Genomic DNA, 230,686 nt, shown 5'->3' with positions numbered 1-230,686 from the left:
GCCTGGACGTCCAAATAATTTCCATAAAAAAACCAATAGCGTTGACTTACCTGTACCCGGTTCTCCCACCAGCTCCAAAAATGGAAAGGACTTGTGCATACTTTTGATTTGATATGCAAATAAGCTTCCAAAAAAACCTGTCAGTGCAACCATTCCTCTGACATCATATGCATCCAGTAAATCTTTGACCCATGTGTTGTTGTATTCGCTAACTTTACTGTTGATTTCAAGCGGAAATGGCATTCGTGCTTTTAAGCTCAACTTACGTGGAAGTTCGAAATAATCTTCTTTATTGATATTGAAAAGCCGACCGTTTTGTACAGCAAGATCGCCCAACATATAGGTTTGATGGTCTTTGTGATAACCCACATAATTGATTAATTCTACATCCTGAATACCATCGAGCCAGTTATCGAGAAGATGATCAAGTTGGGTACCATTACCCTTATAGACAGCAGGTGTAATCGACATTAGGCGTTTTTTGAACTCTGCTGAAGATGCGAGCTGTCCACCTGTAAAGGTATTCTTTTCCGCTTTTTGTCCCCATGGGCGATCTATTTTAAAGAAATACCAAGATTCATCCGTTTCGTAGCTGTTTTGTTTGTATAAGGGTGTCAGTTTACATTTCATTAAACGTGTGGCATTTGAAGAATATTCAAGTGCAGAATCACGACGTTCAGCATTTGCAAAGTCTTTTTCTTCCTGTGCCCAGTCTTCATTGTCGTTGGCTTCTGATTTGGTGTCTTTCATGTAATCGTCGTATTTTTCCATATCGAGCTTGAACCAGTAGGTTTGATTCTGAAAATCGAAAGGAAAAGACTTGGTACCATGTCGCTTGTAGATAAGTATGCCTTTATCCACAGCTTTTTCTGCGACAAGCAAAGCCCCGTAATATTTATAGGTTTCAAGGTCGGAAAATTTGAGTCGATCTTGTTTGTAGAGATCGTTCCAGTCCTGTTTTTTACGACCGTATGGGGGCAATGCCACTTCACACTCAAAGCCATCGGCTTTGGCAAGTTCGATATTTTTAATAATACCGTCATGCCCTGCTTTGTCGTTGTCAAATGCCCAGACAAGTTTTGGTAATGGCTTTCCAGTTTCTGCACACTTACGTGCAATTTCATTTAAGAAAATAAATGGGTAATTGTTACAAGTTAAAGCTGACAAACTGGTGATGTCGGATAACCAAAGCGCAATAGTGTCAAAAATTCCTTCGGTGATCCAAATCTCTTTGGATTCAATATAGTTGGTGTTTGGAGTGAACCATGCATGACCTTTTGATGACCAAGTCTCTGTATTTTCCATAAAGTATGTTTTATGAAAAACACCTTGGTCATCCAGTACTCGCTCCCACCAACCATATACACCCTCTAGGTCTGTGATGGGAAAGCGCAGTGTGACAGTGGATACTTTAGGATTATATTGAACTCTATTTTCCTGAGAATATAAGCCTTTTAAGGGTTCGAGTGGAAAGCCACGCCCTTCTACTAAATATGCGTTGACTGTACGATTTGGCTCTTCAGGCGTAGGTTCAAAACGTTTTTCCCACTTCTCAAACAAATCTGGAAATAGTTCACGAACATGGTTTTCATGGCCACATTCCTTTTTACGTGGACAGAATACCACCCAAGGATTTTCACTATGTATCCATGCTGACGCTTCTTTATGATTACAGTCAGGACATCTCCCTCGATATTTGTTACCTGATTTGAGTTTGAAGTGATAGTCGTTGATTAGGCGATCTATCACAAGCTCTCTGGTTTCAGGATACATTTCAAACGTCATGTTCTATTCACTGCCTTAAAAATGGTGACGATGGCTTTTAAGTTCTTGTCCTGCAAGTTTTGCAAGTAGTTCCTGTATCCGTTGCTTGGCAAGGTACTCAAGGGTTTCTTCGATACTTTTAAAACCGAGTTCGGTTTGAACTTCCTGTACGATTTCTTTCTCTTTATCGCTTAATGCAATTTGCTGTTTTGGCATTTTTTCAGCTCCGAGAAAGGTGACCTTGTGCGCCTTTGGTTAAGTATTCATCTAGATTAAAATTGTCTATGTCTTCTGCAATGAGTGTTGCTAATGCTTGTTTCATGACAAGCTGACGCAAAATCACACCTGGTGGAAGTCCAGTCAGCTTTGAAACAGCAACGAATAATTGTGATTCGTCATCAGTTAGATTGACATTGAAACGATTGTCACGTTTTTGTTTTAAAGCCATGGGTTAGACCTCTTGTTGTATGTTGTTTTTGCCCAATGCGTAATAACGGGCAATAATGCCTGACTGACTGACACCCGTTTTCTTTCTTTCAGCTTCAATTTGTGCAGCTTCTTCTTTGGAAAGATAAACAACACAACGTACTCTGCCACCGTCTAGCTTTTCAGAACGTGTCGGATTAACAGGTGAATTATTTGTGCTCATACATTATCCTAGCGGTTATAGTGGTATGCTAAGGCACACTATAGCACAAATATTTAACCGTTCAATATTTTTAGGTGAAACTTATGTCCGATAATTTTGACGAGCAGTCAGCCGTCATCGCAGAACGTTTTAAAAATGAAATGTCCAAAAATAAATTTGCTGCGAAAACAACAAGTCGAGAAATAGGCGCGCATGAAAATACGTTGGGCAACTACATTCGTGGAAAAGTACCTGACCAATGGGTTTATTTGGCTAAATTGCACGAAAAAGGGATTGATATTCGCTATGTAATACTGGGCATAGACCCCGACTATGCAGGTTTAACCAGTGAAGAAAGTTTATTATTAAAAGCCTATAGACAGCTTAGTCCTGAAGCTCAAACTGCACTGTTGGGCTTTACCAAAATTATTGCTAAAGATTTGGAGAAATAATGGTACAGGACATTAAAAAGCCCACTTTTTACGGTGGGCTTTTGCATTTTATTCTTCCAGTGAATGCTGGACGATCTTTAATCTTTCCTCTAAATCCATGAGCTTGTAAACCAAGTCATTTTGTTTATAAATGACATCCTTGTTATCACTGCCGATTTCCAGTGAATTTCTCCAAATTCGAATTGAACTTAAAGCCATGTCTAAATTTAATTCGGCATCGTTATCTATATGTTGCATATCTACCCCATTGGCAATTTGATTTAATTGAAATTGCCAAACGGTGACTTCCGTTTGATTCCAAATGGGGCTTGTTATGGTGTGTATGCCATTGAATTTAGGATAAATTAAATCATTAAGCGATTCTTTTAAGGCATGAATATCTATCACTTTATCTAAATGATCAGTTTTTGACAGTTCAGCGAGTAAATCGTTGATTTGATCTGGTGCTATGGATAGATAACCGTGTGCTGTGTCGTGGTTGAACATGATCTGCGAACGGACACAATGGTCAATCATGTTAAAAAACTGCTGACAGAGTAACTGGCTTTTGTCGTTAGATGCCTCGACCCGATCTGCAATGGGGACGTAGGGAATAATGGATTCATTCAGCATTTTCCTTTGCCTCCTTTATCCGTGAGATAAACTGATTTTGCTCAGCTTCGGTAATAGTGCCATGTTCTTCAAAGGTATGAATCACACCTTTGGCGTATTCGTAATAATACGGGTCTTGCTCTGCATCTTGTACGATGTCTTCAAGCCAGTCTAATAAGTTCTGTTTTTCTTTCATGGCTTATTCCCCAATAAATAATAATGAGAATGTAAGCACAAATGTACTGAGAATAATGCTATTAGCAAGTAGGCTTTTGAAGAATTGATGAATTTTGCGTTGTTTGAGGCGTTTTTCATACGCTTCGAGATCATAGACTGGCGTGTGTTCGATGTATTTTTTGTCGAAAGTAGATGCAGATGTACGGACTTGAATTTGTCTTTTCATGACTAAAATTCCTTTTGGTAGGTTTTAAACCCACCACCATCACTTCCTACAGTAATGGTGGCAGACCGACAGGGGTAGGAATACCGCACCAAAAGAAACGGCAAATCGAATACACGATTTCCCTGCCGATCTACCATAATAAGTCTAGCAGATACGACTTTTTTTAAGCAAAAAAAATCCGCTTAGAGCGGTGATTATTTGCCCTTTTGGTTAAAAACAGGTTCCTACGCCTGTACACAGATTTTGCTGTGTAAATACATGTTGCTCTATAGTGTGCTGTTATGTCAATATAGTGATTCATTATTTTTAATAAGAATATGAATATAAAGAGGTTATTGTGGCTGAATTATTTGCTTTTTTGTTTTTTATTTTATTTATTGCAACCATCGTTCTACTAATTAAACCTTCGCTCACTGCTCGAGGTAATAAAGCTGCTTTACCAAGATTGAAAATCTTTATTTATGGTTTACTGGCCAGTTTAGCTGCATTGGTCATGGTAGGTTTAACTGCACCGAAAGTTGATCCCAAAAAACTAGATGTTGAGCAGTTTTCAGATGATCAAGTGAAAGTGACTCAGGAAGATGGGAAAATTGTAGTTACTCCAGTAGAACAGAAAGAGAAAACAAAAGATGAAATTGGTAAAGAAAATACCCCCCCATTTGAACTAACCGATGACCCTAAACAGAATGTAGTCAATGCTCAAGCACATTATGAAAAATTAGCTGAAGAAGATAAACCACACTTTAATTGGCCAAAAGTCGATTATACAAAGGCAGTTGCCAAAGTTGATTTACATAACGATAAGGCAATTATCAAAGCTGTTGGAAAACCTGTTGCAGATCAGGAAAAAGGTACGAACCAAAATGGTGAACCAATGATGAGTTATTGGTTCAACAAAGATTTATCTAACTATTTGCAACTTGATTTAAGCCGTGAGTTTATTGATGTGGCTTGGAATTTTGATGCTAAAGATCAAGCTAAGGCAACTGTAGCATTTATTGATGGTCAACGTATTACCAGAGCTTTGCTAGGTGGTCAGGATGGAAGTGCCTTATACGAGAATATTGTAAAAGGTGGCAAGATTGATGAGCTAAATCTTGAAGATGGTACCGTGATTAAAAATGCTCGATGTGGTCAGTCTATGTGCCGTTATCAGGTGGTGAGATGATGAAAAATTTAATTTTATGTGTATTGCTGGTGAGTGTTCCGAGTTTTTCTTTTGCTGCAAAATACTGTAAAGATTTTAAAACCCACCAAGAAGCACAAGCATATTTCAAAGCAAAAAAACCAGGATATAAAAGCCTAGATCGAGATGGTGATGGCTTTGCTTGTGACTGTTTACCTGGTGGAAATGGGAAAAAATGTCCTAAAGCTAAAAAATAGGAATATAGAAAATGGTTACGATTACACTCGCTAAGTCTTTAGAAACTGGTCAAATAGTCACTACAGCAGAAGCAGATCGCCAACGTGAATTGGGTAATATTAAATCTAAATATCTATTTGAATGTATAGACGACCATTGTGATGCACAAATTACTTGTGCGAATCTATTAAAAGAAGTCAAAAAACGAAAAAAAGATCCTTATTTTATTTATGTCGGAGATCATGATAAAAAATGTAAAGAGAAAGAAAAAATTGAAATATTAGAACGCGAACAACAAGAGCGGCATGACTCAAAACCTCGCAAATATGTTTCTGAAAAAGTTGCGCTTTTTAACTTTGATAAGCCTTCAACTAAAAAAACTGAAACAACTACACGAGGCGCATCTCCACTAACTGAACCTACAAGCAATGAAGGCACTACAAATGGACAAAGCCAATCTGGTGTAAGACCATCTAAAAAAGCTTTGTCTAGCTGGGTTAAACTTTTTAATGATGATGCTGATATTTCAGTGATTTATAATGATGAAGAAATTCATATCCGAGACCTATTTGTAGATCTAGACAAGGTTACAGATATAGCTGATCTGGACGAAGAACCAAAAATTTATTATGGTAAAGCATGGATTAATCCTAAAGAAAACATAGGCATTCAATTAGCTTTTCATCAAAAAATTAAGCTAGATGATTTGGTACAACAGCCTAGTTTAATGCTATTTAATAACAAAATTAAAGACGAGGCTATAAACGGTAAGTTCTCTGATAAAACACTCAAGAAACTTTCTGAAAGAAGAAATAAAAATGATAAAAAAGTCCCTATAACGCTATACATTTTTAGCCAGCTACCGCCTCAGCTTACTAAAGATGGGAAATTTATTAACTTCTATGCTAAAGAATTGACCTATATTTATTACGAAAAATAAGAATAGGTCGCTGATGCGACCTTTTTTATATAATTAATCCCAGCTAGAACTTGATGAAGATCCACTGTCATAACTGCTCGAGGAGCTATCACTCGAATAGGAACTACCAGAGTCGTAAGATGATGAATGATTGGAAGTTGAAGACGAACATGCATGATGATGAGTAGCTGATTCTTCGTTATATGCAGGTCTACACGTATCATCACTAGATGATGTTAAAAATGCTTGTTGTTGAAGTAGTTGTTGAGCATACATTTGTTGCTGTTGAAGGTCATTTACAGCACTTGAATTGGAATCACGTCGAATAGTCTGCTTTATATTGATATTTTGAAGGGGTGTATTCGGATATGTGTAATTTTTCTTTGTCACTTGTTGTGGCTTACAAATATGGTTTGAAAAAAACCAATAACGTGTACCACATAATTTGCATTGAGCCATGTAACATCTCCTTAAATGAGAGGGATTTATGGTGATAAAGTTGAAATATAAGTACCAGGTAATAACTGACGGTTTTGTTTCTGTGCTTGTTGCGTTAAATGTTTTTTTAAATGGCCCAGCGTACTCAGTGTTTTGGACAATGGAATAAAGCTCAATGTTCCACCATGTTTGTGAACCAAAGTTTTTACAGAACAGTCAGGCTCTGATGCGAGATCGATTGATATATCCACGCTGATCGGTGTGCCGATATACTGATCATTCATATATAAAGCCATACTTTTTAATCTATGCATCTGATACCCCATTGAGTTGTTCAAACTCAGCCAACCAGTCCAAACGATTGAAACCGCCTTCACCTAAATTTGGATAAATGCCTGCAATAAAATAGCCCTGCTCTGTTTCGGACTTTTTAAAAGTATGGGCAATGATGTTGACGTAAGCACAGCGTAAATTCTTAACCTGTTCATAGGCTTCGTATGCGATCGGATGATCTGGAGTGACGTTTATCATTTCTTATCAGCCTTGGTAACTTTGATAAATAGGATCAAGGCCAACATAAAACCAACACCAAAGATAAAACCTCGAATAAGCCATTCGAAAAATGCAAACCAATTAATTGAATAGTCAATAATCATTTTTAAATCCTATAGGCCATAAACAAATTTAAAAAATAAATAGCCGTTGATGAGCGTTCCTAGCTCGAAAGAAAAAAGTAAAAACTCAGCCATTGTTTTGCTCTTCCATGTGTTCATCATTAGCAGCTTTACGTTCTGCATTGATTTGATCGAGCGTTTGTAGTCGGATAATAGGATTGGGCGTGGCACTGGCTGAGATTTGATGTGTAATTTCAAGGTTTCCACCTGCAGAAAAACCACAGCAAAAATTACTACACTGCAAGCCCAAAGCACGTAGCAAAGGATGTTGTTGTCGGCTACTGCGGATATACATAGACGACCCGCAATGTGGGCATTTAAAATTAGGTCTTTTCACGAATCGCCCCATATAGAACAAATATAAGAACCATTATAAATAACACGGTGAAATATTTGTTCTTTTTATCTATTTTTTATACTATTTGTTTAGTTTTTCTTGTGTAGAAAAATTTCATGCAAAATGTGAAATGTAAGTGCTGTTTTAAGCTACTCGCTAAAATAGGCACATTTGATCGTATCGAGATCAAATGTCCACGTTGTAAGACGTTAAATAACTTCCAGAGCACCCCGAGTGCCTTACCTGAACGCCAAACTGAGCGTCACATCGAAACAGGTAAGATCGATGAGCAACACTTCTGTAATACCGCAATACAATCCTAAAGGTCACAGCTTTTCTGGTTGGCTAGGTGGTAAATCTCAACTGGCACGAACGATCATAGACATCATGCCTGAACATAAAACTTATGTTGAAGTGTTTGGTGGTGCAGGTTGGGTACTGTTTAAAAAGACTGAATCGCCTGTTGAAGTGATCAATGACATCAATGACGATTTGATAAACTTATATCGTGTACTGAAATATCACTTTGATGCGTTTTTGACGGAGTTTGAAAATACTTTATTTTCACGAACCGTTTTTAATGAAATGCGTAAAAATGACCGTGGCTTTACTGATATACAACGTGCTGCCAAGTTCTATTATTTATTACGTTCAGCTTTTGGATGTCAATTGGATGGCTCGTTTAGTTATAGCCGTGATCGTAAAAGCCGTTTGAAACTCGGCGAGGATCTGCGAGCACATCTACATTCGATTCACACCCGGTTGCAAAATGTGGTGATTGAAAATGCCAGTTATGACTACATGCTTAAACGTGTTGATGGACCTGATACATTATTTTATTTAGATCCACCGTACTGGGACTGTGAAAATGTGTATGGCAAAGGGATTTGGTCAAAACAGGACTTTTATGATTTGAAAGATTACCTGGACAAAATACAAGGTAAATTTATTCTCAGTTTGAACGATACCCCTGAAGTTCGGGAGCTATTTCAAGATTATAAGATCCAACATAAGAAGATCCGTTGGTCTGTAAATAATAAAGCAGCGCATGAAGAGCATAATGGGAATGAGTTAATTATTACCAATTTTTGATTTTAAAGGGTCGCATTTTGAATGTGACCCTTTTCATTATTTATTTTCGGATTGTGGTTGTTCTTTTTCTGCTTGCATGGCTTTATATTCTCTCGTTGCTGCAGTAGTTGCTGTCTGTTTGTTTTTATACAAATAGGTTAAACGCTTTGGTGTAGTTTGATCGCCCTGTGTAACCTTACCTGTGTTTTTTCCGTCTTTATAATACGCCAAAATCCCTGTGTAACTGCCTGAGTCATCGTCCACAAGTTCAGATAAATCATCTGAATCGGGTAAATAGACTTCAAGTTCAACGTCCGTCACAAAACCACTGTCTGCAGATAATGTATGTACCACACGAGAACCAAGCCAAATAATATCGTCTATTTCTGACTTTAAGCCCATAAACTGTACCTGCATTTCAGGAATGAGGTCAGGTTTACCATAGGCAAGTTTATAACTGAATGTTGCAGACTTAGATTTAATCCGATTGAACTCTGACTGTGCCACACGTTTAGCGGATTTTTCATCTCGTTGAATATTACGCAGTTCACGGGTATTTTCATCCGACATACCGACTGTAACCTTTTGGCGTTCGGCTTTGTCATTGTCATAATAAAAAACCGTGACACCACTGACTTCATCTGCTCCGTCCGTGTCTGACCAACGATGTGAATCGCCCATATTACGTGTGATAAAGAATGTGGGCAGGTCTAAGCCTGAAATGGTTTTACTCTCACCTTTGGGCATAAATAATAAATAGCCGTTTTTTACGGTCGCAATCGCATCATGCTCGTCTGCTATACGTGTGATGAGGTTTGCATCTGATTCATTTTGGTCAATATGTGCCAGTGTGATCTGCCCCAAGCTGTCATGAATAATTGCTTTGAGGTTTTGCTCACTGGCAATGGTATTGATAATGTCAGCAATGGTTTTGTTGTCAAAACTGCGTTCTTTTTTCTTTTTAAATGTGGCTTTTAAGTCTGCCGATGCACCCCGAATAGTGAGGACATCGGGTACACCTGAATGCTCACGTTCTTTGATGGTGTACTTGCCTTTGTAAACTAAGCCCTCATTGCTCCAGCCAATCCATATTTCCATATCCGCACCTTTTGGCGGAATACCCAGTGAACCATCGTGATCGGAAAGTTCTATCTCTACTGTGTCTGCTTCGATACCACGATTGTCTGTAATCGTTAGGCGCATTAAGCGTGTTTGAACCAGACCGCCGATGTCAACGCCATTGACCACGATTTTATAAAAGGCATGAGGGTAACTGGCATCGAGTTTATTGCTGATAAAGTTGATGCCATTGGTTGCCATATCAAAAAGAGCCATTTACAGAATGCTCCCGACAATTGAGCCTAATACGTTGCCAACGAGTACACCAGCGGTTTGGGTTTTCTTTAACGTTAGGCTGAACTCCACTAGTCGTGGTTTACCATCTTTAAAGAAATAAGTTTGTGTTTCATTTAAGCTTTCAATGACCCATAAGCCATAAATTTTGCCCGTACCTGAAATAAGCGGAAATGATTTGCCTGTGTCTGCCATCAAGCGCATTGCCGTCAATGACATGGGTGCACCAAACTCGGGTACGATCGAACCTTCAAGTGTAATGCTGTCTTCACCTTTGCCTGTATACTGATATGCAGGCATGTCACCAACACGATTATTGCTGACATGATTCCAAGTATTGCTACGTTGTAGGCTTTGGTAAGTGGCGGTTGGTATAGAAAATACGAACATGCCATAAATCATCATCATTTTTATTATTCCTGGTCTTTAAAACTGCTACGTACTCGTGCCATTTTTTCGCGTTCACGTTTATTGAGCATGTTTTCGAGCATGCTTTGGATCTGCTGGATGTTTTGGCCAGGGGCAGCATTTATGTTGATCGTTATCGTGTCACCTTCAATGGTATAGTTGCCAGAGCTCACTGAACCAGAAGATAAAGGTGCTGGATTAATTTTTCCTAGTGCTGGAGCTACATTAATTTTTTGCAGTAACTCAGAATCAGGTTTGAAAATACTCACCACATCTGCAAATTTGGCTTTGAGATTTGGAAAGGCTTTTTCTATACCGCCATGTAAACCCGACATGATATGTCCACCAAGCCCAGCCATGACACGTGATGGACTATGGATATCCATCGTTTTTTTCATAAAGTCTGGCATCCAACTGTTAATCGTTGCCCAAAGTGATTTGAGCTTTTCAAAGCCTGCTTGAATCCCTTTCACCAAACCGTCAATGATCGTGCTACCGAAGCTTGTGAATTTGGCAGGTAGTTCAATACCAAACCATGACAAGACTTTAGCGAAAGCAGCATAAAACAACCCAAATGGTGACCAGTTGATGATTAATGCACTCATGCCTGTGATTCCACCTGAAAATGCAGTTTTCACCTCTGTCATTCGTGAACTAAACCACTGGCCAATCGGTGCAAAAATGGTTGAAATATGCGTCCATAATCCACCAAAAAAGGCTTTGATTGGTTCCCAGTTGGCAATGATCATGCGTGGTATGCCAATAAATGGCATTAAAAAGTTCAAAATCGGGTTATCTGCAAAGGTTTGATCAATACTTTGAAAAATACCTTTGATAAACGACACGCCAGCATTAAATGCAGTTTTGATACCATTCCATAAGTTGATAAAGAATGCCTTTATCGGTGTCCAGTTTCTATAAATAAGATAGGCTGCAACCGCTATGGCTGTGATTGCCAAGCCGATCGGATTCATGAGTAATGCACGACCTAAAAATAAAAATACTCGACCGACACCCATTAAGGCTGACTTTAAAATATTGAGTACGACTGGAGCTGCTGCAAACACACGTGAAAATAAACCTGCAGCTGTTGAAGTCGATGCAAGAATGAGCCTTAGACTTAACATCCCTAGAATCAATGGAGAAAAAATGGCTAATGCTCCACCAATGGCGACGAGGCTTACAGCAATAAATACCAGCCCTGCACCCAGTACTTTTGCTAGTGTTGGATTCTTTTCCATCCATCCAGTAAATATTGCTAATGCTGATGTGGCTGATTCAATGGCTTTGGTATAAATCGGTAAGATGGTTTGACCAAAGCGTAAATAGGCATCATGCAGTTTGGCTTTGGCTTCCAGTTCCTTACCTGTCGTTGTGTCTTTACCTTGCGCATACAACTGGTCAATGTTATTTGCACCTTCATTTAGCTTGGCATTTTTATGAATTTGATCCCTTTGTTGATACATCTGTGCAAATAAGTTTGATGCTGTTCGATTTGAGAAAATACTCCCGATCGCATCGACCACATCACCCTCTTTAGTGATGCCTTTAGCATTTAGTGCAGGTACAAGAACTTGTTCCATCCAAGCGAATTGATCTTTCTTGAAAAGATCTGCACCCTTGATTGCCCCAATATCTAAATATGACAAATCACCTGTTTTGTTGTGTTTGACTTTAGACGGATCTCCAATCAAGCCGAATTTGTCCAAATTACCCATCGCACGTTGAGTTGTACGACCTTGATACAAGTTTTGGTACGCGGACATCATAGCCGTACCAACACGGAATCCACCCATTTCTTGTACCAGTGGTTCCATCTTGTAATAAAAAGCTTTGTTATCTATGCCTTTTGCAGCAATACCACCTGTTTTAATGACATTCAGCCATTCTTCACCTTGGACACGTCCACCTGTTGCGGTAATCACTTGTTGAATAATATTGGCTTGATCATTGAAGGCTTTTTCACTTTTTAAGCCGCCACGTAATTCAATGACTTTAAGCATGTCCATGAATTTTTTTTCATTTTCTGCACCACCTTCACTACCAAACATGGCTTCATTGGCAAATTTCATTTTTGCCAATGTTGGTGCAACCATCTCCGCATGATGGACATCACCAAAAGCAGTAATCCCATCACGAACTAAAGTTAAGTTTTCTAAGGTTGAAGTCCCATAAGTTTTCATTGCTTTAGCATACAAAATGGCTTCTTCAGTCGCTTTTTTGCCTAACCCAAGGGATGCAATACGATGTTCCTCAACATCTGTACGTTTGGATTCCTCAATTGGTTTACGCATGGTATATAGCGCGCCTGCACCTGTCATCGCTGCACCCATGCCATAACCTGCAGCTGCTCTTAACCGACCTGCATGACGTTCATAATTCTGTTGCATCTGTGTCATACGTTGTAAGCGTTGTTCTTGCTCACGCATAGACTGATTCGCTCGATTTAAATCATTTCGCAGACGTTGTTGATGCTCAGACAGCCGATTTGTAGATAAACCTGCATTGTTCATTTCTGTACGCATTCGCTGAAGTTCTATGCGATTGCGTTCATACTCTTGTTTAAGTTTTTTAGCTTTTGCAACTGCTTTGTCAAAATCACGTGTTAATTCAGCAGACGGATTAATTTTCATCTGCTGTCGAAGGTTTTTAATATGATTTTGTAAATCTTGTAAGGCTTTGCCTTGATCTTGAACGGCTTTTTTTTGTTTTTGGTAGCCGTCAATTTTCTTTTGTTGTTCGTTGAGCTTTCGAATCTCGTCACGTGTTTTTTTTAATGCCTTAGTAGCAGCATTACTACTACCAAGGATCGCTCTAAGTGCAGGACTTAATGTATTGTTCTTTGAGCCAAAAATGACTTCTAATCTTAATTGTTTCATTCGGCATCTGACCCATTTCGTTCAATGGCTTTTTGATGCCATTCCATCAATTCACTGAGTGACATACCTTCATAGGCTTGCGGTGACCAGTGAAACACCACCGCAATATTTGCCATGGCATCTTCTACTGTTGGAGTGCAATTTCCGCACGTACTGATTTCGGTTGCAAAAAAGTGATAATTGCACCACCCATTTGAATAATGTCGACTGGATCTACAAGTGTATCGAGCTGTTGTTTGGTCAATGTTGGACTCGTACACAAAGGTAATAAGGTACAAATAGAGTTGACATCACCATTTAAAATGTCGGCAATTCGGACTTTTCGCAATGCAATAACGGATGGTTTACGGACTTCGACTGACTTAATTTCTTGTCCACCAATTGTAAAAGGTGAATCTAAATTCACGATTTCCACATCTAGCTGAATTGCTTGTAAGTTTTCGATTTGTTCTTGAGTTTGCATAGCAAATTCCATAAATATAAAAGTTGATGTAAAAAAACCTTCTGCAGTACTGGACTACAGAAGGGTAGGAAAACTAGATACCAATGTTTTGACGATGTTTTTCATACATATCAACATCATCGACTTTGAATACAATGCCTGGAATATCGATTTCAATCACGGCTTTGCCATCAATTGATAATTTGTAATATGACCAGACCGTTTTCATTGAAAGTTCAGTGTCGTCACCGGGTTTTGAATTACCAAAGTCAATTTCTTCATGACGACCACGCACGACCATTTCGAGTGCAGTAGTTTCTCCGGTGTCGTCACGCTGATAGGATCCAGCGAAACGTAGACCAATTGCTCCAACAGTTGCAGCACCGTATTGCCTGATCACCAATGGGTCGATACCACCTAGTTTCCAAGCAAATTCGATCATGTCATCTGACATACCTGCATCCCACTTGATACTGCCGTCCATACCACCGCCACGCCAAGCCTCCAACTTACGTCCGAGTTTTGGCAAAGTGACTTCACCTGTTTGGCCAAGGTATGAATTACCTTCGTTGAACAGGTTCATCATTTTTAATTTTTTCGGTAAAGCCATGTCGTTTTATCCTTTTTATTGTTCTGTTAGGCAGTCATACGAGAAGCGAAATCAGCCAAATAGCGGTCTGTGATACGCTGACGTAAAGTAAGATCTTCTAGTGGCGGTACTGGCGTGAAGTCATAATCAAGCAGTAAATGTCCTGATTTGAGCGACTCTTTAGAATTGACTGAAGGATCAAACCAACATTCACCATCAATGATGTAGCCACCCGTTTTTAAATCACGAAATTTGGCATTGATGCCTTCAACAATATCTTTGGCCAATGATGGATGAAGATCTTTATCCACTGCCCACATGTGTCCTTCTGCCATTGTGTCTGCAAGAATTTGTGCTGTCCGAGTGTAGTTTTCAAAGGCGAAAAGCGGATCTGCTGAACATGTACGAGAACCCCAGAAACGGAAGCCATCTTTTTGGATTAATGTGGTGATTTCATTGCTATTGAGGTAGCCAGCATCGGTATCCATTGACTGCAATTGCCAAAAAATATCCTGAGAGATACCAGTTACACCGTTGACTGGAACGTTGGAAAGTGTTTTTTGCCAACCTGTATCATTGTCAATTTTGGCACGTAAACCTAATGCTCGAGCAGTGGCATCAAATGTCGTGGTTTTTGATGTGGCTGTGTCCCATCCTAAAAAGTCAGGATAAATCAGCATAGCTTCTCGCGCGCCAATTGCTTCACGATATGCAGCTGCTTCTTCTTTTGTTTCACAACCAAAACAAGACAAGTAGTTAAACGCCCGAAGTTTTTCAGCAATTGAGTTTAAAGCCGTTGCCACAGGTGCCGAATCTAGACCAGGAACACCCAAAATACGAGGACGTACTTTCAGATTTTGTTCTGCTGCCAATAAGGCTTTCATACCTGTATAACGGCCATTTTCAACACCACCGATAATTGCTGAGTTTTGTTCAGCTTCTGTGGTTTTTTGGTCTACACGTACAATGACAGTAACCGCATTGGTTTGGTCTGCGATGGCTTGTAAAGAACGTGCAAGCGTTCCCTTTTCACCTGCTTTGTCCAAAGCTGTTTTGATATCTGTGGCAAGTACTGGTGTATTGAGTGGTAAAGCTGCTGCATCTGCATCCTCTGCAGTTGCAACCAATCCGATCACAGCAGTTGAAACTGTACGGATTGGTCGGGTGCCTTCGTTGAGTTCAAGGACTCGGACACCATGATGGTATGAATCTGTAGCCATATAAAAAGCCTGTGATCTGTTGTTATGTTTTCAGATCACAGGCTTACAAATTGACCATATATTGTCAGTTAAATGCAGTTGTATTAAGGCTTTTTACAAATTTACTTGTTCGGTGATTTCCTTATCTATTTTATGTAATCGAATATCAATCCAGCGTTGTTCGCCATTCATGTTTTCTGGAATATCAATTGGATTTTCTTCATCAGCAATAATTGAAGCTGTTTCGATGTCAAACTTACGTTTAAACGTTCTAACTTCAATATCTCCATCTTCTAGTGTTTGATATTTAATTGCGCAAATTTTATTGCCATTGCTATCGCTTGGAATATCAATCCACCAGCCTTCTTGCGCAAAGCCAAGTGTATTTTTTACTAGATAATGACCAGTTCCTAGTTTTTCAAATAAAGGATTTTGTTCTTCGGCCTCATCATTACATTCAATATGATCTGAATATAATTTAACGATTGGGGATGCTGCTTTTAAAGTGCCATCTGCTGTGACTGTTGTGTTTGATTCAGTCCAGATCTTATACCAAGTCGAGTAATCTACGTTCCATGCTCCATATCTTACGTAGATATTTCCTATCGATCTATCAACACCATTTATCACAGATTTATCAAATGCATAATCAAATTGTACACTATTTGGTTTTGATGCATGATCTTGAGCTGAAATCTGCTGTACTATATGTCCTGTGCCATTTTTAGGATAATTTTTATCGGTTGTCGCATCATTATTCGAACCATTAACAAAATTGATTGCACCTAAATTCCTTTGATCATTTAAGCTTTTACCAACGATATTAAGTGGTCTGTCACAGATACTTTCTGTAGTATTAAGTGTTCCAAATCGGTTTCCGATCTTAATGATGTCATTTTTAAATGCAACATCAATTGATCCTGCTGTGTCTTTATAAATACCGTATTTCGTAAATGAAAATATTCCATCTGTCGCTTTTACTTCTTCAAGAGAACTGAAGTGTTTTAGAGTCTTATCTGTAACGAATAAAGAGTTACCCTCAACAAAAGCGAAAGCAGCGGAGAATTCAGAATTAATTGATGTATAGAAACAATCAAAATGCCCACCTTCTAGTGTAACTCTTGAGTTGTTAATAATTTGGAACATTGCGTTTGCATTGTACCAACTTAGATTCGATTTTTTATATTTGTTATGAACAACTTGTACACTTAAATTTTTAAAGATTAAATTTGAGTTTTCCGAATGCAAATATGTGTACGCATGTATAATTTCAGAACCCATACTTAAAAACACAATATCAGACCCACGAATATCAAAGACAGATTCAGCAGGCTTACCATCTTCACCGCAATGATCTACACCACAACTTAAAAAAGTCGAATACTGTAAAGAATAAATTTTCCAAGCACTGTATCCCTGTTTTGTATTTGTAGACCAACATGAGATAAAAGTATTTGATGTACCATTTGCAGTCCAATTAGTGTCAGTCGCACCAAGCCAGAATCCACAGTCAGCTGATGCCTGAACTCGTTCCCATGTCACCATCCAAGCATCAACAGTTTTTACTCCGTATTCACAATTAGATATTTTAATATTTTTAAACGAACACATTGCAATAAGAGAAGAATATAAACCTATTCCTCGTTTTGCTAAAGAAGAGTCATAACTGACAAAAAAACCATCAAGATGAGCATTGTTGACATACCAGTTTTTTTTAGGAATAGCAATTAATACAGCATCGACATCGAAATTCATTGTGACATTATTAATTATCTTATTTCCAAGATTTAATTTATTGTTTGTCGTTTTTACAATTCCGCAAGTTGAGTCTTCACCAGTACCAATAATTCTAGTGTCATTGCTATAAATTAGTGGATATTGAGTATAATAAACTCCTTTTAGTTGTACGATAAAACCCAGATTAATGCATTTTTGTAGTGCTTCGCTGCTGTCAAAATTTTTATCATCTGCCTTTGCACCAGCATGGTCAGGTGTAATTATGTTATTTTCAACTTGGAGTACCCATCCATTCACACATAGAAAGCCATCATTTTCGTTTTTTCTCGACTCAACATAAACTCTTGTGCCACCGCCAAGATAAGGTTGTGCTAAAGCAAAGTTTGTCGGCATATGATAAGACTTCGAGTATACGGTGCGACCATTCCAAGCGATTAAATCGTTTAAATCATTTAAGCATTCAACTTTTCCCGTCGTATTTTCGTAGATATTTTGTTTTGCATCATTAACACTTTGAATAGTCGCCATGACAACACTAGCATCAATTTTCAATTCAAAATTGGCAGTATTATCAATTTGTAAAACTATTCGGATTGTCTTGATCTGTGCTGTACCTTGATCACCACTTGGTTTGTAAGTTGGAGGGTAGTTTGCATAAGCAACCATGTCATTGCCAGCCCATAAACCAACTTCACGGATATTAAAGCCACCTACTGCTGATGGAATAACACCATCCGCTTCCAACCAATTTGGATTCTCTTTAGAGGGTGCAAGGCGGTTTAAAGCTGTTCGATAAACTTCATTCACCATTTGCGTGAATTTTGCATCAGGCGTAGGAAGTGATCCATTACCATCGCCAAATGACATATGGGTAATACCGAGTTTCGTTCCATTTTGAATGGATTCTCGAAGTAACTCCAAACCTTTTTCAGTGAAAAGCGAATGATAAAGTGCTGCCATATTTTTATGCTCTATAGGGGATAAATACTAGTGATTTCATGCTCGTAAAAAGCAAAGACTGGATAGATCAAAGAATTTGGATCATCAATTTTTGGATAAATTGTGACGTCATCACCGCCATAACAACCACATGCCACATTGGTTTCACCTTGAACGTTGATAACATTGATCTCGATACCCTTCAGCTCACGTGTAAGAGGTTTTGCATCGTTTAAAAGTTCAACCAATGTTTTAGATGTTTTTTCTGAAAGTGCACGACCATTGGTTTCAATAGTGATCTGGAATGTGCCTGGCTCATTCATTGGGTTTTCTTGCCACCATTCATGAACTGTCAGTGAATAACCAAAACTTTCAACGATTTGCCGAAGTGCGTAATTTGTGCCTTTGTGTTGATGAACTTTGATTGAATTTTTTATTTGTGCACGTTTAACTTCATCTGGCCAATCATCTTGCCAACGATCGACAGAAAACTGCCACGCCAAAATGGATAAAAAACCACTAGGTGCATCATCTATACGAATCAAACTGGATAGATCTGCATTAAGTTCAGTCAATTGAGCTGAGGTTTCGACAATTTTATGCTCAAAATCTGTGGAATTTGGAGGAAGTAAGTTCATGACTCATTCCTCACACTAAGTTTGATTTCACTACAAAATGCTGCCTGAAAGTTATTAATATGAACCTCTTCAATTGGATGGATTAACTCAACACGCTCGACACCTGAAATTTTCAATGCTGAATAAATATCTGAAAAGAACACACCTTTACCAATGCGCTTTGGAGTTTTGGCATAGTTATTAATATTGCTTTTAGCAGCAGATAAGACCGAGTCAGTTTCAGGGACATTTTTAGTGACTAAAACCGCTTCAACAATGTAGTTTATAATTTCTGCGGACTGTACTTGAACACGGTCACCTGTAGGACGTTTCTTTTCAGCAGAAACCGAATTCAAAACGATATTGTTCAGCGCTGGTGTAGATGCATTATTTGCTGTGTCATGTTGCAGAATGGTCAATAGTGCATGTGCAGGTGATGGTGAGCTACATTTGACATCCGCCACACGTCCATCTGCTGAGAGTGTGTGATATTCATAAGATGATTCGGGTCCTGCAGTACTTAAAGCATCTAATTTTTTCTGAATGCGGTAACGGAAATTTTCATCGGTTTCGTAAACTGCAGGTGCAGGTGGTGTGATTGAATTATCTGCTGGAGTAATAAGCAAACGTGAAACATCAAAATTTGCCCCCCAAACGTCTAGATCTACACCTTCTGCAAATGCCAACTGTGTTGCCAGTGCTTTTTTATTAATATGCGTCCGCAATACCATTTCACGATAAGCATTTTCTTGTAGATATTTATGCAAAGGATCTGATTCACGGCCCAATAAAATCGTGATCGCGTCTTGTTCCTCTGGTGGATACAACGAGATCAAAAATGCTTTTCGTTCTGCCAATATTTGTTCGTAATCAATTTCATCGACAAAATTTGGTTTCGGTAGTTGGCTAAAGTCCACACTCATGCGCCAGCCCCCATATTTAATGGAATTCTAAGATTCATTTGTTGACCTGTAATTTGGGAAAAACCTTCGATGTCGAATACCAATCCATTTCCCTCAACACTCGACATATAGATTTGACTGATGCTGATACGATCTTCCCAACGGGAAATAGCTGTATAGATTGCGCTATAACATTTCAAAACTAAGACATCGTTAATTGGTTGATCGAGCAACTCAAAAATGAGTGAACCGTACTCGCGTCGCATGACACGAGATCCAATAGGTGTAGTGATAATGTCTTGCAATGATTGTTGGATAGACTGTTGTTCTGTTTGTAGGCTTCTACCTGTATTTTTATCAATCATGGTACGGGTTCTCCCGAAGTTTCCCCACCTGATTTGACACCTGATGTTTTATGCGACTTCAATGAAATAGCACCTGCAGTGACGTCAGACTCGGTACTGAAGTTTCCTGTTGAATGGCTACTGCCCTGTACAAGTTGACTGCCACCGACAGTATTGTTTCCTGTCATTGCTGTACTGCCATTGACTTGTACGTTGCCATTGATGGTGGTATCACCATTGATGGTTGCCCCACCTGATTTGGCATTGATGGTCACACCACCATCTGCATTGACTGTGACTCCACCTGTTGCGGTTAAAACCGCTGTACCATTGCTGGGTAGAATCACTTCAAGTGCATGGGTTTTGGTGTCATAAGAGATCATGCAACCATCAGAAAATACTCGAATATTTTTATTTAAATCTTGGGATAGCACTGGATTATCAGTATTATTCAAGCCACCAAATACAATTCCGATTTCAAGTACCCCACATGGACTTAAAACCACGACTTCTTCATCAACAGACGGAGGATCAAAAGTTTTGTCATTGCCTGCGCGTAAATTAAGATAACGAAGTGGTGCAGTGGTAATCTCGCCAATTTGGACGGTCACTGTCAGAAAGGGTTTTGTCGGTTCTACCGTCTTGATTTTTCCTAAACGAATCAGGTTTTCAAAACGTCGTAATAGGTCTGCACTCATGACTGCAATCGTGTTGCAGTCATTTTTTTATTGCATGTGGTGGCTGTTGTATTAACGCTTTTTACAAATCATTTTGAAATAAATTTAAATACTTCAGTTTCAATCATATCCATTTCTTCTGCTGTAAAACCTAAAAGTTCACGAGGGTCATATTTTACAGTTGGTCCATCTTTTTCGACTTTGTCGCGTAAACCGTATTGATGAACTCGGGCAATAAATGCCACACGTCCTGCAAAACCAATGGCGATGCCTTGGGTAGTGCGCTCAAAACGCATATATTTGGCATTTTTAATCAGATTGAACATTTTATTTTTGATTTTATTTTTCTTGTCCCGGAGACGAAACTTTCTTGGAACATAGGCCGAACCATCTGGATTTTGTTGTTTTGTGATTCGGCTTTTTTGCGATGCTCGTAACTTTCGACCAATCTGCATTTCTAATTTGCGTCGTTCTTGATCACTGAGTTGATTCAGCATACTACCCAGATTTTCTGTAAGTGCTTCGAGTTCTGCCATTAGAAATATTGTTCCTCTGGTTCTGCTGACTGCCATTCAGCCAAAGTTTGTCCCGTTTTACTATCGATCATTTTAAACAGTTGAGATGGTAATGCTTTTTCATACTGAGGCTCGTCAGGAAATGAAATACTTAAAGTGCCGTCATCATTGCGTTTGACGATGACTCGTTCTGTGAGTGGAAGTGTCAATGCAAGGTCTACGGTACCGTTGTTTAAGACAACAGTTTCAAACTTAAAGGCATCTTTGCTTTTTTCCAAGTTCGATAATAATTCATGCTGATTGATACGTACCCAGTCCAGTAATGGAATCATGACTGCGTCTAAATCACCTGCATACTCAGTCAAAATCAAATTGAGATCATAGACATATTCAAATGAAAGCCCGTTGGCCAAAGTACAACGAACATTACCTTTTTCGGTAAAAATTAGCATACGTTCAGGATCACGCTGTAATTCTTTAACTGCGTTAAGCATGTGAGTGCGTAGGCTTTCCAATTTTTTCATGGTTGTTCCTGAATTTTTATGACCGCATCTACTTGAGCTGCACAAAGTGAACGTGCCAATTCGGTTTGTTCTAGCGCAAAAACTAAGTCTTGATTGGTATTCAATACAAAAATGGGTTTAGTGCATGGGCTGAGCACTGGATAGAGTTTTTGCACCTGGTGTTTTTGGGGGGCTATTGAACATGCCACGGATAGCGTCAGGCACAGGCTGACTAGCCCAATTTTTACTGTCTTGATCATGGGTAAATATCTCGTTCAGCGTAACTTTGCGCTGTTCATAATTACGCTGAAGCTCTGTTTGTGCTTTTTGTAGTTCTGCAATGGATTTGCTTTGCTCAAGTACTTGGGTTCGGATTTTTTCAAGTGTTTGATCTTGGCTTTGCAGCTGCTGTTGTTTTTCTACAAGTTGTTGTTCTAACTGACCAATTTTTTGTTGAACATGGGTGTAATGTTTAAATGCTAAAAACAGCACAAAACATAAAAGCAAAGCCAATATTGGCTTTGCAAAAGGGCGAAGTACGGTGAAAGCCATCATGATGCTTTTTGTACTCCGTATATCGGTTCAAGATGTGCACGTTCCGCAAGGAATTTGGCTTCATAACCGAGTTTTTTATAGTTAGGACCGTTGTATAAACGGAAGACTGTGTCCCAATCTTCTTTGTGTAAAGCTGCCAGTAAACCCTTTTTGGTCTCAATGAAACGGATAAATGCTTCTAATTGTAAAGATTCACTGGTTTGCATTTGCTCAACAAACTCAAATACAGACTTGTAGCCGAGGTCTTGCCAGTTTTCGCCCATGATTTGGAACTGTCCCCAAGAACAGGACATAAGTGCAGCTTCTTCATTGATATTTTTAGCAAGTGACAAACGGGTATATTCAGCTTCATTGCCCTTATAGCCACCAATAGCGGTGTTGACCAGATTTGGGAACAAACGCATTTGTTCAATGGCAAAGGCTTTGCCTTTAAATTTGACTAGGTATGCATACATTTTATGGCGTTCAAATAGAATCTTGGCTTTGCCATTTTTCAAAAAACCAACACCACGCGCTTCGGTTGCACCAAATGCACGAATATTAAGTTCTGGTACATTGAGACGAACTGCAGCATTTAGATAGTCTGCACCTTTTAAAAACTTATCAGTACTTCCACCCATCAATGCTGTACGGGTTTTATCACCTACTTTGCCATCATCAACTAAACCATGTTTGCGTTGAAATTGAATCACGGCATATTCGGTATTCGCACCAAAGTCGCCATCTGGATTAAGTGGTTTCGAATTTAAACCCATAAAACCAAGTGCTATAAGCTGTTTCTGGATAATAACAACAGCATCTCCTCGAGCACCAAATTTAATTAAACTCATGATGCACTCCAGATCAGTTTGGCCACATTACCTTTGGCTTTAATAATCAGTACTGCTAGGAGCACTGCAAAAACTGCATCCCACAACGTCACAGGATCTTTAAAAAATAAAATATGGATGGTTTGTCCCATGAATGCACCGATCAGAATAGCAGCAAGAATCGAGTACCCTTGGCGGTGACGTAGACCTTCAGAATTAAAGCAAATGATACGAAAACCGCAGATCATGTATGCAATAAGTGCGATAAATTGAAATAATTGTTCCATCATGATGATCCTCCACCACGAAAAATTTTATTGATGATGTCTGTTAAGTTGGACTGATCTACCCACACCATGATTTTCAAAATAATGGGAAGTGAAAAAATGGCTGCGACCATTCCAGCTGTTGCGTCATTACTAATAAATGAACGGGATGTAATTTCAGGTGTAAGCAAATAACCAATGCCCGTTGCTAAAAGCATAGTCAGCATACGTTGTAAGGGTTTTAAATCTTTTTTAGTCGTAGCAAATAGTGCTGCGCCAAAAACTGCCCCCAACAATGCATTGCCGTTGATAAAGGGTAAAAGTGAAGCTGCACTTAAAGTAATTGCTGTTGCAGCTGCTGTTGTGGTTGGTTCTGGCATCTTGTTATTAGTCCCATAAGTTTATGGTTTGTTTTGTTTGTTGCGGTGTTTCAATTTCAGGCAACGTGACTTGTGTCCCCATTGGAATAAATGGACCAAATGCAGCAAGTTTGGGATTGGCAGTTAAAACCATTTCGACCACGCCTGAGCTACGACCGTACTCACGCCAACATATCGCATCAACAGTGTCGTTTTGCAGAGCAGTGATAGTTTTAGCCATGAACTAATCCTTACAATCCAATACTTCTACAATTCGAATTTCACATTCATACGTCGTTGGATTAATCCCATTATTTTGAGTAAGAACGCGTGCCTCAGGTTGAATTGCTTGAGATTGCAAATCCAAACCAAGTTCAGTAGCAATTCTTTCAAGTGCAAGTCGTTCTAACTCTTTCTGAGAAAAACGATAGAAATGAACCCGTTGATGTGTTTCCTTTGATGAAATATTCATTTTCATATCAACTCCACTACGGTGTGGTTTTCACCGAGCAACTGTTGAATTGCCCATTGTCGATTGCGTCGATAATCATCAACCGTACATTCAGCTTGCTCTGCTTTTTTCCTACCTGAATTGGAACTGTCATAATTGCGATAGTTCTCATTGACCTTCGCTGCGACACCATTGGCAACCGCAGATAAATATAAAAAGTCGGTTGCAGGTTGGTCATTGATCTGAGTTTCAGCGAGATCTGATAGAGCAGAGACTTTTTCTTTCAAGGATTTAAGTAACCGATTTAAGTCGATGACTTCTTCAATGATGGTTTGTTTAAGTCGTTCGTTGGTGACAGCTCCGTCAATACGGACAATTTCTCGGATATGATCAAGACCAACACTCGGATAAAACGGGTCACTTTCGATGATGATTTGACTTGGTGTTGTATTGCCATTTGCGACGAATCCCATGCTGTCCCCTGCCTTTGGTTTTGTTGAATTTAGTGCATGGGTGGGAACAATTTTCTGAGTGTGTATTACGGTGTAATGACACTGAAATTGTTCGCCCATGCGGTGCGTGGGCACTCTTATGTCGGAGAATGATCTCCAGCATTTGGTTCAGTATTTTCTTCTGATTCGTTGCTTTCTTCTAAATCAGGCTTAGGTAAACGATCTGCAAATTTATCAAGAAATTTCTTGGTTGCTTTGAGTTCGCCTAAGGCTCCAGACTTTTCATCTAATTCAAATGCCGCAGTTAAATAAACATGTGCAGATTGAGCATGTATAAGATCCGCATCACTCGGTTCATCTTTACTCTGAATGAGTTTGACTGTGGCTTTACCCAAAGCTAGATACAATTTGGCTTTGGCTTGGTTCGGCATATCCAATACTTTTGGATCTAAATCAGCATTTAGAATCAATTGTTCAACTTGCTCTAAGACTGAAATATCAACTGCCGCATCGGTTTTCAGTTGCTTTAAAAATGCTTCAGCAATGGTTTCAACGACATAAGTTGCTGTATTGCGCTTAAATGCATCTGGCATGATCATGTTATGACGTAAAGCGAACTCTGCTAATTCCAATGCTTTGACATAATCACCAACATCGATACACCAAACTAAAATAGTCATAAAGACTTCATTTTGAATAGATTTATCAGCTTCAAGAATGCCTTCGATATATGGTAAATAATTTGGAAGCAAAGCTGTTTTTAAAACAACTTTAGCTGCGGTGGCTTGGATTTGTTTGAGACGTTGACGATCATTATTAAGTTGCACCATCTGCAACTCATAAGCCGTCATGTCTTGCATCGTGCCAAACTCAGCAGCCGTTTCAGCTGCTTTTCTTGCTTGGTGTTTTGCGAAATGTTCACGAGCAAAATTACGCATAGTCGATTACTCTGGCAAAATTTCGATGTTTTCAGCCATCGCGCAAAGCTCTAAATCTTCAATCATGTAGTCTTCGTTTGAAGATTCAAAGTTTTCGACTCGTTTGCGTTTTGCATTGTCAATGATGGTGCGACGACGTGCACCTTCTTGCACGTAGATCGAAAGGTTGTCGAAAGTGGTCACAAGTAATGTGTCTTCTGGGAAGAATGGCACTGCATAAACAGGTAAATTCCCCATGCGTTTTTGGCTGATAATGATATCAGCTGCCAATTTTTCAGAATTCGCTTGAACTTGGTTGACCAATGGGAAGTATTTATCTGATTGTAATTTACGGCTACAAATCACGACTAAATCTGCATTTTGGTGCCATGGTGCAATGAATTCATCAGTAATATTCATCACCAATGCATCTAAGTTTTTGAAATCACCTGTTTTACCGACAGTGACCTTACCGACAACAGAACCTGAAGATAGAACACGTGTTGGATTTTCTTCACGTTGCTTTTGCAACCAGCCTTTGTTGACATCTTGAAGCAAAGGATTTGCAGCAATATCTGTTGTTGGTGAAATTTTTATACCGTTGAAACCGATCATAATCCGATCAAGAGCTTGACGTTCAACAATAACGCTACGGAATCGCGCATAAAAGTCTTGAAATTTCGCCCATTGATCAAGCGTGCTGTATTTAATGTGCGTATTAAAATCTGTTTCTTGTAGTAAGTATTTGCGACTATCTAATGTTGATGGGTCTTTAGTTTGACGGTCTTCAATATCAACATTGGTACGTGAAGCAATTGGACCTGAAATCCCCATGCCAATACGTTCACCAGACATTTGTTCAACAAGAAAAATATTGATTCGACTCAAAAATTCAGAAGATTCCTGAATTTTTGTTTCCAATTTTTGTTGAACTGATGGTAATACGTTGAACTGCGTATTGACTGTTTCAACACCGTTGACAGATGCCAATTGAACCATGGCTGCTGTATATTTTTTACGTGTGAATAAAAGCATAAACTTTTCTCTTTATATTTATAGTGTTGTGATTAGCAATCGACAGTTTCAGTAAATTTTGAATTCCCAGAAGTTGGACGTGGCTGTTGATCAGGCTCACCATCTAACTTGGTTTTAAATTCATTGAAATCTTTTTGTAGTTGCTCATGAGCTGTATTCAAAGTGCTGTATTTGGTTTCTAAGTCAGCAACCACTTCACCTTGCTTTGCTGTTTCAGTTGCGATTTCAACAATGGCTTGTTCTTGCTCAGAAAAAGATTCCGCAGACTTTTGCTCTGCTTTTTCTTGTTTTGTAAATAGTTTTTTTACTTTATCGAGTAAGCCTGCGGAATAAGTTTGCTGCGGTTTAACTTCTTCAAATTCGAATTTAGTTTCGACAGCAGCTGTAAAAAGGTTTTCGGGACGTTGTTTTTTATCAGCTAATGGATTGACTGTCGCACCTGCAGCGAAAGCCAACATCTCAGTCCCCAATGAAGCAGGGCTATCTGTTACAGCCAAACCAACTAAATACGCTGAGCCTTTATTTGCAAAGTTTTCATCAACTTCAATGGATGTATAAACTTTTTGTCTTTTTTGGTTGAGATCAATCAGACTTTGAGTTGGTTCGATTTGGGCGAATAATGCATCTTTTTCTTCACCATCGATTGTGACTTTTTCAGTTTTTAATGCAAGAACATCGCCATACGCACCAAAAACACCGTCAGGAAAAACTGAACGGAAATGCTCCATGTTGATGCGAGCACCATAAGTGTTTGGGTCATAATTCTGTGCCATTTGGACGATCCATTCTGGCTGAATTTCACGACCATCTGTGGTATCCCCTGCCACGGCAATACGAAACCACTTCGATTTATATTTCTTATCTTCTTTGCTCATTTGCAAACCTATTCATAAAAAAATGGACGGATAAAAATCACGTTTTTGAATAGGTGCAGAATGGGCAATTATGCGCTAACCAAGCAATTAAACCCTTTTGTATTAAGCCTTTTTACAACTTACATGAACTGATTGTTAGATTTCTTACTGCCAATGTTTGCTTATAGAAAATAAGCAAAACATTGTAATGAATGACCTATCCCCCATCGCAAATCTGCACTTGATCATGGACAACAAGCTGAAAGGAAAGTTCCTTTATTGGCTTGGTTGGAAAATTGTCGATATAGCAGAAGTACTCGAAGAAAAAGAGCGGACAGTTCAGGCATGGAAAACACGGGACGAATGGGAAAAAGAAAAGCCTGAAAATCGTGTTGAATGTGCACTGACTGTACGTTTGATGCAACTTATTCTTAAAAATAAAAAAACATCTGGTGATATCAAAGAAATTGATTTGTTAATGCGGACTTATAAAGAGTTCGCTCGAATAGAAAAATATCGCTTGGATGGATCTGAAGCTGATCTAAATCCTAATATTCAAAGACGTAACTCAGCACCTCGTAAAAAAGTACCGAACCATTTTGATGAAGAACAGATCGAAGAAATGATACTGGCATTTGAAGAACGTCTGTTTGAGTACCAATGGACTTGGTACCGCGCAATGGATCAGCGTTCTAGAATGATCCTAAAAAGTCGTCAGATCGGTGCAACATATTATTTTGCATTTGAAGCACTAATCGATGCACTAAAAACAGGTCGAAATCAGATTTTCTTATCTGCTTCAAAAGCTCAAGCTCATATTTTTAAGCATTACATACGAACTTATGCAGAAGAAATCTGTGGTGTTGAACTCACTGGTGATCCTATTGTTCTTTCTAATGGTGCTGAACTTCGGTTTTTAGGTACCAACTATAGAACGGCTCAAGGTCATCATGGAAATTTGTATTTTGATGAAATTTTCTGGACTCATGGTTTTGCTGAACTTGAAAAAGTTGCTTCAGCAATGGCAACACATGAGACATGGAGAAAAACTTATTTTTCAACACCTTCAACAATTACACATGAAGCCTATGAGTTTTGGACAGGTACTCGTTTCAATAAAGGTCGGACTAAAGACCAGCAATTAAAAATTGATGTTAGTCATGATGCTTTAAAAGATGGACGTGTTTGTGAAGATTTGATGTGGCGTCAGATTGTCACTGTAGAAGATGCAAAGGCTGGCGGATGTGATTTATTTAACATTGAACGACTCAAATTTGAATATGCGCCTGACGATTTTCAAAACTTGTTCATGTGTAAATTTGTCGATGATGGTCAGTCCATGTTTCCGCTTAGCATGTTGCAATGTTGCATGGTGGATACATTTGAAGTTTGGAATGATTTCAAACCACATCATGCAAGAGCTTTTGCAAATAGACCAGTGTGGGTCGGCTATGATCCTGCACGAACAGGTGATAATGCAGGTTTAGTTGTTGTTGCCCCTCCTCTTGTTCCTGGTGGAAAATTCCGAGTTCTGGAGTGTCATCAATTCAAAGGCGATGATTTTGCTCAACAAGCAGAACACATCAAAAATATAACTCTTCGTTATAACGTGGTTTATATCGGAATTGATACTACGGGTATGGGCTATGGTGTTGCAGAACTTGTACGCCAGTTTTTCCCTGCATTGACCACATTTAATTACTCGCCAGAAGTTAAATCGAATCTTGTTTATAAGACATTGGATGTCATCAGAAATGGGCGTCTTGAGTATGACTCAGGCAACAAAGATTTAACTCAGTCATTAATGAGCATTAAAAAAACACTAACTGCTTCACAAAAACAAATCACGTTTACAGCTGGGCGTTCGGATGATGTTGGTCATGCGGATCTTGCATGGGCACTCATGCATGCAATTTATAACGAACCACTCGCAGGTATTACAGAAACCAATTCTTCAATGATCGAGATTTATTCATGAAACCATTTTCTATTGCAAAAAACATTTTAAGTAATGCATTGAATTTACGCCCTCATCCTAACTTTCCTATGCATTCAAATCCTAAAACTGAGGCATTTACATTTGGAGATGCAATACCAATAACTGATGGCCATGATTTATCAAATTATATGGAATGTTGGTTCAATGGCCGTTGGTATGAACCACAAGCCAATTTACATGGTTTATCAAAAACGGTAAAAGGCACACCATATTTAAGTAGTGCAATCAATTTTAAGAAGAATTATTTATCGAATTTATTTATTCCACATCCACATTTGAGTAAAAAAGATTTTGATCAAATCGCTTTGGATATTTTATGGAGTGGTAACTTTTACTTAGAAGATATTCGATCACGTTTGAATAATCGCATTCAGCTTAAAGCTGCTTTGTCGAAATACACACGAGTTGGTAATTTACCTGGTCAATATTTTTATTTGTCCAATGATCACAATGGTTATGTTGAACATGAATTCATGAATGGTCGAGTGTTTCATGTTCGTGAAACAGACATTGATCAAGAGATTTATGGTGTGCCTGAATATTTATCTGCTCTACAAAGTGCTTGGCTCAATGACTCAGCTACATTGTTCCGTCGTAAATATTATAACAATGGATCACATGCAGGATTTATTCTTTATGTGAATGACCCAGCTTCAGATCCAAATGACATTACTGCACTTAGAACAGCACTGAAAGAAAGTAAAGGTCCGGGGAACTTTCGTAACCTGTTCTATTACAGCCCAAATGGTAAAAAGGATGGTATTCAAGTCATTCCCACATCTGAGATTGCTGCAAAGGATGATTTCGTTAGTATCAAAGGTACCAGTCGGGATGACATGCTCGCATCAATGCGAGTCTATCCTCAGTTGCTTGGTATCATTCCAAACAATGCAGGCGGATTTGGTGATATTAAATCTGCATCAGAAGCATATAATTTTAATGAAGGTGGCCCATTGAAAGCCAAGATGCTTCAACTTAATGAACTGATTGGTGATGAAGTCATTAAGTTTAAAGAGTTTGAGTTGATAACTACAAAGTAACCATCATTTATGAAGATAGCCTGCAAATGCAGGCTTTTTTTGTATTTATTGAAAAACTCAAGTTATTGAGAATTATTATCATTTGAATGATTTCCACAGACGCAGCCGCGCAGTTGCCCCACCCCACCTGCCCACTCTAAATAGGTCAGTTTTACTACAGCAACAAGCTAAACGAGAAAATAGCCAAAGGTTTATTGTTATTAGAGTGTTTCAAGTCTTTTTGAATTTTTCAAATACTGCATTTCACTGCAAATTATGCATTTGCATTTCTGACAAGCAAACAAATATTTCACCGCAAAATCTTACGAACATTGAAGATACCGAGGACATTGCAAAAGGTTAAAAATTGAGTCTTTTGGATGACCTAGCAATAATTTGAGGTAATAAAGTAATTTACACAACTAAGTTATTGAAATTAAAATGAAATATTTATTACTTTTTTAAGTAATTTTTTGTAATTTTTGAAGTAATATTTTATAAGTATTTGATTTTATTAATACAGATGTGAAAGATAAATCACAAATTTATACAGTATTAAATTACTTGTTTATTACTTAAATATTACTTTAAAAAAAACCCATAAGGTATTGAATATTAATAATTAAATTAAGAATATTACTTTATTACTTAAAATTTTATAGACCGTAAAGATTTTTTCAAAATAAAGAACAAATCGATTATGTTTATATTTTAAACAAATCAATTTTTGAGAATGGGAATAGATTGGGTATTAAAAAGGTATATTCATCAAGTTGGTGCGCTCAGAGAGATTCGAACTCCCGACCCCTTAGTTCGTAGCCAAGTGCTCTATCCAGCTGAGCTATGAGCGCAATACTTGTGTGCCTATGTTAAGGCTTCGTTACTTTTCAAATACTTAATTAGTTGGTGCGCTCAGAGAGATTCGAACTCCCGACCCCTTAGTTCGTAGCCAAGTGCTCTATCCAGCTGAGCTATGAGCGCATTAAGTAAAGTGGCGGTGAGAGAGGGATTCGAACCCTCGGTACAGTTACCCGTACGCATCCTTAGCAGGGATGTGGTTTAAGCCACTCACCCATCTCACCGTAACGAGCCGCCATAATACAAACTTAGCCTGTGAACTGCAAGTCATCACATCTAATTTTTCTTAGTTTTTTATCCAATCAACTATTTTTTAAACAAAATTGCGCACTAATGAATTAATGAGTGTTTACAGCTTGTTAATATAATGACTATCTTTGCGCTATACCTAAGCAAAACTAAATCACATAGACTTGTCATGATGATCATGCAGAATGTTCCTGCATAAGCTATGCTAAACTTATCTTCAAATATGAAGCCAAAAGACATTATGAAAAACTGGGTTGACCCTGAAGCGAAAGCGGAATCTGAACGTTACGATAATCCGATCCCGAGTCGTACGCTTATCTTAAATACACTCGAACAAGTCGACACGCCCCTTTCGCATGCCGAATTGGTCGATCATTTTGAAATCAAAGATCAAAAAAGTATCGATGCTTTAAGTCATCGTTTGAGCGCGATGGTTCGCGACGGTCAAATTGCCAAAGATGGTTTTAAGTTTCAGCTCCTTGGCGATCAACCGACTTTTGATGCAACAGTTTATATTAATAATAAAGGGTTAGGTTCTGCACATATTGATGGACAAAATGATCTGTTACTGCCTGAGCGCGAGTTACGTTTAGTATTTAATGGCGATCGGGTTAAAGTTCGTCAGACCTCTGTTGACCGTAAAGGCAAAGGCTGGGGTTTTATTACTGAAGTCACACAACATCGTGTCAAACAGCTCATTGGTAAAGTAGCAGAACATGAAGGTGAATTTCATATTCAACCTGCTGCACCCAATGCGCATCAGCCGATTCCTTTAGAAAAACAATTGATTGAACATGCCCATGCCAAAGTGGGCGATTATTTGCGGATTGAAATTGACGATTATCCAACCCGCGAAGAATTTGCCACGGGTCATGTGATTCAATCGATGGCAGATAAAGCCGACACTGAGATTATTATTCCTCAGACTATTTTAGAATATGGTCTACCTTATGAATTTCCAAAAGAAGTCGTTGAGGAAGCAGAAAGTTTTAAAGAACCATCGAAAAAAGATATTGAAGGTCGTATCGACTTACGTGATTTGCCATTAGTGACCATTGACGGCGAAGATGCCCGCGATTTTGATGATGCGGTCTATGCTGAAAAACGCGCAGGTGGAGGTTACCGCGTGGTCGTGGCAATTGCGGATGTCAGTCATTATGTCCGTTTGGGCAAACCGCTTGATGATGAAGCGCAAGAACGTGGAACTTCGGTGTATTTCCCACATTTTGTGCTCCCGATGTTGCCTGAAGCTTTATCCAATGGACTATGTTCCTTAAATCCGCATGTCGATCGTCTGTGTATGGTGTGTGATTTAAAACTCTCCCGCGCGGGTCGCGTGATGAGTTATGAATTTTATCCATCGGTGATGCATTCTCAAGCACGTCTGACCTATACACAGGTCGGTCAATATTTTGAAGGTAAAACGGATGCAATTCCTGCCGATAAATCGATTCAAAAATCACTAAATACCTTGTTTCAACTTTATCAAACGCTGAAAGAGCTACGCGCCAAACGTCATGCGATGGAGTTTGAAACTGTTGAAACCTATATGACTTTTGACGAGTTGGGTGGAATTAAGGAAATTTTACCGCGTACTCGAAATGAAGCGCATAAATTGATTGAAGAATGTATGTTGCTTGCCAATGTCGCAGCAGCCGAATATGCCTTAGAACATGATATTCCGATGCTGTATCGTGTGCATGAGGCACCTGAATTTTCACGCATTCAGAAAGTCAAAGATTTTGTTAAGTTACTAGGTTTGCCGTTCCCTGATCAGCCAACACAGGCAGATTATCAACGTGTGATTGAAGCGACCAAAGATCGGATTGATGCACCAAGTATCCATGCAGTGTTATTACGCTCGATGATGCAAGCCTATTACGGCGCTAAAAATGCAGGTCACTATGGTTTGGCGTATGAAGCCTATACGCATTTTACTTCGCCAATTCGCCGTTATCCTGATTTGTTGTTGCATCGCTCGATTAAGGCGCATTTACAGCAAAAACCGTATCCTCTTTCTGGTGCAGCACTGGATGACGCAGGTGAACAGTTTTCCAAAACTGAACGCCGTGCAGATGAAGCGTCTCGTAGCGTAACGTCATGGCTGAAATGTCACTATATGCAACAGCATTTGGGTGAAGAGTTTATTGGCATTATTAGTGCGGTAACTGAGTTCGGTTTATTTGTCACCTTAAAAGATTTATATGTAGACGGTATGATTCATGTCAGTCATTTGGGTGACGATTTCTTCCTTTACGATCAAGCGAGCCAAAGTTTAATCGGGCAAAATCGTGGTCAAATTTTTGGTCTAGGTGATGAAGTCAAAATCAAAGTCGCTGCGGTAAATCTGGAAGAACGTAAAATTGATTTTGAGCTGATTCAGCAAATTACCCATGCAGGTCGAATCATTCGGAGTCGTGCGCCACGAACTAGCAAAGCTCAAACTACTGAACAAGTGTTTAATGCGCAAGGTGAGTCAGTTGACTCAAAAGAACCGTCTGCTCGTAAAAAAGAGAAATCGAAAAGTAAACCAAGTTCGTATGGTAAGAAGTCAACTAAAAAAGCTGTTGCTCCCGTAGCAGTGAAGGCTGAAAAACCCAAGAAAAAAACCAAGCCCAAACGTAAAAAGTCCAATGCCAAAAGTAAATCGGACAGTTAGATAGAACGACCAGTTAATAGAATCAAGGAAGGTCAGTATGGGAAAAGTCATAAGCGGTATATGTATATCTGTGGATGGTTTCGTTGCTGGCCTGCATATGACCGAAGATAAACCTTTTGGTGAATTACCCAATATTCACCAAAGTTTATGTAAATGGTTATTTGGTCAAGCAGATCAAAACAAAAATGAAATCGCCAGTCTCACGTCTGCGGGCGCGTTTATTATGGGTCGTAATATGTTTGGTCCAACTGGGGCACAATATAGTACGTGGCAAGGCTGGTGGGGTGAAGAACCACCCTATCATGCGCCTGTTTTTGTTCTGACGCATACAGCACGTGACAGCTTGAGTTTACAAGGTGGAACGACTTTTTATTTTGTCACTGATGGAATATTGAGCGCACTTGAACAAGCAAAAAAATTGGCGGGCGATAAAGATGTTGCAATTGCAGGCGGTGCGCATACCGTTAATCAATATCTTAAAGCAGGGCTGATTGATGAGTTGTGGTTACATATCGTTCCCGTCATTGTCGGTCAAGGTCAACGTTTGTTTGAAGAAATGCCAGAGATCAATTTAGAAATATTAGAACAAAGAGGAACAGATTTGGTCACCCATATCAAATATCGCATCCTCAAATAACATTGGTTTTATGGACGTTACTCAGAATGATTGTTGGCCCAAATCAATAAAGCCAAATCATCACTGTGAGAAATCCGCTTAATAAATCTTTAGCCCAGCTTGATTTCCTTGCGTTAAACCCTTACATCTAGTCATAAGTTTAAAAAATTATGGCGAATACAATGACATTACAGCAAGCAACGCTTCCCGTTCCTCAATTTAATCACATCCAGCTAGACAGCCTAAAACAAGAGATCGAAAAAAATATTCATCAGGGTCAGCAGTTTTTAGACACTTTACAAAATGTTCCAACTGATTTTGCTGCGCAAGTACATGTGTTGGAACAAATGGATGAACTTGAAAATAATATGAGCGAATCATGGGGCGTTTTGTCACATCTAAATGCCGTGATGAGCAATGCGCAAACCCGCGAAGTGTTTCAATCATTATTGCCTGCTCTAAGTGAATATTATACGCAGCTTGGGCAACATACGACGCTCTATCAAACCTATCAGCAGATCCATGATAGCGCTGAATTTTCTAGTTTAAGTGCTGCCCAACAAAGTGCTATCCGTTTAGCCTTACGTGATTTTAAACTTTCAGGTGTTGCACTTGAAGGTGAAGCCAAAAAACGTTACGCAGAAATCTCAGCACGTTTATCGCAGCTTTCTTCTGATTTTTCCAATCATGTGCTCGATGCAACTCAGGCCTATTTTAAACCTTTAAATGAAGCTCAACTTAAAGGCTTATCACAAAGCAGTATTGAGTTGTTAAAACAATATGGTCAGCAGCGTGAACTGGATCAACCTGTGGCAACACTTGATATGCCCACTTACTTAGCCATTATGACTTATGCCGAAGACCGTGATTTACGCGAAGCGTTATATAAAGCTTATACCACCCGCGCTTCAGATCAATCCGATCATAAAGAGTTTGATAATACTGAGGTGATGGAAGAAATCCTAAAACTACGTCAGGAAATGGCGGTATTGCTTGGTTTTCATGATTTTGCCGAATATTCTCTGGCAAGCAAAATGGCGCCTGATGTACAAACGGTACATGACTTTTTGGTTGATCTGGCTGAACATGCACGCGCGCCTGCTCAACAAGAAGTAGCCGAACTAAAAACCATTGCTCAACAAGATGGCATTGAACAATTACAACCTTGGGACAGTGGTTATTATTCAGAAAAACTTAAACAACAACAATTTAATTTGTCTCAAGAAACCCTGAAACCGTATTTCCCAGCACCCAAAATTATTCAAGGGTTATTTCAGATCGTAAATCGCTTATATGGTGTTCAGATTGTTGAGCGTCAAGCACCCGTTTGGCATCCTGACGTCCATTATTATGAACTTGAAGACCAAGGCAAAGTCATTGCAGGATTCTATTTTGACCTCTATGCACGTAACGGTAAACGGGGTGGCGCGTGGATGAGTGGTTTCCGTTCGCGTATGCAAACGACACAGGGTTTACAAAAACCGATTTGTTATATGGTCTGTAACTTTACTCCACCTGTGGGTAATCAACCTGCATTACTCACCCATGATGAGGTCAATACACTGTTTCATGAGTTTGGACATGGCTTACATCACATGCTGACTGAGGTCGATAATATTTCGGTCGCAGGCACACACGGCGTAGCATGGGATGCTGTAGAGCTTCCAAGCCAGTTTATGGAGTTTTGGACATGGGACAAAGAAAGTCTGGATGTCCTCAGTGAACATATTGAAACCAAGCAAGCCTTGCCTGAAGAATTACTCAGTGCATTGTTAAATGCTCGCTTTTTTCAGTCTGGAATGCAGACCCTTAGACAGATTGAATTTGCTTTGTTCGATTTGACCACTCATTCCAAAAATCCTGCTTTGAACAGCACACAAATCCAGTCCGTTTTAGATGGAGTTCGCAGTCAATTTTCGGTATTGCCAACTGCATCATACAACCGTTTTCAACACAGTTTTAGTCATATTTTTGCAGGCGGTTATGCGGCAGGATATTACTCTTATAAATGGGCTGAAGTGCTTGCCAGTGATGCCTTTGACCGATTTGAAACAGAAGGTATTTTCAACACAAAAACAGGACACGAGTTCCGCGAAGCGATTCTTGCGGTGGGTGGCAAAGATACGGCTTTAGAAGCATTTGTTAACTTCCGAGGTCGTGAACCCAAAATTGATGCATTATTACGTCATCAGGGTTGGACGAGCGACCCTAAAACGGCTTAAACTAAACATTAAAATGTTCGTAAGTGGTTGGGAAGTGACAAAATGAAACGTCGGTTTATTGCAGGTGCTAAATGTCCAAAATGCGGTGCCACAGATCGGATTGTCATGCTCACCACAAACGACGACGAATGGATTGAATGTATCGAGTGCGACTATAGTGAAAATCGTCCTACTCATGTTGAAGAACCCGATATTCCCGCAGTTGCAGATGAAGTCGGAGTGATACAGTTCAAACCACGTCGTTCAAAATAAAAGGTTTAAGCAATGACGTTAGAACAACGCCATAACTCTCGTTTGTTATGGATTATTATTGGGGGCATCAGCATCGTTGTGTTGTTATTTTTAGCTGCACAATGGTTTTTTGCTGAGAATCGAAATGAATCAGAAAAAACTCAAACACCAACCACCGAAACGCAAACAAAGTTACCCAATTCAACACAACCATCGACAAAAACTGCCGATGTATCTGCTGCAAGCGAGCCTGCACCAAGTACTTTAGTGGATGACTCTATCCTAAAAACGCCCGTGCCAGAGCATCCTTCCCTTGCAAAAGAGGAAATCGCCAAACTTGATGATATTCAAGCACAACTTAAAGATCAGAAATCAACGCTCCAAGCCCAACATCAGGATGCCGATACATTGATTAAACTGAAAGAGGAACAAATCAAGTTACTTGAAGCACAATTGGCCGAGCAAAAATAAAGTCTATACTTAAAAACTTGGGTTTGTGCATCACAGGCCCAACTTTTGGTATCAATAAAAAATCTGTATTAAAGTGCCAAAAAATACGCGCTATAACTTATATAGAAAATGCTTAAATCAAATTATTCGGCTTTAGCCTGTTTACTTATTTACGCCTTAAAGAACGAAGCCTGTTGATTCGCGATCCAGAATATCTCTGGTAATAAATCATTGAATAAAGTCTAGTTTGATGATGCGATTGATTTTGATCGTAAAAAATAAAGCACCCAAAGGTGCTTTATTTTATCTTTGCAGATTAATGATACCAACCGAACATCTTGAAGATATAAGGTGCAAAGGTCACAATCATTAACGCTGGAAATAGCACCATGATCGGCAATAACCAACGCTCATAGCGATAATAGAAACTGGTATATTTTTCCTTAGCTTCACGATCTGCTGCTGCGACCTCTTCATCACCGACTGATAACCTCGTCAACAAATGATTCAGTGCAACTGGTGGTGTGACATAACCCAACTCGAAGGCAACCAGTACAATCATCCAGAAGTGAATCGGATGAATACCATTTTCGTAGGCGACTGGAGCAATAGTTGCTGCCACCAGAATCACCGCACCAAATGGATCGGTACACATTCCAATCAAAGCCAATAGCATCGCAATAAAGAACAATGAAATATAAATGCTACCTAAATGTGTCGGTAAATATTCCACGATTTCGGTACGTTCAATCAGACCACCAACACTCGCAGAAAGCGCCATCAAGATAATCAATGCACCGATATGCCCGACGGTCTCCGCTGTGGCAAAGTGCATAGAGCTGAAAAAACCACGACGATATTGGTCACTTTGCGCGCCATGCTCACGTAAGTAAGGAGAATCCTGCTCATGTTGCTTAACTAAAGATTCATGCGCCTCTACTTGAGGGATGTATTCTGGCTCTTTACGCAACTTGTCAAACAGGATAATCGCAATCAATACCAGTGGTAAAATCACAGGCGCAGTGAATTCGTTCATACTGGTGTCTAGACCATACTTATAGAACGCCAAAACTATCACTGTGATCACGATATAAGGAATTACAGGCATGAAAGCACGTAACATGCCTGGAATCGCAACTTTAGGTGAATTCACACGGAATTTAGTTTCAGCAAGCAGTAACGACACGCCTAAGAAAATAAATGCCGTCAACCAGAATACATAGAAGCCATGATCAAACAACTCATCAGACGTGACATGACGGCTATCCAGCATTGCAATCAGAACCACCAGTAGACATGGGCGGATCACTACACCCAATGAACCCGACATGGCAGAGACAGCCAATGCATATTGACGACGTGCGCCCGAGTTCCAGACCTCTTTATAGATAATCGCACCTGCCGCGATCACGAAAATCCCTGAAGCGCCTGTATAAGCTGTCGGAATTGCCGCTGCTAAGAGAATGAGCCAAGTCAGAGTTTCAGGTGCAAGATTCCACGGACGTAAAATATTCAGGAACAAATCCATCACACGCGTCTGAGTTAACAACATACCCGCCCAGATAAATAACGCCAAATTCAAGAAGATCCCTGAGAATTCGACCAGAATACTCAAATAAATCCCTTGCCCCATTGGGTAATCCATAAAGAAGGTAAATGCAATACCTGTCAAAATGGACATAAAAGCATACAAAGGGATACTGAGTAAGGCTAAGCCAAAATTTCCACCCGGCAATGCCGTTTTTGGAATTCTGAAGAGTTGGTACACACTAATTAAGGTCAAGATCCCAAATAAGCCTATCCATAACCATGCAATGACCAATGTTTCAGTGGTCAATGTCACACCTGAATTAATCAGGGAACGATATTGGCTCACTGTAGATGCGGTTAATAGTGCATTCCCCAGCACCATTGCCACTGAATAAACACGGAAATCAACGCGCGTTTTTGGACTACGCAGACCAATATGATGGATTTTCAAGCTGGCTGTAATGGCAGCAAAAAACACCATAATCAGTAGGAAAATCGTACGATTCTCTGTACCAAATTTAAAAATACCAAAGAAAGTGGTTTCCATGGTGCGATAAGCACGAAGCGATGGATGCGATTCAATATGCTTCATCGCTTTATCGTAAAACTGATACTTTTCTTCACACAGTTGTTGTGCCGCCAATAATGAAGCACGGACGTCTGATTCAGATGCTGCACCAAAAAAGTCAGCAAATTCATCATGTTTATTGGCTTGCATCTGTTGCTGAACTTGCGCATCGATATTTGGATGGCGCTCACAGTCTGGTTTTTGTGGTTCAGCGCGTAAAAAAGAATATTGCATCCCACTTGCAGGATCACCATATAAACGCTCACCCATACGCAACATCTGACCATGGATCATTTCACCTGTTCCAATAATCAGTGTTAGCAATAACATAATGAGGATGACGTATGTTGAAATCCATTCGTTCCAGATATAACTCAGGAGACCCAAGCCAGATCTATTTTCTTGATTTTCTTGCATGTCTTTTCCAATTTTTTTTGCAGCATCACCCAAACCAGCGATAGTTTTAAGTGATCTCTCCTTGGCAACGGGTTGTTCCATCCCCCATTGCAGTCCTTTTCCATTGTTTAAATTTGCAACATACCTTTCCATTAAAGAATGGCTTGATCGCAACTTTTAGCGGTTTATTTTGTCAACTTTCTCGTATTTCAGTTTTTGTTTGAGTAAATAGGCACTTCCTGCCAGTATTCCACCGAGAGCACCTAACCAATGTGCCTCAACCAATACAGGACTGCCAATGAGTTGTGCAGTACGGCTATTACCCCACGTATTTTCCCAGATAATTTTAATGACAATCAGCGCTAGAACTAAAAGAGCGAAATTACGTTCTTTAGGATATTTTAAATACACGATCGCAACAGCAACATACATACCATGCAACACACCAGATAAGCCTGCATAAGCTTCAATATGAGGCATAAACCAGTAAAACATGAGACTAATAAATGGCGATAACACCATCAATAATAAGGTCATATGTCGTGTTCTGGCATGAGGAAAAATAAAAGGCAAACAGGCAAACGCCAACATATTCAGTAGAAAATGTATCCAACCGACATGCACCCAATGCGCCGTCCATAAACGCCAGAATTCTGTTAATAAAGCAGGTCGCCAGTAAATAAACCAATCTGAAAACACCTGTAAACATGCAGAAATGGAAATACATACAGCAATAAAAATCACTTTTTTAATGAGATCTTCATCTTTCATGCTATGCGCTCCATTTACATGTACAAAAAGGGATAAGGTGTTTTTCAACCACCTCATCCCCTCCAATATCAGTCAAAATGTCCATTTTTCAGATTTACAGCATTTTTACTTCATTGTTTTATTTTGCTGGCTTTTCCTCCGCAGGGCTTGCTTGCGTGTCTGCGCCATCTGTACTACCTGCACCACCATCATTAAATAAATCTTCCAGTTCTGAAGAGGTTTTACCACTTTCATCCCAGAATGTCGTCATACCATCATCACCAGTACGTACACCAGTATGTTCTGTCCAGTAACGGTCAGAAATACCGCGAATCATCACACCTGCCATTGCATCAAATAATCTGAAGTTTGGATTGACGGGCTTATCATCACCACGTGACTCAGCATACGATCTGAGTGCATCACGAATTTTATTATCATCACCACTGGCTTGCGCTGCAACCGCATATAACGCGTGAGGTAATCTCACCCCTTTTTGTTCACCAATTTGCATGGATTGTTTTAAAGTCACATAAGGATCAGGTTTACCCTCATCTGCACCTGGCAATAAAGTCCAGATGACAGCACGAGTCGCATTTGGCACACCCCAAAACTTGGTGTTGTCCAAGCATGCCATACTGCGTTCAACAATCCCAGCAATATCTTTGGGCACATTGACATCACCACCAGAATTGATGTCATTGGTTACAGCCTGCAAACCACTTAACAATCCAAGCATATAAGTCAGTTGATCCTTGTCGCTACGCATTTTTGGACAAGATTCGCCTAAATGATATTTATATTTACTTTCCCAACGCTGCGCAAATAATTGGTAAGCATTATATTGACGCTGTGCAGCTATTGCAGCCCAACGTTTTTGTTCAATGCGCGCATCTTGGGCTTCCGTTACCTGCCCAGCTTTAGAAGCACGCAAATAACGTAATTCACCTTCTAATGCCTGATTCTCAGCACACATACCTGCACCAGCGTACAGTAATACTGCCATATTAGTTGGGTCAGCCCCCATATCTTTCGTCGCCATAATCGCTGGCGTTAATGCATTCCCAGAATTACAGATCATATCCACATCACCCATTGCCAAAATAGGTGGAACAATATGATTTTCACTAAAATTCAAGGCAACATTGGCACCCGATTTAATCACATAGGAACATCCAGACAATACAGATGAGGCAAGAACCGCAACGGCCAAACCTTGACCTATTTTGAATACTTTTGGCATTTTCTATCCCTCGAAATCATTTTATTTTTCCTTTGCGTTGTACCTTATCAGATGCACAAGGCGAATAAAAGAGCAATTACTCTAATATTAATCACGTAATATGACATAAAAAAATAATGAAAAGATTGGCTTTTTTCTTGTGTTTATACAAATTTTAGGCAAAAAAAAGTAGCATTGCGACGGTTCAGCACATGCTACTTGTTAACTGAGAATGGGTTGTACTCTTATTTATTGATGGTGTTCAATATAATCCCTGAGTAAAGTTCCTGCTCGTCCTATAACCACTGCCAAAACAAAAGCAATGACTGGAAACAACCACGTTGGAATATCGATCATTTCTGACCTCCTTCACACTTTACGTTGGTATTTGTACTTTAACTGATGTCTTTGAGACACAACTTTAAAATTGTTAGACAATGCCTGTTTAGGCTGTTTTTTCAATGATTTGATCAGACAATATGTGCCTAAATTTTATTTAAATAACTTAAGATTATGATTTTAATCTATTTTAATTTTATTCTATTTTTTAAATTGTTTAACAATTAAACCAGTTTTGCCATGACTTTGAGCTGTTTCCATTGATTTAAACTTACTTGATCACGCCAAATGATCTGCGAATTGCGATTTTGATTAAAATATAGAACTATATAAATGTGGTGATCTATCACGCGATAAAGCTGCACATGTTCAATTTTGCTGTGATTGCGCCATTGAATTGACCAAAGATCTTGATCGAGATAAGCCAAAGAGCGCATTTTCGAACGTCTCAAGAACGCAAGATAAGTAATGATTACCAAAAATATCGCAATTAAAAATATATAAAATGGAAAAAGCTGAAACCAGATGATTCCGATCAATAGCAACATTCCCAACTGAAACAACAGGGCAAGCAAGCTGCGTTTCAGTTGAAATTGATGATTAACCATGCACGTAATGCTTGAGTTTCAAAATAAAAGTTTTGAGCTCTGGCTTCGGTGGCTCTGATACTTCCATAAACCAATCCAGTAAATCTGGATCTTCCTGATCAACCAATTCAGCAAAAAGTGCTTTTTCTGCGGCTTCAGCGCTCAGGTAATGATTACGGACATAAGGATCAAAATAGACATCAATTTCTTTCAGGCCGCGTCGCGCACGATAAATCACCTTGCGCTCTTCGAGCGTAAGTTCTTCAGACATTAGATTCCCCAAGTCGATAAAAAACCCCGCTAGTTTAACCGATCAGCATAGGTTTGTGGGTAATTGATTGAGCTGAATGACTAAATCCATCATTCGCACTTCACTTTTGAGCATTCATCCTATTGTTTGCCTGAGTCAGATGATTTTTACTTTCCGCTGAGAAAACAAACTGCAAGGATACAATAACAATGCAATCAGCTGCGATTCGTCCCATTCCTAATATGCTGGAGCGCAATCTTTTTAATCAAGAGCATGAAGCCTTCCGTGAAACTGTACGTAAATTTTACGAAAAAGAAGTAGTTCCCAATATTGAAAAATATGAAAAACAACAACATGTTGATCGTGATTTATGGAACAAGGCAGGCGATTTGGGATTGTTATGTACCACCATGCCTGAACAATATGGTGGTTCTGGAGTGGATCGTCTTTACAGTATGATTTTGATTGAAGAACAAGCCTATGCCATGGACTCCAGTACGGGCTTTTCATTACATTCTGATATCGTTGCCAATTACATTAATAATTTTGGTCATGAACAACAAAAACAGAAGTGGCTGCCAAAAATGGCAAGTGGAGAAGTCGTCACTGCGATTGCCATGACCGAACCTGGAACAGGTTCAGACTTGCAAGCTGTACGTACTTCTGCTGTTTTAGATGGCGATGAATATGTCATCAATGGCTCTAAAATTTTTATCACCAATGGCTATTTATGCGATATGGCCATTGTGGTGTGTAAAACTGGAAATAATGAAAAGGGTTCAGCCAATTTATCCTTAATCATCGTTGAAGCTGATCGCGTTGGTTTTAGTAAAGGCAAACCGCTGAATAAAATTGGGATGAAAGGTCAAGATACTTGCGAATTATTCTTTGATAATGTTCGCGTCCCTAAAGAAAACTTGCTAGGTATGGAAGGTATGGGCTTCATGATGCTCATGAAAGAGTTGGCATGGGAGCGCATGTTAGTTGCCATTATCTGTCAGGCAGGTGCTGAAGCTGCTTTTGCTCATACAGTTCAATACACCAAAGATCGTAAAGCTTTTGGTAAACCAATTGGATCATTTCAAAATACACGGTTCAAACTCGCTGAACTCCGTACTGAAATCGACTTTTGTAGAACGTATTTAGATCGCTGTATGCAATTACAACTCGAAGAACGATTAGGGATAGATGCAGCCGCAGCAGCCAAATATAAAATTTCAGACATGTTCTCCAAAGTCGTGGATGATTGTTTACAACTTCATGGTGGCTATGGCTATATGCTGGAATATCCAATTGCTCGTGCCTATATCGATAACCGAGCAAATCGCATCTACGCAGGAACCAATGAAATTATGAAAGAATTGATTTCACGGACACTCTGATCGTTAACCCATCTTTGCTAATGCAATGAAAAAGGAGCTTATCTAAGCTCCTTTTCTAATTTACATATCGAGATTATGAAACTAATTTTGGCTTGGATTTTCGTTCAACGCTTGTCTCTACTTTATGAAACTTTAAAACGCCATCATCAAAACGCGCATTTTTAAGTGCCTTACGATCTGCCAGATAGTTATTAGTCACTTTCCACGGTGCATGCTTTCCTTGTTTTGGCATCACACTGGCGGCACGGGCGATATAACCCGATGACAGACTTCCCATCACGGTATCATCCATTAACTCGGTTTGATCACCTTCTGGAATGACTTCATCATAGCCATTTTTATCCATATAATTCAGCAAACGACAAATATAGTCTGCGGCGACATCCACTTTGAGTGTCCATGACGCATTAATATAACCGATGATCATCGCCATATTCGGTACATCACTGACCATGACACCCTGATACAGCATTGATTTTGAAGTATCCAGAGGCTGTCCATCGATCGTCCCTTTGATACCACCCAAAATCTGGATTTCTAAACCCGTTGCTGAAACAATAATATCGGCTTCAAGATGTTTACCTGATTTTAGCTGAATACCTGTTTCAGTAAATTTCTCAATCTGATCGGTTTCAACGCTAGCCTTACCAGAACGCAAAATCTTAAATAAATCACCATCAGGTACGACACACAAACGCTGATCCCAAGGATTATAGCTCGGCGTAAAGTGCTTCATATCCACTTTGCCCTTAAGCTGCATTTCAATTGATTTTAAAAGCAGTTTACGCACTAACTGTGGTTGTTTCTGAGATAAGGCATAAATACCACGTTGCATACCGATATTGCGCGCACGGGTCAATTTATAAGCGACATCTTCTGGTAGAAGCTTACGCATTTTATCATAGACAAAATCGATTGAAGGAATAGACGCAATATAAGTTGGTGAGCGCTGTAACATCGTGACATGCCCTGCTCCTCCTTTTGCCATTGCTGGCACCAACGTAATCGCAGTCGCGCCACTACCAATAATCACCACCTTCTTGCCTGTATAGTCCAGATTTTCAGGCCAATGCTGTGGATGAATAAATTGACCTTTGAAAATATCCTTATTTGGAAAATCAGGTTCAAAGCCATGATCATAATTATAATAACCCGTACAACCAACGACAAAATTCGCAATCCATGTTTGCTTTTTCTGATTGGCATCTTCAATTTCGACAAACCATTTTTTCTTGGCTGTATCATAATTGGCTGCAAGCACGCGATGCTTAAAATGAATTTTTTTCTTTAAATCAAATTCATCAACCACTTCGCCTAGATATCCTTTAATTGCGGGGCCAGCCGCGAGTACATTTGCACTACGCCATGGTTTAAAATTAAAACCAAAAGTCGACATATCAGAGTCAGAGCGAATGCCAGGATAACGAAATAAATCCCAAGTTCCACCAATACTGTCACGACGTTCAATAATTTCAAATTGACGTTGTGGAGAATTCTTAGCAAGATGTGCCGCAATTCCAATCCCAGAAATACCTGCACCTACAATTAATACATCAACGATCTTTTCCATGTTGTTTTTATAACCTTGAGAACTATTCCATTTTATTAAAGCACAAATTTGACAATGTTCAATGTCAAGTTTGGGTCATTTGTCGCTTTTTCTTATCACTTGAGGACAATTTTTCAAAAGGCAAAAAAAAGATCGGTAAAAACCGATCTTTTTTTTGAATAAGTATCTTATTCTGCTGAAGTGTTTACTTCACGATCTACAAGCTCAACATAAGCCATTGGTGCAGCATCACCTGCACGGAAGCCCGCTTTAAGCACACGTAGATAACCGCCGTTACGTTCTTTGTAACGAGGGCCAAGTACGGTAAATAATTTACCTACAGTTGCAGCTGAACGAGTACGAGCAAACGCCAAACGACGGTTTGCTACTGTATCGTTTTTTGCTAGAGTGATTAAAGGCTCAGCAACACGACGTAATTCTTTTGCTTTAGGCACAGTTGTTTTAATCAACTCGTGTTCAAACAAAGAATTCGCCAAGTTTTGGAACATCGCTTTACGATGGCTGCTTGTACGGCCTAATTTCACACCACTATTACGATGACGCATGGTGATAGTCCTACTTAATTAACGGCTACGATAGGCGAAACGATCGTCCATGCGTAAACTAGCAGGTGGCCAGTTTTCTAAACGCATGCCGAGTTGCAAGCCTTTCGAAGCTAAAACATCTTTAATCTCAGTCAACGATTTTTTACCTAAGTTAGGAGTTTTTAACAACTCAACTTCAGTACGTTGAACAAGATCACCAATGTAGTAAATATTTTCTGCTTTCAAACAGTTAGCAGAACGAACAGTAAGCTCTAGATCATCTACTGGACGAAGCAAGATTGGGTCAACTTCTTCACGAGGTTCTTGAGCCACTGGTGCCTGATCTTTCTGAAGATCAACAAAAATTGCAATTTGTTGTTGCAAGATTGTTGCCGCTTTACGGATCGCTTCTTCAGGATCAACAGTACCATTGGTTTCAAGATCAATGACCAGTTTATCAAGGTCAGTACGTTGTTCAACACGCGCATTTTCAACGGTGTAAGAAACACGTTTGATTGGGCTATAAGAAGCATCTAACTGTAGACGACCTACAGGACGTGTTTCACCTTCAGGGAAACGCGAGTCAGAAGTTTCATAACCACGACCTTGAGAAACTTTCAGGCGCATTTTAATTGAACCTGAGGCACTCAATGTGCCGATCAAATGCTCTGGGTTAACCACTTCAACATTATGCGGTAAACGAAGATCCGCAGCAGTAATATCGCCAGGACCTTGTTTTTCCAATGTCAAATATGCTTCATTTTGATCGAACAGCTTAATAGACAATCCTTTTAGGTTCAGCAAGAGCTCGACGATGTCCTGCTGCAAGCCTTCTAAAGTACTGTACTCGTGCTCGACGCCTTCTATTTCCACTTCAACCACAGCAGCGCCAGGCAAAGAAGACAATAGAATGCGACGTAAAGCATTACCTAGAGTATGACCAAAACCACGCTCTAAAGGTTCCAGAATCACTTTTGCCGAGGTCCCGCTCACCGCTTCGACCTTGATCGCTTGCGGAGTTAGAAACTCGTTTGCAGTACGCGTCATTTATTGCTACCTCAAGGATTATTTAGAATACAATTCTACAATCAAGCTTTCGTTGATTTCAGCAGGTAGATCAGAACGATCTGGTGCAGCTTTGAACGTACCTTCAAACTTAGAATGATCAACTTCCATCCAAGCAGGAATACCACGTTGAGCAGCTAATTCAATTGCGTTTTTGATACGTAATTGTTGTTTAGCACCTTCATGTACTGCAATCACATCACCCGCTTTTACTTGAATAGACGCAATGTTAACACGACGGCCATTTAAAGTAATAGAACGGTGAGATACGAGCTGACGAGCTTCTGCACGTGTAGAACCAAAACCCATGCGATAAACTACGTTATCAAGGCGGCTTTCAAGCAATTTCAACAAGTTTTCACCTGTTGCACCTTTTACACGAGCAGCTTCTTTATAGTAATTACTAAATTGACGCTCTAACACACCGTACATACGACGTACTTTTTGTTTTTCACGTAATTGTAGTGAATACTCAGATTGCTTACCGCGAGCTTGGCCATGTTGACCAGGCGCTTTAGCATGTTTTTTAGTTTTGACGTCAAACGGTTTAACGCCAGATTTTAATTGCAGGTCTGTCCCTTCGCGGCGAGAGAGTTTGCATTTTGGACCAATATAACGAGCCATGAATGTTTCTCCTTACACGCGACGTTTTTTAGGTGGACGGCAACCGTTGTGAGGGATTGGAGTCACATCGGTAATGCTGTTGATCTTATAACCCACTGCGCCTAATGCACGAACCGCAGACTCACGACCTGGACCAGGACCTTTTACAAGGACGTCTAGGTTTTTCAAACCGTAATCCAAAGCTGCTTTACCAGCAACTTCAGCAGCTACCTGAGCAGCAAACGGAGTTGATTTACGTGAACCACGGAAGCCTTGTCCACCTGAGGTGGCCCAAGCCAATGCATTACCTTGACGATCGGTAATCGTAACAATGGTGTTATTAAAAGACGCGTGAATGTGTGCAACACCTTCAGAGACGGTACGAGTGACCTTCTTGCGTGTGCGAGTATCTTTAGCCATCTTTTAGCTTCCAGAAATCTTACTTTTTAATCGGTTTGCGCGGACCTTTACGGGTACGTGCGTTAGTTTTGGTGCGTTGTCCACGGACAGGCAAGCTGCGACGATGACGAAGACCACGATAGCAGCCTAAATCCATTAAACGTTTAATGTTCATGGAAATTTCACGACGTAAATCACCTTCGGTCGGAACCTTGGCAACTTCTGCGCGAATCGCATCAAGCTGAGCATCATCCAACTCACGAATTTTTGTTGTTGGTGCAATACCTACAGCAGCTAAGATGTTCTTAGATGTGTGGCGACCAATACCAAAAATATACGTAAGTGAGATAACAGCATGCTTGTTATCCGGAATGTTTACACCGGCAATACGAGCCATTCACTTTTCTCCAAAAAGGCAGTAGATAAATCAACCGCCCCACAAAAAAACTTTGAGGGGCGGATATTAACCTAATTCGCCTACTGAAATCAACAGGTCTTGATCAGATTAACCTTGACGCTGCTTATGACGAGGTTCTGCGCTGCAAATCACGCGAATAACCCCATTACGACGGATAACTTTACAGCTACCACAAATTTTCTTTACAGAAGCTTGTACTTTCATGATGAAACCTCTAAGTGCGCTTATCCCTTAGGATGAGCAGTCGTTTTTCTCATTAACGTTTGATTGTCATATTGATGTGAAGTCAGGTGCGCTTGAAGTTGCGCCATAAAGTCCATCACCACTACAACAACAATTAACAACGATGTACCACCGAGGTGAAATGGAATTCCAAATGAACTTTGCAGAATCATTGGCATTAAACACACTACAGTAATATAAATCGCGCCGATAAAAGTCAAACGATTCAAAATATGATCTAAATAACGAGCCGTTTGCTCCCCTGGGCGTATACCAGGTACATATGCACCGCTACGTTTTAAGTTTTCTGAAACTTCTTTGGGACTGAACACCAGTGCTGTATAGAAATAACAGAAGAAAATAATTAACGCACCGAAAAGCATGAGATATAACGGCTGTCCAGGCGATAACACGAGTGCCAAATCTTGCAAAGCACGTTTCACAATTCCTGCATTTGGATCAGCACTTCCAAGCCATTGACCTAAACTCGCTGGAAATAATAACAGTGAGCTGGCAAAAATTGCTGGAATAACACCTGCCATATTAATTTTTAATGGCAAATGTGTTTGCTGTGCAGTAAACACACGACGACCTTGCTGTTTTTGTGCATAGTTGACTGGAATACGACGCTGTGCTTTCTCAATGAAAACAATTGCAGCAAGAACCGCAAGTGATAACAAAGCAAATACAGCCATTCCAATTAAACTGCCTTGACCATTTTGTACAGAAGTAAAGCCCTGAATCACCTGATTTGGCAATCCCGCAACAATCCCTGCAAAAATAATCATGGAAATACCATTACCAATACCACGTTCGGTAATTTGCTCTCCAAGCCACATCAAAAACATAGTTCCAGCGACCAATGAAGTCACTGCTGGAACATAAAATGCCAGACCTGAAGTCAAAGTAATCCCCTGACTGATCAAGCCTGCACACATCCCTACCCCCTGCACCAAAGCAAGGAATAAGGTGCCATAGCGTGTGTATTGATTGATTTTACGTTTGCCTTGCTCGCCTTCTTTTTTCAAAGCTTCTAACGATGGAACAACCGTTGACATCAACTGCACGATAATCGATGCAGAAATGTACGGCATAATTCCCAAAGCCAGAATTGACATACGTTCTAATGCACCGCCAGAGAACATGTTAAATAAACCCAAGAAGGTTCCTTCATTGGCTTTAAAAAAACGGGCTAGCGCTACATTATCAATACCCGGTAACGGAATATGCGCTCCTAGTCGAAAGACCAACAATGCACCAACCAAGAACATTAATCGGCGAATAATTTCACGATATTTCACATGAAATGGTTGTCCTTTCATCATGTTGACATGACCTGAAGAACTAGGAGACATAGCCACTCGGTATTACTCCTCGACTTTACCGCCAGCCGCTTCAATCGCAGCTTTAGCGCCTTTAGTCAAAGCAACACCTTGCACTGTAAACGCGCGAGTTACTTCACCAGAAAGAACAACACGTGCACGAGTCTGATCACGACGAACGACGTTCGCAGCTTTCAAAGTTTCAAGTGAAACAATATCACCTTCAACTTTTGCAAGTTCAGACAAGCGTACTTCCGCAGTTTTCAATGCGATTTGGCTAGTGAAACCGAATTTAGGCAAACGACGATAAATCGCTGTTTGACCACCTTCAAAGCCTGGACGAACGCCACCACTTTTACGTGATTTTTGGCCTTTAACACCACGGCCACCAGTTTTACCAACGCCAGAACCGATACCACGACCCAAGCGACGATGTTCACGCTTTGCACCTTCAGCAGGTGAAAGTTCATTTAAACGCAGAGTCATGGCTTATTCCTCTACACTAACCATATAGTAGACTTTGTTGATCATACCGCGGTTAGAAGGCGTATCTTGCACTTCTACAGTATGACCAATACGACGCAGACCTAAACCTTGAAGGCAAAGTTTGTGATTTTTCAAACGATGCGAAGCAGATTTAGTCTGGGTAACTTTAATCGTTTTCATGATTGATTACCCTTGAATTTGTTCTACTGAAAGACCACGTTTTGCAGCAACTTTCTCAGGAGAAGTCATATCACGCAAACCTTTAAAAGTCGCGTTTACAACGTTCGCCGCATTCGTAGAACCATAACATTTAGCAAGTACGTTATGTACACCAGCAGCTTCCAAAACAGCACGCATTGCGCCACCAGCAATTACGCCAGTACCTTCAGAAGCAGGTTGCATGTATACACGGCTTGCACCATGACGAGCATTCACAGGGTGTTGCAATGTAGTACCAGCAAGGTCTACAGTAATCATGTTGCGACGTGCAGCTTCAAGCGCTTTAGAAATAGCAGCTGGAACTTCACGTGCTTTACCACGACCAAAACCTACACGACCATTCCCATCGCCCACAACTGTTAACGCTGTGAAAGAGAAGATACGACCACCCTTAACAACTTTGGCTACACGGTCAACGGCAACCAGCTTTTCAACAAGACCTTCGTTTTGTTCAACTTTAGCCATGATTAGAACTCCAAGCCGTTTTCACGAGCAGCATCAGCCAAGGCTTTGATACGACCATGATATTTAAAACCAGAACGGTCAAATGCAACTTTCGTTACACCAGCAGCTTTCGCACGTTCTGCGATTAAAGCACCTACTTTAGTAGCTGCGTCTACGTTACCAGTTGAACCGCTACGTAAAGAGGCATCCAAAGTAGAAGCTTGCGCTAATACTTTGCCACCATCTGCGGAAATCACTTGAGCATAGATGTGACGCGGAGTGCGGTTTACACACAAACGAGTCGCACCCAATGCACGAATGTGCAAGCGTGTGCTTTTCGCACGACGCAAACGGGATTGTTTCTTTTCGTTCATAAGAACCTCGCGCCTTATTTCTTCTTAGCTTCTTTACGAAGAACAACTTCGTTCGAGTAACGAACACCTTTACCTTTATACGGCTCTGGTGGACGATAACCACGGATTTCAGAAGCAACTTGACCAAGTAACTGCTTGTCTGCTGACTTCAAAACAATTTCAGTCGCAGTTGGAGTTTCAGCAGTTACGCCTTCAGGAAGGTTGTAATCGATTGGGTGAGAAAAACCAAGGTTAAGGTTCACAACTGTACCTTTCACCGCAGCTTTATAACCAACACCAATAAGTTGCAACTTACGTTCGAAGCCTTCGCTTACGCCTTTTACAAGGTTGTTAAGCACAGCGCGAGCAGTACCAGCTTGCATCCAAGCGTCTTTCGACTCTTTTGCAGGAGCTAGTTGAAGTTTACCTTCTTCCTGTTTTAGCTCGACCAGCGCATGCAGGTTGAAAGACAATGTACCTTTAGTGCCTTTCACTTCGACCTGCCGGCCGTTCTGAGTAACTGTTACACCGTTAGGGACAGTTACTGGGGCTTTAGCCACACGAGACATGAGGAATCACCTATTAAGAAACAAAAGCAATAACTTCACCACCAACGCCTGCAGCACGTGCAGCGCGATCAGTCATGATGCCTTTGCTTGTAGAAACAATTGCAATACCTAAACCTTGCTTAACGCTTGGAAGTTTATCTTTACCGCGATATTGGCGTAGACCTGGACGGCTTACACGCTTCACAGTTTCGATAACTGGTTTGCCTTCAAAATATTTTAACGTAATAGTCAAAGTAGCTTTTGCTTCTTCTTGAGCAACTTCTACGTTTGAAATATAACCTTCTTGTTGAAGAACGTTGGCAATTGCAACTTTCAACTTAGAAGACGGCATAGAAACAGTTTGTTTCTTTGCCATTTGTGCGTTACGAACACGTGTTAGCATGTCGGCAACGGTATCTTGCATACTCATTTAGTTGCTCCTTACCAGCTTGCCTTAACAACGCCAGGTACATCACCCTGCATTACTGTATCACGTAATTTGTTACGGCTTAGACCGAACTTACGGAAGTAACCATGAGGACGACCTGTCAAACCACAACGGTTACGAAGACGTACTGGAGATGCGTTACGTGGCAATGCCTGTAACTTTAATGTCGCTTGGAAACGCTCTTCATCGCTTGCATTTACGTTGGCAATAATCGCTTTTAATTCAGCGCGTTTTGCAGCGTATTTAGCAACGGTTTGTTCGCGTTTCAACTCGCGATTAATCATACTTTTCTTAGCCATATCGACCTCTTATTTGAACGGGAAGCCGAATGCACGCATAAGCGCACGGCCTTCGTCATCGGTGCGAGCAGTAGTAGTGATAGTAATATCCATACCACGAATACGATCAATCTTATCAAAATCGATTTCAGGGAAAACGATTTGCTCTTTCAAGCCCATTGAGTAGTTACCACGACCGTCGAAAGATTTCGCTGAGAAACCACGGAAGTCACGGATACGAGGGATTGCGATTGAGATCAAACGGTCCAAGAATTCGTACATTTGTTCGCCACGTAAAGTCACTTTACAACCAATTGGCCAACCATCACGGATTTTGAAACCTGCGATTGATTTACGTGCAAGCGTAACTACTGGTTTTTGACCAGCAATTAAAGTCATGTCAGCAACAGCACCATCTAACAATTTCTTGTCAGTTGCAGCTGCGCCTACACCCATGTTTAGGGTGATTTTTGTAATGCGAGGAATCTCCATTACATTCTTAATGCTAAGTTCCTGTTGTAACTTAGCTTTAAGTTCTTCATTGTAACGTGTTTTAAGTCTGGCCATTGCCGTGTCAACCTATTACTTTGCTGTCGCCACTGATTCACCATTTGACTTATAAACGCGAGTTTTCACGCCATTTTCGTCAATTTGGTAACCAACACGATCAGCCTTTTGGGTTGTAGCATTTAAAATTGCCACGTTTGAGATATGAAGCGAAGCTTCTTGAGTAACGATGCCGCCTTCAGCGCCAGTTACACGGTTCGGCTTTTGATGCTTCTTCACTAAGTTAAGGCCTTCAACCTTAACGCGGTCTTCAGAAACAGACAGAACAGTACCCTGTTTGCCTTTTTCTTTACCTGCGATCACGATAACCGTATCGCCTTTTTTAATCTTAGCCATGATTGCCTCTTATAGAACTTCAGGAGCCAATGAAATGATTTTCATGAACTGTTCAGTACGAAGTTCACGAGTCACTGGTCCGAAAATACGAGTGGCAATCGGAGCTTTATTGTTGTTTAACAATACAGCTGCATTGTCATCAAAACGGATCACAGAACCGTCTGGACGACGAATACCAAACTTAGTACGTACCACAACAGCATTCATCACGTCGCCCTTTTTAACACGGCCACGTGGAATTGCTTCTTTAACAGTAACTTTAATAATGTCGCCAACAGAAGCATAACGACGATGTGAACCACCTAGTACTTTAATACATTGTACGCGGCGAGCACCACTATTGTCTGCTACGTCGAGCATACTTTCGGTTTGAATCATTGCCCTACTCCAAAACCGAGCAACACCGGTCGCAATTTCGAAAGGCTCAAAGAGTACTCGAAATTGACCGATGATGCAACAAGAACGTAATTACTCAGCAGCTACTTCAACCACTTCCACTAAAGTCCAAGCTTTAGTTTTAGAAATTGGGCGGCTTTCTTTGATGGTCACTAGGTCGCCTAATTTAGCAACATTGTTCTCATCATGAGCGTGTAGTTTAGTTGAACGGCGGATTGATTTGCCATACAACGGGTGTTGAACGCGGCGTTCAATAAGAACAACAATAGACTTGTCCATTTTGTCGCTTACGACTTTGCCGGTTAACGTGCGGACTGTTTTTTCACTCATTGTCCGTTCCCCTGTTTTTCGGTAAGGAGTGTCTTGATACGAGCGATAGTTTTACGAGCAATTTGCACTTCGTGCGATTTACCCAATTGACCAGTCGCTTTCGCCATACGAAGACGGAATTGGTTAAGCTGTTGCTCATCAAGCAACGCTTTCAACTCTTCTACCGATTTTTCACGTAGATCTTTAGTTTTCATTACATTACCGTCCGAGTCACGATAGTGGTTTTAAACGGAAGTTTAGCAGCAGCAAGCTTAAATGCTTCAGTTGCTAATTCATCGTTCACACCTTCAATTTCGTACAGGATCTTACCTGGCTTGATCTCGCAAACCCAGTATTCCACATTACCTTTACCGTTACCCATACGTACTTCTAATGGTTTTTCGGTAATTGGCTTGTCTGGGAATACGCGGATGAAGATTTTACCACCACGCTTAATACGACGGCTAATAGTACGACGCGCAGCTTCAATCTGACGCGCAGTCATACGACCACGTTCAGTCGCTTTAATCGCAATCGAACCAAATGATACTGTACTACCACGATGCGCTAGACCAGTGTTACGGCCTTTGTGCATCTTACGGAATTTGGTACGTTTAGGTTGCAACATGGATTATTCTCCCTTGTCAGCAGCACGGTCATTACGACGTCCACGACGCTGTTCTTGACCTTCACCACGACCACGACCGCGTTTAGCTGGACGCTCTTCAGCAGGAGCAGGGTTCATGACTTGTTTCATGCCACCTAAGATCTCACCACGGAAAATCCAGACTTTAACACCAATCGTACCGTAAGTTGTTTCTGCACGCATAGTTGCATAATCGATGTCCGCACGAAGTGTATGCAAAGGTACACGACCTTCACGATACCACTCAGTACGTGCAATCTCTGCACCACCTAAACGGCCTGAAACTTCAACTTTGATACCTTTAGCACCAGCACGCATAGTGTTTTGAACCGCACGCTTCATAGCACGACGGAACATCACACGCTTTTCCAATTGAGAAGCAATTGCTTCAGCAACTAAACGCGCATCTAAGTCTGGGCGATCGATTTCGTTGATGCTTACTTGCGCAGGAACACCCATAATATTGGTAAGTTCGCGCTGTAATTTTTCAATGTCTTCGCCTTTTTTACCGATTACGATACCAGGACGAGCAGTGCTAATGGTTACTTTAGCAGCACCTGTTGGACGTTCGATAAGAATATTGCTCACCATCGCGCTCTTAAGTTTTTTAGTTAAAAACTCACGAACTTGAAGATCTTTAAGCAAGTATTCAGCGTATTGTTTCGGATTCGCATACCAGTTAGCGTTATGACGTTTCACAACACCTAGGCGGATACCGATTGGATGAACCTTCTGACCCATATCAAACCCCTACCTTAACGGTGATGTGACAAGTACGCTTAGTAATACGATCTGCACGGCCTTTAGCACGTGGCATAATACGTTTCAGGCTAATGCCTTCATCAACGTAAATCGTAGAAACTTTAAGGTCGTCTACATCTAAACTGTTATTGTGTTCAGCATTTGCAATTGCAGATTCCAAAGCTTTTTTCACTAAAACAGCAGCTTTTTTGTTGCTGAAGTTTAGGATATTAAGCGCGTGAGCAACAGATTTGCCACGGATTAGGTCTGCAACCAAACGTGCCTTTTGTGCCGAGATAGCGGCACCGCGTAATTTAGCAGTTACTTCCATCATGACACCTATTAACGTTTAGATTTCTTGTCAACACCGTGACCACGATAGGTACGAGTTGGCGCGAATTCACCGAGTTTATGACCAACCATGTGTTCAGTAATGATTACTGGAACGTGGTTACGACCATTGTGAACAGAAATTGTTAAACCAACAAAATCTGGAAGAATCATTGAGCGACGAGACCAAGTTTTGATCGGCTTACGGTTGTTAGCAGCTACAGCAGCTTCAACCTTAGCGAACAAATGCGCGTCGACGAATGGACCTTTTTTTAATGAACGAGGCATTAGTCAGATTCCTTTACTTGACGCGACGGTCGCGGATAATCATCTTAGTCGTACGCTTATTGGTACGAGTCTTGTACCCTTTCGCTTTTTGACCCCATGGGCTTACAGGTTGGATACCTTTGTTACGCCCTTCACCACCACCGTGTGGATGGTCAACTGGGTTCATCGCCATACCGCGAACGGTAGGACGAACACCACGCCAGCGCGCTGCACCAGCTTTACCCAATGAACGTAGGTTGCTTTCTTGGTTAGAAACTTCACCAATAACAGCACGGCATTCAACGTGTACTTTACGCATCTCGCCTGAACGCAGACGAATGATTGCGTAAGAACCATCACGACCCAACAACTGAACTGATGTACCAGCAGAACGTGCAATTTGAGCACCTTTACCGATTTTAAGTTCAACGTTATGTAGTGTAGAACCGATAGGCATATTACGAAGTGGTAAGCAGTTACCTGGACGAATTGGAGCATCGTTACCAGATTGAACTTTATCACCCGCACGCAAACCTTTAGGCGCAATGATGTAACGACGTTCACCATCAGCATATTTCAACAAAGCAATATGCGCTGTACGGTTAGGATCGTACTCAATGCGTTCTACAGTTGCAGGAACGCCATCTTTGTTACGTTTAAAGTCAACGATACGGTAGTTTTGCTTGTGTCCACCACCAACGTGACGAGTCGTAATGTGACCGTTGTTATTACGACCACCAGTACGTTTTTTAGCTTCAACCAACGGTGCATAAGGCGCGCCTTTGTGAAGATGGCTATGCACCACTTTCTCTACAAAGCGACGTCCTGGAGACGTTGGCTTACATTTTTGAATCGGCATAATTTTCGTCCTTATTCCGCTGCGCTTTCAGCGGTATCGCCCAAGTCAGCCATTTCAACATCTTGGCCAGCTTTCAGGGTGACGTATGCTTTTTTAACATCAGAACGACGTCCTAATGTTTTACCAAAGCGCTTAGTCTTACCTTTAGTAATAGTTGTGTTAACTTTAACAACTTCTACACCAAATAGTTGTTCTACTGCTTTTTTAACTTCAAGCTTAGTTGCATTAATATCAACTTTAAACACTTGAACACCAGCAGTATCACCTAAAACTTGTGCCTTTTCTGAGAAGACCGGTCCTTTTAGGACTTGATAGATACGTTCGTTGTTCATCCGAGTTCTACCTCAATTTTCTTAGCAGCAGCTACAGACATGACAACTTTATCAAACGCGATCAAGCTAACAGGATCGATTGCAGCAGCATCTACCACATCAACGTGTGGAAGGTTACGTGCAGCAAGATATAAGTTCTCATCTACAGCATCAGTCACGATAAGTGCACGAGCTGCATTCAAGTCGTTAAGTTTTGCAAGCAATTCTTTAGTTTTAGGAGCAGCAACAGCAAACTCTTCAACCAATACAAGACGATCCTGACGAACAAGTTCAGCAAGGATACATTGCATTGCACCGCGGTACATTTTGCGGTTTACTTTTTGAGACCAGTCTTGTGGACGTGCAGCAAAAGTTTTACCACCGCCAACCCAGATTGGGCTACGAATAGAACCAGCACGAGCGCGGCCAGTACCTTTTTGACGGAATGGCTTTTTACCACCACCAGATACTTCAGCACGTGATTTTTGAGCACGCGTACCTTGACGGCCACCAGCCAAATAAGCTGTAACCACTTGGTGTACAAGCGCTTCATTAAATTCACGTCCGAAAGCAACTTCAGACAACTCAACAGCAGAGCCGGAAACAGTTTTTAAATTCACGTTATTTCCCCTCAGGCCTTGATCGTAGGACGAACGATAACGTCGCCACCAGTAGCACCAGGAATCGCACCTTTAACAACAAGAACTGAACGTTCTGCGTCAATGGATACAATTTCAAGACCTTGTACTGTTACGCGTTCATCACCTAAGTGACCGGCCATTTTTTTGCCTTTGAACACGCGTCCAGGAGTTTGGTTTTGACCTGTAGAACCTAAAACACGGTGAGAAACTGAGTTACCGTGAGTCGCGTCTTGGGTACGGAAGTTCCAACGCTTAACACCACCTTGGAAACCTTTACCTTTTGATTGACCAGTAACGTCAACAATTTGACCCACTGTGAACAAATCAACACCAATACTGCCGCCAACTTCACGACCTTCAAGCTCAGCTTCAGTCACGCGAAACTCTTTAACCAAACGACCAGCAGCCACACCCGCTTTCGCAAAGTGACCTTTCTGTGCATTGGTTACGCGAGATTCACGACGTTCACCAGTAGTAACTTGAACCGCTTGATAACCATCAGTTTCAAGCGTTTTAATTTGAGTGATACGGTTAGGATCAACCTCAATCACTGTAACAGGCACAGAGACGCCGGCATCTGTAAAGATACGGGTCATACCGCACTTGCGGCCGACTAAACCAATAGCCATGTGTGTAACCTCTAAAAAAGCAGCTTAATTAATGCCAGGCACTAATTAACCCGAAAGCCTTAACCCAATGCGATCTGAACATCAACACCCGCTGCAAGATCCAATTTCATCAATGCATCAACAGTTTTATCTGTTGGTTGAACGATATCGATCAAACGTTTGTAGGTGCGGATTTCGTACTGATCACGCGCATCTTTGTTTACGTGCGGTGAAGTAAGAACGTTGAAGCGTTCGATGCGAGTAGGCATCGGGATTGGACCACACACTTGTGCGCCAGTACGCTTAGCGGTTTCTACGATCTCTTGAGAAGATTGATCAATCAGACGATGATCAAAAGACTTAAGACGGATACGGATTCTCTGGTTAGACATACCAGTAAACTCCAAGCCAAAATATATAAAGAATCACCTTTGACGCACCTCACCCATTGGTAAGTGTCAAAGGCAGTGAAAATCACTAAGGTCACGATCGATGCCGCGACTGTCATGCATTTACTACGTTCTTTGCAGTAAATGACCTCACAATTTGAGGGTCGCTCATTATAACGACTGTTTAAGTCTTATGCAATTCTATTTGTTGCTGAATCGTTAAATATCCGAGTTTTATTTTAAATCATTTGCATTTTATTTTGATTACGATGCGTTCACTACATATTCAATCGCCTGATTGAGCAATTGGTTTCCTTCTATAAATTTTGATTGTTTTGATTGTTTGAGTTGATTGGCTGGCTGTACATATTCTCCATGAAAAATGGCTACTTCATCGTCATTTTCCAAAAATAACTCCAGTGTTTGTGGGGTGATTTCTGGGTGAAACTGAAAACCTAAAACATTTTGCCCAATCTGATACATCTGATTACGACAGACGTCATTTTCAGCTAAATGAATCGCACCTTTGGGAATCTCAAAAGTTTCACTGTGCCACTGCATCACATGTAAAGAAGACGGTAAAGGAAAACACTGCGTTGCCGATTGTGGTACTCGATGTACGGTCGTCCAACCTAACTCCTGAAATGGATTGCGGCTCACGGCAGCACCTAAAGCATTGGCAATCAGTTGTCCACCCAGACACAATCCAATCGCCGGTTTACCCGCGGCTAAATAACGACGAATCCAGCGTTTTTCAATTTTCAACCAAGGAAAATTGGCTTCATCATTAACACTCATGGTTCCGCCCATAATGATCAGTAAATCGACATCGTCAATACGAGGGAGCGCCTCTATTTCAAGCGGTAAATCAGGGGGGAGTGCGAAAAATTCAGTCGCGGTAATTTTTGACTGATGTGTTTTCAAAAAATCATAACAACTCCCGAACCCTTCACCAGCAATATGCTGAAAATAATGCACTTTTAAATGCGACTTCATGCACTTAGAACCTATATTGTTGTTGGTATTAGCTAAGTCATAGCAAAAATGAAGCCAACTTTTGTCAACACAGTTTTATGTAAAGAAATACTCACAAAACTCGACCAAAACTAGCAGAAAGGATTTATATTTTTTAATCTAGAGCTAAATCACCTAAATGATATGCACCATGACAGATAATAAAACCATTCAAACCCAGCTTATTCACGCCCCACGAAAGGCTCCTCAATACATTGTGAGCATTCAACCTCCCCTGTTTCGTGCATCGACGATTATATTTCCATCGACAGCGCACCTTTTTGATCGGCATTGGACAGATGCTTATGATTATAGTTATGGCACCCATGGCACACCGACCACTTATACCTTAGCTGATCAATTGGCACAGCTTGAAGGGGGGACATATTGCTTACTCGCACCGAGTGGACTATCTGCCATTAATCTGGTTAATTCAACCTTTTTAAATCAAGGCGATGAAGTTTGGGTTCCAGATAATGTGTATGGCCCAAACATGGAACATCTCAAAAATCTACAACAACGTTATGGCATCATCGTTAAAGTCTATAATCCGATTGATGCCGACTCATTTACGCCTTCTGCACACACTAAACTGATCTGGCTCGAAGCGGCAGGTTCAGTCACTCTAGAATTTCCCGATCTTAAAAATCTGGTTAAAAAAGCCAGACAAGCCAATGTGTTGATTGCATTGGACAATACATGGGGCGCAGGACTCGCCTTTAACGCTTTCGATTTTTCAGATGAACATTTATCCGTTGACATCACCATCCATGCGCTCACCAAGTATCCAAGCGGCGGTGGTGATATCTTAATGGGCAGTGTCATTACTCGGGATCAGAAACTTTATCATCAGCTCTTTAAGATGCATGCCACTCAGGGAATCTGTGTGTCGGGTGATGATACCGCACAGGTTATACGTAGCCTGCCGCATATACGCCTACGTTATCAACAACAAGCCAAAACCACACAAGACCTATTAGCGTGGCTCAAACAGCAGCCTGAGTTTGCACAAGTTTTACATCCCAGCGATGCGAATAGTCCTGGACACACCTTTTGGCAAGAAATCTGTATAGATCAACAAAGCGCAGGCTTGGTCAGTGTGATCTTTCAAGCCGACTATGACATCAGCGCCGTCCGCCGCTTTTGTGATGCCTTAACATTATTTAAATTAGGTTTTAGTTGGGGCGGCCCCGTAAGTCTGGTGATGCTTTATGATTTAAAACAGATGCGAGTATTGCCAAATACACATCTACAACAGGGTTTATTGGTTCGCTTTTGTATAGGACTAGAATCTGCCCAAGATTTAATACAAGATATCCAAAATGCACTCCAACAAATTGAAAAGTGATAAGAATAGGAATAAGTATGGGCACACCAATTGTGATTGCAAAAAAAACGACTGATATTCATCAGGATATTGTTTTACATTCCGAATTTGCGAACCGTCACGGTCTGATTGCAGGTGCAACAGGAACAGGTAAAACTGTGACACTCAAAGTCATGGCTGAAAATTTTTCTCGGATTGGTGTGCCTGTTTTTTTAGCAGATGCCAAAGGTGACGTCTCGAGTATTGCCAAAGCGGGAAGTGATAATCCAAAATTTGATGAACGGATTAAATCACTTGGTTTAGACACTATTGCGTTTGCTGCTTCTCCCACTATTTTTTGGGATTTATTTGGTGAACAAGGTCATCCAATTCGTACCACTGTCTCTGAAATCGGGCCATTGCTTTTGGCTCAAATGCTAAATTTAAATGATACACAGGAAGGTGTACTTTCTGCGGTGTTTCGTATTGCAGATGATCAAGGGTTATTGCTCATTGATTTTAAAGACTTAAAGGCCATGCTGAGTTATGTCAGTGACAATGCGGCTGAGCTAAAAGCTGAATATGGCAATTTATCACCTGCAAGTTTAGGCGCAATCCAGCGAAATTTATTGGCACTTGGTGATCAAGGTGGTGAACAGTTTTTTGGTGAGCCAAGTTTAAATATTCTGGATTTTATTCAGACCGATAGCAATGGTCATGGTTATATCAACCTGCTCACCGCAGATAAACTGATGAATACACCAAAACTCTATGCAACCTTTTTGCTGTGGATGCTTTCAGAGTTATTTGAACAATTACCAGAAGTTGGAGATCTGGATAAACCAAAACTGGTATTTTTCTTTGATGAAGCGCACTTACTTTTTGACAATGCCAGCCCTGCTCTCCAACAAAAAATTGAACAAGTGGTACGTTTGATTCGTTCCAAAGGTGTGGGCATTTATTTTATTAGCCAAAACCCACTCGACATACCAGAAACGGTTTTAGGGCAACTCGGAAATCGGGTTCAACATGCTTTACGCGCCTTTACACCAAAAGATCAAAAAGCAGTGAAAACAGCAGCAGATACCTTTCGTGCCAATCCTGAATTTAAAGTCGATCAAGCCATTACTGAGCTTGCCGTTGGTGAAGCATTGATTAGTTTTCTGGATGAACAAGGCACGCCACAGATCGTGGAACGTGGCTGGATCATGCCTCCCTACTCTGCATTTAGCCCTTTAAGCGCTGATGAACGTAAAGCATTAATGTCGCAAAGTATTGTCGCAGGAATCTATGAACACGCTGTAGATCGAGATAGCGCCTATGAAATGTTACAGCGCAAAGTGAACGAAAGTGCGGCGCAACAACAAGCCCAGCTCGAAGCCGCACAACAAGCCAAACAACAAGAAACAGATGCCAAGCAACAGGCAAAAGAACAAGAGCGTTTAGTACGTGAACAGCAAAAGGCAGATGAAAAAGCACAACGCGAGCGTGACAAACTCACTCAAGACGTACTTGGAACCTTCGCAAAAAGCGCAGCACGTAGTTTAGGCGGACCAACAGGACAAAGACTGGTTCGCGGCTTGCTCGGCTCCTTGTTTGGAAAACGCTAAATAACTTTCAAAAATACACTGATTTTACAAAACTCAGCTCTTGTAAAATCAGTGTTTAATTTTTTTGCGAAAAACCAATCAATTTGACCAATACGATCTATTTAATCCCTTAAAAAAGTTATGACTTTTAATTAAAGATGCATTGCAAATGTATTTTATAAGATGTATTTTAAATATATCTTATATAGCCAGATAAAAAGGTCTAGCCATGACTCCACAACAAATCGAACTTGTAAAATCAACTGTACCTGTCTTACGTGAACACGGCGTCGCACTGACCAGCTATTTTTATAAGCGTATGCTTGGCAATCATCCTGAACTCAAAAATGTGTTTAATCTGGACCACCAAACAACAGGACGTCAACCACGCGCCTTAGCCGCAGCAGTTTTGGCTTATGCAGAAAATATCGAAACCCCTGAAAAACTAGCCAAAGCAGTGGAACATATTGCAACCAAACACGTCAGTCTGGATATTCAGCCCGCGCAATACTCGATTGTGGGGGAAAACTTATTACATTCGATTAGTGAGGTGCTTGATGTTCCGTTTGAATCAGATTTAATCGAAGCGTGGAAACAAGCCTATTTGCAATTAGCTGATATCTTAATTGGGGCTGAGCAACAAAAATATGATCAGTTAGCTGCGCAAAATGGAGGATGGTCAGGTTGGCGTAATTTCAAAATTGTGTCGATCGAAGATCATGCTGAAGGTAAATTTTTTAACATTCGTGCAGCCGATCAGCAAACGATTCCAACGGCACAAGCAGGTGAATATATTTCGGTCAAAGTCCATGTTCCCGAGAAAGGAATTGATCAACCTCAACAATTTAGCTTTAGTTCAGCTCAGGATACAGCTCAATATGGTTTCTTAGTCAAATCACAAGCTGAACATAGTGAATACGATGTTGCCAATATTCTGTTAAGTCACTATCAAGTCGGAGATGAGCTCGCTGTTTCTGCTCCTCTCAAAGGTTAAACTGAATATAACCCGAATCGCGGATAAGCAATTGACTTGAAAAATAAGGGGACTAGAGCCATCAGTTGAGTTACCACACCAAACCTAAAGCTCTAGCCCTGATGTTCAATAGTACCGAATTATTCTGCATCATTGATGATTTCTTTCTTAAATTTGAAGCAACTTATTGGAAGTTTCTCAAACAAAGTCGTCGCTCTGTAAGAATTCGACCAGCCCAGCTGAGTCTCTCAGAAATACATTTTATCGCCATTTGGTATAAGTGTTCTCATTTCAACAATTTCAAAGCTTTCTTTTCATGGTTGAAGCAGGATAAAAATCATTTATTTAAACGCTTACCCTGTTACCAAAGGATGATTCACCTGATCAATATGCATCAATTAGCTCTACATGCTTTACATGTCGCTTTGATGAAAGGTGAATACAAACAATATTTATGGATTGATTCAACGACTCTGCCTGTCTGTAAAAATCAGCGTATTCAGCGTCATAAATCATTAGCCAAGATTGCATCTCGCGGTAAAAGTTCAATGGGATGGTTTTATGGCTGTAAGTTACATATCGTGATGAATCAATTCGGTGAGATCGTTAGCTCAGGCTTATCTAATGGGCATGTTGCTGACATAAAAATGGTTGAACAATTGGTTGAAGGCTTAGACGCAAAGCTTTATGCGGATCGTGGCTATATCAGTCAAAATTTAAAAAGCAGGTTAAAAGATCAAGGGGTTGATTTGATTACTTACCATAGAAAGAACATGCAGGCTATTCAACTCTGTTCATCAGATAAATATCATTTAAAACAACGCAATAAGATAGAAACGTTATTCAGCTTATTGAAAGGACAATACAATTTAGTGACGAGTAAAGCACGTAGTATTCATGGATTTCTTAGCGGAATTTATGCATCGTTATGTGCATATCAATTAACTCATCGGAATAAGCCAACAATTCAAGTTATGGAATCATTAGCTTAAGCAGGATTCGGGTTGAATATAAGATTAAACTAAATATAAAATTGTGATTTTCAGGTGTTTGGACTCGGGAGTTTCCTTCGGGAAACTTTCAGGCTAATATGATCTTTATAAATTTCTGGTATTTAGCTGAACATGCAACTCAATAAATTTACCGACTATGCCTTGCGTATACTCATGTACGTTTCACGCCCAAGTGAAATGCCGTATACCATCGCAGAAATCGCACGGGATTTGCATGTTTCTCAAAACCATTTGGTCAAAATTGTACATTTCATGGCAAAACAGGAATGGATCATTACCACGCGCGGCAAAGGCGGTGGACTTCGTTTAAATCCCAAAGCGCTCGATCTGACATTAGGTAAAATTGTACGGATCTTACAAGGTGATCATCAGATTGTAGAATGCAATACTCCGCCTTGTGTATTACGCGCGCACTGCGGCTTAAAAGGAATTTTAGATGATGCACTGGAAAGCTTTTATCAAACACTCGATCAATATAGCTTAGCCGATGTTTTGGCTGCTCCGCCTTCTGCCTCCAGTCATTCACCGATCGAGTTTATCTCGATCTCCTGATCGTTTTGATCCAAATGCTGTTAAAATTCGCGTGAAAGGCTCGCATCCTTTATAATGCGTTTTAAATATATTTTGATTGTAAAAGTTAAGCTCTATGCATCGCTATGCGAAATCCAAAGATACCAAAGCCAAACTCGCACCTAAACAAAAAATTAGTTATGAGAAAAAGGCTGATCCTGCAATTACTGAATACTCAGTAAAGGCACTCAATTGGCTACGCAAAGCTGAATTTTTAATGAGTGCGCCCAAACTGGCACTTTGTGTAGAAGATACAGGTTATGAAATTGCCTTTGCAGGACGTTCCAATGCAGGCAAGTCCAGTGCCATTAATACCTTAACCAATCAAAAACAACTGGCACGTGCGTCTAAAAAGCCAGGACGTACCCAGATGATTAACTTTTTTAGTCTAGGGAATCCTGATCAGCGTCTGGTGGATTTGCCAGGCTATGGTTATGCTGCTGTCCCTGAAGATATGAAACGGGTTTGGCAGAAAGAACTTGAAAATTATCTGATTCATCGTCAAAGCTTACAGGGTTTAGTGCTATTGATGGATATTCGTCATCCACTCCAGCATTTCGATACCATGATGCTGGAATGGGCGCATTCACGTAAATTGTTTGTGCATATTTTACTGACCAAAGCGGATAAAATGAATCGTGGTCCCGCTCATCAAGCCCTACTCGAAGTTAAACAAAATCTAAAAAAGATGAAGCTGAATTTTTCAATTCAACTATTTTCATCACTCAATAAACAAGGACTTGAAGAGCTTGCCAGTGTAATGGCAGGTCGCTTAAATTATACGCTAGAACAAGAACCTGAATTTGACCTCAGTCAAATTGCAGAGGCTACAATTGATGATGAAGATGAAGCAGATTTAGTATTAAAAGAAGAATAAACTACCGCTTTTCTGATCATTTCATCACGTAATGACAATTGAATGTCCCGTATTGCAAAGCAAAATACAGGGGCATTTTTTATACTCAAAAAAACCAGCAAAAGTTCGATAAGAACAAATAAAGGTAAGGACATGAGTATTTTTTCATTTTTTAAACACAAGTTACCAGGATCTTCGATTCACTATCGCATTCAACCACGAAAGGTAAAATTCGACTGGAAAGAAACTCCAGTGGACTGGATTCCCAATCAACCTTTTGCCAGTTATTTCATCAATGAAATTAACAATATCTTACCTGCGGGCGAGTTCTGGTTCTGTCGTCTTTATAATAAAGTCTTGCCGCAAATTACCGATGAAAAACTCAGACAAGATGTACAGGCTTTTATTCGGCAAGAAGCCATGCATGCCAATGCGCATACCTCTGCCAATAAAGAATATTTGTCTGCCCGTAATATCGATATCCAGCGTAATCTGGATATCATGAACTTTTTATTTAGCAAGTTATTGGCTGATAAACCTTTAGACTATGAAGTACCTAAAGCGTTACAACATCAGTGGGATTTATTTCGTTTAGGTGTGATTGCCACAGTAGAACACATGACGTGTGTATTGGGTAAATACGCGCTTTACAACAAAAAATGGGAAGAACTCGGCGCTGACCCTGAAATGGTCGATTTAGTCAAATGGCATGGTGCAGAAGAAATTGAACATCGAACAGTCGCATTTGATTTATATCGTCATTTGGGTGGTGGTTATATTGCCCGTTATTATTTAAGTGTCGCAGTGATTGCGGGGGTATTAGGTTTATGGGTCGATGGTGCCGCACATATCATGAAACAAGACCCACGTTTCGCAGATAAAAATCCGAGTCTGTGGCATCCTTGGATCTGGTTAGAATGGCTTAAACAAGGGCGCAAAGATAACCAAGTGCTTCCTAGCCCAATCTGGTTGGTTGCACAACAGATCGATTATTTAATGCCATGGTATGATCCTGTCAAAGAAGGGAGTACCGAAGATGCTGTCCAATATTTAGATCAATCTCCAGCAGCGAAACGGGCGTTATTAACTGCTGCTTGAATGAAGTTACTTGAGTAAAACAAGAGGTAAAAAGCAGAAGTTCTCTTCTGCTTTTTATCATTTTCGCGATGCAATGTCTTGCAATCGAGCATCTTAATCGCACTGCATTTTAAGATGTTTCAATGGAATCTGATTTGGCATAACGATCTACCACGACACTAATCATCATATCCCCCTGCACATTGACCACAGTTCGTACCGTATCTAAAATTCGGTCGATTGGCAGTAAAATCGCAATCGCTTCGGCAGGAAGCCCAACAGACTGTAGCACCATGATCATGGTGACCATTCCTGCACTAGGAATTCCGGGCGCACCCAATGATGCAATCATGGCAGTTAAACAAACAATCAATTGCTGAGTCAGGGTTAAATCCATTCCTACCAGATTAGCAATAAATAATGCGGCAGCAGCTTCATAGAGCGCGGTACCGTCCATATTTAACTGCGTTCCCAAAGGAATAACAAAACCTGCTGTTTGTGGGCGAACCTTGAGATTTTCTTGGGCACACTTCATGCTCAATGGCATCGTGGCTGAACTGGAACTGGTGGCAAAAGCAGTAATGAGGGCTAAGCGTGTACCTTTAAAAAAAGTGATTGGATTCATTTTCCCAAAAATCCACAGTAATAAAGGCAACACCACCGCACCATGAAAAATCGTCGTTCCTGTTACGACTAAGGCGAACTCAGCCAAACTGTTCAGGATTTTGACATCTTCAGTTGCAATCAGTTTAGCGAGTAAGGCTAAAATTCCTAACGGTGCCAATTTCATGACCCAACCCACCAACATCATCATGATGTCAAAAAACTGTAAGCTTAGAACCCGTACAGACTGAAAACGATCTCCGCCTTTAATTAAAGCCGCCCCGATGAACAAAGCGAACACCACGACTGCCAGAACATTGCCATCGCTAAAAGCTTTAAAGGGATTAATCAGCGTATTTTGAATAAAATTAGTAAAGAAGGTGGATGGCGATAATGTATCTGGAGATTGATGATTGCTCATGGCTTCACTAAAAATTCCGATATCTATGCCCTTGCCCACTCCAAATAAATGAGCACAGCCAATACCGAGAATTAAAGCCAATGTAGTCGTCGTTAAACAACATAATGCTGTTATTTTCCAGACTCGTCCAAACTGCCCGCTGGCTTGCAAATTTGAAACTCCCACCACAATTGAGGAAAAAATCAGTGGGATTAAAAGCATTTTCAACAGTCCGATAAATACGCTACTGATAATACCGAGTCCATAGAGACTCTGTTGAAAAAAAGCGGTGTCTGGGTATAGATTTAATAAAAACCCAAATGCGATACCGATGATTGCAGCAACTAAAATCTGTGTATTTAAGCTCATACCATTTGAAATAGAATGTCATTGTTTTGGATTACTATGACATGCAAGATGTCTAGAATCGAATAATTTTTTAGCATATCTGACAATTTAAAAATAAAAAGCCGCATCCATGCAGCTTTAGTGAAACATTTGATGTGGTTTTATTGGTTATTGGCTATTTCACGCAGGCGTATAAGCCCCTCTTGTGTGGTACTACAGACCAGTTGTCCATTTTGCCACATGCGTCCAAAATTTAATCCGCGTGAATTTGCAGTGACGGTCGCTTCCATGTCATACAGCATCCATTCATCCGCACGGACTGGACGATGAAAATAAATGGCATGATCGATACTGGCACATTGCAAACTCGGTGAAATATAGCTTAAACCATGCGGTTTTAAGGAAGTCGTCATTAAGCTAAAATCAGAATAAAATGCAACGATCGCTTGATGTAAAGACTGCTCATCCAACTCTTGAGGAATAGGATCATGGGTTCGGATATAGTGTGCGTTAATCGGTGCTTGTGGTTGAGGTTGAAATGGATTGACTGGATCAATCGGGCGAATTTCAACATGTCGATCACGCATAAAACTGGCACGCACATTTTCAGGCAGGAAATTAACTAATCCTTCTTTGAGTTCATTTTCTGATTTGAGGTCTTCTGGCGCTGGATAGTTAGGTTCTTCAGGTTGATAATTCAAACCTTCTTCAAGATAAGCAAACGATATCATTGCCGAAAAGATGGTACGACCATGCTGAATAGCACGAACTTGACGACTGGAAAAGCTTCGACCATCGCGTAAAGGATCGACTTCGTAAATAATCGGTGCATTGACATCACCGCCATAGAGAAAATAAGCATGTAGCGAATGTGCAGGACGATCTGTGGTATAGGACGCAGCACGTAACGCTTGTCCCAGAACTTGTCCACCAAATACGCGTTTTCCGACCAGATTACGGCTTTGTCCACGGTATAAATGATCTTCAAGCTTTTCAAGAGATAAAAGCTCGACAAGTTCCTGGGTTAATGCATTCATAAGATACCTTTAAAGTGTCGGCAATTTAAAAACAAGACAACTGTAAACTATAAAACATATATACGGTATTTTTCCACAAATTCAGAGTATAACCATCAAGATTAGTTGACTGTCATGTCACACTTTAGCATTGTTATTCGTATTAAAAATACGTTTTTTAACGATAAACACTAGCGCAATCCATGTGATTTATCAGAAAATAGCCCATTGTTTTTCACATCAATTCACTAAGGCAGTTTTCGTTCTTTAGGACGGAGTATTGTTGTTTGAGTAGGAGTTCTTATGGCCAAGAGTGGCTTGGGTCAGATGTATCGACGCCTGTCGAGTAAGTTACTTGACCTCGTGGTAACACCGCATGTTCTTGGGGAAGTCCCTTCTGAATCTACCGATCAGCAGACTTCAGAACATCCTGCACAGAAAAAAGTCGTCTGCTATGTATTACAAAATTACTCTCGCAGCAATGCTTTAGTTCTTGATGGTGAAACACGTCGCTTGCATTTAAAGCCTGCACTAGATCCACTGGTGATGGATGATCACAAAGAAAAAGCATCGGTTTTATTTTTACAGCATCACGATGAAAAGAATTTACTCAATCCACCACCGCATGCCTTTCCTCCGCGATTACTGCGTTTAATTGAGTTTTTAGACAAACATCCTGACTACGATATTGAACTGGTTCCTGTCACGGTGCTATGGGGGCGCTCTCCTGATAAAGAAGATTCATGGTTTAAGTTGTTATTTACCGATACATGGGCAACCCCAGGTAAAGTCAAACAATTGATGAATATCGGTCTGCATGGTCGTCAAACTTATGTTGAGTTTCATGAACCGCAGTCGTTACGCCAACTGGTCAACTATGCCAGTGCGCATTATCCGAATCTGTCTCCTGCCACGTATATCGTGAGCACTCTGAATGACTATTTAGATAGTCAGCGTGAAGTGGTTCTGGGGCCTGACTTGTCTGACCGCCGTAATGTGATGGAATCCCTGATCAAATCACGTGATGTGCAGGATGCGATTCGTCGGGAAAGTATTCGCGGCAAAGTCAGCATGCTTGAAGCTGAACGCCGTGCGATTGGCTATTTAAATGAAATTGTCTCAGATTATTCATATTCAGCCATCCGTTTTGCTGATATGGCCCTGACTCGATTGTGGACACAACTTTATGATGGTGTCGAAGTTCATAACTTTAGTACCGTACGTGAACTGGCCAAAGACTACGAAATTATCTACACACCATGTCACCGCAGTCATATCGATTATTTATTGTTGTCTTATGTGATTTATCGTCGTGGTTTAATGGTGCCGTATATCGCAGCGGGAGATAATCTAAATCTGCCATTTGTCGGTCAGCTTTTACGTGGCGGAGGTGCATTTTTTATTCGTCGTTCCTTCCGTGGCAATGCACTTTATACGTCTGTATTTAAAGAATACCTATATAGTATTTTGTCGCGTAATACCCCGCTTGAATATTTTATCGAAGGGGGCCGCTCGCGTACTGGGCGTTTACTTCCTCCTAAAACGGGCATGCTGGCCATGACCATACACAGTCATTTAAGGGGTCGTGCCAAGCCAATTGTTTTTGTTCCAACATATATTGGTTATGAACGCTTAATGGAAGGTTCAACCTATGTAGGAGAAATGCAAGGCAAGCCCAAAGAAGCAGAATCCATCTTCGGGATTATTCAAACTTTACGCAAAATTGAACGTATTTTTGGCAAGGTCCACGTTAACTTCGGTGAACCTGTATTTCTGGACGATTTGCTAAAAGCACATGGTGCAGATCAGATCAAAATTGAGAAAAACGATGATCCGATTCCACCACAAGTTTCAGAGGTCATTAACAGTTCAGCACATGCGATTGTTGAAAATATTAACCGCGCTGTAGTGATCAATCCTGTTTCGTTGCTTTCTTTAATTTTATTAGCAACCCCTAAACACACATTGGACGAAGAGTTGTGTATTAAACAACTCGATGCTTATCGTAATCTTGTTACCACACTTCCTTATGATGAGCGCACACAAGTTACACCGCTGTCTGGTAAAGAAATTATTGCTTACGGCTTAAAACTGAAATTGATTAAGCGTGTTCAGCATGTATTAGGCGACATTATTGCAATCGAAGATTATCAAGCGGTGTTGTTGACCTACTTCCGCAATAATATTTTACATGCTTTTGTGCTGCCATCCTTAATTGCAGCGCTAGTTGAACACAACGGTAGAATTAGCCAGAAAAATCTGATCAATGTCATTAAAACGCTATATCCATTTTTACAGGCGGAGTTATTCCTGAAATGGAAAGCCGAGCAACTTGAACAGCAAATTAGTCAATATGCCGATGCTATAGTCAATGCCAAACTAATTGAACGCGACAGTGAAGGCGACTTGATTAGTCCTGCACCAAATTCAGAAGATCATAATCAATTGGTGATCTTAGCAGCTCCAGTCAAACAAAGTCTGGAACGTTACTACATGACCTTGGCATTAATTGCACAACGCGGTTCTGGAAATATTTCGGTGAAACAAGTCGAGGACTTAAGTCATTTGCTAGGGCAACGCCTGTCGGTTCTCTATGAATTCAACTCACCTGAATTTTTTGATAAATCATTGTTCCAGAGCTTTATCAAAGTTCTGACCCAGCAAGGATATATCTGCACCAATGAACAAGGGGCAATCGCGTTTGAACGCAACTTTAGCAATATGGCTGAAGGTGCCAAATTGGTACTGGATGAAGCAACCTTACAAATGTTGCAACATATCACCACCTTTAATGATGATGAGCTTAAAGCTGCACTGGACGCAGTCGCTTCACAACAAGCAAAACGTCGTTCAAAACGTAAAAAAGCTTAAATGATCCTGTCATATAAAATTTGATCTCAACATGGCAACTTCGGTTGCCATGTTTGATTTACCAGATCTGACACTCAAAATATTGCGGCTCATCTTTACAGCGTAATTTTTTGATCAGTTTGACAAAGCGCGGATCATAAAAAAAGTTCTGGGAATATTGATTGCGTACTTTAGCAATGACCACATTATAAGCTTGTTTCTCAGTGGCAGAGACATCCATCCAATAATACGCGGGTAATCGATTTTCCCAGCGTATCACTTGTCCCACCAATACTCTTGCCTGTCCTGCAAACCAATGCCGCATATTCACACCAAAATCTGATGGGTATTCAGCAGCGCGAATCACAATATTTAAGCCTGTATAGACCACTGGAAAATTGATGACTCGGGTCGATTCACCAAACTCTTTTCTCAAATTATAAGCAAGTAAAGCATAAACAGGAACAGGTAAAATATCCACCTGATTACTTTTAAAGGCCTTGATTGCATTATCAAAACTCAAGGCAACAGGCTGTGCACGTACACTACGCACCAAAGCCGTTTGGGGCGGGACTTCAGCCAAAACACCAATCCGTTTATTTTTTAGGTCTGTCACTTTATAAAGCGTTGACGTTTTGAGCATCATATAGGTCATTCCCACAGGAATAAACCCGACCACCTCATACTCTCCTTGTTGCATGACAGAACGTAATGCAGGTTGGCTCAACAACTGAATAAAATGCTGCGCGGTTATATTATTTGTGATAAATCCCACACCAGCCGTACTTCCCATAAATGCATTATAGTTTCGAGTATTAAAGTTGGTTGCGACCAGACCTGAACATTTTTTCTGATTAAATTGTGCAATAGCCTCTGTTTCATGCTGATAAATTTTAAGTTGCAAATTGACCTGATCACGCTGTGCATAAAGCGCAATCTCTTTTAAACGCCGGGTAATATCCCCTTGCGCACCGACTGGATCATATACACACCATGTCTTTTCAACCGCTGCCACCTGTTGCACCACGATGAGCAAAAGCAAGCTTCCAAATGCCTGTTTAAACATCTTCCACCAATCTTGTATTTATCGGTTTAATTTAATTGTAGATGTTGCCGCATTCTTGAGTTTAATTAAATTATTGGCTTTGCCTATGTTGTTGCAGGCAGATTGTATAGTCATTAAAGCAAACTGGATGCTGTAATTGAAATCCCGTTTTGAGCATCCGTGTTGCATATAAGCGTTTTCCTGAAATTTCCTGACTGCTCAATTGTAGCTTTGGCAAATCGAGTTGTTGCTGGAACCACAAGATAATTTCATGTAAAGCTAAAGGGTGGTTATTGGTCACGATATAAGACGAATCAACATTTTTTAATGTCGATAAATACGCTAAAAATCTTGCCAAATCATCAATATGAATGCGGTTGCTATAATGAATCTTTGGGTAACTAATTGTGTTTTCTGCCATTTTTATTAAACGCACAACCGATTGACCATAGATCCCAGAAGGACGAATTATCACGGTCTGTTTCGGATATGCTGCCCGCCATTTTAATTCCATGTCACGCAAGATTTGTCCTTGCTCATCTACAGGTTGAATGGGCGATTCATCATCGACTTGCTCGCCCTGATGTTCACCATAAACCCGTGTTGATGACAGCACCATAATTCTTTGTACAGGATGCGATTTTAATGCATGAACGATTGGTTCAACTGAATCCAGATAGGTTTGACGATAGGCCTCTACACTACTTTCTGAAGGCGCCAAAGCCACATAGACCAAATCAATTGGTGCAAGATTGTCCAGATTAAGGTCATGCACATCTTGAATGAGGTGATTCGCGTACACATCTGTTTTCGGGCTACGGCTAATTGTGGTAATTTGATGTCGCTGTTGATTCGAGTTCTGTTCAAATAGAAATTGGGCAACGCGTTGAGATGTTTTACCATAACCAATAAATAAAATATGCATGCATGATCCTGATATAAAGGGTCCTGACTTGGAGAGATATGACTTCAGTCCAGCAGTTACAGGGTGTCGGTGGTGCTGCCGCTGCACTTTTGGAAAAACTTAATATTTTCACCACCGATGATCTTCTGTTTCACCTGCCGCGTGACTATGAAGATCGTAGCACGGTCATTCCCATGAACCAACTGGTGGTGGGACGTAGCTATTTGCTTGAAGGTGAAGTCAAAGCTCTGGACTTTCCACCCGGAAAACGTAAATCTCTGGCCGCTCTACTGCAAGATGACTCAGGTAAAGTTACCTTACGCTTTTATCATATTTATAAAAATCTGACTGATAAGTTAAAAGCAGGTCATCGTTTACGTGTTTTTGGGGAAGTTCGAGTCGGCGCGCGCGGCTTAGAGATGTATCATCCTGAAATACAACTGGTCACTGATCATAGCGCTTTACCTAAAACTCAGCTCACTGCGATTTATCCCAGTACAGAAGGTTTAACTCAACCCAAACTGCGTGAATATGTCAAACAGGCACTCAGACAATACAGCGATCATTTACCAGAATTATTGCCTGAACAATACACCAATGGTTATGCGCTGAAACAAGCTTTACAGTATATCCATGAACCCCCTGTCGATGCCAATATGCAGCAATTGGCACAAGGTTCACATCCCGCGCAACAACGACTGATTTTTGAAGAACTGGTCGCACATCAGGTCAGTTTACTCACCCGACGTGCCTATATTCGACAAATTGCTTCTCCCAGTTTTAGCCCAAGCAAGAGCCTTACCAAAGCCCTACTCGCCCAATTACCTTTTGAAATGACACAGGCCCAAAAACGAGTGTCCAAAGAAATTGTCACCGATCTCAAGCAAAACAAACCCATGCTACGCTTGGTACAAGGTGATGTCGGTGCAGGCAAAACCTTGGTTGCCGCTGTCGCTGCTTGTCATACATTAGAAGCAGGATGGCAAGTCGCGCTGATGGCACCGACTGAAATTTTGGCCGAGCAACATTATCTAAATTTTAAACGCTGGTTTGAGCCACTAGGGATACAAGTCGCGTGGCTGTCTGGAAAACAAAAAGGGAAGGCTCGTACACAGGCTGAACTAACTATTAAAACTGGCGAAGCACAATTGGTAGTGGGTACTCATGCGTTATTTCAGGATACCGTTGAATTCGCCAAATTAGGTTTGGTGATTATTGATGAACAACATCGATTTGGGGTCGATCAACGTTTGGCACTTCGTAATAAAGGGAATGATCAACTTACGCCACATCAGTTGGTAATGACAGCCACCCCGATTCCCCGTACATTGGCAATGAGTGCCTATGGCGATCTGGATACCTCCATCATTGATGAACTCCCGCCGGGACGTACCCCAATTCAAACCGTCACTATTCCACTCGATCGGCGCGAACACGTGCTGCAACGAATCGCCAGTAATTGCCGTGAGGGCAAACAGGCTTACTGGGTGTGTACACTGGTCGAACAGTTGGAAACCCTGGATGCTCAAGCCGCCGAAGCCACTTATCAGGAAATTAAAGAACGCTTTCCTGAACTGAATATCGGTCTAGTGCATGGCAAAATGAAAGCAGATGAAAAGCAAAATGTCATGCAAGCATTTAAAGACAATCAATTGCAACTACTCATTGCCACCACAGTCATTGAAGTCGGGGTAGATGTCCCAAATGCTTCTATTATGGTGATTGAAAATGCCGAGCGTTTTGGTCTTTCCCAGCTTCATCAATTACGTGGTCGCGTCGGACGCGGTGCAACCGCCAGTTTTTGTGCCTTACTCTATAAAACACCTTTATCGCAAAATGGACATGAACGATTATCCATTTTAAGAGAAAGTAACGATGGTTTTGTGATTGCGGAAAAAGATCTAGAAATTCGCGGCCCTGGAGAATTATTAGGAACCAAACAAACAGGTGATATGGGCTTTCGCGTAGCACGTCTGGAGCGTGATGATCATTTGCTGACACAAGCACATTATGTGGCAGAGCAGGTGCTAAAAAACTATCCAAAACAAGCCGATGCATTACTTAAACGTTGGCTACCAGAGGCACCTCGCTATGCCTATGTTTGATAATATTAAAGCCTCCATGCAACAGCTTGGGCAAAAACTTTTACCTTGCCGTTTATGTGAATCCAGTCCACGTTTAAAGCAATATGTTCTATGTAAAAGTTGCTGGCAGCAATTGCCTTGGCTGAAACAACCGATCCATCGGCATGAATTACAGATCATGGCGGCCTGTTACTATGATTATCCGATCGATCGTATTTTACAGCAGTTTAAATACGAACAAAAATTACATCACCAACCCTTACTCGATCAACTCCTTGCCCAGATGAAATATCCTAAAGTTCAGGCGATTGTCCCTATGCCAATCTCGGAGGCACGTTTGATCGAACGCGGTTATAATCAATCTTTGCTCTTGGCACAACAACTGGCAAAGAAACTCAATATTCCCGTCTGGCAACCAATTCATCGACTTGAACAACATTCTCAAAAAGGACTGAATCGAATAGAGCGGATTCAAGGCATAGAACAGCAGTTTGTTCTGTTAGAGAAACCCCAAATTCGCTACCGAAAAGTCTTGATCATTGATGATGTCGTCACGACTGGCAGCTCAATTTATGCATTACATCAAGCATTACAACAATTAGGATGCCAGCAGATTTACGCATGCTGCATTGCAGCAGCAAATCAAAACGCCAAAACTTAAAAATCGCTAAATCTTTAAATACTTTCGACACCATGGCATCACCACTTCACGCGTTAATGGTGCAAGTGCTGTAACTTGATCATCTAGCGTAACCCATTTCATTTCGGCAATCTCGGCTGCAATCTGCGGCGTCTGCTTTAATTGCGCCAAATAAACATAACTTACCAATTGATGATCGGGCTCATTGGCCGTTGCTGTTTCAAAACGTCCGACAAACTGATCAATCTGAATATCACAGCCGATTTCCTCTTTGATTTCTCTTGCAATCGCGTGTTCAGGCGGCTCATTTACTTCTAACTTACCGCCCACCTGCATAAACACGTGAGTATTTTTCTTACGCACCACCAAGAGCTCACCTGCCTCATTTAAAATAATCGCCGCGGCAACGGTAATTCTCTTAGCTGTGTTTTTTTTCACATCAACTTTTTCCACAGCGCTGTCTCAATGTTAAGGATGAACTTGCGTTTGTGCACCCCACTTCGGCGCGGCAGGTTGATAATGCTCAAAGGCATTTAAAATCACATCAATCTGATCTGATGCAATTAACTTCTCGACAAAACGCGACTGAGTAAAGCCTCGCTCTACTGTTCCTTGAATCATTTTGAGTAAATCATCATAAAAACCCTGAATATTTAAAAAAGCACAGGGTTTTTGATGAATTCCCAACTGTGACCACGTCCATTGTTCAAAAATTTCTTCCAGTGTGCCTGCTCCGCCTGGCAAAGCAATAAAACCATCCGAAAGTTCAGCCATTTTGGTTTTACGCTCGTGCATATTTTTTACGATATGCAATTCAGTTAGATTGGGATGGGCCAATTCACGATCAACCAAAGCGGTAGGAATGACTCCAATCACACGGCCGCCTGCCTGCAAGGCACTATCTGCAACCACACCCATCAGTCCTGAGCGACCACCGCCATACACCAGTGTTTTGCCCTGTCTGGCAATGGTTTCACCTGTCAACTGAGCGGCTTGTAAAAATAAAGGATCATTCCCAACGGCTGAACCACAAAAAATACAAATTGAATTCATAAAACTTTTAACCATGTTTTTAAGCTGTCATGCTTACAATATAAGCTTTAGCAAGATTTTTTCAGAAAAAACGACAACAATGAGTGTTTTTAAGTGAATCCTTGTCTAAAATACACCCATCAAATTTATCCATACTGCGCAAGGGAGAAAAGACATTATGCTTGAAGCCTTTTACGCCACAGAGCGCGGTAGCCTTGAAGATGCAACCATTAATGGTGGTTTTGATCTACATCAGGATCTGGTCTGGATCGATTTAATTGCACCCTCTCAAGAAGAGCAACAATGGGTCATTGATGCCTATGACCGAAATCTACCCACCCTCAAGTCACTTGAAGACATTTCATCCTCTGCCCGATTTTACCGCGATGATGATGGCATTTTGCATATCAGTACCTATTTTTTAACGAAAAATAAAAATTATCAGGTCGATGGCGATAATGAAGACACCAGTCATATCTTAGCAACGGTGCAAACGGTCGCATTTATTTTACATAAAGATCGGCTATTTACCATGCGTGGTGAAAAGCTGGTGGCATTTCGTGCATTTCGTGCCCGTGCACGACGTAACGACTATGACATGGATTATAAAGATCCGACTTGGATTTTACTCGGTTTACTCGAAGCTAAACTGGATGAGCTTGCGGATATCCTCGAAGATATCCACAAGGACTTGGAAAAATATTCTACAGAAGTGTTGAATAACCATCATCGTGAAAAGATTTTAGATTTGGATGACATGATTACTCGTTTGGCACAACAAGAAGACGTACTGGGTAAAGCGCAACTGTGTCTGATTGATTTACGTCGCGTCCTGACCTTTTTATCTCGTCCACGTGCTTTGGGCAGTCATATTTATGATGCGGACATTCGCGAGTTGAGTGAAGATGTTCGCTCACTGGTCGAACATGATGCCTTTTTATTCCAGAAAGTTCGTTTCTTGCTCGATACTACATCTGGATTCATTAATACCGAGCAGAACGATACCATTCGTCGCTTCTCGATTTTACCGAGTATGCTTGCACCACCGATGTTGATTGCCAGTATTTATGGGATGAATACAACGGAGTTACCCTTTGCCCATGGTGCTTTGAGTTTTTTAATTGTTGCAGCAATTTTGATGGTTTCATTTGTCGGGCCAATGATGTACTTCCGCTGGAAGAAATGGGTTTAAAATTATCGATATAAAAAAAGCACCGAGATTCGGTGCTTTTTTTATTGAAATTTAATTAGCTGTGCAGCAGGGTTAGATCATCCTGTAAATGACAAGACTGGATAATTTTGAGCATTTTTTCTGGTACATCCTGAAAATGTAACCCTTGTGCATTTGGTGTTTTTCTTAGCCATTGCACCAAAACTGCCAATGCCAAAGTACTACCATGCTGTAATTGGCTTAAATCCACCACCAAAGGAAAGTGTTGATGTTGTTGAATCAAACGGAGACCATCCTGATAAACCGTCTGTGCATTGTCAAAATCAATCTTTCCTGATAGCACCAAGTGCTGATCGACGATTTCAATCACAATAAACCTTCACTTATTTTTTGTTTACAGCCGCATCAGCATCTGGCTTAAAGTTGGCAATGGCTTTGTCCAGATTACCACCATTACGCTGTACCGTTGCAGCAAACTGGTTACGGAATTGCAAACCTAAATCGATACCAGACACATTGATATTACGAATTTTCCACTGACTGCTAGCATCGGTAAGCTGGAAGGAAACAGGAATCTTGTCGCCTTTGTTACTAAAATCAATCGTCACCACAGGGTTACGACTACCCGTTTCTTTATAAGGGCGTATGGTATAGCTTTGATTACTATATTTTGCGAACGCAGTGCCATAGTTTTCAATCAAAGTTTCACGGAAATTCTTTTCAAACTGCGCACGTTGCGCCGCGGTACTGTTTTGATTGGTCGCATAAGTTCCCATCACAATGCGGGTAAACGCTTGCGAATCAATATATGGATCAAGATTTTGACGTACAATTGCTTTTACAGCAGTCGGATTGTTTTGCAGCTTGGCATGATCTGCCTGTAAACGCGAAATAAAATTATCGGCAACACGTTTAATAAATGCTGGTGGCGCTTCTGCTGGCGCAGCAAATGCAGTACCTGCAAGAAGAGTAGATAGTACACTTGCAGTAAGGGTTTGTTTGAACAACGTCTTCACAAGAATCGCTCCTTAAAATTACTCAGTAAAAGAAGGTTCGGCACTATTGGATGCAGCCGCCTGTGGCTTTGACGCCGAGTCTTCTGCCGAGCCACCCGATGATGATTTATTGGCACCACCAGTAATAAACTTACTAATCAGATCTTCAAGATCCATTGTACCTTGAGTATTGGTAATATTTTCACCACGTTTTAAATAGTTAAATCCACCACCTGGTACAATTTTAAGATACTTTTCACCTAATAAACCGTTGGTTGCTATCATTATATAAGCATCTTCATCGATATTCGTGATGGATTTCATGTTGGCAATCAGTTTCTGTTCCATTTCTTTTTGTTGCGCAGCATTGGCTTGCGTATAATCAGAACTGTAACGTAACTCATCCAAAGCATTTTGTTGAACCGCTTTGAGCTGTTCTGCATTGAATGAAGTCAATTTTCCATCCAGATCAAAATCAACAGTCGCTAAACGAGTTACAGGATCAAGCGTAATCGATTCAACCCGTCCGACAGTTACGCCACTCATGGTGACTTTAGCACGTGATTTAAGACCATTCACATTATCAAAACGCGCCGTCATGTGATAACTGTCATTTAAATTGGTTCCAACCAGACCACTGACTTTCATCGCCAAAAAGAACAAGGCCACGCCAAAGATAATGACAAAAATCCCTACGGCCAGCTCACTAGTACGTGATTTCATTAAACACCTCCGAACATGACCGCAGTCAACACAAAGTCAAAACCTAAAACACACAGCGATGAATACACCACTGTACGAGTGGTTGATGTCGCAATACCTTCTGAAGTCGGTTCACAGGCATAGCCCTGATAAACCGCAATCCATGTACAAATCAGAGCAAATACAATACTTTTAATCACGGTTCCATTAAAAATGTCATGCATAAACTGAATCGAGCTTTGCATGCCACTCCAAAATGAACCATCATCCGCGCCCAAAAAATCGACGCCGACGACTTTACCACCAAAAATACCAATCGCAGCAAATATAATTGAGAGCATCGGTAAACTCACAATCCCAGCCCATAATCTAGGCGAAACCACACGTTTTAATGGATCAACCCCAATCATTTCCATACTGGAAAGTTGCTCTGTGGCTTTCATCAGACCAATTTCAGCAGTTAGCGCAGAGCCTGCACGTCCTGCAAATAATAACGCTGCTACAACAGGTGCAAGCTCACGCAACAAGGTCAGTGCAATTGCGGTGCCTAGCATGGCCTCACTACCAAAAGTCACCAGAATGTTATACATCTGCAAGCCAAGAACAGCCCCAATAAATAACCCAGATACAGCGATGATGAGTAAGGACATGACGCCAACACGGTACATTTGGTAGATAAATCGACCAAAACCACCCGCAGACGGCAAAGAAAAGATAATTTGTAGCAACATAACCGTTGCGTCACCAATTCCACGTACCCGCTCAATCACGAGTCGACCTAACCAGGCAATCGCATTCATGGATGTACCTCGTTACTTAAATATGCTTGATGGCTAAATTGATATTCAACGGGTCCTTCGGCAGAGCCTGTCAAAAATTGTTTTACAAAAGGTGAAGCTGAAGCCTGTAATTGTTCAGGTGTCCCCTCACCCTGAATTTTACCTTCAGCAATCACATAAATATAATCTGAAATTTCAAGTGTTTCAGCGACATCATGAGACACAATTATCGTGGTTAGATCTAATGCTTCGCGGAGTGAACGGATCAATCGCGTCAACACTCCTTTTACAATCGGATCCTGACCCGCAAAAGGCTCATCATACATAATCAAATCTGGATCAAGGGCAATGGCACGTGCTAGAGCCACACGACGATTCATACCGCCTGAAAGCTCTGTTGGCATCAGGTGTTCTGCACCGCGCAAACCGACGGATTCTAATTTAAGTCCGACCAATTCAGCGATTAAATGTTCTGGTAAATGGGTATGCGCACGAATGGGGAATGCCACATTTTCATAGACAGACATATCGGTAAAGAGTGCACCACTTTGAAACAGCATACCCATACGTGCCCGTGCGGCAAATAACTCTTGACGAGACATGCTGGCAATATCCTTACCATCAAGCAGAACCTCACCACGATCTGGAGTTAATTGTCCCCCAATTAATCGTAATAGTGTTGTTTTTCCTGTGCCTGATGGCCCCATGATGCCTGTAATTTGTCCACGTCGAATGGTTAAATCAACATTGTCATAGATGACGCGCTCCCCTCGATTAAAACTCAGATTTTTCACTTCAATCAGTGGCTGAGCTGTCGAAAGTATCGAATTATTCATAGCAGTATATGTTCCTGCATATTTTAAGCTCGCATAATATAGCACTGAACGTTTATGAAATTCTTGTTATTTAACAATGAAACGACCAATTACTTGATGAGCTGAATACTGTTATTTTGATGATCTTGCATTGCAAGTGCTTGTGGTGAAATGTCATGATGAACGTAGATACTATAAGAAAAATATAAAGCATTCCCAATTACTAGCGCTGCGCCAAGTTTGCGCAAATTGAAATGACGTAATCGGGACAAGAATTTTACATTAAGATCCTTTTTTTCTTTCATTTTTACAATAAAAACCTGACACGGTTCTCATATTATATATTTTTTGATAGTTTTATTACAAGAAAAAGCCGATGCATAAAAGCACCGGCTTTAAAATAACTTCAGAAATTAAATCTTAACGATCATTTTTACGTGAACGGTCACGACCAAAGTTTTCTTCGTTTACACCACGACGCGGACGGTCATCACCGAAACGTTTAGGACGGTCTTCACCACCAAAAGTACGTTTAGGACGATCTTCACCGCCAAAACTACGCTTTGGACGATCTTCACCAAATGAGCGTTGTGGACGGTCACCAAAACCACCTTCGCGACGTGCTGGACGATCACCAAAATCACGTTTTGGACGATCACCGAAACCACCCTCACGACGTGGTTTGTAATCTACGCGATTACCACGGTTGTCATCATTTGATTCGAAACGCGGTTTATCATTAAAACCACCTTCACGACGTGGACGGTCAGAATTGAATTCGCGGCGCGGACGATCTTCACCACCGAAGCTACGTTTTGGACGATCTTCAAAACCGCCTTCACGACGTGGACGGTCAGAATTGAACTCGCGACGCGGACGATCTTCACCACCGAAGCTACGTTTTGGACGATCTTCAAAACCACCTTCACGACGTGGACGGTCAGAATTGAACTCGCGACGCGGACGATCTTCACCGCCAAATGCAGGACGTTCACCACGTGGTTTATCATCGAAGCTACGACGCGGACGATCATCACGACCACCTTCACGGCGTTTAAAGTTGCTTTCGCCTTCAAAACGACGACCGCCACCAAAACCACCGCGACCGCCTTCACGACGACCACCACCGTTACCACCGCGACCACGACCACCGCCATCACGACCTGAACGCGCAGGAGGTGGAGATGGCTCTAAGCCTTCGATTTCAGAAACGCTCAAACGCGCTTCTAAATAATCTTCAAGGGCACGAATTTTACCGCGCTCACGATAAGTTGCTAAAGTAATCGCCTGACCTGTACGACCTGCACGACCTGTACGACCGATACGATGCACATAATCTTCGTGTTTCATTGGCAAGCCAAAGTTAATCACGTGAGAAATAGTCGGTACGTCTAAACCACGCGCAGCAACGTCAGTCGCAACCAAGATTTTAGCTTTACCTTCACGAATGCTACGCAAACGGCGGTTACGCACGGTTTGTGGCATCGCACCATGAAGTGCAACCACTGAATGACCTGCTTCAGCAAGTTCTTCAGCCAGCATGTCTGTGTCTTCTTGTGTGCTTGCAAACACCACAGCCTGATCTAGATTTTCATCACTTAACCAGTGAGTCAGCAATTTTTTCTTATGCTCAAAACCATCAGTCCAGTGTAAAGTCTGGGTAATGTCAGTATTGGTTGAATGACCTGTCTCAATCGCAATACGCATTGGATCCTGCATCATGCATTCAGCAAGACGGATGATACGATCAGCAAATGTTGCAGAGAACATCAACGTTTGTTTACGGTTTGCAGCTAATTCGCTAATCGCTTCCAAATCTTCAGAGAAACCAAGATCAAGCATACGATCCGCTTCATCGACAATCAAAGCATCTACTTTGTCTAATTTAATTTGACGACGATTGACCAAATCCAACAAACGGCCTGGAGTAGCAACCACTACTTGCGCGCCTTTTAATTGTTGAATTTGTTTTGCAAATGGCATACCACCCATAATCGCAGCGATACGAACACCTTTCATATGACGTACAAATGCAATCGCATCTTGACTGACTTGTTGAGCCAATTCACGTGTTGGTGAAATCACTAAAATATTCGGTTGAGTTACTGCTTTCATGCGTTCTTTAAACGGAACAAAAGTGTCCTGACCAGCAAGCGCATGTAATGTTGGTAATAAAAATGCTGCTGTTTTACCAGAACCAGTTTGGCTTGATACTAAAAGGTCTTTACCTTCAATAGCAGCTGGAATCGCTTGTTCTTGCACAGGGGTTGGTGAAGTGAAACCAAGGTCCTGTAGTGCTTGTTGTAAAGATTCGTGTAGAGAGAAATCGGCAAAAGTTTTGCTCATAGAGAGTTTCACCCTGATGGGTGCTCCATTTTAATAAATACAAATATGGACATCGACAAAAGGCGGCACGGCATCTTAGGCTGAATAGTTTATATTCAACAGCAATCCGAATAACGACGATGTAGACTATACGCACGCATGATTACGGCCGGAACCTGAAGAATCGCTGAGCGATTTGGGCGCAATGAATGGTCCTCTCTATGGACGGCGTGCGCATACAATGAATAGAACAGAATGTTCAGGTAATGAACGGAAATTTAAGTGCGTGGCGAGAGTATAACAGAAAGTTTTTAAAAGTCACCTTTTTTAATAGGTTTTTACATAAAATCAAACAAGTTAACTTACTCTCTGCAATAAACAATTGCATAAGAAATATAAGCTATTGATTCAAATTGTTTTTAATATTATTTACCACTTCTAATGGCTGTACATCTGTAAGCTTGATTTGACAGGGTAATTGAGAATAAATATGAAATCTCTGTATTATTTTATCGCGTTCTTTCTCTGCTGAGGCTTTTAAATAGGATCGATTCATTTGTCTTTCGACAATTTCCTGCACACAAATTTCAAAACTTAACGAAGGAAGCAATACAAAAGTTAAAGAATGTTCAAGTATTTGCTTTTTGAGCTCTAAATAATTTAAATGAATGTCTTCTGGATAAGTCATAAAACCAGAAGAGCAGACCACAATTACATTACTTCCTTTTTGATGAACCTTATGCATTATGGTTAAGTAACACTCAATATTTTTTTGTGCATAATATGCATAACCAAATTGGTCAATATATGTGGAAATATCGCCCACAGTTTGCATAAAGTATAAATCCAGATCAAAACAATCCCAGCCAAGTTGTGATGCTAACAACTGTGCAGTTGTTGTTTTTCCAGCTCCACCTGGACCAATCAAATAAATCATCATGACTTTATTTCTATTTCTCTTATTGTAAAAAAAAGCCCTCAAATTTTCATGAGAGCTTTTTTAATGCATCGATTCAGCTTACTTCGCCATTTCGCCCCATGCAGGTACAACCGTTTGCATCAATGGCTTTAACATTTTTAATGAAGATGCCAGAACCTGACCATTTTCCATTGAATCATTGCCACCACGGGCATCGACCACAACACCGCCTGCTTCTTTGACAATCAATTCACCCGCAGCAATATCCCACGGTTTTAGACCTACTTCAAAGAAGCCATCAAAACGACCCGCAGCAACATAAGCCAAATCTAACGCAGCAGAACCTGCACGACGAATATGCGCTCCCGCTTGAGTCACTGCTAGCAATGAAGCAAAATGTTGCTCGGCATAAGATACCACTTCGCCATTACGCATCGCACGATACGGATGACCCACTGCTAAGAAAGCATTTTCTAGATTGTCACGGACATTGACACGGATACGGCGCTGATTCATCACAGCACCGCGACCACGACTCGCTGAAAATAATTCATCGCGAACTGGATCGTAAATCACACCATGTTGGGTAATGCCTTTATGTTGCACAGCAATAGATATACAAAAATGTGGAAAACCGTTGATAAAGTTTTGTGTGCCATCTAATGGGTCAATTACCCAACACCAGTCGGCATCATGACCTTTACCTTCTTGTAGGCCAAACTCCTCGCCTAGAAAGCTGTGGTTCTTATAACTTTTACGTAAAGTATCAATGGTCAGTTGTTCTAAATAACGGTCAACACGTGTTACTGGACCTTCAATGCCTTTTTCTTCAACTTGTAGATCGAGCTTATGACGATTTTGATGTGCTTTTAAAAGCTCTTGACCAACTAATTGAGCTGCACGCGCAGCCATGACCACCATAGGTTCCATTGAACACCCACTACAAGTTTGAAGATTTTGACAAAGAATAATGCATAAAAGCGCGCAGATTCTATCAAATTAGCGCGCTTTTGGGTAAAAAATGTTAGGATTTTTTTAACTGAAGAATTTAAGCTGTCTGTACAAGCTTTAACCACACTTTTTCTATGGCTTTCTGGATACCTTCCGCATCTAGCCCACAACTCTGTAACATCTGTGCATGTGTGGCTTGAGCCAGAAAACTATCAGCTAAGCCTAAGTTCAGTATTGGTTTCAAGATTTGTGCTTTGGCCAAAAACTCATTTACGGCACTGCCTGCACCTGCCATAACCGCATGCTCTTCAACTGTCACAAATAAACTGGTTTTTTCTGCGAAATCACGAATGATTTGTTCGTCAAATGGTTTCACAAAGCGCATATTGATGACACGTACCCCAATATCATGCAATTTGCTGAGTTCAACAGCCGCTTCAATAGCTGCCGTCACACGACTACCAAAGGCAAGAATGCTAATTTGTTCATCATATTCGGCGTGGTATTCCGCTACAATTTCAGCTTTGCCTATTTCGAGCGCGGTCAATGTTTGCTGAATTTCCACACCAATTCCATTACCACGTGGGTAACGAACAGCAGCAGGCCCTACGTGTAAATACGCGGTATGTAGCATTTGGCGACATTCATTTTCGTCTTTAGGCGCCATGATCACCATGTTTGGCACGGTACGCATATAGGCATAATCATAGACACCTGCATGCGTTGGGCCATCTTCACCCACTAAACCCGCACGATCAATACCAAAAGTCACATCCAGATTCTGTAAAGCTACATCGTGAATCAGCTGATCATAACCGCGTTGCAAAAAGGTCGAGTAAATTGCCACAACTGGTTTTAAGCCTTCACACGCCATGCCCGCAGCCAAAGTGACTGCATGTTGCTCAGCGATCGCTACATCAAAGAAACGTTCAGGATATTGCTTGGCAAATTTCACCATGCCCGACCCTTCACACATCGCGGGGGTAATCGCTAAAAGTCGATCATCCTGCTCCGCTTGATCACATAACCATTGCCCAAAGACATCAGAATATTTTGGAGGTAATTTCTTTGCTGGTGCAGTCGCGACTGGTGCAATTTTGGTAATGGCATGATAGGTGATCGGGTCAGCTTCAGCGGGCTTAAATCCTTTGCCTTTTTTAGTATAGACATGAACCAGACGAGGTCCTTTACGTTTTTTCAGCGCATTGAAAACATTGACCAGTTGTTCAACATCATGCCCATCAAAAGGGCCAAAATAATCAAAACCAATAGCTTTAAATAAGTTATCTGCGGCATCAGTAGCAGACTGATGTAACCGTGAATTATATGTCCATTGTGGATGAGGCTGTACATAAGCCTCACCCTCGTCATTGATATTGACTGAATGACCATGTTCCCAAATGGCTGCCAAATGTTTGGCAAAGCCACCTGTGCTACAGGAGATGGACATGTCGTTGTCATTTAAAACCACAATTAGATCTGCATCATGTGCCACAGCATCATTCATGGCTTCAAAAGCCATACCAGCGGTCATGGCGCCATCACCCACAATACACACCACTTCGCATGGATTTTGCTGATAACGGCGCGCAAGTGACATACCCAATCCTGCCGAAATTGCAGTTGAAGAATGCCCAACACCAAAAGTATCAAATACAGATTCTTCACGCGCAGGGAATGCAGCCAGACCATGTTGAGCACGAATCGTGGTCAATTGTTCACGACGCCCCGTCAATACTTTGTGCGGATAAGCCTGATGACCCACATCCCAGATCAAACGATCATGCGGGGTATTAAAACTATAATGAAGCGCAACGGTCAGCTCGATCACACCTAAATTTGCGCCAAAGTGCCCGCCACTTTGTCCTGCCGCATATAAAATAAACTGACGCAACTCATCAGCCACTTGAGTCAATTGGCCTTGCTCGAGCTGACGTAATTGTTGTGGATGATCAACTTCATCTAACAATGGCGTAACAGGGCGTTGAGTTGGTATTTCGGTATACAACATATGTGGCAAAGCCTTTTTAAGCCTGGCAAATCCTAAGCTGGGTAAATGGGATTCGATATGATGAATGACATCATAATCTTATCGAATTTAAAGTCACCTTCAATCAGCCACATTTCTAACAAGGTCGCATGGAAATTTTCCCTGCGGCGTGGTTGGCTAGATTATCCAGAATAATCTTACTGTTTATCAACTATTATCGTGTGCATTATACAAAAAAGAAATTATTATGCATAAATTCAGCAGTTCAATTCTACCAATATATGACCAGTACGCTATACTTTAGCCGTTTTCCTGATGAGATATGTAATTAGTGGCTATCGAATTTGTCGCAACGTCAAAACTCCCGACCAAGTTTGGTGACTTCAATATTTCGGTGTTTCAAGATCCTGAAACGGGTGAAGAGCATGTCGCATTATCCAAAGGTTTAGAAAGTGCGCCGAATGAACCTGTGCTGGTGCGTATTCATTCTGAGTGTCTCACGGGCGATGCTTTTGCCTCACTCAAATGTGATTGCGGCCCGCAGTTGCAGGCGACACAACAGCTCATTAATGATACGGGTAAAGGCGTTATTTTATATTTGCGTCAGGAAGGCCGTGGTATTGGATTGACCAATAAAATCCGTGCTTATGCTTTACAGGATCAGGGACACGACACAGTCGATGCCAATCTTTTATTGAATCTTCCTGCGGATGCACGTCACTATGATATGTGTACCATTATGCTGGATCATTTGCAGGTCAAAGCAGTTAAATTAATCACCAATAATCCTCTCAAATTAAAAGCTTTGACTGATTTGGGGATCAATGTAGTTGAGCGTGTTCCACTCACGGTTGGACGTAATCCTTTTAATGAGCATTACTTGAAAACTAAACGTGAACGTATGGATCATTTATATAAAAAAGATGATTTCTAATTTCACGTTATTCTCGCATTTACATTTCAAGGGATTTTATTCATTGACTGAATAAAATCCTTTTTTTACTTATTCTCACGCTTTCTATATGCTTCATCTAAAGAAAATAAGATCATTTGAGGTCCTCATGCAGCATCCAACTTCGGCTGATATTCTACGAGTACGTGAATTTTTACTCGATCTACAGGCACGGATTTGTGCTGCCTTAGAACAACAAGAACAACGCGGCGGCGGTTCTGCACAATTTATGATTGATGACTGGCAACGTGCAGAAGGTGGCGGCGGACGCTCTCGTGTTTTGCAAGACGGAGAAGTGATCGAAAAAGGCGGCGTGATGTTTTCACATATTGATATTCGCCAACTCCCCTCTTCTGCGACACAGCGTCATCCCAATATCGCAGGTGCCAAAGCGCAAGCATTAGGCGTGTCATTGGTGATTCATCCTAAAAATCCCAACATTCCCACCTCTCATGCCAATGTGCGCTTATTTGTCGCTGAACCCGAAGGTCAGGAGCCCATCTGGTGGTTTGGCGGTGGTTTTGATTTAACGCCGTTTTATCCAGACAATCAAGATATCAAACATTGGCATCAAACTGCTTTTGATTTGTGTCAGCCTTTTGGCGAACATGTTTATGCTGAACATAAAAAATGGTGTGATGATTATTTTTATTTGAAACATCGCGATGAACAACGTGGCATTGGTGGTTTATTTTTTGATGACTTAAATCAGTGGGATTTTGACACTTGTTTTGACTACATCAAAGCCGTTGGCAATGGTTATCTCGATGCTATTCTTCCAATTTTTGAGAAACATCGCGAACAACCTTATACCGAAACACAGCGAGAATTTCAGTTATATCGACGTGGTCGCTATGTCGAATACAATCTGGTGTATGACCGTGGTACGTTATTTGGTCTACAAACAGGCGGACGAATTGAATCAATTCTAGTCAGTCTTCCTAATCTTGCCGCTTGGTCTTATCGTCCAGAATGGGATGAACACTCGATTGAGAAGCAACTCACTGATTATTATCTAAAACCTCATGATTGGTTAGCAGAACTGTAATATTCACTTGCAAATGAGAGTATTTATTATTAAATCGTCTCTTGAATGTTGGCCGTAATGCGTTATGCTGCTAGTACATGAAAGTTCATGTCATTACATGATTGAAAAAAGCCCCCACACAGTAAAGCAGCAACTGTTTGTCATCTTGATTTCATATTGTTTTGATCTAATTTGAAAAAAATGAAAGGGTCATATTATGTCTAACATTTTAGAAAAGCATCGTATGCTGGTTTTATATGCCTTGATTGCTACTGTAGTGATTTCTTCTGGTATTACCATCGAATATGAAAATGTTTATTCAGACAGTATTTCGATTTCTGTGACTGTGCTTGCTGGTATAGGTTTATTTTTGGCTGCTGTGATTTTCTTCATTGAAGAAATTGAATCCATTTGTAATCCATAATATTCCGATACGATCAAAACTTCGATATAAACCCCTACAAAATTTCACACATCTCGTTGTTGAAAATAACAATCTCCGAATACCCAAAACTTAAAGCATCCACAAACATAAAAGCCGCCTGATTCAGACGACTTTTATCTATTTTTAAATTTTAAATATTATTTAAATCAAGAATCTGCCAACTTAAACTCAATCCGGCGATTACGGAATTTACCTTGTTCAGTTTCGTTATCTGCCACTGGATGTTCAGAACCATAACCTACTGCTTTTAAGCTTGAACTACTTACGCCTTTTCCAGTTAAATAATCCACAACTGCTTGCGCACGTTTTTGTGAAAGCGCTTTATTGGTCTCAGCATTCCCCGTTGAGTCGGTATAACCTTCTACATTTAAGGAAAGATTCGGCACTTTTTGCAATAACGTCGCAGCCTGATCCAACACGGCTTTATTGGCATCTGGAATATCAGCAGAACCACTAGCAAAATTAATAATTTGCATATTTAATGCGTGAACGATCTGTTCAGGCGTTGAAGATTCATTGAGCCCAGACAACGCCTGCGTACTGGCATCAATACTATTATTCACAGACTGTTCAACATTTAAAGGAGCAGCTGAAACGACATTTAATTCAGGCGCCAATGCTTTAAGTTTTTCAATCAGACCTTTTAGAGCATTTGCATCTGGTGCATTCACCGTGAGTTGATCACCCACCCATGCAATACTTGCGTTCGGAACAGCTTTGACCAAGTTTAAAATACTTTCTAGTTTATCTTGTGCAGGTAACTGTGTGGCATAAGCTGAATCTGTGGCGATATTACATTGGGTGCCTGCACCAAAGACTTTAGCCAATGCCGCTTGCAGCATAGAACCCAGACCATTATCACCTACATTGGACTGACAACCTAAAACCTGATTTCCTGTTCCAGAAGTCAAACTTAGGGATGCAGGAGACGTAGCAGCCACTGTTGGCGCGACTTCAGAACTTGCTGTAGGCTCTGCAACACTGTTCGGTGCAGGTGTTTGTTTTTGGCAAGAACGCCAGAATAATAAAAGTAATAAGGCAAGAATAATTAAAGCTAGCCACGGCAGGAACTTTTTAAAGCCGCCTCCCGATGAATCTGCGGGTGGTGTTTTGAATGACTGGCTGGCCGATGCCGCATGAAATAAGCTGCCCAAACCCAAACCTGATAAAATAGGTGCTGACCATGCTGGGAGCTGACTGGTTATTTGAGATAGATAAGAACCGATGTAAGAAACAATATTTTCCTCACCCACCTCCTCTTTCAACGCTCTGGCACTGAGAGGAATCGCGTGATTGAAAAGAGATTCGATCGTTGCGGGCTGTAAACTATGATGTTTTGAAAATGCATCCAGAATTTCATTTAAAACGCCTTGATGATTTCCCAACAACTCCTGTAGCGGTGCCTGACTGCCATGTAATATGCTATTTAATCGGTCAGGAAATTTATGAAATAACGCCAGCATAATCGGGTAAAACTGTTTAAGTAATGAGGCCTTTTTATCGATATCGATTTCGAGTTGACTATGGTCGACCACCAACGGTGTCACTCTCTCCGCCAGAAGCTCTAGCGGGTTGAAGTTTGATGTCATTATTGTTCTCCATTTTTGTTGTGTCACAACTTAAATTATTAAGCGATATTATTTATAAGAAGAAATATCCAATAGCGTTTACATTTTGATCAGATCAAAAAAATTAGGCAATTACTCGCAACATAAACACATCATAAAGCTACAAATGCATGCACAAAGGCCTTCTAACAATCTTGCTGAAACCTCATTTATTTTGCGGTCATTTTTAGCGTATAGTGATGCCATTTTTTGATAGTGATGGAGCTTCGCAATGACAGGACAATTTGCGGTAATTGGCAATCCGATTGAGCAATCACGTTCTCCAGAGTTACATTATGCTTTTGCTGAAAAATTAGGGATTACATTGAATTATCAAAAGCGTCTGGCGCCTTTAGATGGTTTTGAAAAAAGTGTCACTGAGTTCTTTGTACAGGGCGGTTCAGGAATGAATGTGACTGTACCTTTTAAAGAGCAAGCCTATGCAATGTGTGACGTTCTTACAGAGCGCGCGCAGATTGCCAAAGCAGTCAATACTTTGTGGAAAAAAGACGGGCAGTTATTTGGCGACAATACTGATGGACAAGGTCTGGTCGATGCCATTTTGGCGTTGAATTGGTCACTCAAAAATACTCGTATTTTAATTTTGGGTGCGGGTGGAGCAACGCGAGGCGTGATTTATCCATTGGTTAAAGCAGGTGCAAAACAGATCACGATTGCCAACCGTACACTCACCCGAGCAGAACAATTAATCAATGATCTTGAATCTTCTGTTCCAGAGGCTCAACTGAATATGATGGAGCTTTCTAAACTCTCAGGTGAATATGATTTGGTTATCAATGCAACATCTGCCAGTCTCAGTGGTGAGGCATTAGTGTTACCGTCAGAGCTTAAATTTCATCATGCTTATGAAATGGCTTATGGCAAACCATCCACCTTTATTGATCAAGCCAAAGCTCGTGGTGTGCCAACGGCTGAAGGTTTTGGTATGCTCGTTGGTCAGGCTGTAGAAGCTTTTGCCATTTGGCATGGTGTTAAACCAGAAATCAAAGAATTCCTGTAAATACATGATTAAATCAACATATAAATAAGCTACATCCATCTTGGAACGTAGCTTGCTATTTCAAAAATATGGTTCTTATTCAGTCAACATCTGACGATAGAGCTGTTCGAATAATTGATAATCAATATATTCCAAATGCTGTTGAGTCAATCCCTGTAAAGATTGTTCAGTCAGTTTATGTTGATGCGCATCTACAAAGGCCTGTCCTAAGATTTTAGAGGTCTGAATCAACAGTGGGCGTGTTGATAAATCAACGCCCTCTTGTTTTTCAAAAAGGGCCTGATACTGAACTGCAAACAGTTGTTGCGGTTTTTTATAACTTTTCTTGAGTTGCTGCCACTGCTGCCGTTCTCCTGACTGCGTCATTGCCTGAGTTACAATCTCATCCACCGTAGCACCGAGCTCTTGATCAAATTGCTCATCCACCTCTAAATGATGCTTTTGCTGTAAGGCCTGAATTTGTTTGAGTGCCTGTCCTTGCGGGTTATAAATATCGTCATCGGAGAACCAATATGCATAAACTCGCGCAATATCTTTTAAATCTTGTGGAGAAAAATGTTTCACATATTCAGGCTCATTTGCACTCAAATGAGCAATAAAAATGGCGTTAAATGTTTTTTCATAAGAATGCGTTTGCTCATAAACCTGAGCCGCCAATTGCTGAAGCTGTTCATCCCATGACCATGAAGCATTTGTAGGGGAATCTGTTTCATTCTCTAATGACCGGGTTAGACCACCCACGACTTTTTCAAGAAAAGAACCCTTACTCACTTCACTCAGTGATTTTGCCTGTTTAAGCTGTTGACGAGAAATGGGGGTGCCTTTCCCATAATTACTGACCTGCATCTCCATATTAAAATGCATACGTCGATTGGTTTGAGGCAATAAAAGACTCAGGTCATAATCAGCACTGACCAAACGCCCTTGTGCATCTAAGCCCACATTCATCGTCAAAGGTGTGCGCGCTTTGACAGCGGGCAAAGTTTTATCAATTTCAGACTGATGTTTAAGCCAAAGTGCTTTAAATGCTTGATCATCAATGAATTGATTTTGATCATAAGCTGCAAAAGTGCTTTCTAATTTCTTTTGTTGAATCTGCTGATCGTTGTTACTGCTTTGAGCGGTGCCGAACAGATCGATTCCATAATATTCTTGACAATAATGGATATCACCGTAGAACATCGATTTTTGAGATCGTTGCAAATCCGTACATTGCGCTTCAGTTAAAAGCATTGAATCCTGACTTTGGCTAAGGTCATGATCTTCAGCATCAGGTAATAACACATCAGTATTTGCTTGAATTTCATCCTCCGTTTGATCGGACTGCTTAGCAAGATCGGACTCTGTAACCCCCAATTTTTCAGTCACCATCGCGTACAGTTTTCGACTGGCATCATGCGCCTCAAGTTCAGGAGACTGATTTGCAGAAGTTTCGGAAGCTTTTTTTGCCAATGCCGCTGCTTTGTTATCTGCCCATTGCTCAAATGAGTTTTCTTTAAAGCCTAATACTGACTGAGTTAAATATTGTGCATTGACTTTATTATAAAGATCAGTTTGCAACATCACTTCTTCTAAAGTACTGTTTATACGTATTTTTCTAACAATGCCTGCTGATCTATCCTGATCACTTAACGGCAATGTCTGGAACTGTTCAGGTTGAGCCAATACATAAGACACCGCACCTGAAGCTTTGAGATATTCCACCAACTTTTTCAAATCAACTTGTTTAAAAATATTTTGATATTTGGAGAAATCGATATAAGCAAGATTGCTCTGATTTTCGCGATTAACCAAATACGGCATAAACGCAAAATAGTTGGTATAAAATTTATAATCTTTAAAATCCAAAATCATCGGCAATTTCGCCTGTACCAATAATGTTGGCTTTTCATAACGTGCGGTTAAATTGAACGATCCCATTCGTTCACGATAATGTACCGACCCATCGTAACTAAACTGCACATCGTTGAGGATATTGATCCCAATATCCATCATTTTATCTAAATTACCCAAAGACCCCTGATTATTTGCACGTAGGCTTTGTTGCGCAATTGCACCATATAACTGTTGTTTTTGTTGTGCAGAGAGGCGAACTCCTTGTTCAAGCAAAGAACGATCAAGCTTTTGTTGTAGCTTTTGATCAAGTTTTTGCTCAGATGCAGCATTCTTTACGGTATTGTTTTGCGGCTTTGGCTGAATTTCGACTTTAAATTGACCAGAATAATCATAACTTGGCGTTTCATAGATTGCATTTAAACCAGAAATGATACGCTCACGATTGGTTTGATTCACCGAATTGGTTTTAATGACATGTTGAGTGCACCCCGAAAGACTTAAACCAAGTACACAATATGTTAAATATTTTAAACGCACTTTCACGCTTTACACCTTTAATATAGTTATAGTTACTAGCCTAATATGATTATTTTTAAATCAGAACCATACACTCGGACTTTATCAGAAAATCATCAAAAAGCCTTTGTCCAAATCTACAAAATTCGCTTTTCTGACATTTTTTTCATAACCGAGTATCAATGTATTTTTAAAGATGAGTAGGAATAATCCCTAGCATCGATACAGATAATCCAGAACTATTTCTAAATTTAGGATTAAAGACTATGCCAGCGTATAAAGCCCCGCTCCGTGACATTCGCTTTTTAATGAATGAAGTATTTGATTATGCTTCTCACTATAAAACGTTATCTAACGGTGAAAATGCCGATGCAGATACAGTAGATATGATTTTAGAAGGCGCAGCCGACTACTGTGAAAATGTACTTTCGCCGCTTAATCAAAGTGGTGATGAAGAAGGTTGTCATTTTGACAATGGTGAAGTGAAAACGCCAAAAGGCTTTAAAGAAGCTTACGACCAGTTCGTACAAGGTGGCTGGCAAGGTCTGTCTTATCCAGAAGAATTTGGTGGTCAAGGCTTACCAATGTCATTAAACCTGATCAAATCTGAAATGATGGGAACGGCAAACTGGTCATTTACCATGTATCCAGGTCTGAGCATGGGTTGTATGAATACCATCATACAATTTGGTACAGATGAACAAAAAGCGACTTACATGCCAAAGCTGGTTGAAGGAACTTGGTCTGGCACGATGTGTTTAACTGAACCACAATGTGGTACAGATTTGGGACAAGTTAAAGCTAAAGCAGAACCACAGGCAGACGGCACATACAAAATCTCTGGTACTAAAATCTTTATTTCTGCGGGTGAGCATGACTTAACGGATAATATCATTCATATCGTATTGGCTCGTCTTCCAGATGCACCTGCGGGTACACGTGGTATTTCATTGTTCATCGTGCCTAAATTCCTCCCTACTGCGGATGGCGGTGTAGGTGAGCGTAACGGTGTTGTTTGTGGATCAATTGAACACAAAATGGGAATTAAAGCTTCTGCAACAGCAGTGCTTAATTTTGACGGTGCAACAGGTTACCTGATTGGTGAAGTGAATAAAGGTCTGCATGCGATGTTTACCTTTATGAATACAGCCCGTATTGGAACGGCGGTTCAGGGTATTGCGCATGCTGAATTGTCTTTCCAAGGTGCGTTACCGTATGCCAAAGATCGTATGTCGATGCGTGCCCTTTCTGGTAAAAAAGATCCAGATAAAGTCGCTGATGCAATCATTCATCATGCCGATGTACGTCGTATGTTACTCACCCAAAAAGCCATCGCGGAAGGTGGTCGTTCAATGATTTATCATGCAGCACAACTTGCAGATAAAATGACCGACGCATTAATTACAGGTGACCAAGCTAAATTTGAAGACTATGACGACAAACTGGGCTTCTTTACCCCGATTCTAAAAGGTTTCTTGACTGAGCTTGGTTTGGAAGCTGCGAATCATGGTATGCAAGTATACGGTGGTCACGGTTATATTCGCGAATGGGGCATGGAGCAAATTGCTCGTGATGCACGTATCTCAACACTTTATGAAGGTACTACTGGTGTCCAAGCACTCGATTTGATTGGTCGTAAAGTACTGTTATCGTCTAAAGGTAAAGTCGTTCGTGACTATACTGCTGAAATTTTAAAATTCTGTGGCCGTCATGCACGTAACAAATACTTGCGTCGCTTTGCATGGGATCTCACCAAAATCTGTGCGCAATGGAATACTTTAACTGTCCGCATCATGCTCGCTGCACGTAAAGACCGTGACATCGTTTCATCTGCTTCAGTAGATTATTTAATGTTCTCAGGTTATGCCATGATGGCTTATTTCTGGGCACAACAAGCCGTGATTGCATCTGAGAAACTAGAAGCAGGTGACGGTAAAGAAACACCTGAATTCTATAAAGCCAAAATTAAAGTTGCAGATTTCTACTTTGATCGTTTGTTGCCACGTGCACAAGGTCATGCTGAATCAATGGTTACACCATCTCGTGCATTAACATCATTAGCACCAGAGCATTTTAGTTTTGACTACTAAGTCTCGTTAAAACTCCAGTGATCAAAAAGGATGCCTTTGAGGCATCCTTTTTTTTACTTTTACTTTCTATTTCCATCTAATCAGTAAGCTTAGTCAGGATACGGCTTTTCTGAGGTAAAACGAAATTCTCACCCAAATTTCTACGGTTTTCGCCATTATTTGTATTTTTAATTTTATCCAGATCGGTTTTTATACGTTCAGAGTCGATAATTTTAAAATAAAGGTTTCCTCCACCAAAAACACTGACACTAATTTCTTTCTGAGCACTATCGATTGTCCACGCATCTGGCTGAGATATTTTAGTGTTTTGTCTTTCATCGATCACGATCCGCCCTGTACTAATTCTTTGGCGGTAAGCCGTTCCATCCTGCAATAAGCTGATCACATAATCAATCTGTCCTTCAGGCTCTTTGCAAAGCGCAACTGGATCAGAACAAGGAATGTGTACATGATAACGTCCAGTATATTTCAATGCCTCTGGAGACAATGACGTAGACTTTTTCTGATTCGGCGGTGTTTCAACTGGCAATGTTGCCTGACCAGCGACATCCACCAATTTACTGCCCTGATCTTCGTCATCATGAGCGGAATCTTCTGCAACGGATGACGCTGCCATAGGATCGCTTGATGCAATATCAGGCTGAGCATGATGTTGATCACATGCTGATAATCCGAGACTGAATAACAACACCAATAGCAACCGTGTTTGCATCAACGTAAACCTTACCGAAGCGTTTTTTGAATAAGACATAGATGAGTATCTTTAGCGTTTTCCTCTATTTTCAGGGAAATAACGCCATATCATAAATTTAAGATCATGATTATGTTCTGGATCTCACACTGAGAGATTGATCTTATTTAAAAAATTCAAATTCTGCGTGAAATTGGTGCAAGTTTATCTATTTCAGCTTTTAGTCAGTGATTTTGCTTACATAAAATAACGATTTTTTAGCTTATATACCTTTAAAGCGTTGAGATCTTCCCCATTTTATAAATTACATACCCAAAACATAAATTGGAGATGTATTTATTTTTATCTGAGGAGATATTCTGAATGGCCAATACTGGTTTATATCGTTCTAACCGACAACATTTGATCGCCGGTGTCATGGGCGGTATTGCTGAACGTTTTGGTTGGAATGCAAATTTATTACGGCTTATTTTCGTCATCATTTCGGTCATGAGTGCTGCTTTCCCTGGCATATTGGTGTATCTGATTTTATGGTTGGTTATGCCCAAACAAACTGAACGTCTGCCATATCAGCAAAGCTATCAGCAGCCCATTCGAACAGTACATGAAGAACAACGGATGAGACGTTAAACCCAACATCATTTGACCTTGTTATTCTGGTCGCTACGATTGTGATCCCCCTAAAATGCAATCGTAGCTTTTTTTTGGCTAAAAATGCTCAATCAACCTGATGACGCTTGAATATGCACTAACTGCTGTTGTAATGCGGCAATCATATCGGCACGGCTAATAATTCCAATCAATTTTTGATCCTGAACCACAGGAATATAGTTAAACGATTTTTCCACAAAATAAGGCACCAAATCCTGAATAGGTTGTAACGGCATCACCGTTACCACTTTGCGATTCATAATTTGTTTGACCAGATGCTCCCATGAAGCTCTCGGATCTGCCGCGCGTTTAAACCATTCCACCACATCATATAAAGCCAATGTCCCCACAATATGATTATCCTTGTGAATAACAGGTAAGCTCATGAGATTATTGTATTTAAATTTATCTAGTGCTTTATGAATATCATCATTTTCATCGAGTGTAATAAGGTCTTTACTCATAATATCCTGACATCGATAGACATTGACTTGGCGTTGGTGGGCTAGCTCCTGCGCTTCCAAGATGATTTTTTCCAGATCGTATTGGCTAATATCGAGCAACTCTGTGTGTTCATGCAGTGCACGTTGAATATCTTGTGGCTGAATACTGACCTTTTGTGTCGGTGTCGGGTCTTTAGAACGTGAATTAAGATGTTTTGGATAAGGATAATGTCGGCCAATCAATCGATTAAAACACAAGGCAAATGCCAGCAATAATACTGAATTCAGTAACACTGGGTATATCACAAAGTTAAAACCTAAACGGTGAACAGCCTCTCCGCCTAACACCGCGGTGATTGCAACTGCGCCACTGGGAGGATGCAATGAGTCGCTAGTCATCATCAGAAAAATAGTGAGACCTACTGCCAAGCTAAATGCGCTCGTTAAATCTGGAATCCACGTGGAACACGCGACTCCCACAGTAGCAGCAATAGTATTCCCGATCAGCATATTCCACGGCTGCGCCAAAGGACTTGATGGGACAGCAAATAACAAAACAGAGGATGCCCCCATCGGCGCGATATACCATGGATTTATGCCACCCAAGACATACCAGCTAATGAGTGAAGAAATGGCTAAACCACATAATGCGCCGATGCTACAAAAAAGTCGTTCTTTTAAAGGAAGAATCTTGAAATTTGGTTTTAAGGCTGAAAGCCAATCTTGCTGTATATCTCTCACCGCTCACCTAGGTTTTGATCTTGCCTGAGTTACAAAAGTATAAGCGGATTTTTCTTAAAAATGTATTTGTATTATATCTTAAGAGAATCAGAAAATTTGCTCATCATTTTAATTGATGTATTCCTGTAGTTGTTCTACCCGATGTTGATATTCAAGCATTGGACAAAATCCATACATTGGAGAACCTATATAATCCCCTGCATTTTGACATTCCTGATCGACATATTGTTTCCAAAGCTGCTGTGACTTCATAATCTTGTTATATCGCTCAGGACTTCCAGTTGTTTTGATCTGATCTAGCAATTGTACAATCTGCTTTTCATAAAGACCTCTGGCGTATCCACTACAGACGTCTACCACTGCGTTATTAATACTCGGAAAATGCTGCTTCTGTATCGTTTCTTCCACGCATTGGCTATATAAATCTGACTCAACAGGATTCTGCGCATTTGCAGTTTCTACCAAGAAAATTAGGCTCAGTAAAAATAAGCTATTTTTGAGCTTGGTCATCTCTCCCTCCTTTTAACTTGCATGCTGTTTGAAAAAATTCCAAACCACTTGCGTCGCATCAAATCCTTCATCTGCCTGATCAGCAGTTGGCCAGACATGTTGCCCCTGATCAATATCATAAAGTACGACATCAGCTTTGCAGTTTAGATTTTTTTCAATCCTAAAATGTGCTGTTTGCTCTATAAAGCCTTTTGTTTGACATTGATTGACCGTCTTCCAGTAATTCATCGCATAAGCAACCGATTGAAACGGTTGTTGCTGTGCTTTAGCAACAAATCGAGTTGGGCTTATTCCTCCCTGAAAAGGCACCACCGAATCTTTTTCACCATGAATCATTAAAATAGGCACTGCATCTTTTGCTATTGCTTCATCTCCAAATAATGCACCTGACACGATCGCGACAGCAGCCAGTTGTCGCCCCATGTGGATGGCTAATTGATGCGTCAACATTCCTCCATTTGAAAAACCCACTACATAAATTCGATGCGGATCAAGCAGTGCATGCTGCGATGCATCTTTTAGAACCACCTGAATAAATTTAATATCATTTACCTGCTTCTGCACGGCTTGACCACAACAACCGTATGCATTCCATGTTCCCATTTTGCTATTTGCACCTATGCCTTGTGGCGTAATTAAAATAAAGTTTTGTTGTTGTGCAATGGCTTGCCAGCGTTTCAGCATTTGATTGGCATTGCCTCCTCCGCCATGTAATGCAATCACCACTGGGCGAGCAGATTGCCTTGCAGAAGATGGGATATATAATTGATAGCTGCGCTGCATAGCATCAACTTGAAGATATTGTGATGATAGCGAATTGTTCTCAGTTGTTCTTTGTTCAAATTTTTGCTTTATTTTTTGTGCAAGTGGCCGCTCTGCCAACCATGCCGCTTGAGCTGAAAGGGTATGCATGATCAGGGCAAAGACACCGAATATCGCGCACCATCGTTTAGATATTTTTCTGAAGTCGGCCATGTCGATTAACCTTTGTGTTTATTTTTAGCTCTAATCTACGCCTAAATTCAGCAGAAAAGATGAAGTTTAATCTCCGCTATTTTTTATTCGCAAGAACTCGACAGAACCTTTGCCACTCCCCTTTAAAATCCTTATACTTGAACGCAATTTTTCTTTGATTTTATTAGTGGATGCACCATGAGTCGCGCCATATCGCATATTGATACCTTTCAGGGCTTAATTCTTGCCCTACAAAACTATTGGGCCGAACAAGGCTGCGTCGTTCTACAACCCTACGACATGGAAATGGGTGCAGGTACATTCCATACCGCGACCTTCTTACGTGCACTTGGCCCTGAAACATGGAATGCCGCTTATGTGCAACCTTCGCGTCGTCCGAAAGATGGACGCTATGGTGAGAACCCAAACCGCTTACAACATTATTATCAATTTCAAGTGGTACTTAAGCCAAACCCAGACAATATCCAACAGCTTTACCTAGACTCCCTCAAGGCGATTGGGATTGACACTCTGACTCACGATATTCGTTTTGTCGAAGATAACTGGGAATCTCCAACACTCGGCGCATGGGGCTTAGGTTGGGAAGTCTGGCTCAATGGTATGGAAGTCACTCAGTTTACTTACTTCCAGCAAGTCGGCGGTGTTGAGTGTTACCCAGTCACAGGTGAAATTACCTATGGTTTAGAACGTCTGGCGATGTACCTACAAGGGGTTGATTCGGTTTATGACTTGGTCTGGACTAAAGGTCAATTTGGAACCGTGACCTATGGCGATGTGTTCCACCAAAATGAAGTGGAACAATCGACCTATAACTTTGAATATGCCCCTGTCGAGAAATTATTTGAATTATTTGATTTTTATGAATCAGAAGCAGTTCGTTTAATTGAGGCAAAACTGTCTTTACCTGCCTATGAACAAGTGGTTAAAGCATCGCATACCTTCAACTTATTGGATGCGCGTGGCGCAATTTCAGTCACCGAGCGTCAACGTTATATTTTGCGTGTAAGAACTTTAGCTCGCGCCATTGCGCAAAGTTATGTTCAGGCGCGTGCCGAACTTGGCTTTCCAATGGCAGAGCCACATTTACGTGATGAAGTTTTAGCCCAACTCAAAGCACAAGCAGAAAGTGATGCAGCCAAAGCGCAAAAAGCGGAGAACAAATAATGAGTCAACATACGGTCTTATTTGAACTTGGCTGTGAAGAGCTGCCACCAAAAAGTTTAAAAACATTACGTGATGCGCTACAAGCAGAAACCATCAAAGGTTTAACCGATGCGGGCTTAAACTTTGCAACAGTGGAAGCCTATGCTGCACCACGTCGCTTGGCTTTAAAAATTGTGGATGTTGATGGCGCTCAGGCGGATACACAAAAACGCTTTGATGGCCCTGCGCTTCAGGCTGCTTATGATAGCGAAGGCAAACCGACCAAAGCCCTTGAAGGCTTTATGCGTGGTCAAGGGATTGAGGCGGATCAAGTATCGACCTTTCAGGCTGGTAAAGTTGAGAAAGTCTGCTACTACAAAGACATCAAAGGCCAAAGCCTTGATGAATTATTACCAAATATTCTACAAACGGCGTTAGACAATTTACCGATTGCTAAACGCATGCGTTCTGCTGCAAGTCGTACCGAATTTGTCCGTCCAGTAAAATGGGTCGTATTACTTAAAGATGATCAAGTCATTCCAGCTACGATTCAGGATCATTCAGCCAGCAATGTGACCTATGGTCATCGTTTCCATGCGCCTGAAGCTATCACTTTGGCGCATGCTAATGATTATTTGACTGCACTTGAAAACGCCTATGTCGTGGCTGATTTTGCCAAACGTCAAGCCATGATTCAGCAGCAAGTGAAACAATTGGCAGATGAAGTTAATGCGAGCGCGATTGTCCCTGCTGACTTGCTGGACGAAGTCACAGCGTTGGTGGAATGGCCAGTTGCGTTACGTGCAAGTTTTGAAGAACGCTTCCTTGCTGTACCACAAGAAGCTTTGATCACTACCATGCAGGACAATCAAAAATATTTCTGCCTGGTCAATAGTGAAGGCAAACTACAACCTTACTTCATTACTATTTCCAATATTGAATCGAAAGATCCAACTCAAATCATTGAAGGCAATGAAAAAGTCGTACGTCCACGCTTAAGCGATGCAGAATTCTTTTTCTTGCAAGATCAAAAACAACCGCTTGCTAGTCGTAAAGACAAATTAGCCAACATGGTGTTTCAGGCAGAACTTGGAACACTCTGGGATAAATCACAGCGTATTGCCAAATTAGCTAGCCAAATTGCCACGTTGACGCAGGGTGATCGCGCTGCCGCAGAACAAGCTGGTCTTTTGGCAAAATGCGATTTGACCTCTGAGCTAGTTGGTGAATTTCCTGAATTACAAGGCACTGCGGGAACCTATTATGCACGTTTGGAAGGTTTACCAAGCGAAGTTGCAGATGCGATTGCCGAGCAGTATTTACCACGTTTTTCAGGTGATGTTTTACCGCAAACTCAAACGGGTACGGCACTTGCACTGGCAGATCGTTTAGATACCTTAGTCGGTATTTTTGGCATTGGTCAAGCACCGACAGGTTCAAAAGACCCGTTCAGCTTACGCCGTGCTGCGATTGGTGTATTGCGTCTATTGATTGAAAAAGAGTTGGATTTGCCATTGGTAGAACTGACCAAAATCGCTTCTGAAAACTATCATGGCAAGTTACGTGAGCCAGTCAAAGCACAACATGAAGCCTTGAACTTTATTGAAGCGCGTTACCGTGCCATGTATGAAGATCAAGGCGTTGCCATTGATGTGATTCAATCGGTTCAGGCATTATCACCAAAATCACCACTCGATTTTGATCATCGCGTTAAAGCGGTCAATCATTTTAAAACTTTGCCAGAAGCACAGGCATTGGCGGCTGCCAATAAACGTGTGGCCAATATTTTGGCGAAAGAAGGTCAGATTGTCGGTGATGTGGATGCCTCGCTGTTAGTTGAAGATGCTGAAAAAGCATTATTTGCTGCACTGCAAAGTGTGACACCTGTGGTACAACCGTTGCTTGAAGCACATAACTATACCGATGCCTTGTCTCAATTGGCGTCGTTACGTGAGCCGATTGATGCATTCTTTGACAACGTGATGGTGATGGCAGAAGATCCAAAGCTTAAAGCCAATCGCTTGCGTTTACTGGCGCAGTTGCGTGGTTTATTTAATGCGATTGCAGATGTGAGTATGTTGCAGGGTTAATAATTCTTGTTTTTTAATATAAACCTCGCTATAAATTAGCGGGGTTTTTTCATAGATTAAAAACTTATGGTTATATTTATTAAGTAATCTCGATTTATCAACGAAGCGTGTTGACATAAGACAACAATCTAATAAAATATTCAAAAGGTCTTTTCTTCATAATGAGTAAGCATCCTAATAAACATATTGAAGAAGCCATTCAATATGCTATGGAAAATGGTTGGTATGTAGTCGAGTCAGGGAAATCCGCTCACTCATTTTGTAGATTGAAATGTGTTTATGGACATTCAGAACATCAAATGAGTATTTGGAGTACACCTAAAAGTCCAGAGAACCATGCGAAGCAAATCAGACGTAAAGCTGATCAATGTAAAGGTAATGATGAGAGGATTAAAGAATGACTATTTACCATTTTACGGTCATAGTACGAGATGCTTTTGATAGTTTAGATAATCTTGAAGATCAATTCTTTGAGGCTGGCTGTGATGACGCGCTGTTATGCAGTTATAACGATACAATCTATTTAGAGTTTGATCGTGAAGCTACAAATGCACAGACGGCAATTACATCTGCTTTAGCAGACATTCGAAAGCTTGGCTTTAATGACCTGATTGTTGAAGAACATGGTTTCGCCACATTAGCTGAAATGGCTGAACGTGCAAACCTAACACGCCAAGCTCTATCACTATATGCCTTAGGTAAACGAGGTAAAGGCCAATTCCCAAGACCAATGTACGGAGTTACTACACCGAAGTCTGCATTATACTCTTGGCCTGAAGTAGCAACTTGGTTACATCAACAAGGTACATTGAATGATGCAACATTCGAAGTAGCAACAACAAGAATTTAAAATAATAATAAAGCAATGCACACTCTAGGAAAAGCTAGAGTTTAGACGCGTTCATTTAAAAGGCATTTACACAGAATTTTTTACAGCGTCATTTTTCATTTATAACTATTTATCTTTTCCAATTCATCCACCCAATACTACCCACAATCATTAATCCTCCAATCAATACATAAATCGACGGCCGTTCCCCCAAAAACAAGATAGCAATGCTCATAGCCACCAAAGGCGTACAATACAAATAATTTGAAGCCTGCATTAACGGTATTTGCTTAAGCACATAGCCCCAAAGCACATATGCCAAAGCACTCGGAAAAAGCCCCAATAACAACACCGCAAGATTTGCCTGCCAAGTTGCCTGTTGAATTTGCACAAGCACATCAGGACTATAAAACAATAAAGGCAAGGTACCGAACCAGACCACATAACACATCATACTGATCGAGTCATAAGGCAGATCAAATTTTTTATACAGTACAAAATAAATCGCCCAACACATTGCTGCGAATAAAATCAATAAGCTATGTGCATTTGGCAACACTAAACCCCGATCGCCACTGACCACTAAAATTGCACCAGTTAATCCCATCACAATACAGACACTTTGTTTCAGTGAAATTTTATCTTTAAACACCAATGCTGAAATGATCAAAGTAAACAAAGGGATCGACTGACTTAAAATACTTGAAGCCGTTGCGGTGACATACTGCTGTCCAGTATTGATCAAAACGTGATGCAAGCTCACAGAAAATAATCCCAATATGAAGAACAAGGGAAGATCACGTATTTTGGGAATCACAATTCCTTTCTGAAATGCAATCACAGCTAAAACAGCCGAAGCAATCACAAAGCGTAATAACGCAATATGTTCAGGTGAATAGGATAATAAAGCGCTATGCACCCCTACAGGCGAATAGCCCCAACAGATCACCACCAAAGCAATAGAGAAATAAAGTTTGAACTGCTGATGATTGAGCAATGAGATGTAAAAGTGATGCATTAAAGCTTACCAGACTTGGGCTTAGTTGCATCATAAAGCGATAGATGATTGAGTAAAATTAACTTATATTGAGCTTATCATTCATTTTTATTCAATCATAAACGATGGATATACAACAACTCAGAATATTTCAAAGCATCGTGGAATGTGGCAGCATGGCTCAAGCTGCGACTAAACTGCATTGTGTTCCCTCCAATATCACCACTCGTATTAAACAGCTTGAGCAAGAACTCAAAGCCCCTCTTTTTTTACGTGAAGGAAAAACCCTTAAACTCACTGCTTCTGGTGAGATTTTTCTGGAATATAGTCAAAAAATTTTGGCGTTATGCGATGAAGCTAAGCGTAGTATTCATCCTGATGCAGCTCCATCTGGGCCATTAAGAATTGGTGCAATTGAATCTTCAGCAACGACTCGCCTGCCGCGTTTATTGGCTCAGTATCATCAACTGTATCCCGATGTTTCCGTTCAAATTACGACAGGAACATGGAAACAACTTTTACAGGATGTCGCTCAACATAAACTGGATGGTGCCATTGTCGCGGGACAGATAAATTTCCCATTGCTCCATCAACTTGAAATTTATCAAGAAAATATGGTACTGATTGCGCCAACATCCATGGGCGAAATTCGTTGTCAGGAAGATTTGATCGATAAAGAAATTTTTATGTGGACTGAAGGTTGTCCTTATCGTGCAGCACTCGAAGCATGGCTTAAATTAAAACACTTGTCCTTACCCATGACAGGTATCGCAAGTTACGCTACCATTATTGGCTGCGTCAGTGCGGGTTCTGGTGTTTCTTTGGTTCCTAAAAGTTTGTATGAACAATATCAAGGTCTCAGCAGTATTCGCGGTTTTGATTTTGCGCATTTATCCTCAATTCAAAATCAATTTTTCTGGCATCAAAACGTTCAATATCATAAAGCCAGAGATGCATTTATTACGCTATTAAAAACAGAATTTTCAAATAAAAAAATAGCTTAATTTTTTTATTCACCACTCTCGCTGAATGAACAAATATGGTTATACTGATAGCCAATAACAACACATGTAAGCACTTGAATGATGAAACTTAAAACTCTTTTTTTAGCAACTGCTACTTGTTTAACCCTTACAGCCTGTTCAACGACTCCTCCTGTTCCAGAAACCACTGTAGGTGTGATTGAAGAAGTCAGCAATATTAAAGCCTTTCCTGATACCCAAAATAATAAGGCAAAATTGATCAAGCTGGGTGATCATTGCAACATTGAATTTACAGGTATTATGGATGCAGGTCGTGCGCGTGAGAACTGGGTATTTAAAGGCAATACCTTAATCTCTGCGGGAACGGTGATCGTGGCTAAAGATGGCACCAGTTCAGCCAAATCTTTTGACCTGTATGACAAACAAGTTCAAGCAAACTTCCTTTCACTACGTGACAATTTCAAAAAAGAAAACGTCGCAGCTTGTGAATAAGACTTACTGTTCTGCTCTTAATGCAAATTAGGGGCAAACTATTTCATTATATTTATCTCCTTCACTGTATATTGCTTGTAGCAAGCTGTATCAGTTTGATCTTTTTTATTCTTAAATTCAGTTCATGCGCTAAGATAACCCACATTCTAGAATCAAGAAAAAGGATGGCTAAAAATGCTTAAGCATGCCCTTTATGCTGCAACGCTCAGTTTGGTTACTTTTTTACCTATTGCAGCAAATGCAAATGAAAGCGTGACATCTACATCAGATCAACCCAAAACCATGCCTTATGGTGATAACCCCAATATCTTTCGGGTACTGACCTATAAAACTGGGCAAAGCATTAGTCGTTTAGGAAATTCGATTCAGCGCGGCGCAGATAAGTCTTCCGCTAAAATCAGTGAAAAATGGCAGGAAAGCAAAGCTTATGGCTCAGAACAGTCCCAAGTGGCACAGCAAAAGGCCAATGAAGCAAAGACCTACACTGAACAAAAATGGCAGCAGACCAAAGATGCTGTTGTGGGTACCAACGGCGGTACTGTTCCGATTGAACAAGGCAGCTTAAGTCAGTCCTCAGCAGAACCAGCGACTGCTAGAGTGGCAGTTGCTGCTCCTGCAAGTTCGGTCAGTCCATCTACGACCAATCCAGCAACATCGGCTGCGCCATTGCCCGAAAGTGCGAATCCTTAAATCTTTGGGAGGGCTAAGCTTCAGGCATTCACCTGACGAATCATTTGACCGGAAATAAATCCTTGCGCATTTTCAGCCAATTGCTCCACCATACGTTGTCTGGATTGCACACTGCCCCATGCAGAGTGTGGGGTAATAATTAAATTCGGAAGATTGGCATCCAGTAGCACATTACCCTCTCTAGGTGGCTCAACAGTCAGCACATCGGTGGCTGCACCCGCGATCTTTCCTTGCTTTAAGGCATCAACCAAATCAGCTTCATGTACAATGCCACCCCGCGCACAATTGATTAAAAAGGCTGAATTTTTCATCAGCTCGAATGCATTGGCATTAATCAAATTTTGAGTCTCGGGTGTTAATGGACAATGTAAGCTTAAAAAATCCACTCGTGGTAACAATTCATTCAGTTCTAAACCATTTTCATGTTTTGGTCGGTTGGGTAAATTGGCAATTAAAATCTGCATGCCAAAGGCTTGAGCCAAACGAGCAACTTCCTGTCCCAACTCGCCATAACCCAAGATTCCTAAGGTCTTTCCAGAAAGTTCAAGTATTGGATAATCCAAAAAGCAGAATTGCGAAGATTGCTGCCAACGCCCTTGTGTAACCGCACGATCATAACGAATCAGTGAAGTAGCCAATGCCAACATCAGCGTCAGAGTATGCTGTGCAACGGATGCCGTGCCATAGCCTTGACAATTACACACCACTATCCCTTGTGCTTTGGCCGCTTTCAGGTCGACGTTATTGGTGCCTGTGGCAGAAATGAGGATCAATTTTAACTTTGGAAGCTGTTGAATTGTCTCGGCATCTATAACAACTTTATTGCTAATGGCCACCTCAACATTACTCAGTCGCTCGATCACCTGTTCAGGTGCAGTACTTTCATATAACTGAAGCTCATTAAAACAAGCCCGTAAAGAGCTAAAATCCAGATCATTCATGTCCAGAGAACCATAATCCAAAAATGCAGCAGCTAAACTCATCATGTACTCTTGTGTAAATTGGCTATTTAAAATAAAAAACTTATCACGAAAATTCTATCTTGTTTTCGCCAGATACAAAACTTATGATCAAGCTGAAATGGCAAGGGATGCAGCGTATTTTTCCTCAGCTTGAAAATTTTAACTTTGAGTCAAATTCATTGATTTTTCTGTCTCCATAATTTCTCCTCAACTTTATTCACGCAGTTAACCACTTGTAATTTTTTGAACTAAGTCACACAAATCAAAAATTGTTACTTATGATAGCAATGTCGATCACTCAATCATCAGGCTGAGTGGATTCACAAAAGGAAAGAAAAATGAAAATGATGAAAACCGCGATTTTAACTGCAAGTATTTTAGCTTCGGCAAGCATCTTTGCTGGCAATGCTTCTGTCAATGTTGGTGCAAATGCTCAAGTCGAATCAGATGGCATTCTTAGTCGTATTGGCCATGGGGTAACACAGGGCGTTAGCAATACCGCACATGCGGTTCATTCAACAGCAGTTAAAGCAACTGATGCCACGATTGATGCGGGAAGCCATGTAGCGCACAAAACCCATGATGTTGCAGTGAGTGCCAAAGATAAAACCGTCAATTCCGCAGAGAAAGTAGGTGATAAAAGCCAACAAGCTTGGCAGGATACCAAACGTGGAACCAAGAAAGCCGTAAATAAAACGGAAAAATTCACTGCTGAGGAAAAAGCCAAAGCTGAATCTCGTTGGAATGCAAGCAAGAACACTGCAAATAGTGGCATAAGCGCAAATACAAATGCAGGGGTAAAAGTGGGTTCAGTCAACGCTAATGCGGGTGTTGCCACCAATGCGTCTACCCACAATTTAGGCGTTCAGGGGCAAGCTGGGATTGAAAGACAGCCAACGGCGCCACAAAATTCAGCGACAAACTAAATCGGTAAGCGCAAGATTATTGTAGGATGGAATAACACAAAACATGAAAAGGGGATGACCTAGGTGAATACTAGTCATCCCCTTTTCCTATCTGGATAATGGCTTTAAATATATTATTAAATCGTTTTAAACTTTTCTGCATCCTGAATAGAATTTTCAGTGAAAGTACATATTCCATGTTCATCGCTATTAAGACTTAACTGCTTATAACTCAACACAAAATAATCAGCATATTTTTTAATGAGGATCGGACTCATATCGGTTGTTAATGCATCGTCGTCCTTAAACAACTTCATGACTCGTCGATCATTCATCGCCACAATATAACGTTCGGCATTGATGACAATTTTAACAATCCCACTACTTTTCGCATGAATACCAATCAGGTATTTATTATTGAGTTGCACAGCATCTGCCAAATAGCTTTCAAGCTTATGGCTGATCAGATTAAATACCAAATGATGTCCAAAATTATCCTGTAATTGATCATTGGCTTCTTGCTGTGACATCGGCAAATTGACCTTGATGCCTAGTTTTTGTAAATCCTGTTCTGTGACCTGACGTCGACTTAACATGACACGAGTAATCAGTTGTTTTAAGTTAGCATCAAAATATTGATCATCCAGATGAAGCTCATTATTTCTCAAAATTCGCCCCAGTGCGGCACTGTGTCGCGACATCAAATTTGCAATGACGGTACGATAATAAAACTTGCTATTTTTCTTTACACTGCGCATTTGCTGGTAAAAATAGCCTTGATCGTATGAATGACGAATAAAATCATTGAGCAAACTAGAACTTGCCAACACTGAAAGTGCTTCATGTCCAGTAAAGGGAAGTTTTAAGGTCAGTAAATTTGGAATCACTTTTTTGATTTTTAAATAATGTTCACGATCTTCTTTATAGTAAGGATCATAGACCACGATATATTCAGCCTGAGCTGAGAGATCGGTCGCTTGAATCTGCATATCGCGATTTAAATTGACATCAAAAAACTCGGCATAACGACGGTCTTCAACTTGCTGTGGATCAATACTAAATTGGGGAACAAAAGCAATCACGCGATTCATTTTCAGCAATTTAGAATATTTAATCGCAGCATAGCCTCCCATCGAACCACCATATCCCACAATATGTTCAAACTGATTCAGTATGAGCTGTACACTTTCCATCATCTGTTGCATGGACGCTTGCGGAAACCATGATTTAAGTTTGGGCATAATACCCAAGACGTTGTAATCATATTTAATTAAGGATTTTTCGGCATTAATGGTCAAACCTTTGGCACGACTAATTAAATCTCCAAATGAAATCACCAGTTCGCTAGATGTTCCTTTTAGAAAAATAACCCGTATATGTTCGTCTTCAAAAATAATTTGCTTGTCCATTAGGCTACCAAAAATAATGACTGGCTCAGTTCCAAACGCCCTGCTCTACAGAACAACGCGGAACTTGTTATTTTATAAAGACTGAGATAAGAAAACAGGGCAAAAGCTACCACAATGTTGCAATCTTGTTGAAACTTCCTATATACATATACGTCAAAAAAGTTATCAGCAAAATTAAAAAAGTTATCCACAATTCATTCAAATTGCATATTATTTCAGCAATTTTATTTTGCACTCATGGCAGTTGATCATCACATCTTCAGCCTGAAATGTCTAAAAATGATCATCAATACTGTTGAAATATTAAGCCTCAACCGAATTCAATCAAACACTTTGCCTTTACGCCAATAGCCCATAAAATTCAGGCAGTTTTTATCAATACCACAATCCTGAATTAAAAAACGGCGTATCGCCAAAACAGCCGCCGACTCAGCGGCAACCCATGCATAAAAAGTTTGCTGTGCTTGCTGTTCATTTTTAGTCAGCCACAATATTTGCTCATCGACATTAATATCTTCTAATTCAACTTGTTGCTGCTGTGTTGGTTTAAATAATTGCTGAACCGTTTCAATCAAATGATGTCCAGGTTGCTGTCCCTGAACACGATGAAACCATTGCACTTTTATATTCGGATGTGGCGTGAATGCGATCCGATCTAATTCAGACGGCATTTCAATATACACATTGACCTGTGCCGGTGTATTTTGTTGAACAAGTTCTTCAATAATTCCCGAAACTGCCGGAAGTGCCGTTTCATCCGCCATCAGTAAAATTTGACGCGCGTGTTGTGGCGGTTGCCATTCAAATCCTGCTTGATCACCCTGCCAATGCGCATTGGGAGCAGCCATTTGTAAATAGTCACCAATCTTTGCCTGTTCTGCCCACGTAGATGCAGGCCCTGTCGCGCCATGCATGGCAAAATCGATATCCAATTGTTTTTGTTGCGGTCTTAAATGCCGAATGGTATAGGTACGCATCGGTGGACGAAGCTGTTCAGGCAACTGTCGATAGTGCTGATACCATTCAGCATGATTTTCAATCCATTGTGTTTGTTCAGGATTGCCTATTATGGGAAAAAATAATTTAACTCGCTGATCAGGTGCATAACTTGACACCTGATCCAGTTGATCTCCTTGAAAGGTAAATCGAGTCAGGGTTGGGGATAATTTTTGAATTTGAGCTAATTGCATATTCACAATCAAATAAGGCTGTGCCTGATTCATGATCACATCCTCATATAGGAAAAGTCATTTCAATATAGCATCAAAAGATAATGATTATCAATTTCATCATCATACTTGTATTCACATTTCCATCAAGAAGATATGATCTGAACCCGATCACCAAGCTTTAAAATTCCTCATATACAGCAGGGTTTTGATTGGCTAAACGACCATCTGCGCGAGTCAATTGGGTGATTCTCTGCATCTGCTCGTCACTCAGACTAAAGTTAAAAATTTCCTGATTGGCCAATTGGTTTTTATCGCTACTGGCCTTCGGAATCGGGATTACACCCAGTTGATGTTGCCATCTTAAAATCACTTGCTGCACCGAATAATTCAGCTCTTGAGCAATCTGCTGCAACACGTCATTTTTAATGACCTCACTGCCCCGCCCCAAAGGACTCCACGCCATCGTCAAAATCTGCTTGGATTGATCATATTGACGCTGCGCTGCCTGATTAAAATAGGGATGTAGCTCGACCTGATTAATCACAGGCAATATACCTGTTTCACGTTTTAAGGTATCAATATGCTCAGGCAAAAAATTACTGACACCAATGGATTTGATCAAGCCCTGCTTTTGTGCCTCAATCAGCGCTTGCCATGCCTCAACGTATAATCCCTGTTTGGGATTTGGCCAGTGAATCAGATAGAGATCCAGATAATCCAGTTGCATACGATATAAAGATTCTTCAATGGTTTCCATTGCCTGTTTATATGGATGACGACGGCCTGGTAACTTAGAGCTTATAAAAACTTCTTTGCGCTCTAATCCAGATTGCCGAAATGCTTCACCCACAGCGCCTTCATTTTCGTAGTTAAACGCCGAATCCAACAGACGATAACCATTGTTCAAAGCACGTAACATGACGTCAACCCCTGCTTTGCCTTTTAATGTATAAGTACCGAAGCCAAGTGCAGGAATCTGATGTCCATCATGAAGTTTTAAAGAAGGAATTTTAATCTGCTGAGTCATTTTTTCACTCTTTTAGGTATGCATTGTATTAAAGTTTTAACATGTAAAACCCTACAGCTCTGCTGTATCCGCATATAAAAATGTTATAAAACTCATCGAATTGTATGAAAAATGCTATTTTCTAAACGCGTCTTATAGATACAGGGTTCATAATAGCAAGAGATTATTTGCATTAAAAAAAGACGATTTTGGGTCAACGCTTATGAAACCGATTCATCATGCTGCACAGCAAGGATTTAGTCAGGCTGCCGAACTCTACCAACAGGTTCGACCTGATTATCCAAATGAAATTGTGAACTGGCTAAAGCAGGAGTTGCAATTAGATCAAAGCTCGTGTGTTGTGGATTTAGGTGCTGGCACAGGTAAATTCATCCCTTATCTTGAGCAAGTGACCTCAGATATTATTGCGGTTGAACCTGTTCAAGCTATGCGTGAACAGTTGAGCCTTGCACACCCTGACGTTAAAACACTCGACGCCCATAGCACTGAAATTCCATTGCCCCCTCAAAGCATCGATGCGGTGCTATGTGCGCAGTCATTTCATTGGTTTGCCAATATCGAAACACTCAATGAAATCTATCAACTTCTCAAAATTGATGGGCATTTAGGGTTGATCTGGAATCAACGTGATATTGAAGTCAACTGGGTCAAGGCACTGGCAGATATATTGCAACTGTTAGAACAAGATACCCCTCGTTATCACAGTGGCGACTGGAAAAAAGTATTCGAGCATCAATTTTTATTTCGACTCGAAAGTGTCAAAGTTTATTCTCAAGTTCAAAAAGGGACCGTTGAGCAAGTGGTGAGTCAACGCTTGCTGTCCACCAGTTTTATTGCTGCGATGACTGAAAAACAACAGCTCGAACTGAAACAACAATTTGAACAAGTCGTCTATGAATTCACGGGTAAACAACCACAGGATGAGATTGAATTCCCTTATATCACCTACGCTTACCACTTTAAAAAAATCTAATGCTAATCAAAACTCAATAAGGAAAACATCATGAGCATCCAAAATAATAAGCCCTTGCAGATATTGGCTTTGGTTTTAGGTAGTACATTGCTACTCAGTGCATGTAATAAAAATGATCAAAGCAAAACAGCACCATCAACTGAACAACAGACCTATGAACATCAAGCAAATGTAGATCAGTTAAAAACACCACCGATCAAAGAGTTTCCTACGACAGAACAAGATACTCATGACATTGCGTTGTTAGATGAGTTTGATGAAAAATTCACTGCCATGACGGATGATATGGACAATGAACTAGCAAAAATGCAACAGGATGGAAGCTTAACCCCTGAATTTGAACGTAACCGTAAACTCGATCATATTCAGTCGGCACTGACCATGCTAAAAGATTTAGATTTAAAAACAGCACAAGGACGGTATATTCAGGGATTGTTATATCAATACTGGGAAAATCAGGGCAAGTTAATCAATGAACAAACCAGTTCTGCCAATGCTCAGAATCAGAAAAAAGCCGCAATCAATGTGCAAGATCTGAGTGATTATTTACATGCTCAGGAACAATTAAAACACTGGAAAGACCAACAAAAGCCAGCATAAAAACCACATAGAAACGAAAGCAGCGACATTATTCAAAAGAGCTGTGTCGCTGCAAATCATTTTTTAAGGCCTGAGCAGGCGATTAAATTTTTTGACGCTCAATCCACTGAATCGAATGCACTCGAAATACTTCACAAGCTCCATCACCCACACCGCCGGGAGCAAGCGATGACGTCCACACCAGATTATTATCCTTGACTTCAACCAATTCACCTTTCAATCGAACCAAATCACCACGTTTGACTTGGGTAATCTGTTTAGCAATATCTGGGTTAGCAGGAATAATATGCATATTCGACACCAGTTTCATGGCCTGATCTGGCGGCACAGGGAGTGTTTGCATACTCCAATTTAGATAGCGATCGTACTGATTAATTTTAATTTGTGAGGCAATTTCAGGATGCGCAAATAAACCATAACTGACAGCAAAATCGATCGGAGAGAATTTTGCCTGTTCATCATTACGATATTGTTTAGAACCCAAAATACGAAAATCACCATTAAAAGGTTTTAACACTGAAATAGACTGACCTTTAACCGCTGGAGCCAATCCTCGCGCAATGTTGTAGTCACTGGAAGTCGAGGCAGTCACCTGCCCAATACTCAATGCCACAATCAATCCGATACCTATCTGCTTGAGCATATCAACTCCTCCACTAAAACATCACAATATTCATTTTGATCTTTTTATCATAGGCTTAAATTTAATAAAAATTTGCAAAATTGGGTAACAATAAAGACAAATTTAGTCTCTTTTTGTGGCGAAAAGACACGCCGAACTCTCATCTTCAGATGCAAATAGACCATAATAAATAGCATTAGATCGCAGAAAAATCATTGATTCACCTAATCGTCAAAATCAATTCTAAGTGTTTCGAAACGGACTCGACCTTCTTGCACCGCTTGTGCAATCGCTTGCTGACCTTTAGTGAGTCGTGCGCCTCCACTTTTAATATCCATCAGAATCACTTCGATATCTTCAGCTCGACCTTCACCATCACGGAAGTCGGTATAACCATCAAATACCACATAATCCACTGGATCACCTAGAAATTTGGCATCACTCGGCAGATAACGAAATTCTGGCATAATCGGGGCAAGCTGTTCCGCCATTTTGCCTTTTAAGACTGCACGACTGGTATTTACACTGCGCTTTTGTGCCTGCGCCAAAGCCTGCTGATGTTCAAGCTCAAGTTCGCTAATATATTGTTCATATTCTGCCCGAATACGTCCATTTCGAGTATTTGAAAGAATCAAGGTGGTGATGATGACACCAATACATGCTCCTATTAACATTGCCATCCAGATGGACATGAATTTACCTACTCTAAATTTGGTTCATAATTTAAGGTCTAAATATTTTAACGTTTAAACACTTTAAATAAGCTGAAGACTTTTGTCATGTGTAACCTTTCAATGCTAAAAAGATGCTAATCTAATCCAGTAAATCAAGAATATATCTCGGGCATGAAAACGATACTTATAGCAAATCAAAAAGGCGGATGTGGTAAAACCATTACAGCAATTACACTGGCTTCGGCACTGGCGCAAAAAGGATATAAAGTTGCGCTAGCCGATGCGGATAATCAAAAATCAGCGCTGCAATGGCTCAAACAGCGACCAAAGACCGCAGCAACGATTCAGAGTTTGGACTGGCGTCATGAAAAATCCATTGGAGATGCGCCTAAAAATATCGATTATCTGATTATTGATGCGCCAGGTGCCTTATCAGGTGAACAGGCTGAACAACTGATTAGTGAAGCGCATGCGATTGTCACGCCACTTCAACCTTCTTTTTTTGATATTGATAGTACCAAGCGTTTTTTAAAACATTTACAGGATATTAAACGAATTCGCAAAGGCAAGGTTGGAATTCATTTAGTAGCCAATCGTATGAAAGCCAATACCTCAAGTAGTAAAGATATTCAGCAGTTTTTTGAAAAAATCGAACAACAGCCTGTCGCTACAATTTCTGAACGTAGTGCTTATGGTCAATTGGCCATGCAGGGTTTGAGTATTTTTGATCGATCTCAAAAGAATTTTTTGTTGTTACAAGCACAATGGCAACCGCTGCTCGATACTTTAATTGAAGATCCGACTGAATGGTTTTAAGCACAGGCTGCAGGTTTATAAGCTACAGAAAATGTTGGCATTCATTTTAACAACGTAATGAAACTCAACATTTATTTTCGGATGGTTTTTTTTCAGTTAAGATAATTTGCCTAATATTTAATACATAGAGAGTTCAGTGCAACAATACGCGCCCACGTTACAACGAGCTTTATTGTTCGGATTACTCATTATCCTGCTTTTTTTGGGATTTAATATCCTAAAATACTTTATTGTTCCTGTGGTTTGGGCGGCCATTATTGCCTATATGACTTGGCCAATTTATCTGTGGGTACAGCGTTTGTGTGGAGTGCATCGCCCAAATCTGAATGCCTCGCTCATGATTTTACTGATTATTTTGGTGATTGGTGTACCGCTGACCTTTGGCATATTTATGCTGCAACACGAAGGTCGCAATCTTTTTTTTGAACTACAAAAACAAATTTTCTCAGGTCATTTAGATGTTCCAGATTTTATTCGTGAACTGCCGATTATTGGAAAGGAAGTTTCACGGATCCTCAATGACATCAATAATGACCCTAATAGTATTACCCAAAATGTAGCCGCGTGGATTCAGGGGCATATGGGCTATGGGCGTTTTGTTTTAAGTGAAATTAGCCGAAATCTGGTTAAATTGGGTTTTGCACTTTTATCACTCTATTTCTTTTACCGTGATGGGCCGATTATTTTAAGTCAGGTCAGTAAAGCCATGGAAATGGTCATCGGGCCACGGGTTCATCATTATCTGGACACCATTTCTGAAACCACTCGTGCAGTTGTTTACGGTGTTGGTTTAACCGCAGTGGCTCAGGCAATTTTAGCAGGACTCAGTTATTTTGTAGCAGGTGTGCCAAATCCAATGGTTTTGACCATTGTCACCTTTTTATTGGCTTTGATTCCTTTTGGAACGCCTGTGGCATATACCTCTGTCGCCCTTTGGTTGTTTTCCCAAGATCATATGATGGGTGCGATTGGTGTGATGCTATGGGGTGTTTGTATCGTCAGTACTTCCGATAATGTGATTCGCCCTTTGGTGATTTCAGGTGCAACCAAGATTCCATTCTTACTCATTATGTTTGGTGTCTTAGGTGGTTTGGCGAGTTTTGGTTTGGTCGGATTATTTATCGGCCCTGTGATTTTGGCGATTTTGCTTGCGATCTGGCGTGAATGGTTACATGAAAATATTGAACCTGAACCAATGCCGAAAACCACCATGATTTATGATGATCTGGACGATCCTAAAATTTAATTTTTGAATATTTTAGAGTCTACAAGCGAAGGGTTGAAAAGATTAATCATCAATCGAATTCACCCTTTTCTTTACTTAGACTTCTATATGTAAAATTAAATTGATCTTGATTCAATTGTTATTTATATCTAGTCTATGGTGTTGATAGGCATCATCGACTAGACATTTTTATTTGGGGCTTACAAAAGCATTTCGCATAAACCGTATTCTGTTAATTTTAATAATTCTTTAAAGTGGCGCTTAAAAAAATGGAATTAACACCTAAGCAATTAGAGTTAAAAAGAGAGAATCATTATGTATGGGCGGCTTACTTAAAGAATTGGTCCTTAAATAGTTCTAGTGTATGGTATACAACTAAAAAACTAAAAATCGCAAATGACAGTGTTAAAGCAATTGCTAAAGAAAAAGACTTCTATAGATACCAGTATATTACTGATCAACATTTACAGCTAATTTTATTTATATCAAAAAATTCACCAGAGGAACTACAAAAGCATCATAAACTCTATCTAGAGTCATTTTTACAATTACAAGAAATAGAGTCGCTATATATAAAATCAGGAAAAAGAGACAAGAAAGTTCTAGTTCATCTTGAAGCGTTTAAGAGCAATACAATAGAAAACCTGCATACGGCACATGAGAGAGATGTTGAAGTCGTCCTAAAAGGCTTACAGAGCCATGATTTAACAGTTTTAGACGACCTCCAAAATATCTGTAGATTCATGAGCTATTGGGGGCACCAAATTGCTAGAACAAAACCATTTAGAGATAAAATTATAGCCAGTCAAGAAAATGAACAGTTACAGAAAATCTATAAAGAATCTTGGTGGTTCATTAGTTATATGCTTGGCATGAATTTAGGGAAAAGTTTTTTTGAAACAAGAAAAATTGATAAACACTGTCTATTAATCAATGAAACAAATGAAGATTTTATAACCTCTGATCATCCAATTATTAACGTGCATGAAGCAATAAATGAAAATGCTATAGTTGCTCCATCCGAAGATGAAGCAGACTTTTTTTATGCTATTTCTCCTAAACTTGGATATATGATCAATAGATCCGATCGCTTTAAAAAAGGTATAAATTACGTATCTATAGATTTTGTTAAGGAAGTTAATAGAAAATTAGCTTTTGATGCGGATCAATACATTATTGGTACCACTGAGACCCAATTAAAAATATACAAGACATTTATTGGAAAAAGACTAAAATTCCTAAAAGAAATAAAAAATAATCAAGGTAATAAAACAAAGAATTAATGCTAATTTAACATAATACAACTCATACGAAGCCCTTAAAATTTTATTTTACATCAATATCTTAAGTTAATTCATTCCAGACTTCAGCATACTGAAACGGTTTTCTATTAATTCTTCACATTCCCAGCCGATTATTTTAAGCAATACGCCATCACTTTGAGTTAGGTACATTAAACGATTCCATCGATCCTTTTATAGCTTTCTATAACCTCACCTATCTGTCCTTATCAAAATTACCATCTCGCTTAAATTTTTTATTGATACTCCAACACTTATATCCAAACTGTTACAGCGTATGGACAGAAAACGAACGCAACTTACATGCCAGATGGGCATGATAGAAGTCACTGTAATTCAAACTTAAGTTAAATTTTTGACAGAAAATAAAGAGGCTAACAATGAAAATCGCTTTAATTGGTGCAACAGGTATGGCAGGTTCACGTATTTTGGAAGAACTGGTTTCACGTGGTCACTATGTCAAAGCCATTGCGCGAGATACGCACAAAGTAGCAGATACTGAACGCGTCATGGCAGTTGATGTCGATTTAAATGATCACGATGCCTTAGTAGATGCATTAAAAGGACAAGATGCGGTGATTAGTGCTGTTCGTTTTCAGGGCTTAGATGCTCATGCATTAATTGAAGCGGTACGTGACTCCAAAGTAAAACGTTATTTGATCGTTGGTGGTGCGGGAAGTTTACATGTGCCTCATCAAAATATTCGTGTTTTGGATACGCCTGATTTTCCTGATGCTTATAAACCAGAAGCCAAAGCAGCCGCAATATTTCTAGATAAACTCAAAGAAATCGATGATCTTGACTGGACCTTTATTTCGCCTTCTGCTGAATTTGGTCCGGGTAAACGTACAGGTGAATTTCGCTTAGGTAAAGATGAGCTTTTGATCGGCGAAGAAGGCAGTAAAATCTCGGCTGAAGATTTTGCGGTGGCACTCGCTGATGAGCTTGAACAAAACAATCATATCCAGCAACGTTTTACCGTGGGTTATTAAGGTCGTAAATCATTTTTGCAAAGGAAGCGAATCATTCGCTTCCTTTTTGTTGAATCAGGATTGACAGGCTTTTAAAAAAAGCCCAACCTCAATAAAAATATTAATGAAATCCTCCCAATTCATGAATGGCCTCACCCGTTTCTTCAAACATTATAATTTTAATGCGACACTGGTTTATTGCTTTCAAATTTTTATTGTTCTGACAGGAACAACGCTTGGCTTGCGTTGGCTTGGACATGATGAGTTGATCGTTCCAGTTACACTCGGTGCGATTGCGACAGCATTGACCGACTTTGATGATCGCTTAAGCATTCGACTTCGAAATTTGTTTTATGTGGCTGTATTGTTTTTTGCGGTCAGCAGTATTTTAGAGTTTTTAGCACCTTATAAATTTCTACTGATTGTATACTTATCACTTTCGAGTGGTTTTTTAATTTTATTAGGTTCACTTGGTCAGCGCTACGCTACCATTTCGTTTGGTACCATTTTAATTTCAATCTACAGTTTATTTGGTTTAGGTGAATATCAGCACTGGTATCAACAACCCGTCTATTTTGTGTACGGCGTGATTTGGTACGGCATTACCTCAATTGTCTTTTTTCTGATTAAACCTACACTGCCTGTTCAGGATAATCTTTCGCAAGTCTTTAGCCATTTGTCTGATGTGTTGATGACCAAAGCCCGACTCTTTGACCCTGATAACAAAGACAATGTTGAGCCATTATTATTTGAACTCTCAAACGAAAATGCGCAAGTGGTTCAATATCTCAATACCACAAAAGCCTCATTACTGACTCGACTGAAAGCCTCACGGGTTAATAAAAACAGCATCTACTGGCTGCATTTATATTTTGTCGCGCAAGATATTCACGAGAAAGTGAGTGCCAATTATTTACACTATGAACAGATCCCACACAATTTTAGCCGCAGTGATCTGATCTTTCGCTTTCAAAAGAATATTCGGCTTTTGGCGCTTTCCTGCCAGCAATTATCTGAATGTATTTTGCGAAATGAGGGATTTACGCCAATTCATGATCCCACACATGCTTTAGAAAATCTGGAACTTTCATTACAGGACTGGATACAGGATCATCCATATAATACTGAAGTCAAAAATCTAAAATTAATCGTTAAAAACTTAAAAGATTTGCACGACCAACTCAGTCATTTACAGGATGTGCAATTTACCTATGCCTATCGTTTTGAACAGCATGTCGATAATTTAAACTTATTGGATGATGATATTCACGGTATCAAAGATTTATGGCTTAAATTCAAGCAGCATCTTACTCCAAAATCTGCGCTATTTCGCCATGCAACACGCATCGCGTTTGTCTTTGCCACAGGTTCACTGGTATCACTTTTACCCTTTGCGCAAAATGGTTACTGGATTGTTCTGACCAGTTTATTTGTCTGTCAGGTGACTTATTTCGCGACCAAAAGTCGTTTAAAACTAAGAACTTTAGGTACTTTACTTGGAGTCATTTTAGGTCTGCCAATTCTTTATTTTGTGCCAAGTGTCGAAGGTCAACTGATCATCACCGTGATTTGTGGCGTATATTTTTTCTATCTACGTCAAAAAAAATATGCGCTTGCGACTTCAATGGCGACCTTAATGGTTTTACTGATTTTTAACCTTAAAGGCTTTGGTTATAGCATTATTGCCCCACGTATTTTGGATACCCTCATCGGCTGTGGTATCGCATGGTTTGCCGTGAGTTTTATCTGGCCAGACTGGAACTTTCGCAATATTTCCAACAATATTAAAAAAAGCAGCCAAGCGAGTATGAACTACTTAAATGCAGTGCTAAATCAATACCAGTTTGGCTGTACCAATAGTGTTGAGTATCGTACTGCAAGGCGTTTGGCACATAATGCTCAAACTGAACTTTCCAGTATGATTTCCAGCTTGAGTGCAGAACCGCAACCGAATCAGGCGTTGATTCATTCTGCATTTCGCTATCTGGTTTATAGCCATAGTCAGCTCAGTTATATTTCAGCGCTCGGTAGCCATCGAGAAAAAATCAATGATCGGGAAGTCATGGATTTATTGATCTGGTGTACTCATACCCTGCAACAGACTTTATTGGAACAAAAAACACTTCCTACTCAAGAAATTGAACACAAATTATTAGAAATTCGGCAACTTTCTGAACAGGATTCGACATCGGATGACCTCATGTTGATTTTAAAACAAATGAGTTTATTGCTCGAAACCTTACCTGAATTACTGATGCTGCAAAACAAACTATTATCAATGGAAATTAAATAGCCTCTGTTGTTGTTCAGCTTTCAACCGATCTAGGCTACACTCGGTCTTTGTTTATATTTTTTGAGCGAATGATGAACGTCAAAACTTTACGCATTGTTGGATTTTTAGAAGGTTGGTCTTTTTTATTGCTCCTGTTTATTGCCATGCCAATGAAATATATTTGGGATAATCCAATGTGGGTCAAATATGTCGGTATGGGGCATGGTTTACTGTTTATTTTATTTATCGTCGTTTTATTGGTGGTATGCCAACGGATGAAATGGTCGATTCATATGTTTATTTTAGGTTTGATCGCGTCGATTTTACCGTTTGGCCCTTTTGTATTTGATCATAAATTAAAACAATCAAACCAAAACTAAGTTGCTTAGAAAAAAATAATTTCGCGATAAAAAGAGTGAACCCGAAGATTCGCTCTTTGCTTAAAACTGCCCTTCCTGCCTACGTTGCTGCATCAATTTAAGCAAAACTTGCTTGGGTTGTAAAAACCAAATCGCAATCAAAACAAAAGAGGCGAGACTAAATGCCATAATATGAAAATGGACATAGAGTTCGCGCACCAGTTCAATAATTCCAAAGAAGCTTAACATCAGTAACATCGACACTGCTGCCGCAACTGTGCCTTTACTCATCTCAGATGACATCAAAGCAAAACGATACATCACCGAAAAACTAATGCCTTCACCAAAACTAATCAAGGTCATGCCGATTAATAAACATGGCACCAGATAGTATTGCCAGATTGCCCCGATCACTAAGATAACAGTGCCTAATAGCATTATAGGTAAGCCTTTGAGAATGGTGGCTCCCAAAGGATAACGATCCATAATCTTAATCAGCACAATATTGCCCAAAATCAGCCCGATAAAAACGGGGAACTGTGCCAAGCCATATTGCACACTACTAAACTTGAGTTCTTCCACCAACATCACAGGGGACAATGCAATCCATAACATTAACGGCAAACTCACCAAAGGCAATGCCAGAGTAAGACCTAAAAACTTTTTATCGGTAAAGACTTTTTTTAAATCATCAAACAGATAAATAAACGGTTGACGCGTCACACTCTGCTGCTGACTTGGCATTTTGGCTTTTAATCCAAACCAACTGATAAATGCCAACAAGGCAATTGCAACAAAACCCCAGTGCCATGACACAGAATCAATCAGAAAAGCACCTAGCACTGGCCCAAGTAAAGGTGCAAGTAGGGAAATATTGGCCATTAATGCCATTACTTTAATCGCATCACGTTCAGCAAAAGTTTCCTGAATAGCGGCATAACCGACCGCAGCTATCACAGTCAAACCAATACCTTGTAAAAAGCGCAAGATCAGAAATTGCGCCATATTTTGTGTCAATAAAATGAGTAAACAACAGACGCCAAAAAATAATACTCCAGTTAATAAAACCTTTTTACGACCTAAACGATCAGAAAGGGGGCCGAGCAACCAAGCTACACTTGCTCCACCCAATAAATAAAAGGACATTGATGAGGGTGCCCATGTCGAACTGACACCAAAATCCTGTGTAATGGCCAGCATCGCTGGCTGAATTAAATCATTGCCAATATAAACCGCAAGTTCAAACAGAACCAAAGCCAGCGGAAACATTAAGGTCTGACGATTTAATGTTGTCGTTTGCATATTTTGCATTGTGATCTACTTATTCAAGATGTCTGTTTGCAAGCTGAACATTATTTTCTAATCAATATGCGCCAGCCCAATGACAAACATTGAGTTTTAGAGAGTTGAATTTTTGATATGCTGAGTATTCAGCAATAAAACACTGTATTCACAAAGTGTCTGAATTTTGAGGAGAGAATAAAAACCTGAGATTGAGATCAAATTAGATGACCAAGATTTATAGAAAAATCTGCGATAAACATAACATTTTTTATTTTCAGCGTCGATATTAAAATGTTAAATCAAGCACAACATTATTATTTCTTTCAATTTTTTTTAAAATTTAACCACAGATTATGCATATTGTGACTGTGAGTAAATGCGAAATTATCCACAGTTTGAGTTAAGAAATAAACAGCACGCAAATTCCTATAAATAATTATTGATTTTTAAGCAATAATATTTTGCAGATTCATGCATTTTTTAGAACCAATAAACACTCTATATTGACTATCATGAATTTTAAAAATCAGGTTCTCCCGTGAGTCATATCTTAATCATCAACGGTGCTAAAGCATTTGCACATTCCAATGGACAATTGAATGATACCTTAACCGATTTTGCGCAACGTCATTTAACCCAGTTAGGTCATGACATCAAAGTAACGCGGACGGACTGTGACTATGATATTCAAGCTGAAATAGATAAATATGTGTGGGCAGATGTTGTAATTTATCAAATGCCAGGTTGGTGGATGGGTGCACCGTGGACCATGAAAAAATATATCGATGATGTATTTACCATTGGTCATGGTGTGCTTTATGCCAATGATGGACGCAGCCGTTCGGATACTGCTAAAAAATATGGTTCAGGCGGTTTGATTCAGGGTAAAAAATACATGTTGTCGTTAACATGGAATGCCCCTATGCAAGCATTTACGGATCCTGAACAATTCTTTGAAGGCGTGGGTGTAGATGGCGTGTATTTACCTTTTCATAAAGCCAATCAATTTTTAGGTATGCAGTCGCTGCCAACATTTATTGCCAATGATGTGATTAAAATGCCAGATGTACCAAGCTATCTCGACGCTTATAAAGCCCATTTAGATCAAGTTTTTACAACTAAAAATAAAGAAGGAAAATAACATGTTGACGATTATTGCCGAAATTCGCACCCATGCAGCTACGGAACATCGCCAAGCTGTTTTAGGTGCTTTTCAAAAAATCACACCAACAGTTTTGGCTGAAGATGGTTGTTATGGTTACGAGACTTTGATTGATCATTTACCTGCACTTGAAATGCAAACTCAATATCCAAACTTAATTGTGATGCTAGAAAAATGGCAAAGCACAGCGCATCTCGAAGCGCATATGCAAACTGCACATATGCAGCGACATTTTGAAGCGATCAAAGATCATGTGGTGGATGTCAAAGTTCGTATTTTGGAAAGTGGTTTTTAAAATTAAAAACGATCAGTAGAAGCTTACTTCTACTGATAATAATACTGCTTCAAATGACGACTATATTCTGTCAGATAACGTTCTAAGCCCTCACGATGATCAGATTTTTTCATCTCTTTAGCAGCCAACTGCTCAATTTTCGTTTGCAGTAACTGAAGAATAGCTGTTTGCTCTACTTCTGGAAGCTGGGCTTTTTCTTTCTGCTGCTTTTTAATTTCTAAATAATCTTCTGCCCAATGACGTAGTGGATCATGCTCAGAGACTTGTGTAAATAAGTCGGTAATCAATAATTCAGGCATGATTTCCTGAGTTGCTAACTCTGCTGACATCAAACCACGAATCGAATAAAATACTTTTTTATAAGTAAAATTATCTGCGGTTTGCATCACTTTCATCCCACCTTTTGCTAGTGATAAGTAGTGGTGATATAGCGCACTATAGTCAGTTCGTTCAAGCAATCCATTGCGGAAACTTTCCCATTCTGGAAAAGCATTAAAATACACAATATGCGCTCGTACCCATTCGAGCACCGTGGGATTACTTTTAGCGAGCAGACCAAACATTTTATCTAAATCATAAGAAACAAAGTCAAAATCTCCATCCATGATTTCTATCAGATCACGATGCTTTTTATAATCAAAATACTGATCTTTACTGGGTAAATGGAAGCCACGCACATCATAGTCACTGTCAGGACTTGCCATACCCCATAAACGGCTACCACTTTCAATATAAAATAATGGAATGTCTTGACGCTGTTGGAACAGTTTTTCAATTTCGTGATGGATGTTCATTATTATAAAATTCTCATAAAAAAAGCATATCTTGCGATATGCTTTTACCTAAAAATTCTTATTTATTCAAGCAATAATGCTCAAAGTTCTAAGAACATAACGCACTTTGAAAACCTCGAGTATTCTTGCCTCTGGCACATTGATAACTCTGCTGTTTATTTTGCAACTGCCACTTTTTATCATTTAACTTAAATAAATATTCAGTCTTAATCGCAGAAACCGAATCATCCATTAAACCCGTTTGGATGACCGTAATTCTGGAAACAGTAGGAGATTCAACACGATTAAACACTTGCTGAATCGAGGTGTTTTGATGTTCTTTACTAATTTCAGGTTGTGCTTTTAAAACCTGTTGCATTGGGCTTTCACCCCCACCCAATGACATCAATTTAGTGGTTGTGGCACAACCCGTCATCAGTCCCAAACATAATCCTGAAATCGCAATTAAACGTAACATCTTTTTCACACATCTAAAAAACAAAAGGCGTAGCTTTATGATGCTACGCCAATCTCAATTACACTGTAGAAACTATGTAGCTTCTACAGTTTGTCATTTTATAAATCAAACAATTTACCTGGATTCATAATACCGTTCGGATCAAATGCCAATTTCAAGGCTTTCATATAACCAATTTCTTCAGGTGAACGTGAATATTCCAAATACGGTTTTTTGGTCATTCCTACACCATGTTCAGCCGAAATTGAACCATCATATTTTTTCACTGTTTCAAACACATACTTATTCACCACCTGACATTTAGCGAAAAATTCATCTTTGCTTAAATTTTCAGGTTTTAAAATATTTAAGTGCAAGTTGCCATCACCGATATGACCAAACCAGCAAATTTCAAAGTCTGGATAATTATCCTGCACAATGGCATCAATTTCTTTAATAAATGCAGGCACATGCGTGATCAAAACTGAAATGTCGTTTTTGTAAGGAATAAACGGTGCAATCGACTCAGAAATATCTTCACGTAAACGCCACAAGCTTTCAACTTGATCCAGACTTTGGCTCATCACCCCATCAAGCACCCAACCTTGCTCCATGCAATGTTCAAAAATCTGCATGGCTTTGTCCATAATCGGCTCATACGGTGCTTCAAATTCAAGTAACACATAAAATGGACATTGTGTTTCAAAAGGACGTTGTACATGACCACGATCTAACACTTTTTGCATCGCCAGCTCACCAAAGAACTCAAATGCAGTCAGGTCAATTTCTTTCTGGAATGCATGCAATACAGGCATCACGGCATCAAAATCAGGCACACCCAAAACTAGAACTTGTAGATTTTGGGGTTGACGCTCAAGTTTAATTTCAGCTTCAGTGACTAAACCTAATGTTCCTTCTCCGCCAATAAATAAATGTTGTAGCGCATAGCCTGTGGCATTTTTAACCATGCCTTTATTTAAGCGTAGAATATCACCCTTGCCTGTCACCACAGTCAGACCCAGTACCCAGTTACGTGTCATACCGTATTTAATAACCTTGATGCCGCCTGCATTGGTGCCAATATTGCCACCAATTTGACTTGAACCTGCCGAAGCAAAATCAACAGGATAATACATGCCCTGTTCTTCAGCATAATTCTGCAATTGCTCAGTCACGACCCCTGCCTGCACACGTACCATACGATCTGCTGGGAAGAATTCCAGAATCTGGTTCATCTTGTCCATACTAATGACAATTTCACCGTTGGTCGCAACTGCACCTGCCGATAAACCTGTGCGACCACCTGATGGTGTAATGGCCACATGAAATTGATTGGCCAATTTTACGATGGCTTGAACCTGCTCAGTACTTGATGGAAAAACGATGACTGATGGGTTTGGATCAAAATGCTTGGTATGATCGCGTCCCCAATTTTCAAGACTATCCGCATCGGTTTTAATTCGGTTTTCACCGACGATCGCAGTTAATTGGGTAAGTAACTCAGGTGTTAAAGCGACTGGAGCATTCATCGTTTACAGGCCTAGCAAGAAATAAACAGGTGGGGTTAAGAAATTTGAAAATTGTACTGCAATCACATACACAAGTTTCAGCATGACTCACAAATTTCTAAAAGCGTTTGGTGTTTTACCAAATATTCATCTTATTTTACATGTAAGCAGGCGCTGGATAAAGCATCGCTTAAACATACGGTCACTACAAAATGTGTTGAATAGCTTATTTAGAAGTATTCCATTTTTTAACCTGCCAACCACAACTTGAATCAGATTGTCAATAAATTGAAATTTATTCAGCTCATGATTCCATATCGTTGCGTGATAACGCATAAACAACTGGCAGGACTTGTGATATAATTTCGCGACTAAATTTGGCCTTTGTAGCGGAGCCGTAATGAGCCAACATCTATCACTACCTAAAGATAAAATTCGTTTCTTGTTGTTAGAAGGTGTTCACCAAAACGCCATCGATACTCTCAATGCAGCGGGTTATACCAACATCGATTATCATAAAACTGCGCTGGAAGGCGACGCTCTGAAAGAAGCCGTCAAAGATGCGCACTTTATTGGGATTCGTTCGCGCACTCAACTCACTGAAGAAGTGTTTGAAGCTGCGAATAAATTGATTGCGGTTGGCTGCTTTTGTATCGGAACCAATCAGGTTGATTTAAAAGCCGCGATGTCACGTGGTATCCCAGTTTTCAACGCCCCGTATTCAAATACGCGCTCCGTTGCTGAACTGGTTCTTGCTGAAACAATTTTATTGTTGCGTCGTGTGCCAGAGAAATCAACAGATACCCATGCAGGTGGATGGAATAAATCTGCGGTTGGTTCTTTTGAAACACGTGGTAAGACTTTAGGTATTGTGGGTTACGGTTCGATTGGTTCTCAACTTTCTGTATTGGCAGAAAGCCTTGGTATGAAAGTGATCTATTTTGATGCCGTGACCAAACTCCCATTAGGTAATGCACGTCAAGTAGGTTCACTGGATGAATTACTTGCAACGGCTGATGTGGTGACTTTACACGTTCCAGATGTACCGTCTACACGCAACTTCTTCAAAAAAGAACAGTTTGCTAAAATGAAAGAAGGTTCAATCTTCTTGAATGCGGCACGTGGTACTTGTGTGGTGATTGAAGACTTGGCAGATGCATTGAAATCTGGTCATCTTGCAGGTGCAGCGGTCGATGTATTTCCGAAAGAGCCTAAAGCCAATGGTGAAGAATTTATTTCTCCATTACGTAACATTCCAAACGTGATCCTCACCCCACATGTGGGCGGTTCAACCATGGAAGCGCAGGCCAATATTGGTCTTGAAGTGGCTGAAAAGTTTGTCGCGTATTCTGATAAAGGTATGACGCTTTCTGCGGTGAATTTCCCAGAAATCGCATTGCCATTGACTGAAGGTAAACATCGTCTGTTGCATATTCACAAGAATATTCCAGGCGTATTGTCTAAAATCAATAATCTATTTGCAGATCAAGGTATTAACATTTCTGGTCAAAGTTTAATGACCAAAGGTGATATTGGCTATCTGGTCATGGATGTTGATGCATCTGCCTCTCAGGAAGCTCTGGATATGTTGAGCGAAGTCGAAGGTACGATTCGCGTTCGTATCTTGTTCTAATAAAATTCTTGCTAAAAAGCCACAGCAATGTCTGTGGCTTTTTTATCTCAACATGAATTATCATGCTTAAAAATATACCGTTTGTTCAAAATGTCTTTATCTAGTCCGAAGTCGCAGTTACAAGCTTTAATTTTTCTGCTTGTGGCGATGATTTGTGTGCAAAGTAGCGGTTCTCTCGCCAAAGTCTTATTTCAAAGTTACCCCGTTCTGACGGTTTCTGCGATGCGACTATGTTTTGGCGCGCTGATTTTAGCGGTGATTTTTCAGGCATGGAAAATTGAATGGCAAAAGGTTCGCTGGAAAGCAATTATCAGTTATGGTCTGGCGCTAGCGGGAATGAATGCCTTATTTTATTTATCACTACAACGCTTGCCTTTGGGCATCGCAGTGGCGTTTGAGTTTGTTGGGCCGCTAAGTATTGCTCTTTACTATGCTAGACAAAAATACGATTTGATCTGGGTGTGTTGTGCCATTGTAGGCTTACTCTTACTGTTTCCATTTCATCAGGCCAACCATCATCTGGATCTGATTGGAATAGCTTATGCTTTAGCGGCAGGTGCTTGTTGGGCGTTGTATATTATTGCAGGTCAGAAGCCTTCAGGTATTTCAGGCAATCACACGGTATTTCTAGGCATGACAATTGGTGCATTGCTATTAATTCCGATTGCATTTCTAACAGGCTCTATGGCGCACGTCTTTGAACTCCCCGATATTTTTTATTTTATTGCACTTGCAATCTTAGCCAGCGCCTTGCCTTTTTCACTGGAAATGCTGGCATTGAGACGACTCACTGCTCTAAGCTTTGGTACACTGATGAGCATGGAACCTGCGGTTGCTGCATTTTCTGGTTTCATCTTTTTGGGCGAAAAATTAATATGGAGTCAATGGCTCGCTTTAGCAACGATTATTACCGCTTCAGTGGGTTGCACAGTGACAACGCAACGCGCTAAACGTGCAGACCATGTAGCGCCATGAAAGACTCATCTCAGTTTCTTATAATAGATGTTATTGCATACAAGATTTATCGTTTCAGTTATTTATATCTTTTGAGCCCTCACCATGTCTAATACTCCATTGATTGCTGTCCTAGCCATGATGTTGTCAATGATGTGTTATCAAATTAGCGCATCTTTTGCCAAGCAATTGATTGCGGTATTAGATCCCTTAAGTGTAACCATTTTAAGGCTCTGCTTTGCTTCAGTTTTAGTCTTTTTCATGTTTCGATCTTGGAAAATCTTAAGCAAGCTTTCCACCCTAAAATGGCGTGACTTACTCGGTTATAGTGGCGCTTTAGGTCTCATGAATGTGTTGTTTTATATGTCTCTTGGCAAACTGCCTCAAGGAATTGCGGTTGGATTAGAGTTTATTGGCCCACTGGGACTCGCCTTAATTTCGATTCAGCAACGCCGCGATTATATCTGGGTTATCTGTGCCATCTTAGGGATTGCTCTGATGGTCCCGTGGCAACAAGCGGCTCAGGCTAATTTTTCCATGAGTGGCGCAGCGTTTGCACTTGGGGCAGGTTTATGCTGGGCATTTTATATCTACTTTGGACATAAAGTGGTACGCCAAAATATCGGGATGCATGCCTTAACCATTGCCATTAGCCTTTCAGCGATGGTGTTATTGCCCATTGGTTTAGTTCATCAACCTAAACAACTTCTGGATTCTGAGTTTTGGCCAAAGGCATTGTTGATTGCCATTCTCGCCACCGCTATTCCGTATGCACTAGATTTATTTGCCCTAAAAAGACTGACTAAACTCAGCTACGGCACATTATCAAGCCTTTCTCCTGCTTTGGCCGCACTCGCTGGTTTAATCTTATTGCACGAAAACATTACGTTATTACAATGGATTGCCCTCGGTTTTATTATGCTTGCCTCAATTGGAGTTACGCTACGCGCATCGCATCAAGACATTGATCACTCTACTACGTAACTCGTAACTCGTAACTCGTAACTCGTAACTCGACTTTAAAATACGCTAAAGAATGGAGCATTTAATATCAGACAAGTTCATGCTTCTTATATTTGGCGTATTCTTTTAAATATTGCTGACCCAGTTTTTCTTTTTGCTTGTCATCCAGAATTTTACCAGCCTGCTGGAAGAATTTATGTTCTTCTTCTTTTAGATGGTGATGTACCACGTCACTTAACTGTTTAGCAATCGCCAACCAACTTGGACTGCTCATATCAGTTTCTTCAAGCTGTTCAACAAGCTCATCCATTTCATGATGTTCTGATAAGGCATGACGGCTAATGTCCAAACCTGTATCATTAAACATTAATGGAATATAAAGATAGCGGTCTTCTGCAACTGAATGCGCCCATAGTTCATTTTTTAAGGCCTGAAACAATTGTTCGCGTTGTTCAGTGTGTCCATGCGTCTGTATTAATTGTTCAGAAAGAGCACGCTGATTGTCATGACTTTCCCGTAATGCTTCAAAAATATTCATCTATTTATCATCCCTATTCTGGCTATTATCATGTGGCTAAATAAGAAAAAGGCAGCCAATTGGCTACCTTTAGTTTACTTTTTCAATCCATGAAAAAAAGTTCATTGATGTCAAAATCTGTTTCAGAACGTTGTTTGATCGACTATCCTGTTACAAACATTTGATAACCAATGCGACAGATCAAGATCGAAACCAAAATCAAAAAGATAATTCGTACAAAGCCACTGCCATATTTCAGCGCAACACGTACACCGACTATAGAGCCAATCACATTGGCAACCGCCATCATAAGACCAATCTGAAAAATCACATGACCTGTCGGTGCCAAAAAGCTAAGAGCAGCAATATTGGTCATGAAATTTCCGATTTTTGATAATGCAGAAGCATGCAAAAAATCAACATTCAAAAAGCGGATAAAGAAGAAAATAAAAAAACTACCTGTCCCTGGACCAAAAATTCCGTCATAAAATCCAATCAGCAAACTCCCAATTGCAGCAAGCATGAGTACTCTAGGCGTGATACTTAATGCAACGTGAACTTGTCCAAAATTCTTTTTGACTAAGGTGTAAACCGCAATCACGATCAACATCACAAAGACAAATGGACGTAACACCGACTGAGGAATCAAGGACAAACAAGCTGCCCCCAGAAAAGAACTGATCAAGGCACATACGGCTATCACCGCCAGTAATTTCCACTGTAATTTGACCTTGCGCACAAAGGTATAAGCCGCAGAAGCTGTGCCGAAAACTGAAGAGAGCTTATTGGTTCCAATCACGGTGGCAGGTGACATTTGCGGAAAGGTACTCATCAGAGCAGGAATCTGAATCAAGCCACCCCCACCCACTGCCGCATCAATTGCACCTGCACAAAACGCAAAAAAGATTAAGCTAAGTATGACTTCGATTTCCATGGGGAACTATGCCTATAAATTTAAAAGACGCTTCGGCACCAATCTTTTTTTATCGGTAATTTCAGCCAGACCCAAACAATGATCTTGATCAAATACTAGAACTTCAGGCGCAGGTGGATGTTCGATATTACTTTCCTGACCATTACAAAAATATTTGTGACGGCCTTCAGGAATTTGAACTTTCGGTAAATATTCGACGGGTGCGTAGACCGGCAATAATAGCATATCGCGCTGTGTTTCATTCAGTTGTTCTAAATATTCAATGCTATATTCAGGGATGAGTTGAAAATGTCCCGTCTGGATTCGATGCAAATGGGTGAGATGACCACCGCAACCGAGCGCCTCACCAATATCCTCCCCCAACACCCGAATATAAGTCCCTTTAGAACAAGTCACATCCAAGGTTAAACTTTCCACATCGAAATCAATCAGTTTTAACTCATAAATGGTTACAGGACGGGCTGCACGTTCAATTTCAATACCCTGTCGCGCCAATTCATACAGAGGACGTCCATCACGTTTTAAGGCAGAGTACATCGGAGGGATTTGCTGAATATCTCCACGAAACTGATCCAGTACTTGTTCAATACTTTCACGGGTCAAAGCAGGGATATTTCTGGTCTGAAGAATCTCCCCTTCTACATCGCCTGTCGAAGTGGTTTGTCCAAGCTTAACTACAGTTTGATAACGTTTGGTTGAGTCTAATAAATAATGTGAAAACTTGGTTGCCTCTCCCAGACAAATAGGCAATAGACCCGTTGCCAAGGGATCAAGCGCTCCCGTATGACCTGCTTTTTGCGCCCGAAATAACCAGCGAACTTTTTGCAATGCGGCATTTGAACTTAGCCCTAAAGGCTTATTCAACAGAAAAACACCACTGAGGTGGCGACGAGGAATTTTTTCAGATTTAGCCGTCATGTATGTCCAGTGCAAGGCAGTCAATGCTGCCGCCATGTTATCAAATCCGCTTATCCATTTTTACAGTATTTTATGTTTAGTGTGATATTTTTATGCATGGATTCTTTAAATCTACTAAAACAAAAAATGAAATAGGGATGGATCTCTAGATGCAAGGATTTCGCAATCATAAAGTTTGGATCGCCATTGGTTTTATTGTTCTTTTGGTGATCGGTTTAGTATTTTGGCTTAAGCCCCAGTCTGCCAATGGTTCGATATCTAGTCATGATAATTCAAAGCAAAATACTCTCACACAGACGACTTTAGTTGCTCCATCCCCTGTATCAAATTTAGCTTCATCGAGATTGAATAGCCCAAGTCAGGCAGATACCCAAATTAACTGCCAGCTTAAGTTGGATCAACAAAATAGTTTAATCGTGAATGAACAAACTAAAGATTGTTTTGAATATTTTATTACTCAATATGGTGAAAAAAGCATTGCTCAAATTGATGAGGATTTTAGAAAGTATTTACAGCAAAATTATCAAGAACCCGCTTTATCACAAATTCTGGATCTCTGGAGTCGTTATTTAAAGTATCGACAGCAGCTTGGCGAAATTAGCCCACCGAATTTAAAACAAGATGATCCTGCTTATTATCGTGCCATTTTCAGCAATATTAAAAATCTACGCCAACAATTTTTTTCTGTGAATGAAATTTTAGGATTATTTGGCAGCGAGGATACTTATCATGAATACACTTTAAACCGTATGGCAATATTGGATGACAAGAATCTATCTGAAAGTGAAAAAGCTAAACGCTTAAAAGCCCTGTTCGATCAACTTCCTCAAGATTGGCAAGAAAATCTACAACAAACCACCAAATTAGAAGAATTGCGGCATTTGACTCAAGCCATTCAAGATCGTCATGGTTCAGCGAGTGAATTACGACAAATGCGTTTGAATCTAGTGGGGGCTGAAGCCACTCAACGCTTAGAAAGCCTTGATCAAAATCGCGATGTCTGGAAAAGTCGTGTGAATCAATATCTGAATAATCGCGATACTATTTTAAATAGCGGGATGTCTGATACCGCCAAACAACAGGCGATTGATCAATTACGCCAGCAAACATTTAGCAACCCGCAAGAACAGCTTCGATTACAAACATTTGAATCTGTTCATGACCAAGGTGGAACACTACCATTTGCTCAGTAACAGCATAATCAATCACAGGAGGATCATTTTTTTAGGGATTTGCTGGAGAGGATCACCAGCATAAAACGAAAACAAAAAGAGGATAAAGATCAAATGCGATCAAGAATATTCATAACAGGACTGATCAGTTGTCTTGCAATCCAGAGTAGTTTCGCTGCGGAAGGATTACAAAGTGCAGAAACAAAAAATGTCATTTCAGACTATGCCAAAACCAAATATCCATTAGTTTTTGTACACGGTATGTTTGGATTTAACCGTTTGGGTTCAGCAGAGTTTGGGCTCGATTACTGGTATCAGGTATTACCCGATTTAGCCAAAAATGGTGCAACTGCCTATGCTACGCAGGTATCCCCGCTTGAGTCGACTGAAGTACGTGGCGAACAATTGTTACAACAAGTCGAAGAAGTTGTGGCAATCACTGGCAAAAACAAGGTCAATCTGATTGGACATAGTCATGGTGGCCCAACTGCGCGTTATGTTGCTGGGGTTAGACCAGATTTGGTTTCATCTGTTACCAGTGTAGCAGGTGTCAATTTTGGCTCTCCTGTTGCCGATCTGATTCAGAATCTACCATTACTCAATACTGCATTGGCAGCAGCTGTAGATGCTTTGGTTTCACCGATTATTAGCTACGCGCAACTTCGTTCTAATTTACCCAGTGATTTTAAAGCATCGATTCATAGCTTATCGGCTCAGGGAGCAGCAGAGTTTAATGCCAAGTTTCCATTGGGTTTACCCACAAAAGCCTGTCAGGATGGACCTGCAAATGCCAATGGCATAGCGTTTTACTCATGGACAGGTGCAGCACAAACCACTAATCCTTTAGATCCTGATACTTTATTAACCTCTATGGGTTATGTGGCGTTTAGTGGTCAGAAGAACGATGGCCTAGTGAGCCAATGTAGTAGCCGACTTGGCAAAACCATTCGAGATGACTATTTCCATAATCATTTTGATGAGGTGAATCAGGTACTCGGCTTACGCAGCGTGTTCTCAGCAGACCCTGTGGCGCTTTATCGTCAGCATGCGAACCGACTTAAATTACAAGGTCTATAAAACGCATATAAAAAATGCGCCTTATCGGCGCATTTTTTTGCTTGAAAACGAGGTTAAAATTAACCTTGTTTACGTGCTGGCAATTTTTCACGAATACGTGCAGCTTTACCAGACAATTCACGAAGATAGTAAAGTTTCGCACGGCGAACATCACCACGACGTTTCACTTCAATTTTAGCAACAACTGGTGAGTGAGTTTGGAAAACACGCTCAACACCAACACCGCTAGAAATTTTACGAACAGTGAACGCAGAGTTTAGGCCACGGTTTTTCTTCGCAATCACAACACCTTCAAATGCTTGAAGACGCTCACGATCACCCTCTTTTACTTTAACTTGAACGATGACTGTGTCACCTGGAGCAAAAGCAGGAATGTCTGATTTTAACTGTGAATTTTCAATTGCTTGAACTAAAGGATGTTTACCACTCATTGTGGAATCTCCAATATGTGCGGGAGAGAAGAGGTCTCTTACACCGCTGGGGACAGAGGCTAAAGCGCATATCAACCCGTTTAACTTTCCCTTTATCATTCATACTGAACGTATAAAAATAAAGAGCCTATAAAAGATGTTTCATCTTCATGATTCATCTAAATCGTTGAGCCATTTTTTTTGCTGCTTGGTCAATATCACTTGTTCAACCAACTCAGGTCGACGTTCAAGTGTACGTTGATAACGCTGCAAAAACCGCCATTTTTCAATATTGGCGTGATGTCCTGATTTAAGTACCTCAGGCACATCCAACCCTTCAAAATGGTCAGGCTTGGTATATTGTGGGCAGTCAAGTAAACCATCCACAAAAGAATCTTGTATATGCGATTGCTCATCAGACATTACATCGGGCAATCGCCGAATAATACTATCCAAAAGCACCATTGCGGGCAGTTCACCACCCGACAAAACGTAATCTCCAATTGACCATTCCTGATCAACATAACGCTGGATTAAACGTTCATCAACACCTTCATAACGACCACAAAGTACAATCAAACCATCGTATTCAATGAATTGTTGCACTGCGGGTTCATTTAAGGTTTGACCTTGTGGCGACATATACACCACAGGGACGTGAACACATCCTGCTTGGCTCGCAAGCTGTTTGGCATGTTGAATTGCTTGTGCCAAAGGCTCAGCCATCATCACCATACCTGGGCCACCACCAAATGGACGCTCATCCACTCGTTTGTAGTTACCCTGTGCAAAATCACGTGGATTGATACAAGTTACCTGTACCATGTCACGCTTGGCTGCACGACCACTAATTCCATAGGCAGTAATCGCGTCGAACATTTCAGGAAACAGTGTAATGACTGCAAAAAACATCGCAGACTCCTCTATTTTCCTACTGCGTTCGCACTAAATCACTGATATGTAATTTAGTAATCTACGCCCCAATTGACGTAAATACGACCCGCTTCAAGATCAACACGCTGTACCACATCTTTATGCCACGGAATCATGCGCTCTTCAGCATCAATGCTGTCCGCAGTGGCACGAACCACCATGACATCATTGGCACCTGTTTCGAAAAGCTCATGAATCTGCCCGAGATTGACTTCTTGCTCATCATCATTCAGTCCCAAGACTGTAAGACCTTTGAGATCAGACCAGTAATACTCGTCCACATCTGCTTTTGGCAATTGTGATTTAGCAATCCAGATATTGGCACCAACCAGACTGTCAGCCGCAGTGCGATCACTCACACCTTTTAAGCTGACAACCAGACCTTTGCCATGCGGTTTCCAGCGCTTTACATCTATAGTTTGCCAACCTGCTTTGGTCTCGATGTACCAAGGCAGATAGTCAAACATATTGCTCATGGGTTCTGTATTTGAATACACCCAGAGCCACCCATTTAAACCATAGGCTGAACGTAACTGTCCAATCTGAATCCGATCTTCGGGAACATTCAGTGCTGCTGTCATGGATGATCTACTACTAATTAAGCAGCAGTTGCCGCTTTCTTCGCTTGAGCAGCTAAAGAAGCAACGCGCTCAGATGGTTGAGCACCTTGAGAAACCCAGTGAGCAAAACGGTCTGCATCTAAACGAAGTTTTTCAGCTTGACCTTGAGCAGTTGGGTTAAAGAAACCAATACGTTCGATAAAACGACCATCACGTGCATTGCGGCTATCAGTCACAACAATTTGATAGAATGGACGTTTTTTTGCACCACCGCGCGCTAAACGAATAACAACCATGATAAAAGCCTTATAATTCTTACGGATTATCCCTGCAACCGACCATCGGTTACGCTTCAAACCCCTTTCATAGAGGGCGATATTCTACGCGATATTTAATCTGAATGAAAGATGGTTTTTGAAGTTATCCGCAGGTTTAAATTTCGAGTTTAACGACCATCCCAATTAGAAGTATTAGAAAGCGAGCAAGAGCTTTGTCCCTTCGCCCAAGATTTCTGACCTTGATCATTGAGGCAAATCCAGCCATTTCCAGCCTGAATTGTTCCACTTTTAGGTTTAGCAATAAGTACCCATTCAGATGCAGTAGTAGTTACTGGATCAAATGTTAAATCGTAAATTGCTGCTGACCCTTGAGGATAAACCGTTGAACCGTATATAGTATTTGCATTTGTTCCTGCATAAGTACCTGTAGCAACTTTATAAGCAGACATTTGTTGCGCAATACTCAACAATTCTTTTTGAACATCAGCTCGATTCGTACGGACTCTATACTGAGTATAAGAGGGATAAGCTATCGCAGCTAATATTGCAATAATCACTACAACGATCATGACCTCTATTAGGGTAAATCCTTTGTTTACCATTGTTCACTTCCTTCATCCTTAGTCCCGCAAGTCTGGTAAGTTACCTTTGCTTTATTCTTATTCATACATCGAATGCCCGTACTAGTAATTAATAAATCGTAATTCGAGGGATTCGTAATCGTGTTACTCTCGGCTTTAATTGACCAAGACTGCCCCAAATTTGTTGTACTTTTATCTGTAAGTAATGTTTCTTTAGTTTCATCATTATTTGGATTAGTATCCCCTTTCTCATCCGTAGAAGTCCCCATAATTTTTAGTGTATATTTTGATGTACTACTATCAATTGGCATCTTTAACTCTTGCTTAGTTGAGTCAAAGTTCGGGTTTAGCGTCCCAGCATTATTCTTGTATAAATAACTTCCATCAAAACCCTTATAGCTAAAATTGCGCGCTTTATGTCTTGATAGTTGCTCAGCAATTCTTTGCATCTCTTGTTGAGCGCTCGCAACATCTGCTTTTCGGACGTACATTTGATAACTTGGGATTGCTATTGCTGCAAAAATTGCAACAATAGCAATCACCACCATAAGCTCTATCAAGCTAAAGCCATACTGAAAAGATTTATTCCTTAGTATAGTCATTATTGATATTTTTTTCATACTACTGAACCTTCGCATAACGCTCATACCAACGATTTGGAACAAAGCGCATGGTTCCATTAGCAGTTAAGAATTTAGGTTTACTTGCACAGGCAGTACCTACACATGGAGAGCAGCTATCCCCCGTACATACTTCGTCTGGATTTGGCACAATAATTGTGTTTCCACCTGAGTCAGATGGACCAATATTTAAAGAAACAATACCAGCACCTAATTCATAGGTATAGTCAGCATCTTCTTTACATACTCCTGTTGGCAAACAGAATCTTTTCGTAAAGCTTTTACCTTTGACACCTGCCCCACATTTAGAACCCGTTCCTGCTTCCGAAGCATCATACATTGTGACATATAAATTACCATCCATCGCGATTAAAGGAGTTAGTCCTTTAACAACACCCGCATTACGACTACCTACAGTGACAGTAGTGCCACTTGTAATTGGAATTCCTTTATCAAATTTATAATACCAACCACCCCAGCCTGATGCTTTATCTACTAACGCACCAGTATTGCCACTTTTGTTAGTCGTAGCAGTGATTAATCGCAATTGAGTATGACTAGGCGTAGTACCTGTTGCCCTTATTCTTGCTGTAATTAAAGGTTTATCAGTCGTAGCAACAGGATAATTACTGCCATCAGGGAAAATATCATAGTCATAAACCGCATAGATGGCATCATATTCCAGATTACTTGAACTAGTTTGACCAGTAGTTACAGGTGAGTCAGTTGTTGCCAAAAGTGGAGAGCTCTTATTACCAGAAATAAACGCCGCGACTACAATATTACCCCCTTCTGTTGTTCCCCCACTTTTATGGGCAGTAAATGTCGGTGGCAAATAAAATCTTGAACTTGTTCCATCAGTCTTATGGATATCCAAAACTTTATTAATCTGGGCTTTAAATGTACTTGCTCCATCATTTTTAAAGTCTACTCGAAAAGCTTGACCAGCTAAATCACCGAAATACAGATGATCAACCACCCCATCGTTATTACGATCTACCGTTTTAATTTCACTTACAGTACTATATTTTAAATCCGTATTGACTAAATCTGCACTTGAATCCGCCCCGGCATTCCACAATAAATCACCAGTATCAGCATCGAACATATAAACACCCGAGCCTATAGTTTTTTTGGTAAAAGTTGAATCTTCCTGTTTATAATTAAATTTTTCATAGCCAGCATAGCCTGTTCTTACACCATTAGCATCAAACAAACCATCACCATCTGTACCACCAGCGTCATAGCCTCCACCGACAAACATGACGAGTTTACGCTGCCCTTTCCAGTTTACATAATCAATTTTAGGTTTGGACCAACTTTGACCCATATTTTTGATAGCATCGAAACTAACACCTTCTGGATGAGCTTTTGAATAGACTTTGCCAGTTGTAGGATCAATATGGAATTTTATTTTCGGATGATCCATATCAGTCAGATCAAGTGCATAATAACTTCTCCCCCCCATACGCATACCACCATACACCCACTGCTTCCCTTTCAGATTTTCTTTTTCATTTGTCGAACTTCCTACCACATTTCGAACCGTTCCTTTAACAGTTAATGTTCCATCATCTTTAGAAACATATACCGTATGAGCCGTCCACTCCCCATCCATTCCATAGTAAAGTGCATTCTTACCATTTGTAAGATTTCCGCCAGCGTTTCTTAAAGTTTCTGGCTGTTTTTGTAGCATTTCTTTAGGTAAGAAAGTAAATTTTTCATTGCCAGTTTCTGCATCTACCACATGTATCATTCCCTGTGTCGTACCAAAAAGAATGTAATCCTCCCGAGATTCACTATCTATAAACACAGGAACTGTACTTCCACTTGCATCTTTATTTTTAGCAACCAATTTTCCTTCTTGCGTGAGTAAAATAGGTAGGGAATGTAAACTGCTACCTATTTGACGCACATCTGCTGTACGTGTGCTTAAATCAAGCCCATTCGTTACTTCTGCATCTGAAATGTTATACCCAAGCACAGCCATTAAAGGTTTAGCATATTTAGTATCTGTTCTAGTTTTATTATCCGTTGTGTATGTATATTTAATATTGACTAAATCAAAATCAGTTCCTTCTTGCTGACCAGAAGGTTGGGTACTATCATAACTATAGTCAGTTAAAAGATTACGACCTGCGATATTTTCCCCTTTAGAGTTTGTTGTTATCCCAAGTACTAAACGGCTTAAAGCCCCACCTTTCTGATAAATAGGTGTGTTACCAGCATAGACAAAACCAGATTTCGCCCATAGATCACTTAAATCACGAACGACCCCCTTAGATGAAACAACATTAGTACTTCCGCCAGATTGAGAGGCATACACACTATTATTTAGTACATAATATTTTTTAACATTCCCAAACCAGATTTGCTGTTTATTGTCATCAGCTATTTTTGGTTCAAACTGTGGAAAATATGAGTAGCCTTGCACAGTTTCAGGATTAAGTGCATCTTTAGGAATAGTTGATGATCCAGTACTAATACTTGGTATAGATCCACCGATTGCACCGATAAAAGCATTTAAGCTATCAACAACTTGCTGAGAGTCTTTGGCAGCAATAAAACCACCTAACCCATAGCTTCCACCACTCGATTTTAACAATCCCCAATTATAGGCATTTTGGGCATCTTGCTTCATAACAGCATAATTACCATCAAATACTGAACCAAAACCAACGACTGCTGTCAAAACTTGTCGTTTTGCTTCAGATACGCCTAAAGCGTTTTTAATGACATTGACATCATTTAAAGACTTTGAAAACGAACCTATTGCCTGCCAATCTGATTTATAACTATCATTATCGTATTTACCATTATTTGGAAGTCCTGTTGTTAAACTATAACTACCAGTTTTTAATGCATTAGCCATAAGTGTTGTAGTATTTGTTGCAGGAGGTGACTGTGGCTCACCATCCGTTAAGAAATAAATACCTTGCCCACTACATTCCGCAGCATCTGCGGACGGGTCTAAAGGAGAAACGTAATTCGAGCCTGAAACCAAACTCGAATCAGCAGCTTTAGACAAATTAATTCCACTATAATCCTCCCCACCCGTCGTTGTTCCCAACAGATATGCGGCTGCTTCTGCATAGGCAGCTGACGTCGGAGTCCCCCCTGTGCCTTTGAAATTACTGCTTTTGATCAGATTGATTACTTTAGTACGTTGAGCAGAACCAATCTCACCCCATTCCGCTGCAGGAATACGAATATACCCTCTTTTATTACTCTCACTACTAGATACATAAGGAAAAGTACCTATCCCAATTTTAACGTCTTTTTTAATACCTGTTTTAGTGGTTTCATTATATACAGGCATAGTTGCGAGAGTATATAAAGCGTCTTTTAGGCGACTAATACGGTCATAATACGGCGTAGCACCTTCAAACTTATAGTAATATGTATCATTACTAAACCAACCACCATCCTCTTCAGTAAAACCATCAAGAGATGGGGGTGAAATAGATGTACTACAATTTGATCCTGACGAATTACAACTGTACCAATTAATTTTGGTTTTCCATCCCCAATCCCAATATTGCTCCTCACTCTTCCGATAATAATATTTTTTTGTACCACCAACTTGACAATACTGCCTTGTATAACCTCCAGGAGCTGTTTCGGTTATATAATTTGAACTAGTTACTCCAGATGGCAAGTCACAAGCATCCGATTTCACTACATCTATACTCATACTCCCAGAAGTATCCAGCATCATCACAACAACACCAGAACCTACCGTGGAATTTGGTTTGGTATAAATTTCAATATCACTCGCATAGCTTGGTACAGTAGCAGAACAAATCAAGGCCGTTAATGTTGCAGCAATGGTACTTACTTTAATTTTTTCATATTTCTGATTACCTAAAGCTTGCAATACATCCTGACCCGTTTTATTTTTTAATAATGTTTTCATGATGATCTCCCCCAATTTAAGATGCATTTAGATAACGTAAAGTGTATTCCATTTGCTGAGTACTATATGGGACACTATTATCTGCCAAACAATCCGTAACCGTTTTATTTGCTGTCGTTAAAGTCGTATCTACAAAACTCGTATAATCTGTTAAACAACTACTAACTTTAGACTCCAGACTGCTGCTCAAGTTTGGTAACAATGAGGTTGCTGTAATAATAACTTTTTGGACATCTTGACGTTTAGATGTTTCTTTATCGTCACCAGAAAGCATATGTTCCCAGTCTTTATCATTAGGCGCCGCTCTTACACTTACCTGAGTCATGACTGCTGCACGTTTACTTAAAAAATCTAATGAACGACTAGTTTTACAAAAACCATTTTTCCCCATATCACTATTACTAATACTCGTGCCATTCCAATACACAATACTGCCATATCGACTACCCGCAAAATTATTGGCAACAGTTCCACGGATACAGAACACCAGTTCCTTATTCTTATTTTCTGGACGCATAACGTATGCCAACATACCATCCCCTATACGCATATTGGCAAACTTTAAAGCATCACTTGTTTGATTTTCCAATGTAAAAAAAACAGAATCGCTATTTTGCATAAGTAACGATTGTGCTTGAGAATTAGTTGCTATATTGAGTGAAATTAGTCCGCTACGAATCGCCCAAGTTCCTGCTACTGTAAGCAAGACGAGCATAACTAATACAACTATGAGTACAGCACCAGTTTGAGCTTTTTTAAATACTTTGATATTTTTCATTAGAAGCTCCTCTTATTTCGCTATACCAAAACCATTACGAAAAGCAATTGTCTGTGTTACAACATTTCTAACGTAGAGTTTATTTTTGTCATCATTGATTAATTTGCCGCTAGTCTGCAAAACTTGATAGGTTGTATCTTTATTGAAAAATTTGTTTTCACCGACTGTATTTGTCGAACGAATCAGCAAGCCAATCTTCACAGCAACAATTTGTGGCTTTTTCGTTGCCGTCAATTTTTTATAATCTTCGATTTTAATATCACCAAAACAATCCATATTTCCATCTATTTGCGTTGCATCATTAGCAGTACAATTTGCATTTCGACCATCTTGGGCAACGCGTAACATCACACTAAAATGATCTACCCTCGGAATAATAATCTGACCCTTCTGACCATTTCCTGCTCCTGATAAATCTATTTTTGATGGCGTATCATCACTATAAACAAAAGATTTACATGCGAGTGACAGAGGCTGATTGGGATCATTTCGGTTTGTGTCTGTTCGTAAAAAATAGCGTTCGACCACATAAACACCTTTACTTAAACCCTTTCCTTCACAATCAAACTGACTATCTAAAATATTTTTATATTGAATGATTAATTGATCACTTTTAACCCCATCTAAATTAGAAGGTCCCTGCTCACCAAGAGATACAGCAGAATCACTTAAAGTAATATCCGCCTCATTTGATTTAGGTGCGGCAAGTCTTTTTGACGTATAATTTCTGCCATTTAATACAATTCCACCATGTAAGACTGAGTCATCCATGTAAGGCTGATCAGCATTTAAATTTGCTAATCGGATATCACGTATGAGAGCTTCTAAACCGAATACAGAGTCACTTTGCATATTCGACAAAGCCTGCTGCATCGTTATACTACGTTGACTTGTTAAAAATAATTGTATTGCTGCTGCACTTATAATCAGACCTAATGCCAAAGCAACCATAAGCTCTAATAAGGTAAAGCCTTTTTGCGTGATATAATTTAAATTGGGTTTCATTAAAATGCCTCCATAACTAGGCACTGAGAACCCACTAAATAAGTTCCTGTGGAAGAATCAATACATTTACTTGCATCAGTATAAATATTATTTGTTGTCGTGTTTGTCCGTCCCCAAGCCACATAAATACAATTTAAATTACTTCCTACACAGTTATATATTTTTATCGTTTGTCCTAAACCATCCGCTTTGGTAAGAATTTCACCAACATCAAATTTCACCATTGCTTCTGGATTACAATTTGGTAAATAGCTTGTCGTTGCCCCCACACATGTTGCATCTTTCGTTTTTGCATTCAGGTACTCTTTATACTTGGCTAAAGCAGTTTTATTAATCCGAATTCGTTCTGCCAAATCGCGAGCAAGATTCATAGCCATAGAGCGGTCAGAAGCTTCCTGAGATGCATCTACTGCTCTAACTTGTAAAACAGAAAATCCCAATACACCAATAGCCACAAGCAAAAGTGCAACTAAAACCTCCATGAGACCCACACCATTTTGATAATTTTTATTCATTTTCAGCATGTCCCTTTTTCTATTTGTTGAATTGTGCCATTTAAAGAAAGACTAATCACACGGCTCTGTTTAATCTTTGAATTACAAAGTTTAAATTTTAAAGGCAAAATTTGAGTAATTTTTTTTGGATATTCCTCTGGTTTCGTATCACAAGGATTCTGTGCTGGAGCAACAACATTGCATGCAGGATTGTCTATTTGTTTAGTTTTATATTGAGGCATACCGACTGGTGTAAAAATCAAATCTGAAAAATAAAGCTCACCATCATCACTATTCAATGTGGTATCTGGGCTTTTAGGCATCCAATAATATAACGTAGGTGTATTCACACCATTTTGGAATTTAACCGTAATATTTTTACGTAATGCCGCAGCTTGCCCTCTAGCATCACTTAATGTTAACGCCAAGTCACGGGCATCACTATCTAATCTTTTCTCTGCGACCAAATTCCCAAAAGAAGGTGCAGCCATCATCGCTATCACTGCCAACACAGCAATAGTGACCATTAACTCAATCAGCGTAAATCCTAAACTTCTACGCATTGTTTACCCCTATTTATTGTGACCGCCTTCTTTATTATTTTAGATTATCCATTTTTTTTACAGAACCAATACAATCAAGATTAAGGGCATAAAAAAACGGATGAGTAACACTCATCCGTTTTCAAAAAAGCTTTTTGTTTAAAATTAAGCCTGTGTGACTTGTATTCTTAACTCTTTCGGCAAACTAAAGGTAATATTTTCCTCACGCCCATCTAACTCTTTAGGGGCGTCTGCACCCCAATCCTGTAAACGCTGGATCACTTGTTTAATTAAAATTTCAGGAGCAGACGCGCCTGCCGTAACGCCAATTTTATCCGTCTTTTTAAACCAAGCCTGTTCAAGCTGATCAGCATTATCGACCAAATATGCCGATTTTCCCATACGCTCTGCCAGTTCACGAAGTCGATTGGAGTTGGACGAATTTGGAGAACCGACCACAAGCACAACATCACACTGCGCAGCTAAATCACGCACTGCGTCCTGACGGTTTTGCGTAGCATAACAAATATCATCTTTACGTGGTCCCTGTATATAAGGGAAGCGTGAACGCAAAGCATCAATGACTTTAGCTGTATCATCAATCGACAACGTGGTTTGAGTCACAAACGCTAATTTTTCAGGATGTCTCACCGCTAGCTCAGCAACGTCCTGTTCATCTTCAACCAGATAGATATCACCACCACTTTTTTTGTCGTATTGTCCCATGGTGCCTTCGACTTCAGGATGACCTTCATGACCAATTAAAATCGCTTCTGTTCCTTCACGAGCATACTTGGTCACTTCAATATGAACTTTGGTCACCAATGGACAGGTCGCATCAAAAACTTTTAAACCGCGTTGTTCTGCTTCAAGCTGAACCGCTTTAGAAACGCCATGCGCGCTAAAAATCACAATCGAATCATCTGGAACCTGATCCAGCTCATCGACAAAAATTGCACCACGCTGACGTAAGTCATCCACCACAAATTTATTATGAACCACTTCGTGGCGCACATAAATCGGGGGGCTGAAACATTCCAGAGCGCGATTGACGATCGCAATCGCACGGTCTACACCAGCACAAAAACCTCGTGGATTTGCCAATACGATTTGCATATGATCCTCAACAGATGAATAAAATAGACAATATTTTAAATTTTTAAGAAAGATAAGCGCCTAAACTTTCCCTACAACTCTTTAGTTTAAGCCTTCGGTACACTACAATAGCGAAGATATTTTATCATATCAGGAAAAATATCATGTCGGGTTTATTGTTTGTCGTTTCTGCTGCTTCAGGAACGGGCAAAACATCTTTAGTCAAAGCCCTACTGGAACGTGTAACCAATTTACACGTCTCTGTTTCACATACCACCCGTGGACAGCGATCAGGCGAACTCGACGGTGTACATTATCATTTTACCACAAAAGATGCTTTTCTAAGCCATGTCGAACAGAACGGTTTTATTGAATATGCTGAGGTTTTTGGTAACTATTATGGGACTTCGCAAGCCACTGTAGAACAGCAACTTGCAAAAGGTCATGATGTTTTACTTGAAATTGACTGGCAGGGTGCACAACAAGTTCGTCGACTTTTTCCTGATTCCCGACAAATTTTTATTCTTCCCCCAAGCCAATTTGATTTACGTCAACGTTTATCTAACCGCGGCACAGATTCAGTTGAAGTCATTGAGCATCGTTTAGGCTGCGCCGTTGAAGACATGCAACAATATGTCAATTTTGATTATGTCATTATCAATGATGACTTTAATAAAGCTTTACATGATTTAGAGTCGATTATTACTGCGAACCGTTTGACACTTGCCCAACAGGTCTATCGTCATCAGTCGTTGATCGAACAACTCATCACGCCAAATAGCGAATAGACTTGAGTCTGCGCTCAATACATTTTATACTTTGCAGTCTAGTTGTATTCATCACCCGAGAACTTATATGGCACGCGTAACCGTTGAAGATTGTTTAGACCATGTAGACAACCGCTTTGAGCTTGTACTAGTGGCAAGCAAACGCGCGCGTCAGCTTGCTCGTCAGGGCATTGAACCTACTGTAGAATGGGATAATGACAAACCAACTGTCGTTGCATTACGTGAAATTGCAGCAGGTCACGTGACCAAAGATATTTTAAAACAACGCGATCAAGACTATCAAACGTCTAGCCTTGATTTAGCGTTGTCTGCAAACAGCTTAAATTTGGAAGGTTTTTCTTTCCAATAAGCGTTTCAATATAAAAAAGGGTGCATTATTGCACTCTTTTTTTATGCCCAAAAAAAATTAAAAGATTTGCCATTCAACCTTACAATTTATTTTTCAGATTCATCTATTTGTCATCATTTTTTCTTTATTCTTTTATTCAACCCATCCCTTTTGCTCAAAAATAAAACACTTGCATCCTAAAATTGGTGAAAAAAATGCATCTCGCCTCTCAAAAATGATGCATCTACATAAAAGATTTGATACAACTGTAAGATTCGATTGATTCTGCCGATCTCCCCAATTGAAATTTACCCGCGAATATTTGTGTGAACGAATTGACAAAATTTGCGATATGCATTTCATTAAGAGATAGATAGATTCTCATTATTCACTGTAAATAAAGGTGCTCTATGCCAGGCGAAGAGGTCAGCCAAGCCAAGCAACAGCTCAAACTTATTATCGATGCCTATTTAAAAGCTGAGGATGTCGAGCGTGTGCTTGCTGCCTGTGATTTTGCCGATCTGGCACACTCAGGAATCACCCGTAAAAGTGGTGAGCCTTATGTGCTGCATCCTATCGCGGTGTGTTGTATTTTGGCGCATATGCGTCTGGATGCAGAAACCTTAATGGCTGCGTTATTGCACGATGTCATTGAGGATACAGAATATACCAAAGATGATGTGGCAGAGCGTTTTGGACGGACTGTTTCAGATTTGGTGGATGGTGTAACCAAACTGACCCATTCCAGTGATAAGCAATTTAATAAAGCGGCTTCTTTCCGTAAAATTTTACAAGCGACCTTGCAAGACCCGCGTGTCATTATTATTAAATTAGCAGATCGCTACCATAATATGACCACGCTAGATGCCTTACGTCCAGATAAACGCGCTCGCATCGCGCAGGAAACGCTGGATATTTTCGTTCCGATGGCGCGTATTGTCGGCATGAATGAAATGGCGGATAACCTTGAACTATTGTGTTATCAAAATCTTGATCTGGATATGTACAATAATGTTCAGACCGCTTTACTCGAAAGCAAACCCAAACGCTGTGAATATCAGTCCCAATGGGAAAAGCATTTAGCAGATTTACTCCTTGCTTATCAAATCAATGGTCGAATTAAAAAGAAAAATAATAATATTGAATTACTGCGCCACTTTGTCAAAAATGAAATTGATTTGCACGAACTTACGCACAGCCATGCTTTTGAAATCATCTTACAGAGTATTGCAGACTGTGACCGTTTGGTTGAAGCACTCCGTGAAAACTTTGAAGTCTTGCATTATGAAGATCATATTCGTCGCCCATTGCCAGGCGGTAATCAATCTTTATTGATGAAACTAAAAGGTGAAAATACCACGCTTTCTTTAACGATTCAGACGGAATTGATGCGTAAAGCGGCGCGTTTCGGGGTGGTACTCGGTGAAAATGCACCGCAGGCCTGCCGTTCAGCCATTCAGGCGTCTATGCAGAATTTAAATACCCTGATTGATGATGCTTGTGCTAAAACCACATTCAATGATTTACTCGATTATCTGCATCAAGAAAAAATCTGGGTCTATACCCCACATGGACATTTGCATGAATTGCCTCAAGGTGCAACGGTGGTAGATTTTGCCTATGCCGCCAGTCTCTTTTTGGGCAACCATGCGGTAGGTGCTAAAGTCGATGGTGAAATTCGTCCGCTTTCTACGCCATTGACCAGTGGTCAGGTGGTTGATGTCATTACCGATGTGTTAGCCACACCTAATCCAGATTGGCTCAGTTTTATTAATACGCAAAAAGCGCGTCGAGCCCTGCAAAATATTTTGCGGGATCAGGATATTGAAGAACAGCGCCTGGTTGGACAACAAGCTTTAAATCGAGCATTAAAACTGTTTAATCGATCCATCAATGATTTATCTGAATCGGACTGGATGGATGTGTTGCAATGGCGTCATGTTGAAAATAAAGATACATTATTTGAACAAATTGCAGTGGGTGACCTTTTACCGCAACTGGTCGCCAATCATTTATATGTACAGCAGGACACAGCGCAAGCTGAAACGCATGAATCTGATCGATTAATTCAGGGAACTGAAGGGATTGATGTTAAATATGCACATTGCTGTAATCCAGTGTTAGGCGACCCAATTCAGGGTCATCTGTCCCGACGTGGTCTGATTGTGCATCGCGCTCGATGTCATAATTTATTGCATGAACAACATTTGCACCCAGAAAATATCATGCCTTTACAGTGGCAATCAGATGATCTGGAGGATGTCAGTTTTAATGCCTATTTATGCGTAGAGCTGGCAATGGATGACGAGCAAGTCTCCGAATTGATTTATTTATGCCGTAAATCGCACATTGGGGTTGAACAAGTATATCCAACCACTGACTGTACTTATGTTAATATTGTGGTTAATAACCGTAAACAAATTGCACAGATTATCCGTGATCTACGTATGCAATTTAACTTCCCTCGCATTTCTCGTCTGGCACTGCCACCCGCTATTATGGAAAGCTCTCAGGCAAGCTAATCATTTTTGAAAAAACAAGACTGAATAAATTCCTGATAATTCATGAATCGGTCTTTTGCCTAACAGCCGCATGGATTATGATGGTCAGAATATCAGATTTAGGAGAAATCAATGACCCGTCAAGTGATCCATACGGAAAATGCACCTGCTGCGATTGGAACTTATTCTCAAGCAATATTAGTGGGTAATACACTGTATTTATCAGGTCAAATTGGTTTAGACCCATATAGTATGGAACTTGTTGAAGGTATTGAGGCTCAAATTCGCCGCGTATTTGATAATTTAAAAGCGGTCTGTGAAGCGGCAGGCGGAACACTAGCAGATATCGCGAAACTTAATATTTTTATGACTGATTTATCTCATTTTCAGCTCGTCAATCAAATTATGGGTGAGTATTTTGCTCAGCCTTATCCTGCACGCGCTGCGTTGGGTGTCGCAAGTTTACCCAAAGGTGCTTTGGTTGAAATGGATGGAATTGTAATTATTCATCAATAACTTATGCGTTTTTTAATGATTTCAGCTTTCAACATTTTAATTCTATAGAGCACATCACGTTATTAAGAAGTCCGAGCTATGCTCGGATTTTCCATTTGTTTCTTAGCTTTTTATTCAAAATGACAATATTAAAAATCGTATTTTCAAATGAATTTCATTGACAAACGATAATAATTATCAATAATATCAGTTATCCCATTTATCAATGCGAATAAGTCTGATGTACGTGTGTTTATGTCGCGGTATTACCGATCAAGATATTAAAGATGCTGTTGCAAACGGTGCTGAAAGCTATCGAGAAATTCGTGATTTACTAGATTTAGGCACGTGCTGTGGTCGTTGCGCACCAGAAGCTCGTACGATTATTAGCGATGAATTGGCTGAAATTGCTGCGCGTATTTCAGTTGCAGCCTAGATGGCGATAAATTTATTTTGAACATAATTATAACAATATTATCATGATCCCCAGATCATACTCTCCTCCCCGCTTGTGACTCTAAGCGGGTTTTATTTTATCTATATTTTATATTTAGTTGTTTTTGATTGCGATTTTCATTTGCTGTTCCATAAATTACTCGCTTGAAGCTCAAATCTTGATTAAACTGATCTGAAAAAGATGGCCTTGAACCTTAGTCGGGGCAAAATTTGTTTTGGGAGTCCGCGCAATGAAAGGCAATCGTGAAGTCATCAATCAACTGAATCAAGTGCTTTATCATCATCTCACTGCGATTAATCAGTATTTTTTACACTCTCGGATGTGTAATGACTGGGGAATCGAAAAACTGGGTTCAAGTGAATATAAAGAATCAATTCGCCAAATGAAACATGCCGATAAAATTATTGAGCGTATTTTATTTTTAGAAGGTCTACCAAATCTGCAACATCTGGGCAAACTTTATATTGGTCAACATACCGCAGAAGTTTTAAAGTGTGATGTACGTAAAGTCAAAGAGAACATTGAAGTCGAAAAGAAAACCATTGAAGTCTGTGAATTGGCTCAGGATTACGTCTCTCGTGATTTAGTTCGTGAAATTCTGGAAAAAGAAGAAGAATATTGGGACTGGACAGAAACGCAAATTGACTTGATTGATGATGTTGGTATCGAAAACTATATCCAAAGTCAGGTTTAATTCTGATTTAATCATTTGTTTTCTCAAAAAATCCGAGTAAAGGCAGATCCAGCTGATCTGCCTTTACTTATTGGCGAGGTGAAGCTACATCCTGCTGTAATGTTTGTGCATTTTGACTTTTAATTTTTTCAATTTTTGCATTTATACGCAAAACATCCTGATAAAGCTGATTGAATTGTTTCACCTGTGCAACGTCATAAAATGAGATCTTGCCGTCTTGTTTCTGCCAGCGATGATTTTTTAATAACTCAAACATTTGCTCTGCTTTGCTATAAATCTGTTGTTCCAGATTAAACAACGCATATTCTTTTCGTTGATCTTGTTTTTGGTTAATTTTAACCAATAACGCCGCTTTCATCTCAGGATGAATGGATAAACTGCGCGCCTGATTTAAAAAATGCTGTTGAGATTCGCTATTATCCTGCAAATAATTCGTTTCTATCATTTTTACATCTGCCAGCATTTGTGTGGTTTCTACATAATTATGCTGACGATCCTGATCAAGTCGATCTACATCCAGAAACTGATCCCATTTGGCGGCTTTTAGCTCACGTAAATACAGATTTCTCGCTTCGGCATTTTGCATCCAGTAATTGAGCAAAAACTCTGACATGATTTTATAATCACCATATAGCCGTTTATCGTGGACATCCAGATGAATAGGCTGTTCCCAGTTTTGTGCTTGATCATAAAGCTGCTGCATTTTTTCAGCCATGACCACATCGAACATTTCTCGGTTATACACATCATCACGTTGGTATTGTGAATTTTTATAAAACCAAAAGACACAGCCAACCAGTAGGATTAATAGCACAAAGCCTATGGTTAAACGGCGTACTGACATATACACCTCCTTGATTTATTTGCTTGTTGTTATGTTTTATCGTGATGTCTGAATTGAATCTCAAATTTCATGCTCTTAAAGATCACTGAATTGCACAAAATGTAATGCTGTATTGCAATTTTTGTACTTTAAACGCGATCCACTCGCCTCTATTATAAAGTCATTAAATAAAATTGAGTATCCATCATGCGCGTAGATATCTGGTCAGATGTGGTGTGCCCCTTTTGTTATATTGGTAAGAAACGTCTTGAGCACGTTGCAGAGCAGGCAGGTATCGAGTTAGAGATTCATTGGCATAGTTTTGAGTTGGATCCGAATGCTCCCGCCAAACATGATATGTCAAATACAGAGCGTCTAGCGATTAAATATGGTCGTAGTTTTGAAGAAATGCAAGAAATGGAACGTAATATTGCCGAAATGGCAGCCGGTGAAGGAATCGATTTCCAATGGCAGCAAGCCAAATCTGGTAATAGTTTTAATGCACATCGTATCATCCATTTAGCACAAAGTAAGGGCTTAGGAAGTCAAGCGGAGGAAGCCTTTTTCCATGCATATATGACGGAAGGTCTTGCTATTGGTGAACGTGAAGTTGTAGAGGAAATTGCCTCCAGAATTGGCTTGGATCATGCCGAAGTCGAGTTTGTACTTGATAGCGATGAGTTGGCTGATTTTGTCCGTCATGATGAAAAAATTGCGCATGAACAGCTCAATATTAGTGGCGTACCTTTTTTCGTGTTCGATCAAAAGTTAGCACTGTCAGGTGCACAGCCACGTGAGGTTTTTCTACAGGCTTTGCAGCAAGCGCAGGATCAGCCTCAATCATCGATCACCGCTACGACGGCTGCAAGTTGTCATGATGACAGTTGCGAAATTCCGCAAAAATAAATCTCGGTGTTAAACTAGGTTCGTCGAGCCTTATTTTGCAATGCTGCGTTGCATAAATAGACTAGGTTCACTGATTGAGAACTTTTAAAATCAGATGCATCAACTGCGCTGTAATTTTAATTTCTCGTCATGTTCATCCAACCCAATCAATGGATGAACAGCATTGAGTTTATCCCCCTCATTCAGGGGGATTTTTTATAGCGTTTTTCATATAGCAAGATCAATCTCATAAATCCTACGCTTGGCCATGCACTGAATGCCAGGTACAAGCGGACGTACATTGGTAATTTCCCAAGCCCAATATCCTTCTTTCCAATAGTTTGCACAGGCTATTTCAATTTCATCTTTACGCCATGCATGTACCTCGACAATATCAATGATTGCCATCGCCGTCCCGATTTGTTCATCACCGTCTTTATGCAGAAACTGCGTATTTTGTACAATCACTAAATCACATAGCGGCAAATGTTCGGGTCGCCATGAACGAATTTCCAGTTTTTTCTGTCCTGAGACAATTCGCTCACAAGCGGGCGCTACGATAGAGAGTGCTTTTAATTTTTTCAAAGTATTCCTCTGGATTTATTTTTCAGTATTGTAAAAGTTTCACGGATGAATGAAATACAAAAAATTGCTTTAGACACTTTATGAACAAGTTCTTTCACCCAAAGTATGTGGCTTGCAACGAAACTGTCAAGGTTGTTACTAAACTTGATTTCTTATTAACAGCTCTGCCACAAATTCAGGCTGAATCTTGTGTTTAGATAAATTCAATGACTCGTTCGACTCAATTCAGGTCATGGATATCTCAACCTAAATAAGAGGAAATGAAAATGGCAACTGATCAAAATCCTAATGTATTAGATACAGCCAACACTTCGACAGCAAATGAGCAGGAATCAGCAAAAAAATCACGTTTCTCTCCAACTGTAAAAGGTGTGGTAATAGGTGCGGTAGCAGGCAGCATTCTTCCTGTTTTTGGAACCTTTAGTGGTGCGTTGATTGGAGGTATAGCTGGTAAGATTTATTCTCGTCGCTGCCAACATACTCATGCTTCAGCCTAAATAAAAAACGGATTTGAATCACTTTAATCACTTATTCTTATCTTAATATCTTGAAGACTCTCCCTTTGTGGAGAGTTTTTATTTGGTCTATATAATTTTTTTGGTTCAATTAAAATTTTGGCAATTGCGATTTGTTGATTCCAAATGGTGTAATCCATGATTAAAGCTTATCTAGCGCTTTGCCTTGCGATTATATTTGAGGTCATTGCAACATCTTTGTTGCCACATACCAAAGGCTTTACCCATGCACTTTATACCTTAATCATGGTGATTTGTTATGTCTGTGCATTCTATTTATTAACCCGAATCGCGGATAAGAAATTGACTTGAAAATAGAAGAACTAGAGCCATAAGTTGAGTTACCACACCAAACCTAAAGCTCTAGTTCCTAATGTTCAATAGTACCGAATTATTCTGCATCATTGATGATTTCTTTCTTAAATTTGAAGCAACTTATTGGAAGTTTCTCAAACAAAGTCGTCACTCTATAAGAATTCGGCCAGCCCAATTGAGTCTCTCAGAAATCAATTTTATTGCCATTTGGTATAAGAGTTCTCATATCAACAATTTCAAAGCATTCTTTTCATGGTTAAAACAGGATAAAAATCATTTATTTAAAAATTTACCCTGCTACCAACGAATGATTCACCTGATCAATATGCATCAATTGGCACTACATGCATTACATGCCGCCTTAATGAAAGACCAACGTAGCCAATATTTATGGGTTGATTCAACCACTCTACCAGTCTGTAAAAATCAACGGATTCAACGCCATAAATCATTAGCCAAAATTGCATCACGTGGTAAAAGCTCGATGGGCTGGTTTTATGGCTGTAAATTACATATCGCGATGAATCAATTGGGTGAAATAGCATGTTCTGCTTTATCTAATGGACATGTGGCTGACATAAAAATGGTTGAACATTTGGTTGAAGGCTTAGAAGCAAAGCTTTATGCGGATCGTGGCTATATCAGCCAAGATTTAAAAAGCAGGTTAAAGGATCAAGGTGTTGATTTGATTACTTACCATCGAAAGAACATGCCGACTGTTCAACTCTGTGTACAAGATGAATATCACTTAAAACAACGTAATAAGATAGAAACATTATTCAGCTTATTGAAAGGACAATACAATTTAGTGACGAGTAAAGCACGTAGTATTCGTGGATTTCTAAGTGGGATTTACGCATCGTTATGTGCATATCAACTAACCCATCGAAATAAGCCAACAATTCAAATTATGGAATCAGTGGCTTAAACAGGATTCGGGTTATTTATTAAGTATTGTCGTTAAGACCTTAGCTGTAGGCATCAGCTATGCTATTTGGGCAGGTACAGGAATTGTACTGGTAGCAGCCATCAATTTTATTGTACTCAAACAAAAATTGGACTTCCCCGCATTATTGGGTATGTTCTTGATTATTGCAGGGGTAATCATCATCAATTTATTTTCAAAATCCATTAATCATTAAGATATTTGTATAAACTTCAAATTATTTATATACAAAAAAATAACGTATCTTCTTAAAATTACTTAGTTTTGTTGCTAGGACTTGATTTTATAAGGCAAATCAACAAGAGTAATCACATAAATGAGACAATAAACAATGTACAGCCATTATGATGAAAGCTAATTATTTTAACTTGGGTTCTCGCGTTTTATATTTCTTAGTGTGTTTGGGGGGAATAACTTCGCTTTCCGCCAATACAGAAACAAAAGACGTGAGTTTCGATCAATCTTCCGAGCAAGATCAGTCCTTGGTTTTACCAAATGATCCCAATACGCCACGAACCTCTGTCGCCTATGCAGTCAAATTACACCAATTAAATCAATCACAAGATAAAAATCTATTAGATTTAATTCCTGCATGGATTGATTCAACACCGACCATTTTACCTCCTGAGTCAGATACGCCCAATGTTCCTCCTGTATCTGAAACGCAAGATCTAACGTGGTTTGATCGTAAGCAGCATGACATTAGTCGTTGGGCAGACCGTACCTCTGGTAAGATTGATCATTGGTTTGGTGATGTTGATCCCAAAAAACCAGCCGATGCCACCTTGAGGATCATGCTAGATAATTATTGGGATAAATATAATGGCTATGAGATTAAGCCACGTATCCGAGGAAAAATTAAACTTCCAACACTCGAACGGCGTTTTAGCGTCGTGTTTGGTGATGACTCACTCGATGATGAGTTTGATAATAATGTTGCCAATACCAATATCGATCCAAACGGCGATAAAAAACGCTTAGATTCTCGTCAAACCCGTGACAATAATGGTTCATTGGCACTACGATGGTCTGATTTCTCCAAAAAATTACCGTTTGAAACTGATGCCGATCTGGGGATTCGTTCTGGGGATGACATTTATGTCCGCTTAAAAGCCAAACGCGCGTGGCCGCTACGCAACGATTTTTCGTTTTACGCGGAACAAATTTATCGTTATGGCATCGATAGTAAAAACTATTTAAGAACCAATCTGGAACTGACACATGCGCGTCCCAATGAGGCTTTTCTCTCTAACCAATTCAGCCTAACTTATGCTGATGATCAGGATGATGATCTGTGGTGGGATAACCGTTTATTTAGACAGCATCAGTTCTTTGCCAATAATCGTTTTAATTACGGCTTGTATACAGGCGGATATTACAATAATAGCGACTTACGTTTAAATAGTTGGGGGCCGTTCATGTCTTGGCGTCAACAACTCTGGCGTGAATGGTTTTATGTACAAGGCGATCTCAATTATTTTAATGATCATCGTGAAGACCGCAGCCACTATGTGAGTACTTTTGTCCGGTTAGAGGCTTTATTTTAAATAAGAAACCATCTTTTTGCGCTTGCCATGTGGTATTTTGGCAAGCGCTTGACCAAGCGCATCGAAACTTAAATAAAAAATTAAGATTGGTTTTATATTCTGTTCCACATTCATTATTCTTATTATTTTTTTCATGAAGCGATGCCTTATCGTTCATTTTCAGCTTGCGATTATTTTAAGCCTATGTAGTATTTATGCGGTATGGGTATTAGGCCATTCCACTTTTAAACCCTATTCTTTTCAGTCTTATACAGTACATCTAAATCGGCAGCACTTATCAAAATTAACATGTACAGAAGCACTGATAAATTCAGAACAAGAAAGCATTCTTTCCAACGAACAACTGAGTCAGGAATTATTGGCTGTTTTTGATAACGATTCTTTATGGGCAAGGACTTTGCAGCAACAAACCCAGCCTGTTAAAAAATTTGGAAAACCGCATAAAACTAAAAGCAAAAAAAATAAAGTAGCTAATCCTGATCCCATTAGTGCCAGTATCAGTACCATCACCAGCTTGCTGCCTTTTTCTAACGATATTAATCTGGGTTCAAATTCAGACAGTGATGTGTATGTCCAGTTTTTGGCAAAGAAACAATGGGTGTTAAGGCATGATATCAGTATCGATACTCAACAGTTGTTTCGCTATGGTTCTACCAGTAAAAATTATTCTGAGACAACTTTGAATCTGAATCAAAAATTACAAGACAATACTCTTTTTTCCAATCAATTCAGCCTCAATAAAAGTCAGGATGAAGAATACTATTGGGCAAATCGAACTTTCCAACAATATCAATTTTTAAAAAATCACCGTTTAATTTATGGAATTTATAGTAGCGGTGTGTATGATCAAACAAAAAAAGACTGGGAATTACAGCTATGGGGGCCTTATTTATCATGGCGGAGACCCTTATGGCGTGACTGGATTTTTATCGATAACCAGATTTCTTATTATCATGATATGACCACAACCGATAAAGAACTTCAGCATATATTTAGTACGACGATTCAATTAGAAGCAAATTTTTAACTTTCCGACCAAATCAGCAAAATTGTGGATAAGTCTGATTTTACCCACATGCACCAACCCGGTATAAAAAACCCTGACCAAAGTCAGGGCTATTTTACAGATGATTTATTTTAACAATAAGCTATTGATCCGTTTTACATAAGCAGCAGGATCTTCTGGTAAACCCCCTTCAGCAATGACCGCCTGATCAAAAATCACATTGGCCAGATCATCAAACTGCGCTGAACGTTCCAGTTTTTTCACCAGTGGATGTTCAGGGTTAATTTCAAGAATCGGTTTTATCTCAGGTACTTCCTGTCCTGCCTGTTTTAACATGCGAATCAGTTGAGGAGATAACTCGCCTTCTGATGTCACCAAACATGCAGGAGAATCGACCAGACGTGTAGTTACACGCACTTCTTTGGTTTTATCCTTGAGTGATTCACCTAGTTTTTCCACTACTGGTTTAAACTGTTCGGCTGCTTGTTCGAGTGCTTTTTTCTCTTCTGCATCTTGTAAATCACCCAGATCGACAGCTCCTTTTGAGACATTTTGCAAAGGCGTACCATCAAACTCCTGTACAAAATTCATCGCCCATTCATCGACACGTTCAGACATCAGTAAAACTTCAATGCCTTTTTTCTTAAATAATTCCAGTTGTGGAGAGTTTTTAGCGGCATTGAGACTATCTGCGGTCACGTAATAAATCGCTTTTTGCCCTTCTTTCATACGTGCTTTATAATCAGCCAGCGAAGTACTCACCTCATCATGATTTGAGGTTGCATAACGCAGAAGTTTTAAAATACGTTCACGATTTCCAAAGTCTTCGCCTAAACCTTCTTTAAGAACTGCACCAAATTCGGTGTAAAAAGTTTTGAATTTTTCCTGATCTTTTTCATCTTCTGATTTTGCCAGACCATCAAGCAGGGTTAATACGCGACGGGCATTACCTTCACGAATGGTTTTAACATCGCGACTTTCCTGTAACAGCTCACGACTTACATTCAGCGGCAAATCAGCACTGTCCACCACCCCTTGTACAAAACGTAAATAATTTGGAATCAGATGATCCGCATCATCCATAATAAAGACACGTTTCACATACAGCTTAATGCCTGCCTTAGCTTCACGGGTAAAAATATCATGCGGTGCTTTAGCTGGAATATAAAGAAGCTGGGTATATTCTGTGCTACCTTCAACCCGATTATGCGCCCAAGCCAACGGTGCATCAAAATCATGACTCAGATTTTTATAGAACTCGATATATTGTTCTTCTGAAATTTCATTTTTATTTCGTGTCCAAAGCGCACTGGCTGAGTTAATGGTTTCCCATTCTTCAGTTTTGACCATTTTGCCATTGGCTGCTTGTTCTTCGCCTTCGGCCACCTCATCCTCTTGCCAGACTTCTTTTTGCATTTGAATTGGCAGACTGATGTGATCTGAATATTTATTGATAATTTGCTTAACTTTATAACTTTCTAAATATTCAAGTGCATCATCACGTAAATGTAAAATAATATCTGTGCCACGTGAATCCTTGTGGATTTGCTCAACTTCAAATTCACCAGTACCGCCACTCACCCAACGTACGCCTTGGTCCACAGGCAAACCCGCACGACGCGATTCAACGGTGATTTTATCTGCAACAATAAATCCAGAGTAAAAACCCACACCAAACTGACCGATTAACTGTGCATCAGATTTTTGATCACCAGTTAATTTAGACATGAAATCTTTGGTACCAGATTTGGCAATCGTTCCCAGATTATCAATCGCTTCCTGCTGATTGAGACCAATCCCATTGTCTGAAATAGTAATAGTTTTATGCTCTTTATCCAGAGTTACGCGTACATGTAAATCTGGATCATTTTCATAATATTCTGGATGATTAATCCCTTCAAAACGCAATTTATCGCAAGCATCTGATGCATTTGAAATCAGCTCGCGTAGAAAAATTTCTGGATTAGAATATAGTGAATGGGTCACTAAATGTAAAAGTTGGGCGACTTCTGCCTGAAAGCTATAATTCTGTGACGTTTTTTGTTCGCTCATCACTCACTCCTAAAATACCATTCATGTTAGCGAATTCTTTGATGTTGTATGTATTGGAGTGAGTCACGACTTTTTCAATAGCAAAAGCGAAGATTTTTATCTGGTTTAAAAAGGACCTTGCGTTAAAATACGATTTTGCACGATATCATCCAGATGCTTTTGACGCTCGGTATAACGCTGTGTGATACAACTTACATTTGCACGACAGCTATCCCGCTGTTTTAACCATTGATATTGCGCACCTTTCTCGGCATCACGTCCGCCCATTGGCAAGGCGTGAACAACAATATTATAAGTTGTTGCCATTTTTACATCGGCATCATTTAAACTGCGGTTTTGACAAATGGTTTTTTCTGTACTGGTTTTGGCTTTATCGCAGGAGAAACTTGCAGCATGCGCGTGACTTAAACCATTTATACAAAATAAACTACTGAGCAGAACTATTCGTAATTTTTTCATTGAAACGCTCTTGTTAGATTTATTATTTTAACTTTAACAATTATGTTCATTTGAATAAGTAAATTTTTGCCATTTTCTGTACAACATCAGTCACAACCATAAAAAAAGCCTCACAGTTTCCTGTCAGGCTTATCATGCCGATGATCATATTATTGTTGTTCTCTATATCATTATTATTAAGTGCATTATCAGTTAAAAACTCCCTTCCCCACGAGGGAGTTTTAAAAGGCTATATCTTCCTTAGAATCTATAGCTATAACCTAGTGTATAAATCACTGGGTCGATATCTAAATCAAATGTACCTAAGTTGTCGACTAAACGAACTTCTGGGCTCAAATCTGCATAACGTACATCGAAGTAAACACCCCAATTTTTTGCATCAGCAGGTTGGAAAGTGAAGCCAACTTGTCCCGCAAAACCGTAATCATTTTTGACTTTATCTGCTACACCTGACTCATCCCATGGAATGAAAGCAGTTGCACCCACACCAATATATGGTGTAAAGCGTGTCGCGTTTTTAAAGTTATATTTTGCTGTGATGGTTGGTGGTAAATGTTTTACTCTTGCAACCTTATTACCATCCAATAACACGTCATGGTTAATCGGTGTTGCAAGAAGTAATTCAGCAGAGAATGGTGAGTCACCAAAGAAATATTCAACAGATGGTGTAAAAGCAAACTCATCATCCGCTTCAACTTTGCCTAATGCAGTTTGAGTATCACTGGTTGGCGCAATATAACTTGCCCCGACTTTAACCTGCCAATCACCTGCAAAAACAGAAGAAGACAAACCTAATAATGCAATAACAGCAGCTTGTTTCAACATTTTTATTACCTCTTAATATCTTGATAACATCATAATATTATATATATATTAAACGCAATACAGATTATAAACACATTTTAAACATTATTTATAAAGCAATGATATTCTTATTTATTTATTTTAATCAGAGTATTTTAGTATGTTTTTAAAATGCCAAATTAAACACAAATAAATCCGATTAAATTAATATACTTTAAAACCAACCAAAATAATAAGATTTTGTGACTATTAAACTATATTCACAAGGGCTTTTTATTTCCACCTATGGGAGAAAAATAAAAAAATTCAACTAATGATCAAAGAAGTCTATTATTTTAAAATATTTAATCACAAGCTTATATTTATTTTTAATCTTCCATTTTGTTAATTTAATTAATTTAAATAAATTTGCAAGTTTATTTCGATCAATGTCTTGTCCAGCCCAAATTTTTCATTTTTTATATAAATAAAGTGAACATTGAATGTAGCTCCGATACAATACGCGCAAGAATTGGAGTAATCGATGTCACAGAATTCTTCTTTAAAGCGTGGACTCAATACACGCCACATCCGTTTTTTAGCTTTAGGCTCTGCCATTGGGACAGGTCTGTTCTATGGATCAGCTTCTGCTATTAAGCTAGCAGGTCCCGCAGTCTTGATGGCGTATGTCATCGCGGGCATTGCCATTTATATCGTGATGCGTGCGCTTGGCGAAATGGCCGTACACAACCCAGTTTCAGACTCCTTTAGTCGTTATGCTTCCGATTATGTGAGCCCTTTGGCTGGTTTCACCACAGGTTGGACCTATGTTTTTGAAATGGTGATTGTCGCCATAGCAGATGTCACCGCTTTTGGTATCTATATGGGATTTTGGTTTCCTGATGTGCCACGCTGGACATGGATTTTATCGCTCATCTTCTTTTTGGGTGCGATTAATCTGATTCATGTCAAATTTTACGGTGAGCTTGAATTCTGGCTATCGATTATTAAAGTGAGTGCCATTGTTGCCATGATCTGTGGCGGCTTTGGCATTATGTTTTATGGTTTGCATGTTCCCAATACCAGCTTTAATCCTGGTATTTCTAATCTATGGGAACATGGTGGCTTTATGCCAAATGGAGTAATGGGGGTCATCGCCTGTTTCTCAGTGGTCGTGTTCGCTTTTGGTGGAATTGAAATCATCGGCATTACCGCAGGTGAAACAGAAAATCCGAAAACGGCCATTCCACGTGCCATTAATGCTGTTCCGATCCGAATTATCCTATTCTATGTTTTGACTATTTTTGTCTTAATGTCGATTTTTCCATGGAATCAGATCGGGACTCAAGGCAGTCCATTTGTACAAATTTTTGAGAGTTTAGGCATTAAATCTGCTGCTGCCGTATTGAATGTCGTGGTAATTACAGCAGCTATTTCAGCGATTAATAGCGATGTATTTGGCGCAGGTCGTATGATGTACGGTATGGCACTCAAAGGACAAGCACCTGAAGTGTTCCGTAAAACGTCTAAATTCGGTGTGCCGTGGATGACCGTGGTGGTCATGGCTGGCGTATTGTTGATTGGCGTGGTTCTAAATTACCTAATTCCTGAAAATGTATTTGAAATTATTGCTTCGATCGCGACTTTTGCGACGGTCTATGTTTGGCTGATGATTTTATTATCGCATTTTGGCATGCGCAGAAAATTATCGAGTGATGAAATTAAAAAGCTTGATTTCCCGATGATTGGTTGGCCTGTAGCGCCTGCACTTGCCACCGCATTTATGATCTTTGTGATTGCGGTGATTGGCTACTTCCCTGATACGCGCCCTGCCCTGTATGTCGGCATTTTCTGGTTACTTCTATTAGCTGTTGCTTACAAGATTTGGGTCAAGCCGAAAATCTAATCAATGTTAACTGATATAAAAAACCACCTTTCATGGCAATGTAAAGGTGGTTTTTTATTGCGACCATTGAATTAAACTGGCTGTTGAGACCAAGCAAACTGACGAATATAGTCTGCCATTTTTTGCGGTTCACTCAACATTGCCCAATGATTGGCATCCAGTTCAACATATTCAAATTGCTCCACCCATTTTGGCGTTTCTTTTAAAATATAATCAGGGCTGACAAAAGCATCACGCATAAGTACCACAGCCTGAACTGGGCATTGTGCATAGCGCTGACGTGGTCGAGTCAAGCTTGGAATAAAATTCGCTCGATAAAGATTAATCCCATATTTTCCATCACTCGCAATATGGAAATTCAATGGTAAATCTTGCTTCCTTTCCAAACCATTTAAGATTTTTCCCCATTTTTCGGGAGTGAAATAATGCCAGACGGTAGGTGCAATGAAGGGCAGATGAAATGCGCCGATATACCATGATTTTGATAATTTCTTCAAAAAATTAGCTGGATGAGTTTTAACTTCATCACGTAGCAACCAAGCAGCATGGTCCAAACAAGGGCCTGAAATCGTGGTATAAGACAAAATACGATTTTTAAATTTAGGTTCAGTCACCGATTCCCAGCTTTGGATCGATCCCCAATCATGCGCAGCCAAATGAAATGGTCGATCTAACAACAATTGATTGACAACTGCTTCCAGATCCAGAGAAAGGCGTTCAAGCCGATAATCCCGAATATGCTTAGGAATACTGGATTGACCAGCACCACGAACATCATAGGTGATTATATAAAAATCATCGATCAGCTCATGAATAATCGACTCCCAGACTTCCTGATTATCAGGATAACCATGAACCAGTACCAAGGCTGGTTTTTGCTGATCGCCCCATGTCTTAGCACATAAGGTCTGCTGATCGGAAGTTTGGACAGTGTGAATCTGAGGATGCATGCCATTTCCTTTTTTGTTTTTGATTGACCATTTCTTTAATCGGATTAGGCATTGCTATCAATGCCAGAATGATGTTAGTTATTTAGTATGAAGATAGCATATAGAAAATCAATTGACCCTCATGAATATTTTAAAGCAACTTCAAACCATACCCGCTGTATCAAAGTTTATTATTAATCGCTACTCACCTTATCGCGGTGCGGGGATTAGCATTGATAAAATTGACCTGAAAAATTATTACATTCGGGTCAAGATGCCACTCACCCGAAAAAACCAAAATATTGTCGGGACTCATTTTGGGGGGAGCTTATACTCGATGGTGGATCCTTTTTATATGTTGATCCTCATGCATCATCTGGGCTCAAAATATATCGTTTGGGATAAGTCTGCCAATATCAATTTTTTATCACCTGGACGAAGTACCGTATATGCAGATATTCGCCTAGATGCGATGGAACTTGAGCATATCCGTGAACTCGCCGAAAATTATGCACCAGTGCTAAGAAACTATACCGTTAATATTTTTGATGAATCTGGTGTCAGAATCGCCGAGATTCAAAAAACACTTTATATTCGTCGTAAAAAGCCAAAACCATTTTAAAAGTATCATTGATCTTATTTTTATTTGAAATTTAAAGGGTTTTGATAAAATCAAAGATTCTATATTTGTCTAAATTCCTATCAAAAAAGACAGCTTGAAGCTGTCTTTTTGGTCATCGAGAAAACATTATTTTTTCTCTTGAATGGCTGCACCTGCGCCGCCACCAATGGCTCCACCAACCGCAGCACCACCATCACCACCAAATATCGCCTTGCCGACGACTGATCCAATACCCGCTCCAACGGCACTACTGGTTGTTGAGCTACTATTACCACCTTTGGCATTAGCACCTACGCCACCACCTAAAGCACCGCCAGCAGCAGCACCAACGCCACCACCCACATGGTTACCCACACCACCACCAACAGCACCACCTAAAGCAGCAGCGCCAATACGTTGATTCGATGGACTCATATCCTGACAACCAGCGAGAATTGCGGTCGACATGACAGCGATCGCCATTAAACTCATTGTTTTTTTCATGCTTAGCTCCTCGTTTAATACCTATCAGAATAAGCATTTTTGGAGAATTTTTTAATAAGATCATGTAACAAAATGCCCCATCCATGCAGTGATTTTGTAATCAAAAAACTCGGACTAATTCATCTATTTCTTTGCATAAAAAAAGACACCCGTAGGTGCCTTTCTTTTTCAATCAATCTTTAAAATTGATCAGAGTTTAATGCCTGACTGAAAGCTTGATCAACATCACTAAAGTCGTTGTGCAATTCATACTCAGCCGCTTCAGCTTCCTGACGACGACGTTCAAGATGATACGCTAGACCCGTACCTGCTGGGATCAAACGACCCACAACTACGTTTTCTTTCAAGCCACGTAAATCATCTTCTTTACCTGTTACAGCCGCTTCAGTTAACACACGAGTGGTTTCCTGGAACGATGCAGCAGAGATGAATGAGTCAGTCGAAAGCGATGCTTTGGTGATCCCCATCAATTGACGTTCAAACTTCGCAGGGAACTTGTTCTGAGCCAAGACTGCTTGGTTTTCTTGAACGACACGGATGTAATCCACTTGCTCACCTTTGATGAAGCTGGTATCACCACCATCAGTGATATCAACTTTACGCAACATTTGACGTACGATGACTTCAATGTGCTTATCGTTGATTTTTACACCTTGTAGACGATAAACGTCCTGAACTTCGTTCACGATGTAGTTGGTCAATGCCACTTCACCTTTCAAACGCAAGATGTCATGTGGATTTTGTGGACCATCAGAAATGGTTTCACCACGATTCACATGCTCGCCTTCGAACACGTTGATTTGACGCCATTTCGGAATCAATTCTTCGTAGATTTCAGAACCATCATCAGGCGTGATCACCAAACGGTTTTTACCTTTGGTCTCTTTACCAAAGCTCACGATACCTGATATTTCTGCCAAGATCGCATGCTCTTTTGGCTTACGTGCTTCGAACAAATCAGCTACACGCGGTAGACCACCAGTAATATCACGAGTACGTGAAGTTTCTTGTGGCACACGACCAATAACATCACCCACACCAATGGTTTCACCATCACGTACGGTTACGATGGTATTTTGTGGCAAGAAGTAGAACTGCTCGCCACCATCGGTTGTATCCAACACGATTGCAGGACGTAAATCTTTACCAGATGCAGGACGTGCTGTCACAGGCAAGATTTCAACCGTAGTCATACCCGTCGCATCATCAGTTTTCGACGTTGCAGTGACACCATCCGCAATTTGACTGAATCGCGCTTTACCTGCCACTTCTGTTACAAGTGGATGTGTATGCGGATCCCAAGTTGCGACAATACCGCCTGCTTCAACATACTCACCGTCTTTCAACAGAATGCTTGCACCATAAGGCAGTTTATAACGCTCACGCTCACGACCTAACTCATCGGCAATACCAATTTCGCCTGAACGCGAAACAGAAACCAAGTGACCTTTAGCATGTTGTACCGTTTTCACATTATGGAAACGTACAGTACCTTTGTTACGCACTTGTACACTGTTTGCAGCAGAAGTTCGGCTTGCAGCACCACCCACGTGGAAGGTACGCATGGTTAACTGTGTACCTGGTTCACCAATCGATTGAGCTGCCATAACACCAACAGACTCACCTGGGTTAACCTGATGACCACGAGCCAAATCACGACCATAACATTTCGCACAAACACCAAATGACGATTCACATGCGATGACTGAACGAACTTTCACTTCGTCGACACCCGCTTCTTCAAGCTGAGCTGCAATTTTCTCGTCAATCAAAGTGCCACGTGGCAATACCACTTCATTGTCCGATGCACGACGTACATCTTCTGCTGTTACACGACCCAATACGCGATCACGTAATGGCTCAATCACATCCCCACCCTGAATGAATGGCGTCATGACTAAACCGCCCGCAGTACCGCAGTCTGGCTCAGTAATCACCAAGTCTTGTGCTACGTCAACCAAACGACGAGTCAAGTAACCTGAGTTCGCAGTTTTCAATGCTGTATCGGCCAAACCTTTACGCGCACCGTGCGTTGAAATAAAGTACTGAAGAACCGTTAGACCTTCACGGAAGTTCGCTTTAATTGGCGTTTCAATGATCGAACCATCTGGTTTTGCCATCAAACCACGCATACCCGCCAACTGACGAATCTGAGCCGCACTACCACGTGCACCAGAGTCAGACATCATGTAGATGCTGTTGAACGATTTTTGTTTCTCGTCTTCACCCTGTTTGTTCTTCACATTGGTAAATGACAAATTATCCATCATCGCTTTAGCGACTTGATCGTTAGTACGCGCCCAAATATCGACCACTTTGTTATAACGCTCACCCGCAGTCACAAAGCCTTGTTCAAACTGTTGTTCAATTTCACGAACTTCAGTTTCTGCTTTGTCAATAATGACTTGCTTTTGTGGCGGAATGACCATGTCTTCCATACCCACCGATACACCTGAGCGAGTCGCTTGACGGAAGCCCAAATACATCAATTGGTCAGCAAAGATGACGGTGTCTTTTAGACCTAATTTACGGTAGCAAGAGTTGATCAGTTTTGAGATGTTTTTCTTGGTCATCTCAAGGTTGATCATGTCAAAGCTTAAGCCTTCTGGAACGATTTCCCAAAGTAAGCAACGACCGGGTGTGGTATCCACAATAATGGTTTGCTTTTCACGCTGACCATTTTCATCAATCACAGTCTGATGCACACGCACTTTTACACGTGCATGGATCGCAACTTTATTGGTGGCCAAAGCACGGTTTACTTCGTGCGTATCAGCAAAGACCATGCCTTCGCCTTTGGCATTGACTGCATCACGCGTGATGTAGTAAAGACCCAAGACCACGTCCTGAGACGGAACGATAATTGGCTCACCATTGGCTGGTGACAAGATGTTGTTGGTCGACATCATCAAAGCACGTGCTTCAAGCTGTGCTTCCAAGGTCAATGGAACGTGTACTGCCATTTGGTCACCGTCAAAGTCGGCGTTAAATGCAGTACAGACCAATGGATGCAAACGAATCGCTTTACCTTCGATCAAAATCGGTTCAAAGGCTTGTAGACCCAAACGGTGAAGTGTCGGTGCACGGTTCAACATCACTGGATGCTGACGAATCACATTCGCTAGAACGTCCCAAACTTCAGGAGTCTCGCGCTCAACCATTTTCTTGGCAGCTTTAATGGTGGTTGCCTGACCAGATGCCTGCAATTTTGCGAAAATAAATGGCTTGAATAGTTCAAGTGCCATCTTCTTCGGAAGACCACATTGATGCAAACGTAAAGTAGGACCAACGGTAATGACCGAACGACCAGAATAGTCAACACGTTTACCCAACAAGTTCTGACGGAAACGACCTTGTTTACCTTTGATCATATCTGCCAAAGATTTCAATGGACGTTTGTTTGAACCTGTGATCGCACGACCACGACGACCATTATCAAGTAATGCATCAACAGATTCTTGTAACATACGTTTTTCGTTACGTACGATGATATCTGGCGCTGCAAGGTCAAGAAGACGCTTCAAACGGTTGTTACGGTTAATTACACGACGGTAAAGATCGTTCAAATCAGACGTCGCAAAACGACCACCTTCAAGTGGTACAAGCGGACGCAAGTCTGGTGGAAGTACTGGTAGTACATTCATCACCATCCATTCTGGCTTGTTGTTTGACTCTTTGAACGCTTCCATCAACTTCAGACGCTTAGACGCTTTTTTCAGTTTCGTCTCTGAGGTTGTTTGTGGAATTTCTTCACGAAGACGTGCGATTTCAGCTTCAAGATCGATGTCTTTCAACAAATCCTGAACCGCTTCCGCACCCATTTTCGCGGTAAATTCATCACCGTGTTCTTCAAGTGCGTTATAATATTCTTCATCGCTGAGTAACTGGTATTTCTCAAATGGAGTCATACCAGGATCAGTCACGACATAAGATTCGAAATACAACACACGTTCGATATCACGAAGTGTCATATCTAGTAATAAACCAATACGGCTTGGTAATGATTTCAAGAACCAGATGTGCGCCACTGGCGAAGCAAGCTCGATGTGACCCATACGTTCACGACGAACTTTTGCAGTGGTGACTTCAACGCCACATTTTTCACAAATGACGCCTTTGTATTTCATACGCTTGTATTTACCACACAAGCATTCGTAATCTTTGACTGGACCAAAGATTTTGGCACAGAACAAACCATCACGTTCTGGTTTAAACGTACGGTAGTTGATTGTCTCAGGCTTTTTCACTTCACCGTGAGACCATGACTTAATCATTTCTGGTGACGCAAGACCAATACGGATACGGTCGAATTCAACGGGTGCATGACCGTCAGAATCCGTTTTCTTACGCATGATATCGAGCAAGTCTTTCAATTTTTTTCTCCGTGTGTCAGAGAGCTAGGCTCATCCGACTGGGTCACAAATATTGTTTTTACTGAAATTTGAAAATCTCCCCTAACCCCTCTTTGAAAAGAGGGGCCCCCTTTAACAAAGGGGAATCGAGGGGGATTTAGTCACCATTTTTCAGTTCAATGTTGATACCTAAAGAACGGATCTCTTTGGTCAATACGTTGAATGATTCAGGCATACCCGGATCCATATAATGGTTACCATCTACAATGTTCTTATAGATACGTGTACGACCTTCAACGTCATCCGACTTCACAGTGAGCATTTCCTGAAGGGTATATGCTGCGCCATAAGCTTCAAGTGCCCAGACTTCCATCTCACCGAAACGCTGACCACCGAATTGAGCTTTACCACCCAATGGTTGTTGCGTTACCAGAGAATATGAACCTGTTGAACGCGCATGCATCTTGTCATCCACCAAGTGGTTCAGTTTCAACATGTACATATAACCTACGGTTACAGGACGGTCAAACTGTTCACCTGTACGTCCATCAAACAAAATCTGTTGACCAGTACGTGGCAATTCAGCCAACTCAAGTAGCTCTTTAATTTGACTTTCTTCAGCACCATCAAATACAGGAGTTGCTAAAGGCACACCTTTACGCAAATTGCCAGCCAATACTAAGACTTCGTCATCAGTCAGACTGTTTAGATCTTCTTGCTCACCACCGACCTTGTTGTAGATCTTATCAAGGAAGATACGAAGTTCGGCAATGGTACGCTGTTGTTGCAACATCTTATCGATTTGCTCACCCAGACCTTTGGCTGCCAATCCCAGATGTGTCTCCAGAATCTGACCCACGTTCATACGTGACGGTACACCTAACGGGTTCAACACGATATCAACAGGTACACCATTGGCATCATGTGGCATGTCTTCTACAGGCAAGATGTTAGAAACAACACCTTTGTTCCCGTGACGACCCGCCATTTTATCACCTGGTTGAATACGACGTTTAACGGCAAGATAAACTTTAACGACCTTCAAGACACCCGTCGTTAACTCATCACCCGTCGCTAATTTGCGTTTTTTCTCAGCAAATTTCTCATCAATTTCAGCACTCTTCTCTTTCAAGAATACTTGAATTTGACTTAAACGCTCAGCGATGCCTTCATCACTTGGTTGAATTTCAAGTAAATCGACCAGTTCAAGACCAGACAATAAATCTTCAGTCAGTTTGTCACCACGTTTAGTCGTGCCACCACCGTTAGAATCCTGACCTTTTAATAAGCGCACAATACGTTCACGTGCTGCTTCTTCAAAGATTTTGTATTCTTCTTTCAAATCTTTACGGTACGAATCCAATTGCGCTTTTTCAATCGCAAGTGCACGATCATCTTTCTCAAGACCATCACGTGTGAAGACTTGTACATCGATGACAGTACCTTTCGTACCAGACGGAACACGTAAAGATGAATCTTTCACATCAGCCGCTTTTTCACCGAAGATCGCGCGAAGTAATTTTTCTTCTGGCGTAAGTTGAGTTTCACCTTTAGGCGTTACTTTACCTACCAGAATATCACCCGCTGTCACTTCCGCACCGATATACACAATACCAGACTCATCTAGCTTGGATAGAGCAGCTTCACCTACATTCGGAATATCGGCAGTAATTTCTTCTGCACCTAACTTGGTATCACGCGCAACACACGATAATTCCTGAATGTGAATTGAAGTTAAACGATCTTCCTGCAAAACTCGCTCAGATAACAAGATTGAGTCTTCGTAGTTATAACCATTCCACGTCATGAACGCGACGCGCATGTTTTGACCCAATGCCAACTCACCGCCATCGGTAGAAGGACCATCAGCCAATACATCACCACGACCAACTTTATCGCCCAGATTCACAAGAACTTTCTGGTTAATACAAGTATTTTGGTTAGAACGGGTGTATTTGATCAGGTTATAAATATCAACACCTGCTTCACCCGCGATCATTTCATTTTCATGAACACGAATGACCACACGTGATGCATCAACAAACTCAATCACACCACCACGTTTTGCAATTACACAGACGCCTGAGTCACGTGCAACGGTCGCTTCCATACCCGTACCCACAAGCGGTTTATCCGCAAGTAAAGTTGGCACTGCCTGACGTTGCATGTTCGAACCCATTAAGGCACGGTTCGCATCATCGTGTTCAAGGAATGGAATCAATGATGCTGCTACAGAAACAACTTGCTGCGCAGAAACATCCATATGCGTCACTTTTTCAGGAGGCATACGTACAAATTCGCCCTGATGACGGACTGAAACCATTTCTTCAACGAGGTTACCCTCTGCATCAACACCAGAGTCGGCCTGTGCAATCACAGTCCCCACTTCTTCAATCGCAGAAAGATATTCAACATCGTCAGTTACACGACCATCGACTACTTTACGATAAGGCGTTTCCAAGAAACCAAAATCGTTGGCTTTTGCATAGACAGATAGCGAGTTGATCAAACCAATGTTTGGACCTTCAGGCGTTTCAATCGGACACACACGACCATAGTGAGTTTGATGCACGTCACGTACCTCAAAGCCTGCACGTTCACGTGTCAAACCACCTGGCCCAAGCGCTGATACACGACGTTTGTGTGTAATTTCAGACAATGGATTGTTTTGATCCATAAACTGAGACAATTGACTTGAACCAAAGAATTCTTTGATCGCGGCAGCAACAGGTTTCGCATTGATCAAGTCTTGTGGAGACAAGTTATCGGTTTCAGCTTGGCTTAAACGCTCTTTAACAGCACGTTCAACACGCACCAGACCCACACGGAACTGGTTCTCTGTCATTTCACCAACTGAACGGACACGACGGTTACCCAAGTGATCGATATCGTCGACTTCACCTTTACCGTTACGAATCTCAACCAATGTACGTAATACATCAGTGATATCCTCATTAGAGAGAATACCTTCAACTTCACGTGATTTTTGATCTGTACCGACTTCGTAAGGACGACCCAAACGACGGTTAAACTTCATACGACCGACAGGTGACAAATCATAACGTTCAGAAGAGAAGAACAAGTTATTAAACAAGTTTTCAGCCGCTTCTTTCGTTGGTGGCTCACCTGGACGCATTACCTTGTAGATTTCAACCAGTGCTTCTTCACGACCTGATGTGGTATCAGCACGTAAAGTATCCGCAATAAACGGACCATGATCGATATCGTTGGTATACAGGATATTAAACTGCTTTACGCCGCCTTCAGCTAGCTTGACCATGACTTCATGGCTGAGCAAAGTGTTGGCAGGAATGATATCACCATCTTTTAGTGTAATATCTTCAGCAGTGATACGCTCATACAGATACTCATCAGGCACTGAAAGCTTGCTTAGACCAGACGCTTCCATTTGACGAACATGACGCGCATTAATACGTTTGCCTTGTTCTACAATGACTTTACCGTCATTATCAGTAATATCAAACTGCGCCATTTCACCGCGTAAACGTTCAGGCACAAGATCAATTTGGTAGCTGCCCATGTCCAGATACACAGGTACTTTTTCATAGAACAAATCAAGGATTTGCTCATTGTTATAACCCAGTGCACGTAGAATAACCGTAGCCAATAGCTTACGACGACGGTCAATACGCACGTAAACCAAATCTTTGGCATCAAATTCAAAGTCTAACCATGAACCACGGTAAGGAATAATACGTGCTGAATACAGCACTTTACCGCTTGAATGAGTTTTACCTTTATCATGATCGAAGAACACACCTGGTGAACGGTGTAACTGAGATACGATGACACGCTCAGTACCGTTAATCACAAATGTTCCGTTCTCAGTCATGAGTGGCATTTCACCCATATACACTTCTTGTTCGCGAACATCTTTAATTGATTTCGTTTCACGATCTTTAATGATCAAACGAATTTTTACGCGCATTGGTGCCGCATAAGTTGATCCGCGAAGAATACACTCGCGTACATCAAACTCTGGTTTACCAAGACTATACTCAACAAATTCTAAAGCAGCATTGCCAGAATAACTTTCTATAGGAAAAACTGAACGAAATGCGGCTTGGAGACCGATATCTTCGCGGTTTTTCGGTGTTTTGCCATCTTGTAAAAACGTTCTGTACGAATCGACCTGAATCGAAAGCAAGTACGGAGCGTCCATGACGCTAGGCAATTTACCAAAATTCTTACGGATCCGTTTCTTTTCGGTATATGAGTATGCCATCTGGAGTCCTCGGAAAGTAAACCAGGCTCGCCTGCAGAACGAGCTTGGATGGAATGACGCAGGCCGATATGGCCACCACTTTTACAAATGCTGCAATTTTTAAGTGGTATTAAAACGCTTAACAATATTTTTAAACCAGAAAAATATTGGTAAGCGTTTGAATTTATTTCATTTGTTCTTTAAATCGAGCGTTTTTATATCAAACAAACAAAAATCGAGCCGATTATTGTAACGCAAAAAGGCTGATGACCCAAGAGCCATCAGCCATTTTATGGGGCCGATTATCAAAAAATCGACCCCTTGATGCATTACTTAAGTGTAACTGTAGCACCAGCTTCTTCAAGTTTCTTCTTAAGCTCTTCGCCTTCTTCTTTAGAAACGCCTTCTTTAAGAACTTGTGGAGCACCTTCAACAAGATCTTTCGCTTCTTTAAGACCAAGACCAGTCGCTTCACGAACTGCTTTAATTACAGCAACTTTGTTCGCGCCGAAAGAAGTCAATTCAACATTGAATTCAGTTTGTTCTTCAGCAGCAGCAGCGCCAGCACCTGGAGCAGCAGCAACAGCTACAGCAGCAGCAGATACATTGAATTTCTCTTCAAAAGCAGAGATTAATTCAACAAGTTCAAGAACAGTTTTTTCAGCAACTGCGTTTAAGATTTCTTCGTTAGTTAAAGCCATGAGAATAACTCCAAATGGATATTGAATAAGGTAAAAGTGTGATTAAGCTGCTTCTGACTCGTTTTTCTCTTTGAGTGCTGTAAGTAAGCGACCCAATTTCGAAACAGGAGCTTGAAGAACAGAGGCAAGCATAGTAAGTGCTTTCTCTTGGTTTGGAAGGTTTGCAATAACGCTAACTTCAGCACCTTGATAAACTTTGCCGTCAAATGCAGCAGCTTTTAATTCAAATGCTTTGTTCGTTTTTGCAAATTCTTCAAACAAGCGTGCAGCTGCACCCATGTCGTCTTCAGAAGTTGAAAAACCAAGAATTGTTGGGCCTACAAGGTTGTCATTCAAGATATCAAATTGAGTACCTTCAAATGAACGTTTAGCCAAAGTATTACGCACGATACGTGTAGTAACACCTAACTTACGCGCTTCAACACGAAGTTGAGTAAGTTTTTCGACAGTTAAACCTTGATAATCAGCAACAACAGCAGAGAACGCTTTAGAAGCAACTTCGTTGACTTCTGCGACGATCTGTTTTTTGCCTTCGATAAGAAGAGCCATTGTAAAACCTCCTAAGGTGACTTATGCATCTGAGCTAGATGCACTCCCAATTCGTAAACCTTTCGGCTTACACGCGGAGGAGGAACAAATCACACCACCGCGTCTACTCAGGCAATCAATTAAGGCCAAAGTCTAAACTCCAACCACCTGAGGTCTTTGACGCTGGCAAATTAATATTTACCAATTCAAAGTCCGCTTGATGACATATTTGAATCCTCAAAGATTCATCAAATACGTTTATTCACCAAGACCTTTAAAAATCTTTTAACTAAAATTAGTTAGAAACGTTATTTACATCAACAGTCAAACCAGGGCCCATTGTTGAGCTCAAAGTGATCTTTTTGATATAAACACCTTTAGAAGTTGCAGGTTTTAACTTTTTCAAGTCAGCAACTAAAGTTTCAACGTTTTGACGGATCGCTTCAGCGGTAAAACCTACTTGACCGATCGCAGCATGGATAATACCTGCTTTGTCTACACGGTAACGCGCCTGACCTGCTTTCGCATTTTTAACTGCACCAGCAACATCTGGAGTAACCGTACCCACTTTAGGGTTTGGCATTAAGCCACGTGGACCAAGAATTGTACCCAACTTACCTACAACGCGCATTGCATCTGGAGCCGCGATCACAACATCAAAGTCAAGATTACCTTGTTGAATGCTTTCAGCAAGATCATCAAAACCTACGATATCAGCACCTTCAGCCTTAGCAGCTTCAGCAGCAGCACCCTGAGCAAATACTGCAACACGTACAGTTTTACCAGTACCCGCTGGAAGTGTAGTTGCACCACGAACAACCTGATCAGATTTACGTGGATCTACACCCAGATTAACTGCAACATCCAAAGACTCTTTGAATTTAGCAGCAGGTAGATCGTTAAGAACTTGTACCGCTTCTTCCAAAGTATAAACTTTGTTAGTATCGACAGCAGCAGCAATGGCTTTTTGACGTTTAGTTAACTTTGCCATGTCTTATAGCTCCACTTCCAAGCCCATAGAACGTGCAGAACCAGCGATGGTACGAACACGTGCGTCTAAATCAGCACCAGTTAAATCTGGTTCTTTCGTAGTCGCAATTTCTTCTAATTGAGCACGAGTCAACTTACCAACTTTAGTTTTGTTTGGTACAGAAGAACCCTTTTGAATACCAGCAGCTTTCTTAAGAAGAATAGATGCAGGTGGAGTTTTCATGATGAAAGTGAACGACTTATCGTTGTACACAGTGATCACGACAGGAATAGGCAAACCTACTTCAAGTTTTTGTGTCGCAGCATTGAATTCTTTACAGAACGCCATGATGTTAACACCACGTTGACCCAAAGCAGGACCAATTGGTGGAGATGGATTTGCTTTACCAGCTGGAACTTGCAGCTTGATATAGCCGTCAATCTTCTTAGCCATTATAGATTACCTCTGGGTACAAACGCCGCTAGGCTCCCCAACATTTACTTCACAACATACAGGATGCTGTAATAACAAATGCCCGATCAGATCGGGCGCTTTCCAACCAATTCAGGTTAATTCGCTTTTTCGACTTGACGAAATTCGAGTTCAACCTGAGTTGGACGGTTAAATACATTAATCGTCAACGTTAAACGTGACTTCTCGTACTGAACTTCCTCCACAACTCCTTTAAAGTCTGTGAACGGACCATCAGTCACCAATAATTCTTCGCCTGGCTCAAACATTGTCTTAGGACGAGGTGCTTCACCAGTATTGCGCACACGTGCAAGAATCGCATCAGCTTCTTTTTGTGAAATCGGAGCAGGCTTTTCTGCTGTTCCACCTATAAAGCCCAGAACTTTTGGACATTCTTTGACAATGTGCCAAGTTTCATCGTTCATTTCCATTTCGACCAACACATAGCCTGGAAAGAACTTACGTTCTGATTTACGCTTCTTACCATCCTTCATTTCCACCACTTCTTCGGTAGGAACAAGGACTTCACCAAAGCTATCGGCAACAGCGCTACGTGCAATACGATCATTCAAAGAACGCATTACCTGTTTTTCATAACCAGAATAGGCATGAATAATGTACCAACGTTTCATAGCTCTTTTATCCGATAATTAACTTAATTAACCAACCCAGTCCATAGTCAAAACACCACAATACAATTGCAGTAATAATAACCACTAACAAAACCTGCCAAGATGTGGTCACGGTTTCTTGTTTTGTTGGCCAAGTTACTCGACGCAGCTCAAGTCGCGCATCTTTAAGTAAACGAACAAAGCCTTTACCCTGATGGGTGGCGTATAATAAACCTAAAGCAACAACGATACAAGCGATAATTACACCAACGCGCACCCAAACACTATTTGCAGGCGGCCAATACGCAGGTAGATATTGATTCACCATGGCTGCACCAACTAAAAGTACCAGTGCAATCACCCACAGTACAATATCCAACGGCGAACCAGAAGTGACAACTTCGGCAGAATTATTTCTTTGAGGGATTGGCGCGTCGCTTAATGCGTCACGCGATTTATCATTCGACATTTTTTTACTCGTCGTTGAACTCGCGACTTATTATATGACACTTAAGTCAGCATCAAGCTTGTCATAACGTGGCAGGCCAGGAGGGACTCGAACCCCCAACATTCGGTTTTGGAGACCGACGCTCTACCAATTGAACTACTGACCTAGGACACACAAGCCGAGAGTCTAGACTCTCGGCTCAAAAATTGCAACCGTATAAAGTGATTATGCAGTTACTTTCGCAACAACACCAGCACCTACAGTACGACCACCTTCACGAATCGCAAAACGTAGACCTGGGTCCATTGCGATCGGGTGGATCAATTCTACTGACATTTCTACGTTGTCACCTGGCATAACCATTTCCACGCCTTCTTTCAACTGGATTGCACCAGTTACGTCAGTGGTACGGAAATAGAACTGTGGACGGTAACCATTTAGGAATGGAGTATGACGACCACCTTCTTCTTTAGAAAGTACGTATACTTCTGCGTCAAATTTAGTGTGTGGCTTGATCGCACCTGGCTTAGTCAATACTTGACCACGTTGTACATCTTCACGCTTAGTACCACGTAACAACACACCACAGTTCTCGCCTGCACGACCTTCGTCAAGCAGTTTACGGAACATTTCAACGCCAGTCACTGTCGTAGTTTGAGTATCACGGATACCCACGATTTCAACTGACTCACCAACTTTCACGATACCTGATTCTACACGGCCAGTTACTACTGTACCACGACCAGAAATTGAGAATACGTCTTCGATTGGCATCAAGAATGCTTTGTCGATTGCACGCTCTGGCTCTGGGATATAAGAGTCAAGTGCAGCAACTAGGTCAAGAACTGATTTCTCGCCGTATTCGCCAGCGTCGCCTTCCAACGCTTTAAGCGCAGAACCACGGATTACTGGAGTGTCATCACCTGGGAAGTCATAAGTAGAAAGAAGTTCACGAACTTCCATTTCTACTAGCTCAAGAAGCTCTTCGTCGTCTACTAGGTCGCATTTGTTTAAGAATACGATGATGTAAGGTACACCTACCTGACGAGAAAGAAGAATGTGTTCACGAGTTTGTGGCATTGGACCATCAGTCGCAGCACATACAAGGATCGCACCATCCATCTGAGCAGCACCAGTGATCATGTTTTTAACATAATCGGCGTGACCTGGGCAGTCTACGTGCGCGTAGTGACGAATTGGAGAATCGTATTCTACGTGTGAAGTATTAATGGTAATACCACGTGCTTTTTCTTCAGGAGCTGAGTCGATTTGTGAGTAATCTTTCGCTTCACCGCCGTAAGTTTTCGCACAGATTGTTGCGATTGCAGCAGTAAGAGTTGTTTTACCATGGTCAACGTGACCAATTGTGCCCACGTTTACGTGTGGTTTATTACGTTCAAACTTGGCTTTAGCCATGATGATCATCCTCATTTAAGTCGAAAGCAAGCTACAAGAGGCTACAAAAGGCACCGAAGCTACACAGCACATCGACATTAGTCTAAAAAAACAGACGCCCAATACTTTAAAAGCAGACTAATAAGCCTGCTTTTGAAATTTTTGTGAATTTTCATTCACCAAACTGTATCTGGAGCTCTTATCGAGATTTGAACTCGAGACCTCTCCCTTACCAAGGGAGTGCTCTACCACTGAGCTATAAGAGCGATAATCCTTCGATGGAGCGGGAGACGAGGATCGAACTCGCGACATGCAGCTTGGAAGGCTGCCACTCTACCAACTGAGTTACTCCCGCACAGCGTTGGTACATTTACCACTTCAATCGAAGTTAATGGTGGTGAGAGAAGGATTCGAACCTTCGAAGCTTACGCGACAGAGTTACAGTCTGTTCCCTTTGACCGCTCGGGAATCTCACCAATATCACACTTAACTTTCAGTGTTAGTTCTTTACTTCACTTACGCTACACTTTAATATGGTGCCGGCACACGGATTCGAACTGTGGACCTACTGATTACAAGTCAGTTGCTCTACCAACTGAGCTATGCCGGCGTCTCTTAGTGTTTCGTACGTTTCGTATCGGAACGGTGTGCAGTTTAGCAAAACTCAGAAACGATGCAAGCGGTTTTTTTAAAAAAACCGCTAAAAACTCATAAAATCAATCCGTTTGACGATAATTCAACCGCTTTGATCACTGCGCGAGCTTTTATTTGGGTTTCATTCCATTCTGACTCAGGATTTGAGTCCGCAACCAACCCCGCTCCTGCCTGTACATAGACTTTATTATGACGAATGACGCAGGTACGGATCGCAATCGACATGTCCATCTCACCATGCCAACCCAAATAACCCACTGCCCCACCAAAAATTCCGCGCTTTACTGGCTCTACTTCGTCAATAATTTCCATCGCACGAATTTTTGGCGCGCCAGATAAGGTTCCCGCAGGGAAAGTGGCTTTAAAGACATCCAAAGCATCGATGTCATCGCGCACTTCACCCTGTACATTCGAGACAATATGCATCACATGTGAATAACGCTCGATCACCATACGGTCAGTCACTTGAACTTTGCCTATTTTAGAGACACGCCCAACATCATTACGACCCAAGTCAATCAGCATCAAATGTTCAGCAATTTCTTTTTCATCGTTCAATAGTTCCTTCTCTAAAGCCAGATCTTCTTCTTTGGTTTTACCACGAGGCCGTGTGCCTGCCAGTGGGCGCACAGTCGCAATACCCTCTTCAAGTCTGGACAAGATTTCAGGTGAAGACCCGACAATATGAAAAGGTTGATCATCGGTCAACGTTCTGCCCTGCACCAAAAACAAGTAAGGCGATGGGTTTAAATGACGTAAAGCACGATATACCTGTAAAGCATCACCATCAAAATCTGAGACCATACGATGCCCCGGTACTACCTGCATCACATCCCCAGCTCGGATATATTCTTTGACAGTTTCAACAGAGGCCAAAAAGTTGTCTTTACCTGTTAAAGATTCAAAATGGGGTGCGGTGTGCGCTTTGGCTTGCAAACTGACAGGGGTTGCCAATAATCTTTCTAAAGAATCCAGTTGATTTTGCGCGGATTGATAAGCTTCTTCATCTTGTGTATCGGCATGAACGATTAAGAAAAGTGTATCTTTTAAATTATCAAAAATAATGACGGTTTTAGATAACATCATCCAAATATCAGGCAAACCGACTGGATCAGCTTCAGGCACATTATTTAAACGTGGCTCAATATAACGTACCGCATCGTAACCAAAATATCCCACCAGACCGCCTGTAAATTGCGGTAATGCTGGAATCAAAGCATGTGGAGGAACTTTAAACTGGCTTTGATAGTCACGAATATATTGAAAAGGATCAGCGCATTGCTGCGTTTCGATTTGACCTTGTGCATTTTTAATAGTGAGCTGTCCTGCATTGCAGGAAAAAACGGTTGATTCACCTAAACCAATAATGGAGTAACGCGCCCAGTTTTCGCCCCCCTCAACCGATTCAAATAAATACGCTTGGGTATGATCTTTGAGTCGTGCAAAAACAGAAAGTGGGGTTTCCGTATCCGCCAAACGCTGGCGATAAACGGGAATAGTGTTATAGCCCGCAGCTTTTAACTGTTCAAACTGTGCAAGTGTTGTCATGAATTTCTCTCAATGGTTTCTAGTTAAGCACGATAATGTTGATAAAAGACGCGATTATCGCCATCGGAAAACCTGAACCAAACTCATGCCACACTCCTTATTCACTCTTTGATAAAAGACTTGATTTAAACCAATAATTGATCCAAACGATCGACCACTTGTTGCGGATCACTATCGTAAATATTCTCTCCATGATTATAGCCATAGCTGACTACAATACAATCGATACCTGCACGTCGAGCCGCTTCGATATCATTTTTCGAATCCCCAACCATTAAGGTTTGTGGCTGCGTAGTATTGAAGACTTGCATACTATGCAATAACGGTAAAGGGTCTGGTTTACGTAATGCCAAACTGTCTCCACCCACGACCAGAGAAAAATAATGATCGATCTGTAATTTCTGTAATAGCTCTTTGGCTAAATGCTCGGGTTTATTGGTGACACATGCCATCTCAATATGATGATTTTTACACGTGTCTAAAAAAACCTGTACGCCATCAAATACACGGCTATAAACACATAACTCCTGTTCATAGACTTCCAAATATTTTTTTAAGAGTTGTTGATGTTTATCAGGCTCAATTTGACCAAATAAAAACTGCAAAACGGCATCGCAAAGTTTACCTGTACCCTGTCCCACCCATTGTCGAACCTGTACTTCCGTCACCGCCGCCCAACCGACCTGCTCTAAACTTAAATTCATAGAGTGATACATATCCGAGGCAGTATCGACTAGGGTTCCATCCAAATCAAATAAAATGAGTTTACGCTGTTCAAGTTGTAACAATGACATCACATATCCTGCTTTCAATTTTTTAAATATTCAATAAATAAAGGCATGCCGATGCATGCCCTCAATCTCAAAGGCAAGGCCTGCTTATTTGAAAAATAGCCAAGCCAATACTGCAAGAATAATAATCACAACCACCGTCATGAGCCCAACAGATGCATTTTTTTGCTGCTCTTTTTCCTGCTCAACTCGAGATACAGGCTGCTCAATTGGCGTTGGTGCAGGTTCGACTTGGGTCTTAACCTCTGCACCTTCTGGAATCGGTGCAGGTTTTGGCACACCAACCGACTGCGGCATACCTTCACGACTAACGGATGTTTCTGCGGCACGTTCAGTCAGGCTAGGCATCCCCGCATCATTCATTTGTTGCGCTGGGGTTTTGAGTACTTGTTGTTCTGATGTCTCTGCCACAGGTTCTACTTCAATTTCTGGCAAATCCTGATTTTGCTGTGCTGGTGCTAAAACCGAAAATTTGAGTCCTGCAAATTGAACAATATCACCTTCGTGCAGTTGTACTTCCTGCTCAATGCGCAAATCATTGACAAAGGTCCCATTTGAAGAGTTTAGATCTTGCACCCAAAGCTGATCATCTTTTAACAGAAGTGCTGCATGTTTACGTGAAACCTCAGCGGCTTGTAAAACCAGATCTGCATCCTGACCACGTCCAACCAGTAAATCGTGATCGACACTTATTTCCTGCCCCGTAAACTCACCCGTAATCGCCTGTAACTTCCAAGTCATAACTAAACTCTCTAATTTTGATTTGATCACATCATAACATGCTCAAAATACGATTTCGTGCCAATCCTGTTAAGAGGCCGGTCGTACTGTAGTGGTGGTCACGGTATTTTTAGTCCGTTCAACCTCTTTTGCAGGTAAGGCAATAGATTGTCGCTGCACAGCAGGCTCAACGGCAACTGGCGTGGTAATAACCTGATTTTGCCCCGAAGATGGAACTTGCTGATAATTTGGATTCTGCGCTTGTGCAAGCACTTGCGGAGTTGAAGGTTGATAAATATTTTCAACATTCTCAGGAAGCTTGGCGAAATTACCCTCCTTATCCATCGCTAACTGAAGGCTATAAAGTCGATTGTAGCGTTGCTGCGAAATACGACGTACATCATCCGCATCCCCGACAATGGTGGGATGAATAAATACCAGCAAATTACGCTTTTCATTACTGCGTGCATCCGAACGGAATAAACGCCCCACATAAGGAATACTACTTAAACCTGGAATGCCTTGACGCGAAAGCAAGGTGTTATCTGATATCAAACCACCCAATACCACGGTTTGCCCGTGTTCAGCCAACACCGACGTTTTGATCGCACGTTTACTGGTTATTAAATCAGTCGCTTCACCTTTATCCTGAACCGCAGACACTTCCTGTTCCACTTCCAGACGCACCGTGCCATTATCACCAATATGCGGTACAACTTTAAGCGTGATGCCTACATCTTTACGTTCAACAGTAGTATAAGGATTAATACCAGTACTGTTCGTTGTTACCGAACCCGTAACAAAAGGAACGTTTTGCCCCACCACAATATAAGCTTCTTCATTGTCCATGGTGACAATGGACGGAGTCGATAACAGATTGGACTTAGTATTGGTTTTAAGTGCCTGAATGAGCGCACCATAGGCTTTACGTGAATCAAAATTCCCTAGCCCAATCGTCGCCCCATTGCCTTTATTGGTGCCACCCGCAATGGCCGCAGCAGCACCCGCGGTACCACCACTGGCATAACCTGCCGCAATGGAAGCCAAACTTGCGCCTACATTGCCAAAGCTAATTAGCCCGACCCCACTACTTAAATCACCCAGTGCCCATTGAATACCCAATTGATCTGAATCATCGCCAGATACTTCAATAATCGCAGCTTCAATCAATACTTGTTCACGACGAATATCCAGTTGTTGAATAGAGGATTCAATTTCACGCATCAACTGTGGGTCCGCTTTGACCACCAACGCATTTTGTGAGCTGTCTGCAATAATGCTGACACCGTTATTGCTAAAACTGGTAATTGAGTTTTGATTTTGGTTGGAACTTGAGCCACTGTTTAAGTTAATCGATGGCGTTGAAATCGAGCTACTACCTGAGTTCGAACCATTATTCTGATTGTTAATTAGGCCATTAATAGCATTATTACTATTATTCGAGCTTGAGCTGGCAGCACTATTACGACCAGTACTGTTCGAGCCTGAAACCGATTGCCCTGTCACCAAACCCTGTAGAATTTCTGCCAGATTCTTGGCACTCGCATATTTGAGACGAAAAACCTTTAGACCACCCAAACGGTCAGCCGAAGGGACATCCAGTGTTTCAATCAAATTACGAATACGTTTACGACTGCCTGTATCTCCCTTGACCAAAATTCGATTGGTTCGAGTATCCGCAATAATCCGCACACGCGAACCATTGAGATCTTTTGATGAACCTGTTGAACTCATCGATTCCAGCAGACCTATGATTTCTTCTGCCTGACTATTTTGTAGGGCAACCGCTTCGACATCATTTTGCCCAGTACCATCCAGATTACGAATAATGGTTTCAAGCTGAGCAATATTGGCTGCGCGATCTGAAACAATAAGTGCATTGGTTCCTGGCACGGCAGCCAGATTGGCAAATTGCGGCATCAATGGGCGTAATGCAGGGATCAGATCATTCGGGTTGGTATTTTCCACCCAGATCACGCGAGTGACCACTTGATCGCCTCGTGCACTATTGCGCGCATCATAAGGCACACCTGAGTTTTTGACATTGCTATCTGGAACCAGTTTCACGGTATTACCAGAGGGAACAGCGACCACGCCATTGACGTTTAAAACCCCTAAAAATAGGTCATAAACTTCATTTTTATTTAAAGGCTTATTGGAAATAACCGTCACGTTACCGCGAACACGCGGATCGACCGCAAAGTTTTTCCCTGTAATATCCGCCACTTCATTAATAAATGCAGTTAAATCAGCATCGCGTAAGTTAATCTTCCATGTTTGTGCAAAGGCACTTGTACTAATAGCTGCCATCACTGGAGCGGCTGCCAGTAAAGCCCAAAGTGGACGATGATGATTTAATAAAGCCATAGCCTGCTCTTTTTCCTAACTCGTTATGATGATCAACATCACTTAAAAACTTTGTTGTATGGTCATCACTTGATCACCACGCTTTATTTCTATTTTGACCTGTCCTTCGCGCTTCACTTGTTCTAGCAGTTGTACGTCATTTTGTCCTTGACCCACTGCCTGTCCATTGACTGAAAGAATGCGATCCCCAGGTCTTAACCCTAACGTATTTCGTAGTGCTGAAGGGGTATGATCGGTCACCTCATAGCCTGATCCATTGGCAGCACTGACCCCCATATTTTGCAAATATTGATCCCGATTTTGCTGCATTTGTTGAATTGCTTGCCCAATCATGGCATTAGGCCCTTGCGTAGCTGCGGGAGCTGTCGGTGTCGTGGGCGTAGTTTGTGTGGGTGGTACAATGGGTTGATAAAGCCCATTTTCGAGTCCTTTGAAACGAACTTCCTGAACAGCTCCATTGCTTTGACGCAAAATCACATGATCCCAATACACTTCCGACAGCTGATAAGCACTATTATCAATTGTATCGCCCACACGATAACGCTCGGCTTTATCATTCACTTTAATCACAGCAGAAGAAAACCGATTTGGATAGCCAATCATCACGCCTTGCAATTCAAAACTCTGATTACTGTTCGTTGCCGTTGCAGTCGGCTCACTGAATAATGAAAAACTGGTGATATTTGGAATCTGTGCCTGCATAGAACCGAGTTCGACACGATCAAACTGCATGGCTTGTGGCGGCGCAACCACCCACCAAAATAGCGAAGCCAATTTCCAGCAGAGCCATAAAATCAGAAGAACGAGCACCAAGGCCGATAATTTATCGAATTTGTGCCACGGCATCTGTTGCATACGTTCAAACATTGCTTTCATTACAATCCACCTGAGAACAATGGTTGACGGGTACTAATAACAAAAGTATCCAAACCAGCTTTACCTTCATACGAAGGCACATTTAACAGTAATCGCTGCGTGAGTTGAGCATCGAGCATGAGATTTTGATCAAAAGCGAGGTTTGCCATTTTTTGATTACGTTGATCGCGGATATCAATTTGCAAACGTCCATCTGCATCTTGTAATTGTCCTTGTAATGATGGCATATCCATACGCTCTTGACGCTGCCCGTACGTATAAGTTAACGCACCGCCCCCCCAATGTAATTGTCCTTCGCTTTGAGTAAATCCATGATCTTTTTGATAATTAAATTTTACATCGCTGAGTTGAATGCTATTGGCTGGCCATTGCCAGTTTACAACCGACTTTAAAGTTTCTGGCGCAATCTGACCACTGAGTTGACGAACAATAATTTTTTTACCAAAACCATAACCCAAAACCCCATTCAACTGGGTATTACCGCTATGGACTTCAACATCGGCAGCGACCCGTAATAACATTAAATCGAGTGGACGCGTATTCCAGTGTAAAGAGCCACGTAAATTACCACGATGCCAATCCGCTTGCCCTTGCCAAATGTTGCCACTGACATTGCTGAGGGTTTGATTATTTTTAGAAAATTTTGAAATTAACCAATTCGCAGGAATTTGTAAAACCACAAAGACTAAAAATGCAATAACGGCAAATATCCACCATGTCACTTGCTTCGATTTTTTTTTCATTCAGCCATTACCACTTATGCAAACTGCCTTTCCCTGTTGAGATTTTTCTCTTTTAGACATTATGCATACTTTTTCAACATCGCCAATTCAACTCTATAAAAAAACCAAGCATTCTTGCTTGGTTTTTCTCACTTTAAACTGATTGAGTGACAAAAAGATGAAAACTAGATCAAGAAGTCTTCAAGTTTTGCACCTTTTTCAAGTTCAGCAACAAGCCAGCGAGGTTGTTTACCACGACCTGTCCAAGTTTCTTCTGGATTATTTTTATTACGGTAGCGCGGCTCAACGGCTTTACGCGTAGTTTTTTTACGCTTTTGCTCACCATACTCAAGTAATTCTTCAACCGTAAAGCCCACTGCCTCAGCAACTGCTAAAATTTGATTATAAGCATCTTCAATTGCCTGATCTTTTTTAGATGCAATTAATGCCTCAGCTTCTTCTTGCAACCGTTTTAACTCATCAACCGAAAGTTCACTAATATCTGGTTTCATTAAAAACCTACTCCAATATACAAATACAAAATGCGATTCAGACAAAAAATTTAAAATTAATTATTTAAATTAAATTCAAACTAATCATAGTTTAGTTTAAGTACCTTAATCAAGTATTAACGCGAAATTTTAAACAACACACTACAAATACCATTATATTCTTCTGATACCTTAACAATTTCATTATAAGTATAAGCTTAATTAAAACACGCAAAAATATAAAAAGTAGGCTTAGTTTAATAAATAACGTAATTAAAACTCTATTGCCTCAGTTTAATTAGTTTTTCCTGTGATGAAAGAGCAGACATATTGTTCTGTCTAATCCCTGATATCCAGTAGGTGATTATCTATGCAACCACATTCGCTCAAATCTATTAAAACAATTGAGGTACTATGTCCATAAAAAAAGGATATCGCCTCTTATGGATATCCTTCATATTTCTAGATTTTTCAACAAAACATAAACAAGCAATATAATTTTTTTTGAAAAATCAAATCCGCTTGGCTCGACATTAATAATCGAAGTCTGATTACATCTTGATTTTTATCTCATTGAAAACTTAAAAACAGATTAAGTATTCAGCTGATGTCTTACTTGTTGCTCTAGCATGAGAATTTTCTGTTTTACATGCTCTGGAATGACTTGTTTAGTAAGCTGAACAGGATCAACCACCACCATGACCGCCTCTCCCGTTACGACTACTTTTTCCTGCGTTGTACTCCATAATAGATAACTCATTCTAAATGCACTATTACGAATCTCCTCAACTCGCGCACCTATTTTCAAGGTATCAGGATAAAATACTGGACTTAAATATTTGCACTGATTTGATGCAACCACGGTATATATCTTTTCATCAAAAATATTTAAAGCATCTAAATAACGAATTCGTGCACTTTCAATATATCGATAATATAAAACATTATTGACATGACCAAAGGCATCCATATCGCCCCATGCCACCGCTTGTTCGTGAATTACAGGGTATTGTGCAAGTTCATTCATCATCTAACTCATATTTTAAACTGTAGAAAATTAGCATCATTTTCAAAGACTAAATTTAATTGTTGAATCTGACTTTCATTCAATTGCGACTTGACTCGCAAATAACTCATCAGAACATCATTTGGATACAACGCTAATAATTTTTCAGCTTCGGTTGACCGCTGTGTTGCCATATAGACATGCCATTTTGCAAAGGTCAGTATAGGCATACTCAAATAACGCTGTTCAAATTGATCTATTTTGGCTTCAATATCCTGATAATCTGGATTTTGCTTTAACAACTGTTGCTGAAACCATAAATAAAATACATCGCGATCAAATTGTTCATTTAACAAATGTAGGGCCAACATTTCATGCGGCAAGCTCATATCTGGTAAACGCGCAAGTAATTTAAGCCATAACAGCTTGCTGCTATAAGGCCGTGTCTTAATTTCCTGCTCTAAGTCCAGATAACGTTGTTGGAGTGCTTGCAAATCGTCCAGAGAGGCCTGTTCAAACTGAGTTAAAAGTTGTTGTAACCACAGATCACGACTTTGCGGATCTAGATGTCCGTACTTGTGCGAGCGCAAATACACCCAAGGCTGCTGTAATGCCAACTGTCCCCACAATGCAGTAATACGATATTGATAGGCTTGTTCAACCTGTTTCAACCACGGAGATAATTGATGCTGTTGTAAAAACTCCAAATGGGTAAGAGCCTGTTCAGTTTCACCTTGCGCCAGAAGGAGTTCTATTCGTTGCAATTCAGCCAATTCAAATGCCATAGGCGAGGTATCATTGAGCGCATGCAAAGCTTGATCATATTGTGCATTTTGAAATAACAGCTTGGCCTCAACAATTCCCTTGAGTAAACCCGATTTTTCAAATACCTGATTGACAAAACTTTGCTGATCTTTTGCTGCTTCTAACAACCAAATGACCCCTAATTGTTCATACGGGTGCAAATGCGAAAAATTAAAAACCGTTTCCAGTTTACGCTGTTCACGATGTAAATATCGTCGAACGACCATCCAGATGAATTGCGCGAATAGACTCAATGCGCCCATCAACAGCAACAATATCCAGACATTGGTTTGTAGTTGCCAGTCACGCCAATAAATATAGACATAACCCGCCCCATAGCCATAACTCAACACACTGAGTAAGGCCAATACACACAAAGCGATTAAGGCATAAGTCTGGAGTAATACGCGCATAGTTGCTCCTTAGCCCAATAATTCAAGTGTGATGAGTTTTGGTACAGGAAGCGCAGGAAGTTGTTTCAGTTTTTCCAGTCGAAGTTTTAAATCTTGGCTAGATTGATCTGGAAGCTGTGCCAATTGCTGTATCGCCATGCTTAACACATGCTGATATTCAGTTAAATGTCCATCGTTAATCGCCTGACGAGCCAATAATAGACGTAGTTGTACTTCTTTTAAAATAATCCGTCGATTAATCAATTCTGCGGGAGCGAGATCGACACGTTGCAACTGAAACCAACCTTGCCAAAAATGCTGTTGCTGCTGTCTTTTCAGTTCTACATGGGTATTTTCTTGTGCCATTTGCAAATCTTGATCGATCAACTGAATCAGATCATCAAAGCTTTGTTGCTGCTGATTTTTGGAAATCACAAATTGCTGAATGGCTTGTTTATCTTTAGTAATACTTTCATGCAAGCTGCGTTCTAAGGCAGGAGCAAGGGTATAGCTGGCCAAGGACTGATTAAGCTGGTTGAGTTTATCAACTGCATAAATATATTGATGCTGTTGTAAAGCAAACTGCACGAGTTCTAATTGTTGTTTAACCAATATCACTGGATTTAAGGCGGTATGAATAGCGGCAGATGGCGCTGGTTCACTTGCAGTAGAAGACTGATCAGCAGGATTCGTAAATTGACGTTGTAACGCAACCAAATGATCATTCAGGTTGGCATTATTTTGTTCCATCTGAGTGATATTTTGCTGAAGAAGATCAAAACGCTGAGAAAGCAGATACGAGTCATAACTTAACTTCGCTAGCCACAGCAAAGCCAAAATCACGATCAACCCAATAAATTTCCTCATAAACGTCCTTCATTTTGCTTTAATTGCGCTAACACGGTTTCAGGTTTTAAGTCATCCACACGGCAAACCGAATAATACGCATTTTGCTGATGTTGATATGTCTTTAATATGTGAAATAAACGTTCGCCCAATACCATATAACAACACTGATGACAGTGTGATGGCAAGGCTTTGAGTAATTCTAACCAATTGAGCCAACTTGCTTCACTACTGATTAAGACCCATACTTTTTGCTGCTCTGCGGATATTCTGGATGTTAGCTGAGCAAGATGCTCCGTCGCCTCCGCAGGGCAACGTCTGCTGTATAACACAAAATTTAAGACTTCAACCCCTTGCGCCTGCAAATGTTGCATCATAAATTGACGACCACCCTCACCTCGCCAGAATGCGATTCGTTTTAGCTCGGTATTGGATCTAAACATCTCAAGCTGTAACATGCCCTCTGATGTTTCAATGGCAGGCACTTCAGCATAAATTTGAAATTGCGCAAGATAATCTGCGGTACGTTGTCCAACTGCAACCCATTGAATATGCTTAAGCTGCTCAATTTCAACGCCTGAAAGATGTAAATAACGCAAGCCAATTTCAGCCGCAGTCGGACTCACCACCACAATCACTTGCGTCTTGGCAAGCTGTTGATAAAGTCCAAATAACTCATCCGAATAAGGAGATTCAATCAACTCCAACAAAGGATAATCAATGACCTCATATCCTTCAGCCGTTAAAGACTGATTGAGTTTTTCAGCGCGAATTTTAGGACGAGTATTGATAAATAACATGGCAATATAATCCAAGTACTCTCAATTAATGCAATGCACTCAACAACTCTCCTGCACCCTGTTGCAAAAGTTGTTGCGCCAAACGGATACCTAACTGCTCGGCGTGTTCAGTATGATCCGATTGCTGTGCGCAAAGTAAAGTTTGTCCATCCACACTGCCTACACGACCTTCAATCGAAATTTGATTCCCATCTAAGGTCGCATACCCTGCGATTGGGACTTGGCAGCCCCCTTCTAAATACGCATTAAAAGCACGTTCTGTCCGAACACAATGCCAAGTTTTCTCATCTAATAAAGGTCGAATTAAGTCCAGAACAGTCTGATCATTTGTACGACATTCCAGCCCCAGTGCACCTTGCCCCACCGCTGGCAGACTAATTTCAGGCGCAAGTGAATGACGAATACGACTTTCTAACCCTAAACGTTTCAGTCCAGCACTGGCCAGAATAATCGCATCATATTGACCCTCATCCAGTTTGGACAAGCGTGTGCCGACATTGCCACGTAAATCAATAATGGTTAGGTCTGGACGTTGTTTTAAAATTTGACATTTACGACGCAAACTTGATGTACCGACTCGCGCACCTTGAGGTAAATCCTCAAAATGAACAAAGTGATTGGACACGAAAGCATCAAAAGGATCTTCGCGCTCACAAATCACAGGCAAGCACAAACCTTCAGGCAAATGCATTGGCACATCTTTCATGGAGTGAACCGCCAGATCAGCACGACCATCGAGTAATGCCGCTTCTAATTCTTTGACAAATAAACCTTTACCGCCAATCTTTGCTAACGGAGTATCCAAGATTTTATCGCCTTGCGTCACAAATTTGACCAGCTCTACCTCTAGGTCAGGATAAAGTTCCTGTAATCGAGCACGAATATGTTCTGCTTGCCATAAAGCAAGCGGGCTTTGTCGAGTCGCAATTTTCAAGGTCTGCATAAATCTTGGATCAGTTAAAAACAAACTCTAAACTTAACCCGATCTTTTAAAATTGCAAGTAAAATCTAAGTTAAACAAATCTACAAGCGCTTAAAGTTGCGGTCTTTTTAGAGTTTTTGCATACGTTCGCGTAATTGGGGCAAGTGGCGACGGCTGACAGAAAGACGCTCGCTCACCTCACGACAACGGACTTGATATTGACCCGAAGTGACCAGTTCAAGGCCTTCCAGATAATCAACCGAAACCAATGCATTACGATGAATACGAATAAAACGCTCGGAAAATTCCTGTTCAAGTTCTTTTAAGGTTTCATCGATGAGGACACTGCCATTTTTGTGGCGTACCGTGACATATTTTTGATCTGCCAGAAAATAATAAATATTTTCAATCGGAATCAGTTCTACCCCACGATAAGTTTTGGCTGTAATTTGATGTCGTTGTATTTTCACGTCGTCCATATCTTCTTTTTGTTTTATTGTGCTCAATTGAGCTTGAGTTAACTTGGTTAAGTGATCTAAAACCTGCTGCAAATCTTGCTGAGAAATGGGTTTGAGCAAATAACCTTTAGCCTGAGATTTAAAGGCCTCCAGTGCATGATCATCATAAGCCGTACAAAAGACAATTGCAGGCATAGGGTCAAAATGACTGATTTGCTCTGCACAAAACAAGCCATCCATTTCTGGCATTTGAATATCGAGCAAGACCACATCTGGTTCATATTGTTCGACCAGATCTAAAGCATCCTGCCCATGAGTAGCCGTCGCAACCACTTGATGCCCCAATTGCGTAACCAAGCGTGACAATCGTTCAACAGCAAGAGGTTCATCATCACAGATTAAGATCCTCATTCTTTCTCCTTGTCGCGTTAACTGGTTTAATTCATTTTTAATCGGTTAACCCTGACTTATTATTGTTTGTCTGATATCGGTAACTCACCACTGTGGTATACAACCCACGTGCGCTATAGGTTTGAAACTTGACCGTATTTCCATAATACGCCCGAAGACGCTGTTTCACATTGTCTATAGCAATACCGTGTCCTTCTCTGCTTTTTATTGTATCGTGACTGTATGGATTGGTAATGACTATACTGACTTGATTTTGCAATATTTCAACCAATACACCAATTTGACATGCTCCACCGATTTTCTCAACTCCATGAAAAATACTATTTTCAAGCAAAGGCTGCAAGGTCAACAATGGAATTTGTATGATTTTAAGTTGTTGAACACTATACGGAATTTTCCACTCTACATGAAATCGATCACCTAATCGAATTTGTTCGATAAATAAATATTGTCGACAAAGTTCAATTTCATCATTCAAACTAACCAATTTAAGTTGCTGCAAACTGGCACGAAACAGTTTAGACAAACTGATCAACATGTTTTCTGCTTTATCTGGATCCAGACTGATTAAGCTAACCACACTATTTAAACTATTGAACAGAAAATGTGGATGAATACGCGCTTGCATGGCTTGTATACGGGCATTCAGTTCACTGTATTGTTGATTTAACCATTGATCACGCACATACATATAACGTAGGCAAAATGCACCGAGCAAAATGCCATAACTTAAATGCATGCCCACACCTGCCAATAACAAGTCGCGATTAAACTGATGTAAGTTAAAATAACTCCCCCAGTGTTGCAGCAGATTGGCAATGCACGTGGTTAAGACCACAATGACTTGCAATAAAATAAAGCCAATCAGTAACGCAGTCACTTGATTAATACGATTAAAAAAATCCTGAAACCGATCCAGAATCGCTGAAAAAGACAACACCACCCAATTGATAAAAAAAACGTATTGTAATAATCGCAAGCCTTGTAAAGCCTGCCATGAACCCGCCTCAGCTAGCGCCAGCACCATGGCCAGTACATTACTGGCGACCATTAACTCCAATAAATGTTGCCATTGACCGATTTTGCTAAAAAAAAAGGAGCTGCCTGATAGGTGATTGTGTCGAGCTAAATCCATTGAATTCTGGGCATCGGCAAGCCTTGAGGAATTTGTTATACTCTTTTTTATTTTTCGCTTTTTTTTATCGAGCCGACATGACCACATCTTCAAATTCCCCTCATTCATCTGCCCAGAACCAGACCTCTGGTATGTGGGGCGGTCGCTTTAGTGAAGCGACAGATGCGTTTGTTGCTGAATTTACCGCATCTGTACAATTTGACCAACGTTTTTATAAGCAGGATATTGCAGGTTCAATTGCACATGCCACGATGTTGGCCAAAGTCGGGGTACTCACCGAGGCTGAACGTGACGACATTATTCAGGGCTTAACTGCGATTCAATCTGAAATTGAAGCAGGTCAGTTTGAGTGGCGTATCGACTTAGAAGATGTGCACATGAATATTGAGTCTCGTCTGACTCAACGCATTGGAATTACAGGTAAAAAGCTCCATACAGGTCGTAGCCGTAACGATCAGGTCGCAACAGATATTCGTTTATATCTGCGTGATGAAATTGACGATATTCTATCGATTTTGCAGCGCTTACAAAAAGGCTTACTTGGACTTGCAGCAAAAAATACTCAGACCATTATGCCCGGTTTCACTCATTTGCAAACTGCACAACCTGTGACTTTTGGTCATCATTTATTGGCTTGGTTTGAAATGCTCGTCCGTGATACAGAACGTTTACAGGATTGCCGTAAACGGGTTAATCGCATGCCATTAGGGTCTGCTGCACTGGCAGGAACCACCTACCCGATTGATCGTGCTTATACTGCTGAACTTTTAGGTTTTGAAGCTGTGTCTGAAAACTCACTTGATGCCGTTTCTGATCGTGATTTTGCGATTGAATTTAACGCTGCGGCAGCGTTAATTATGATGCATTTGTCGCGCATGTCAGAAGAATTGATTTTGTGGACGTCTGCTCAATTTAAATTTGTGAATATTCCAGATCGCTTCTGTACAGGTTCATCAATTATGCCGCAGAAGAAAAATCCTGATGTACCAGAGTTAATTCGTGGCAAATCAGGTCGTGTATTTGGCGATTTGATCAGCCTATTAACGCTGATGAAAGGTCAACCATTAGCATATAACAAAGACAATCAGGAAGACAAAGAACCGCTGTTTGATGCAATTGATACCGTCCGTGGTTCACTCATGGCATTTGCAGATATGGTTCCTGCACTGGTTCCCAATATCGAAATTATGCGTGAAGCTGCATTACGTGGTTTTTCAACTGCCACTGATCTTGCAGATTATCTGGTGAAAAAAGGCGTGGCGTTCCGTGATGCCCATGAAATTGTGGGTAAAGCAGTGGCCCTAGGCGTACAGGAAGATAAAGATTTATCTGAACTGAGCCTTGAACAACTTCAGCAATTCTCAGATTTAATTAGTGCCGATGTATTTGATAAAGCATTAACGCTAGAAGCCTCTGTGAATGCACGTGACCATATTGGGGGAACTTCTCCAAAACAGGTGACTGCTGCGATTGCACGTGCCGAAAAACGTCTTGAACAACTTTACGCTTAAGGAAATATCATGAGCCGTCAAGTATTTTGTATTAAATATCAAAAAGAAATGGAAGGTCTGGACTTCGCACCTTTTCCGGGAGCCAAAGGTCAGGAGCTATTTGAGCATGTTTCCAAGCAAGCTTGGCAAGAATGGTTGCAACACCAAACTACTTTGATTAATGAAAAACGCTTAAATGTGTTTGAGCCAGAAGCCAAAAAGTTTCTGGAAGAGCAACGTGAAAAGTTTTTCAACAATGATGAAAGCGTAGAAAAAGCCGAAGGTTGGAAGCCTGAAGAAAATTAAAGCATCGCTTTAATTTTCTGTAAGACAAGGACGAAGTCCGCGTAGGTAAGCATATGAGAAGTGAACCCTTACGCAAGACCAAGAGCTATGCTCGTAAGGAGAAATATTAAAGCATCGCTTTAATTTTCTGTAAGACAAGGACAAAGTCCGCGTAGGCAAGCATATGAGAAGTGAACCCTTGCGCAAGACGAAGAGCTATGCTCGTAGGGATATGGAAAAAATTAAAGTACCGCTTTAGTTTCCCTTAAGATAAGAATAATGAATTCCGCATACCTGTAAAAGTAGTCCCGTGACTACTTTTACGTTTCTTACACAGCGACATATAACATTACATAGCCTCACAAGACTCTGCATGATTCTTTCAATTTTTCTTAATATACTTATCCCATAGCAAGGCAATAAGCATCCCCCAATGCAGCCTTACGATGTTTTCTTCCCAGATTTCTCCCCCCAAGAAATCTGGGATTTTTTTATGCGTTTTGCTTAGATAATTTATCCATTTTATTTCTAGCGCAATTTGTCCTTGCCAGTGAATTAAGACAATCATCAGTATAAAGCAGATGAATCTTAAAAATATTTGATGTAAAGCATCACCGAAAGAATGTCGGATAGCATCTCGGCATACAGTTCAATAAAAAAAGACCTTGAATGATTTCAAGGTCTTTTTTAGGCAAAATCTTTAGAATATTTTATCCGCGATGAACTTTTTCTTCAATTTCTTCGATTCGGGTATGACGGACATCTAAACCTTTGGCAATATAAATCACTTGTTCTGCAATATTACGGGCATGATCACCAATACGCTCTAGTGAGCGTAATACCCACATCACATTAATCACACGGGAAATATGACGAGGATCTTCGATCATATACGTCATCAAGGTTCGTGTTGCAGACTGATATTCACGATCGATATCAGCATCTGCAAGTAATACCTGCAATGCCTGCTCTGCATCCAACCGTGCAAAAGCATCCAGCGCATCATGTATCATGACGCGAACCTGATTACCAATATGTCGGGTTTCCATATAACCGCGCGGTGATCCACCCTCTTCACACAGATTTTGGGCAATTCGGGCAATTTTAGCAGCTTCATCACCAATACGCTCCAAATCGGTATTGGCTTTACTCATGGCAATTACCATACGCAAGTCAATCGCAGCGGGATGACGACGTGCCAAGATCAAGGTAAGCCCTTCATCGATATCACGTTCATATTGATTCACCGTATTGTCTTTAAACTGCACATCAAGTGCCATATTGACATCGGTATCCAAGAGAGCATGGATTGCATTGGCTACCTGTTGTTCGACCAAGCCACCCATGGTCATAAATTTAGTGTTGACGTCTTGCAAGTCTTCATTGAATTGCGAAGAAATATGATGACTTAACACAGGATTACTTGGACTCAAGGGAGCCTCCCACACAAATTGGGTCAACGAACAAGATAGACTGTGATTAAAACATATCCATCATGAAAGTTTTATGACAAAAACTATTTTTTAGCCGTTTTATTGCGTTTTGTAGACCAGCCAGCGATTCAACTCGACCAAATCATTTTCATTTAATTGCCCCACGGATGCCTTTAATTTGAGTACATTCAGGATATAGTCGTATTGTGCATTCAAATAATCCTGTCTGGCATTAAAGGCATTACGCTGTGCTAAAAGTACATCTACCATGGTTTTCAAACCTTCGTTATAACTGGCTTTTGATGAACGGGAGACCAGCTCGGCAGAATCCATCGCTGCTTTTCGTGCTTGTAATTTGGCTTGATCGGTTTGTACTTGCATAAAGGCTTGTTTAACTTCAACCGCAGCATTACGTTTGGCTGAATCAAGCTGAAACTGGGCTTTACCCAGCTCCATTTGTGCTTTTTTTATTGAGGTTCGAGTTCGTCCACCATTAAAGAGATTCCAGTTCATTTCTACCCCAATCTGATCAAACTTGCCATCATTGGAAATCAGGGTTTCTGGGGTTTGTTTGGTATAACCATAACTGGCAACCGCATCAATCTGTGGATAAATGGCCGCTTTTTCCACACGGCGAGCATCATCGGCATATTGTTGTTGTAAGCGTGCCTGTTGAATCGATAAATTTTGGCTTTGCGCTAAGGTTAGCCAAGCATCCATTTGCGCTGGATACGGCTTTTGAAACTGAAAATCATCCGTTAACACAGCCAGTTTTTCATTTTGATAGGTGCCAATAAACTGGCTAAGTTTCTCTTGAGCCAACATTAATTGGACTTGTCCCCCAATCCGATTAGCACGGGCATTTTGATATTGTGCATCCGCCTCACTGACGTCACTACGTGCCACTAAACCCTCTGTGAGTTTGGCATTCATCATATTCAGTTGTTCAAGCAGAGCTTTTTCTTCCTGCAAATATGCAGCCGTTAAAGATTGTTGTCGTAAAACATCAAAATAAGCCTGTGCAACATTTAAGACATGTTCTTGTTTTTGTAATTTTAAAGTGACTTCACTGAGTAAAACCGATGTCTTGACCTGTTTATAACCTTCCCAAGCATCAACACGAAATAGAGGTTGACGTGCATTTAGGGCAATTTGCTTTTGGGTTGAAGTATTACTAATTAATGCATTGGAAAATTCTTCTGAACCCTCTATTCCTCCTAAGTCGCCAAAATCTCCACGTTTGGTGGTTTGATGATTACGAGTGATATTTCCTGTGAGCGTCACAGTGGGGAGCAAATTACCCGTGGCTAACCCCAGATTGAGCTTATCTGCTTCGAATTGATATACATTAGCCTGCCATGCGGGATCATTTTTCTTGGCACGATCATAAGCTTCCACTAAATCAAGTGCAAAGCTCGAAATGGAAACACCACATAAACTGGTCATGAGCAGTATTTTTTTTATGGCCATGAAACGTATATCAATCCTGAAAAAGTTGCCCACTAAGACTAAGAAAAACCAGTTAAAAATACAATCCGTAGGGTGTGGGGAATTGTAGTCAATCCATGTTAGTATTTAAGCATGCTTGACGGAGCGCGAGTAATCACTCGCTGAGATTGGGTAAATCTACACTTTGACTAGATTTGATCCCAAGTACCGTTGAACCTGATCAGGTTAAGACCTGCGTAGGAATCAAGCCATCTAAAAAACTTTTATATGCTATTGATCTGTTTCGATCAGTTAATTTCCGTTTTTTGGTTGCTTGATTCGTAATTGTTCTGCCAAAGGATTAAAGCGATGAACCAATTAACGAATCTTTCCCCTGCTAATGCACCCACAGAATATGCACAGGCAACAGCACAACATGAACAAGATGCCAAAGATCTCACCCGCATTTTACCTGCTTCACGTAAAGTGTATATTCAGGGTTCGCGTTCGGATATCCAAGTTCCTTTTCGTGAAATTGCCCTTACCGATACTCCAACAGGTCTAGGTGGTGAACATAATCCACCTGTTATGGTGTATGACACTTCTGGCGTGTATACCGACCCGAATATTCAGATTGATTTGAATCAAGGTTTGCCGTCTGTACGTCAAACATGGATTGAAGAACGTCAGGATACCGATGTACTCTCTGGTTTGACTTCAACATTTGGTCAAGAGCGTCTAAAGGATATTCGTACCGCTGAAATTCGCTTTGCCCATATTCAAAACCCACGCCGAGCCAAAACAGGCAGAAATGTCACCCAGATGCATTATGCTAAACAAGGCATTATTACCCCTGAAATGGAATATATCGCGATTCGTGAAAATCAGCGTCAACGTGAAGGTGTTGATATGCGCCAACACGCAGGACAAAACTTTGGTGCCAAAAACTTAACCGAAATTACGCCTGAGTTTGTCCGTCAGGAAGTGGCTGAAGGACGCGCGATTATTCCTGCCAATATTAACCATCCAGAATGTGAACCGATGATTATAGGACGTAATTTTCTGGTCAAGATCAATGCCAATATCGGTAACTCGGCACTCGGTTCATCCATTGATGAAGAAGTCGCAAAAATGACTTGGGCAACCCGTTGGGGTGCAGATACCATCATGGATTTATCGACAGGTAAAAATATTCATGAAACCCGTGAATGGATTATCCGCAATTCACCTGTACCAATCGGAACAGTGCCAATCTACCAAGCCTTAGAAAAAGTCAATGGTGTCGCAGAAGACCTGAATTGGGAAATTTTTAAGGATACCTTGATTGAACAAGCTGAACAGGGCGTGGATTATTTCACCATTCATGCTGGCGTTCTATTACGCTATGTTCCAATGACTGCAAATCGTTTGACAGGCATCGTCTCCCGTGGTGGTTCAATTATGGCACAGTGGTGTCTGGCACATCATCAGGAAAACTTCCTGTATACACATTTTGATGAAATCTGTGAAATCATGAAAGCCTATGACGTATCCTTTAGTCTAGGCGATGGCTTGCGTCCAGGTTGTATTCAGGACGCCAACGACGAAGCTCAATTTTCAGAATTAAAAACACTAGGTGAACTCACTCATCGCGCATGGGAACATGATGTGCAAGTCATGATTGAAGGCCCGGGACATGTGCCAATGCATATGGTCAAGGAAAATATGGATTTACAGCTTGAAGTCTGCAAAGAAGCGCCATTTTATACGCTTGGCCCTTTGACGACTGACATTGCACCGGGCTATGACCATATTACTTCTGCGATTGGTGCAGCCATGATTGGTTGGTATGGGACAGCGATGTTGTGCTATGTCACACCGAAAGAGCATCTCGGCTTGCCAAATAAGAAAGATGTTAAAGATGGCATTATTACTTATAAAATTGCAGCGCATGCAGCGGATTTAGCCAAAGGTCATCCGGGTGCGCAAGCGCGTGATAATGCTCTGTCTAAAGCACGTTTTGAGTTCCGTTGGGAAGATCAGTTTAATCTGGCACTTGACCCTGATACGGCGCGTAGCATGCACGATGAAACCATGCCAAAAGAAGCACATAAGTCAGCACATTTCTGCTCGATGTGCGGCCCTAAGTTTTGCTCTATGAAAATCACCCAGAATGTGCGTGATTATGCTCAAAACTTAAGCCATGCGGCATCCTTGACATCTGAAGATTCAGAAGTTGAAGCAGGTCTCAAAGCCATGAAAACCGCTTATCACGAAAATGGTCAAAAACTATACCAGAAAGTTTAAAGGGACCAAAAAAGCGTTTGTGTTTAATTTGATCTCGGTTAGGATGAAATACTTGTATTTCATCCTAATTTTGACCTATGGACATCGTTGAACAGGCTACTTTTTCTCAGCAAGATGTAAAGATTCATTCACGTGAATATGTGTTCCGTGGATTTGTACAGGTTGAAAAAGTCAGCCTGCAACACCGCATGTTTAATCAAAATGATTTTATTCCTCAAATTCAAAGAGAACTCATCCAGCGCAAGACAGCCGCAGGCGTTCTGCTTTATAATGATACACAACAACGATTTGCCTTGATTGAGCAATTTCGAGTCGGTGCAATCGATGATCCAGATTCTCCATGGCAACTTGAAATCATTGCTGGGGTTTTGGATGGTGATGAATCCCCTGAAAGCTGCATTCGCCGCGAAAGTCTGGAAGAGTCTGGTTGTCAGATTGATGAGCTCGAGCATGTATTTAGCTTTTATCCATCGGCTGGCGCATGTTCTGAAGTGTTTCATCTTTATGCTGCTGAGACTGACTTACCAGAGCATGGTGGTGTACATGGTCTTGCGGATGAGGGCGAAAATATTCAATTGCATATTTTTGACTATCACCAGTTGCAGCCGCTGTTTGCTCATGGTCGTCTCAAAAATGCGCCTGTGATTATGGCGTTACAATGGTTAAATCAAAAAATTAAAATGACAAAAAATACTAAGGGGTAATCCGTGAGTTTTCAGGTTGTGCCAACTTCAGCTCAAGAATATGTCCTGATTCAAATCACGGACACGCATTTGCTCGAACAACCTGAGCACGAGTTTGTTGGTATGAATCCTGAACAAAGTTTTCATGAAGTGATGACTCACATTCAACAACATTATCCGCAAGCTGATGCCATTATTCATACGGGTGATTTGGCACAAGCACCAAGACCTAAAACTTATCAACGTTATCTGCATTTTATGCAACAGTTGGGGATTCCTTTTTTTCATACCCCAGGAAATCATGACGATGAAAAATACTTTCCTTTTCATCAAGAAAATCCTCAACAGCCTGTTTTAATCGAATTAGGCGACTGGCGTATTATTTTATTGAATACTGCGGTCAGCAACCGGGTCGATGGTTTGGTTTCTACATCTCAACTTGAACAATTGACTGATTTGCTGGAACAACATCAAGCTCATCCCACTATTTTAGCTTGCCATCATCATCCCTTTGAGATGCATTCCAAATGGATCGATCAACACAAACTTAAAAATAGTCAGGCTGTATTTAATTTACTGGAACGCTTTAAGCAAGTGAAAGCGATTTTGTATGGTCATGTGCATCAGAATTCGAGCAATTTTTGGCAACATATTGAATGCTTATCTACTCCATCGACCAGTGTGCAATTTAAGCCGTGTAGCGAGCAATTTGCGCTTGATGCAGTTGCACCCGGTTATCGTGTCCTGAAACTTAAAACAAACGGAACATTTGAAACTGTGGTGCAACGTCTGGAGCACATCAACCACCTTATAAATACAGAAATATCAGGCTATTAACTTTCTATTTTTTCCGTTTTGGATTATGTTCTTCACTCTGTAGAAAAGCTTTGCAACGAAAAGCCGTCTCAGATGACTATCATCTTGCAAAAAAAATCTATATGATGACGACCCCGATCGAAAATACGCCGACGGGATGGAATAAAAAACACTTGCATACCACCATATTTTTTGCGTATAGATAGTACGTGTATGATGAGGAATGCCCTATATGGCGAATGACAACCAAAACCAGGTCTTGGACGAAAACACCGATGTTTTAGACGGTGATAAAACCGCAGCAAAACGTCCGCGTAAAGCAAAGCCAAAGGCTGCTGAAGGGGGCACCACTGCAAGTTTATTTGGTATTGAACCTTATCAACCAAAGAAAAACGAAGAATACATGTCGGATGGGCAACTTGAGCACTTCCGTAAAATTCTTCAGGCATGGAAAGCAGAATTGATGTCTGAAGTAGATCGTACCCTCAACACCATGCAGGACGAGTCTACAGCGCTACCAGACGTCAATGACCGCGCGACACAAGAAGAAGAGTTCGCAATTGAACTGCGTACCCGTGACCGTGAACGTAAACTGATTCGTAAGATCGAGCAATCGCTAGAAGACATCAAATCAGGCGATTATGGCTACTGTGAAACGTGTGGTATTGAAATTGGTCTGCGTCGTCTTGAAGCACGTCCAACCGCGACTCAATGTATCGACTGCAAAACACTTGCTGAAATCAAAGAGAAGCAAAATAACGGCTAACCATGACCGTGAATGACAACACAGCCGAGCCATGCTCGGCTTTTGTGCCACAGCGAAACAGCGTCGATACTCATGTTTCGCGTAGCCACTACATTGGTCGCTTTGCGCCCTCTCCAACAGGTCCTCTACATTTTGGTTCACTGATTACCGCCGTCGCCAGTTATTGTGATGCCAAATCACAACAGGGAAGCTGGCTGGTTCGGATCGAAGATACTGATATCCCGCGCATCTATCCAGACAGTGAAACACATATTCTAAACAGCATTGCTGCTTTTGGTTTTGAAGTAGATGGCGAGATTATTTTTCAGCGTCAACGTTTGCCAATCTACGAACAAGTCATTGAACAACTTAAACAGCAACATTTGGTTTATGCCTGCCAATGTACCCGAAAAATGCTGGGTTCGAATGCCATTTATCAGGGTACATGTCGCAATCTTAATCTGGATTTTAACGATCAGGCAATTCGGGTTAAGGTGAATGACGAATACATCTGTTTTAATGACCGTTTGCAAGGTCAACATTGCAGTCATCTCCAACACGATTTGGGCGATTTTGTGCTAAAACGCCGTGATGGCATTATTAATTATCAACTGGCTGTGGTCGTGGATGATTATTTGCAAGGTATTACGCATGTAGTACGCGGTGCAGATTTACTCGATAATACCGAACGGCAAATCTGGTTAGGTCAGCTACTCGGTTATCCGCGTTTAACCTATATGCACCTACCACTGGCCATGAATGCCAATGGTCAAAAGCTTTCCAAACAAAATCTGGCACAGGCACTCGATCTAAAACAGGCATCCTTATTATTAGCACAAGCAATCGAAGCATTACACCAATCACCTGTTGAGTTAGATATCCCTTCAAATATGCTGAAACAAGCAGTGGCTCAATGGAATATTGACCAGATTCCGCATCAGACCGAACTGAACGACACCTTCCTTTAACCCATAAAAAAACCCAGATTTCATCTGGGTTGATTGGTCTTGCTGTTCAATCATTAGAAGTTGGATTCTTCTCGGTTTGGGTTAACTTGCTGGGTAGAAGAGTCAATTTTAAGCACCAAACTGATCATGGCGGCACACATCATCAGCGACGTTCCTCCATAACTAATAAAAGGCAGCGTTAAACCTTTGGTCGGCATTAAGCCCATATTCATGCCTGCATTCACCAGAATCTGAAGCAGGAAAATAATACTGATGCCGTATGCCAGATAACCTGCACGCAAAAAATTGTGTTTTAACGCGCGATGTCCAATCTTGATACAACAAGCCAACATGCCAAAAGACAAAACCATGACCAGCGAAATACCCACAAAACCAAATTCTTCGCCTAATACCGCCAGCATAAAGTCTGTATGGGCTTCAGGTAAATAAGAAAGTTTTTGAACACTGTGCCCCAGACCTGTTCCAAACCATTCACCACGTCCAAAAGCCATTAGGGCATTGGACAACTGATAACCCGTTCCTAAGGGATCTGCCCACGGATTGGTGAAAGAAAGCGCACGTGCCATTCGATATGGCTCAAATACAATGAGGAAACCAATTCCCATCAATACCGCACCGAGCATAATGGCAAACTGAGTAGGTGGCGCTCCTGCCAAAAAGAAGATCCCCACCATCATCAGGACTATGACCACGGTCGCGCCCAAATCAGGCTCTGCAATAATCAAACCAACAGTAATCGCCATAATTCCACTCAAGCGCACTAAGCCTTTCCAATGGGTACGGACTTCTTTGGCGCGGCGTACCACATAATCAGCGGTAAAAATTGCCATCATCACTTTCGCCACTTCCGTCGGCTGCAAAGTAAAACCTGCCAATCGAATCCAGCGCTTGGAGCCATTCACTTCTGTACCGATCACCAATACCGCCAGTAGCAGTACAATCGTAATCAACCACAAAGGAAAAGTGTTTCTAAACCAGAGATTGAGTGGAACCTTGTAGACCAAATAAGCAATGACTGCTGCACTGGCAATCGAGATTGCATGACGAACCACATAATGAAATGGATTTTCATGCATATATTCAGCATAAGGCATGGAAGCAGAAGCCACCATAACCGAGCCGATACACAACAAACATACCACACAGAAAATCAGCAAATTTTTAGCAGTCATTTCCGCAGGAAATTTGGGGATCCAGCGATCATAGAGCTGATTAAGTTTGGTTATGGTTGTCTGAGCAAAGCCAGCCATCGCATCTTCCTTATTTCTTGTTCTGATTAAACCAGTGTATTTACACAGGCAACAAACTGATGCCCACGGTCTGGATAGCCTGTAAACATATCAAAACTGGCACATGCAGGCGATAATAATACAACATCATGTTCAGTTGTTTTCGCTTGAGCCAATTCGACCGCTTGCTTCAAACTTTGTGCCTGAATCAATTCGGTACTGCCCTGTAAGGCAATTTGCAATATTGGCGCATCTTCACCGATCAGGATCGCCACTTTGACATATTTAGCAACCAAAGCTTTAAGTAAGCTGAAATCCTGACCTTTGCCCTGCCCACCTAAAATCACCACCACTTTTGCCTGTTGAGGTTCAATCGCGGCACCCAAACCATCAATCGCGGCAAGCGTCGCACCGACATTGGTTCCTTTGGAGTCATTATAATAACGTACACCATGCACGGTTTTGACATATTCACAACGATGCTCCAAGCCTTTAAATTGCTTTAAGGTCTCTAGCATCGAATCTCGTGGTAAGCCAATCGCCTCCCCTAGAGCCAAACAAGCCAGTGCATTGGCAACATTATGCGTCCCCTGAATATACAGTTCGGAGCTTTTGATCAAACGTTCACGACCTCGTGCTAACCACAACGTACCATTATCTTCACGTAAAATGCCGTATTGATTAAGATCAGGCGCATTTAAGCCAAAACTTTGCATCGGCGTTTGATCAGGCACTAAAGGTCGAGTCAGACTGTCATCTCGGTTATAAACAACTTTTTTAACACCCTGAAAAATACGATGTTTGGCTTTATGGTAACCGAACATATCACCATGACGGTCTAAATGATCTTCACTCATATTCAACACAACTGCCACAGCCGCATTCAGGTTAGATGTGGTTTCAAGCTGGAAACTGGATAATTCCAGTACAATTAATTCAGGTTGATCTTTAAGTAAATCAAGCGCAGGACGCCCCAGATTCCCCCCTACTGCAACCTTACGCCCTGCATCCTGCGCCATTTTCCCAATTAATGTTGTTACTGTACTTTTTGCATTTGAACCTGTAATCGCCACAATCGGCACATCTGTAGCACGACGTAATAATTGAATATCACTGACCACTGGAATGCCTTTTGCAATCACCTGTTGAATTTCGGGAAGTTGCGGTGCAAGCCCTGGACTTAGAATAATTTCTTCGGCTTGTAGGAGCAATTCCAGATCCAGTTGACCAAAACTGGTTTTGACTTCGGCAGGAATCTGATCATGACCGGGTGGTGTTTCACGTGAGTCAGTTACCGCAACCCGATAACCTTGTTCATGTAGAAAATTCACAGCAGACACCCCTGAAATACCAAGTCCTGCTACGACTTTTAATCCGCCCCGTTGTATTAGCATGTTTGCTCCGCATATCGATGCCAGAATTGAATGCAAAATGTTAGCATTTCTAAGTTTTGAATACTTTTTCAGTTTTCATTTTATTCATCGTTTTTTGTGTCAGCGCGTAAAAAAAGCCATCAAGTTGATGGCTTTTTGCACAATATCTTCATTCAATCGTTAATGCCATTTTACGGGTTTAACTTCATTATTCTTAATCATCGGCTTGTCATCACTTGAACAACCACAGCCGCCTGCACAACCTACTGACATTTTAGGTTTTAGCCACTTGGCCAGCACATGCCAACCGCGCTGTTCACAAAAGACCGACAACGCAGAAAATGTCGCACTGGATGTTTTCGGAAAGACCTTTTTAAATACCACCAAGGCACTCCAAATCACCAACACCGCAATAATCAAATATTCAATCATTTCAGCCTCCGTTGAGCGCAGAACATACGCCTTAAATAAAAAACCGTGATGCAATTTGATAGGTCAGGAATGACATCAGATAAGCCAAACCAAATAAATAACCCGTCATAATCGCCACAAATTTCCACGAACCTGTTTCACGACGCACCGTCGCCAAAGTTGCCAGACAGTGAGGCGCATAGATAAACCACACCAATAATGACAAGCCTGTTGCCAGTGACCAACCGGTATCTGGCGCACTAATTAACTGACTGAGACTTTGCGCAACCGCATCATCACCACCCGTCGCTGAAAGTGCGTAGACGGTTCCCAATGCGGCAACCACGACTTCACGTGCCGCCATCGCTGGAATCAACGCAATACAGATTTGCCAACTAAAACCAAGAGGCGCAAATAAAGGCTGAATCAAGTGCCCTAGCATGCCTGCGAAACTGTAATCAATCGCAGGTAAGGTCGCACCTTCTGGCGGTTGTGGAAATGTACATAAGAACCACAACAACACTGATAACGCGAAGATAATGCCACCGACACGCTTCAAGAAAATCTTGGCACGATCCAATAAACCGATTCCCACACTTTTCAGGTTTGGAAAACGATAACTAGGCAATTCCATCAACAAAGCATGCTGTGATTTATCTTTTTGAAAGAATTTCATCACAAATGAAACCAGTAGTGCGCTTAAAATTCCTGCCATGTATAGACCAAACAGCACCAATCCTTGCAGATTAAAAATACCCCAGACCGTTTGATTTGGAATAAATGCACCAATCAGCAAAGCATAGACAGGTAAGCGAGCCGAACAGGTCATCAGTGGTGCAACCATGATCGTGGTAAAACGATCCCGCGGGTCACTGATACTCCGCGTTGCCATAATGCCAGGAATCGCACAAGCAAAACTGGACAAGAGCGGAATAAACGCCCGACCACTCAAGCCAGCTTTAAACATCAGTTTATCGAGTAAAAAAGCCGCACGTGGTAAATAACCCGACTCTTCCAGAACCAAAATAAAAAAGAACAAAATCAAAATCTGGGGCAAAAACACAGCCACTGCGCCTGCGCCTGCAATAATTCCATCGACGACTAGACTGTGCAGCAACGGTTGAGTAATAAAACCACCGACCACTTCACCCAACCAACCAAAAAAGGCTTCAATGCCATCCATAAACGGTGCTGCCCAAGCAAATACCGCCTGAAACACCACAAACATTAAAATGGCAAGACTGAGTAAGCCAAGTACAGGATGCAAAAAGATTTTATCTAGAAAATCAGAACGTTTATCTTCCTGATCAACATAATGTACGACATCGTTCAGAATGGTTTCAATTTTCTGGTGATGGCTACCCTTAAGCCCACTTAATTCAGTATGCGGGACGCTAAATTTATTTTGATCGAGTGCAGTCTTGAGCATTTCAACGCCTGCATTTCGCACAGCTACTGTTTCAACAACTGGAACACCTAAACGCTCAGAGAGTTTTTGTGCGTTGACTTGAATTCCACGGCGACGCGCTTCATCCATCATGTTCAGTACAACCAGAACAGGACGACCCAGTTCCAAAACCTCAAGCACCAAGCCCAAATGCAGCTTCAAGTTGGTCGCATCGACCACACATAAAAATGCATCCTGTTGCTCTTCACCTTCAATTTTACCCAAACAAACATCACGGGTAATGGCTTCATCAGGGCTAGTGGCAGTCAAACTATAGGTACCCGGCAAATCCAATACCCGTACTGTTCTTTTTGAAGGTAATTCAAAAAAACCTATTTTGCGTTCAACTGTCACACCCGCATAGTTCGCCACTTTTTGACGAGTTCCAGTCAGTTGGTTAAACAGAGAAGTTTTACCGCAGTTTGGATTTCCAACAAGGGCGACACGAAGCACTTCACTCATGCTGGAACTCCATCGTTCTGGCTAATTTCAATCTTTTCAGCTTCAATTTTACGCAGCGCAAAGCGCGTAAAACCTAACTGGACAAGAATCGGATCTCCTCCAAATACACCTTTGGTGATGACTTCAACTTTCTCACCCGGAACAAAACCAAGTGTTTCCAAGCGACTTGCGACAAGGTCTTGCTGATCTGCATTGCCATCTACGGTACGATTGACCTTGGTGATGATGGCAGTTTGCTTAACTTTTAACTCTGATAAACGCACCGCATCTGATCCTGAACTCTTTTATATAGTATAACGTCAAATGAGAATAATTAACAAATAAGGAAGAATTACAATTCTCATCCCGAATAGAGGCTCGACAGCGCGTGACTTTTCACCTAAAGTGCTGATCATGCAAGAGATAAAAAGATGACCATCAGCAAAAAACCTCGTATTCCTGCGGCTGTAAATATCCCTGAACAATTTAGTTTTTTACAGGGTTTTCGTGATTATCTGGTCGCTCAGAGCGTCAGCCCCCATACGCGCAATGCGTATTTAAGTGATTTAATCCAGTGCGGTAGTTTATCTGCTGTTAATTTGACCGATTGGTCAAGTCATGATGTCTCGGAGGTCATGATTGAACTGACCAAACTCAGTAAAAGCCCGCGTTCCATTGCACGCTGTCTGTCCGCATTACGTCAATTTTATAAATTTTTACGTGAGCAAAAATTACGTACAGACAATCCGATGGCCAATCATAAAAGTCCTAAACTGGGACGCGCCTTACCTAAAGACTTATCCGAACAGGATGTCGAAGCGCTGATACAAGCACCAGACACCGAAACTGCGTTAGGACTTCGTGACCGCGCTATGCTAGAGGTTTTATATGCCTGTGGCTTACGTGTCACGGAACTCTTAAATCTACGACTGGATTTAATTAATTTAAAACAGGGTTATTTACGCATTACAGGCAAAGGCAATAAAGAACGCCTCGTTCCCATGGGACAATTTGCAACACAGTGGGTCGAGCACTATCTGGCGCAATCTCGCCCTCATTTATATAAAAGCAGCACGGACTATTTATTTCTCACTCAACATGGCGGCATTATGAGCCGACAAAATTTTTGGTATGCCATTAAGCGTTATGCCTTACAGGCCAATATTCAAGCTGATTTATCGCCACATACTTTGCGTCACGCCTTTGCCACGCATTTGCTTAATCATGGCGCTGACTTACGTGTAGTGCAAATGCTGTTGGGACACAGTGATTTATCGACAACTCAAATCTACACCCATGTCGCACAGGTTCGTATGCAACAACTCCATGCTCAGCATCATCCACGTGGTTAAAATAAAATGATTAATTAACCCTCAAAACAATGTGATCAACTCTACAAATTTAGCTATTATTTTTTACAGTTGATGTGCAATAAACCACATGGCTGTTTGTTTTTTTTGCTATTCTTAGCCCTTTCCGATTTAGAATTTTGATAAAAGGGTCGTCTATGTTGTTTACCCGATCTCGTCTTTTTTTAGCATGTACAGTGGCAACAGCTCTTGCCCTTTCAGCTTGCTCTAAAGAAAACTCAGCACAAAAACAAGATACTTTAACAGCCAGTGCGCCCGCAACAGGTGAAGCCTCAACGCTCAGTGAACGTAATGCCCAGCAACGTTTAATCACCACGCTACAACAACAATTTAAAAAAGCCAATATTCAGGCTAAAGTCATTGATATCAAACCGACCGAAGTTCCCAATTTATATTGGGTGAATCTGGAAGGCATGAGTTCTGTGTATGCCACCAGTGACGGCAAATATATTATTCAAGGGGAAGTCATCCGTTTAGGTGACAAAGAACTGACCAATGTCGGTGATGCACTGCAATCTTCAGAAAATAAAAAATTATTTGCAGCACTCAAAACTGAAGATTTAATTGTTTACCCAGCCACGAATGGTAAAGCCAAACATGTGATTTACGTGTTTACCGATTCAAGCTGCCCGTATTGCCACAAATTACATGAACATCTCAGTGAGATCACCAGCAAAGGGATTGAAGTTCGCTATATTGCATGGCCTCGTGGTGAACAATTTATGCCAACCATGCAAGCAATCTGGTGTAGTGAAGACCGTAAAGCTGCATTTGATCAATCTATTCAAGGCTTGCCGGTACAAGCTCCACAATGTAAAAACCCTGTGCATGAACAATATCAACTGGGTCTAAATATTGGGGTCAATGGAACGCCTGCAATTTACAACAGTGATGGTCAATATCTGGGTGGATATCTCACACCAGATGAGTTGGTAAAACGACTGGAAAAATAAATATTCACAGTAATCCCCATCACTTATAAAAATTTGACACTGGGCGAAGATAAAACACACTTCGCCCTAGAGTCTGGCGCTTTTTTTAGCTATGATCTAGCCTTGTTTATTTTTTAATGCATGTATGGAGTGTGACGTGAAACCAGTTCGTCTGGCAATACTCGGTCTTGGAACCGTGGGTGGTGGAGCCCTTAAACTATTACAAGAAAACGCCGCTGAAATTAAACGTCGCACCGGCCGTGAAATTCAAATTACCCATGTTGGCACTCGCCGTCCTCGTCCCGATCTTGAGCTCGAAGGCATTCAGCAAAGTGCAGATTTAATGGAAATCGTACGTCAACCCAACGTTGATGTAGTTGTTGAAGTTATGGGCGGTATCCATCCTGCATATGAAGTGATTATGGAAGCCATCAAGCATGGTAAACAGGTCGTGACTGCCAATAAAGCCTTGCTTGCAGAACATGGTAACGAACTCTTTAAAGCTGCTGAAGATAATGCAGTTCAGATCGCTTATGAAGCAGCCGTTGCAGGCGGTATCCCGATTATCAAAGTCATTCGTGAAGGTTTGGCTGCCAACCGTATTGAATGGCTTGCAGGCATTATTAACGGTACCGGTAACTTTATCCTGACTGAAATGCGCGATAAAGGTCGTGCCTTTACCGACGTGCTCGCAGAAGCTCAACAACTTGGTTATGCCGAAGCTGATCCAACTTTTGACGTTGAAGGGATTGATGCTGCACATAAGCTTACGATTCTGGCGTCTTGTGCATTTGGTATTCCGCTACAGTTTGACAAAGTCTATACCGAAGGGATTAGTAAAATTACCGCACAGGATGTCAAATACGCAGAAGATCTTGGCTTCCGGATTAAACACCTCGGTATTGCGCGCCGTGCAGAACATGGTATTGAACTACGTGTCCACCCAACCCTAATTCCAGAAGAACAACTGATTGCAAATGTCAATGGAGTCAAAAATGCAGTGCTCGTACAAGCTCATGCAGTTGGCCCAACATTATATTATGGCGCAGGCGCAGGCGCAGGCCCAACCGCTTCTGCTGTAGTTGCGGATATTGTGGATATTGTACGCGATATTTCTTATACCGAAGATGGTGCTGGAACGATTCCTCAACTGGCTTTTGAAGCTTTGACAGATTTACCTATCCTCAAACGCGAAGAAATGACCACTGGGTATTATCTACGTGTCGATGCCGAAGACCAGACAGGCGTACTTGCAGATATTACGACGATTCTCAGTCGTGCTGGCATCAGCATCGATGCCATCATGCAACAATCTCGTTTAAAAGACTTAATCCCGATCGTGATCTTAACTGACCCTGTCGTTGAGTCAAAAATGGATGACGCGATTGCCAAAATTCAGGCTTTGCCTGCAATTCATGGCGAAATCGTACGAATTCGTTTAGAATCGCTGGATAGTTAAACAGGTGGAGAGGGTCACTCCCCTCTCACCAGCTCTACCTCACATTTGGAACATCATCTCATGTCTAATGCCAATCGTTATACCGGTCTTGTTGATCGTTATCGTGACCGTTTGCCAGTTTCAGCAACGACCCGTGCTATTTCTTTAGGAGAGGGAAATACCCCACTGATTAAACTAGAGAACATTCCACGTCTGATTGGTAAAGATGTTGAAATCTATGTGAAATATGAAGGTTTAAACCCAACAGGTTCATTCAAAGACCGTGGTATGACTATGGCTGTCACCAAAGCGGTTGAAGAAGGCTCTAAAGCGATTATCTGTGCATCTACAGGTAACACTTCTGCGGCGGCAGCGGCGTATGCTGCACGTGCAGGCATCAAAGCGTTTGTCTTAATTCCAGAAGGCAAAATCGCAATGGGTAAAATGGCGCAAGCCATGATGTATGGTGCAATCACCATGCAAATCCGTGGTAACTTTGACGATGGTATGCGTCTGGTGAAAGAAGTGGCTGATCAGGCTCCTGTCACCATTGTTAACTCAATTAACCCTTATCGCTTACAAGGTCAAAAAACCATTGCCTATGAAATCGTAGAAGCATTGGGTCGTGCGCCTGATTATCACTGCTTACCAGTGGGTAACGCAGGTAATATCACGGCACACTGGATGGGTTATACCGAAGCAGTGGCGAATCAGCCTGCGGATCAATTTGAACAAGTCATCTATGATGCTGCAACAGATCAGTTCACAGGTCCTAAACCAGAAGGCTTACCAACCATGGTGGGTTATCAAGCTTCGGGCGCTGCTCCTTTCTTACGTGGCGCACCTGTAGAACAACCTGAAACGGTCGCAACAGCCATTCGTATTGGTAATCCACAAAGCTGGAATCATGCTAAAGCTGTGGTTCGTGATTCTAAAGGCTGGTTTGATGAACTTCAGGATAGCGAAATTCTTGAAGCACAACGCTTACTGTCTATGTATGAAGGTGTGTTTGTAGAACCTGCTTCTGCGGCATCGATTGGTGGTGCGATTCGTGATATCAAAGCGGGTAAAATTGCAGAAGGTTCTGTGATCGTTTGTACAGTGACAGGCAACGGCTTAAAAGACCCTGATACTGCAATCAAACAATGTGCAGATGCAGTCATGCTATCGATTGATGCCACTATGACTCAAGTGAAAGACTCTATTTTGTCCAATATGTAAGTTTAGATTTGACATGAAAAAACCAGTTGCTTGCAACTGGTTTTTTCATTATGGGCATATTGATCGTAAATTTAAAATGACATCAAATTTTTTTAAAATCTGCTAAAGACGTTTTGGTTGTTGAGATAACCAAGTCAATAAATTAGTTGCATCATTGGTACGTGCCTGCGAGCTTGATGCACCTAATAACACCACCACTGCTGGTCGCGAATTCACAGTGGTATGCATCACCACACAACGCCCTGCTTCATTAATATAACCTGTTTTAGACAGATTGATATTCCAGCCACCATTACGCACTAATGCGTTGGTATTATTGGACTTCAGTACGCGATAGCCCAGATTAAAGTCATAGGTCGGGGTCGTTGAAAACTGACGAATCAAACCGTATTGAGATGCTGCACTGGCTAAAATTCCCAGATCACGTGCAGAAGCCACATTATGCGGATCTAGACCTGTAGACTCGACATAATGCGTTGACGTCATACCCAACTGACGTGCTTTAGCATTCATCGCAGCCACAAAGGCACTACGTCCACCGGGATAAGTTCTCGCTAAAGCCGCTGCCGCAGGATTTTCAGACTTCATTAAAGCAAACAACAATACTTCAGCACGATTCATGGTATCGCCCGCACGTAGCGTTGAGCTAGAGTTTTTGCCACCTGCACCCGCAAAATCGATTTGCTGTAAGGTGATTTCTTCAGACATATCGAGACGTGCATCCGAAGTCACCACAGCCGTCATCAGTTTGGTCAAAGACGCTATAGGAAAGGCTGTATTGGTATTTTTGCTATACAGTACTTCACCTGTCTGAGCATCCATCACCAATGCTGCTCGGGCATTGACAGAAGGCTGAGAGCCATAGCCACTCGTGTCACGAATCACGACTTTCGGGGTGGATGAAATTGAAACATTCGTATTCGCGGCTGGTGCAGCGCCATGACTGCGCACCGTTGTACTAATACTGGTTGAACCTTGTGGACTTGCTTCGAACTCGCCATCATCATTTAAAAGCTGACTGGCTTGATCTGAAGACCAATTTAATGACGCAGATCCGTTCCCCGATGAAGGATTAACAATAATCTCCGCATAACTTGCCGAGCTTAGTGCAAACAAAACAGACATGCTCAAGACATGCATTAATGACTTTTTAGAATTTTTCACGATCAATTACTCAACTCAGGGTACACACAGATTTGCTTATTACCTACATTATGCCTTACATTTGAAGGCACGACATGCAAATAATGACGGCAGCAGTGTGTACAACTATTCTCTCAAACTTGTGTGAATAGGATTGCTAATTTTGTCATTACATTGCAAGTAAATTTTGCTTTATGTAACAAAAAAACATCTTTTTTAGTCCAAGGAGGCCAGCGTGATCACAGTTTTGGTGGTTGATGATCATGAATTAGTACGTACAGGGATCTGTCGTATGCTTGAAGATCAAACTGGTGTTGAGGTGATTGGACAGGCAGAATCTGGCGAAGAAGCGATTGCCATAGTGCGTCAACAACACCCTCAAGTGGTATTACTTGATGTGAATATGCCCGGCATTGGCGGGGTCGAAACTACACGTCGCTTGTTGCAAACCGCACCTGAAACCAAAGTTATCGCGGTGAGTGGACTGGCAGAAGAACCCTATCCCTCATTGCTCTTAAAGGCAGGTGCCAAAGGCTATATTACTAAAGGTGCTCCGATTACCGAGATGGTCAGAGCGATTAATAAAGTCATGCAAGGCGGTAAATATTTCAGTGCTGATATTGCTGAACAACTAGCCAGTTCTTATTTATCAGATACTCAGCAATCGCCTTTTGATGCACTTTCAGAACGTGAAATGCAAGTTGCGATGATGGTGGTCAATTGTATCAGCGCTCAGGAAATTGCTGATAAGCTTTTTGTGAGCGTTAAAACTGTGAATACTTACCGTTATCGTATTTTTGAAAAACTGGATCTTGATAGTGATGTCAAACTCACTCATCTTGCCATTCGTTACGGACTCATCAAACCTTAAGTATTCGAGTTAGATACAATCATGCTGGCGCAATCTTCTACGCCACTTTCTTATACGATTTACCGTTTAGGTTTGTGGTACACCCTTTACCGCCTGCTTATTGTCACAGGTTTAATCATTATTTTTCAGCTCATTTCTGAGCAGTTAAATGCTGACTACAATCAGCCTGTGTTGTATTTTTATACGCTTATCGCTTATTGCGCAGCCAGTCTGATTCAGTTTTTATTGTTTAAGTTTTATCCACGACAGATTGATCGTCAATTGATTATACTGTTTGTGGTTGATGTCATCGCATTGGGGTTGCTGACGTTTTCTCTGGGCGCACCAAATTTAAATATTAGTTTGCTGTATGTTATTACGGTGTTTTCTGCCGCGATTTTACTGCCCAGAAAAGTCTCTTTGGTGATCACGCTTCTTGCTGTTATTTCACTGATCTATCAACAGTTTTTTTCAAGTTTTTTTGATTATAATAATTTAAGCACCATTGGAAATAGTGCTTTACTGGCTTTTTTGTTTTTTGTCATGTATGGCATTGGTCAGGTTGCTGTAAAACATTTTAAAATTCTGGAAAATATTAGCTTTCGTCAATCCCAAGCACTTTATCAACTTCAAAATATTAATCGTTATATTTTAGAACAAATTGATGATGGCTATCTGGTATTAGATGAAAACTACCATGTGGTGCTCAGCAATCCAGCCGCCTGTACGCTGTTGGGCATTCCGCCATTATTTGCGCATGAACAACTTCCGTTGGCCAAAACCCAGCCCGATTTATTTGAACTCTTAAGATTTGATCCCTTAGAAGACGGCGAACAGTTTATTTTTGAATCACAACTGTCTACTTATAACGTGCATATTAAGGTACAACGTTTGATCGTTCCTCATCAGGCTTTAATTTTATTGCGCTTGCAGGATGTGCAGCAGCTCAATCAACAGGTTCAACAGCTTAAACTTGCCGCTTTAGGACAACTTTCCGCCAGTATTGCCCACGAAATTCGTAACCCATTGGCAGCGATTGTACAGGCCAATGAACTGTATATTGGCAGCGAATCTGAACAGCAGCATTTACTGCAAAAAATGATCAGTAAACAATCAAAACGTATCAATGATATTATTGAAGATACATTGCGTATGGCGCGCAATGACACCACGCATCCGATGCTGATTGAGTTAGATAGCTTTTTGTCTCATTTACTGACTGAAGATTTATCCGATGTTCAACATCAAATCCGCTTGGAGATGACCGAGAAGGTAATCGTTCAATTTGATCCAAAACAGTTAACCCAAGTTTTAATCAACCTGATTCGCAATGCATTACGCCATAATGATCCAGATGTTGATCAGATTGTATTATCCGTACGTATGGTTCAAGCTGAAGTATTCATTGATGTGATTGATTTTGGCAATGGCATCGAAAAACGTGATATATCGCAACTATTTAAGCCATTTTTTAGTACCGAAATCAAGGGAACTGGTTTAGGATTATATTTGTCCCATAGTCTGTGTGAAGCCAATCACGCCAAGCTCAGTTATGTGGAACAACAAAAAGGAGCATGTTTTAGAATCCAATGCTCAACAAAAGATAAATAATATTAGGTTTCATGGGGTTATGGTGAATAAACAACCGCTGGTTTTACTGGTTGATGATGAAGAAGATCTCTGTGCGTTAATGCAAATGACGCTGGCACGTATGGGGATAGCAACACATTGTGCTTATCGTATTGCGCAGGCGAAAGAACTTCTGCAAAACAATAATTATGATGCCTGTTTGACTGATTTGAATCTGCCTGATGGCAATGGGCTAGATCTGGTGCATTATGTTACACAGCACTGGAGTCACTTGCCGATCGCGGTGTTAACCGCCTATGGCAACATGGATATTGCAATTGCAGCACTTAAAGCAGGTGCTTTTGATTTTGTCAGTAAGCCTGTCAACCAAATCCATTTAGAACAATTATTACAAAAAGCTTTTAATCGACCACAAAAACAGATCATCAATGATGAAGATAGTCTGGAAAACAGACTGCTCATTGGCCGTTCTGCACCGATCCAGCAACTACGCACTACTCTTAAGAAAATTGCACGCTCACAAGCACCCGTCTTTGTCACAGGAGAATCTGGCACAGGCAAGGAAGTGATCGCCAATCTGGTACACCGTTTAAGTAATCGCAGCGAAGGCCCATTTATTGCCATTAACTGTGGCGCAATTCCCAGTGAACTTTTAGAGAGTGAGCTATTTGGTCACAAAAAAGGAAGTTTTAGCGGCGCAACTCAAGACAAGCAAGGCCTAATCTTATCGGCACATGGCGGTAGTTTATTTCTGGATGAAATCGCCGAATTACCTTTGAATATGCAAGTTAAACTGTTACGGGCTGTACAAGAGAAAAAAGTTCGTCCAGTGGGTTCTGAACACGAAATTGATGTGGATTTTCGCGTCATTAGTGCCAGTCATCAGGATCTTGAAACATTGGTACAACAAGGCAAATTCCGTCAGGATTTATTTTTTCGCATTCATGTGATGGATCTTGAGCTTCCTCCATTACGTGAACGTGGACAGGACATTTTACTCCTCGCCCATCATTTTATTCAAAAAGTATGCGCTGAATGGGAAATTCCAGTCAAGATTCTGTCTGAACGCGCTCAGGCTTTTTTATTAGAACAATATTTCCCCGGTAATGTTCGTGAATTACGTAATATGATGGAACGCGCCATTACTTTAAGTGATGACCATCAAATTGATTTACCTCACTTACAAACCGCGCCTTTTCGTTATAGCCAAGCAATGGCACCGATTCAACATCATTCTGATTATCTTTCTAGCGCAAATTCAAATCACTCAGTGCCTACGACATTGGCAGGCAACAAACTGCCACATGAAGGGCTAGAACAATATTTAGAAAACGTTGAAAAAGAGATTCTCTTAAATGCACTCAATTTGACGCATTGGAATCGTACTTTGGCGGCCAAAAAACTAGGCATGACTTTTCGATCTTTGCGCTATCGCCTGAAAAAATTTGGGTTAGATACTGAAGAGATTTAAATTATTTTTGTTGATGATTATTTTTGCTTGAGCAAAACCTCAGCGACATTATCCAGATAATTTTCATCACGCATTTCATTTGGTAAAGGATACAGAATATTCGGCTGTATGCCTTTACCATCAATCATTGAGCCATTTGGCGTGTAATAATGCGACACCGTCATCTGTAAAGCTGCACCATCTGGCAATGGGAACAGTTTTTGCACAACACCTTTACCATAGCTCTTTTCGCCAATCACCCAAGCACGTTTATGGTCTTTCATGGCAGCAGTAAATACTTCAGCCGCAGAAGCCGAACGATGATTAATGAGGATTCCTAATTTTACTTTTTGAAATTCACTGCTGGGTAGCGCCTGAAATTGTTGATTGCCTTCCGAACGACTTTTGGTCGAAACAATAACTCCCTGATTTAAAAATAAATCGGCAGTTTCAACGGCTGCTGAAAGCAAACCACCAGGATTATTACGCAAATCGATCAGTACTGCTTTCAGTTTGGATATATCGTATTCTTCTAATAATCGTTTAATTTCATTCGCAGTATCTTGCTGAAAAACTTTAACTTTTAAAACCAAAACCTGATTATGTAAGAGCACTGGCTGAATATCAGCTTCCATTTTTTTATTACGCACCAAGGTTTGAGGCGTATTCATCAATGAAGTTTGAATTTGTAAGGTCGAACCAATTGATCCATATAAAAGTGCATACACTTGTTCATGATTAAGATTTTGAATGATTTGGTCATCAATCTTAATCACTTTTTGACCATTTCTTAAACCTAATTTATAAGAATCTGAGCCTTCTTTTAGATCCCGAATCTGCCATTGTTTGGTGTGTTGTTCAAATACAAGCGCAAAATCAACCGATGCCAAATCGCCTTCGGTATATTGCATCAATTGTTTATAATCTTCCGCAGACAAATAGCGTGAATAACGATCCAGCCCACCTACTAAGCCTTTTATTGCTTGCTGAAATAAAACCTCATCAGGTTTGACATCGACATAGTTATCTTTGACGATGCCATAAATCTGAACAAATTGTTGAATAGAATCGACTGGAATCTCAACATAATGCTGTTCGGTATCTTCATCAAAGTCCAGTCCACTTGCTGCCTCGATCGGTGCTGCAAATGATGTTGAAATCGCGCTGCAACACATTAAAATGCCTGCAAAGATTGCACCCAATTTCATGTGTTGCGCCATTCAGTCACCTTTTATTCGTGGGTCAGGGTCAATAAGTTGCGTCCCTGCATATCAGCAGGTACAGGAATATGCATCAAATGCAATAATGTTGGTGCTACATCAGCTAAAATCCCGCCCTCAGCAATCACAGCCTGAGTTGGTCCAACATAAATAAATGGAACTGCTTCAGTCGTATGTTGAGTATGCACCTGACCACTATGGTAATCCTGCATTTGTTCTACATTACCATGATCTGCTGTAATCAACATATGACCGTGGTTTGCCATGACCGCTTCATAGACACGACCTAAACAGCGATCTACCGCTTCCACCGCTTTCACCGCGGCATCAAAAACGCCGGTATGCCCCACCATATCGCCATTGGCATAATTCACGACCAATAAATCATATTCACCTGAATTAATTGCATTCACTAATTCATCTGTGACTTCATACGCGCTCATTTCAGGTTTTAAATCATAAGTCGTGACATTTGGAGATGGGATCAAAATGCGTTTTTCACCCGGATATTCATCTTCACGTCCGCCACTAAAGAAAAACGTTACATGGGCATACTTTTCAGTTTCAGCAATACGCAATTGGGTTTTGCCTAAATCAGACAAGTATTCCCCAATTGAGTTTTTCAAATCTTCTGGCATATACGCTACAGGCGCATCAATCGTCGCTTGATAGCGGGTTAGCATCACAAATTTAGATAATGCGGGAACAACTTTACGCTCAAATCCTGCGAAATCTTTTTCAACAAAGGCTCGTGTTAACTCACGCGCACGGTCTGCGCGGAAGTTCATAAATACGATGCTATCACCATCTTCAACTTTGGCAAGCTCGCCAATCCGAGTGGCTTTGACAAACTCGTCACTCTCACCTGCGGCATAGGCTTGTTCTAAACCTTCAACAGCGCTATTCACGACGCGAACTGCTTCACCTTCAGTGAGTAAACGATACGCTTGCTCAACCCGATCCCAGCGATTGTCACGATCCATTGCAAAATAACGACCAATCAGGGTGGCTATACGACCTTGATCTGGATATTGCGCAAAGACCTGATCCAGTTTTTCTAAAGATGGCTGCGCACTTTTTGGCGGCGTATCACGTCCATCCAAAAAGGCATGTAAATAGACTTGAGCACCACGTTTTAGCGCCAGCTCACACATGGCAACAATATGATCCTGATGCGAATGCACACCGCCTTCAGACAACAAACCGATAATATGCACTGCACCATTTGCGGCTTTGGCTTTTTCAACCGCATCAACCAGCACTTCATGTTCAAAAAATGCGCCATCACGAATTTCTTTGGTAATACGGGTAAAGTCCTGATATAGAACACGACCTGCACCCAGATTCATATGTCCGACTTCAGAGTTACCCATTTGACCGTCAGGTAAACCGACATCTTCACCAGAACCAGAAATTAAACCATGCGGATGCTTTTGTTTCATCATCGTAAGATTAGGGGTTTTTGCTGCCAAGAAAGCATTGTCTTCGACCGCTTCACGATGACCCACACCATCCATAATTACAAGAACGTGAGGGATTTTGCCAGCAGTTGCATCCGTCATGATTGATACTCTTTTTTGTCTACAATTTCGTCGCACTATCTTACCGAATTTTAGTCCAAGACTCTATGCACAGATGATCACTTTACTCATTTAGCATGATTGATTCAGACGATCTGGTAGTCATTTGAACATTAACGCGCCCGATATAACAAATAACTGCCTGCCCCAAACATGAACAGAATTGGAATAAAAATAAACCATGCTGGAGATGGCGAATACACCAAACTGGCATAGCCTAAAAAGTCCTGTAAATAGAAAATACTTAAGCCTACAAACAAGGCAATCACCAAACGAAAACCCATTGATTGTTGGCGTAACGGTCCAAAAATAAAGGAACAGGCAATCAGCGTCAGGGCAATCAATGAAAAAGGCGAGCCGACTTTTTTCCAAAATGCGAGCTGATAGGTTTTAGGAATCTGGCTATATTCATGCATATAGCGCATAAAACCGACCAACTCGCTTGGCGCCAACTCTTCAGGATCGAGTGTCACCATATGTACAAACTTAGGCTGCAAGGCTAAAGATAAATCTTTCGTTGGAATCTTCTGAAAGCTGGCATCACCATTGGGCAAAATATTAAGCTGTTGATTATTTTTTAAAACCCACTCACCGTCACGAATAAACTGACCTGTTTTCGCTTTGATGACTGTATCTAAGCGATAGTCGTCATCAAAAGACGCGACCTGAATGCCATTTAGATTGCCCTTGGAATTGGCATAATCGATATAGTAAAAATGATTACCTTCTTTGGTCCAATAACCTCGCACTTCACCTAAAGCAGCGACAGTGCTTTGAGTTTTGACACCCTTTGCCTGTTCAGTGGTATATGGAATCACCCATTCACTAATACAAAATGACAAAATGACCAACAAAAATGCAGGACGCATCACCCAACCGACAATTCGCCAGAGACTGACGCCCGAACCGCGCATCACGATTAATTCACTGTTAGATGCCATAGAACCCAAGCCCAGCACAGCACCAATCAAAGCCGCAATCGGGATCAGCTTGATGACATTATGGGGGGAATCCCACATCACATATTTAAAGGCATCCCACGCACCATAACCTTCTTTGAGTGAACCTAATTCGCCAATATAAGAAAACAAGATAAATAAGAACACCAGCACCAGAAGCGTTCCTAACATCATCAATGTGGTCGTCTTGGTCACGTATCTGGACAATATCTTTTGAGCTAACATTATGATGATCTCACTTGTTTGATCTTACGTTTGATCTTCGGTGCAAGGCTTTGTTTTCTGGCAAAGAGCAAGGCAGCAACAAAATAAGTCATTAATATCGCAGGATAAACCCAGATGCCAAATTCACCACGGCTAATCCGAGTTTGAGCCGCAATCAGCAACACGATCATACTGGCAAAAATCATCAATGCAGGAAACAGTTTCAGATAACGTCCCTGCCGCGGAGTGACTTCAGATAAAGCCACCGCCAGTGCCAACGCAACAAACATTGAAAATGGTGCAAAAATACGCCATCCCAACTGACTGGCAATCACAGGATCATTTCGATTTTCCCAAAGTTTTGACATCTGTAAAGCCGAAACATCATTAGAATCATAAGTGGCTTCTTTATTATTTTCGATGCGAAAGCGCCAAGTCTGAAACTCGGCCTGTACATATTTGGCAGTGTCAGGATAAATCTCGTAACGCCGTCCTTGAGTCAGATCGACGACACTGGCCGTCTGATCAGCCATTTCGACACGCGTCGCTTCTTTAGCTACAACCAATTGATCAGGTTTGCCTACTTTTTCCGCTTTAATATAAACAAAGATATCTTTTAAGTTTTTTCGATCTTCTGATAATGAACCTGCATAAATCGTATAGGGTCCAGAAGAGATAAATTCCTTAGGACGTACCAAATCGAAACCTGTTCGCAACGCTTGAGTCGATGACAACTCATTAAACTGGCGTAATCCCCACGGTGATACCCACATCATGAGTATCATTTCAACGATCACAAAAACCAAGGTCATCGGCAGCAATAAACGCGCAAGTTTGTGTTTACTGACTCCACTACTATTGAGTACCGCCATTTCATGTTCGACATATAAGCGACCAAACACCAGCATCAAGCCAATAAAGAAACTGAGCGGCAGTAATAAGATTAGAAACTCAGGTAAACGATAACCAATGATACTGAACAGGACACTGACATCCAGACGTCCCTGTGCGGCAACACCAAAATATTTGATCAGTCTTGCGCCTAGCACGATCAGCGTCAAAATACTGACCACCACCAGACTGGTTGACACGACTTGCTTGACGAGATAACGCCGAATAATCAAAGTGAATACTTCCAAAATGGACAAACGCAATACAGCATAGTTTACCCGAATGTTAAAAATATAAAACCTATCCTACACTTGCCAATTGAAACTGATGTCAGGAAAGTGTTTCAATGGTAGGCATCAATGAACATATTTAAATAGGCATCCAGACCGCATATGAAATATACGATTAATTCCGCATTGCCACAAAACTCATCTGCTGAATCATTGCTGATTCTGGTCGATAACAATAAGCTTGAAAGCATTGAAAAAACATATCAAATCAATGAATTAAAAAAATTATTTGAACACGTACATTATAAAGCCAGTTTCAATGAAAGCTTGCCTCTTATCGGAAAATTAGCAACCATTCCTAATGTCACTTTATTGGGTTTAGGCGATGCTGCCGATGTTAAAGCCGCAAAAATAGCGAAACTGGCGCAGAGCATTATTAAAGCCACACAAACCAAATTCAAACAAATTCATATCGATCTTTCAGCACTTCCTGCTGATTTGCATTATCTCTTTGCTTTAAGCCTGTCACAAGCGGCTTATGGTTTTGATGAGTTTAAATCGAAAAAGAATGAGTTTGTTCTCGAAACCATCAACTTGATCAGCACCAATAGCAGTTTAAATTACGACCAGTTACAACTGATTGAAGCCTTACAATCTGGTCAAGCCCTTGCGCGTGATTTGGGTAATCGTCCTGGAAATATCTGTTTTCCAGAATATCTGGCAGATCAAGCCAAAGCCCTTGCCAATGAGTTTCCAGATTTACTCAAAGTCACGGTACTGGATGAACAGCAAATGGCGGATTTGGGCATGAATGCCTTTCTTGCAGTCAGCAAAGGTTCTGCGCGTCCGGGACGTGTGATCACTCTCGAATACAATTCCAAACTCGATCAGGCTCCCGTGGTCTTGGTTGGTAAAGGCGTGACCTTTGATACAGGCGGGATTTCGATCAAACCTGCACAAACCATGGATGAGATGAAATTTGACATGTGTGGTGCTGCGTCAGTATTAGGTACGATTCGAAGCTTATGCGAAGCACGTTTACCGATTCATGTGGTCGGCGCGATTGCTGCGGCAGAAAATATGCCGTCTGCACAAGCAACTCGTCCGGGCGATATTGTGACGACTATGAGTGGACAAACTGTAGAAATCTTAAATACCGATGCCGAAGGTCGTTTGGTGCTGTGCGATACGCTTACCTATATTCAGCGTTTTAACCCAGCACTGGTCATTGATATAGCAACGTTAACAGGTGCTTGTGTGGTGGCATTGGGCAAAGTGTTAAGTGGTTTATTCTCACCTGATGATGAATTGGCGAATGAACTCTTACAGGCAGGCGAACAGTCCTTTGACCGCGTTTGGCGTATGCCTGTGAGTGATGACTATCAGGAATTACTCGATTCACCATTTGCTGATATCGCCAATATTGGCGGGCCTTATGGGGGTGCAATTACCGCAGCCTGCTTCCTACAGCGTTTTACCCGAGACTACCGTTGGGCACATCTAGATGTCGCAGGCACGGCTTGGCTATCTGGTCCAAACAAAGGCGCAACGGGTCGCCCTGTACCACTTTTAGTCCAGTTCTTGGCAAATCGCGTTAAAGCGCATGGCTAATATCAGCTTTTATTTATTTGAAACCAGTCAGGAACGGCAAGTCGACAGTGCTTGCCGTTTATGCCGTAAGTTATTGAAAAAACATCCGAAGATTTGGTGGTATTGCTCAGATCAAACTTTACAGGATGAATTAGATGAGGCTTTGTGGTCATTTGATCCGCAAAGCTTTATTGCGCATGGGATTGATCAAGTTCATGCACCTGTTTGTATTTCCGCGCAATTACCCGATCAATCTGACTGGTTTGTGTTTAATTTTAACAATCAGGCACTTGAACAAATTGAGCAGTT

Annotated in this window: 245 protein-coding genes, 8 tRNA genes, 1 pseudogene and 1 riboswitch (2 of these 255 running past the window's edge); of the genes and pseudogenes, 85 read left to right on the top strand and 169 right to left on the bottom strand. The window is 40.8% G+C overall.

The window, feature by feature from the left end; genetic code table 11:
- The 4 genes in view from EGS47_RS09870 to EGS47_RS09855 are tightly spaced (at most 15 nt apart) and all read right to left on the bottom strand, a layout consistent with a single transcriptional unit that may run on beyond the window.
- On the bottom strand, positions 1–1,785 hold the 5' portion of the coding sequence (locus EGS47_RS09870) for a toprim domain-containing protein (protein WP_416376705.1). The gene continues 993 nt to the left of window position 1, outside the view; the window shows 1,785 of its 2,778 coding nt (coding positions 1–1,785); the start codon lies at positions 1,783–1,785; the stop codon falls past the left edge of the window.
- Positions 1,786–1,800: 15 nt separating this feature from the next.
- Entirely contained in the window at positions 1,801–1,980 is a 180-nt protein-coding gene (locus EGS47_RS09865) for a hypothetical protein (RefSeq protein WP_125269602.1), read from the bottom strand.
- A gap of 4 nt (positions 1,981–1,984) precedes the next feature.
- Positions 1,985–2,212 carry a hypothetical protein gene (locus EGS47_RS09860; protein ID WP_005034030.1) on the bottom strand — a complete coding sequence of 76 codons (228 nt, stop codon included), beginning with the start codon at positions 2,210–2,212 and terminating at the stop codon, positions 1,985–1,987.
- Between the two features lie 3 nt (positions 2,213–2,215).
- Positions 2,216–2,413, bottom strand: coding sequence for a hypothetical protein (locus EGS47_RS09855; RefSeq protein WP_005034032.1), 198 nt, complete (start codon positions 2,411–2,413; stop codon positions 2,216–2,218).
- An 83-nt stretch (positions 2,414–2,496) separates the two neighbouring features.
- On the opposite strand from EGS47_RS09855, the gene EGS47_RS09850 reads away from it, so the two are divergent.
- On the top strand, positions 2,497–2,844 hold the full coding sequence (locus EGS47_RS09850) for a hypothetical protein (RefSeq protein ID WP_125269601.1): 348 nt from the start codon (positions 2,497–2,499) through the stop codon (positions 2,842–2,844).
- A 48-nt stretch (positions 2,845–2,892) separates the two neighbouring features.
- Here EGS47_RS09850 and EGS47_RS09845 read toward each other — a convergent pair whose 3' ends face one another.
- Genes EGS47_RS09845 through EGS47_RS09835 form a run of 3 tightly spaced genes read right to left on the bottom strand, consistent with a single transcriptional unit; the run spans position 2,893 to position 3,838 of the window.
- The gene (locus EGS47_RS09845; RefSeq protein WP_125269600.1) at positions 2,893–3,456 is read right to left on the bottom strand and encodes a hypothetical protein; all 564 of its coding nucleotides are present in this window, start codon (positions 3,454–3,456) and stop codon (positions 2,893–2,895) included.
- Positions 3,446–3,631, bottom strand: a complete 186-nt coding sequence (locus EGS47_RS09840; protein WP_125269599.1) for a hypothetical protein — start codon at positions 3,629–3,631, stop codon at positions 3,446–3,448. Before EGS47_RS09840 ends, EGS47_RS09845 begins: the two co-directional genes overlap by 11 nt.
- A gap of 3 nt (positions 3,632–3,634) precedes the next feature.
- Positions 3,635–3,838, bottom strand: coding sequence for a hypothetical protein (locus EGS47_RS09835; protein ID WP_125269598.1), 204 nt, complete (start codon positions 3,836–3,838; stop codon positions 3,635–3,637).
- Between the two features lie 337 nt (positions 3,839–4,175).
- Here EGS47_RS09835 and EGS47_RS09830 point away from each other — a divergent pair, with 337 nt between their 5' ends.
- Genes EGS47_RS09830 through EGS47_RS09820 form a run of 3 tightly spaced genes read left to right on the top strand, consistent with a single transcriptional unit; the run spans position 4,176 to position 6,141 of the window.
- Positions 4,176–5,006 carry a hypothetical protein gene (locus tag EGS47_RS09830; protein ID WP_125269597.1) on the top strand — a complete coding sequence of 277 codons (831 nt, stop codon included), beginning with the start codon at positions 4,176–4,178 and terminating at the stop codon, positions 5,004–5,006.
- Positions 5,006–5,221 (top strand): excalibur calcium-binding domain-containing protein, encoded by a 216-nt coding sequence (locus EGS47_RS09825; protein ID WP_125269596.1) that lies wholly within the window; start codon positions 5,006–5,008, stop codon positions 5,219–5,221. Before EGS47_RS09830 ends, EGS47_RS09825 begins: the two co-directional genes overlap by 1 nt.
- Before the next feature lie 11 nt (positions 5,222–5,232).
- Complete coding sequence (locus EGS47_RS09820; protein ID WP_125269595.1) at positions 5,233–6,141, top strand: hypothetical protein; 909 nt, start codon at positions 5,233–5,235, stop codon at positions 6,139–6,141.
- 33 nt (positions 6,142–6,174) lie between these two features.
- On the opposite strand, the gene EGS47_RS18670 is transcribed toward EGS47_RS09820, so the two are convergent.
- The 4 genes from EGS47_RS18670 to EGS47_RS09805 all read right to left on the bottom strand — a co-directional run bounded on the left by EGS47_RS18670 (position 6,175) and on the right by EGS47_RS09805 (position 7,569).
- A complete protein-coding gene (locus EGS47_RS18670) occupies positions 6,175–6,579 on the bottom strand; it encodes a hypothetical protein (protein WP_228711801.1) in 405 nt (134 codons plus the stop codon).
- Positions 6,580–6,605: 26 nt separating this feature from the next.
- Positions 6,606–6,872 carry a hypothetical protein gene (locus tag EGS47_RS18665; RefSeq protein WP_228711800.1) on the bottom strand — a complete coding sequence of 89 codons (267 nt, stop codon included), beginning with the start codon at positions 6,870–6,872 and terminating at the stop codon, positions 6,606–6,608.
- Positions 6,865–7,089 carry a hypothetical protein gene (locus tag EGS47_RS09810; RefSeq protein ID WP_125269594.1) on the bottom strand — a complete coding sequence of 75 codons (225 nt, stop codon included), beginning with the start codon at positions 7,087–7,089 and terminating at the stop codon, positions 6,865–6,867. The genes EGS47_RS18665 and EGS47_RS09810 overlap by 8 nt, the downstream gene beginning before the upstream one ends.
- Before the next feature lie 210 nt (positions 7,090–7,299).
- A complete protein-coding gene (locus tag EGS47_RS09805; protein WP_228711799.1) occupies positions 7,300–7,569 on the bottom strand; it encodes an ogr/Delta-like zinc finger family protein in 270 nt (89 codons plus the stop codon).
- 116 nt (positions 7,570–7,685) lie between these two features.
- Here EGS47_RS09805 and EGS47_RS09800 point away from each other — a divergent pair, with 116 nt between their 5' ends.
- Together EGS47_RS09800 and EGS47_RS09795 are read left to right on the top strand one after the other, a co-directional pair.
- Positions 7,686–7,892, top strand: a complete 207-nt coding sequence (locus EGS47_RS09800; protein WP_096911103.1) for a Com family DNA-binding transcriptional regulator — start codon at positions 7,686–7,688, stop codon at positions 7,890–7,892.
- A complete protein-coding gene (locus EGS47_RS09795) occupies positions 7,855–8,661 on the top strand; it encodes a DNA adenine methylase (protein WP_125269592.1) in 807 nt (268 codons plus the stop codon). The genes EGS47_RS09800 and EGS47_RS09795 overlap by 38 nt, the downstream gene beginning before the upstream one ends.
- A 36-nt stretch (positions 8,662–8,697) precedes the next feature.
- On the opposite strand, the gene EGS47_RS09790 is transcribed toward EGS47_RS09795, so the two are convergent.
- The 25 genes from EGS47_RS09790 to EGS47_RS09670 all read right to left on the bottom strand — a co-directional run bounded on the left by EGS47_RS09790 (position 8,698) and on the right by EGS47_RS09670 (position 27,463).
- On the bottom strand, positions 8,698–9,975 hold the full coding sequence (locus tag EGS47_RS09790; RefSeq protein ID WP_125269591.1) for a contractile injection system protein, VgrG/Pvc8 family: 1,278 nt from the start codon (positions 9,973–9,975) through the stop codon (positions 8,698–8,700).
- On the bottom strand, positions 9,976–10,401 hold the full coding sequence (locus EGS47_RS09785; RefSeq protein WP_125269590.1) for a phage tail protein: 426 nt from the start codon (positions 10,399–10,401) through the stop codon (positions 9,976–9,978).
- A gap of 5 nt (positions 10,402–10,406) precedes the next feature.
- The gene (locus EGS47_RS09780; RefSeq protein ID WP_125269589.1) at positions 10,407–13,280 is read right to left on the bottom strand and encodes a phage tail tape measure protein; all 2,874 of its coding nucleotides are present in this window, start codon (positions 13,278–13,280) and stop codon (positions 10,407–10,409) included.
- The gene (locus EGS47_RS09775; RefSeq protein WP_004723897.1) at positions 13,277–13,396 is read right to left on the bottom strand and encodes a GpE family phage tail protein; all 120 of its coding nucleotides are present in this window, start codon (positions 13,394–13,396) and stop codon (positions 13,277–13,279) included. Before EGS47_RS09775 ends, EGS47_RS09780 begins: the two co-directional genes overlap by 4 nt.
- Positions 13,397–13,404: 8 nt before the next feature.
- A complete protein-coding gene (locus EGS47_RS09770; protein ID WP_125269588.1) occupies positions 13,405–13,743 on the bottom strand; it encodes a phage tail assembly protein in 339 nt (112 codons plus the stop codon).
- 73 nt (positions 13,744–13,816) lie between these two features.
- The gene (locus EGS47_RS09765) at positions 13,817–14,332 is read right to left on the bottom strand and encodes a phage major tail tube protein (RefSeq protein ID WP_125269587.1); all 516 of its coding nucleotides are present in this window, start codon (positions 14,330–14,332) and stop codon (positions 13,817–13,819) included.
- Positions 14,333–14,358: 26 nt separating this feature from the next.
- Positions 14,359–15,531 (bottom strand): phage tail sheath protein, encoded by a 1,173-nt coding sequence (locus EGS47_RS09760; protein ID WP_125269586.1) that lies wholly within the window; start codon positions 15,529–15,531, stop codon positions 14,359–14,361.
- Positions 15,532–15,624: 93 nt separating this feature from the next.
- The gene (locus EGS47_RS18660) at positions 15,625–18,207 is read right to left on the bottom strand and encodes a phage tail protein (RefSeq protein WP_228267346.1); all 2,583 of its coding nucleotides are present in this window, start codon (positions 18,205–18,207) and stop codon (positions 15,625–15,627) included.
- Between the two features lie 11 nt (positions 18,208–18,218).
- Positions 18,219–18,824: a phage tail protein I gene (locus EGS47_RS09745; RefSeq protein ID WP_125269585.1), complete on the bottom strand. Its 606-nt coding sequence runs from the start codon at positions 18,822–18,824 to the stop codon at positions 18,219–18,221.
- The gene (locus EGS47_RS09740; protein ID WP_125269584.1) at positions 18,821–19,726 is read right to left on the bottom strand and encodes a baseplate assembly protein; all 906 of its coding nucleotides are present in this window, start codon (positions 19,724–19,726) and stop codon (positions 18,821–18,823) included. Before EGS47_RS09740 ends, EGS47_RS09745 begins: the two co-directional genes overlap by 4 nt.
- Positions 19,723–20,070, bottom strand: coding sequence for a GPW/gp25 family protein (locus EGS47_RS09735; protein ID WP_125269583.1), 348 nt, complete (start codon positions 20,068–20,070; stop codon positions 19,723–19,725). Before EGS47_RS09735 ends, EGS47_RS09740 begins: the two co-directional genes overlap by 4 nt.
- A complete protein-coding gene (locus EGS47_RS09730; RefSeq protein ID WP_125269582.1) occupies positions 20,067–20,747 on the bottom strand; it encodes a phage baseplate assembly protein V in 681 nt (226 codons plus the stop codon). Before EGS47_RS09730 ends, EGS47_RS09735 begins: the two co-directional genes overlap by 4 nt.
- A gap of 68 nt (positions 20,748–20,815) precedes the next feature.
- Positions 20,816–21,262, bottom strand: coding sequence for a phage virion morphogenesis protein (locus EGS47_RS09725; RefSeq protein WP_125269581.1), 447 nt, complete (start codon positions 21,260–21,262; stop codon positions 20,816–20,818).
- Positions 21,262–21,765, bottom strand: a complete 504-nt coding sequence (locus EGS47_RS09720) for a phage tail protein (protein ID WP_125269580.1) — start codon at positions 21,763–21,765, stop codon at positions 21,262–21,264. The genes EGS47_RS09725 and EGS47_RS09720 overlap by 1 nt, the downstream gene beginning before the upstream one ends.
- The gene (lysC, locus tag EGS47_RS18520) at positions 21,762–21,953 is read right to left on the bottom strand and encodes an Rz1-like lysis system protein LysC (protein ID WP_267313003.1); all 192 of its coding nucleotides are present in this window, start codon (positions 21,951–21,953) and stop codon (positions 21,762–21,764) included. The genes EGS47_RS09720 and lysC overlap by 4 nt, the downstream gene beginning before the upstream one ends.
- Entirely contained in the window at positions 21,883–22,299 is a 417-nt protein-coding gene (locus EGS47_RS18655; RefSeq protein ID WP_125269579.1) for a hypothetical protein, read from the bottom strand. The genes lysC and EGS47_RS18655 overlap by 71 nt, the downstream gene beginning before the upstream one ends.
- Positions 22,296–23,129, bottom strand: a complete 834-nt coding sequence (locus EGS47_RS09710) for an N-acetylmuramidase domain-containing protein (RefSeq protein ID WP_125269578.1) — start codon at positions 23,127–23,129, stop codon at positions 22,296–22,298. Before EGS47_RS09710 ends, EGS47_RS18655 begins: the two co-directional genes overlap by 4 nt.
- On the bottom strand, positions 23,126–23,398 hold the full coding sequence (locus EGS47_RS09705; RefSeq protein WP_125269577.1) for a phage holin family protein: 273 nt from the start codon (positions 23,396–23,398) through the stop codon (positions 23,126–23,128). Before EGS47_RS09705 ends, EGS47_RS09710 begins: the two co-directional genes overlap by 4 nt.
- Positions 23,395–23,754, bottom strand: coding sequence for a putative holin (locus tag EGS47_RS09700; RefSeq protein ID WP_125269576.1), 360 nt, complete (start codon positions 23,752–23,754; stop codon positions 23,395–23,397). Before EGS47_RS09700 ends, EGS47_RS09705 begins: the two co-directional genes overlap by 4 nt.
- Before the next feature lie 7 nt (positions 23,755–23,761).
- Positions 23,762–23,974, bottom strand: coding sequence for a tail protein X (locus tag EGS47_RS09695; RefSeq protein ID WP_125269575.1), 213 nt, complete (start codon positions 23,972–23,974; stop codon positions 23,762–23,764).
- 3 nt (positions 23,975–23,977) lie between these two features.
- The gene (locus EGS47_RS09690; RefSeq protein WP_125269574.1) at positions 23,978–24,211 is read right to left on the bottom strand and encodes a hypothetical protein; all 234 of its coding nucleotides are present in this window, start codon (positions 24,209–24,211) and stop codon (positions 23,978–23,980) included.
- Positions 24,208–24,657, bottom strand: coding sequence for a head completion/stabilization protein (locus EGS47_RS09685; RefSeq protein WP_125269573.1), 450 nt, complete (start codon positions 24,655–24,657; stop codon positions 24,208–24,210). Before EGS47_RS09685 ends, EGS47_RS09690 begins: the two co-directional genes overlap by 4 nt.
- 116 nt (positions 24,658–24,773) lie before the next feature.
- Complete coding sequence (gpM, locus tag EGS47_RS09680; RefSeq protein ID WP_125269572.1) at positions 24,774–25,574, bottom strand: phage terminase small subunit; 801 nt, start codon at positions 25,572–25,574, stop codon at positions 24,774–24,776.
- Positions 25,575–25,580: 6 nt separating this feature from the next.
- Complete coding sequence (locus EGS47_RS09675) at positions 25,581–26,588, bottom strand: phage major capsid protein, P2 family (protein WP_125269571.1); 1,008 nt, start codon at positions 26,586–26,588, stop codon at positions 25,581–25,583.
- A gap of 32 nt (positions 26,589–26,620) precedes the next feature.
- Entirely contained in the window at positions 26,621–27,463 is an 843-nt protein-coding gene (locus tag EGS47_RS09670) for a GPO family capsid scaffolding protein (protein WP_125269570.1), read from the bottom strand.
- 187 nt (positions 27,464–27,650) lie between these two features.
- On the opposite strand from EGS47_RS09670, the gene EGS47_RS09665 reads away from it, so the two are divergent.
- Positions 27,651–29,420 carry a terminase large subunit domain-containing protein gene (locus EGS47_RS09665; protein ID WP_125269569.1) on the top strand — a complete coding sequence of 590 codons (1,770 nt, stop codon included), beginning with the start codon at positions 27,651–27,653 and terminating at the stop codon, positions 29,418–29,420.
- A complete protein-coding gene (locus EGS47_RS09660; protein ID WP_125269568.1) occupies positions 29,417–30,481 on the top strand; it encodes a phage portal protein in 1,065 nt (354 codons plus the stop codon). The genes EGS47_RS09665 and EGS47_RS09660 overlap by 4 nt, the downstream gene beginning before the upstream one ends.
- A 753-nt stretch (positions 30,482–31,234) precedes the next feature.
- On the opposite strand, the gene EGS47_RS09655 is transcribed toward EGS47_RS09660, so the two are convergent.
- The 3 genes from EGS47_RS09655 to EGS47_RS09645 all read right to left on the bottom strand — a co-directional run bounded on the left by EGS47_RS09655 (position 31,235) and on the right by EGS47_RS09645 (position 31,542).
- Positions 31,235–31,311, bottom strand: a tRNA-Arg gene (locus EGS47_RS09655).
- Positions 31,312–31,364: 53 nt separating this feature from the next.
- Positions 31,365–31,441 (bottom strand) — tRNA-Arg (locus tag EGS47_RS09650).
- An 11-nt stretch (positions 31,442–31,452) separates the two neighbouring features.
- Positions 31,453–31,542 (bottom strand) — tRNA-Ser (locus tag EGS47_RS09645).
- A gap of 263 nt (positions 31,543–31,805) precedes the next feature.
- Between EGS47_RS09645 and rnr the strand changes: the two genes are divergently transcribed.
- From rnr to EGS47_RS09620, 5 genes are all read left to right on the top strand, one after another.
- Positions 31,806–34,226, top strand: coding sequence for a ribonuclease R (rnr, locus tag EGS47_RS09640; protein ID WP_212749723.1), 2,421 nt, complete (start codon positions 31,806–31,808; stop codon positions 34,224–34,226).
- 37 nt (positions 34,227–34,263) lie between these two features.
- Complete coding sequence (locus EGS47_RS09635; RefSeq protein ID WP_005002048.1) at positions 34,264–34,863, top strand: dihydrofolate reductase family protein; 600 nt, start codon at positions 34,264–34,266, stop codon at positions 34,861–34,863.
- 161 nt (positions 34,864–35,024) lie between these two features.
- Complete coding sequence (locus EGS47_RS09630) at positions 35,025–37,064, top strand: M3 family metallopeptidase (RefSeq protein ID WP_005002047.1); 2,040 nt, start codon at positions 35,025–35,027, stop codon at positions 37,062–37,064.
- Positions 37,065–37,106: 42 nt separating this feature from the next.
- Entirely contained in the window at positions 37,107–37,316 is a 210-nt protein-coding gene (locus EGS47_RS09625) for a YheV family putative zinc ribbon protein (RefSeq protein WP_004985388.1), read from the top strand.
- 12 nt (positions 37,317–37,328) lie between these two features.
- On the top strand, positions 37,329–37,766 hold the full coding sequence (locus tag EGS47_RS09620) for a hypothetical protein (protein WP_005002046.1): 438 nt from the start codon (positions 37,329–37,331) through the stop codon (positions 37,764–37,766).
- A 295-nt stretch (positions 37,767–38,061) separates the two neighbouring features.
- On the opposite strand, the gene EGS47_RS09615 is transcribed toward EGS47_RS09620, so the two are convergent.
- From EGS47_RS09615 to EGS47_RS09595, 5 genes are all read right to left on the bottom strand, one after another.
- Positions 38,062–40,260 (bottom strand): TRAP transporter large permease subunit, encoded by a 2,199-nt coding sequence (locus EGS47_RS09615; protein ID WP_035271860.1) that lies wholly within the window; start codon positions 40,258–40,260, stop codon positions 38,062–38,064.
- Between the two features lie 156 nt (positions 40,261–40,416).
- The gene (rrtA, locus tag EGS47_RS09610) at positions 40,417–41,010 is read right to left on the bottom strand and encodes a rhombosortase (protein WP_005002041.1); all 594 of its coding nucleotides are present in this window, start codon (positions 41,008–41,010) and stop codon (positions 40,417–40,419) included.
- A gap of 118 nt (positions 41,011–41,128) precedes the next feature.
- Positions 41,129–42,232, bottom strand: coding sequence for a hypothetical protein (locus EGS47_RS09605; RefSeq protein ID WP_005002038.1), 1,104 nt, complete (start codon positions 42,230–42,232; stop codon positions 41,129–41,131).
- Positions 42,233–42,774: 542 nt separating this feature from the next.
- Complete coding sequence (locus tag EGS47_RS18650; RefSeq protein WP_228128594.1) at positions 42,775–43,158, bottom strand: hypothetical protein; 384 nt, start codon at positions 43,156–43,158, stop codon at positions 42,775–42,777.
- Complete coding sequence (locus EGS47_RS09595) at positions 43,151–43,408, bottom strand: succinate dehydrogenase assembly factor 2 (protein ID WP_005002033.1); 258 nt, start codon at positions 43,406–43,408, stop codon at positions 43,151–43,153. Before EGS47_RS09595 ends, EGS47_RS18650 begins: the two co-directional genes overlap by 8 nt.
- Before the next feature lie 188 nt (positions 43,409–43,596).
- Between EGS47_RS09595 and EGS47_RS09590 the strand changes: the two genes are divergently transcribed.
- Positions 43,597–44,769, top strand: coding sequence for an acyl-CoA dehydrogenase family protein (locus EGS47_RS09590; RefSeq protein WP_005002031.1), 1,173 nt, complete (start codon positions 43,597–43,599; stop codon positions 44,767–44,769).
- A 73-nt stretch (positions 44,770–44,842) separates the two neighbouring features.
- Here EGS47_RS09590 and EGS47_RS09585 read toward each other — a convergent pair whose 3' ends face one another.
- The 30 genes and pseudogenes from EGS47_RS09585 to EGS47_RS09440 form a co-directional block, all read right to left on the bottom strand.
- Complete coding sequence (locus EGS47_RS09585) at positions 44,843–46,339, bottom strand: flavin-containing monooxygenase (RefSeq protein ID WP_005002029.1); 1,497 nt, start codon at positions 46,337–46,339, stop codon at positions 44,843–44,845.
- A 167-nt stretch (positions 46,340–46,506) separates the two neighbouring features.
- Positions 46,507–46,884 (bottom strand): 50S ribosomal protein L17, encoded by a 378-nt coding sequence (gene rplQ, locus EGS47_RS09580; protein WP_004924167.1) that lies wholly within the window; start codon positions 46,882–46,884, stop codon positions 46,507–46,509.
- A gap of 18 nt (positions 46,885–46,902) precedes the next feature.
- On the bottom strand, positions 46,903–47,910 hold the full coding sequence (locus EGS47_RS09575) for a DNA-directed RNA polymerase subunit alpha (protein WP_004924164.1): 1,008 nt from the start codon (positions 47,908–47,910) through the stop codon (positions 46,903–46,905).
- Between the two features lie 18 nt (positions 47,911–47,928).
- Positions 47,929–48,552 (bottom strand): 30S ribosomal protein S4, encoded by a 624-nt coding sequence (gene rpsD / locus EGS47_RS09570; protein ID WP_004985367.1) that lies wholly within the window; start codon positions 48,550–48,552, stop codon positions 47,929–47,931.
- A gap of 12 nt (positions 48,553–48,564) precedes the next feature.
- On the bottom strand, positions 48,565–48,951 hold the full coding sequence (rpsK, locus tag EGS47_RS09565) for a 30S ribosomal protein S11 (RefSeq protein ID WP_001040166.1): 387 nt from the start codon (positions 48,949–48,951) through the stop codon (positions 48,565–48,567).
- A gap of 19 nt (positions 48,952–48,970) precedes the next feature.
- A complete protein-coding gene (rpsM, locus tag EGS47_RS09560; protein ID WP_004985363.1) occupies positions 48,971–49,327 on the bottom strand; it encodes a 30S ribosomal protein S13 in 357 nt (118 codons plus the stop codon).
- A gap of 108 nt (positions 49,328–49,435) precedes the next feature.
- Entirely contained in the window at positions 49,436–49,552 is a 117-nt protein-coding gene (gene rpmJ, locus EGS47_RS09555; protein WP_000867907.1) for a 50S ribosomal protein L36, read from the bottom strand.
- Between the two features lie 20 nt (positions 49,553–49,572).
- Positions 49,573–50,892 carry a preprotein translocase subunit SecY gene (gene secY, locus EGS47_RS09550; protein WP_171063242.1) on the bottom strand — a complete coding sequence of 440 codons (1,320 nt, stop codon included), beginning with the start codon at positions 50,890–50,892 and terminating at the stop codon, positions 49,573–49,575.
- 45 nt (positions 50,893–50,937) lie between these two features.
- Entirely contained in the window at positions 50,938–51,378 is a 441-nt protein-coding gene (gene rplO / locus EGS47_RS09545; protein ID WP_004995114.1) for a 50S ribosomal protein L15, read from the bottom strand.
- 3 nt (positions 51,379–51,381) lie between these two features.
- A complete protein-coding gene (gene rpmD / locus EGS47_RS09540) occupies positions 51,382–51,558 on the bottom strand; it encodes a 50S ribosomal protein L30 (protein WP_004985357.1) in 177 nt (58 codons plus the stop codon).
- A gap of 6 nt (positions 51,559–51,564) precedes the next feature.
- Entirely contained in the window at positions 51,565–52,062 is a 498-nt protein-coding gene (gene rpsE, locus EGS47_RS09535) for a 30S ribosomal protein S5 (protein ID WP_004657688.1), read from the bottom strand.
- Positions 52,063–52,064: 2 nt separating this feature from the next.
- Entirely contained in the window at positions 52,065–52,415 is a 351-nt protein-coding gene (rplR, locus tag EGS47_RS09530) for a 50S ribosomal protein L18 (protein ID WP_004869518.1), read from the bottom strand.
- Positions 52,416–52,429: 14 nt separating this feature from the next.
- On the bottom strand, positions 52,430–52,963 hold the full coding sequence (gene rplF / locus EGS47_RS09525) for a 50S ribosomal protein L6 (protein ID WP_004985355.1): 534 nt from the start codon (positions 52,961–52,963) through the stop codon (positions 52,430–52,432).
- A 13-nt stretch (positions 52,964–52,976) separates the two neighbouring features.
- On the bottom strand, positions 52,977–53,372 hold the full coding sequence (gene rpsH, locus EGS47_RS09520) for a 30S ribosomal protein S8 (protein WP_004995115.1): 396 nt from the start codon (positions 53,370–53,372) through the stop codon (positions 52,977–52,979).
- Positions 53,373–53,383: 11 nt separating this feature from the next.
- Complete coding sequence (rpsN, locus tag EGS47_RS09515) at positions 53,384–53,689, bottom strand: 30S ribosomal protein S14 (protein WP_004985353.1); 306 nt, start codon at positions 53,687–53,689, stop codon at positions 53,384–53,386.
- A gap of 9 nt (positions 53,690–53,698) precedes the next feature.
- Complete coding sequence (rplE, locus tag EGS47_RS09510; protein WP_004985349.1) at positions 53,699–54,235, bottom strand: 50S ribosomal protein L5; 537 nt, start codon at positions 54,233–54,235, stop codon at positions 53,699–53,701.
- A gap of 15 nt (positions 54,236–54,250) precedes the next feature.
- Positions 54,251–54,571: a 50S ribosomal protein L24 gene (gene rplX / locus EGS47_RS09505; protein WP_004985347.1), complete on the bottom strand. Its 321-nt coding sequence runs from the start codon at positions 54,569–54,571 to the stop codon at positions 54,251–54,253.
- A gap of 9 nt (positions 54,572–54,580) precedes the next feature.
- A complete protein-coding gene (gene rplN, locus EGS47_RS09500; protein WP_004924120.1) occupies positions 54,581–54,949 on the bottom strand; it encodes a 50S ribosomal protein L14 in 369 nt (122 codons plus the stop codon).
- A 90-nt stretch (positions 54,950–55,039) separates the two neighbouring features.
- Entirely contained in the window at positions 55,040–55,297 is a 258-nt protein-coding gene (rpsQ, locus tag EGS47_RS09495; RefSeq protein WP_004924117.1) for a 30S ribosomal protein S17, read from the bottom strand.
- Positions 55,294–55,491, bottom strand: coding sequence for a 50S ribosomal protein L29 (rpmC, locus tag EGS47_RS09490; protein ID WP_000849927.1), 198 nt, complete (start codon positions 55,489–55,491; stop codon positions 55,294–55,296). Before rpmC ends, rpsQ begins: the two co-directional genes overlap by 4 nt.
- Complete coding sequence (gene rplP / locus EGS47_RS09485; RefSeq protein ID WP_004985344.1) at positions 55,491–55,904, bottom strand: 50S ribosomal protein L16; 414 nt, start codon at positions 55,902–55,904, stop codon at positions 55,491–55,493. The genes rpmC and rplP overlap by 1 nt, the downstream gene beginning before the upstream one ends.
- Positions 55,844–56,663: pseudogene (gene rpsC / locus EGS47_RS09480) on the bottom strand (30S ribosomal protein S3). Before rpsC ends, rplP begins: the two are co-directional and overlap by 61 nt.
- 1 nt (position 56,664) lies before the next feature.
- Positions 56,665–56,994, bottom strand: a complete 330-nt coding sequence (gene rplV / locus EGS47_RS09475) for a 50S ribosomal protein L22 (protein ID WP_004754247.1) — start codon at positions 56,992–56,994, stop codon at positions 56,665–56,667.
- Positions 56,995–57,005: 11 nt separating this feature from the next.
- Positions 57,006–57,281, bottom strand: coding sequence for a 30S ribosomal protein S19 (gene rpsS / locus EGS47_RS09470; protein ID WP_004985338.1), 276 nt, complete (start codon positions 57,279–57,281; stop codon positions 57,006–57,008).
- Between the two features lie 13 nt (positions 57,282–57,294).
- A complete protein-coding gene (gene rplB / locus EGS47_RS09465; protein ID WP_004985332.1) occupies positions 57,295–58,119 on the bottom strand; it encodes a 50S ribosomal protein L2 in 825 nt (274 codons plus the stop codon).
- Positions 58,120–58,130: 11 nt separating this feature from the next.
- Positions 58,131–58,451 (bottom strand): 50S ribosomal protein L23, encoded by a 321-nt coding sequence (rplW, locus tag EGS47_RS09460; RefSeq protein ID WP_004985330.1) that lies wholly within the window; start codon positions 58,449–58,451, stop codon positions 58,131–58,133.
- Complete coding sequence (gene rplD, locus EGS47_RS09455) at positions 58,448–59,050, bottom strand: 50S ribosomal protein L4 (protein ID WP_004985328.1); 603 nt, start codon at positions 59,048–59,050, stop codon at positions 58,448–58,450. The genes rplW and rplD overlap by 4 nt, the downstream gene beginning before the upstream one ends.
- Positions 59,051–59,061: 11 nt before the next feature.
- A complete protein-coding gene (rplC, locus tag EGS47_RS09450) occupies positions 59,062–59,700 on the bottom strand; it encodes a 50S ribosomal protein L3 (RefSeq protein WP_044436526.1) in 639 nt (212 codons plus the stop codon).
- A 59-nt stretch (positions 59,701–59,759) separates the two neighbouring features.
- On the bottom strand, positions 59,760–60,071 hold the full coding sequence (rpsJ, locus tag EGS47_RS09445) for a 30S ribosomal protein S10 (RefSeq protein ID WP_004725677.1): 312 nt from the start codon (positions 60,069–60,071) through the stop codon (positions 59,760–59,762).
- 261 nt (positions 60,072–60,332) lie between these two features.
- Positions 60,333–61,064, bottom strand: a complete 732-nt coding sequence (locus EGS47_RS09440; protein WP_004985323.1) for a type 1 glutamine amidotransferase — start codon at positions 61,062–61,064, stop codon at positions 60,333–60,335.
- 169 nt (positions 61,065–61,233) lie between these two features.
- On the opposite strand from EGS47_RS09440, the gene EGS47_RS09435 reads away from it, so the two are divergent.
- The 7 genes from EGS47_RS09435 to EGS47_RS09405 all read left to right on the top strand — a co-directional run bounded on the left by EGS47_RS09435 (position 61,234) and on the right by EGS47_RS09405 (position 68,487).
- A complete protein-coding gene (locus EGS47_RS09435) occupies positions 61,234–62,430 on the top strand; it encodes a PLP-dependent transferase (protein ID WP_119686870.1) in 1,197 nt (398 codons plus the stop codon).
- 17 nt (positions 62,431–62,447) lie between these two features.
- On the top strand, positions 62,448–63,998 hold the full coding sequence (locus EGS47_RS09430; RefSeq protein WP_119686871.1) for a helicase HerA-like domain-containing protein: 1,551 nt from the start codon (positions 62,448–62,450) through the stop codon (positions 63,996–63,998).
- 208 nt (positions 63,999–64,206) lie between these two features.
- Positions 64,207–64,971, top strand: coding sequence for a globin domain-containing protein (locus tag EGS47_RS09425; RefSeq protein WP_119686872.1), 765 nt, complete (start codon positions 64,207–64,209; stop codon positions 64,969–64,971).
- A 101-nt stretch (positions 64,972–65,072) separates the two neighbouring features.
- Entirely contained in the window at positions 65,073–65,942 is an 870-nt protein-coding gene (locus EGS47_RS09420) for an IS982 family transposase (protein WP_005001054.1), read from the top strand.
- Positions 65,943–66,074: 132 nt separating this feature from the next.
- On the top strand, positions 66,075–66,515 hold the full coding sequence (locus tag EGS47_RS09415) for an RrF2 family transcriptional regulator (RefSeq protein WP_119686764.1): 441 nt from the start codon (positions 66,075–66,077) through the stop codon (positions 66,513–66,515).
- Positions 66,516–66,609: 94 nt separating this feature from the next.
- A complete protein-coding gene (gene yihA / locus EGS47_RS09410; RefSeq protein ID WP_005002008.1) occupies positions 66,610–67,410 on the top strand; it encodes a ribosome biogenesis GTP-binding protein YihA/YsxC in 801 nt (266 codons plus the stop codon).
- A gap of 132 nt (positions 67,411–67,542) precedes the next feature.
- Positions 67,543–68,487 carry a metal-dependent hydrolase gene (locus EGS47_RS09405; protein WP_005002006.1) on the top strand — a complete coding sequence of 315 codons (945 nt, stop codon included), beginning with the start codon at positions 67,543–67,545 and terminating at the stop codon, positions 68,485–68,487.
- 109 nt (positions 68,488–68,596) lie between these two features.
- Here the strand turns inward: EGS47_RS09405 and EGS47_RS09400 are convergent, their stop codons facing one another.
- Both EGS47_RS09400 and EGS47_RS09395 read right to left on the bottom strand, forming a co-directional pair.
- Entirely contained in the window at positions 68,597–69,838 is a 1,242-nt protein-coding gene (locus EGS47_RS09400; RefSeq protein WP_119686763.1) for a dicarboxylate/amino acid:cation symporter, read from the bottom strand.
- A gap of 140 nt (positions 69,839–69,978) precedes the next feature.
- Positions 69,979–70,854, bottom strand: a complete 876-nt coding sequence (locus EGS47_RS09395) for an acyl-CoA thioesterase (protein ID WP_119686762.1) — start codon at positions 70,852–70,854, stop codon at positions 69,979–69,981.
- A gap of 282 nt (positions 70,855–71,136) precedes the next feature.
- On the opposite strand from EGS47_RS09395, the gene plsB reads away from it, so the two are divergent.
- Positions 71,137–73,704: a glycerol-3-phosphate 1-O-acyltransferase PlsB gene (plsB, locus tag EGS47_RS09390; RefSeq protein WP_119686761.1), complete on the top strand. Its 2,568-nt coding sequence runs from the start codon at positions 71,137–71,139 to the stop codon at positions 73,702–73,704.
- Between the two features lie 58 nt (positions 73,705–73,762).
- Here plsB and EGS47_RS09385 read toward each other — a convergent pair whose 3' ends face one another.
- Both EGS47_RS09385 and EGS47_RS09380 read right to left on the bottom strand, forming a co-directional pair.
- A complete protein-coding gene (locus EGS47_RS09385) occupies positions 73,763–74,749 on the bottom strand; it encodes a putative solute-binding protein (RefSeq protein WP_119686760.1) in 987 nt (328 codons plus the stop codon).
- Positions 74,750–74,819: 70 nt separating this feature from the next.
- Positions 74,820–75,653, bottom strand: a complete 834-nt coding sequence (locus EGS47_RS09380) for an NAD-dependent epimerase/dehydratase family protein (protein ID WP_119686759.1) — start codon at positions 75,651–75,653, stop codon at positions 74,820–74,822.
- 38 nt (positions 75,654–75,691) lie between these two features.
- On the opposite strand from EGS47_RS09380, the gene recG reads away from it, so the two are divergent.
- Positions 75,692–77,737, top strand: a complete 2,046-nt coding sequence (recG, locus tag EGS47_RS09375) for an ATP-dependent DNA helicase RecG (RefSeq protein WP_125269567.1) — start codon at positions 75,692–75,694, stop codon at positions 77,735–77,737.
- On the top strand, positions 77,724–78,377 hold the full coding sequence (locus EGS47_RS09370) for a ComF family protein (protein WP_005001993.1): 654 nt from the start codon (positions 77,724–77,726) through the stop codon (positions 78,375–78,377). The genes recG and EGS47_RS09370 overlap by 14 nt, the downstream gene beginning before the upstream one ends.
- Positions 78,378–78,383: 6 nt before the next feature.
- On the opposite strand, the gene EGS47_RS09365 is transcribed toward EGS47_RS09370, so the two are convergent.
- Positions 78,384–78,809: an NUDIX hydrolase gene (locus EGS47_RS09365; protein WP_005001991.1), complete on the bottom strand. Its 426-nt coding sequence runs from the start codon at positions 78,807–78,809 to the stop codon at positions 78,384–78,386.
- Positions 78,810–78,824: 15 nt separating this feature from the next.
- On the bottom strand, positions 78,825–79,409 hold the full coding sequence (locus EGS47_RS09360; RefSeq protein WP_010588689.1) for a TIGR00730 family Rossman fold protein: 585 nt from the start codon (positions 79,407–79,409) through the stop codon (positions 78,825–78,827).
- Positions 79,410–79,566: 157 nt separating this feature from the next.
- On the opposite strand from EGS47_RS09360, the gene EGS47_RS09355 reads away from it, so the two are divergent.
- Entirely contained in the window at positions 79,567–80,580 is a 1,014-nt protein-coding gene (locus EGS47_RS09355; protein ID WP_004985290.1) for a CorA family divalent cation transporter, read from the top strand.
- A 55-nt stretch (positions 80,581–80,635) separates the two neighbouring features.
- Here the strand turns inward: EGS47_RS09355 and EGS47_RS09350 are convergent, their stop codons facing one another.
- The 10 genes from EGS47_RS09350 to dxs form a co-directional block, all read right to left on the bottom strand.
- Positions 80,636–80,929, bottom strand: coding sequence for an STAS domain-containing protein (locus tag EGS47_RS09350; RefSeq protein WP_005001989.1), 294 nt, complete (start codon positions 80,927–80,929; stop codon positions 80,636–80,638).
- A 13-nt stretch (positions 80,930–80,942) separates the two neighbouring features.
- A complete protein-coding gene (locus EGS47_RS09345; protein ID WP_005001987.1) occupies positions 80,943–81,575 on the bottom strand; it encodes an MlaC/ttg2D family ABC transporter substrate-binding protein in 633 nt (210 codons plus the stop codon).
- A gap of 18 nt (positions 81,576–81,593) precedes the next feature.
- Positions 81,594–82,277: an outer membrane lipid asymmetry maintenance protein MlaD gene (locus tag EGS47_RS09340; protein WP_119686758.1), complete on the bottom strand. Its 684-nt coding sequence runs from the start codon at positions 82,275–82,277 to the stop codon at positions 81,594–81,596.
- A complete protein-coding gene (gene mlaE, locus EGS47_RS09335; RefSeq protein ID WP_004985283.1) occupies positions 82,277–83,056 on the bottom strand; it encodes a lipid asymmetry maintenance ABC transporter permease subunit MlaE in 780 nt (259 codons plus the stop codon). The genes EGS47_RS09340 and mlaE overlap by 1 nt, the downstream gene beginning before the upstream one ends.
- A complete protein-coding gene (locus EGS47_RS09330; protein WP_004985282.1) occupies positions 83,053–83,871 on the bottom strand; it encodes an ABC transporter ATP-binding protein in 819 nt (272 codons plus the stop codon). Before EGS47_RS09330 ends, mlaE begins: the two co-directional genes overlap by 4 nt.
- Before the next feature lie 89 nt (positions 83,872–83,960).
- Entirely contained in the window at positions 83,961–84,155 is a 195-nt protein-coding gene (locus EGS47_RS09325) for a hypothetical protein (protein WP_004985281.1), read from the bottom strand.
- Positions 84,156–84,270: 115 nt separating this feature from the next.
- A complete protein-coding gene (locus EGS47_RS09320; protein ID WP_049175968.1) occupies positions 84,271–86,196 on the bottom strand; it encodes a DEAD/DEAH box helicase in 1,926 nt (641 codons plus the stop codon).
- Between the two features lie 379 nt (positions 86,197–86,575).
- Positions 86,576–87,115: a shikimate kinase gene (locus EGS47_RS09315; RefSeq protein WP_119686757.1), complete on the bottom strand. Its 540-nt coding sequence runs from the start codon at positions 87,113–87,115 to the stop codon at positions 86,576–86,578.
- A 78-nt stretch (positions 87,116–87,193) separates the two neighbouring features.
- Entirely contained in the window at positions 87,194–88,024 is an 831-nt protein-coding gene (locus EGS47_RS09310) for an inositol monophosphatase family protein (protein WP_004985277.1), read from the bottom strand.
- Positions 88,025–88,142: 118 nt separating this feature from the next.
- Complete coding sequence (dxs, locus tag EGS47_RS09305) at positions 88,143–90,056, bottom strand: 1-deoxy-D-xylulose-5-phosphate synthase (protein ID WP_119686756.1); 1,914 nt, start codon at positions 90,054–90,056, stop codon at positions 88,143–88,145.
- Between the two features lie 310 nt (positions 90,057–90,366).
- Here dxs and ribA point away from each other — a divergent pair, with 310 nt between their 5' ends.
- From ribA to EGS47_RS09290, 3 genes are all read left to right on the top strand, one after another.
- Entirely contained in the window at positions 90,367–90,969 is a 603-nt protein-coding gene (gene ribA, locus EGS47_RS09300) for a GTP cyclohydrolase II (RefSeq protein ID WP_004985274.1), read from the top strand.
- A 127-nt stretch (positions 90,970–91,096) separates the two neighbouring features.
- Positions 91,097–92,035, top strand: a complete 939-nt coding sequence (gene hemF, locus EGS47_RS09295) for an oxygen-dependent coproporphyrinogen oxidase (protein ID WP_049175970.1) — start codon at positions 91,097–91,099, stop codon at positions 92,033–92,035.
- A 196-nt stretch (positions 92,036–92,231) separates the two neighbouring features.
- Positions 92,232–92,438: a hypothetical protein gene (locus EGS47_RS09290; protein ID WP_004985269.1), complete on the top strand. Its 207-nt coding sequence runs from the start codon at positions 92,232–92,234 to the stop codon at positions 92,436–92,438.
- 167 nt (positions 92,439–92,605) lie between these two features.
- Here EGS47_RS09290 and EGS47_RS09285 read toward each other — a convergent pair whose 3' ends face one another.
- Positions 92,606–94,048, bottom strand: a complete 1,443-nt coding sequence (locus EGS47_RS09285) for an OmpA family protein (RefSeq protein WP_119686755.1) — start codon at positions 94,046–94,048, stop codon at positions 92,606–92,608.
- Positions 94,049–94,298: 250 nt separating this feature from the next.
- Here EGS47_RS09285 and aroE point away from each other — a divergent pair, with 250 nt between their 5' ends.
- Complete coding sequence (gene aroE / locus EGS47_RS09280; RefSeq protein WP_119686754.1) at positions 94,299–95,087, top strand: shikimate dehydrogenase; 789 nt, start codon at positions 94,299–94,301, stop codon at positions 95,085–95,087.
- A gap of 75 nt (positions 95,088–95,162) precedes the next feature.
- On the opposite strand, the gene EGS47_RS09275 is transcribed toward aroE, so the two are convergent.
- A complete protein-coding gene (locus tag EGS47_RS09275) occupies positions 95,163–97,466 on the bottom strand; it encodes a hypothetical protein (RefSeq protein ID WP_306307815.1) in 2,304 nt (767 codons plus the stop codon).
- A gap of 239 nt (positions 97,467–97,705) precedes the next feature.
- On the opposite strand from EGS47_RS09275, the gene EGS47_RS09270 reads away from it, so the two are divergent.
- On the top strand, positions 97,706–99,529 hold the full coding sequence (locus EGS47_RS09270; RefSeq protein ID WP_119686753.1) for an acyl-CoA dehydrogenase C-terminal domain-containing protein: 1,824 nt from the start codon (positions 97,706–97,708) through the stop codon (positions 99,527–99,529).
- A gap of 76 nt (positions 99,530–99,605) precedes the next feature.
- Here the strand turns inward: EGS47_RS09270 and EGS47_RS09265 are convergent, their stop codons facing one another.
- The gene (locus EGS47_RS09265) at positions 99,606–100,241 is read right to left on the bottom strand and encodes a hypothetical protein (protein WP_004985258.1); all 636 of its coding nucleotides are present in this window, start codon (positions 100,239–100,241) and stop codon (positions 99,606–99,608) included.
- A gap of 342 nt (positions 100,242–100,583) precedes the next feature.
- Between EGS47_RS09265 and EGS47_RS09260 the strand changes: the two genes are divergently transcribed.
- Complete coding sequence (locus EGS47_RS09260) at positions 100,584–100,850, top strand: PspC domain-containing protein (protein ID WP_004985253.1); 267 nt, start codon at positions 100,584–100,586, stop codon at positions 100,848–100,850.
- A gap of 92 nt (positions 100,851–100,942) precedes the next feature.
- On the opposite strand, the gene EGS47_RS09255 is transcribed toward EGS47_RS09260, so the two are convergent.
- The 3 genes from EGS47_RS09255 to EGS47_RS09245 form a co-directional block, all read right to left on the bottom strand.
- Positions 100,943–102,055 carry an HPP family protein gene (locus EGS47_RS09255; protein ID WP_104795175.1) on the bottom strand — a complete coding sequence of 371 codons (1,113 nt, stop codon included), beginning with the start codon at positions 102,053–102,055 and terminating at the stop codon, positions 100,943–100,945.
- Between the two features lie 108 nt (positions 102,056–102,163).
- The gene (locus tag EGS47_RS09250; protein WP_004985251.1) at positions 102,164–102,565 is read right to left on the bottom strand and encodes a lysozyme inhibitor LprI family protein; all 402 of its coding nucleotides are present in this window, start codon (positions 102,563–102,565) and stop codon (positions 102,164–102,166) included.
- 12 nt (positions 102,566–102,577) lie between these two features.
- Positions 102,578–103,540: an alpha/beta hydrolase family esterase gene (locus EGS47_RS09245; RefSeq protein ID WP_125269566.1), complete on the bottom strand. Its 963-nt coding sequence runs from the start codon at positions 103,538–103,540 to the stop codon at positions 102,578–102,580.
- A gap of 177 nt (positions 103,541–103,717) precedes the next feature.
- On the opposite strand from EGS47_RS09245, the gene glyQ reads away from it, so the two are divergent.
- The 4 genes from glyQ to EGS47_RS09225 all read left to right on the top strand — a co-directional run bounded on the left by glyQ (position 103,718) and on the right by EGS47_RS09225 (position 107,623).
- Positions 103,718–104,704 carry a glycine--tRNA ligase subunit alpha gene (glyQ, locus tag EGS47_RS09240; RefSeq protein WP_004985249.1) on the top strand — a complete coding sequence of 329 codons (987 nt, stop codon included), beginning with the start codon at positions 103,718–103,720 and terminating at the stop codon, positions 104,702–104,704.
- On the top strand, positions 104,704–106,773 hold the full coding sequence (glyS, locus tag EGS47_RS09235) for a glycine--tRNA ligase subunit beta (protein ID WP_125269565.1): 2,070 nt from the start codon (positions 104,704–104,706) through the stop codon (positions 106,771–106,773). The genes glyQ and glyS overlap by 1 nt, the downstream gene beginning before the upstream one ends.
- A 161-nt stretch (positions 106,774–106,934) precedes the next feature.
- Positions 106,935–107,174: a hypothetical protein gene (locus EGS47_RS09230; protein WP_004995177.1), complete on the top strand. Its 240-nt coding sequence runs from the start codon at positions 106,935–106,937 to the stop codon at positions 107,172–107,174.
- The gene (locus EGS47_RS09225) at positions 107,171–107,623 is read left to right on the top strand and encodes a hypothetical protein (RefSeq protein ID WP_005001971.1); all 453 of its coding nucleotides are present in this window, start codon (positions 107,171–107,173) and stop codon (positions 107,621–107,623) included. Before EGS47_RS09230 ends, EGS47_RS09225 begins: the two co-directional genes overlap by 4 nt.
- Positions 107,624–107,732: 109 nt before the next feature.
- On the opposite strand, the gene EGS47_RS09220 is transcribed toward EGS47_RS09225, so the two are convergent.
- Entirely contained in the window at positions 107,733–108,620 is an 888-nt protein-coding gene (locus tag EGS47_RS09220; RefSeq protein WP_005001970.1) for a DMT family transporter, read from the bottom strand.
- A gap of 104 nt (positions 108,621–108,724) precedes the next feature.
- Here EGS47_RS09220 and EGS47_RS09215 point away from each other — a divergent pair, with 104 nt between their 5' ends.
- From EGS47_RS09215 to EGS47_RS09205, 3 genes are all read left to right on the top strand, one after another.
- A complete protein-coding gene (locus tag EGS47_RS09215; protein ID WP_119686745.1) occupies positions 108,725–109,603 on the top strand; it encodes a LysR family transcriptional regulator in 879 nt (292 codons plus the stop codon).
- Between the two features lie 81 nt (positions 109,604–109,684).
- Positions 109,685–110,074, top strand: a complete 390-nt coding sequence (locus tag EGS47_RS09210) for a hypothetical protein (protein WP_004985234.1) — start codon at positions 109,685–109,687, stop codon at positions 110,072–110,074.
- 174 nt (positions 110,075–110,248) lie between these two features.
- Positions 110,249–110,764: a hypothetical protein gene (locus tag EGS47_RS09205; RefSeq protein WP_005001965.1), complete on the top strand. Its 516-nt coding sequence runs from the start codon at positions 110,249–110,251 to the stop codon at positions 110,762–110,764.
- A 20-nt stretch (positions 110,765–110,784) separates the two neighbouring features.
- Here the strand turns inward: EGS47_RS09205 and EGS47_RS09200 are convergent, their stop codons facing one another.
- Positions 110,785–111,747: a 2-hydroxyacid dehydrogenase gene (locus tag EGS47_RS09200; protein ID WP_005001963.1), complete on the bottom strand. Its 963-nt coding sequence runs from the start codon at positions 111,745–111,747 to the stop codon at positions 110,785–110,787.
- Between the two features lie 317 nt (positions 111,748–112,064).
- Between EGS47_RS09200 and EGS47_RS09195 the strand changes: the two genes are divergently transcribed.
- The gene (locus EGS47_RS09195) at positions 112,065–112,652 is read left to right on the top strand and encodes a hypothetical protein (RefSeq protein ID WP_005001960.1); all 588 of its coding nucleotides are present in this window, start codon (positions 112,065–112,067) and stop codon (positions 112,650–112,652) included.
- Positions 112,653–112,768: 116 nt separating this feature from the next.
- Here EGS47_RS09195 and EGS47_RS09190 read toward each other — a convergent pair whose 3' ends face one another.
- From EGS47_RS09190 to EGS47_RS09180, 3 genes are all read right to left on the bottom strand, one after another.
- Positions 112,769–114,040, bottom strand: a complete 1,272-nt coding sequence (locus EGS47_RS09190; protein ID WP_005001957.1) for a hypothetical protein — start codon at positions 114,038–114,040, stop codon at positions 112,769–112,771.
- 320 nt (positions 114,041–114,360) lie between these two features.
- Positions 114,361–115,263, bottom strand: a complete 903-nt coding sequence (locus tag EGS47_RS09185; protein ID WP_005001953.1) for a siderophore-interacting protein — start codon at positions 115,261–115,263, stop codon at positions 114,361–114,363.
- A 127-nt stretch (positions 115,264–115,390) separates the two neighbouring features.
- A complete protein-coding gene (locus tag EGS47_RS09180) occupies positions 115,391–116,239 on the bottom strand; it encodes an aldo/keto reductase (protein ID WP_005001950.1) in 849 nt (282 codons plus the stop codon).
- Between the two features lie 202 nt (positions 116,240–116,441).
- Here EGS47_RS09180 and EGS47_RS09175 point away from each other — a divergent pair, with 202 nt between their 5' ends.
- Positions 116,442–117,212: a class I SAM-dependent methyltransferase gene (locus EGS47_RS09175; protein ID WP_005001949.1), complete on the top strand. Its 771-nt coding sequence runs from the start codon at positions 116,442–116,444 to the stop codon at positions 117,210–117,212.
- A 30-nt stretch (positions 117,213–117,242) separates the two neighbouring features.
- Positions 117,243–117,812, top strand: coding sequence for a hypothetical protein (locus tag EGS47_RS09170; RefSeq protein WP_005001947.1), 570 nt, complete (start codon positions 117,243–117,245; stop codon positions 117,810–117,812).
- Between the two features lie 82 nt (positions 117,813–117,894).
- Here the strand turns inward: EGS47_RS09170 and EGS47_RS09165 are convergent, their stop codons facing one another.
- A complete protein-coding gene (locus EGS47_RS09165) occupies positions 117,895–118,455 on the bottom strand; it encodes a hypothetical protein (protein WP_005001946.1) in 561 nt (186 codons plus the stop codon).
- A 203-nt stretch (positions 118,456–118,658) separates the two neighbouring features.
- Positions 118,659–119,126, bottom strand: coding sequence for a Holliday junction resolvase-like protein (locus EGS47_RS09160; protein WP_004995192.1), 468 nt, complete (start codon positions 119,124–119,126; stop codon positions 118,659–118,661).
- Positions 119,127–119,279: 153 nt separating this feature from the next.
- On the opposite strand from EGS47_RS09160, the gene EGS47_RS09155 reads away from it, so the two are divergent.
- The 6 genes from EGS47_RS09155 to EGS47_RS09130 all read left to right on the top strand — a co-directional run bounded on the left by EGS47_RS09155 (position 119,280) and on the right by EGS47_RS09130 (position 126,073).
- The gene (locus EGS47_RS09155) at positions 119,280–119,924 is read left to right on the top strand and encodes a ParA family protein (protein ID WP_005001945.1); all 645 of its coding nucleotides are present in this window, start codon (positions 119,280–119,282) and stop codon (positions 119,922–119,924) included.
- 136 nt (positions 119,925–120,060) lie between these two features.
- On the top strand, positions 120,061–121,170 hold the full coding sequence (locus EGS47_RS09150) for an AI-2E family transporter (protein ID WP_005001943.1): 1,110 nt from the start codon (positions 120,061–120,063) through the stop codon (positions 121,168–121,170).
- A 248-nt stretch (positions 121,171–121,418) separates the two neighbouring features.
- Entirely contained in the window at positions 121,419–122,432 is a 1,014-nt protein-coding gene (locus EGS47_RS09145) for a DUF4238 domain-containing protein (RefSeq protein ID WP_005001941.1), read from the top strand.
- Between the two features lie 398 nt (positions 122,433–122,830).
- Positions 122,831–123,442, top strand: coding sequence for an NAD(P)-dependent oxidoreductase (locus EGS47_RS09140; protein WP_005001939.1), 612 nt, complete (start codon positions 122,831–122,833; stop codon positions 123,440–123,442).
- 121 nt (positions 123,443–123,563) lie between these two features.
- On the top strand, positions 123,564–125,714 hold the full coding sequence (yccS, locus tag EGS47_RS09135) for a YccS family putative transporter (RefSeq protein WP_005001937.1): 2,151 nt from the start codon (positions 123,564–123,566) through the stop codon (positions 125,712–125,714).
- Positions 125,715–125,785: 71 nt separating this feature from the next.
- Positions 125,786–126,073 (top strand): DUF3817 domain-containing protein, encoded by a 288-nt coding sequence (locus EGS47_RS09130; protein WP_005001936.1) that lies wholly within the window; start codon positions 125,786–125,788, stop codon positions 126,071–126,073.
- 60 nt (positions 126,074–126,133) lie between these two features.
- On the opposite strand, the gene EGS47_RS09125 is transcribed toward EGS47_RS09130, so the two are convergent.
- On the bottom strand, positions 126,134–127,363 hold the full coding sequence (locus EGS47_RS09125; RefSeq protein WP_005001934.1) for an MFS transporter: 1,230 nt from the start codon (positions 127,361–127,363) through the stop codon (positions 126,134–126,136).
- Positions 127,364–127,874: 511 nt separating this feature from the next.
- On the opposite strand from EGS47_RS09125, the gene EGS47_RS09120 reads away from it, so the two are divergent.
- A complete protein-coding gene (locus EGS47_RS09120; RefSeq protein WP_005001932.1) occupies positions 127,875–128,477 on the top strand; it encodes an NAD(P)H-dependent oxidoreductase in 603 nt (200 codons plus the stop codon).
- A gap of 1 nt (position 128,478) precedes the next feature.
- Positions 128,479–128,793 carry a putative quinol monooxygenase gene (locus tag EGS47_RS09115; protein ID WP_005001930.1) on the top strand — a complete coding sequence of 105 codons (315 nt, stop codon included), beginning with the start codon at positions 128,479–128,481 and terminating at the stop codon, positions 128,791–128,793.
- 29 nt (positions 128,794–128,822) lie between these two features.
- Here EGS47_RS09115 and EGS47_RS09110 read toward each other — a convergent pair whose 3' ends face one another.
- The 3 genes from EGS47_RS09110 to EGS47_RS09100 all read right to left on the bottom strand — a co-directional run bounded on the left by EGS47_RS09110 (position 128,823) and on the right by EGS47_RS09100 (position 131,552).
- The gene (locus EGS47_RS09110; protein WP_005001928.1) at positions 128,823–129,587 is read right to left on the bottom strand and encodes a DNA polymerase beta superfamily protein; all 765 of its coding nucleotides are present in this window, start codon (positions 129,585–129,587) and stop codon (positions 128,823–128,825) included.
- 88 nt (positions 129,588–129,675) lie between these two features.
- Positions 129,676–130,044 carry a hypothetical protein gene (locus tag EGS47_RS09105; protein ID WP_005001925.1) on the bottom strand — a complete coding sequence of 123 codons (369 nt, stop codon included), beginning with the start codon at positions 130,042–130,044 and terminating at the stop codon, positions 129,676–129,678.
- Positions 130,045–130,142: 98 nt separating this feature from the next.
- Complete coding sequence (locus tag EGS47_RS09100; protein ID WP_005001924.1) at positions 130,143–131,552, bottom strand: FAD-binding oxidoreductase; 1,410 nt, start codon at positions 131,550–131,552, stop codon at positions 130,143–130,145.
- A 379-nt stretch (positions 131,553–131,931) separates the two neighbouring features.
- Here EGS47_RS09100 and serA point away from each other — a divergent pair, with 379 nt between their 5' ends.
- The 3 genes from serA (at position 131,932) to EGS47_RS09085 (ending at position 135,102) form a co-directional block, all read left to right on the top strand.
- Complete coding sequence (gene serA, locus EGS47_RS09095) at positions 131,932–133,164, top strand: phosphoglycerate dehydrogenase (protein WP_004985171.1); 1,233 nt, start codon at positions 131,932–131,934, stop codon at positions 133,162–133,164.
- A 90-nt stretch (positions 133,165–133,254) separates the two neighbouring features.
- A complete protein-coding gene (locus EGS47_RS09090; protein ID WP_125269563.1) occupies positions 133,255–134,139 on the top strand; it encodes an EamA family transporter in 885 nt (294 codons plus the stop codon).
- A gap of 84 nt (positions 134,140–134,223) precedes the next feature.
- Positions 134,224–135,102, top strand: coding sequence for an EamA family transporter (locus EGS47_RS09085; RefSeq protein WP_125269562.1), 879 nt, complete (start codon positions 134,224–134,226; stop codon positions 135,100–135,102).
- Positions 135,103–135,169: 67 nt separating this feature from the next.
- On the opposite strand, the gene EGS47_RS09080 is transcribed toward EGS47_RS09085, so the two are convergent.
- From EGS47_RS09080 to truB, 3 genes are all read right to left on the bottom strand, one after another.
- The gene (locus EGS47_RS09080) at positions 135,170–135,619 is read right to left on the bottom strand and encodes a hemerythrin domain-containing protein (protein ID WP_125269561.1); all 450 of its coding nucleotides are present in this window, start codon (positions 135,617–135,619) and stop codon (positions 135,170–135,172) included.
- 142 nt (positions 135,620–135,761) lie between these two features.
- A complete protein-coding gene (locus EGS47_RS09075) occupies positions 135,762–136,532 on the bottom strand; it encodes a sulfite exporter TauE/SafE family protein (protein WP_005001917.1) in 771 nt (256 codons plus the stop codon).
- Between the two features lie 12 nt (positions 136,533–136,544).
- Positions 136,545–137,450: a tRNA pseudouridine(55) synthase TruB gene (gene truB / locus EGS47_RS09070; RefSeq protein WP_125269877.1), complete on the bottom strand. Its 906-nt coding sequence runs from the start codon at positions 137,448–137,450 to the stop codon at positions 136,545–136,547.
- 149 nt (positions 137,451–137,599) lie between these two features.
- Here truB and EGS47_RS09065 point away from each other — a divergent pair, with 149 nt between their 5' ends.
- The gene (locus tag EGS47_RS09065) at positions 137,600–138,643 is read left to right on the top strand and encodes a lipase secretion chaperone (protein ID WP_125269560.1); all 1,044 of its coding nucleotides are present in this window, start codon (positions 137,600–137,602) and stop codon (positions 138,641–138,643) included.
- Between the two features lie 93 nt (positions 138,644–138,736).
- Entirely contained in the window at positions 138,737–139,699 is a 963-nt protein-coding gene (locus EGS47_RS09060; protein WP_125269559.1) for an esterase/lipase family protein, read from the top strand.
- Between the two features lie 59 nt (positions 139,700–139,758).
- On the opposite strand, the gene rplS is transcribed toward EGS47_RS09060, so the two are convergent.
- From rplS to ispH, 12 genes are all read right to left on the bottom strand, one after another.
- Entirely contained in the window at positions 139,759–140,130 is a 372-nt protein-coding gene (gene rplS / locus EGS47_RS09055) for a 50S ribosomal protein L19 (protein WP_004985149.1), read from the bottom strand.
- Between the two features lie 147 nt (positions 140,131–140,277).
- Positions 140,278–141,021, bottom strand: coding sequence for a tRNA (guanosine(37)-N1)-methyltransferase TrmD (trmD, locus tag EGS47_RS09050; protein WP_125269558.1), 744 nt, complete (start codon positions 141,019–141,021; stop codon positions 140,278–140,280).
- A gap of 53 nt (positions 141,022–141,074) precedes the next feature.
- On the bottom strand, positions 141,075–141,623 hold the full coding sequence (gene rimM, locus EGS47_RS09045; protein WP_125269557.1) for a ribosome maturation factor RimM: 549 nt from the start codon (positions 141,621–141,623) through the stop codon (positions 141,075–141,077).
- A 17-nt stretch (positions 141,624–141,640) separates the two neighbouring features.
- On the bottom strand, positions 141,641–141,898 hold the full coding sequence (rpsP, locus tag EGS47_RS09040) for a 30S ribosomal protein S16 (protein ID WP_004923845.1): 258 nt from the start codon (positions 141,896–141,898) through the stop codon (positions 141,641–141,643).
- A gap of 149 nt (positions 141,899–142,047) precedes the next feature.
- Positions 142,048–142,482: a type IV pilin protein gene (locus EGS47_RS09035; protein WP_125269556.1), complete on the bottom strand. Its 435-nt coding sequence runs from the start codon at positions 142,480–142,482 to the stop codon at positions 142,048–142,050.
- Positions 142,476–143,081 (bottom strand): type IV pilin protein, encoded by a 606-nt coding sequence (locus EGS47_RS09030; protein WP_125269555.1) that lies wholly within the window; start codon positions 143,079–143,081, stop codon positions 142,476–142,478. Before EGS47_RS09030 ends, EGS47_RS09035 begins: the two co-directional genes overlap by 7 nt.
- A gap of 1 nt (position 143,082) precedes the next feature.
- Entirely contained in the window at positions 143,083–146,997 is a 3,915-nt protein-coding gene (locus EGS47_RS09025) for a PilC/PilY family type IV pilus protein (RefSeq protein WP_125269554.1), read from the bottom strand.
- 16 nt (positions 146,998–147,013) lie between these two features.
- Positions 147,014–147,775, bottom strand: a complete 762-nt coding sequence (locus tag EGS47_RS09020) for a hypothetical protein (protein ID WP_125269553.1) — start codon at positions 147,773–147,775, stop codon at positions 147,014–147,016.
- Between the two features lie 12 nt (positions 147,776–147,787).
- Positions 147,788–148,780: a PilW family protein gene (locus EGS47_RS09015; RefSeq protein ID WP_125269552.1), complete on the bottom strand. Its 993-nt coding sequence runs from the start codon at positions 148,778–148,780 to the stop codon at positions 147,788–147,790.
- Positions 148,780–149,295 carry a type IV pilus modification protein PilV gene (gene pilV, locus EGS47_RS09010; RefSeq protein WP_125269551.1) on the bottom strand — a complete coding sequence of 172 codons (516 nt, stop codon included), beginning with the start codon at positions 149,293–149,295 and terminating at the stop codon, positions 148,780–148,782. Before pilV ends, EGS47_RS09015 begins: the two co-directional genes overlap by 1 nt.
- 2 nt (positions 149,296–149,297) lie before the next feature.
- Positions 149,298–149,837 (bottom strand): prepilin-type N-terminal cleavage/methylation domain-containing protein, encoded by a 540-nt coding sequence (locus tag EGS47_RS09005; protein ID WP_125269550.1) that lies wholly within the window; start codon positions 149,835–149,837, stop codon positions 149,298–149,300.
- 144 nt (positions 149,838–149,981) lie between these two features.
- Positions 149,982–150,932: a 4-hydroxy-3-methylbut-2-enyl diphosphate reductase gene (gene ispH / locus EGS47_RS09000; RefSeq protein WP_125269549.1), complete on the bottom strand. Its 951-nt coding sequence runs from the start codon at positions 150,930–150,932 to the stop codon at positions 149,982–149,984.
- 143 nt (positions 150,933–151,075) lie between these two features.
- Between ispH and gmk the strand changes: the two genes are divergently transcribed.
- The 6 genes from gmk (at position 151,076) to bfr (ending at position 156,174) form a co-directional block, all read left to right on the top strand.
- Positions 151,076–151,699: a guanylate kinase gene (gene gmk / locus EGS47_RS08995; protein ID WP_004995247.1), complete on the top strand. Its 624-nt coding sequence runs from the start codon at positions 151,076–151,078 to the stop codon at positions 151,697–151,699.
- Between the two features lie 67 nt (positions 151,700–151,766).
- Complete coding sequence (rpoZ, locus tag EGS47_RS08990) at positions 151,767–152,048, top strand: DNA-directed RNA polymerase subunit omega (protein WP_004985115.1); 282 nt, start codon at positions 151,767–151,769, stop codon at positions 152,046–152,048.
- Positions 152,049–152,437: 389 nt separating this feature from the next.
- Complete coding sequence (locus EGS47_RS08985; RefSeq protein ID WP_004995248.1) at positions 152,438–154,549, top strand: RelA/SpoT family protein; 2,112 nt, start codon at positions 152,438–152,440, stop codon at positions 154,547–154,549.
- Positions 154,550–154,660: 111 nt separating this feature from the next.
- Positions 154,661–155,044 (top strand): RidA family protein, encoded by a 384-nt coding sequence (locus EGS47_RS08980; RefSeq protein ID WP_004985108.1) that lies wholly within the window; start codon positions 154,661–154,663, stop codon positions 155,042–155,044.
- Positions 155,045–155,264: 220 nt separating this feature from the next.
- On the top strand, positions 155,265–155,459 hold the full coding sequence (locus tag EGS47_RS08975) for a bacterioferritin-associated ferredoxin (RefSeq protein ID WP_010588682.1): 195 nt from the start codon (positions 155,265–155,267) through the stop codon (positions 155,457–155,459).
- Positions 155,460–155,709: 250 nt separating this feature from the next.
- A complete protein-coding gene (gene bfr / locus EGS47_RS08970) occupies positions 155,710–156,174 on the top strand; it encodes a heteropolymeric bacterioferritin subunit Bfr (protein ID WP_004995250.1) in 465 nt (154 codons plus the stop codon).
- Positions 156,175–156,241: 67 nt separating this feature from the next.
- Here bfr and EGS47_RS08965 read toward each other — a convergent pair whose 3' ends face one another.
- The gene (locus EGS47_RS08965) at positions 156,242–157,018 is read right to left on the bottom strand and encodes a hypothetical protein (protein WP_119686935.1); all 777 of its coding nucleotides are present in this window, start codon (positions 157,016–157,018) and stop codon (positions 156,242–156,244) included.
- Positions 157,019–157,204: 186 nt separating this feature from the next.
- On the opposite strand from EGS47_RS08965, the gene EGS47_RS08960 reads away from it, so the two are divergent.
- Positions 157,205–157,903 carry a DsbA family oxidoreductase gene (locus tag EGS47_RS08960; protein ID WP_004995254.1) on the top strand — a complete coding sequence of 233 codons (699 nt, stop codon included), beginning with the start codon at positions 157,205–157,207 and terminating at the stop codon, positions 157,901–157,903.
- 207 nt (positions 157,904–158,110) lie between these two features.
- Here EGS47_RS08960 and EGS47_RS08955 read toward each other — a convergent pair whose 3' ends face one another.
- Positions 158,111–158,467: an ASCH domain-containing protein gene (locus tag EGS47_RS08955; protein WP_119686934.1), complete on the bottom strand. Its 357-nt coding sequence runs from the start codon at positions 158,465–158,467 to the stop codon at positions 158,111–158,113.
- A gap of 266 nt (positions 158,468–158,733) precedes the next feature.
- Between EGS47_RS08955 and EGS47_RS08950 the strand changes: the two genes are divergently transcribed.
- The 6 genes from EGS47_RS08950 (at position 158,734) to EGS47_RS08925 (ending at position 162,817) form a co-directional block, all read left to right on the top strand.
- Entirely contained in the window at positions 158,734–158,964 is a 231-nt protein-coding gene (locus EGS47_RS08950) for a hypothetical protein (protein ID WP_004985094.1), read from the top strand.
- A 156-nt stretch (positions 158,965–159,120) separates the two neighbouring features.
- On the top strand, positions 159,121–159,294 hold the full coding sequence (locus EGS47_RS08945; RefSeq protein WP_228711798.1) for a DMT family transporter: 174 nt from the start codon (positions 159,121–159,123) through the stop codon (positions 159,292–159,294).
- Between the two features lie 61 nt (positions 159,295–159,355).
- A complete protein-coding gene (locus EGS47_RS08940) occupies positions 159,356–160,225 on the top strand; it encodes an IS982 family transposase (protein ID WP_125269548.1) in 870 nt (289 codons plus the stop codon).
- Positions 160,182–160,439 (top strand): DMT family transporter, encoded by a 258-nt coding sequence (locus EGS47_RS08935; protein ID WP_308805561.1) that lies wholly within the window; start codon positions 160,182–160,184, stop codon positions 160,437–160,439. The genes EGS47_RS08940 and EGS47_RS08935 overlap by 44 nt, the downstream gene beginning before the upstream one ends.
- Positions 160,440–160,587: 148 nt before the next feature.
- Positions 160,588–161,790: a hypothetical protein gene (locus EGS47_RS08930; protein WP_125269547.1), complete on the top strand. Its 1,203-nt coding sequence runs from the start codon at positions 160,588–160,590 to the stop codon at positions 161,788–161,790.
- Positions 161,791–161,923: 133 nt separating this feature from the next.
- Positions 161,924–162,817 carry a selenocysteine synthase gene (locus EGS47_RS08925; RefSeq protein WP_125269546.1) on the top strand — a complete coding sequence of 298 codons (894 nt, stop codon included), beginning with the start codon at positions 161,924–161,926 and terminating at the stop codon, positions 162,815–162,817.
- Positions 162,818–162,922: 105 nt separating this feature from the next.
- Here the strand turns inward: EGS47_RS08925 and htpG are convergent, their stop codons facing one another.
- The 3 genes from htpG to EGS47_RS08910 form a co-directional block, all read right to left on the bottom strand.
- Positions 162,923–164,848 (bottom strand): molecular chaperone HtpG, encoded by a 1,926-nt coding sequence (htpG, locus tag EGS47_RS08920; RefSeq protein WP_125269545.1) that lies wholly within the window; start codon positions 164,846–164,848, stop codon positions 162,923–162,925.
- Between the two features lie 105 nt (positions 164,849–164,953).
- On the bottom strand, positions 164,954–165,307 hold the full coding sequence (locus EGS47_RS08915) for a lysozyme inhibitor LprI family protein (RefSeq protein ID WP_125269544.1): 354 nt from the start codon (positions 165,305–165,307) through the stop codon (positions 164,954–164,956).
- A gap of 240 nt (positions 165,308–165,547) precedes the next feature.
- A complete protein-coding gene (locus EGS47_RS08910) occupies positions 165,548–166,132 on the bottom strand; it encodes an OmpW/AlkL family protein (RefSeq protein WP_004985082.1) in 585 nt (194 codons plus the stop codon).
- A 502-nt stretch (positions 166,133–166,634) separates the two neighbouring features.
- On the opposite strand from EGS47_RS08910, the gene EGS47_RS08905 reads away from it, so the two are divergent.
- Complete coding sequence (locus EGS47_RS08905; protein WP_004985079.1) at positions 166,635–167,996, top strand: amino acid permease; 1,362 nt, start codon at positions 166,635–166,637, stop codon at positions 167,994–167,996.
- 71 nt (positions 167,997–168,067) lie between these two features.
- Here the strand turns inward: EGS47_RS08905 and EGS47_RS08900 are convergent, their stop codons facing one another.
- A complete protein-coding gene (locus EGS47_RS08900; RefSeq protein WP_125269543.1) occupies positions 168,068–168,946 on the bottom strand; it encodes an alpha/beta fold hydrolase in 879 nt (292 codons plus the stop codon).
- Positions 168,947–169,067: 121 nt separating this feature from the next.
- Between EGS47_RS08900 and EGS47_RS08895 the strand changes: the two genes are divergently transcribed.
- Entirely contained in the window at positions 169,068–169,547 is a 480-nt protein-coding gene (locus EGS47_RS08895) for a DUF4442 domain-containing protein (protein WP_004995280.1), read from the top strand.
- A gap of 126 nt (positions 169,548–169,673) precedes the next feature.
- Here the strand turns inward: EGS47_RS08895 and EGS47_RS08890 are convergent, their stop codons facing one another.
- The 29 genes from EGS47_RS08890 to EGS47_RS08750 form a co-directional block, all read right to left on the bottom strand.
- On the bottom strand, positions 169,674–170,030 hold the full coding sequence (locus EGS47_RS08890; protein ID WP_044436361.1) for a hypothetical protein: 357 nt from the start codon (positions 170,028–170,030) through the stop codon (positions 169,674–169,676).
- 179 nt (positions 170,031–170,209) lie between these two features.
- Positions 170,210–174,403, bottom strand: a complete 4,194-nt coding sequence (rpoC, locus tag EGS47_RS08885; protein WP_125269542.1) for a DNA-directed RNA polymerase subunit beta' — start codon at positions 174,401–174,403, stop codon at positions 170,210–170,212.
- A 136-nt stretch (positions 174,404–174,539) separates the two neighbouring features.
- A complete protein-coding gene (rpoB, locus tag EGS47_RS08880; RefSeq protein ID WP_004985068.1) occupies positions 174,540–178,628 on the bottom strand; it encodes a DNA-directed RNA polymerase subunit beta in 4,089 nt (1,362 codons plus the stop codon).
- A 308-nt stretch (positions 178,629–178,936) separates the two neighbouring features.
- A complete protein-coding gene (gene rplL, locus EGS47_RS08875; RefSeq protein ID WP_004985065.1) occupies positions 178,937–179,308 on the bottom strand; it encodes a 50S ribosomal protein L7/L12 in 372 nt (123 codons plus the stop codon).
- 42 nt (positions 179,309–179,350) lie between these two features.
- A complete protein-coding gene (rplJ, locus tag EGS47_RS08870; RefSeq protein ID WP_004985064.1) occupies positions 179,351–179,857 on the bottom strand; it encodes a 50S ribosomal protein L10 in 507 nt (168 codons plus the stop codon).
- Positions 179,858–180,131: 274 nt separating this feature from the next.
- Entirely contained in the window at positions 180,132–180,827 is a 696-nt protein-coding gene (gene rplA / locus EGS47_RS08865; RefSeq protein ID WP_004985063.1) for a 50S ribosomal protein L1, read from the bottom strand.
- Positions 180,828–180,830: 3 nt separating this feature from the next.
- Entirely contained in the window at positions 180,831–181,259 is a 429-nt protein-coding gene (gene rplK, locus EGS47_RS08860; RefSeq protein WP_004637639.1) for a 50S ribosomal protein L11, read from the bottom strand.
- A 116-nt stretch (positions 181,260–181,375) separates the two neighbouring features.
- Positions 181,376–181,909, bottom strand: coding sequence for a transcription termination/antitermination protein NusG (nusG, locus tag EGS47_RS08855; RefSeq protein ID WP_004985062.1), 534 nt, complete (start codon positions 181,907–181,909; stop codon positions 181,376–181,378).
- Between the two features lie 7 nt (positions 181,910–181,916).
- Positions 181,917–182,357, bottom strand: a complete 441-nt coding sequence (secE, locus tag EGS47_RS08850; protein WP_004995290.1) for a preprotein translocase subunit SecE — start codon at positions 182,355–182,357, stop codon at positions 181,917–181,919.
- A gap of 69 nt (positions 182,358–182,426) precedes the next feature.
- A tRNA-Trp gene (locus EGS47_RS08845) sits at positions 182,427–182,502 on the bottom strand.
- A gap of 59 nt (positions 182,503–182,561) precedes the next feature.
- Positions 182,562–183,752, bottom strand: coding sequence for an elongation factor Tu (tuf, locus tag EGS47_RS08840; RefSeq protein ID WP_004991043.1), 1,191 nt, complete (start codon positions 183,750–183,752; stop codon positions 182,562–182,564).
- Positions 183,753–183,922: 170 nt separating this feature from the next.
- Positions 183,923–183,997, bottom strand: a tRNA-Thr gene (locus EGS47_RS08835).
- A gap of 13 nt (positions 183,998–184,010) precedes the next feature.
- Positions 184,011–184,086: transfer RNA gene (locus tag EGS47_RS08830), tRNA-Gly, on the bottom strand.
- 37 nt (positions 184,087–184,123) lie between these two features.
- Positions 184,124–184,207, bottom strand: a tRNA-Tyr gene (locus tag EGS47_RS08825).
- A gap of 58 nt (positions 184,208–184,265) precedes the next feature.
- A tRNA-Thr gene (locus EGS47_RS08820) sits at positions 184,266–184,341 on the bottom strand.
- Between the two features lie 98 nt (positions 184,342–184,439).
- On the bottom strand, positions 184,440–185,933 hold the full coding sequence (gene trpE, locus EGS47_RS08815) for an anthranilate synthase component I (RefSeq protein WP_005001857.1): 1,494 nt from the start codon (positions 185,931–185,933) through the stop codon (positions 184,440–184,442).
- 125 nt (positions 185,934–186,058) lie between these two features.
- The gene (locus tag EGS47_RS08810; protein ID WP_005001853.1) at positions 186,059–186,727 is read right to left on the bottom strand and encodes a phosphoglycolate phosphatase; all 669 of its coding nucleotides are present in this window, start codon (positions 186,725–186,727) and stop codon (positions 186,059–186,061) included.
- An 84-nt stretch (positions 186,728–186,811) separates the two neighbouring features.
- On the bottom strand, positions 186,812–187,465 hold the full coding sequence (locus EGS47_RS08805; protein WP_005001850.1) for an FHA domain-containing protein: 654 nt from the start codon (positions 187,463–187,465) through the stop codon (positions 186,812–186,814).
- A gap of 69 nt (positions 187,466–187,534) precedes the next feature.
- Positions 187,535–189,811 carry a type II secretion system secretin GspD gene (gene gspD / locus EGS47_RS08800; RefSeq protein WP_005001849.1) on the bottom strand — a complete coding sequence of 759 codons (2,277 nt, stop codon included), beginning with the start codon at positions 189,809–189,811 and terminating at the stop codon, positions 187,535–187,537.
- Between the two features lie 42 nt (positions 189,812–189,853).
- Positions 189,854–190,687 carry a type II secretion system protein N gene (locus EGS47_RS08795; RefSeq protein WP_005001848.1) on the bottom strand — a complete coding sequence of 278 codons (834 nt, stop codon included), beginning with the start codon at positions 190,685–190,687 and terminating at the stop codon, positions 189,854–189,856.
- Positions 190,687–191,430 carry a type II secretion system protein N gene (gene gspN / locus EGS47_RS08790; RefSeq protein WP_004995302.1) on the bottom strand — a complete coding sequence of 248 codons (744 nt, stop codon included), beginning with the start codon at positions 191,428–191,430 and terminating at the stop codon, positions 190,687–190,689. Before gspN ends, EGS47_RS08795 begins: the two co-directional genes overlap by 1 nt.
- Before the next feature lie 164 nt (positions 191,431–191,594).
- A complete protein-coding gene (locus EGS47_RS08785) occupies positions 191,595–191,921 on the bottom strand; it encodes an H-NS family nucleoid-associated regulatory protein (protein ID WP_004995304.1) in 327 nt (108 codons plus the stop codon).
- A 571-nt stretch (positions 191,922–192,492) separates the two neighbouring features.
- Positions 192,493–192,927, bottom strand: a complete 435-nt coding sequence (locus tag EGS47_RS08780) for an acyl-CoA thioesterase (protein WP_125269541.1) — start codon at positions 192,925–192,927, stop codon at positions 192,493–192,495.
- Positions 192,928–192,935: 8 nt separating this feature from the next.
- Positions 192,936–194,123, bottom strand: coding sequence for a heme biosynthesis protein HemY (locus tag EGS47_RS08775; protein WP_125269540.1), 1,188 nt, complete (start codon positions 194,121–194,123; stop codon positions 192,936–192,938).
- 9 nt (positions 194,124–194,132) lie between these two features.
- A complete protein-coding gene (locus tag EGS47_RS08770) occupies positions 194,133–194,969 on the bottom strand; it encodes a hypothetical protein (RefSeq protein WP_125269539.1) in 837 nt (278 codons plus the stop codon).
- Complete coding sequence (locus tag EGS47_RS08765) at positions 194,966–195,748, bottom strand: uroporphyrinogen-III synthase (RefSeq protein WP_125269538.1); 783 nt, start codon at positions 195,746–195,748, stop codon at positions 194,966–194,968. Before EGS47_RS08765 ends, EGS47_RS08770 begins: the two co-directional genes overlap by 4 nt.
- 25 nt (positions 195,749–195,773) lie before the next feature.
- On the bottom strand, positions 195,774–196,691 hold the full coding sequence (gene hemC / locus EGS47_RS08760) for a hydroxymethylbilane synthase (protein ID WP_125269537.1): 918 nt from the start codon (positions 196,689–196,691) through the stop codon (positions 195,774–195,776).
- Between the two features lie 107 nt (positions 196,692–196,798).
- The gene (locus EGS47_RS08755; protein ID WP_004995320.1) at positions 196,799–197,539 is read right to left on the bottom strand and encodes a LytR/AlgR family response regulator transcription factor; all 741 of its coding nucleotides are present in this window, start codon (positions 197,537–197,539) and stop codon (positions 196,799–196,801) included.
- A 37-nt stretch (positions 197,540–197,576) separates the two neighbouring features.
- On the bottom strand, positions 197,577–198,761 hold the full coding sequence (locus EGS47_RS08750; RefSeq protein WP_125269536.1) for a sensor histidine kinase: 1,185 nt from the start codon (positions 198,759–198,761) through the stop codon (positions 197,577–197,579).
- On the opposite strand from EGS47_RS08750, the gene argH reads away from it, so the two are divergent.
- Both argH and EGS47_RS08740 read left to right on the top strand, forming a co-directional pair.
- Complete coding sequence (argH, locus tag EGS47_RS08745) at positions 198,752–200,185, top strand: argininosuccinate lyase (protein WP_125269535.1); 1,434 nt, start codon at positions 198,752–198,754, stop codon at positions 200,183–200,185. The two genes, EGS47_RS08750 and argH, sit on opposite strands and share 10 nt — an antisense overlap.
- A 9-nt stretch (positions 200,186–200,194) precedes the next feature.
- Complete coding sequence (locus tag EGS47_RS08740) at positions 200,195–200,470, top strand: oxidative damage protection protein (protein WP_005001831.1); 276 nt, start codon at positions 200,195–200,197, stop codon at positions 200,468–200,470.
- 689 nt (positions 200,471–201,159) lie between these two features.
- Here the strand turns inward: EGS47_RS08740 and phoU are convergent.
- Positions 201,160–201,882: a phosphate signaling complex protein PhoU gene (phoU, locus tag EGS47_RS08735; protein WP_005001828.1), complete on the bottom strand. Its 723-nt coding sequence runs from the start codon at positions 201,880–201,882 to the stop codon at positions 201,160–201,162.
- 99 nt (positions 201,883–201,981) lie between these two features.
- Positions 201,982–203,328 carry a TolC family outer membrane protein gene (locus tag EGS47_RS08730; RefSeq protein WP_371863918.1) on the bottom strand — a complete coding sequence of 449 codons (1,347 nt, stop codon included), beginning with the start codon at positions 203,326–203,328 and terminating at the stop codon, positions 201,982–201,984.
- 133 nt (positions 203,329–203,461) lie between these two features.
- Positions 203,462–203,591, top strand: a riboswitch (TPP riboswitch).
- 88 nt (positions 203,592–203,679) lie between these two features.
- On the opposite strand from EGS47_RS08730, the gene thiC reads away from it, so the two are divergent.
- The 5 genes from thiC (at position 203,680) to gluQRS (ending at position 208,808) form a co-directional block, all read left to right on the top strand.
- Positions 203,680–205,596: a phosphomethylpyrimidine synthase ThiC gene (gene thiC / locus EGS47_RS08725; RefSeq protein WP_010588799.1), complete on the top strand. Its 1,917-nt coding sequence runs from the start codon at positions 203,680–203,682 to the stop codon at positions 205,594–205,596.
- 77 nt (positions 205,597–205,673) lie between these two features.
- Positions 205,674–206,300 carry an NUDIX domain-containing protein gene (locus EGS47_RS08720; protein ID WP_010588800.1) on the top strand — a complete coding sequence of 209 codons (627 nt, stop codon included), beginning with the start codon at positions 205,674–205,676 and terminating at the stop codon, positions 206,298–206,300.
- A 3-nt stretch (positions 206,301–206,303) separates the two neighbouring features.
- Positions 206,304–207,116 carry a 3',5'-cyclic-AMP phosphodiesterase gene (gene cpdA, locus EGS47_RS08715; RefSeq protein ID WP_005001814.1) on the top strand — a complete coding sequence of 271 codons (813 nt, stop codon included), beginning with the start codon at positions 206,304–206,306 and terminating at the stop codon, positions 207,114–207,116.
- Between the two features lie 211 nt (positions 207,117–207,327).
- On the top strand, positions 207,328–207,861 hold the full coding sequence (gene dksA, locus EGS47_RS08710; RefSeq protein WP_004995330.1) for an RNA polymerase-binding protein DksA: 534 nt from the start codon (positions 207,328–207,330) through the stop codon (positions 207,859–207,861).
- Positions 207,862–207,863: 2 nt separating this feature from the next.
- A complete protein-coding gene (gene gluQRS, locus EGS47_RS08705; protein WP_005001812.1) occupies positions 207,864–208,808 on the top strand; it encodes a tRNA glutamyl-Q(34) synthetase GluQRS in 945 nt (314 codons plus the stop codon).
- Between the two features lie 53 nt (positions 208,809–208,861).
- Here the strand turns inward: gluQRS and ftsW are convergent, their stop codons facing one another.
- From ftsW to EGS47_RS08680, 5 genes are all read right to left on the bottom strand, one after another.
- Positions 208,862–210,058, bottom strand: a complete 1,197-nt coding sequence (gene ftsW / locus EGS47_RS08700; protein ID WP_005001810.1) for a putative lipid II flippase FtsW — start codon at positions 210,056–210,058, stop codon at positions 208,862–208,864.
- A gap of 26 nt (positions 210,059–210,084) precedes the next feature.
- Positions 210,085–211,431 carry a UDP-N-acetylmuramoyl-L-alanine--D-glutamate ligase gene (gene murD, locus EGS47_RS08695; RefSeq protein WP_125269534.1) on the bottom strand — a complete coding sequence of 449 codons (1,347 nt, stop codon included), beginning with the start codon at positions 211,429–211,431 and terminating at the stop codon, positions 210,085–210,087.
- Positions 211,432–211,590: 159 nt separating this feature from the next.
- Positions 211,591–211,842 (bottom strand): DUF6587 family protein, encoded by a 252-nt coding sequence (locus EGS47_RS08690; RefSeq protein WP_004995339.1) that lies wholly within the window; start codon positions 211,840–211,842, stop codon positions 211,591–211,593.
- Positions 211,843–211,873: 31 nt separating this feature from the next.
- On the bottom strand, positions 211,874–213,730 hold the full coding sequence (gene feoB, locus EGS47_RS08685) for a ferrous iron transporter B (RefSeq protein WP_005001808.1): 1,857 nt from the start codon (positions 213,728–213,730) through the stop codon (positions 211,874–211,876).
- The gene (locus EGS47_RS08680; protein WP_005001807.1) at positions 213,727–213,993 is read right to left on the bottom strand and encodes a FeoA family protein; all 267 of its coding nucleotides are present in this window, start codon (positions 213,991–213,993) and stop codon (positions 213,727–213,729) included. Before EGS47_RS08680 ends, feoB begins: the two co-directional genes overlap by 4 nt.
- A gap of 147 nt (positions 213,994–214,140) precedes the next feature.
- Here EGS47_RS08680 and xerD point away from each other — a divergent pair, with 147 nt between their 5' ends.
- The 4 genes from xerD (at position 214,141) to thrC (ending at position 218,670) form a co-directional block, all read left to right on the top strand.
- Entirely contained in the window at positions 214,141–215,061 is a 921-nt protein-coding gene (gene xerD / locus EGS47_RS08675) for a site-specific tyrosine recombinase XerD (protein ID WP_005001806.1), read from the top strand.
- 155 nt (positions 215,062–215,216) lie between these two features.
- Positions 215,217–216,032 (top strand): DsbC family protein, encoded by an 816-nt coding sequence (locus tag EGS47_RS08670; protein ID WP_005001805.1) that lies wholly within the window; start codon positions 215,217–215,219, stop codon positions 216,030–216,032.
- 136 nt (positions 216,033–216,168) lie between these two features.
- Complete coding sequence (locus EGS47_RS08665; protein WP_010588808.1) at positions 216,169–217,470, top strand: homoserine dehydrogenase; 1,302 nt, start codon at positions 216,169–216,171, stop codon at positions 217,468–217,470.
- 60 nt (positions 217,471–217,530) lie between these two features.
- Positions 217,531–218,670, top strand: coding sequence for a threonine synthase (gene thrC / locus EGS47_RS08660; RefSeq protein ID WP_005001803.1), 1,140 nt, complete (start codon positions 217,531–217,533; stop codon positions 218,668–218,670).
- A 102-nt stretch (positions 218,671–218,772) separates the two neighbouring features.
- Here the strand turns inward: thrC and pbpG are convergent, their stop codons facing one another.
- Positions 218,773–219,834 carry a D-alanyl-D-alanine endopeptidase PBP7/8 gene (gene pbpG, locus EGS47_RS08655; RefSeq protein WP_080632309.1) on the bottom strand — a complete coding sequence of 354 codons (1,062 nt, stop codon included), beginning with the start codon at positions 219,832–219,834 and terminating at the stop codon, positions 218,773–218,775.
- 214 nt (positions 219,835–220,048) lie between these two features.
- Between pbpG and EGS47_RS08650 the strand changes: the two genes are divergently transcribed.
- Genes EGS47_RS08650 through EGS47_RS08640 form a run of 3 tightly spaced genes read left to right on the top strand, consistent with a single transcriptional unit; the run spans position 220,049 to position 223,724 of the window.
- Positions 220,049–220,684: a response regulator gene (locus EGS47_RS08650; protein ID WP_004995355.1), complete on the top strand. Its 636-nt coding sequence runs from the start codon at positions 220,049–220,051 to the stop codon at positions 220,682–220,684.
- Positions 220,685–220,705: 21 nt separating this feature from the next.
- Entirely contained in the window at positions 220,706–222,274 is a 1,569-nt protein-coding gene (locus EGS47_RS08645) for an ATP-binding protein (protein ID WP_005001798.1), read from the top strand.
- A 19-nt stretch (positions 222,275–222,293) separates the two neighbouring features.
- Entirely contained in the window at positions 222,294–223,724 is a 1,431-nt protein-coding gene (locus EGS47_RS08640; protein ID WP_005001796.1) for a sigma-54-dependent transcriptional regulator, read from the top strand.
- Positions 223,725–223,741: 17 nt separating this feature from the next.
- On the opposite strand, the gene EGS47_RS08635 is transcribed toward EGS47_RS08640, so the two are convergent.
- From EGS47_RS08635 to lptF, 4 genes are all read right to left on the bottom strand, one after another.
- Positions 223,742–224,923 carry a S41 family peptidase gene (locus EGS47_RS08635; protein ID WP_005001795.1) on the bottom strand — a complete coding sequence of 394 codons (1,182 nt, stop codon included), beginning with the start codon at positions 224,921–224,923 and terminating at the stop codon, positions 223,742–223,744.
- Positions 224,924–224,934: 11 nt separating this feature from the next.
- Positions 224,935–226,485 (bottom strand): 2,3-bisphosphoglycerate-independent phosphoglycerate mutase, encoded by a 1,551-nt coding sequence (gpmI, locus tag EGS47_RS08630; RefSeq protein ID WP_005001794.1) that lies wholly within the window; start codon positions 226,483–226,485, stop codon positions 224,935–224,937.
- A 131-nt stretch (positions 226,486–226,616) separates the two neighbouring features.
- The gene (gene lptG, locus EGS47_RS08625; protein WP_005001792.1) at positions 226,617–227,687 is read right to left on the bottom strand and encodes an LPS export ABC transporter permease LptG; all 1,071 of its coding nucleotides are present in this window, start codon (positions 227,685–227,687) and stop codon (positions 226,617–226,619) included.
- Positions 227,687–228,790 (bottom strand): LPS export ABC transporter permease LptF, encoded by a 1,104-nt coding sequence (gene lptF, locus EGS47_RS08620; protein ID WP_005001788.1) that lies wholly within the window; start codon positions 228,788–228,790, stop codon positions 227,687–227,689. Before lptF ends, lptG begins: the two co-directional genes overlap by 1 nt.
- Positions 228,791–228,949: 159 nt before the next feature.
- Here lptF and EGS47_RS08615 point away from each other — a divergent pair, with 159 nt between their 5' ends.
- A complete protein-coding gene (locus tag EGS47_RS08615) occupies positions 228,950–230,398 on the top strand; it encodes a leucyl aminopeptidase (protein ID WP_005001786.1) in 1,449 nt (482 codons plus the stop codon).
- Positions 230,391–230,686, top strand: partial view of a DNA polymerase III subunit chi gene (locus tag EGS47_RS08610; protein ID WP_005001784.1) — the 5' portion only. The gene runs 112 nt beyond the window's last position; the window shows 296 of its 408 coding nt (coding positions 1–296); the start codon lies at positions 230,391–230,393; the stop codon falls past the right edge of the window. The genes EGS47_RS08615 and EGS47_RS08610 overlap by 8 nt, the downstream gene beginning before the upstream one ends.

The sequence above is a fragment of the Acinetobacter sp. FDAARGOS_515 genome (assembly GCF_003938865.1).
In the GTDB taxonomy this organism is placed as follows: domain Bacteria; phylum Pseudomonadota; class Gammaproteobacteria; order Pseudomonadales; family Moraxellaceae; genus Acinetobacter; species Acinetobacter ursingii.
This window is presented reverse-complemented; position numbering and strand designations above follow the sequence as displayed.

Excerpts from the sequence above, each read along its gene's own strand:
- EGS47_RS09270 (WP_119686753.1), top strand. The coding sequence starts at position 97,706 with ATGCCAGCGTATAAAGCCCCGCTCCGTGACATTCGCTTTTTAATGAAT.
- EGS47_RS09685 (WP_125269573.1), bottom strand. The coding sequence starts at position 24,657 with ATGGGATTCGTCGCAAATGGCAATACAACACCAAGTCAAATCATCATC.
- EGS47_RS09575 (WP_004924164.1), bottom strand. The coding sequence starts at position 47,910 with ATGACGCGTACTGCAAACGAGTTTCTAACTCCGCAAGCGATCAAGGTC.
- EGS47_RS09020 (WP_125269553.1), bottom strand. The coding sequence starts at position 147,775 with ATGAAAAATATCAAAGTATTTAAAAAAGCTCAAACTGGTGCTGTACTC.
- rplW (WP_004985330.1), bottom strand. The coding sequence starts at position 58,451 with ATGAACAACGAACGTATCTATCAAGTCCTAAAAGGACCGGTCTTCTCA.
- EGS47_RS09125 (WP_005001934.1), bottom strand. The coding sequence starts at position 127,363 with ATGCAAAATATGCAAACGACAACATTAAATCGTCAGACCTTAATGTTT.
- EGS47_RS09025 (WP_125269554.1), bottom strand. The coding sequence starts at position 146,997 with ATGAAAACATTATTAAAAAATAAAACGGGTCAGGATGTATTGCAAGCT.
- EGS47_RS09115 (WP_005001930.1), top strand. The coding sequence starts at position 128,479 with ATGTTGACGATTATTGCCGAAATTCGCACCCATGCAGCTACGGAACAT.
- rpsJ (WP_004725677.1), bottom strand. The coding sequence starts at position 60,071 with ATGTCTAACCAGAGAATCCGTATCCGTCTTAAGTCTTTTGATCATCGT.
- rpoB (WP_004985068.1), bottom strand. The coding sequence starts at position 178,628 with ATGGCATACTCATATACCGAAAAGAAACGGATCCGTAAGAATTTTGGT.
- rrtA (WP_005002041.1), bottom strand. The coding sequence starts at position 41,010 with ATGAAAGATGAAGATCTCATTAAAAAAGTGATTTTTATTGCTGTATGT.
- EGS47_RS09220 (WP_005001970.1), bottom strand. The coding sequence starts at position 108,620 with ATGCATCACTTTTACATCTCATTGCTCAATCATCAGCAGTTCAAACTT.
- serA (WP_004985171.1), top strand. The coding sequence starts at position 131,932 with ATGAGCCAACATCTATCACTACCTAAAGATAAAATTCGTTTCTTGTTG.
- EGS47_RS08975 (WP_010588682.1), top strand. The coding sequence starts at position 155,265 with ATGTACGTGTGTTTATGTCGCGGTATTACCGATCAAGATATTAAAGAT.
- EGS47_RS09140 (WP_005001939.1), top strand. The coding sequence starts at position 122,831 with ATGAAAATCGCTTTAATTGGTGCAACAGGTATGGCAGGTTCACGTATT.
- EGS47_RS09660 (WP_125269568.1), top strand. The coding sequence starts at position 29,417 with ATGAAACCATTTTCTATTGCAAAAAACATTTTAAGTAATGCATTGAAT.
- EGS47_RS08985 (WP_004995248.1), top strand. The coding sequence starts at position 152,438 with ATGCCAGGCGAAGAGGTCAGCCAAGCCAAGCAACAGCTCAAACTTATT.
- rpsQ (WP_004924117.1), bottom strand. The coding sequence starts at position 55,297 with ATGAGTGAAAAAACAGTCCGCACGTTAACCGGCAAAGTCGTAAGCGAC.
- EGS47_RS08795 (WP_005001848.1), bottom strand. The coding sequence starts at position 190,687 with ATGAAAGCAATGTTTGAACGTATGCAACAGATGCCGTGGCACAAATTC.
- rpmD (WP_004985357.1), bottom strand. The coding sequence starts at position 51,558 with ATGAAAACGATTAAAGTTACCCAGACTAAATCTGCTTCGCATCGTTTG.
- EGS47_RS09620 (WP_005002046.1), top strand. The coding sequence starts at position 37,329 with ATGACGTTAGAACAACGCCATAACTCTCGTTTGTTATGGATTATTATT.
- EGS47_RS09630 (WP_005002047.1), top strand. The coding sequence starts at position 35,025 with ATGACATTACAGCAAGCAACGCTTCCCGTTCCTCAATTTAATCACATC.
- EGS47_RS09740 (WP_125269584.1), bottom strand. The coding sequence starts at position 19,726 with ATGAGTGTGGACTTTAGCCAACTACCGAAACCAAATTTTGTCGATGAA.
- ispH (WP_125269549.1), bottom strand. The coding sequence starts at position 150,932 with ATGCAAATCGTATTGGCAAATCCACGAGGTTTTTGTGCTGGTGTAGAC.
- EGS47_RS08980 (WP_004985108.1), top strand. The coding sequence starts at position 154,661 with ATGACCCGTCAAGTGATCCATACGGAAAATGCACCTGCTGCGATTGGA.
- EGS47_RS08645 (WP_005001798.1), top strand. The coding sequence starts at position 220,706 with ATGCTGGCGCAATCTTCTACGCCACTTTCTTATACGATTTACCGTTTA.
- rpsN (WP_004985353.1), bottom strand. The coding sequence starts at position 53,689 with ATGGCTAAGAAAAGTATGATTAATCGCGAGTTGAAACGCGAACAAACC.
- gspN (WP_004995302.1), bottom strand. The coding sequence starts at position 191,430 with ATGAAAAAAAAATCGAAGCAAGTGACATGGTGGATATTTGCCGTTATT.
- EGS47_RS08950 (WP_004985094.1), top strand. The coding sequence starts at position 158,734 with ATGGCAACTGATCAAAATCCTAATGTATTAGATACAGCCAACACTTCG.
- EGS47_RS08720 (WP_010588800.1), top strand. The coding sequence starts at position 205,674 with ATGGACATCGTTGAACAGGCTACTTTTTCTCAGCAAGATGTAAAGATT.
- plsB (WP_119686761.1), top strand. The coding sequence starts at position 71,137 with ATGGCCAAGAGTGGCTTGGGTCAGATGTATCGACGCCTGTCGAGTAAG.
- EGS47_RS09810 (WP_125269594.1), bottom strand. The coding sequence starts at position 7,089 with ATGATAAACGTCACTCCAGATCATCCGATCGCATACGAAGCCTATGAA.
- gpmI (WP_005001794.1), bottom strand. The coding sequence starts at position 226,485 with ATGACGGATGCAACTGCTGGCAAAATCCCTCACGTTCTTGTAATTATG.
- rplQ (WP_004924167.1), bottom strand. The coding sequence starts at position 46,884 with ATGCGTCATCGTAATAGTGGTGTGAAATTAGGCCGTACAAGCAGCCAT.
- rplB (WP_004985332.1), bottom strand. The coding sequence starts at position 58,119 with ATGCCGATTCAAAAATGTAAGCCAACGTCTCCAGGACGTCGCTTTGTA.
- EGS47_RS09340 (WP_119686758.1), bottom strand. The coding sequence starts at position 82,277 with ATGAAATCACGTACTAGTGAGCTGGCCGTAGGGATTTTTGTCATTATC.
- rpsS (WP_004985338.1), bottom strand. The coding sequence starts at position 57,281 with ATGCCTCGTTCATTAAAAAAAGGTCCATTCGTCGACGCGCATTTGTTC.
- EGS47_RS09035 (WP_125269556.1), bottom strand. The coding sequence starts at position 142,482 with ATGGTAAACAAAGGATTTACCCTAATAGAGGTCATGATCGTTGTAGTG.
- EGS47_RS09355 (WP_004985290.1), top strand. The coding sequence starts at position 79,567 with ATGCTTGAAGCCTTTTACGCCACAGAGCGCGGTAGCCTTGAAGATGCA.
- EGS47_RS08785 (WP_004995304.1), bottom strand. The coding sequence starts at position 191,921 with ATGAAACCAGATATTAGTGAACTTTCGGTTGATGAGTTAAAACGGTTG.
- EGS47_RS09440 (WP_004985323.1), bottom strand. The coding sequence starts at position 61,064 with ATGAAGTCGCATTTAAAAGTGCATTATTTTCAGCATATTGCTGGTGAA.
- pilV (WP_125269551.1), bottom strand. The coding sequence starts at position 149,295 with ATGAATAAAAATTATCAAAATGGTGTGGGTCTCATGGAGGTTTTAGTT.
- EGS47_RS08690 (WP_004995339.1), bottom strand. The coding sequence starts at position 211,842 with ATGATTGAATATTTGATTATTGCGGTGTTGGTGATTTGGAGTGCCTTG.
- EGS47_RS09370 (WP_005001993.1), top strand. The coding sequence starts at position 77,724 with ATGCCTATGTTTGATAATATTAAAGCCTCCATGCAACAGCTTGGGCAA.
- tuf (WP_004991043.1), bottom strand. The coding sequence starts at position 183,752 with ATGGCTAAAGCCAAGTTTGAACGTAATAAACCACACGTAAACGTGGGC.
- EGS47_RS09700 (WP_125269576.1), bottom strand. The coding sequence starts at position 23,754 with ATGCCAGAACCAACCACAACAGCAGCTGCAACAGCAATTACTTTAAGT.
- rpsP (WP_004923845.1), bottom strand. The coding sequence starts at position 141,898 with ATGGTTGTTATTCGTTTAGCGCGCGGTGGTGCAAAAAAACGTCCATTC.
- EGS47_RS09285 (WP_119686755.1), bottom strand. The coding sequence starts at position 94,048 with ATGACATCAAACTTCAACCCGCTAGAGCTTCTGGCGGAGAGAGTGACA.
- EGS47_RS09855 (WP_005034032.1), bottom strand. The coding sequence starts at position 2,413 with ATGAGCACAAATAATTCACCTGTTAATCCGACACGTTCTGAAAAGCTA.
- rplN (WP_004924120.1), bottom strand. The coding sequence starts at position 54,949 with ATGATTCAAACCGAAAGTATGCTCGACGTAGCAGACAATAGTGGTGCT.
- EGS47_RS09725 (WP_125269581.1), bottom strand. The coding sequence starts at position 21,262 with ATGGCAGAACTCGAAGCACTTACAGAAAATCTGGGTAGTATGCTGAAT.
- EGS47_RS09745 (WP_125269585.1), bottom strand. The coding sequence starts at position 18,824 with ATGAACTTACTTCCTCCAAATTCCACAGATTTTGAGCATAAAATTGTC.
- thiC (WP_010588799.1), top strand. The coding sequence starts at position 203,680 with ATGAACCAATTAACGAATCTTTCCCCTGCTAATGCACCCACAGAATAT.
- EGS47_RS08805 (WP_005001850.1), bottom strand. The coding sequence starts at position 187,465 with ATGACTTGGAAGTTACAGGCGATTACGGGTGAGTTTACGGGGCAGGAA.
- EGS47_RS09690 (WP_125269574.1), bottom strand. The coding sequence starts at position 24,211 with ATGAAAATGAATATTTCATCAAAGGAAACACATCAACGGGTTCATTTC.
- EGS47_RS09310 (WP_004985277.1), bottom strand. The coding sequence starts at position 88,024 with ATGGAACCTATGGTGGTCATGGCTGCGCGTGCAGCTCAATTAGTTGGT.
- EGS47_RS08900 (WP_125269543.1), bottom strand. The coding sequence starts at position 168,946 with ATGCATCCTCAGATTCACACTGTCCAAACTTCCGATCAGCAGACCTTA.
- EGS47_RS09360 (WP_010588689.1), bottom strand. The coding sequence starts at position 79,409 with ATGAATTCAATTTGTATTTTTTGTGGTTCAGCCGTTGGGAATGATCCT.
- EGS47_RS09205 (WP_005001965.1), top strand. The coding sequence starts at position 110,249 with ATGCTTAAGCATGCCCTTTATGCTGCAACGCTCAGTTTGGTTACTTTT.
- EGS47_RS09195 (WP_005001960.1), top strand. The coding sequence starts at position 112,065 with ATGAAAATGATGAAAACCGCGATTTTAACTGCAAGTATTTTAGCTTCG.
- yccS (WP_005001937.1), top strand. The coding sequence starts at position 123,564 with ATGAATGGCCTCACCCGTTTCTTCAAACATTATAATTTTAATGCGACA.
- EGS47_RS08775 (WP_125269540.1), bottom strand. The coding sequence starts at position 194,123 with ATGCGCGTATTACTCCAGACTTATGCCTTAATCGCTTTGTGTGTATTG.
- feoB (WP_005001808.1), bottom strand. The coding sequence starts at position 213,730 with ATGAGTGAAGTGCTTCGTGTCGCCCTTGTTGGAAATCCAAACTGCGGT.
- EGS47_RS09380 (WP_119686759.1), bottom strand. The coding sequence starts at position 75,653 with ATGCATATTTTATTTATTGGTTATGGTAAAACATCTCAACGCGTTGCC.
- EGS47_RS09785 (WP_125269590.1), bottom strand. The coding sequence starts at position 10,401 with ATGATGATGATTTATGGCATGTTCGTATTTTCTATACCAACCGCCACT.
- EGS47_RS09290 (WP_004985269.1), top strand. The coding sequence starts at position 92,232 with ATGTCTAACATTTTAGAAAAGCATCGTATGCTGGTTTTATATGCCTTG.
- EGS47_RS09710 (WP_125269578.1), bottom strand. The coding sequence starts at position 23,129 with ATGAGTTTAATTAAATTTGGTGCTCGAGGAGATGCTGTTGTTATTATC.
- hemF (WP_049175970.1), top strand. The coding sequence starts at position 91,097 with ATGCAGCATCCAACTTCGGCTGATATTCTACGAGTACGTGAATTTTTA.
- EGS47_RS09835 (WP_125269598.1), bottom strand. The coding sequence starts at position 3,838 with ATGAAAAGACAAATTCAAGTCCGTACATCTGCATCTACTTTCGACAAA.
- EGS47_RS09005 (WP_125269550.1), bottom strand. The coding sequence starts at position 149,837 with ATGCGTAGAAGTTTAGGATTTACGCTGATTGAGTTAATGGTCACTATT.
- EGS47_RS09385 (WP_119686760.1), bottom strand. The coding sequence starts at position 74,749 with ATGTTTAAACAGGCATTTGGAAGCTTGCTTTTGCTCATCGTGGTGCAA.
- EGS47_RS18660 (WP_228267346.1), bottom strand. The coding sequence starts at position 18,207 with ATGGCAGCACTTTATCATTCGCTTTTCACTGAAAAAGGTTTGGAGTTA.
- rpoZ (WP_004985115.1), top strand. The coding sequence starts at position 151,767 with ATGGCACGCGTAACCGTTGAAGATTGTTTAGACCATGTAGACAACCGC.
- secY (WP_171063242.1), bottom strand. The coding sequence starts at position 50,892 with ATGAAAGGACAACCATTTCATGTGAAATATCGTGAAATTATTCGCCGA.
- EGS47_RS09800 (WP_096911103.1), top strand. The coding sequence starts at position 7,686 with ATGCAAAATGTGAAATGTAAGTGCTGTTTTAAGCTACTCGCTAAAATA.
- aroE (WP_119686754.1), top strand. The coding sequence starts at position 94,299 with ATGACAGGACAATTTGCGGTAATTGGCAATCCGATTGAGCAATCACGT.
- EGS47_RS09185 (WP_005001953.1), bottom strand. The coding sequence starts at position 115,263 with ATGAATCAGGCACAGCCTTATTTGATTGTGAATATGCAATTAGCTCAA.
- EGS47_RS08765 (WP_125269538.1), bottom strand. The coding sequence starts at position 195,748 with ATGTTATTTATCAATACTCGTCCTAAAATTCGCGCTGAAAAACTCAAT.
- EGS47_RS08640 (WP_005001796.1), top strand. The coding sequence starts at position 222,294 with ATGGTGAATAAACAACCGCTGGTTTTACTGGTTGATGATGAAGAAGAT.
- rplX (WP_004985347.1), bottom strand. The coding sequence starts at position 54,571 with ATGGCTAAGATTAAAAAAGGCGATACGGTTATCGTGATCGCAGGTAAA.
- EGS47_RS09080 (WP_125269561.1), bottom strand. The coding sequence starts at position 135,619 with ATGAATATTTTTGAAGCATTACGGGAAAGTCATGACAATCAGCGTGCT.
- EGS47_RS09675 (WP_125269571.1), bottom strand. The coding sequence starts at position 26,588 with ATGCTTTTATTCACACGTAAAAAATATACAGCAGCCATGGTTCAATTG.
- EGS47_RS09735 (WP_125269583.1), bottom strand. The coding sequence starts at position 20,070 with ATGATTGATAAAAATACAGGTAGAAGCCTACAAACAGAACAACAGTCT.
- rpsD (WP_004985367.1), bottom strand. The coding sequence starts at position 48,552 with ATGGCTCGTTATATTGGTCCAAAATGCAAACTCTCTCGCCGCGAAGGG.
- EGS47_RS09265 (WP_004985258.1), bottom strand. The coding sequence starts at position 100,241 with ATGCAAACACGGTTGCTATTGGTGTTGTTATTCAGTCTCGGATTATCA.
- EGS47_RS09825 (WP_125269596.1), top strand. The coding sequence starts at position 5,006 with ATGAAAAATTTAATTTTATGTGTATTGCTGGTGAGTGTTCCGAGTTTT.
- rpsH (WP_004995115.1), bottom strand. The coding sequence starts at position 53,372 with ATGAGTATGCAAGATACCGTTGCCGACATGCTAACACGTGTTCGTAAC.
- EGS47_RS08895 (WP_004995280.1), top strand. The coding sequence starts at position 169,068 with ATGAATATTTTAAAGCAACTTCAAACCATACCCGCTGTATCAAAGTTT.
- EGS47_RS09845 (WP_125269600.1), bottom strand. The coding sequence starts at position 3,456 with ATGCTGAATGAATCCATTATTCCCTACGTCCCCATTGCAGATCGGGTC.
- EGS47_RS09795 (WP_125269592.1), top strand. The coding sequence starts at position 7,855 with ATGAGCAACACTTCTGTAATACCGCAATACAATCCTAAAGGTCACAGC.
- EGS47_RS09400 (WP_119686763.1), bottom strand. The coding sequence starts at position 69,838 with ATGAGCTTAAATACACAGATTTTAGTTGCTGCAATCATCGGTATCGCA.
- rpsK (WP_001040166.1), bottom strand. The coding sequence starts at position 48,951 with ATGGCTAAAGATACTCGCACACGCAAGAAGGTCACTCGTACCGTCTCT.
- gpM (WP_125269572.1), bottom strand. The coding sequence starts at position 25,574 with ATGCGTAATTTTGCTCGTGAACATTTCGCAAAACACCAAGCAAGAAAA.
- EGS47_RS09770 (WP_125269588.1), bottom strand. The coding sequence starts at position 13,743 with ATGCAAACTCAAGAACAAATCGAAAACTTACAAGCAATTCAGCTAGAT.
- EGS47_RS09590 (WP_005002031.1), top strand. The coding sequence starts at position 43,597 with ATGCAATCAGCTGCGATTCGTCCCATTCCTAATATGCTGGAGCGCAAT.
- EGS47_RS08810 (WP_005001853.1), bottom strand. The coding sequence starts at position 186,727 with ATGTCATTGTTACAACTTGAACAGCGTAAACTCATTTTATTTGATTTG.
- EGS47_RS09260 (WP_004985253.1), top strand. The coding sequence starts at position 100,584 with ATGGCCAATACTGGTTTATATCGTTCTAACCGACAACATTTGATCGCC.
- EGS47_RS09780 (WP_125269589.1), bottom strand. The coding sequence starts at position 13,280 with ATGAAACAATTAAGATTAGAAGTCATTTTTGGCTCAAAGAACAATACA.
- EGS47_RS09165 (WP_005001946.1), bottom strand. The coding sequence starts at position 118,455 with ATGCTCAAGCAGATAGGTATCGGATTGATTGTGGCATTGAGTATTGGG.
- EGS47_RS09665 (WP_125269569.1), top strand. The coding sequence starts at position 27,651 with ATGAATGACCTATCCCCCATCGCAAATCTGCACTTGATCATGGACAAC.
- yihA (WP_005002008.1), top strand. The coding sequence starts at position 66,610 with ATGCATCGCTATGCGAAATCCAAAGATACCAAAGCCAAACTCGCACCT.
- EGS47_RS09760 (WP_125269586.1), bottom strand. The coding sequence starts at position 15,531 with ATGGCTACAGATTCATACCATCATGGTGTCCGAGTCCTTGAACTCAAC.
- EGS47_RS09420 (WP_005001054.1), top strand. The coding sequence starts at position 65,073 with ATGTTCAATAGTACCGAATTATTCTGCATCATTGATGATTTCTTTCTT.
- rpsE (WP_004657688.1), bottom strand. The coding sequence starts at position 52,062 with ATGGCTAAAGTTGAACAAAACGAAGGTCTTGTTGAAAAGCTGGTTGCC.
- EGS47_RS09775 (WP_004723897.1), bottom strand. The coding sequence starts at position 13,396 with ATGGCAAATATTGCGGTGGTGTTTCACTGGTCACCGCAAGCCTATGAA.
- EGS47_RS09175 (WP_005001949.1), top strand. The coding sequence starts at position 116,442 with ATGAAACCGATTCATCATGCTGCACAGCAAGGATTTAGTCAGGCTGCC.
- glyS (WP_125269565.1), top strand. The coding sequence starts at position 104,704 with ATGAGTCAACATACGGTCTTATTTGAACTTGGCTGTGAAGAGCTGCCA.
- EGS47_RS09635 (WP_005002048.1), top strand. The coding sequence starts at position 34,264 with ATGGGAAAAGTCATAAGCGGTATATGTATATCTGTGGATGGTTTCGTT.
- EGS47_RS09320 (WP_049175968.1), bottom strand. The coding sequence starts at position 86,196 with ATGAGCAAAACTTTTGCCGATTTCTCTCTACACGAATCTTTACAACAA.
- rplO (WP_004995114.1), bottom strand. The coding sequence starts at position 51,378 with ATGACTCTGCGTTTAAATGAACTTTCACCTGCTGAAGGTGCAAAGCGT.
- EGS47_RS09085 (WP_125269562.1), top strand. The coding sequence starts at position 134,224 with ATGTCTAATACTCCATTGATTGCTGTCCTAGCCATGATGTTGTCAATG.
- EGS47_RS09100 (WP_005001924.1), bottom strand. The coding sequence starts at position 131,552 with ATGAATGCTCCAGTCGCTTTAACACCTGAGTTACTTACCCAATTAACT.
- EGS47_RS09090 (WP_125269563.1), top strand. The coding sequence starts at position 133,255 with ATGTCTTTATCTAGTCCGAAGTCGCAGTTACAAGCTTTAATTTTTCTG.
- dxs (WP_119686756.1), bottom strand. The coding sequence starts at position 90,056 with ATGTTGTATACCGAAATACCAACTCAACGCCCTGTTACGCCATTGTTA.
- ftsW (WP_005001810.1), bottom strand. The coding sequence starts at position 210,058 with ATGGCTGGCTTTGCTCAGACAACCATAACCAAACTTAATCAGCTCTAT.
- EGS47_RS08915 (WP_125269544.1), bottom strand. The coding sequence starts at position 165,307 with ATGAAAAAATTACGAATAGTTCTGCTCAGTAGTTTATTTTGTATAAAT.
- EGS47_RS09330 (WP_004985282.1), bottom strand. The coding sequence starts at position 83,871 with ATGAATAATTCGATACTTTCGACAGCTCAGCCACTGATTGAAGTGAAA.
- EGS47_RS08750 (WP_125269536.1), bottom strand. The coding sequence starts at position 198,761 with ATGTGGTCATGTCGGCTCGATAAAAAAAAGCGAAAAATAAAAAAGAGT.
- EGS47_RS09790 (WP_125269591.1), bottom strand. The coding sequence starts at position 9,975 with ATGGCTCTTTTTGATATGGCAACCAATGGCATCAACTTTATCAGCAAT.
- rplS (WP_004985149.1), bottom strand. The coding sequence starts at position 140,130 with ATGAGTGGTAAACATCCTTTAGTTCAAGCAATTGAAAATTCACAGTTA.
- htpG (WP_125269545.1), bottom strand. The coding sequence starts at position 164,848 with ATGAGCGAACAAAAAACGTCACAGAATTATAGCTTTCAGGCAGAAGTC.
- nusG (WP_004985062.1), bottom strand. The coding sequence starts at position 181,909 with ATGAAACGTTGGTACATTATTCATGCCTATTCTGGTTATGAAAAACAG.
- EGS47_RS09585 (WP_005002029.1), bottom strand. The coding sequence starts at position 46,339 with ATGGAAAAGATCGTTGATGTATTAATTGTAGGTGCAGGTATTTCTGGG.
- EGS47_RS09430 (WP_119686871.1), top strand. The coding sequence starts at position 62,448 with ATGGGCACACCAATTGTGATTGCAAAAAAAACGACTGATATTCATCAG.
- thrC (WP_005001803.1), top strand. The coding sequence starts at position 217,531 with ATGTCTAATGCCAATCGTTATACCGGTCTTGTTGATCGTTATCGTGAC.
- EGS47_RS18670 (WP_228711801.1), bottom strand. The coding sequence starts at position 6,579 with ATGGCTCAATGCAAATTATGTGGTACACGTTATTGGTTTTTTTCAAAC.
- EGS47_RS08940 (WP_125269548.1), top strand. The coding sequence starts at position 159,356 with ATGTTCAATAGTACCGAATTATTCTGCATCATTGATGATTTCTTTCTT.
- EGS47_RS08930 (WP_125269547.1), top strand. The coding sequence starts at position 160,588 with ATGATGAAAGCTAATTATTTTAACTTGGGTTCTCGCGTTTTATATTTC.
- EGS47_RS09170 (WP_005001947.1), top strand. The coding sequence starts at position 117,243 with ATGAGCATCCAAAATAATAAGCCCTTGCAGATATTGGCTTTGGTTTTA.
- xerD (WP_005001806.1), top strand. The coding sequence starts at position 214,141 with ATGACCATCAGCAAAAAACCTCGTATTCCTGCGGCTGTAAATATCCCT.
- EGS47_RS09155 (WP_005001945.1), top strand. The coding sequence starts at position 119,280 with ATGAAAACGATACTTATAGCAAATCAAAAAGGCGGATGTGGTAAAACC.
- EGS47_RS08670 (WP_005001805.1), top strand. The coding sequence starts at position 215,217 with ATGTTGTTTACCCGATCTCGTCTTTTTTTAGCATGTACAGTGGCAACA.
- rplE (WP_004985349.1), bottom strand. The coding sequence starts at position 54,235 with ATGGCCAGACTTAAAACACGTTACAATGAAGAACTTAAAGCTAAGTTA.
- EGS47_RS09160 (WP_004995192.1), bottom strand. The coding sequence starts at position 119,126 with ATGTCCATCTGGATGGCAATGTTAATAGGAGCATGTATTGGTGTCATC.
- EGS47_RS08770 (WP_125269539.1), bottom strand. The coding sequence starts at position 194,969 with ATGAGGAAATTTATTGGGTTGATCGTGATTTTGGCTTTGCTGTGGCTA.
- EGS47_RS08755 (WP_004995320.1), bottom strand. The coding sequence starts at position 197,539 with ATGAGGATCTTAATCTGTGATGATGAACCTCTTGCTGTTGAACGATTG.
- hemC (WP_125269537.1), bottom strand. The coding sequence starts at position 196,691 with ATGCAGACCTTGAAAATTGCGACTCGACAAAGCCCGCTTGCTTTATGG.
- EGS47_RS08910 (WP_004985082.1), bottom strand. The coding sequence starts at position 166,132 with ATGTTGAAACAAGCTGCTGTTATTGCATTATTAGGTTTGTCTTCTTCT.
- EGS47_RS09145 (WP_005001941.1), top strand. The coding sequence starts at position 121,419 with ATGGAATTAACACCTAAGCAATTAGAGTTAAAAAGAGAGAATCATTAT.
- EGS47_RS09720 (WP_125269580.1), bottom strand. The coding sequence starts at position 21,765 with ATGAAAAAATTGGAAAGCCTACGCACTCACATGCTTAACGCAGTTAAA.
- EGS47_RS09840 (WP_125269599.1), bottom strand. The coding sequence starts at position 3,631 with ATGAAAGAAAAACAGAACTTATTAGACTGGCTTGAAGACATCGTACAA.
- EGS47_RS09705 (WP_125269577.1), bottom strand. The coding sequence starts at position 23,398 with ATGATGGAACAATTATTTCAATTTATCGCACTTATTGCATACATGATC.
- murD (WP_125269534.1), bottom strand. The coding sequence starts at position 211,431 with ATGCTAATACAACGGGGCGGATTAAAAGTCGTAGCAGGACTTGGTATT.
- EGS47_RS09415 (WP_119686764.1), top strand. The coding sequence starts at position 66,075 with ATGCAACTCAATAAATTTACCGACTATGCCTTGCGTATACTCATGTAC.
- EGS47_RS09405 (WP_005002006.1), top strand. The coding sequence starts at position 67,543 with ATGAGTATTTTTTCATTTTTTAAACACAAGTTACCAGGATCTTCGATT.
- EGS47_RS09105 (WP_005001925.1), bottom strand. The coding sequence starts at position 130,044 with ATGTTACGTTTAATTGCGATTTCAGGATTATGTTTGGGACTGATGACG.
- EGS47_RS08740 (WP_005001831.1), top strand. The coding sequence starts at position 200,195 with ATGAGCCGTCAAGTATTTTGTATTAAATATCAAAAAGAAATGGAAGGT.
- EGS47_RS09850 (WP_125269601.1), top strand. The coding sequence starts at position 2,497 with ATGTCCGATAATTTTGACGAGCAGTCAGCCGTCATCGCAGAACGTTTT.
- EGS47_RS18655 (WP_125269579.1), bottom strand. The coding sequence starts at position 22,299 with ATGATGGCTTTCACCGTACTTCGCCCTTTTGCAAAGCCAATATTGGCT.
- EGS47_RS09075 (WP_005001917.1), bottom strand. The coding sequence starts at position 136,532 with ATGGAAATCGAAGTCATACTTAGCTTAATCTTTTTTGCGTTTTGTGCA.
- EGS47_RS09130 (WP_005001936.1), top strand. The coding sequence starts at position 125,786 with ATGAACGTCAAAACTTTACGCATTGTTGGATTTTTAGAAGGTTGGTCT.
- EGS47_RS09730 (WP_125269582.1), bottom strand. The coding sequence starts at position 20,747 with ATGAGTGCAGACCTATTACGACGTTTTGAAAACCTGATTCGTTTAGGA.
- EGS47_RS09030 (WP_125269555.1), bottom strand. The coding sequence starts at position 143,081 with ATGAAAAAAATATCAATAATGACTATACTAAGGAATAAATCTTTTCAG.
- rplJ (WP_004985064.1), bottom strand. The coding sequence starts at position 179,857 with ATGGCTCTTCTTATCGAAGGCAAAAAACAGATCGTCGCAGAAGTCAAC.
- EGS47_RS09245 (WP_125269566.1), bottom strand. The coding sequence starts at position 103,540 with ATGGCCGACTTCAGAAAAATATCTAAACGATGGTGCGCGATATTCGGT.
- EGS47_RS09435 (WP_119686870.1), top strand. The coding sequence starts at position 61,234 with ATGACAGATAATAAAACCATTCAAACCCAGCTTATTCACGCCCCACGA.
- EGS47_RS09250 (WP_004985251.1), bottom strand. The coding sequence starts at position 102,565 with ATGACCAAGCTCAAAAATAGCTTATTTTTACTGAGCCTAATTTTCTTG.
- EGS47_RS08730 (WP_371863918.1), bottom strand. The coding sequence starts at position 203,328 with ATGACCAGTTTATGTGGTGTTTCCATTTCGAGCTTTGCACTTGATTTA.
- EGS47_RS09820 (WP_125269595.1), top strand. The coding sequence starts at position 5,233 with ATGGTTACGATTACACTCGCTAAGTCTTTAGAAACTGGTCAAATAGTC.
- EGS47_RS09325 (WP_004985281.1), bottom strand. The coding sequence starts at position 84,155 with ATGAAAGAAAAAAAGGATCTTAATGTAAAATTCTTGTCCCGATTACGT.
- EGS47_RS08925 (WP_125269546.1), top strand. The coding sequence starts at position 161,924 with ATGAAGCGATGCCTTATCGTTCATTTTCAGCTTGCGATTATTTTAAGC.
- rpmC (WP_000849927.1), bottom strand. The coding sequence starts at position 55,491 with ATGAAAACTAAAGATCTACGTGAAAAATCGGTAGAAGAGTTGAAAGCG.
- trmD (WP_125269558.1), bottom strand. The coding sequence starts at position 141,021 with ATGTTTTTTGCAGTCATTACACTGTTTCCTGAAATGTTCGACGCGATT.
- EGS47_RS09200 (WP_005001963.1), bottom strand. The coding sequence starts at position 111,747 with ATGAGTTTAGCTGCTGCATTTTTGGATTATGGTTCTCTGGACATGAAT.
- rpmJ (WP_000867907.1), bottom strand. The coding sequence starts at position 49,552 with ATGAAAGTACAAGCTTCTGTAAAGAAAATTTGTGGTAGCTGTAAAGTT.
- rimM (WP_125269557.1), bottom strand. The coding sequence starts at position 141,623 with ATGACAGCAGCACTGAATGTTCCCGAAGATCGGATTCAGATTGGACAG.
- EGS47_RS08960 (WP_004995254.1), top strand. The coding sequence starts at position 157,205 with ATGCGCGTAGATATCTGGTCAGATGTGGTGTGCCCCTTTTGTTATATT.
- lptG (WP_005001792.1), bottom strand. The coding sequence starts at position 227,687 with ATGTTAGCTCAAAAGATATTGTCCAGATACGTGACCAAGACGACCACA.
- EGS47_RS09315 (WP_119686757.1), bottom strand. The coding sequence starts at position 87,115 with ATGATGATTTATTTGATTGGTCCAGGTGGAGCTGGAAAAACAACAACT.
- argH (WP_125269535.1), top strand. The coding sequence starts at position 198,752 with ATGACCACATCTTCAAATTCCCCTCATTCATCTGCCCAGAACCAGACC.
- rplR (WP_004869518.1), bottom strand. The coding sequence starts at position 52,415 with ATGAACGAAAAGAAACAATCCCGTTTGCGTCGTGCGAAAAGCACACGC.
- EGS47_RS09425 (WP_119686872.1), top strand. The coding sequence starts at position 64,207 with ATGACTCCACAACAAATCGAACTTGTAAAATCAACTGTACCTGTCTTA.
- EGS47_RS08635 (WP_005001795.1), bottom strand. The coding sequence starts at position 224,923 with ATGGCGCAACACATGAAATTGGGTGCAATCTTTGCAGGCATTTTAATG.
- EGS47_RS09215 (WP_119686745.1), top strand. The coding sequence starts at position 108,725 with ATGGATATACAACAACTCAGAATATTTCAAAGCATCGTGGAATGTGGC.
- EGS47_RS08780 (WP_125269541.1), bottom strand. The coding sequence starts at position 192,927 with ATGAATGAACTTGCACAATACCCTGTAATTCACGAACAAGCGGTGGCA.
- gluQRS (WP_005001812.1), top strand. The coding sequence starts at position 207,864 with ATGACCGTGAATGACAACACAGCCGAGCCATGCTCGGCTTTTGTGCCA.
- EGS47_RS08890 (WP_044436361.1), bottom strand. The coding sequence starts at position 170,030 with ATGAAAAAAACAATGAGTTTAATGGCGATCGCTGTCATGTCGACCGCA.
- EGS47_RS08965 (WP_119686935.1), bottom strand. The coding sequence starts at position 157,018 with ATGTCAGTACGCCGTTTAACCATAGGCTTTGTGCTATTAATCCTACTG.
- EGS47_RS09695 (WP_125269575.1), bottom strand. The coding sequence starts at position 23,974 with ATGGCTAAAACTATCACTGCTCTGCAAAACGACACTGTTGATGCGATA.
- glyQ (WP_004985249.1), top strand. The coding sequence starts at position 103,718 with ATGAGTCGCGCCATATCGCATATTGATACCTTTCAGGGCTTAATTCTT.
- EGS47_RS09625 (WP_004985388.1), top strand. The coding sequence starts at position 37,107 with ATGAAACGTCGGTTTATTGCAGGTGCTAAATGTCCAAAATGCGGTGCC.
- EGS47_RS09605 (WP_005002038.1), bottom strand. The coding sequence starts at position 42,232 with ATGCCAAAAGTATTCAAAATAGGTCAAGGTTTGGCCGTTGCGGTTCTT.
- rplK (WP_004637639.1), bottom strand. The coding sequence starts at position 181,259 with ATGGCTAAGAAGATTGACGGCTATATCAAGCTGCAAGTTCCAGCTGGT.
- rplA (WP_004985063.1), bottom strand. The coding sequence starts at position 180,827 with ATGGCAAAGTTAACTAAACGTCAAAAAGCCATTGCTGCTGCTGTCGAT.
- EGS47_RS18650 (WP_228128594.1), bottom strand. The coding sequence starts at position 43,158 with ATGGTTAATCATCAATTTCAACTGAAACGCAGCTTGCTTGCCCTGTTG.
- recG (WP_125269567.1), top strand. The coding sequence starts at position 75,692 with ATGACTTCAGTCCAGCAGTTACAGGGTGTCGGTGGTGCTGCCGCTGCA.
- dksA (WP_004995330.1), top strand. The coding sequence starts at position 207,328 with ATGGCGAATGACAACCAAAACCAGGTCTTGGACGAAAACACCGATGTT.
- EGS47_RS09865 (WP_125269602.1), bottom strand. The coding sequence starts at position 1,980 with ATGCCAAAACAGCAAATTGCATTAAGCGATAAAGAGAAAGAAATCGTA.
- mlaE (WP_004985283.1), bottom strand. The coding sequence starts at position 83,056 with ATGAATGCGATTGCCTGGTTAGGTCGACTCGTGATTGAGCGGGTACGT.
- EGS47_RS09015 (WP_125269552.1), bottom strand. The coding sequence starts at position 148,780 with ATGAAACCCAATTTAAATTATATCACGCAAAAAGGCTTTACCTTATTA.
- EGS47_RS18665 (WP_228711800.1), bottom strand. The coding sequence starts at position 6,872 with ATGCATAGATTAAAAAGTATGGCTTTATATATGAATGATCAGTATATC.
- EGS47_RS09110 (WP_005001928.1), bottom strand. The coding sequence starts at position 129,587 with ATGAACATCCATCACGAAATTGAAAAACTGTTCCAACAGCGTCAAGAC.
- EGS47_RS08615 (WP_005001786.1), top strand. The coding sequence starts at position 228,950 with ATGAAATATACGATTAATTCCGCATTGCCACAAAACTCATCTGCTGAA.
- EGS47_RS09395 (WP_119686762.1), bottom strand. The coding sequence starts at position 70,854 with ATGAATGCATTAACCCAGGAACTTGTCGAGCTTTTATCTCTTGAAAAG.
- EGS47_RS09225 (WP_005001971.1), top strand. The coding sequence starts at position 107,171 with ATGACTATTTACCATTTTACGGTCATAGTACGAGATGCTTTTGATAGT.
- rplF (WP_004985355.1), bottom strand. The coding sequence starts at position 52,963 with ATGTCTCGTGTGGCTAAAGCCCCAGTAACTGTCCCTAACGGTGTAACA.
- EGS47_RS09210 (WP_004985234.1), top strand. The coding sequence starts at position 109,685 with ATGAAACTTAAAACTCTTTTTTTAGCAACTGCTACTTGTTTAACCCTT.
- rplL (WP_004985065.1), bottom strand. The coding sequence starts at position 179,308 with ATGGCTTTAACTAACGAAGAAATCTTAAACGCAGTTGCTGAAAAAACT.
- secE (WP_004995290.1), bottom strand. The coding sequence starts at position 182,357 with ATGTCGAATGATAAATCGCGTGACGCATTAAGCGACGCGCCAATCCCT.
- rplC (WP_044436526.1), bottom strand. The coding sequence starts at position 59,700 with ATGGCTATTGGTTTAGTCGGCCGCAAGTGCGGTATGACCCGTATCTTT.
- EGS47_RS09670 (WP_125269570.1), bottom strand. The coding sequence starts at position 27,463 with ATGAGCAAAGAAGATAAGAAATATAAATCGAAGTGGTTTCGTATTGCC.
- bfr (WP_004995250.1), top strand. The coding sequence starts at position 155,710 with ATGAAAGGCAATCGTGAAGTCATCAATCAACTGAATCAAGTGCTTTAT.
- EGS47_RS09060 (WP_125269559.1), top strand. The coding sequence starts at position 138,737 with ATGCGATCAAGAATATTCATAACAGGACTGATCAGTTGTCTTGCAATC.
- truB (WP_125269877.1), bottom strand. The coding sequence starts at position 137,450 with ATGACGGCTAAATCTGAAAAAATTCCTCGTCGCCACCTCAGTGGTGTT.
- EGS47_RS09765 (WP_125269587.1), bottom strand. The coding sequence starts at position 14,332 with ATGGCTTTACCGAAAAAATTAAAAATGATGAACCTGTTCAACGAAGGT.
- EGS47_RS09595 (WP_005002033.1), bottom strand. The coding sequence starts at position 43,408 with ATGTCTGAAGAACTTACGCTCGAAGAGCGCAAGGTGATTTATCGTGCG.
- EGS47_RS09860 (WP_005034030.1), bottom strand. The coding sequence starts at position 2,212 with ATGGCTTTAAAACAAAAACGTGACAATCGTTTCAATGTCAATCTAACT.
- EGS47_RS09065 (WP_125269560.1), top strand. The coding sequence starts at position 137,600 with ATGCAAGGATTTCGCAATCATAAAGTTTGGATCGCCATTGGTTTTATT.
- EGS47_RS09190 (WP_005001957.1), bottom strand. The coding sequence starts at position 114,040 with ATGGACAAGCAAATTATTTTTGAAGACGAACATATACGGGTTATTTTT.
- gspD (WP_005001849.1), bottom strand. The coding sequence starts at position 189,811 with ATGGCTTTATTAAATCATCATCGTCCACTTTGGGCTTTACTGGCAGCC.
- rpsM (WP_004985363.1), bottom strand. The coding sequence starts at position 49,327 with ATGGCTCGTATTGCCGGTGTAAACATTCCGGATAACAAGCATGCTGTT.
- EGS47_RS08945 (WP_228711798.1), top strand. The coding sequence starts at position 159,121 with ATGATTAAAGCTTATCTAGCGCTTTGCCTTGCGATTATATTTGAGGTC.
- trpE (WP_005001857.1), bottom strand. The coding sequence starts at position 185,933 with ATGACAACACTTGCACAGTTTGAACAGTTAAAAGCTGCGGGCTATAAC.
- gmk (WP_004995247.1), top strand. The coding sequence starts at position 151,076 with ATGTCGGGTTTATTGTTTGTCGTTTCTGCTGCTTCAGGAACGGGCAAA.
- rplV (WP_004754247.1), bottom strand. The coding sequence starts at position 56,994 with ATGGAAGTAACTGCTAAATTACGCGGTGCCGCTATCTCGGCACAAAAG.
- EGS47_RS09230 (WP_004995177.1), top strand. The coding sequence starts at position 106,935 with ATGAGTAAGCATCCTAATAAACATATTGAAGAAGCCATTCAATATGCT.
- rplP (WP_004985344.1), bottom strand. The coding sequence starts at position 55,904 with ATGTTGCAACCTAAACGTACCAAATTCCGTAAGATGCACAAAGGCCGT.
- EGS47_RS09180 (WP_005001950.1), bottom strand. The coding sequence starts at position 116,239 with ATGACTCAGCAGATTAAAATTCCTTCTTTAAAACTTCATGATGGACAT.
- EGS47_RS08905 (WP_004985079.1), top strand. The coding sequence starts at position 166,635 with ATGTCACAGAATTCTTCTTTAAAGCGTGGACTCAATACACGCCACATC.
- EGS47_RS09615 (WP_035271860.1), bottom strand. The coding sequence starts at position 40,260 with ATGCAAGAAAATCAAGAAAATAGATCTGGCTTGGGTCTCCTGAGTTAT.